This is a genomic window from Acinetobacter sp. JADD-222 (assembly GCF_049310645.1).
The window spans coordinates 57,672-256,322 of sequence record NZ_JBMOWI010000003.1; the positions used below are offsets into that span (position 1 = coordinate 57,672).

Below are 198,651 nucleotides of genomic sequence, written 5' to 3' on the forward strand. Positions count from 1 at the left end.
CATGACAGTATAAGAAACTTTCTTTACCACATTACAAATTTCGGGGTCATTTACACTTTCATCGGCATAACAGCCAAAAGCTAAAAAACTAAGAAAAAATAATTTAAATCTCATATACCTACCTTATTTTTATAGCTTTGAATTAATTACAGAATTTTATTATTAATAAAGAAATAGGAAATTGATCCCTATTTCTTTTAAAGGTTTTTATGCTGGATTAATCACATAAAAATAAATAATTAGACCTACTAAAACGGTTGAAGCGATCGTTAAGTATGTACCAACTGTATTAAAACTCTGTAAAAACTTTAAGATTTCCATATCTAAATCCCCTAAACTTTCACTTATAAAGATAGAAGAAAATTTATCACAACTCAATAATGCCAATCAATTCACATTTATCTGATTTTTTGAGATTAAAATCAAAACAAACTTATTGAGTGCATCTAATCGCAAAAGCATCCTTATAGTAGTCAGTCGCACTTTTCAAATCCGCTAATAATTTGTCTTCGGTATAAGGTTTAGGCGAAATTTTTATTAAGGCAGGCATATATTGGGTCTTATAAACTTCTGGATAGTCATGACATAAGATTTTGACTTTAATTTCTTGCGGTGTATTCGGGTTATCTAGTTGATCTAAAAACTCTCCTATTTTACGATCTGATTCTTCAAATTGAGCTTTATAATCAACTTCCGCCGCTTCGGGTTCGGCTTGTTTCGTACATCCACCAAGTAGCAGACCAGCACTTATTGTAATGGTTAAAATTTTCAACTTCATAGGCTTAACAATTCTGCATTAATCTTTTAAATATACTTAACCTTATTAAATGTAAAGAAATACTGACAATACGTAAAGAAATAGAATTTTTAATACTTAAACACAATAGATCAGATCAATTTATGACTTTTGGTCTAACGAATTTAAGTTATTTTCGAATTACCCTTCTATTTCCATAAAGCTGTCGAAAAATAGGTATAATTTTGCACAACTGATCTTTAATCTTAGTTAGATTTATACATGAATGAACTCAGCTTTATTAGAAAAAATTTAAGATCTAAAAGACGTTCTTTAAGTTCATTTGAGCAAAAACAAGCTCAGCTTGATGTTCTTCATCATTTAAATACCCTGCCTATTTTTCATTCTTCCAAAAAAATTGGTTTATATTTGCATGCCTTTGGAGAAGTTCACACAGAGCTTCTCATAGAATTATGTTTTAAAAAAAATAAGCAGGTTTATTTGCCGATGATTTGTTCTATGAACCAGCGTTTGGTCTGGGTAAAAATATCTAAAAACCAATATATAAACCGACGTTTTTCGCATCACCCATTGGGAATGAAAGAACCGATGGCCACTAGAGCAAAACATGTTTCATCAATTGATTTATTGATCATGCCACTTCTGGCATGCGACCGATATGGTACGCGTATTGGCATGGGAGGTGGTTATTATGATCGTACCTTGGCAAGTGCAAAACACAAACCTTATCGTTTAGGGTTAGCTCATCAATTTCAATTTATCGAACATACTTTAAAACGTCAGAGTTGGGATCAGCCATTAGATGCTTTACTCACACCTCAACGTGTTTATTATTTTAAAAGATAATATTTATATAAAAACTAATAAAATTTAGTCATATAAAACCAGTTTTTTTACTTTTATGTCTTTCAAAATCATAAAAGTAACCACCCTAAAGATGGTTACTTTTACGTGACAGACCGTTTCACCAATTTATATTACCACCTCTATTAGGCACCAAACATTGAATAAGTTGTGAATTATTGTTAACCATATAATGTCTATAAATCGCCCGTAAAATGATTGTTTTCTATTCATAAACATTTTTTGTGATATGAATATTTATAATTATTAAGCTAAATTACTTAGCATTAATACAAAATTTTATTCTTCTTAAGAATTAATCTCTTGATTCATAACATTTTTAAAAAAAAGTTGACTAAATTAGTCCTTTTTTCCATATTTTCTCTAGTGAGGCCCTTGTAATTTTTAAAATACACATCACTATAAAAAACATGGCAACCTCGTTGTCACTCATTAGGAGTGCCCATGTCTGAACTTATTATGAATGAAAAAACTGACTTAGAGCCTCAGGTTCCAAGTGTATTACCACTTTTAGCGTTGCGTGATGTTGTGGTTTACCCACACATGCAAATTGCGTTATTCGTGGGTCGTGAAAAATCGATCAATGCAGTTGATGTGGCTCGTAACAGTGACAATTTAGTATTTGTAGTTGCGCAAAAAGATTCGCTTACAGAAGAAATTGATCACGATAACCTTTATCAGTACGGAACTGTCGCTAAGATTGTTCAAGTCGTAAATCATGAGAATGATGAAAACTGCATTAAAGTACTTATTGAAGGTTTACATCGCTCTAAACTTGAAAAGATTATCGATGAAGATAGCCATTTGACTGCTGAACACAGCTTAAGTCCAATGACAATTAACGTAGATAAAGCTACTCAAGAAACTCGTTTGCAAGAGTTACGTACTTTATTTGCTCAATATGCTGAAGCAAAATTACGTAATGCACGCGAACTCGTTGCTGCAGCTAATAAAATTGAAGACTTGCTACAACTCATGTTCTTCGTAGCAACACGTGTGCCTCTAAATATTGAAATTAAACAGAAGTTTTTAGAGCACGATGAGTTCGAAGCACATTTGCAAGAGCTTATGAGCTACTTGGTAAATCAATCTGCTGAACAGCAAATTGAACAAACTTTGCATGACAGCGTAAAACGCCAAATGGAAAAAAATCAACGTGAATACTTTCTAAATGAAAAAATGAAAGTCATTCAACGTGAACTTTCTGACATGAATGGCGGTGCTGAAGATGACGTTGCTGAAATAGAGAAACGTCTTGCTGAAGCTGATTTACCTGAACACGTACGTAAAAAAGCTGAAGCTGAGTTCCGTAAGCTTAAAGCAATGCAACCTGCGTCTAGTGAAGCAGCTGTTGTACGTAACTATCTAGAAGTAATTTTAGATACACCGTGGAATAAAGCGAGCAAAGTGAGTATTAACCTTGCGAAAGCACAGGAAATTCTCGATACAGATCATTACGGCTTAGATGACGTAAAAGACCGTATTGTTGAATACTTAGCTGTTCAGTCACGTGTTAAAAAGCTCAAAGGTCCGATTCTATGTTTAGTAGGCCCTCCTGGTGTAGGTAAAACTTCACTTGGTGAGTCTGTCGCGAAAGCAACTGGCCGTGAATTTGTTCGTATGGCACTTGGTGGTGTACGAGACGAAGCTGAAATTCGTGGTCACCGTCGTACTTATATTGGTGCGATGCCAGGTAAAATCGTGCAATCTTTAACAAAAGTTGGCGTGAAGAACCCATTGTTCTTACTCGACGAAATTGACAAGATGGCACAAGACTACCGTGGTGATCCTGCTTCTGCATTGCTTGAAGTATTAGATCCATCACAAAACAGTAAGTTCAACGATCACTATTTAGATCTTGATCTTGACCTATCTGAAGTGATGTTCATCTGTACTGCAAACAGTATGAATATTCCAGAAGCCTTGCTTGACCGTATGGAAGTTATTCGTCTACCGGGTTATACCGAAGATGAGAAAGTTAACATTGCTGAACGTTACCTTGTTCCAAAAGCAATTAAGAACAATGGTCTACGTCCAAAAGAGTTAACAATTCATGAAGAAGCGATTCGTGACATTGTTCAACGTTATACACGTGAAGCCGGTGTACGTAGTTTAGAACGTGAAGTGTCTAAAATTGCGCGTAAAGTGGTAAAAGAAGCAGTAAGTAAAAAGTCTAAAAACTTACAACTTGATGTGACTTCTGCCAATCTTCCAGAATACTTAGGTCCACATAAGTTTGACTTTGGTATCGCAGAAGATGAAGCACAAGTAGGACGCGTAAATGGTCTAGCTTGGACATCTGTAGGTGGTGAGTTACTTACCATTGAAGTTGCAGCTGTTAAAGGTAAAGGTAAATTCATTACGACTGGTTCACTCGGTGACGTAATGAAAGAATCTATTACTACAGCAATGACTTTAGTGCGTACACGTGCCGATGAATTAGGTATTGAAGCTTCTCGTTTTGAAGAAACTGATGTACACGTTCACTTACCTGAAGGTGCAACACCAAAAGATGGTCCATCTGCTGGTTTAGCATTAACAACTGCGCTTGTATCAGCATTTACAGGTATTGCAATTCGTCCAGATATTGCAATGACTGGTGAAACAAGCTTAGGTGGTCGTGCAATGCGTATTGGTGGCTTAAAAGAAAAACTTCTTGCGGCACACCGCGGTGGAATAAAACTTGTATTTATTCCTCAAGACAACGTACGAGACTTAGCAGAAATTCCTGCTAATGTTAAAGAAGGTTTGGAAATCAAAGCTGTGAAAAGTATTGATGACATCTTACCTTTAGCATTAGTTTCGATGCCAAAGCCTTTACCTAAAACACCGATTGTAAAACCGGTGGAAGGCTCAAAAGCAGCACGCCACTAATTAAAAATATAGAAAAAGAGAGCTTCGGCTCTCTTTTTTTTGTTACACAATTTGATTGAAAAATATCCAACCATCCTCATAATAGGTAATAAGAGTATTTAAATAAATGAGTACTCTTAACTATCTAATTCTTAGATAGCCTTGTTTTATTCTCTATGATCATCTGAACTCCAGACAGATGATCATTTGATCGCAGTCCAACACTGTTTTTTGGACTGCGTTTTTTATGCCAGCTTTTTAGATCGTCAGATGCTTTCATTCCTCAGGTATAATGCGCCAGCTGTTTTTGAATGAATAGATAACATGAAAATTCGTATTCTGACCATTGGTCAAAAAATGCCTGCTTGGGTTCTTACTGGTTTTGAAGACTATTTCAAACGCATCCAACCTTTTGTTCAAACCCAAGTTATTGAACTACCTATGGCCAAACGTGGTAAGAATGATTCAGAAGCGGATATTTTAAAGTATTGCCAAATTGAAGGCGAAAGTATTTTAAATGCTTTAAAACCGAATGAAACGTTAATTGCTCTTGAAGTTGGTGGTCGGGAACTAAGTACAGAAAAATTAGCTGATACAATGAAACAATGGATGCTTGAGGGTAATGATGTAGCTCTCGCGATTGGCGGTCCAGATGGTTTGTCAGATCAGGTACGTAAAGCTGCCGCTTGGCATTGGTCACTTTCAAAACTTACGATGCCCCATCCTTTAGTACGTGTTTTATTAATCGAGCAACTATATCGGGCGATGAGTATTAATCACAATCATCCTTATCACCGTGCATAAAAAGAACAAACGTTTCATTTTAAGAACAATCCGTTGAAATCAGGATACTTTTAACATGTCCTGATTTTGGCATAATGACTATTATTCTGCTTTTCAACTCAGGTGTAATGAAATGGAACTACAAACCCTTCCCGGACTGTTTATTTCTCATGGTTCACCCATGCTTGCACTTGACCCAGAACAAGTGGGACCTGCTCTACACCGTTTAGGCACAAATCTTCCTATACCTAAGGCAATCATTGTGATGTCTGCGCACTGGGAAAGTAAAGCACTTGAAGTGAGCATTTCGACTCGTCCTGAAACGTGGCATGATTTCCGTGGATTTCCTAAAGAATTATATGAAATTCGCTACAGTGCGCCTGGCGAACCAGCATTAGCAGAAGAAATCTTAAAACTATTGGCAGATGCTCACTTTGTTGCACATGCCAATAGTACACGTCCTCGCGATCATGGTGTATGGATGCCTTTATTGCATATGTACCCAGATGCAGACATTCCTGTAGTTGAAATTTCTTTACCATCAAATTTAAGTGCACAAGAAATTTATCGTATAGGACAAACACTCGCCCCTTTACGTGACAAACAAATTTTACTCATTGGTTCGGGAAGTATTACTCATAATCTCGCAGAGTTATCTTGGCAAGGAGACAACTCTAAAGTTCCTGAATGGGCTTCGACTTTTAGAAATACTGTCGTTAATAAGCTTTCCCATCAAGATTATGATGGAGTTTTAGACTGGCAATCACTGCCTTACGTAAAACGCAACCACCCTACGCTTGAACATTTTGCACCTTTGTTTTTTGCTATGGGTACAGGCAATCGCTTTACGATTGTTCATAGTAGCTTCACAATGGGCTCATTAGGAATGGACATCTATCGTTTTGATTAATTATTAAGAAATACCCCGTTTTGCGGGGTATACCATTATTTTTGTTGAAAATTAGAATAATTTACAAACTTATACATTTTAAAAACCGAAACAATCAAATGTTTACATTTTCTTTTTTTAAGAATGTTTTAAGCTTATTACTGTTGTTTTTTTACTTGAAGTTTTTAAATGAAAATTAAATATTTAATTCTTACGTTATTACCTTTTTCTTTGATGGCGTGTCAAACAGTTACTAATACTCCTGCTCCAGTTGTTTCTGAGCAACAACAAAACCTTGCAACCACTTTAGGTGAATATGCATGGACTTATCAAAATGTAAAAGCTTCTAAGCCACTTATTCTTAACTTTAATGCAGATGGTAAATTAGCAATCAATACAGGTTGTAATGGCCAAGGCGGTACTTGGAAAGTTGAAGGTAACCAACTTGTTACTTCTAATCTTGTTTCAACGATGATGGCTTGCCAAGATGATTTAATGAAACAAGAACAATTGTCGAATAGCATCTTTAACGAAGCAAAATTACCAATCGAAATTAGCAACACTAATGGTCAGGTGATTTTAACGGTGACAGATAAAGCTGGTCAAAAACACATTTTCCAAGGTCAAAAAGCAGTTAATACTCAAGCTTTAACAGATTACTCTTGGTCATATCAGCCTGAAAATACTAAAAAGCCAATCGTTCTTAACTTTACAAATGATCGTTTATCTATCGCAACAGGTTGTAACCGCCAAGGAACAACTTGGAAAGTTGAAAATAATACGATTGTAACAGCTGACGTAATGTCGACGATGATGGCATGTGAACCTGCTTTAATGAAACAGGAACAGTTCTCTAGCAGCCTCTTCCAAAAACGTGCAATTCCATTTGAACTCAATACTACAAATGTTGATCAACCAACATTGACAGTATCTGATGCTCAAGGCCAGAAATATACTTTCACTGGTAAAATGACACCTGAAGCAAAATATCAATCTGAAGGAAAAACAGTTTTCCTTGAAGTAGCTCCAGAAACTAAATCTTGTACTGGTGTTGCGCCACAAACTTGTATGCAAGTTCGTGAAATTAAATATGATGACAAAGGCGTTAAAACTTACGCAGACAAAAACTGGTCATTATATTACGGTCAAATCGAAGGTTTTGAACACAAACCAGACCAACGCGTAATTTTGCGTGTAAAACGTTTTGAAGTGAAAAACCCAGCTGCAGACCAATCTAGTCAAGCAGATGTATTAGATATGGTTGTAGAACAAGAGTTAGTTAAAAAACCTAAAAAATAAGTTTTTAGACTAAAAAAATCCGATGCTTATGCATCGGATTTTTTATTTCTATCTTAGAAAATACCTTGAGCAAGCATTGCATCAGCAACTTTTACAAAACCTGCAATATTGGCACCGTCTACGTAGTTCACAGTACCGTCTTCTTTAGTACCATATCTTACACAGTTGGCATGAATGTCTTTCATGATTGCATGTAAGCGTTCATCGACCTCAGCATGGGTCCAGCCTAAACGAATTGCATTTTGAGACATTTCTAAACCAGAAGTTGCCACACCACCCGCATTAGATGCTTTACCTGGCGCATACAAAATTTTAGCTTCAATAAAATGTTCAACTGCTTCAAGTGTAGATGGCATATTAGCGCCTTCAGCTACACAAATGACACCGTTAGAAATAAGTGTTTTAGCGTCTTCACCTGTTAATTCATTTTGTGTAGCACATGGCAAAGCAATATCAACAGGAATATTCCAAGGCGTTTTTCCTTCAAAATATTCAAAACCATGTTTAGACGCAAACTCGGAAATACGACCACGTTTAACGTTTTTCAGTTCCATCACTTCAGCAAGTAACTCATCTGTAAAACCATTTTTTAAATAAACTGTGCCGTTTGAGTCCGACAAGGTAATAACTTTTGCTCCTAAGAACATCGCTTTTTCTGCTGCATATTGTGCGACGTTACCAGAGCCTGAAACTGAGACAGTTTTACCAGCAAAAGATTGTCCACGGGCTTTTAGCATTTCTTCTGCGAAATAAACCGTACCATAACCAGTTGCTTCAGGACGCATCAAGCTACCACCAAATGAAATTCCCTTACCAGTAAAAACACAAGCGGTGTCGTTACTCAGCTTTTTCATCATGCCTGCCATATAACCGACTTCACGTGCCCCTACGCCAATATCACCCGCAGGAATATCCGTATTTGGTCCTAAATGACGGTAAAGCTCAATCATGAGTGACTGACAGAATCGCATAATTTCAGCATCAGATTTACCTTTAGGATCAAAATCTGAACCACCTTTCCCACCACCCATTGGCAAAGTCGTCAGTGAGTTTTTAAAAGTTTGCTCAAAACCTAAAAATTTTAAAATTGATAGATTGACCGATGGATGGAAACGCATTCCACCTTTGAATGGACCAATTGCTGAATTGTATTGAACACGGAAAGCACGGTTAACTTGAGTCTGGCCTTGATCATCCATCCATGAAACACGGAATTGAATCACACGCTCTGGTTCAACCAAACGTTCTAGCAATCCCTGCTCTGCATATTCCGGATTTTTTTCAATAAATGGCCACAAACTCGTCATAACTTCTTCGACAGCTTGTAAGAACTCAGGTTGATGCGGATCACGCGCTTGCACGTAATTCAGGAATTCATTCAGGTTGTTGTATTTCAATGCACGGTCCTCAGCATAGTAATGAATTAAATTGGTGCAATACATATTTAAATGCATCATTTAGCAGCAAAATATTAAATCCCTTTCCATCAATTTTAACAATACTTATTTTAAATTATTTTATTTATCTTAATTATCAAAAACTTACTTTTATAAAAACTACTTAAAAATAAGAAATAGTCATTAATCTTTTCATTTTTGTTGATCTATTATTGTGCAATATTAGCTACATTTTAGGTCAATCAAAAAGCCAATAAATTCGTTAAAATCCATTGACCTTACTTAGGTTTTTCTTCATTATCGCATCGTTTTAACCAAGCTATTTGCCCACTATGAATTCATCTATTTCTCTCATACGCGAGATTGATGCGTTATTACCACAGACTCAGTGTGGTTTATGTGGACATCGTGATGGATGTCTACCCTACGCAAAGTCGATTGCTGAAGGTGAAGAAGCAAATAAATGTGTTCCAGGTGGTCAGCCTGTAGCCGATGCACTCGCAAATCTATTAAATCGTCCTGTGTTAACCGCTGAAACTAGCGTATGGCCTGTACAAGCCGATGGTCGTCCCCAGCGAATGAAAGCGATTATTCGGGAAGATGAATGTATTGGTTGCACCAAATGTATTAGTGCTTGCCCTGTAGATGCTATTATTGGAAGTGGTAAGCTCATGCATACCATCTTGACTGACTTATGTACAGGTTGTGAGTTATGTATTCCACCTTGTCCGGTAGATTGCATTGATTTGGTCGAAGACACGCAAGCATTACCAAATGAGCAACAGCGTATCGCTGAACAAAATGATTTAAGACAACGTTATTACGCTCACATTCAGCGAGAAGAAAAGCGTCGTACTTACCGTAAAGGGCCTGTAGTACGCGCTGAAATTGATACCCAACTGTTTGCCCAGTTCTCTCAGGTACTTGATGAAGTACCTTCAATTGAGCTCATCGAGAAACCCAAAGAAGTTGTGTCAACTGATGCAAAAACTACAATTGAGTTAGCGAAAATTCGTACGCAAATTAAGAAACTGGAAAAACAACTCAGTGTACGTGAAGATACTAAAAAACGTCTTCAACTTGAAGAACTTCAACAGCAACTCATGCAATTACAGGAGGTCTGAATGGCCGTCAAGAATATGACGAAAAAGCAGATTCAAATTTTCTTTGAACGCCTTCGCGAACAACGACCTTCACCTCAAACCGAGTTAAAATATTCATCTCCATTTGAGCTACTTATTGCAGTTATGTTGTCAGCTCAAGCGACCGACGTAAGTGTTAATAAAGCAACTGATAAACTCTACCCTGTGGCGAATACAGCTGAAAAAATCTATAACTTAGGTGTAGATGGGTTAAAGGAATATATCAAGACAATTGGTCTCTATAACGCAAAAGCCGAAAATGTCATTAAGACCTGTAAGATTTTAATGGAACAATTTAACGGCGAAGTTCCAAGCAACAGAAAAGATTTAGAAGCTTTACCGGGTGTCGGGCGTAAAACAGCCAATGTTGTTTTAAATACAGCTTTCGGACAACCCACCATGGCTGTCGATACTCATATTTTCCGAGTGGGAAATCGAACTGGTTTAGCAGTAGGTAAAAATGTTCTTGAGGTTGAGCACCGCTTAATTAAGGTCATTCCTAAAGAATTTATTTTAGATTCACATCACTGGCTCATATTACACGGTCGTTATTGTTGTATCGCCCGTAAACCTAAATGTGCAGAATGTGTAGTTGCAGATGTCTGTAACTGGCCTGATCGTTTTGAATTTGGTGCACAAAAGCAAATTGCCATTAAAAATATTGAAGCTTAAAAATATGGTTGGGTATAGGGATTATACCCAATCAAACTTACTTTAGACGCTTTTTTTCATTACGCTCTTCTTTTGCTTGTTTTTGAACCTGTCTTAGCATTTTGTAGCTTTGAAAAGCCAAAAATATTACTAGTGCCAGACTCAGCAATACCACCAAAATCAATATGATTTTCATATTGTTCTCCTGCACTTAATGAAAGAAAAGAGCCCTCACAAAGAGGGCTCATTATCACAAACAATATTAAATTATTTGTCTAAGATGTTGAACAAATCTTTTTGTACATCTTCAATTGTACGCAAGCCATCAAGCTTGTCATAAGTTGGAGCATTTTCACCAGAAGCAGCACGGCCTTGGTAGAAACCAACCAGTTGCTCTGTTTCAGTGTGATAAGACGCTAAACGCTTACGGATTGTTTCTTCTTGGTCATCTGGACGTTGAACAAGATCTTCACCAGTTTCATCATCTTTACCTTCCACTTTAGGTGGATTGTATACAGTGTGATAAACACGACCAGAAGCTGGATGCTGACGACGACCAGAAAGACGTTTTACGATTTCTTCATCAGGGACATCAATTTCAATCACGTGATCAATGCTAATCCCTTCTTTTTCCAAAGCTTCAGCTTGTGGAATAGTACGTGGAAAACCATCGAAAATGCAGCCATTTGCACAGTCAGGTTGAGCAATACGTTCTTTTACTAAACCGATAATAAGTTCATCTGAAACCAAACCACCAGATTCCATTACACTTTTAGCTTTTAGACCTAATTCAGTACCTTCACGAATCGCAGCACGGAGCATATCACCGGTTGAAATTTGTGGGACATTGTAGCGCTTACAGATCAACTGAGCCTGAGTCCCTTTGCCTGCTCCAGGTGGTCCGAGTAAAATAATGCGCATAAAAAACATCCTCATTTAAAACAATGAATATGAAGTCCGGCAGAAAAAGTCTCGTTAATCTTCAATAGATCCTGCCTGACATCGAATTATAAGAAAGCCACAAACAAATGTATTGTACCAGCAATAAATCCGGTTACCCCACCTAGTACAATAAGAATCCACTCATCCTCCTGAAATGCAGGACGTAATAAATTCTGAAATTCTTTTGGTGTTAGTTCACGAATACGCTCTTTAAACATTTGAAAAATCTTCTGTGCCCGGCTTGCGTTCAGTGCTGGGTCACATACGGGTCCCATCGTAATTTCAATTGAACGATCAATCAAGTCCGTCTTTAATCTTGCGTACTCTCTTGGCCCTAAAGAAAGCTGTAAAGAGGTGCGAACTAACGGAGTTTCCATGATTTCGTTAATATGACGCTTAACAATGCGGCGCGTTTTATCTTTACGCGGCCCATACATCATTTCGGTCATAATCGATTTTAACGTGATCAAATCTTCTGTGACTACGCTCGAAAATACATCAGAGACTTCCTCTTGACGCTTCATAAAAGCGCCTTGGACATTATAAGTCCCAATTCGAAGAACTGGTACAATCCATGGAAACTTACGATCTTTTGTTAATCTAAAAATCTGTGGATACCGAATATAATGTGGCTCAATTGGATTAAATACCATCCAGATTGCGATCCAGTTAGTTAAAAATCCCCAAATTGCAGCCCAAAATGGTACTGTCCAGTGCCATGGTACTACAAACCAAACCACCATTTGGAAAATACCAAAGAACATCCCAATCAGTGCACTAATATGCCAAATAAAGTTAATTTCTTTTTGACCCACCTTTAAGAACATACGTACCATTAAACGGCGATCACCTTCCATCTGGCTCACGACCATTTCACGCATGTTAACCAGTGACTCTACATTCATGGTCAGCTCAGTCACTAATTCTTTTAGCACACCCGGCAATTGCTTATGTGCTTGAGCATAAATACGGCGTTTAATTGAATAAGGTAAATTTTCCCAAAGTACGGCATTACGATCGATCATGACTTCATCAATAAGATGTTCAAGTTCAAAACCAACTTGTTCACCAATAATACGCGCCATATCTTCAGGATCCATTGCTTCTAAAAATTCACGCAATGAGCCTAATTTAGATAAAGTGTTATCGGTAATAATCCCAGAGATACGTCCTGCTTTACGTGGCACGATACCTTGCCAACCTACTGGTAATGGTCCTAAATGGAATCCCCAAAATTTAATTGGGTAAAATACCATTTTTAAAGCCATCCACACATGTGCCCATGTGACAAAAGCCGTTACGGGAATAATACTCAAAACGGCCCAAAAATCAGGTCTGTGTAAAAAGGTCTGCCACAATCCACTGACGTACTCTAACATGTAAGACTCTCGTATTTATTTGTGCTCTGCTTATGGCGAGTTAACGATAAACTGCTTTGTTTTATAAACCAAAACTTAGAGAATAAGAAAATTGAATTTGTGGTTTAGTATCTGCAGCAACATTTCCGTTCTGGTCAGTTAATTTTTCAGCCGCACCGATACCCACACTAAAAGTGCTAATTCTTTCTGAATTTAACCACACATAGGCCAAATCAACACCCGCACCTAAACGGGATTTAAAATCACCATCAACCTCTTTACTATCAAGATGACCAGCATAGAAACCGATATAGTAACCATTTTTGTCTGTGCCAGTAAGATAATAAGGGTATCGGAAGCCAACTTGACCACCAGCGGTTTTGTCACCATTCAAAAATGCACCGGCTTTGGCATAGGCAATACCATACGGATTTACCCATTCACCGTTAAGATGTAATAATTTTTGAGTAACGCCTGCACCCACATTCCAGGTAGATGCATTATGTCCTGCTAATTTTGCTTCCGGAAGAAACGAGTAGTCTTGAGCATGGGCCCAACTACTTACTGTCAAAACTGCAAGTAAGGGATAAATTTTTCTCATTATTTTCTCCATTTTCCCTAATCGTATGGTGAGAACAACCCTATTCTATTGAATGAGAGACTTTAACAGAATTATTTTGCTTCTTATATACAAGTATCTACAATTTTGTTGTCTACAAAGTCAAAAAGTATCTTATTAAAATGCAATGAAACTTTGAAAATTATGCAATATTTTAAGTGCTCTTGCGTTAGAATAAGCAGCTATTTTTCTACCCTATGTCATTAAGTCGATCCTTATGAAACAGCACTTTCCTTTAAAAGATATCCAGCAAGAAAAGCGCATTTATCGAGGTCGTATCTTTTTTGCCGTAGGGATCGTGACCATCTGTTTATTAGTTTTAATTAGCCGATACGCTTATCTACAAATTTTTCACTACGACGAATTCTCGACTGCATCTGACAAAAACCGAATTCGCTTGCAGCCGCTTCCGCCTGCTCGTGGCTATATCTATGACAGAAACGGTGTATTACTAGCAGATAACTATCCTGTTTTTACAGCAACTTTAAGTAAAACAGATGTAGAAGATGTTGATAGTGTCATTGAGCAATTACAACCTATTTTAGATTTAACACAAGAAGATATTGACCGTTTTAAAAGCCGTATAAAAACTGCCCGTAAAACTGAACGCGTCGCGATTAAACTTAATCTAACTGAAGCTAATATTGCTAAATTTAGTGAAGCCAAATATAAGTTTCCAGGTGTAAGAATCGAGACACAAATGACTCGTTATTATCCACACGGTGAGTTATTTGCTCATGTGATTGGCTATGTCGGGCGTATCAACGATAAAGAATTAAAAAGTATTGATAAAGACTTATATGCTGGGACCAACCTAATTGGAAAAATTGGTGTTGAGAAAAGCTATGAAGACCTATTGCACGGAACACCCGGTTATGAATCTGTTGAAGCAGATGCACATAGTAATGTATTGCGTCATTTAGGTCGTAAAGACCCTACTCGCGGTAATGACCTCTATTTATCTTTAGATTACGGTTTACAGGTCGTTGCTTCTCAGCAGCTCGCAGGTCGTCGTGGAGCTATTGTCGCTATTGATCCTCGTACAGGTGAAATTCTAGCTTTAGTGTCTAGCCCAAGTTTTAACCCTAATTTGTTTGTGACAGGCATTAGTCATACTGACTACAGTTCACTACGTGACAATTTAGACCAACCTCTTTATAACCGTGCTGTGCAGGGTGTATATCCCCCTGGTTCTACCATTAAACCAATGGAAGCAATGGGTGGCCTACACTACGGTATTGTAGACTGGTCAACGGCAATTTCTGACCCTGGTTATTTCCATCTACCAGGTGATTCACATAAGTTCCGTGACTGGAAAAAATCTGGTCATGGCATCGTGAACATGCATAAAGCCATCATTATGTCATGTGATACCTATTTTTATATTCTTGCCCATCAAATGGGTATTGATCAAATGAACCAATGGATGCGCCAATTTGGATTTGGTCAAAAAACAGGTGTCGATTTACCAAGTGAAAGTGAAGGCCTTTATCCAAGTCCTGAATGGAAAATGCGTACGCGTAAAGCGAAATGGATGAAGGGTGAAACTATTTCTGTCAGTATTGGTCAAGGCGCGTTTACAGCCACTCCATTACAGCTTGCGATGGCAACAGCAATTACGGCAAATCATGGTTCTCATGTAACGCCTCATGTTTTACGCGCAACGCATGGTGCAAAACCATTTACAGTACGTAATGCGCCTGATGGCAAAATCAAATTCAACGGCACGGATGAAGACTGGATTCAAATGCGTGATGCCATGATTGATGTAATTCAATCAGGTACTGGCCGCGGTATTCGTACTCCCCTCTACCAAATTGCAGGGAAAACAGGTACAGCACAGGTTAAGAGTATTGCACAGGGTAAACGCTATAACGAAGCAGCCTTGAGTGAACGTCAACTTGACCATGGTTTATTCGTTGGATTTGCCCCTGCTGAAAAACCTGAAATTGCGATTGCAGTCATTTGGGAAAATGGTCGTCATGGTGGTTCAGCTGCTCAACTTGCAAGACCTGTCTTTGATTACTGGCTATTAACTCGTAAGAAAAACCCGATTCGTCCAGCAAATCACCAAGTCAATGGCGGGTTAATGACAGCAGGTATTAAACCAGGTGAACTTCCAAGCGGCGGTGAAAGTTCTGGTCCAGCATCGGCTACAGCTACAACCAACAAACCAGCAGCATCAACACCGCAAGCTGCTCCTGCTCGTCCTGCTACCAATGAGGCCGATGAATAATGAAAAATCAATTACGTATAATTGGCGGCGAATGGAAAAGACGAATACTGCCTTTCGCTAGCATTGATGGCTTACGCCCAACCCCAGATAGAGTACGCGAAACTCTATTTAATTGGCTCATGTGGGATATTCAAAATGCTCAAGTTCTCGACATCTGTACAGGCTCTGGTGCATTAGGTTTTGAGGCTCTGTCACGTGGTGCTTCATCTGTTTATATGATTGAGCCTGACAAAACTCAGGCACGATTTTTAAAAGATAATATTGAACTATTAAAAGCCCAAAACTGTCATCTAATTAATACAACGGCTCAACAAGCCCTACCCCGCTTAAAAGAACAGTTCGATGTGGTTTTTTTAGATCCACCTTATAGTCTTGATTTATGGCAAGAACTCTCGAACTTGGCAGAGCCTCATATTAAAAAAAATGGATATATTTATGTTGAAGCTGACCGAGATTTATCCCAGCTTCATCTTCCAGCAACATGGCAACAAGTTAAAACCACTAAAGCGGGTACAGTTCACGCGGGCCTTTATCAGAAAATTTAAACATGTAGGATTTTATGGCGAGTTACTTTACCTGATCTATTTATTTGAATTAGATTATTTTTATTTTTTATTTCAGAATAAATAGATCGTAAAAAATCGTATGAGTTGACCTCGATCATAAGGAAAACTCGAAATATATTCATAACCAATTTTCAGTTTTGGATTAACACTATAATTAACCCCATATCCGACTGAAATAGATAAATCTTGAATATTAATATGATTCGTAAAACCATTACTGTTTTTATTCTGAAGTTGCCCGGTATCATAGGCTGTATAATTATAAATTACCCAACGCTCATTTGAATAAAACTCGTTTTTGAGCACATTATAGTTATTAACTTCATCATCATGCTCAATGGCTAACCGCCTTTGTTCCAAGTTTAAATCTGATTGATCTAACAACTGGTCTGTATCTAGTAAAGTAGAATCACTTTCTGGTTGAAAAAAATCATAGGCCTGAACATATCCACTGTAAAAGATAATCAGCACTGTAAAAACAGTATAAATATTTTTATGCACACACATTTTATTTTGCAAATCCAAAAAGGTAACTCAAAGCTACCTTTTTTTGCAAGGTTTTAGTTAGCTTAAGCCAATCATTGCAACAACTGCTGCACAGACGCCAACAATTTTTTTGCCATAAGGCACATATCGGGTAAGCACAGCACCCAATACCAATCCAGAAAAATAGATGAGCGCCATACCAGCAACCATACCAGTTACTAATGCAACAATATGCCCTGCATGTGCTAACTCAACACCATGGGCCATACCATGGAAGCTTGCAAGTAATGCCGCGGCAATTGGTAAAACTTTATTTGACTTTGTCCATAGGGCAATTGCTGTAATAACTAAAGAAGCAACAATGCCGTATTCAGCCATATTATCTGGTACCAAACCTTGAGCACCTACTAAAAAGCCTATAATTAAGGTAATACTTAAGGCAATAACTCCAGCAATTTTCCACTGTTTAGCAGCTGACCACAGTAAGATACCGAAACCCAAGGCCATGACTAAATGGTCTAACCCAGTAAAGGGATGAATAAAGCCCGCCATAAAACCAGAATGTGCATGGTCATGTCCCGGATGAGCCATTGCAAGTGCTGGCAATAATGAAAGGAGCACTACACCCCATTTTTTCATGAAGTCCATAATCTCTCCTTAAGCTTTAAACAGCCCTTGTTTCTCAATAAATTGGATAATTTCTTCAAGACCATCTTGTGTTTTCATGTTTGAAAATAAGAATGGCTTTTCTCCGCGCATGCGTTTCGCATCTTGGTCCATTACATCAAGGTTTGCACCTACCATTGGCGCAAGGTCAGTTTTATTAATAATGAGTAAATCTGACTTGGTAATACCCGGGCCACCTTTACGAGGAATTTTTTCACCACCAGCCACATCAATGACATATAAAGTTAAATCAGAGAGTTCAGGACTAAATGTTGCAGCTAAATTATCACCACCACTTTCGATAATAATGAGTTCTAAGCCTTCGAATTTTTCACACAAATCATCAATTGCAGCCAAGTTAATTGAAGCATCTTCACGAATTGCCGTATGCGGGCAACCACCTGTTTCAACACCCACAATACGATCTGGCGACATCGCTTCATTACGGGTTAAAAAGTTTGAATCTTCTTTGGTGTAAATATCATTTGTCACCACAGCCATATTGTATTTATTACGCAAGGCTAAACATAAATTAAGTGTAAGTGCTGTTTTACCCGAACCTACCGGTCCGCCAATTCCAACTCGTAATGGACTACGCTCTGTCATGATTTTTATCCTTTTTCCTAAACTTAAGATCTGAATAACCGTGAATATTGTGTTTCGTGTTTCATGCTCAGCATGGCATAACGAGGTAAAGCACTGCTCAATTGCTCGTCATTCAGCTTCAAAGCTTTCTCTATCGCTTGTGGTACTAAACCATGCAAATGCCATAAAATTCTTTGCCCAGCCATTTGTCCTAAAGGAACAGTTTTTACTGCGGCTAAAACCTGATTTTCTAAAACAGTGAAGGTATAAGCCGTAAGTACATCCATGTCGTTGAGTTCGAGTCGGCCACAAAGCTGTGCATAGACTGGTACGAAACCAAACTGCTTTTTAACCTCAACTGTTTTTTTTAAAACATCTTTAATCCACGCATTTAAAGAAAATGCCAGCTGTTGAGATTCTGCCAAGAGTTCTTTGCTTTCTCTGCTGGCCTTATACAAATTTGCCCAAACCAGAAACTGTTCTGAGTCATCATGATGCTGCATAAGACGCTTTAATACGGGCAACTCATACCTCACCAACAACATCTCAAGCACTTCTTCAAAGTAAGCAATTGCCGAGGTTTCGTCATGTATTAGGCCAATATCAATCGCCGTTTCCACACCTTGCGAATAACAATACGCCCCAACTGGCAATGCCGTAGAAGACAGTGTCAGTAATTGCAGTAATTGCGCGGCACTATGAATGGACATGATGTAAAGCTTTGATTGGGCTTAAACGATGATCATGACTATGCTGTGCATAAGCGCCACTTTCAGGTTCAAACGGATAATCAGTTTCTGAAACTGTAAGTCCTAAACCTTCTACCATTTCTGCAAGCACATGATCAGGCTCAAAATACAAAGCTGTAGAGGTCAACATTAACGGTACATGTCTATTACCTAAGTGATAGGCAGCTTTAAGCAAATCAAAATCGGTTTGAGCAGTGACTTGCATTAATCGCTCAGGTTTCGCGTCAACACGTAATACATCACCCTCTTGAGTTGCAATATATGAACCACTACGCAAAATGCCAGTACGCGGTAAATCAGCACCAATATCGATGCCACTCGCTAAAGCCGCTCGAAAGCGGGATTTTTGACGGGTATCAAAAGTCAGTTCAACCGTTTCAAATGCCTGATCAGGAGAAATATCTTCAAGTCGTTGGGTATAGATTTTCATTTAGCTTTTCTCTCCTTATTTATTTCTTTCATATCTAGAGTAATAAGACATATCATCTCTATAAAACTTATCAAAATAAGAAATAACGCTGAGCCATAGGTAATACATCAGCAGGTTCACACGTTAGTAATTCACCATCAGCCCGCACCTCGTAAGTTTCAGGATGAACATGCATGACTGGACAATATGTGTTGTGCTTCATATCGGCTTTAGTAATTGCACGCGTGTTTTTACATGGACTAATTAACTTTTTAAGATTTAGTTTCTCAGCAACTTTTTCATCAATTGCGATTTGAGATAAAAAGGTTATACAGGTGTTATGCACACCACGCGGATAAGCACCAAACATTGGGCGATAATGCACGGGTTGAGGTGTCGGAATGGAAGCATTAATGTCACCCATCGGTGCCGCTGCAATCATGCCACCTTTAATAATCATGGAAGGTTTTACACCAAAAAACGCAGGCTTCCATAACACTAAATCAGCAAGTTTTCCAACTTCAACCGAACCGATTTCATGGCTTAGACCATGGGTAATGGCTGGGTTAATTGTATATTTGGCAATGTAGCGTTTAACGCGATTGTTATCATGAAACTCATTATCACCCTCTAAAGGACCACGTTGAATTTTCATCTTATGAGCAGTTTGCCAAGTACGTAAAATCACTTCGCCCACGCGCCCCATCGCCTGAGAGTCAGATGACATCATGGCAATTGCGCCTAAATCTTGCAAAATATCTTCGGCAGCAATGGTTTCACGGCGAATACGGCTTTCAGCAAATGCAATATCCTCAGCAATTGCCGGATCTAAATGATGGCAAACCATGAGCATATCTAAATGCTCATCAATAGTATTAATCGTATAAGGACGTGTTGGGTTGGTCGAAGATGGCAACACATTACTTTGCCCAATTGCCTTTAAAATGTCAGGTGCATGTCCACCACCCGCACCTTCGGTATGGTATGTATGAATTGTACGATCTTTAAATGCAGCTAGAGTCTCTTCTAAAAACCCACCTTCATTTAAAGTATCTGTATGAATTGCAACCTGCACATCAAACTCATCTGCCACACTCAAGCAATTATCAATTGCTGCTGGTGTTGAGCCCCAATCTTCATGCAGTTTTAACCCAATTACCCCAGCTTTAATTTGCTCCCGAATTGGGTCTGGCAAACTCAAATTACCCTTGCCTAACAGGCCAATATTCATAGGTAAATCATCAATGGCTTGCAACATGGTGGCAATATGCCAAGGTCCCGGAGTCACTGTCGTTGCCGAAGTACCTGCCGCAGGTCCTGTACCACCACCTACCATTGTTGTTGTACCCGACATGAGCGCAGTTTCAACTTGTTGAGGACAAATCCAGTGAATGTGAGTATCAATACCACCTGCCGTTAAAATTTGGCCTTCACCCGCAATCACTTCTGTTGCAGCACCTAAAGGAATAGTAATGTCAGGTTGAATATCAGGATTTCCAGCTTTCCCTATTTTCCAAATTCGACCATTTTTTAAGCCAACATCAGCCTTTACAATCCCCCACCAATCTACAATCAAGGCATTAGTAATGACAGTGTCGGCAACTTCATCAGCTAAAAGTTGAGATTGCCCCATTCCATCACGAATAACTTTGCCACCGCCAAACTTAACTTCTTCACCATAAGTCGTTAGATCTTGCTCAACCTCAATAAAAAGCTCTGTATCAGCCAAGCGAATACGATCACCAACCGTTGGACCAAACATTTCAGCATATGCACGACGTGACATTTTCATATGATTAGTTCCTTATTTTTCTGATGGCAAAGCATAATATTTTGTCATCGGGATAAACCGGATTCCCCATTTTTCAGCAGCATCACCACTTACAATAAAACCAAATTTTTCATAGACATCTTGAGCATAAAAACTTGAATTTACCGTAATTTTCTCAACGTCTATATTTTCATTTTTAATTTTTTCTTCTATGAAATCCCAAAGCTGTCGCCCTAGACCTAGTTTCAAATGTGTTTTTTTAATAAAAAAATGCATTAAATGTGAGGGTTCCATATAAGCGACTATACCCACGATCTGTTGATCAATCTCTCCAACAAAATAATGAATATCTTCTCGATCAAAAATTGTTTGTATGACTTCTGGTTTAAAGCGTGAGCGCCCTTCTTCATTTGCAATCACTTGATCTACATATGGAGCGATTATGGCAACGATAGTATCTGTGTCATCTTTCATTGCTTTTCTAATCAACATTTTCATCCAAACGCCCCATGACTCGACCAGCAAAACCATATACTTCTCGCTTACCCGCTAAAGCAACAAGCTCCACTTCCCGACTTTGTCCCGGTTCAAAACGTATCGCTGTGCCTGCAGCGATATTTAATCGAAAGCCTTTCGCTGTTTCACGATCAAACTGTAGTGCATCATTTGCTTCATAAAAATGAAAATGAGAACCCACCTGAATAGGTCGATCACCAATATTAGCAACTACAATTTTTAAAGTTTGTCGCCCAACATTCAGCTCAATGTCTGCATCTGGAGTAATGATTTGACCAGGGATCATAAACGCTCCTTTTATACGATTGGCTGATGAACAGTGACTAACTTCGAGCCATCAGGAAAAGTTGCTTCGACCTGAACCTCAGCAATCATTTCTGGCACACCATCCATCACATCTTCGCGCTTTAATAAAGTTGTTCCGTAATGCATCAAGTCACTCACCGTCATACCGTCCCGCGCTCCTTCAAGCAAAGCAGCAGAAATAAAAGCGATAGCTTCCGGATAATTTAGCTTTAAGCCGCGAGCTTTACGGCGCTCAGCGACTAGCCCTGCGGTAAAAATAAGTAATTTATCTTTTTCTGTTGGATTGAGTTCCATATCTCTTTCCTAAATAGCATCTAACTTTCTTTAAGCAAAATACGTGCTCAAAAGCAGCATACTTGTTTTAATCGTTTTTTAAATACGCAATTTAACGTAACTTAGGTTCTCCAAATTCTCGGAAATTCTTCATCTAAATCAAACCAATAACGTCTTAATCTTGCTCTTATTGCCGCAAATGCATCATGGCAATGTCGGACATCATTTCCCAAGAAACGCGCACAAACTACATCATCTAATAATGTTAAAGTTACAGGTGCTTGCATACGCATCATCAATTCGCGAATGAGTTCGAGCTGTTGTTCTAAATAAAATGATGACCGATATTTCTCAGGTGCTACGGCCCAAAAACTTCCCATTACTGCTTGATTATTCATACCTAAACACGAACTAAGCCAACGGTCTTCACCCTCAAAAAACAATGTATCTGCAACCAATAATTTTTGTTCTCGCCACAACTTAAACTGGTTGTGATAACTTCCCTGCACAAAACGTTCAGCGCGTGCCTGCCGCCCGAGTACCAACATATCCCAGCCAATAAAACTGGCAGCAAGATCAAGATGAATATGAGTTTCTGAGTGTGCTAGAGCTCCATCAAACAGCATCGTTTCTTGTGGAACCCACTCCAAAATAGACCGATCTCGGACATGAAGATGAATATGCTGAAAGGCCTGCTTCCCATTGGTTTTATACCACTTTCCCGCACCAGGAGTCGTTACAACCGCATGAGCTTGATCTTTGGTTTCAATTTGAAAAGTAAGATGATCTCCTCCTGCGATTCCTGCTGGAGGATGTACAATAATCGCATGACATACGCCTGTTTTTTCAGGCCAGAGCATTTTTTGCACCCTTACAGGGCCATGGTGCTTTCTATGACTCATTATGGTGCGCGAATTTTCAAAACAAAATCCGAGCTCTAATCGCGCATACCAAAATGGTGCTAAAGAGTTTTTTGAAAACGTTTGTACCTGATTCATTCTGGTTCATATGTTCAAAATAAGTGCTTAAAGTTATAAGCAAAATACGCACCAAATATAAAAATAAGCAAAATGATAAAATTAGATACAATTTTTTGATTTTAATGAGTTAAAAAACAATCAATGTCTAACATAAAACCACAGTAACTCATGGAATTATTTATACAATAGCGCCCACCGTTGCTTCCATACTTACTCTCCATGAAACTTTTTTTCGTGTTAACGCCACTTGTCTTTTTAACGGGGTGTATTTTTGGCCAATCTAGTGAGGTCAAACGTGCAGAAAAAATTCTCCATAATTTTGAATGTAAAAATGTTGAGACAAGTCAGATTGCAACAAGCTCAATCAATTCTTACTACCAGCAGTCTTTAGCGGTAAGCAAAGAAAAGGCGACTTCATATGTAGAAAGTTACAAGAATGGTGAAGAATTATTCGACATGCCGCTCGATGAAGTTTTAAAGCAACAATATCAACTTTATAAATCAGCTTGTGATTCTTTAGGTGGGGTTTCTTCTCAACCTTAATATATAAAGGTATTCACTTAATTTTTTAGTGGATACCTTTTTTTAATTTTATATCTTTCTTTTTGATTAATTTTTACTCACTTTACCTTTTGTTAAAATTAAATTACATACTTAAACTTTTATTAGGCTCTTATATTTCATAGCCTGTTTACTTGTTTTTTATTTATTTTCCGAGGTTTAGATCATCATGAAAAAAACATTATTATCAGTAGCACTCTTAAGTATCCTTCTTGCCGCTTGTAGCAAAAATGAAAATAAAGCCGAGACGACAACTCAAGCATCTGCTCCAGCGCAAACCACTGAAGCAAATAATAATGCTGTAGATACCGCACACACAGCTGAAAACTCACTCGATTGGGACGGCACATATAAAGGCACTCTCCCATGTGCGGACTGTGAAGGTATTAAAACTGAATTAGAACTTAAAGATGATAAAACCTACGAGCTAACCGAAACTTATCTTGGTAAAGGTGACACCAACCCATTTGAAACCCATGGTACCTTTACTTTCGACAAAGATAATACTTCAGTTATTACGTTAGATGATAAAGGCCAAAACCGTAAATTCTTTATTGGTGAAAATACTGCAACTGCTTTAGATATGGAAGGTAAAAAAGTTGAAGGCTCTTTAGCTGAACACTATGTTTTGAAAAAATAATTTTTAATAATTAAAAAAACCCGCTCATTTGAGCGGGTTTTTTTATGAATCAATTCTTAGTGAGCTGCGAATTGGTTCATTGTGTTTTTAGCATCGTCATGTGCTTTAAGAGCGTTATCACCAGAGAAGATTTCTTTGTGATCATCACCGATGTCAGAACCCGCCATTGCTTGGTGTTTAACACAAGCGATACCGCCGCGGATTTCTTTACGTTGTACGCCAGCGACATAAGCCAACATACCTTCAGAACCGAAGTAACCTTGTGCAAGCTCATGAGTAGAAAGAGCAGCAGTGTGGTAAGTCGGAAGTGTGATCAAGTGATGGAACACACCCGCTTCACGAGAAGCATCTGCTTGGAAAGTACGGATCTTGTCATCAGCATCAGCAGCTAATTCAGTGTTGTCATATTCAGCACTCATTAATTTAGCGCGGTCATATGCAGAAACGTCTTTACCTTCAGCAACCCAACGGTCGTAAGCTTGTTGACGGAAGTTTAAAGTCCAGTTGAATGATGGGCTGTTGTTATAAACAAGCTTAGCATTTGGAACAACTTCTTTAACACGGTTAACCATGTGTGCGATTTCTTCTACGTTTGGAGTCGCAGTTTCGATCCAAAGAAGGTCAGCACCATTTTGTAAGCTAGACACACAGTCAAGTACAACACGGTCAATTTGAGTGTCAGCACGGAACTGATATAAGCCAGAAGGTAAACGCTTAGGACGGTGTAATTTACCATCACGTTTGATTAAGATTTCATCTTCTTGAGCATCAGCAATGTCAATTTCTTGAGTATCTAAGTAGCTGATGTATTGAGAAGCGATGTCACCTGGCTCTTTAACCACTGGGATTTTTTGAGTCAAGTCAGCGCCTTCAGAGTCAGTACGCGCAACAATGATACCTTCTTCAAGACCCATTTCTAAGAATGCATAACGTAATGCATGGATCTTAGCGATGAAGTCTTCGTGTGGAACAGTTACTTTACCAGCTTGGTGACCACATTGTTTAGCATCAGATACTTGGTTTTCAATTTGAAGCGCACAAGCACCAGCTTCGATCATTTTCTTAGCAAGTAAGTAAGTTGCTTCTTCGTTACCGAAACCAGCATCGATGTCCGCAATAATTGGCACAACGTGAGTTTCAAAGTTGTCGATTTGAGCTGTGATTTCAGCTGCTTTAGCAGTATCACCAGCTTCTTGTGCTTTTTTAAGCGCACGGAATAAATCGTTTAATTCTTTTGCGTCAGCTTGACGTAAGAAAGTATAGATTTCTTCGATCAATGCAGGAACAGAAGTTTTTTCGTGCATAGATTGGTCAGGAAGTGGACCAAATTCAGAACGAAGAGCAGCAACCATCCAACCAGAAAGGTAGATATAACGTTTGCTTGTAGTACCGAAATATTTTTTGTTCGCAATCATTTTTTGTTGTGCGATGAAACCATGCCAGCAACCTAATGATTGAGTATATTTGCTTGAGTCAGCATCGTATTCAGCCATATCACGACGCATAATCGCAGCTGTATACTTAGCAATATCTAAACCAGTTTTGAAACGGTTTTGAAGTTGCATACGAGCAGCATCTTCTGGGCTAATGTCTGCCCAAGTATTGCCGAATTTTGCTTTTAATTGACGTACTGCATCAATCGCTGTTTGATATGTAGTCATGATATTGTCCTGTATTCATTTTAGGATTTCATCGATTGAAGCCTAGAGTCACGTTACTTAAATTTCTTATGACACCAGCTGCTTCCTCATGAACACAGCTTAGACTTAGCCAATCAATTAATCCAATATCCTTTGTTAATCTTCAGTATTTATTTAAAAAATATACCAATAAATCGATATTATAGATAAAACAAAAAACTTTAACACTTTGTTTATAAAAATAAAATTATCCTAAAGGAGTATAGAGTTTTATTCTAAAAACTCACTAAGTCTTATTTTTATACAATTTTTGGAGATTTTCCACTCATTTTTAAACCTAAAAGTCAATTGTAAATTAGGCTATTTTTGCCAATGCAAAAAGTCAATTCATATGCTAGAAATTGAGAAGTTATTCATAAATATATTCTATTTAGATTTCTTTCATTCAAAACTGAGCAAAGACAATAAAATCGTGCCTTTGAAACGCCTTTCTACCATAATTAATTCCTACAAAAAATGTCGCTTTTCTCATCATTTTTTCACACAATGATTATTAAATATGGCATAATTTGAAACAATTTCAGGGTTTTATTTTCGGTATTTTTTTTATGAATCTGGAGCGAGTAGATCTTAATCTATTAATATATCTTGATGTACTTCTTCGTGAAAAAAATGTTACGCGCGCAGCCGAACAGCTTGGGGTAACTCAGCCTGCAATGAGTAATATTTTACGTCGCTTACGTAATTTATTTAATGATCCGCTTCTTATCCGTTCCTCCGAAGGGATGACCCCGACAGAACGTGCACTTGAATTACAACCCCGTATTCGTGATGCCCTTTCTGATCTTTCCATGATTTTGGAACCCCGTACCGAATTCCGCCCTTATACAAGTAATCGCGTTTTCCGCATTATGACATCTGACTATGCCGAGGCAACTTTAGTCCCTCGTCTTGTCAAAGCTCTACGCTCTGAAGCTCCAAATGTTGTACTCGACTTTCTTACACCAAGTGATGTGTCTTATAGAGACATGGAACAAGGTAAAGTTGATCTTGCGATTAATAGATTTAATGAAATACCGCAAAGTTTCCACCAAGTGTTAGTTTGGCGTGATAGTTTCAGCTGTATTCTTAATGACAAACACCCTGCTGTAACCCATTTGAATCTAAAAAGTTATCTAGATGCGCAACATATCTGGGTTTCTAAAACAGGTATGGGTGTAGGCTTTGGTGTAAATCCAGATAAACAAGGCGGTTTAGGCTGGATCGATCAGGCATTAGAACGTATTGGTCAACGTCGTAAAATTTCTGTATTTACGCGTCACTACCAAATGCCAGCATTACTTGCTCAAAATGTTGACTTGATTGCCACCCTTCCAACTCGAATGGCACGCCTACAAACTCAAAATCCAAAACTGGTTATAAAGGATCCTCCTTTTTATATTCCAGAATTTGAACTTAAAATGGCTTGGTGCCCGTTATTACATCATCATCCAGCTCATCGCTGGTTACGCCAACTTATTTTATTTGTTGCTCGTCAAATGATTGAAGAAGAAAATCGTGAATTTCTAACCAACAATTCGCAATTTTCTCACTATTAAGTAAATTTTGATTTAATTGTCGATTTTAGACATTATCTTCAAGCGCTGAGCAATCAATCTGATTACCTCAGCGCTTTTTTGTGTTAAAACATAGTCATAATAATGATGAACCTCGGGTGATTTGTGAGTCTCTTTCAAAATATCATTATCATCGTACTGCTCATCATCGCAGCAGGCTTTTTATCTTTAACTGAAATTGCATTGGCTGGTGCCAGAAAAGTAAAGTTAAAAATTTTAGCCGAAGCTGGCGAAGAACGTGCCCAACAAGTACTTGATCTACAAGAACAATCTGCCGATTTTTTTGCAGCTTCTCAAATTGGCCTAAATGCAGTTGCAATTTTAGGCGGTATTTTGGGTGAAGCTGCTTTTCGTCCCTTTTTTGTCACTTTAGTTGACCGCTTTTATGAAGGTCCATGGACACAAACTATCGGTTTTGCCCTTTCCTTCACTTTAGTAACTTCTCTATTTATTTTATTTGCCGATCTTATGCCAAAGCGCTTGGCAATGATTGCACCTGAAAAAATTGCAATTAGCGTTATTAACCCGATTCAAGTTTTTATTAAGGTGTGTAAACCCTTAGCTTGGGGAATTAATGCTATTGCGAATCTGTTATTTCGCTTATTTAAAGTCAATACAACACGCGAAGATAATATTACTTTTGATGATATCTCAGCAGTCATGGATGCAGGTGCTCAAGCCGGCGTACTTCAAAAACAAGAACACCACTTTATTGAGAATGTTTTTGAACTAGAAGAACGTACTGTACCTTCAAGCATGACGACACGTGAAAACGTCGTTTATTTCACCCTAAACGAACATGAAGATAGTATTCGTCAAAAATTAGCAGAATATCCTTACTCAAAATTTTTAGTGTGTAATGAAAATATTGATCAGGTTATTGGTTATGTTGATGCTAAAGATTTCTTAGTACGCATTTTAAATAATCAATCACCAACTCAATTAAATGAGTCTACCATTCGTACTGTACTCATGATTCCCGACACACTCACACTCTCTGAACTACTTGACCGTTTTCGTTCTACAAAAGAGAAATTTGCTGTCGTTATCAATGAATATGCACTTGTTGTAGGAGTGATTACGCTAAGCGATATCATGATCACAGTTATGGGTGATTGGGTTACTCCTATTGAAGAAGAACAGCAAATCATTAAACGTGATAATAACTCTTGGTTAATTGATGGCAGCACACCAATTGATGACCTAAGACATGCTCTTGAAATTGATGAAATGCCTGATGAAGAAAACTATGAGACGCTCGCAGGTTTCATGATGTACCGTTTACGCAAAATTCCACGTCCAGCAGATTTTGTGGAATTTGGTGGATATAAATTTGAAGTTGTCGATGTCGACCATTTTAAAATTGACCAACTTCTTGTAACTCGAATTTTAGAACAAACCGAAACACACTCATCAATTTATGAAAACTAATCGGTATTAATTTAAATGCCCCACAATTTAGCTGGGGTATTTTTTTAAACTAAATAACTTTTTTAAATATATGTAATAATTATTTTAGATTCATTTATTCAATTTGCTCTTTTAATCTAAAAGTATTATTATTTTATTTAGTAACTCTATTAAAGCTTAAATACTGAAAATTAATAAAATAATCTATATCTCTTAACTGCCTATAAAGTGATTAAGCTCCATTTACATTGCAAACAAACTTATGTAACTTAGCTCAAAGTATGCCCCTAAATGCTTCTTCTTCTCATTTCACTCATCAAAATATATATAATTAAAAAAAATGCCATATAATTTTTATTTTTATAATACCTTTATATTATTTTATAATAGTATTCATTTATTATAAAACCATTATAATCTTAATATATATGTTCAGTATTTCATCTAAATATACCCATCCAAACGAATATATATTAACCAAATAAACTAAATATATTATTTGTCTTTTTAATAAAAATTAATAAGAATAACCAAGGTCAGAGTTTTGAATAAACTTGTTCAGTAAAACTATAGGCAAAGGATTGATTGTATGCTGACATTACTTGGTGTTGGCATGATTTTGTGCTTCATGTACTTAATCATGTCCAAACGTTTAAGCCCTATTATTGCTTTAATTCTCATCCCGTTTATTTTTTCTCTCATTGCTTGGGGCCTAGGTCATTACTTTGAAAGTTTAAGTCATATTGAACTTAAAGGTCTCAGTGAGATGATGCTGGATGGCATCAAAAAATTAGCGCCAACTGGCGTAATGCTTTTATTCGCAATTTTGTATTTTGCCTTAATGATCGATGCAGGTCTTTTCGACCCACCGGTTAAATGGATTTTGAAAAAAGTTAAAGGCGATCCTTTAAAAATTACTCTAGGAACTGTCTTTTTAACCACTCTCGTTTCTTTAGATGGTGATGGCTCAACCACTTATATGATCTGTGTGGCTGCAATGTTGCCACTTTATCAACGCTTAGGAATGAACACACTCATCATGACTGCGCTTATGCTTTTATGTAGTGGTGTAATGAACCTAACACCATGGGGTGGTCCTACTGCTCGTGCTGCAAGTGCGTTACAAGTTGATCCAAGTCATATTTTCGTACCAATGATCCTTCCAATGATCATTAGTATTGGTTGGTTATTCTTCTTGGCATATTTATATGGCCGCTATGAGCAAAAACGTTTAGGCGTGATTGAGCTTGAAAGTCATCATGGTGATAATATTACCGTGTCGAAAGACCCTGAAGCGACGCGTCCACATTTACGCAAAGTAAATATGGTACTTACTATTATTCTCATGATTGCATTAATCAAAGGCATTTTGCCAATGTCGGTGCTATTCATGCTAGCGTTCTGTATTGCAATGCTGATTAACTATCCTGATGTTGATATGCAGAAAAAGCGTATCGCAATGCATGCAGATAGTATTTTAGCTGTTGTAGGTTTAATTTTCGCTGCAGGTATTTTCACAGGGATTTTATCTGGTACAGGTATGGTTGAGGCGATGTCTAAAGAATTCGTCGCAATGATTCCTCCAAGCATGGGTCCATATCTTGCACCGATTACCGCTTTAGTCAGTATGCCTTTAACATTCTTTATGTCAAATGATGCATTCTTCTATGGTGTTTTACCAATTCTTGCTGAAGCGGCTTCTCATTACGGTATTAGCCCAGAAGCTATTGCTCGCGCCTCAATTGTAGGCCAACCAGTACACTTACTATCGCCTCTTGTTCCATCAACTTACTTGTTATGCGGTCTTGCTAAAGTTGACTTTGCAGATCATCAAAAGTTCACATTTAAATGGGCATTTATAACATGTATGGTTTTGATGGGCACTGCATTAGTGATTGGCGTTTTCCCGCTCTTTAGTACACTTTAATTATTCCCCTAAAAATAAAAGCCCCAAACGGGGCTTTTATTTTTATTTATTTATATACTCAATCATGGCGTCTAAGAACGCATGAAAGTGCAAGCTAATATCTTCTTCTAAAATTTTATAGGCATTATCAAATTGCACCATTGGCCAACCTTCTTTCCAAAATGGGAAGATGTCATGTAAGTCATGAGTAACTATTGCATCTTCTCGAACAATCGCTTGTGAAATTTGTGCCAAAACTTGCGCTGTTTCTGCACCATCAATAGCTAAATAATCAATACCACGCGCTTTTAAAATACGAATTCGATCTTTTTTATAGCGAATTTTTTTAGCTTGAGCTGCATTTAAACCTAGTGCAAGAGTAACTGCCTCTACAAACTTTTCTTCAAAATTTGTATTTAGTGCCACTAAAGCCTGTTTATGTGCTTCCTGACGTCCTGCTTTTCCCCCGTTACGGATGATCTCATTTGCTTCCGTATCTAGCTTATCTTTTTTCATCGACTGTAAAATGTCTAAAATTTCGATATCGCTTAAAGATTCAGGAGATTGCTCAAACATAGGAGTCTCTATACATACAACTAAAGGCGTATTCTCTCATAAAAGCGATACTAAAACAGAGTAAAATTTTAAATAGCTCATTATCTTGACTATTTTTATAGTCCTAACTTCATAGACTACACTCATAAAATCAAATAATTCTTTGGTTATAATTTTAATTATTTGCCAAATTAATTTTACCCTGATAATATTATTTTACCCAGATAAAAATATATGGCTAAAATGAATACTAAAATCACCTATACTGCCTTCACTGGAAGCACGCTTATTGCGAGTGACTCCCTTATTGAACTTGCAAAAAAACTCAAAGATCTTCCGAAAACAACGGAAAATATTCTGATTTTTAATGATCAAACAGGTCAACAAATTGATCTTGATCTTTCTGGTTCGGAACAAGAATTTCATCAACGTTATGGTGAACCGGAAGAAATTAAAAAAGTTGGACGACCTAAACTCGGAGTAATTTCTCGTGAAATCACTTTACAGAAAAAACATTGGGATTGGTTAGATCAACAAAGTGCGAGTGCATCAGCAGTAATTCGTAAGTTAATTGATAAAGAGTTAAATAACCCAAATTCTGAAGGTAATATTATGCTCGCTAAACAAGCCATCGACCGTTTTATGTCTGCCATGTTGGGCAATATGCCAAATTACGAAGAAGCAACACGTGCCTTATATCAAGGTGATCGAGATATATTTTTAAAGATGATTCAGAGCTATCCCAAAGATTTAAGAGAATATTTAACTTTAAAAACTCAAAGTATTTTCTAAACCCAATAAAAAACCCGCTTACGCGGGTTTTTTCAAAATCAATTCAGTCTATTAAAGACGAACTAATTCCACAACTTTTTCAGCTGCCTCTTCAACGGTTTCAGCAGTAACTTCTGTATCCGCATCTTCCACAGAAGTTGTGATAACCACAACACCTGTCTCACGCAATAAAGTAATTTGCTCAGCAGTTAAGTTAGCTTTTGCAATCGCAACTACACCTTGTTGGATCAATAAACTTTCTAGAACTTGAGCTTTCTCGATTAACTGTGCAGAAATCCCAATCACCGCTGGCTTTTGGCCCAAACGTGCAGCACGATCTTCAGCTGTTACAGGATTGCTATGTGCAGTCCATTCAACAGCAGCCTCAACCATACCTGCACCAACAGTTACGTTGCTTAAGCGGTCAATGAAGATGAATGAACCTGTATAACGAGAATCTTGATATTGATCAAACACAACTGGCGCATCGAACTCAACTACAACATCTGCAATTGCATTTAACTCAAGCTCTTCCACATGAGTATGTTCAAGTGTATTCACATTCACTCGATAGTGAATATTAGTGACTTTAGCAGGAACAGTCTGGGTACCTATCTTAACGTTGTATAACTTACCTTTCACGAGCGGATGTTCATTCATCCACACCACTGAAGCACGAACACTACGTGAAATTAACGGTTGCTCGCCAGCACGTACCAAAACGTTACCACGGCTAATATCAATTTCATCATTCAGGGTCAATGTAACCGCTTGACCCGCTACAGCCTGCTCAAGGTTTCCATCAAAAGTAACGATTTCTTTAACTGTTGAACGCTTACCTGATGGCAGTGCAACAATCTCATCACCAACATTGATTTCACCTAAAGCAACGGTACCCGCAAAACCACGGAAATCAAGATTTGGACGGTTTACATACTGAACAGGGAAACGGAATTCGTGTTTATTCGATTCACGACTGATTTCCACCGACTCAAGAATGCTCATCAAGGTTTGACCCTTGTACCACGGCGTATGAGCTGACGGATTTACAACGTTATCACCATTTAAAGCAGAGATTGGTACAAACTGAATATTGGCTGGACGGCGATCACCTAATTGGCTTACGAAAGCATCATATTCAATTTGAATTTCAGTGAAACGTTCAGGTGAATATTCAACCAAGTCCATCTTATTGATTGCAACAACGATATTTTTAATACCAAGCAAACTCGCAATAAACGTATGACGACGAGTTTGAGTTTGTACACCATAGCGCGCATCGATCAGGATGATTGCCAAATCAGCAGTTGACGCACCTGTTGCCATGTTACGAGTATATTGCTCATGCCCTGGAGTATCCGCAATAATAAACTTACGCTTTTCTGTTGAGAAATAACGGTAAGCTACGTCAATGGTAATACCTTGTTCACGTTCTGCTTGAAGGCCATCTACTAGTAACGCCAAGTCTGGTGCATCACCCGTAGTTCCTACTTTTTTACTGTCACGCGTTACTGCTTGCAATTGATCTTCATAAATCAATTTTGAATCGTAGAGTAAACGTCCAATAAGCGTACTTTTACCATCGTCTACATTACCGCAAGTCAAAAAGCGCAGAAGGTCTTTTTGTTCATGTTGCTTTAAATAGGCCAAGATATCTTGACTGATTAATTCTGATTGATGAGACATTGCTCAAACTCCACAAATTTAGAAATTGTCTTAGAAATAGCCTTCTTGCTTTTTCTTTTCCATTGAGCCCGCTTCATCATGGTCAATCATACGACCTTGACGCTCAGAACTCGTGGCTAAAAGCATCTCTTGGATAATTTCAGGTAACGTATCTGCTTCAGACTCAACTGCACCAGTTAACGGGTAACAGCCAAGCGTACGGAAACGTACAGACTTCATCTGTGGAACTTCACCCTCTTTTAGACGCATACGCTCATCATCAACCATGATTAACGTACCGCTACGCTCTACTACTGGACGAACAGCAGAGAAATAAAGAGGAACGATTTGAATATTTTCTAAATAGATATATTGCCAGATATCCAACTCAGTCCAGTTAGATAAAGGGAATACACGAATACTTTCGCCTTTGTTCACTTTACCATTGTAAAGGTTCCAAAGTTCAGGACGTTGGTTTTTAGGATCCCAACGATGTTTACTATCACGGAATGAATATACGCGCTCTTTCGCACGTGATTTTTCTTCGTCACGGCGCGCACCACCAAAAGCAGCATCGAACTGATATTTATCCAAAGCCTGTTTTAAAGCCTGGGTTTTCATAATATCCGTATATTTCGAACTGCCATGATCAAATGGGTTGATTCCTGCTTCACGGCCTTCTTTATTCTGATGAACAATTAAATCAAAACCATGTGTTTTTGCCATGTTATCGCGAAACGCGATCATGTCTTTAAACTTCCAGCCCGTATCTACATGTAATAAAGGGAAAGGAAGTTTTGCAGGATAAAATGCCTTCAATGCAAGATGAAGCATCACAGCCGAGTCTTTACCAATTGAGTAAAGCATGACTGGATTTTCAAATTCTGCGGCTACTTCACGGATAATATGAATACTCTCAGCTTCAAGTTGCTTGAGATGTGTAAGTCTTGATTCAGTCATGAACACGCCCTTCTCTATCCATTTTGCCCATAAAATCTAGAAGTAGTATTAAACCACCACCTAGAAGACCATGTGGAGGAACGAGTGCCATAACAACTCCAATTTTTCGTGATAGATAATCAAACCACAAGCCTTTATATGGCTTATAGCATTAGTTATGCATTATAGTGATTTAAAACCGATTCCTTTTGCTTGTTTTTTCATATTGATATTCGATTTAATCATATACATGTAATATGCTGATTCACATGCATAACTTTGTAATCCTAGCTTGTATAGTCAACTTAAGCAAATCATGTTCTAGTCTTTAGATTTCTTTAAAAACCATAAAAAAAGAGAAGCATTAATCGCTTCTCTTTTTCTAAAACATGATCTAATCTTAGAAACCAAACATTTTACGTTCTAATGGAATTTCAACACCAATAGATGCACCTGCATCATTACCCTCAAGATCCGAATCACTTACCCATGCATTAATTTTTAATGGAAGATCAGGTTTGATGAAATGCGTCCACGTTAAATCAAGTGCTTTAATTTCATCATCTTTAGGGAATGCTTTATTGATTGCCAAGTTAGATTGGTTAACTTTAACCACCATAGCGCGACCACTTAAACGGTTCATGACATCAAAGCGGATATCGCCACCCACCGAATACATTTGCCCGTCACCACCCATCGCATGACCTAACGAGAAACCATGTTGATAATAGCCATCTGTATATTGGTGGTGATTATATGAAATCCCTCTTGCATCACCATTTGTACGTGTATCTGCCCATTCAGCATAGAGTTGATAAGGCATATTATTAACTATTGAAGAATAATCTGCTCCAGCCAAATACATTTTTTTAGATGGTAAACCACCCGCCTCATCTTCCCCTACATATTGCCCGTAAACACTGACTGGGATATTAAACAACGGTTGTAATTGTAAACGAGCATCAAAACCTGCTAACTGATTAGATGCATTATCTTCGCCTACACAACTACTTTCAGTACAACCATTATCTTTACCGATAATCGCATTCCAATAGGTTTTAAAACTATTTGGCTGACCATCTCCACCAATTTGAATCGCTCTAGAAGCACCAAGTTCTAAAGCAGGAAATGGTTGTGCAGTTAAACGCATCCCAATTAATTTTGCATTATGTATTTTATAATCATCTAATTGACCAGCAAAAGCTTGATATTGCCAAGGTCCAATCCAAGACAACCATTTTGTCTCAAAAGCATTTTGCACAGCACGTTGTGCAGTTACCCCATAAACTGGTCGACTTGCATCACCACGAATTAAGCTACCATCATGTCCAGGTCCCCACCATGTTGGAATTTGACCTGCAACTACCCATTGATTCCAAAGTTTACCAGCGACATATGAACCCTCAACATTGACATCTTGACCATTATCAATTTGTGGGTCTTTTTCTGCATTTACTCGGATTTTAGCGTCCCAGTTTTCACCGCCAGCATTAAACTCTAATGAACCTTGGTACTGTGATTTTTGGTTATCGCCAAATGCTTGTGGAATATTTTTAATATCAGATTCAGCAAAAGCACCCACTTTAACTGTATTGTTATCTGCTTTTAACGCATTAAGTACTGAATTAATAACTTTTTGTTGAGCTGGATGCGTCACTTTTGCTTGAGAAAGTGCTCTTTGAATTTCATCACCACTTAACGGCCAAGTTGAAGTGCTAATACTGATAACACCTTGTTGATTTAACCAGTTTAAGTCGGTACGTAAGTCTTCATTATTTAGCACTAAACCTTGTGCAAAAATAGCGGATGAAGCAGTTGCCAATATTGCAATTGAAAGTGTTTTTCTTAGAAACATGCCAGCCAATTCTCAAAGTTATTTATGAGCAACACCTTAAATTTTTTATCACAACTTTGCAATTGTTAAACTGTGCAATTACATTTTTTAACGCTATCTTAAGATTAGTATAATTAGGTAAGTTTCTAGATATAAAAAGTAATAAAAAAGGCAGTATAAATACTGCCTTTTTGCATCTTAGAAGATTAACCTTCTTTACGGCGCATATGCGGGAATAAAATTACATCACGAATACTTGGTGCGTCAGCAAATAACATAACCAAACGGTCAATACCAATACCTTCACCTGCTGTTGGAGGTAAACCATATTCAAGTGCTTCAACAAACTCTGCATCGTAATGCATTGCTTCATCGTCACCAGCGTCTTTTTCAGCAACTTGCGCTTGGAAACGCTCAGCTTGATCGATTGGGTCATTTAACTCGCTGAAGCCATTTGCTAACTCACGACCACCGATGAAGAATTCAAAACGATCTGTAACGTGTGGATTGTCATCATTACGACGCGCCAATGGAGAAGTTTCCGCTGGGTAATCAGTAATAAATGTTGGCTGACGAAGTTTAGTTTCAACAGTTTCTTCAAATACGATTGTTTGAAGCTTACCTAAACCAAAACCTGGCTTAACCTCTTCTTTCAACTCTTCACGAATAAATTTTGCAAGAAACTCGCGATCACCTACATTTTCAGGTGTGAACTGCGGATTATTCTCTAAGATCGCATCGAACATAGAGATTTTCTTGAATGGTCCTTTGAAGCTAAATACTTCACCTTGGTAAGGAACATCAGTTGTACCTAGAATATCCAAAGCCAACTTTTCAAGCATATTTTCAGTCAATGCCATTAGGTCTTTATAATCAGCATATGCCTGATAAAACTCGATCATCGTGAATTCAGGGTTGTGACGTGTTGACACCCCTTCATTACGGAAGTTACGGTTGATTTCAAACACACGCTCAAAACCACCCACAACTAAACGCTTCAAATAAAGTTCAGGCGCAATACGTAAGAATAAAGGCATATCCAAAGCATTGTGATGTGTTTCGAATGGACGTGCAGAAGCACCACCTGGAATCACATGCATCATTGGCGTTTCAACTTCCATGAAACGCTCATTGTTTAAGAATGCTCGAATACCTGCAACAACTTTGGCACGGATTTCAAAAGTCTTACGTGTTTCTTCATTCACAATTAAGTCAAGGTAGCGTTTACGGTACTTAACTTCTGTGTCATTTAAGCCATGAAATTTATCTGGTAACGGACGAAGAGATTTTGTAAGAAGTTCAAAACCTTCAAGATGAACATATAAGTCACCTTTGCCTGAACGTCCGATATAACCTTCGGCAGCAATAATGTCACCAAGATCTAAACCTTTAATAGTTTCAAGAATATCTTTTGGTAAGCCTTTACGGTCAACATATAACTGAATACGACCTGTCATGTCTTGAATCACCATGAAAGAACCACGGTTTAACATGACACGGCCAGCCACTTTTACATAGACATGCTCAGCGCTTTCAATTTGTTCTTTCGACTGATCTTTAAATTGTTCTTGTAGATCAGCTGCGTAATGTTCACGCTTAAAAGTATTTGGCCAAGGACTCTTTCCAGTTTCCTTCGCAACATCTTGGATTTGCTTTAATTTGGCATGACGCTGTGCAATTAAATCGTTTTCGGAAATAGTTGGTTCAGAAGTCGATTGAGCGTTTTGTTGCGTCATCTCTGCCTCGATTAAGTAAAAATGAAGTGGCATAGCTTAACAGATTGCAGGAGTTTTTCGAATGATTTCAATCAAACAAAAATGAAAAAAGACAATTTATAGAAAAGAGCTGTACTTTTTAAAGGAAAAATGACTTAGACCAATCGCTAAGATCATTTTTTAAAGCTTTTAGTAAAATATAAAAAAAATCCAAATAACCTCGATATTCAAAGGCCCTATTTGCCTTGTATTTTATCAATGAGATTGTGTCGTAAATAATGAAAATTCTATTTTTACATGGCTTGGATTCTTCTCGTGAATCGACAAAGTTCCACGCCATTTCACATCCTGAAAAATTTTGTATTGACGTTGATTATCGTAACTTAAGTTATGCATCTGTTGAGTACTTTTATCATCAGGCTATTCAGACGATCAAACCTGATTTACTGGTTGGTCACAGCCTTGGAGGATATTGGGCCTTAAAAACTGCCGCTCAACATAAATTAGCTGTGATTGTGGCAAATCCAAGTCTTACCCCTAATTTTCGGGCAGACTACCCTCAGCTTTCCGAAGAAGAACTTACTCACTCTAATCCTAAAATGGCTTATTTAGAATTAGGAGATGAGCAACTTGATATGTATCAGGTTCAAGAAAAACTTGCGCCCTACATGAATATTGAAACCTTTGAAGGCGGACATCATCGTTTGGCCTATCCTTCTCGCCTCAATGATTTGATTATGAAAATTTATAAAAAATATTTGGCTTAAATTAATGCAGATTGCCTATTTTTCTTCTGCCAATTTCTTGATTACGTCAAATCCTTGAACGAAGCCACTTTTCAACATACCCATGTATTCAGGTAAGGTGGCTAATTCGACTTTTAAAGTAGTTACACTATCGTGCTGGCTCAAAAAATATTTTTCTTGGGAACCACTCCAGCCTTTAACTTCTTCACTTTCTAAATCTTCCTTACCGTCCTTAATCATTCCTAAATGTTTAAAAATCAAGATTTCCGGCTTTTTCAATTCTTCAATGGTGGAAACCATGCCATTGCCTTCGCCATCTAAGAAATAAGTTTTACCACCAATTTGCCAATCGGTACACATTGAGGAATCTGGGGCAAAAAATTTTGTCCAAGCATTATATGTCTCGCTATTCCAAAGTAATTCCCATACTTTCTCTATAGGCGCCTCAATCTCTACTTCATATTCTAAATTTTCCATATTTTACTTCCCTGATTTATGCCGTTTTTATGATGTCGACTTTTAATTTTCGCGTTTAATGATGACATCTGTTGAATCTTTATTTGTTGTTATTTAGCTTTCTTATTATATAAATCTTTTAAATGAGAAGGCACTTTTTATTTCTCAATAATTTCACAAACAACATTAAGTTTAAAATTAACGTTAAGAATGTATTAGTTATTATTAGTTTATGCCCAAGTTTTGCCTAAAAAACCACTTATTTGTCCTAACCTGCCATTCATCTTTGCTTACGAATGATTAAACTCCGTTATTTGCTTTACATTAAATGTAGAACTGCGTAAAAATTTGATATCCGATCAAAGGCACATTGGTTATTATTGACCGGATCGTGGTTACATTATTAATAGATGGAATAGTTTTACTGAAAGGCAGCTTTGAGCAAACTTATCAGTGCGGAGAGTCTCATGAAAAAATATCAATGTATCGTTTGTGGATGGATTTACGATGAAGCAGAAGGTTGGCCACAAGACGGCATTGCAGCTGGAACAAAATGGGAAGATATCCCTGATGACTGGACTTGCCCTGATTGCGGCGTTTCAAAAGCTGACTTCGAAATGATCGAAATCTAATGATTTAAAGCAAAAGGCCATGATTGACATGGTCTTTTTTACGAATATTACCCATTACCGTATTAATTAAACAATTCTAACTCTGGAGAGAAAAATGCATCCTATCGTCATTATCGGATCAGGCATGGCGGGTTATACCTTAGCACGTGAGTTTCGTAAGCTTAGCCCAGAGCAAGAACTTGTGATGATTTGTGCGGATGATGCAGTGAATTATGCAAAACCAACATTATCAAATGCATTTGCAGGTAAAAAAGCACCTGAACAGATTGCTTTAGGTGATGCTGCTAAAATGGGTGCCCAACTCAATATGCGTATTGAGCCTTTCACTTTTGTAAAAGAAATTTTAGCTGAACGTCATGAGCTTGTTCTTGAGAAAGATGGGGTAACTTCGAATCAACCCTATTCAAAACTGATTTTAGCTGTTGGTGCTAACCCAATTCGTCTTGCAATTGCAGGCGATGGCAGCGATGACATTCATGTAGTGAACTCGCTAATTGATTACCGTGCTTTCCGTGAAAATCTAGCTCAACGTAAAGACAAACGTGTTGTTATTTTAGGTGCTGGTTTAATTGGTTGTGAATTCGCCAATGACTTACTTCATAGTGAATATGACATTACTGTCATTGATTTGGCACCTCAACCATTAGGTCGCTTATTGCCAGGTCATATTGCTTCTGCATTCCAGCAAAATCTCGAAGAGGCTGGTGTTAAATTTGCGTTAGGTACAACCGTTGAAAAAGTCAGCAAAATTAATAATGGCGAAGATTATGCAGTTACGCTCGCGAACGGCCAAACTTTAGTTGCTGACATCGTTCTTTCAGCGATTGGTTTACAGCCAAATATTTCACTTGCTAAAAGCGCAGATATTCAAACAAGCCGTGGAATTATTACCAATAGTTTACTTGAAACGAATCAAGCCGATATTTATGCGATTGGCGATTGTGCAGAAGTAAATGGCACGCTACTTCCATATGTAATGCCAATTATGCAGCAAGCTCGTGCTCTTGCAAAAACCCTCAGCGGACAACAAACTGCCGTGCACTACCCTGCTATGCCAGTTGCAGTAAAAACTCCTGCAGCTCCACTTACAGTGTTACCAGCTCCAGTAGATGTAGAAGTGAACTGGGAAACAGAAGAGTTCGACGATGGTATGCTTGCTAAAGCAATTGACAATGAAGGAACATTGCGTGGTTTCGTATTGTTAGGTGCAACAGCAGGTAAACAACGCTTAACTTTAACAAAGCTTGTTCCAGATCTTATTCCAGCCCAAGCATAAGGTTTGAATCAGGAATACTCTTTTGTGAGTATTCCTTTAAGGAATGAATAACATGAATAGTGCCTTACAGTTTAACATTTCGCCGTACACATCCTTCATGCAAGAAACCAAGGTCAACTTAGGCAATGGTATTGAGCTACATGTAGAAGTAGGTGGAAAACCGGAACATCCAACCATTTTGCTGATTATGGGTCTTGGCGCTCAAATGCTTTTCTGGCCGGATTTCTTCTGTAAATCACTCATTGATCAAGGTTTTCGTGTTATTCGTTTTGATAACCGTGATATTGGCCTTTCTTCAAAAGTACGTCATGAAGGTAAACGGTTAAATACGGTTAAATTGATGGGTCGCTTTGCGCTGGGGTTAAGTAACCAAGGGGCGCCTTATACTCTGCATGATATGGCAGATGATGTATCAATGCTCATTGACCGCTTAGGCGTGACTAAAACACATGTCATTGGTGCATCAATGGGCGGGATGATCGCTCAAATTCTTGCAGCAAAATATCCTGAAAAGGTTGAGAAATTAGGGCTCATGTTTACCAGTAATAATCAGCCTTTTTTACCCCCTCCTTTTCCGAAACAGCTTTTGAGTTTAATTGGCAAACCCGAGTCACGTGACGAAGAAGGTATTGTTAATCACAGTTTAAAATTATTTCAATTGATTGGTTCACCTGGTTACGTCAACCAGATTGAAGCAATGCAAACTGCACGCAAACTTTATCAACGTAGCTATTATCCTGCTGGTGTACTTCAACAGTTTTTAGCAATATTATGTACAGGCTCCTTACTTCAACTGGACCGTGAAATTAAGCAACCCGCGTTAGTCTTACATGGCTCTCGTGATCGCTTACTTCCACCTAGTCACGGTAAGGCTGTAGCAAAAGCAATTTCCGGTGCTAAGTTTGAATTAATTGATGGAATGGGGCATGATATCCCTGCACATTTTATTCCTCAGCTTAGCGGTTTATTTGCGCATCATTTTAAATCATCATACTAGGACACTATGGCTGCATTACCCTCACTAAGACAGCTATCATATTTAGTTACGTTGTCGGAAACTTTGCATTTTACTGAAGCAGCACGCCGCTCTTTTGTCACGCAATCGACGTTATCAGGCGGCATCATGGAGCTTGAACGATTATTAGGTGGCGTTCTGGTAGAGCGTGACCGTCAGAATGTGCGTTTAACACCATTGGGTGAACAAGTTGTTGCTCGTGCCCGTGTATTACTAGCAGATGCTCAAGATTTAATGCGATTGAGCCGTGAAATGAGTGAACCGTTAACAGGTGATTTGCATTTGGGAGTTATCCCAACCATTGCACCTTTTATCCTGACACGGTTACTTGATGAAGTGCATCAGCAGTTACCTAAAATTCAGTTGCATCTACATGAAGCTCAAAGTGAAAAAATTGTAGAGCGTCTAGAACACGGTAATCTAGACATGATTGTTCTTGCTCTACCGTTTGATACTAGAGGTCTAAAAGTCGCTGAAATCTCGAAAGAAAATTTGTACCTTGTATGTAGTAAGCAAGATACAAATGCTTTGCAAGCAAACTCACTAGATGATCTTGATTTATCGAGATTAATTTTGCTTGAAGAAGGCCACTGTTTACGTGACCACGTTTTAAGTGCATGCCCTATCGGTGAACGTAAAAACGACAACCGTTTAAAAGCAAGCTCTTTACCAACTTTAGTTGAAATGGTTTCTTCTGATTTAGGCTTTACGCTTTTACCAGAGATCGCAATTGAAAATAGTATGATCAAGTTTAATGATCAAATTACTGCAAAACCAATTGAAGATGCTCCAAGCCGCACTTTAGCGCTAGTCACTCGTAAAAGTACGCCGCTACAAAGTGAATTCGACGTGTTACTGCAAATTATGCAGAAAATCACCACGAATTTACATGAATAAAAAAAGGAGTCTTCGGACTCCTTTTTATTTTATTGAGGTGTAAGGGATGCCCACTTAAACACCCAAGCAGATTGCATATTCAAACTATTATCAGCAATAATTTTTTCTCTAATAATCTGTGCTATAGCATAGTCGTTGGCTGGATCTATCATGACTCGTATTCCTTTAGTGGTTGAGCTGGTTACGACTTTATAGCCTTTTGCTTCAAGCTGTGATTGAATCCTATTGGCTTTATTTTGATTAGAAGCTAGCGCAACTTGTACCATCCATTTCTTTTCACCATTTTCCAAAATTTCTTTAGCGATCGCAGCATCAAGTTGTTTTTTATTTTCAGAATTTTTTTTTTCTTCTTTTGTGTGAACTTCCTCATTTTTCTTTTGCGCTAAAAACTCATCTTGCTTTTGTTTTCTTTTTTGGATGATTATTGTTTTATTCCTAACCTCCCTCTTTTTAGTTTTATCATTGGAAACAGGCGCAAAATAAGGATATATCGCTTGATCATCAAACCTTTGAAATACGATGATATCCCCATAACACTTCTGATCTGCGTAGGCGGTCACTGGCATTATCCCCAAAAGTATTCTAATAAGTAAATTTCTAATAAAGCATTGCATCTTATTCATTTACCGAAGTTAAGTATATTTAATGCGGCGTATTAAAGTAGATTTCACATGATTTGTATATTTTTAAAATTCAATGTTTTATGGGGAAAATCACATATTTTAAAAACATCTTGCTGTGCTTCAAATTATTATCGTTTACCCAACAACCATTTAGAAAAACTAATTAAATTATTTTGAATTTCATTGAATTAAAAAAGCCGACATTTTGTCGGCTTTTTTAATTAAATTTAAAACTTATTATTTAATCATTTCTAATAGTGCTCTTTGAGCATTATGCAATTTTTCACCCTCTGCTGGCTCAGCACGCACCCAAGTACCATCTGACTGTAACAACCAAGCTTGCTGGTTATCTTGCAAATAGTTTACTAGTCCTTGTTGATAAATACGCTTTTTCAATGCAGGATCTTCCACAGGGAAACATGCTTCAACACGGTTAAATAAATTACGATCCATCCAGTCTGCGCTTGAGCAGTAAATACGCGCATCGCCATTATTGCTAAAGTAATAAACGCGAGTATGTTCAAGGAAACGCCCTACAATTGAACGTACACGAATATTTTCTGATAAGTTAGGCAAACCTGGACGTAAACAGCAAATAGAACGAATAATCAGATCAATCTGAACACCCGCTTGAGATGCTTCATATAATTTATTAATCAATTGAACTTCCGTTAAGGCATTCACTTTCACAATAATTTGAGCTTTACGCCCTGCCTTAGCATTGGCAATTTCTTCATCAATAAAGTTGATGAGCTGAGCATGTAAGGTAAATGGTGCATGTAATAGCTTTTTCAATTTCGCCATTTTGCCCATACCCGTTAGTTCTTGGAAGATACGATGCACATCTTCACACAGATCTTTATCGGTCGTCATAAGACCATAATCGGTATAAATTCGAGCATTCATTGCATGGTAGTTACCAGTGCCTAAATGAACGTAACGTACAAGTTTGTTGTTTTCACGGCGCACCACCATAATCATTTTGGCGTGAGTTTTATAACCAACAATACCGTAAACAACGACAGCCCCCGCTTCTTGTAAAACGTTAGCTACTTCAATATTTGATTCTTCATCAAAGCGGGCACGCAATTCAATAACTGCGGTCACTTCTTTTCCATTACGCGCTGCTTCCGCCAAAATCTGTACAATTTCAGAGTCAGCACCACTACGGTAAAGCGTCTGCTTGATTGCCAATACTTGTGGATCGCGAGCAGCTTCACGAAGTAGCTGAATCACGGGAGCGAAAGATTCAAACGGATGATGAAGCAGAATGTCTTGCTTCTGCATTGCAGAGAAAATGCTCTCGGTCTTTTTAAACACTTTAGGCACAACCGGCGTATGTGAGTCATAACGCAAATGAGGGCGTTTAAAATTTGAAACCAGACGAGCCAAGTTTACAGGGCCATCAACTTTGTATAATTGCTCATCAGTTAAATCAAATTCTTCTAATAAGTACTCGTAAATATGCTGCGGACAGTTATGAGTTACTTCTAAGCGAACAGCACGACCAAAACGTCGAGAACTTAATTCACCTTTTAAAGCTTTAGCTAAATCTTCAACATCTTCATTTAATGCCAAGTCTGCATTACGTGTAACACGAAATTGATAACATCCCGTTGCTGTCATTCCAGGGAATAAATCGGACACATGCTCATGGATAATTGCAGATAGCATGACATGATGTTCTTTACCACCTGTTAACTCATCTGGCAGGCGGACAACGCGAGGTAATGAACGTGGGGCTGGAACCACAGCTAAATCAATTTGACGGCCAAAAGCATCTTTACCTTCTAAGGTAATAATAAAGTTTAAGCTCTTGTTTACAAGACGTGGGAACGGATGCGCTGGATCTAAGCTAATTGGGGTTAATACAGGTGCAACTTGTTCTTGAAAATACTTCTTAATCCAAGCTGACTGTGCTGGCGTTAGTTCACCACGACGGAGGAAGCAAATATCTTCTTCACGTAACTTAGGTAAGATTTCTTCATTTAAAATACGATATTGACGTTCAATCGCAGCATGAGCAGTTTCAGAGATTTTTTGTAAGACTTGTCTTGGTGTCAAACCATCAGGGCTACGACTCTCATTGCCCAGAGAAAATTGCTCCATCACCCCCGCAACACGAATTTCGAAAAACTCGTCTAGATTACGAGAAAAAATGAGCAAGAAATTCATTCGCTCAAGTAATGGATGTAAAGGGTCTACCGCTTGCTCCAATACACGCAAATGGAAGTCAAGAATAGACAGTTCACGATTTATATAACGGTCATTATAACTATATTCTGTTGGGGTCGTTGGTGTAATCGCTGTATTCATGTCTAACTCAATTCTCTATCCAGCCAAAATCTCTATAAAACAGTATGCTGCAAAAATATGACAATTTGGTAAAAACTAAAAAATTTACACATCTTTAAAACATCATTATTCAGGAATCTGGGTGCTATTCATATAACGTAGAATAACGCGTTTTCTATATTGTAGTTTACGATCGTTGCGGTGATCTTGATAATATTTCGGATCAGGCAATAATGCGGCCAAAAAAGCAGCTTGTTCGCGCGTTAAGCTTCTCGCACTTTTACCATAATAATATTGCGCGGCTGCTTCTACACCATATCGATTTTTGCCAAATTCAACAGAGTTCATATATACCTCAAGAATTCGGCGTTTTGACCACATCCGCTCCATCATCCAAGTTGCGATAGTTTCTTGGCCTTTTCGAATAAACGAACGCTTATTGTATAAAAACAAGTTCTTTGCCAGTTGTTGAGACACAGTAGAACCACCCGCAACAACCTCTCCTTCTTCATTATTCCGCTCTAGAGCAAAACGAATGCCATCCCAGTCAAAACCATGGTGATGAATAAATTTTGCATCTTCCCCAGCTAAAATCGCATGCTTGAAATTGTCGCTAATATCATCATAGTCAAGCCATTCATGAATGATCGGCTCTGAGGTATCTGACCAATAATCAATTCGCATAAACATGGTGGTATCAACTTCATGTGTACGCCACCAAACCAAACTTGAGAAAATCCAAAGTTGAATAAGGAGAATTGCCCCAATAAAAATTAACAACACGCGAACAATAAAAGCTTTCATGTTCGTCCTGATCTCCTGTATTCAACTTTTTTCATGTTAAGCTGTTAAGCATGTTCATATATAACAAAAGCATAGCATGACTCAATATCAGCCTCCGCACATTAATCGTAAACTCAATGTACAAACTTGGTGGCTGACCGCCTTATTGATCTTGATTAACGTAGGTTTGTTTGTTTGGCAAATTGCAACTGGTGTCGATATTAGCGACCCAGCCATGAAAGATGCTATTCATTGGGGTGCAGATTTTACACCACTTACTTTTACTGGACAGCCTGAACGCTTATTTACCAGTATGTTTTTTCATTTTGGTCTTGTTCACCTCATGCTTAACATGTGGGCCCTCTATATTTTCGGTAATGTTGCTGAGTCACTATTTGGTCGCTTCTATTTTATAAGCCTGTATTTACTTGCTGGCTTATTTGGTAGCCTTCTCAGTAGCTATATGACTATTCAAAATGGACATGAATTACTGCAACATTTCGATCAAAGCTTACTTCCTCATGTCAGTGCAGGTGCTTCGGGTGCCGTGATGGGATTAGGTGCTGCGTTAACCGTTCTTTCCTTATTTCCACCGCTTCCACATCAAGCCTACATACTCGATAAAAAAGCATTATTAATGATTATGGCCATCAACCTTGTTTTTGGCTTTGTCGCAACGGGTATTAATAATGCCGCGCATATTGGCGGCATGATTATTGGAGCATTCCTTGCACTGATGTGGTACTTAAGCTATGTCAGCAAGTTAAAAACTATACTTAAAATTTTAGGCTTATTAGGCGCAGTAATCATTACGGGTGGTTTTTATATGTACTGTGTACAAATCAACTCACCGTTACTTCCACTCTGGCATGAAATCATCATCCAGAACCCTGACATTATTCCTTAAACTACAATTGGTTTAATTCTCTTAAACTCTGTAAAGGTGGCAAATTACAGAGATAGCCTAGTCGATAACGACCAATCAGGGCACAAACCAGCATCATGCCAAGAGGTAAAATCAGCCAGATTTCAATATGCCACTGTATTGCCATATTCATTTTATAGCTTGCGATCGCACTAATCACTTCTGCAAAACAGCAGGCAACTATGCCTGCTAACAAACCTAAAAACCCAATCTCAAAACTGAGCATTTGCTTCATTTTATTTTTAGATAAACCAAATGAGCGTAGTAAAGCAACTTCACGGCGTCGCTCATCCATTAATAAATTTAGACATGCAATTAAAACGAGTATTCCAGAAAAACCAACTAATGCCGCTAGAACAGTTACTATTTTGACCAAAACATTCATTAAACGTTTTACTTCATCTAAAATCCGGTCAACATCAATAAATACTGTATTTGAGAACTGCTGAATAATATTGATCATTTTTGGTTGATCTTGCTTAGGCACATAGAAACTACCTAAATAACTTCCAGCATTTTCGTCTAAGGTTTTAGGTGAAAAAATAAAGAAAAAGTTAGGGCTAAAGCTTTCCCACTCGACACTCCGAAAATTCACAACTTTGGCCTGTAAGTTGCCTTCGGGCAAACTAAAAGTAAGCTTATCTCCAATTTGAATTCCTAAACTTTCGGCAGTTTTACTTTCGACTGAAACTTGCCCTACGCCATTAAACTGGGCTTGACCATTTGTAATGACATTGTCATTTGGTAGTAGATTTGATTGAGTCAAATTCAGTTCACGGCGCAAAGAATTATTTTGCTTTATAGCCTCTTCTGAAAAAGGCACATCATTCTTAGCTAACAATCGGCCACGAATATTTGGATATAACGGCGTGCTTTGCCAGCCATTCTGTTTTAATTGTTGCTCAAATGCTTTTAAATTAAATGGAGGTAATCCATAAACAAATTGATTCGGTGTCCCTTCTGGAAGTTGTTGCTGCCAACGCTCTAATAAATCTGTTCTTAATACACTGAGTACCGTAATGAGGCTTAAGCCTAAAGCCAATGCGGTAATTTGTAAGGCGCTTTGTGATGGCGAACGAATATAAAAAGACAATCGATTTTTCAGCTTTTTTAAGCTACGAAGCAATAGCCAAACAACGGTGTAAAGCAAAATACAAAGAACAATAATTGCCGCCAAAACCAGAATGCTGAGCATTAAGTTTTCACTCAACACCAAACTAAAAACAACTAGGCTAGTGATTCCTGCAAAAAACATGAAGAATAAAGATTTGCGAGATTTGGCTTGCTCCCGAATAACACGAATTGGAGGTGTATTTAAAAGCTCCCAAATGCTTGGCAAAATAAAACCAAGCAGCACAATCACGCTGGTAAAAATCGCAATTGGTAAAGGCCCGATTAAAAGAGGTACAACCGAAAAACTTAACTCTAATTGAGGAATCAATTGCAGCATAAGTTGCAGCAGACCAAACCCCATGATTAAACCTAATAGGCTTCCTAGCACAATTGAAATCGCACTGACAATACAAAGCAATCCAATATATGCCCACAAGATTTGGAACTTACTGGCACCTAAACATCTAATAAGTGCAATGTGATCTTGGTTTTGTTGAACATATCTTTGACTCGTTAAAGCGATGGCAATACCACACAATAAAATCGTTAAAATATTGGCCAATTGCAAAAAGGTATCTAAATTTTCAAGCGGACGTAATAACCTACTGTTCGATTCACTTGCATCACGTAAACGCAAGCCAGCCGTTTCATCTACATCTTTAGAAGGTTGATGCTGTTGCTTAAATTGCTTTGAAAATGACTGAACCTGTTCAGGGCTACCTGCCATTAATAAACGATAGTCAATTCTGCTCCCTGTCTGAATCGCATGAGTCTTAGCAATATCGGCTTGATGAATAATAACGGTTGGCGAAAAGCCCGAAAAACCGAGCTCCTGATTTGAATCACGCACAATCACGCCACTAAAACGGAAGGTACCATCAGCAATAGAAACAGTATCTCCTAGCTTTACTTTAAGTAAATCGGCTGCTCTTTGACTTAGCCAAACTTCACCAGATTGAATCGCTTTAGCACTTGGTTCAATTTCCAACTGTCCTCTGAGTGGAAATAAAGGCTCAATTGCCTTTGCATTCACCATGACAAACTGATCTTGGGTATGTGCCATCGAGCTAAATATAGTGACATTAGTTTGCTTTAAACCAAGCTGCTCAGCTTTCTTTTTCCACTGCTGTTCGATAGGCTCGTTATTCGACAGAACTAAATCAGCACCCAGCATTTGTGAAGCTTGCAGACTGACTGCATTTTTAACTTGGTCATTACTAAACTTCAGGGCTGTCGTTGCGCTAATCGCAAGCGATAAAGCAATAATGAGTAGATATAATCCACCCGTACGAAAACTCTGTAGCAAAAGTGGTTTGAGAAGATTACGCATAGTTTAACCACCCTGTACTGTCTTTAGTCGGCCATCATCTAACTCAACATGACGCTGACAAAGGGATGCTAAATTACGATCATGGGTGACTAAAATCAGAGTCGTACCTAACTCTCGATTTAAATCAAAGAGCAAGCTTTCAATTTCTTGTGCTGTCTGACCATCTAGGTTTCCAGTCGGTTCATCCGCAAAAATAATTTGTGGTTCTGCAATAAGAGCTCGTGCAATGGCTACACGCTGCTGCTCGCCACCAGATAAGACTTTAGGCGTTTGTTCAACTTGACGACTCAGCCCTACTCGATGCAACCAATCTAAAGCTTTTTTCTCCGCTGTTTTATAATCAAAGTCTTTACGTAATCGTAAAGGTAACATCACATTTTCAAGCGCACTCAACTGAGGCAGAAGTTGAAAAGACTGAAATACAAAACCAATATGCTGCATTCTGATTTGGGCACGTTGTTCCTCTGTTAACTGATGAACAGCTTGACCACACAACCAGACTTCTCCTTCAGACGGTTGATCTAAAGTCGCCAAAATTCCTAGTAAGGTTGATTTACCTGAGCCGGAACGTCCCGTAATTGCTACCTGTTCCCCTTCAAAAATCTCTAAATCAATATCTTTTAAAATCGTAAACTGATTTTGGTTAATCTGAATAGTTTGTGTAACTTGATGGGCAGCAATGATGGGTTGTGGCATGATGTGAAAAGTCCTATGTATTCAGAATCAGGGTCGAAGTACAAATGTATAAATCTTTTTTGATTGGTTCTAAAAGCATCATGCTCATCTCATTAAGTATGCTGCCCATGCTTGTATCGGCGAAAACTATTTTAATTTTAGGAGATAGTATTAGTGCCGGTTACGGAATTGATCCCAAACAAGGTTGGGTACAATTACTGCAAAAACGTTTAGACCAACAGTATCCCAAACAACACAAAGTGGTCAATGCAAGTGTTAGTGGAGAAACGACTAGCGGTGCTTTAGCTCGATTACCTAAGTTATTACAGACCTATAAGCCGAATGTGGTCGTGATTGAATTAGGCGGGAATGATGGCTTGCGTGGTCAACCGCCTCAAATGATTCAAAAAAATCTGGATCAGCTCATTCAATTAAGCCAGAAACAAAAAGCCAAAGTTATTCTTTTTGGCATGAAGATTCCGCCAAATTATGGGGCTGCGTATAGCAAAGCTTTTGAAAATAATTATAAAGTTGTAAGTCAAAAATATCAGGTGAAACTACTACCGTTTTTTCTAGATGGTGTTGCTGGTCAAAAACAGCTTATGCAAAATGATTTGATTCATCCCAATGCTCAAGCGCAGTCAAAACTACTTAATTTAGCTTACCCATATATAAAAGGTGCCCTATAGGCACCTTTTATCTTTAAGCATTCTTTTTAATATAATCAGAAATCAAAAAAAGTAACTTCACCTGTTTCGAGTGAATATTCTGCACCAACAACAATTAATTCACCTTTTGCAATCAGGCTCTCTAACACCGCTGAACCATGGCGTAATTGATTTACAGAAGCAAAAACGTTTGAACGTACCGCATGACATGATAATTTTTTCAAATCATTTTTTAAGTCAGTCTGCATTAAAATTTCAACTGATGGACGAACGCGGTTCACAATCGACATTAGGTTAGATGATGGCGGGTGATCAGGATTCATTAACGTATCAATTGTTGCTTGAATCGCACCACAATGGCTGTGTCCTAATACAACTACAACTGGGCAGTCATAACGCTCTGCTGCGAACTCAACACTACCGACTTGTGAAGGTGCAACCACATTACCAGCTACACGGATTACGAATAAGTCACCAAGACCTTGGTCAAATACCATCTCTGCTGGAACACGAGAATCTGAGCAGCCAAGTACAATTGCAAACGGATTTTGATCCTTTGCCATTTCAGCGCGTTCTTGATGAGATAAGGTTTTTGCAAGGGAAGTATTTCCATTTACAAATCGTTGATTACCGGCTTTCAGACGATCTAAAACTTCTTGCGCAGTAGGCATTTTATATTTCCATTGTTTTTTCAAGGTTGGAAATCATTTTAATGTGTCAAAATTTGAATGTCACTGACAAAAAATAAATCCTTTTCTATGAAAAAATTTAAAAATACTTAACCTGCTTTAATGTAGAGCTCACTGCATATTCGCTACTGTTTAGTGAAAAAATAGACATACTTTGGTTCTCGGATTGACTATAATTTTCTTCATTCCAAACATTTGGCAAATGACTCATTGGCAAAGTTTTTCAATAATTTTTCAAACTCGCTCAAGCTTCAAGGATGAAATCTATGACAAGGCTGTCCACATCAATTAAGGCCTCTATGAAAAAAACTGCTACCGCACTGACTTTGGCTTGTAGCGTATCGTCAGTGATGAGTATTTCTCAAACACAGGCAGCCGATAATATTGATGTGACATTCCAGAATGTGTTACAGCAAGAACGTAGCTGGGCAGGTCTACAAAGTAAAAGCTTAAAAGTCGGTGATGTGACTTGGTCATATAGCGAAGGCGGCTCTACAACAAAACCGACTTTACTCCTTATTCATGGCCTAGCGGGTAGCCGTGATAACTGGAACCGAGTGGCTCGTTATCTCACCACAAATTATCATGTCATTATTCCTGATTTACCGGGTAGTGGTGAAACTATCGTTTCCCAAGACTTCGATTATTCAGTACCAAATCTTGCTGAAAAATTACGTCGCTTTGTTGAGGCTGCAAATTTAAAAGGTCCAATTCATATTGCTGGGCACTCACTCGGCGGATCTATTGCCCTACTCTATGCTGGACAGTATCCATTTGAAACCAAAAGTTTATTTTTAGTAGATAGCGGCGGTATTTTTCGCTCAGCCAATACAATTTATTTAAAAGATCCTGCTTACCTCAAACAACTTTTAGTGTCTAAAAAAGGTGACTTTAATTATTTATTAAAACAAACCATGTTTAATCCTCCGTTTATTCCTAAAGAGTTTCTTCAAGCTCAAGAAAAGTTGATGATTGATCAGGCGCCTCAAACACAAAAACTGGTTGATCAATTGATTGCACTTAATAAAGTCTATACACCAGACTCCTTTGCAGTACTTACCAAAACGATCGATGCACCGACGCTCATTCTATGGGGCAAACAAGATAAGATTATTAATGTCGAAGTAGCAAGTGAACTAAAACGACTTTTAAAGAATGCTCAGCCTCCAGTTATTCTAGAAAATGTAGGTCATATGCCAATATTGGAAGCTGAACAGTTGGTTATGCAACAATATCTACCGTTTTTACTTAAAGTAGAAACAAATCAGTCGTCAAAAACGACCACACCTTAAATAAAACTTCGGACTTGTGAGACCTTATGTCTACCCAACCACTTATTGAAAAACTTATTGAAGCTCATCTAGATTTTTTAGATGAGCAATTTGCTCAGACTCAGGTGATCCAGCAAGAGTTTGAGCAATTTTATCATTGGTTGGGGAGTCGGCAATTACAACATCTGTGGACTTTTGAACAAATTCAACAGCTCATTCAAAAGCAGATTTTAGATACGCCTGCTTCTGATTTCCTGATTGAACAAATTGCTGAGCATATTCGCTTTGCATTGATTCATCCTGCAAATGAAACCGCAACTGTTGAAGATGTTATTCCTGTTTTAACGATTGACCGAATTGCACAATACGTTGCAAGTAAAGAAGAGCACCGTAAAAAACTGATTAAAACGATTGTGAATAATCCTGCTTTTTCGGTCCTGCTCACGCAACTGATTCAGCAAACAATGCATGATTATTTAGATGAATCAATGTCAAAGCGTGTACCAGGTGTAGGTCGTTTTATGAAAATGGGGAAATCTGTTTTAGAAACAGTAACCGATTCAAATCTGGACGATACGATTAATCATTATTTGCAAAAGAATATTTTAAAACTCAGCCAAATGAGTGAGCGTGTTTTAAACCAACATTTTGACAATGATAAGCTCTACCATTTTCAGGCAAATGTTTGGCATAAAGTTAAAACTATGCCACTTTCTGTTTTAAAAAATTATGTAGAAACTCAAGACTTATCAAAAACGGTTGGCCTAGGACATGAAATCTGGGACCACATTCGTCAAACTGATTATCTAAAACAGCAAGTACATGATGGTATCTATACTTGGTATGCACGTAATCAAGAGCGTAGTTTTGACTTGTTACTTCGTGACCTCAATATCGATGAAAGCTTAGTGCAACATGAGCTGACCACGTTACTTGTGCCTGTATTACAGCAGTTAATTACAATAGGACATTTAAGACGTCGTGCCCGTGTGTACTTAGAGAAGTTTTATTATTCTGAAAAAGCATTAGATATTTTAAATAACAAAGGCGCTTAGAGCGCCTTTGTTATTTATGTTGATTAGAAAGAATATTTTAAAGAAGCGTAATAAGCTCGACCTGGTTCATTATAAGTTTGGCTGATTGAATTACTGTCTCTTAAAATTTGTTTATCAAACAAGTTGCTCACACCAACACGCGTACTTATATTGTCTGAAAATTTATAACCGACATTTATTCCAGCGGTACTATAGCTTTTTACAGTACTTGGCTTAAGCGCAGAATTTGCTCCACCTGAACCAATACCAGATTCGATTCTACTTTCTGCAAACTGACGTGATTTTTGACGACCATATTGAGTAAATACAAAATTCACATCTAACTGATCTGTGATGTCATAATCAAAAATTGAGTTAATTGTATAGATTGGAACTAAAGATAATGGATTACCTGTTTGTTTATCTTTTGAATCCATCATATACGTAAAGTTGTTAGTCCAGCGGATATCACCGAAATCTAATCCTAAGCTTCCTTCAAAACCTTGAATTAATGCTTTAGGCGTATTTTCCCAACGTAAGATATTCCACTTAGTATTGGTCACAGCTCCTGTATTTGCATTTGTGCTTGAACCATCAACTGTTCCAACAACGTTTGTACCAGCCACAATTTTATCTTTATAGTCATTGCGGAACCAAGTTAAGCTTGCATTCACGATATCTTTTTGGAACTGGATACCAAGCTCTTTGTTTACCGAAGTTTCTGGTTTTAAATCACCATTACCTTGCAACAAGCAACGTGACTCAATATTGGCCGGACAACCATTACCATTTGTACTTAATAAATACCCTTCGGCATTTTGATACATATTCGGTGCTTTATAAGCTTTTGCTACCCCACCTTTTAAAGTGAAATAATCGTTAAGTCTTTGGGTAATATTTAAGCTTGGGCTCCAGTTAGAACCAGATTTACTATGGTCATCAAAACGAAGGCCTAACACGATATCTGTACTGTCTGTGAGTTTCAAGTTATCTTCGACATATGCAGAAGCAATACGTGACTCCATTTTACTGCGATCGCCTTTAGCCAATTGATCGCCATAGCCTGAACCACTACTGTCTTTCCCTTGATTTGTCGACACATTATCTTTAAATCTGTCTTCAACCCATTCGGTACCAAGTGTTAATACATGTGGTACATAATATTCAAAAGGAATATTGGCTTCACCATTAAATCGAAGAGTTTCTAAACGTGAAGTGGCTTTATCATCAAGGTTATTAATTTTTCCTTCTGTACTACCGCCCAGGCCTTCTGGAAGGCGTTTATTATGCGTTTTGTCATATTGAGCAACGAGTTTACTCTTACCCCAAGACCAATCACCCTCATGGGTTAATGCGTAGCTATCACGGTACATAGTATTGGTTTCTTTACCAATAAGTTCCGAAAGAATCGCATCAGCTTCCGCATTTGCATTTAACTGAGAGTCACCAGAATAAATATTACCTTGTTTGCTAGAAGAGACATCAAGCAAAACAGTTTGCTGGTCTGTTGCCTGCCAAGCTAAACGGCCTGAAATATCTTTATTTTTAACGCCTTCACGCCCCGCTGCGGTACTACCAATTGATTTATTAATATCAACATCGTCAGCTTCTGTTTTATTGTAATTACCATATAAACGATAAGACAAAACATCTTTAATCAGTGGCCCACTTACGTTAAAACCAACACGATTTGATGCACCTTCTTTAGAGTCTTCAGGTTGCGATGTATAAAACTCTACTGAGCCATGGGTTTCATTAGTCACTTTTTTAGTAATGATGTTAACCACACCACCTGCCGCACCAGAACCATAACGAGCCGCTGCTGGACCACGTAAAACCTCAATCGATTCGATTGCTTCTGCTGGTACCCAGTTTGAGTCACCTCGTGTATCACGCTCTCCTTTCCAGCCATAACGGACTGAATTACGAGAATTAATTGGTTTTCCATCCACTAAAATAAGCGTGTTTTCGGGCCCCATTCCACGAATATCAATTTGTCTATTATTGCCACGCTGCCCTGTTGCACTGTTACCTGTTAAATTGACACCAGGCATACGGCGCACATAATCAGAAATATCATTACGAACTGGTAGTTTTTCTAAATCTTCTTGGGTGATTACTGATACACCGAGCGACTGCTTCACCTGCTCTTCAGCTGTTACAAAAATTGTTTCCAATTTCACAGGTTCAGCAGGCTTTTCTAATGCTTTTTCAGCTTGTTCTTGCTCATTTTGTGCAGCATAAGCCATAGACATCATACTTGCCAGTACTGAAACAGAAAGCACTGACTGGATAATACGCTTCGACATAAGTATTCCCAATATATTGATTTATTAAACATCTCTCATTTTCAGTTCCGCATTGTAACAAAGATAAATAAAATTACAAATGATATTGATAATAATTATCATTATTTATATTGAATAATAAAAAAACCTCATTGCGAGGCTTTTTTATTTCACTTTTCAAATAATTTAATTATTTGAAGTAAGCACCTTCTGCTTGCGTATGGTCAGTTTGGTCAACCACACGTTGAAGCTCAGGAATGTTCTCTCTTAAAGTAGTTTCTACACCTTGTTTCAAGGTAACATCAATTGCAGAACAACCTTGGCAACCACCACCAAATTTCAATACAGCAGTTAAACCGTGTTCTGGATCATCTTGTACTTCTACCAAGCTACAATTTCCGCCATGCCCTGCAAGACCTGGGTTAATTTCTGCCTGAAGAATGTAAGTAATACGTTCTTCAATCGAAGCATCTGGACCAACACGTGGAACTTTAGAGTTTGGAGCACGGAAAGTGAGCTGACCACCAAAACGGTCCTTGTTGTAATCAATTACGGCATCTAAAAGATAAGGAATAGATGGCGCATCAATATACGCAGGAAAATCAGGATAGTCCTGCTTATAATCCGTTGGGATCACTTCTTCTGGCGCACTATATGCCATACAGCATTCCGCACGTGGCGTACCCGGATGCTCAACAAAAATTCGAACGCCAATTCCCGGAGTATTTTGCTTCGTTAGTAAATCGTGCAAATACTCTTGTGCAGATGGTGTAATCAAAAGGTTTGGAATTTCTTCTGCAACAGCAGTGTTGGTGTTCTCAGTCGACATAACAATATTCCTCAAGCTGATGCCTTTATATTAACCGAAGATGAGGTGGATTTAAAAAAAATCAACTAAATTTGTCGGATTTATACACAACAGGGTTTCAACTTAAGTTTTTAATGGCATTATTGAGCTCAGTATTGATCATTTTTTAAATATTTCTTATGTTGCATTTGCCGTTTAACCATACAGTTACTCTTATTATTATTACGGTCATTATCTCTTTACTTGCTTTTAGCAATCAAAATGTAATGAACCGATTGATTTTTTGGCCGCCTGCAATGCAACGTGGACAAATTGATCGATTCATTACTCATGGCTTTATCCATGCCGACGGAACACATTTACTGTTCAACATGATTACCCTGTTTTTCTTTGGCAGTATTATTGAAAGTTTTTATCGCCAATATTTCTATGATATGGGTTTTGTGTTGTTTTACTTAGGTGGCTTAATCTTTGCGATTTTGCCAAGCTATTTACAACATAAAAATGATGCGAACTGGGCCAGTCTAGGCGCTTCTGGTGCTGTTTCAGCGGTTTTATTTGCTTATATCCTATTCCAACCGTGGAAACTTATCTTTGTATTTTTCATTCCTGTACCCGCTATTATTTTCGCTATTTTATATGTGGCGTACAGTATTTGGGCTGGTAAGCGAGGTAATAGTCATATCAACCATAGCGCTCATTTGTGGGGTGCAGCTTACGGGATCATCGTAACCATTTTACTTGAACCTAAAGTTATTCCACATTTCTTAGACCAGCTTACCCGTCTTCCTTTCTAAACGATATAAATCAAAGAAAAGCCCGTTATGGGCTTTTCTTTTTTTCTGATTTATTTATCTGCATAAATTCTCAGTCTTTTTTCTGATTTTCTTTGATCAATTCGTTGTTTTGTTTGCAAAAACCATCTGATTAAACTCATGCCAATTCTTTTAATAATTCAGATGATACAATGAAGTACAGAGCAATTTTATCTAGCCTTTCTATTGCCTTATTTAGCTTATCTTTGGCTGGATGTAATGACAACGATAATCAAGAAAATGTCGTAAGTACGCCTAAGCAACCCAATATCTTATTTATTATGGCTGATGACTTAGGCTATTCAGATTTAGGGGCTTTTGGTGGCGAAATTCACACCCCTAATATTGATAGTCTGGCTCAAGAAGGTCGCCTTTTAACGGATTATCATACTGCCCCGACCTGTTCGCCAACACGCTCTCAACTTATTTCCGGTACTGATCATCATTTAGCTGGTATTGGGGCAATGGCGGAACTCACCCCAGAGCATTTGAAGGGACAACCAGGTTATGAAGGCTATTTAAACGAACGTTCTTTATCGATTGCCCAAGTACTTAAAGACAATGGTTACCGCACGTATATTAGTGGTAAATGGCATTTAGGCTTAACCCCTGAAAGCAATGCACATGCTAAGGGTTTTGATCATTCATTTACCTTATTACAAGGTTTAGACCATCATTTTAAACAAGCTCCAAGTGCCTTTAAACGAAATTCAACTTATACAGAAGATGGGCAAATTATTCCAACTTCGGCATTGCCTGATGACTTTTTCTCTACCAACTATTTTACCGACAAATTACTGAGCTACTTAGATTCAGGCAAAAATAGTGGCAAACCGTTCTTTGCTTATGCTGCTTATACGGCGCCTCACTGGCCAATTCAAGCCCCAGCTGAATATCGTGAAAAATATCGCGGAGTTTATGATGTAGGTTACGATGCAATTCGTAATGCCCGCATTTCTAGACAAAAACAGCTTGGAATTATTCCTGCAAACTTTGATGCAGCAGAACCAATTGCGACTCAAAATGCTCCACAAAAATATGGGAAATGGGATGAGTTAACAGCCGAACAAAAGGCACTAGAAGCTCGTAAGATGGAAATCTATGCGGGTATGGTAGAAAATCTTGATGCCAATGTCGGCCGCATTATTCAATATCTCAAACAAAATAATCTTTATGACAATACTTTAATTTTCTTTGTTTCAGACAATGGCGCAGAAGGTTTTGTACGTGGCGGATATGGCAGTGAATCTGGTTTTGATAACTCAGTAGCCAATGTTGGTACACCTACTTCATATCACTATATTGGGCCACGTTGGGCCGAAGTCAGTGCGGCACCTTTCCACTTATGGAAAGATACGGCGGGCGAAGGCGCAACGACTGCCCCTGCTATTGTGAAATTACCAAATCAGAAAAAAGCGGAAGAGACAAATCATAGCTTTGCATCTGTACTCGATGTTTTCCCTACCTTACTAGAATATGCTCATATTCCAGTACCACAAGGTCAATACAATGGCCGGGCCATTAATACGCCATCTGGAATTTCATGGAAACCTTTGCTTGAAAACAAAACCGATACTATTCGCCCTGCAAATTTTAGCTTTGCCGATGAGCTGCATGGCAGCAAATATGCAAAACAAGGTGAATGGAAAATCGCACTTCAAGGGCGGCCTGAATTAGGCACAGGGACTTGGGAGCTATACAACATTAAATTAGATCGCGGTGAAAGACAAAACGTTGCTCAGCTTTATCCTGCAAAAGTTCAAGAACTCTTATCGGTCTATCAAAAATATACTGAAAAAAATGGTGTGCAGGAATATAACGCCAAATGAAATTGAAGCCATTTTTAGTTACCACAATCAGCCTGTCTATTATGACAGGCTGTAGCGAATCTTCAAAATTTTCTGAATCTAGGTCTTCGACGCAACAGCAAACATCTTTAGCTGATTTAGGATCTATTGAAAAGTGTCAAAACTATACTGGTCTGCCTCAGGGTTGGCTCAAACAGCCTACAGCAGGAATGGTTTTAATTGCCGATGGAGATTTTAACTTTGGTTCTGAAAAGGCCTATCCCGATGAACTTAATTTTGGAAAAAAGCAGCGCGAAGTCAAAGGATTTTGGATTGACCAAACTGAAGTTACGGTCGCTCAGTTTGCAAGTTTTGTAAAAGCAACTGGCTATATTACCGATGCCGAAAAACAAAAACAGGCTGCTGTTTTCTCACCAGACCCTCATCACCCACAGCAATGGTGGCAGCTAAAATCAGGGTATACATGGAAGACGCCAAACGGCGGTACTGGAGCTATAGCAAATCCTAATGAGCCTGTAAGGTATGTAAGTAAAAATGATGCTGAACATTATGCAGTGTGGCTAGGACGTGATTTACCAACAGAACTAGAATGGGAATATGCAGCTAAAGCCAATTCAAAAACTGATACCCCTTTACATCAGGCCCCTACTGATGAACATCAACATCCGCAAGCTAATTACTGGCAAGGCGAATTCCCTTTTCAAAACCTAAATCAAGATCACTTTAAAGGTGTTGCACCCGTTGGATGTTTTACGGCAAATAATTTCAAACTATTTGATATGATTGGAAATGTATGGGAATGGACATCATCTCCCTATCAAGGTGCTCATGACCAGCATATGGGAAATTATTCTGATTTACGTCAACAACAAATCACCAGCACTCAATATGTAATTAAAGGTGGATCTTTTCTTTGTGCACAAAATTATTGTTCACGTTATCGTAGCAGTAGCCGTTATCCACAAGATTTTGATTTAGCTGCAACACATGTTGGATTTCGGACTATTTTACGGTCTCCTTAATTTCTACTTAATTCGACTTATTAAAGATATTTTTTAACCAAAATTAGATCGAAAAATAATCAAAATGTTTTTATAGTACAAGTGAGAATGATAAAAAAGTGAGAACAAGATGAAAACTTTACTTCTTTGTGCCGCAGCAATTTTCACAATGTCACTATCAGCCTGTGCGGTCCATACACCTGAAGGTAGTATTGTGATTGACCCTGATTCACCATATTACGGACATCCAGGAGGCTTTTGCCCACCAGGACAAGCTAAAAAAGGACGTTGTTAGAAATACCCTCTTTTAAAGTAATTTTGAAGTTACTCTAAAGAAATAGGCTTCAATCAAGTGATGAATTGAATACTAAATGGAGGGTTCCAGCCCAAAAATAGATGGGATGAAACTAGAAAATTATGGTGTAAAAAAATCACCATATCCCCAAGATTTTTAAAAGACAATCTTACGTTGTCTTCTATCTAGTTTCACCCCAATTCTTTCTTATTCCGTTTGACTTTTCTTACCGCTTAAGAAAAAAGTCTAGTTTTTAATCATTTCTGTATCTCTATTATTGATACATTTTGAACAATTTACCTTCAGGTTAATACTGATGTATTTGCTTAATACAAAATAAACATTTATGTAACGTAAGTCTATAAAAATGTTCTAAAAATGTGAAAAAAATTAAGGCCAAAATGAGATGAATTTATCATAATAACTTTCTCTTTCACGTTTCATCACATAAATAATCAATATTATTTTGTCAGTTATTGCCACTCGTTTCCTTTCATTGGCATAGATAATGTATACACATGTATATTAACCCAGTCGTATAAACGAGATATTTTATGTCCAGCACAAGTCAAGTCGAAGGTCTACAATTTCCGGTACACGCCTCAACAAAAAAACAAAGTACATCTCTTACAGGCCAAGAGATTTTGTCAGAGGCCTTATCTATTGTAGATAATAAAACCGCACAACAAGTGTTGAATGAAAAAAACTGGCGAAAAAACTATCCTTTATATTTTAAAGCTCTTGTTAAACAAGGGATTTCTAATATCAACAAGCCAATTACTATTGCGAAGCAAGGATTGCATAAAGCTCACCATATTTTTGATTATTATCGTGATGGTAAACACTACCTTTTAAAAGATGCAGTTCATATTGCTTCATCAACTCCTCTCTATACAGTAAAACTTAAAGGTGAAAGTGACGCAGCACCAGAGTGGTATGTTCCCTATAAAGGACAAAAGCTGAGTGGACAAAGCTTATTAGACCAGATTCAACGCTGGGAAGAGGCTGGTATTATTGAGCCAAGTCATGCAAAAGCACTTCGTGAAGCTATTGCTCATCCTGAATGGTTCGATTTGTCTGACCGTACGATGGTGCTGTTTGGTGCAGCCTCAGAAGCAGGACCACTGCCTTGGTTAGCCAAATGGAAAGCAAATATTGTTGCTGTAGATTTACCAAACTCACGAGTCTGGGGCAAAATCTTAAATACGATTCAACAAGGGAATGCAACACTCATTGCACCATGTGTTGAAGCCGTTGATTCGTCAGCAAAAGCTTCTGAGTTAAAAGATAAGCTGGGTGCAAATTTACTGACTCAATTACCAGAAATAGCACAGTGGCTGGTGCAGTTTCCACAAAAGTTAGATTTGGCAGCAATCGCCTATTTAGATGGTGAAAAGCATGTCCGCGTTTCCATGGCAATGGATAGCATTATGCAATTTGTGAGCGAGCATAAATCTGATACAAGCCTTATGTTTATGTGTACTCCAACCGATGTTTATGCAGTACCAAAAGAAGTTGCAGAGGCTGCTCAAGAGAAATTTAAATCCCGCAGAAAAATGCAAAAATTGGCAGTAAAAGGCGTTTCTGCTCTTTCGCTCAATCGTTTTTTTCAAGCGCCATACCAAGACTTGGTTACATGTGAAAATGGAAAAACTTATGGTATTGCCGACTGCTTAGTGGTTGAACAAGGTCCAAACTATGCTTTGGCAAAGCGTATTCAACAATGGCGTGCTATTTTGGCCCGCCATCAAGGACAACGTGTCAGCATTAATATTGCACCATCGACAACAACTCATTCAGTGACTAAAAATCCATTATTGAAAGCAGCTTTTAATGGCGCAGAACTTTTCGATGTAGAAGCATTTAGTCCTGAAACCACCAATGCCATTATGGCGGCGCTCTGGATTCATGACTTAAGAAATGAGTCTTCTGTGGCGAATCCTGAAACTGTCTTAGACCATCCGCTTGAACTTGTGATGGAAGGTGCCAATCATGGTGGATTATGGCGTGTCGCTTATTTAGCACGAACTGCCCTACCTTTTGCCGCAATTTATGGTTTTGCTACCGAAAAACTCCCTTTTAGAAAATCATCTAAAAAATAATTTGATTAAAGCCCAATCCTAGAATTGGGCTTTTTTCTAATGTGTTCTTATTTAAATTGAAAGTGCGATAGATATTTTTGCATTTCATCAGGTGGCACCATGCCACCCCCGGTAGCCCATATTACATGATTTGCCTGTTGCAACTGCTCAGCTGTAAACTGGTGTAAAGCCACATAATCAGGACTCGTCTGTACATAATATGGCCCCATCATGCCTGCTACTGCAGAAGGCTCAAGCTGAATATTCTCAGTTTGATTTAAAAGCGCAATGAGCTCATATAAACGTTCATCGTGAATGGTGTAATAGCCATCAATTAACTGTTGCATAGCACGCCCGACAAAACCTGAAGCACGCCCTACCGCAAGTCCGTCTGCCGCAGTAACGTTATCAATGCCAATGTCATTAACTGAAATCTGATCATGCAAACCTGTGTGGACACCAAGTAACATGCACGGCGAATGTGTGGGTTCTGCAAAGATACAATGTACATGCTCACCAAAAGCCAGTTTTAGTCCAAAACTCACCCCACCTGGGCCACCACCGACGCCACACGGCAAATACACAAATAATGGGTGTTCAGCATCGACTTTAATTTGGTTTTGCTCAAATTGCTGTTTTAGGCGTATTCCTGCAACGGCATAACCTAAAAATAATGTTGTTGAGTTTTCATCATCAATGAAAAAGCAGTGTGGATCTTGCTCTGCGGCTTTACGTCCCTCTTCAACAGCTACTCCGTAATCACTCGCATATTCCACAACGTTGACGCCGAGTGAACGTAGTTTGTCTTTTTTCCACTGTCTAGCATCAGCCGACATATGAACAGTGACTCTAAAGCCGAGTTTGGCGCTCATAATACCAATAGAAAGCCCAAGGTTGCCTGTAGAACCTACTGCAATTTGATACTTAGAAAAGAATGCTCTAAATGAATCTTGATCTAATTTACTATAATCATCTTCTGGTTTGAGTAACCCTGCCTGCATGGCAAGTTTTTCAGCATGTGTGAGCACTTCATAAATGCCACCACGCGCTTTGATAGAGCCTGAAATTGGTAGATGACTATCCTTTTTCAGCCAGAATGTTCCGTTAAGCTGTACTTGTTTTGCTGAAGAAAGTGCTTGTTGCATATGAGCAATTTCAACAATATCTGATTCAATTTTTCCATGTTGTGTTTGAGTTTCAGGAAATACTTTTGCCAAATAAGGTGCGAAACGCGCTAGTCTTGCTTCTGCTTCACTTACATCCTTAGCGGTTAGTCCAACTTTTTCTAAAGCTTCTTTTAAAGGATATCGATGAGGTGTAAACCAAAATGTTTCTTGATAGGCTTGGAGTGTTTCAATAAGTGGAAATTGTTGTTTTAGCTGATGTATTTGAACCGCATTCATAATATATCCTGATATAAAATTTTAAGCCCAGCGTATAAAGCTGTTTGATGACCTATAACAACTTATTAATTTATAGATGAATGTACATGAAAAATAGTCTCAACTTTAAAAACTAAACAAATAAAAAAGCCACTGTGAACAGTGGCTTTAATTTTTTAAATACTTTTATACAAACTGTAAGAATAACCAGTACAAACCACCTGACAAGCAGATTGTTGCAGGAAGAGTAAATACCCATGCAGAGAGTATTGTCTTCACAGTATTAAAGTTTAAACCTGATTTATTCGCGACCATCGTACCCGCAACAGCACTGTTTAAAACGTGTGTTGTTGAAACTGGCATACCTAAACCATCAGCAGCTGCAATTGTACTCATTGCAACAAGCTCAGCAGACATCCCTTGACCATAAGTCATGTGATGCTTACCAATACGCTCACCTACAGTCACAACGATACGTTTCCAACCCACCATTGTGCCTAGACCAAGTGCTAAAGCAACAGCCACTTTTACCCAAGTCGGAATGTATTGTAAGAATGAATCTAAGCTACTACGGTATTCTTTCACAAGCTTTTTCTGTGAGTCATCCATTTTTGGTAAAGCATCTGCTTTATCCAAACGCTTAAATGTCGTGGTGCTTAAATACATGTCATTACGAATTTCGCTAATTGCAGCTTCAGGAATATCTTTTAAGTTGCTATAGCTAGAAACTCGCTCACCCAAGTGATCAGTCATACTTGCCAATGCAGGCACGACTTCTGGAGTTTGCTGTTTAGTTTGAATATATTTAGTCAGAATAACACGTGCTTTTTCATCGGTTAATTCTGGCTGATTTTGATTCAAAAATACGGCAGTTTGAGAAGAAAGCTGATGGAATGATTGAACTTGCTGAGTATCAAGATTTTTATTTAATGAATAAGCCAACGGCACCAGACCAACCAAAATCAGCATGATGAGTCCCATACCCTTTTGACCGTCATTCGAACCATGTGCAAAACTCACACCTGTACAGGTAAAGATCAAGATTGCACGAATGATTGCTGGTGGTGGTTTATTCCCTTCAGGTGGCTGGAATAATTCTAATTGGCGTTTAAAAATAGTTTTAACCAACAAGAATACAATCGCTGCAAAAGCGAAACCAATTAAAGGTGAAAATAATAATGCCTTACCGACTTTAATCACCTGATCCATATCAACACCACTGGTCGTTACGCCAGTCGATGCACTCAATAGATGGTTCATAATGCCCACACCCAAGATTGAACCAATCAAGGTATGAGAGCTAGAAGCAGGAATACCCAAGAACCAAGTACCTAAGTTCCAGAGAATTGCAGCAATAAGCAATGCAAAAACCATTGCGAAACCTGCACCACTACCCATATTCATGATCAATTCAACAGGCAACAATGCAATAATGCCGTAAGCGACTGCGCCGCTTGCAACCATTACCCCAAGAAAATTACAAAAACCAGCCCACATGACTGCAACCGGTGCTGGTAAAGCATTGGTGTAAATTACTGTTGCCACTGCATTTGCAGTATCGTGGAAGCCATTTACAAACTCAAAGCCTAAAGCAATCAAGAGTGCAGTTGATAAAAGAATAACTGAATAAAGACTCAAAGGTGGTACATGCGCTAAATCAGCACTCACCTGAAATCCAATATAAATAAGTGTTGCAACAATAATCGTCAGAAACACCGGCATAAAAAATTTAGGTGTCGGGACATGTACATTCGTCGATTTGACTTGCAGGTTTGCCGCAAGTTTTGAATCCGAAACAGGGGGTAGATTAGAATTCATGCAGACGGTAAGAGGATAAAAAAATCCTCTGTATTCTTAAATTAAATTATGACAATTATATGACAAAGCGGCGCCTGATGAAGTCAATTTTTCACATTTTGACCTCATTTGATGCACCTTTCCTCTATGATTTTTATTTTTTTATTTAAATACAATAATTTACATAAGTCCCCACCCATCTATTTTATGACTATTTTTGAAGCAAAAATATCTAAAAAATTACCTAAACGTCTACTTTTTAAACACAACAACTGTCATAAAACCGAATATTGGAGATGAAATATTTCAATATCATGATCATTTTATGAATATTTGATGAAAAAACAGTCTTCATTTGTCATAAAAGCCGATTTTTAATGAATCTATTACAGTGAATGATGGGTCGTTATAGGTCATCAATTGCGCAACTATTCTGTTACAATAGCGCCGCATTTTTAAATTCATATAAAAGATCGGGGTTTTCTATGTCTACGCTTGCCACCCTAAAAGCGCTTCTTGCTAAACGCATTCTGATTATTGATGGTGCAATGGGAACTATGATCCAACGCCATAAATTGGAAGAAGCAGACTACCGTGGTGAGCGTTTTGCCGATTGGGCACATGACTTAAAAGGTAACAATGACCTTTTGGTTCTGACCCAGCCTCAAATCATTCAAGGTATTCATGAAGCTTATCTTGATGCTGGTGCAGACATTATTGAAACCAACAGCTTTAACGGCACGCGTGTTTCTATGTCTGATTACCACATGGAAGATCTTGTTCCAGAGATTAACCGTGAAGCAGCACGTTTAGCCAAAGCAGCTTGTGAAAAGTATTCGACTCCAGATAAACCGCGTTTTGTAGCAGGTGTGCTTGGACCAACATCGCGTACTTGTTCCATTTCACCGAATGTAAATGACCCTGCCTTTCGTAACATTACTTTTGATGAGTTAAAAGAAAACTATATTGAAGCGACGCATGCGCTGATCGAAGGCGGTGCAGATATCATTTTGATTGAAACCGTATTTGATACATTAAATTGTAAAGCTGCGATTTTTGCGGTTAAAGAAGTCTTTAAACAAATTGGTCGCGAATTACCAATCATGATTTCAGGGACCATTACCGATGCATCGGGTCGTACCTTAACAGGTCAAACTGCGGAAGCGTTCTGGAACTCTGTACGTCATGGCGACTTGCTATCGATTGGTTTTAACTGTGCGCTTGGTGCAGATGCCATGCGTCCTCACGTAAAAACTATTTCCGATGTCGCAGATACGTTTGTTTCAGCGCACCCAAATGCGGGCTTACCAAACGCTTTTGGTGAATATGACGAAACGCCAGAACAAACGGCAGCATTCTTAAAAGAATTTGCAGAAAGCGGCTTAATTAATATTACTGGTGGTTGCTGTGGTACAACACCTGACCATATCCGCGCGATTGCCAATGCGGTAAAAGATATTGCGCCTCGTCAAGTTCCTGAAACTGTACCTGCGTGTCGTTTGAGTGGTTTAGAACCATTTAATATTTATGATGACTCACTTTTCGTGAACGTGGGTGAACGTACTAACGTTACAGGTTCAAAAAAATTCTTACGCTTAATTCGTGAAGAAAACTTTGCTGAAGCTTTAGAAGTTGCACAGCAACAAGTTGAAGCTGGCGCACAGATTATCGACATTAACATGGATGAAGGGATGCTCGATTCGCAAAATGCGATGGTGCATTTCTTAAACCTTGTAGCTTCTGAGCCAGATATTTCACGTGTACCAATCATGATTGACTCATCAAAATGGGAAATCATTGAAGCTGGCTTAAAATGCGTACAAGGTAAACCCGTTGTTAACTCGATTTCTTTAAAAGAAGGTTATGACGAGTTTGTAGAAAAAGCTCGCCTGTGCCGTCAATATGGTGCTGCGATTATTGTCATGGCATTTGATGAAAAAGGTCAGGCCGACACTGCTGAACGTAAACGTGAAATCTGTAAACGTTCTTATGATGTTTTGGTTAATGATGTCGGCTTCCCTGCTGAAGATATTATTTTTGACCCAAACGTATTTGCAGTAGCAACAGGTATTGAAGAACACAACAATTATGGCGTCGATTTCATTGAGGCCACAGGTTGGATTAAACAAAACTTACCGCACGCTATGATTTCTGGTGGCGTATCGAACGTTTCATTCTCGTTCCGCGGTAACGAGCCTGTTCGTGAAGCCATTCACTCTGTGTTCTTGTACCATGCCATCAAGCAAGGCATGACCATGGGTATTGTGAATGCCGGCCAAATGGCAATTTATGATGATATTCCAGCCGAGTTAAAAGAAGCGGTTGAAGATGTCATCTTAAACCAAAACCAAGGTGAGTCTGGTCAGGCCGCAACCGAGAAACTACTTGAAGTAGCTGAAAAATACCGCGGACAAGGCGGCGCTACAAAAGAAGCTGAGAACCTTGAATGGCGTAATGAATCTGTAGAAAAACGTCTTGAATATGCGTTAGTTAAAGGTATTACCACTTACATTGATGAAGATACCGAAGAAGCTCGCCTCAAAGCTAAACGTCCTTTAGATGTAATCGAAGGCGCTTTGATGGACGGTATGAACGTGGTTGGTGACTTGTTCGGTTCGGGCAAAATGTTCTTACCACAAGTTGTGAAATCTGCACGTGTTATGAAGCAAGCTGTGGCTTGGCTCAACCCGTACATTGAAGCTGAAAAAACAGGTAGCCAATCTAAAGGTAAAGTCCTGATGGCAACTGTTAAAGGCGACGTACACGATATTGGTAAAAATATCGTAGGCGTAGTACTCGGCTGTAATGGTTATGACATTGTTGATCTTGGCGTAATGGTACCTTGCGAGAAAATCTTGCAAACTGCAATTGATGAAAAATGTGACATCATCGGTTTGTCAGGTCTGATCACACCGTCTTTAGATGAGATGGTATTTGTTGCAAAAGAAATGCAACGTAAAGGTTTTAACATTCCTTTATTGATTGGTGGTGCAACAACTTCAAAAGCACATACAGCAGTAAAAATTGACCCTCAGTACCAAAACGATGCGGTGATTTATGTTGCAGATGCTTCACGTGCTGTGGGTGTCGCAACAACATTACTTTCGAAAGAAATGCGTGGGAACTTTATTGCAGAGCACCGTGCTGAATATGCCAAGATCCGTGAGCGCTTAGCCAACAAACAGCCAAAAGCTGCAAAATTGACTTATACCGAGTCAGTTGAAAACGGTTTTAAAATTGACGAAAGTTATGTACCACCAAAACCAAACCTTTTGGGAACACAAGTTTTAACGAACTACCCGCTTGCTACACTCGTCGAGTATTTTGACTGGACACCATTCTTCATTTCTTGGAGCTTGGCAGGTAAATTCCCGAAAATTTTAGAAGATGAAGTGGTTGGGGAAGCTGCAACAGATTTGTACAACCAAGCTCAAGCAATGTTGAAAGATATTATCGACAACAACCGTTTTGATGCCCGTGCTGTATTTGGTATGTTCCCTGCACAGCGCACTAACGCTGACACAGTGAGCGTATTTGATGAAGCTGGTCAAAATGTTACGCATACTTTTGAGCACTTACGTCAACAATCTGACAAAGTGACAGGTAAACAGAACTTGTCTTTGGCAGATTACATTCGTAATGACCGTGAGCAACAAGACTACTTAGGCGGATTCACTGTATCGATTTTTGGTGCAGAAGAACTGGCAAATGAATACAAAGCTAAAGGTGATGACTACTCTGCAATTTTAGTTCAGTCATTGGCAGACCGTTTTGCTGAAGCTTTTGCCGAACACTTACATGAACGCATTCGTAAAGAGTTCTGGGGCTATAAAGCGGATGAACAGCTTAGCAATGAAGAACTGATTAAAGAGAAATATGTCGGTATTCGCCCTGCACCGGGTTACCCTGCTTGCCCAGAGCACTCTGAAAAAGCGGTGTTGTTCGACTGGTTAGGATCTACCGACAAAATCGGTACTAAACTGACTGAACACTTTGCAATGATGCCACCATCTTCGGTGAGTGGTTTCTATTATTCTCATCCACAAAGTGAATACTTTAACGTGGGTAAAATCTCACAAGACCAACTTGAAGATTATGCAAAACGTAAAGGCTGGACACTAGATGAAGCGAAACGTTGGTTAGCGCCGAATTTAGATGATTCGATTGTTTAAAATCAAAATAAATCCATTCATTCCCGCTTGTTCTGGAATGAATGGATTTATTTAACTTAATTGAACTCTTACTTTATGTTTATCTCATATCGACATGAAGTATGCGACTAACCCTGCTAGGTTTTTTAAAAATTAAAACTTTCTGAGGTATAATTTCAATATAATTATTTTTTATATTCTTGGTAGATACAAATCTACCAACATTCTCAGAATTTCCATCTGGAGCCGTATAAAAAAATTTAATATAAGACTGGTTTGTATTTAATAATCGTTTAAACCGTTTGGCGGCATCTATAGTATGTATATAAAATAGTCCATCTTTATCTTCTACTTCCCAATAATCATTCAATAACAAGCTTCCATAACTTGCAGCCTCCGAATGATTTAATACAATATCCGCAGACCACACACATCTTGTAATTTCAACATACTCTGAACAACCTCTAAAATTAAAATTAAGTTTAGAAAATAATCCAAGATTATATAGGAGTGATAATGATTTTTTATAAAAAATCATTCCTTGATGACGTTTATTTTTATTAAAAAATACAACACCTTCTGGAGTTTTGGTGACAGCACTAAATACATAAATTGCATCTGGCTTAGTATATGGAGAATATAAGCATGATGCCAATAAAAAACTTAATAATAAAATACATAAATTTTTAATTAAACTCAATAGACCGCCCTCATTTAATATAATTATAAAAATAAAATTTTATACCATAAAAAATTTTATTTTAATAATAGAATATATATAAAACAATCCTACATACTCCACTCAACCCTATAAATATTTAATATTTTGAAAATTCTATTTATATTTAACAAACAAATATACATTAAATAAAAATAAAATTCACCTCAACCCTGTTAAAATTAAAATTTTAAATATTCTTAGCTACCTATTATATTTTATTATTGAATTTAAACAAAAAATCCCCCAACTTTTAATATTAGGAGATTTTAAATAATCTATTTTGGATTCCATCCTAAACAGAAATTAATCTACTTCAAATGTGACTTAATCTTCTCTTTAACTGCTTCAGTTGAAATACCATACCGATCATGCAAAGTGGGCAATGCCCCTGCATCTAAAAATGCATCTGGCAAACCAATCATGTCAAAACGATGATGTTGCCCATTTTTTAAAAGTAGTGAGCCAACTGCTTCGCCTAACCCACCAATGACTGAGTGATTTTCGGCAGTTAAAACAGGTCGCCCACCTTTAGCGACTTCGGCCAAAATAGTTTGTTCATCTAAAGGCTTAATCGTAGGCACATGCAGCACTGAGACCTCAATGCCCTCTTTTTCAAGCTCTTCGGCTGCCTCAAGCGCACGCATAGTCAATAGACCAGTGGAAATAATGAGTAAATCTTTACCGGGGTTAATCACCTGTGCCTTACCCAATTTAAACTGGTAGTTGTATTTATCGAGCACTAACGGAACCTGACCACGCAATAAACGCATATATACAGGCCCATTATGCGCGGCAATCTGAGGAATCGCCTGTTCGATTTCTAAGGCATCACATGGATCGATGACCATCAAGTTCGGCATAGCACGGAAAATTGCAATATCATCTGTTGCCTGATGACTTGGGCCATAACCCGTGGTTAACCCTGGAAGTGCTGCCACAATTTTGACATTCAGGTTATCTTCTGCAATTGCCATACAAATAAAGTCATAGGCGCGGCGTGATGCAAACACGGCATAGGTCGTCGCAAAAGGAATAAATCCTTCACGAGCAAGTCCTGCTGCTGCGCTCATCAAAAGTTGTTCTGCCATGCCCATTTGGAAAAACTTGTCTGGGTTTTCTTTGGCAAAAATATGTAGGTCTGTATATTTTGATAAATCTGCTGACAAACCTACGATATCGTCACGCTCTTTTGCCAAGGCATTCAGTGCATGTCCAAATGGTGCTGGTTTGGTTGGTTGACCCTCCGCAGCAATAGAAGCAATCATTGCCGAAGTGGTTAGTTTTTTCTTAGGGGGATTGGCTAACTGGCTCATGGTGTATTCCTTACTGTCCGTAGTGGGTCAAAATATTTAAAGCATCGTCCCATTCATGTTCATCAACACGAATGAAATGTGTTTTTTCGCGGCTTTCCAAGAACGACACGCCTTTACCCATTTTTGTGTCACAAATAATGACTCTTGGGCATGCTCCCTCATGGTTTCGTGCCTGATCGAATGCCGTAAGTAAAGCTTCCACGTCATTACCATCTACGCGTTGGGTGTACCAACCAAATGACTGCCAACGATCAACAATTGGCTCAAACGCTAAAATTTCGCTGGAGTGCCCATCTGCCTGCTGATTATTCACATCAATAATCGCAATCAAGTTATCTAGTTTCCAATGCGAAGCAGACATCACTGCCTCCCATGTTGAGCCTTCATTTAGCTCTCCATCGGACAGTAAGTTATAAACAAAAGCATCCGACTTTTTCTGTTTTAGCCCTAAACAAGCACCGACTGCAATTCCAAGACCATGCCCCAATGAACCACCTGTAATTTCCATACCCGGTGTGTAAGAAGCCATGCCCGACATTGGTAACCGACTGTCATCTGCTCCATAAGTTTCAAGTTCTTCAAGCGGAATAATTTTTGCTTCAATTAAGGCTGCATAAAGTGCAATTGCATAATGCCCAATAGAAAGATAAAAACGGTCACGGCCTTCCCATTCAGGGTTTTTAGGCTGATATTTCATGGCATGGAAATAAGATACTGCCAGTAGATCTGCTGCACCTAAAGCTTGTCCAACATAGCCTTGACCTTGTACTTGCCCCATACGTAAAGCATGTTGGCGAATGTGGTAGGCACGTTGTTGCAACTCGGCAATTTGGCCTGCTTTATCAACATTTAACATTGTCATTTACTATTCCTTATTAACGATTGACCAGTTTTGCCGGAACACGCAGAACCAGACTGGCACCGAAAATTAATACTGCTGTGATTAAGAACATGCCGATTGCATTTGAACCTGTGTTGGTAGTGACCCAACCGATTAAATAAGGTGAGCAAAATCCTGCAAGATTGGCGAAGCTATTCACTGCTGCAATACCTGCCGCTGCGGAAACACCACCCAAAAAGTTGGTCGGTAACATCCAGAATAAAGAGGATGCCGTCAGCACACCTGAGGCTGCGATGCAAAGGCAAATTAAAGAGAGTGTTAGATTTGAAGCGAATAAAGTCGCAAATGTGAGTGCTATAGCGCCTGCACACATCGGAATAATTAAGTGCCAGCGGCGTTCTTGGAAATGGTCACCGCTACGCCCTGCCAAAATCATGACCACAATGGCACACATATAAGGCAGACTGGTGAGCAAACCGATATGCCAGTTATCACTAATGCCCGAATTACGAATAAGAGTTGGTAGCCAAAATGTAATGGCGTATTGCCCCATCACGACACAAAAGTAAATACCTGCCAGTAGCCATAAGCGTTTATCTGCGATGAACTCTTTAACGCTAGCATGACCTTCTTTGTGCTGGTTATCCTGAGCAAGCTCTTGCTTCACCAAGTTCTTTTCATCTTGGGTTAACCAGTTGGCGTCTTGAACTGAATCTTTTAAAACAGCAAGTACAAGCAGGCCAACAAGTACAGTAGGAATGGCTTCAATTACAAACATCCACTGCCATCCAAACCAGCCATGTACGCCGCTCATTCGGTCCATGATTAAGCCTGAAAGTGGTCCACCAATCATTCCTGAAATTGGAATCGCGATAAACCAAAGTACGGTCATGCGTGCACGGCGGTAAGATGGAAACCAATAAGTGAGGTAGAGCAACAAACCCGGAGCTAGTCCAGCTTCAGCAACACCAAGCAAAAAACGTAAGGTGTAAAATTGCCATTCGGTTTGAACAAAAGCAAAACAACCTGACAAAATGCCCCATGTAATCATGATTCGGGCAATCCAACGTCTCGCACCTACCTTGTGAAGTACGATGTTACTTGGTACTTCACAAAGAAAATAACCAATAAAGAAAATCCCTGCGCCTAGACCATATACAGCTTCACTAAACTGTAAATCGCTCATCATTTGGAGCTTGGCAAAACCCACGTTTACTCGATCTAAATAGGCACAAAAATAACAAAGCATTAAAAATGGCATGAGCCGAAATGCAATTTTTCGATACGCCGATTTACGAATCGTTGTATCTACTTCAGATGAAAATACTGTATCCATCATGCGAATCCCTTTACATTTGGCCACAGTATCCTCTTGTGACCATCATTCTATTTTTAGTTTTGAAATAGTGAGCGATTAATGAATCAGCATGCCACCATTTACATCGAGTGTGACACCAGTTAAGTAAGCTGACAGATCACTTGCCAAAAATAATGCTGCATTTGCAACATCTTGTGCTTTACCTAAGCGGCCGAGAGGAATACCTGCCAAAATGTCATGACGACGGTCATCATTCATTAAACCGCCAGTAATATCAGTCTGAATTAGACCTGGAGTAAGAGAATTTACACGAATCTGGTCACCACCAAACTCACGAGCCATCGCTTTTGCCAGACCTAACACGCCTGCTTTGGCAGCGCTATAGTGTGGCCCGCCAAAAATACCACCGCCGCGTTGTGCTGAAACTGAAGATAGGCACACAATGCTTCCACCGCCATTTGCCTTCATAGATGGAATAACCGCTTGCGACATAATCAATGTTCCGCGGAGGCTGACATCTAAAATACGGTCATAGTCATTACGTTGAATATCAAGGGTTTTAACTGGCTGAGTAATACCAGCATTGTTAATTAAAATATCAATCTTGCCATAGTGCTGTAGTGCTTGTTCAACAGCTACTTTGACCTGTTCTTCGTTCGCAACGTTTGCAGCAAGGCCTAAATGTCCTTCACCAAGCGCTTTTGCAGCGTTTTGGCTTTGAGCAAGATCTAAATCAACAATAATGACTTTGGCACCCTGTTGTGCAAAGATTTCTGCGGTTGCTCGCCCAATTCCACGTTCTGATGCTGCACCGGTAATTAATGCCACTTTTCCTTGTAGTAACATATTCAATCCTCTTTTACGCTTTATTTCCTGAGTTCTGACTTAGAATCTCTTTTTTCACAAAGCCCAGCAATCATCTCGAATTCAACAAGACATGAAAAAAATTCATGCCTATGCTATTTTCAAATAAGTTTTAGGGATAAAAACGGATCATTTCATGGATAGCAGTGAAAACAATTTCAACCAGATGCCCTCAATTAAAACATTACAGGCTTTTGAACAAACTGCCCGTTTCGGCAATGTTGCCAAGGCAGCCGAGCATTTGAATCTCACCCCTTCAGCAGTAAGTCATCAAATTGCTAAGCTTGAAGAAATGATTGGGCAGAGTTTATTTATTCGTGGTGCTCGTGGTGTGACGCTTACCCCTTCTGGCGAACGCTATTTTCAAGATGTCACCACCATTTTGCATAACCTGATGTTAGCAACTGAAAAAGCTGCTGATAAAAGCCCGAAAGACAGTCTATATATTCACTCATCTCCAAGTTTTGGTTTGCTTTGGTTGCTCCCTCGCCTCGAATCATTTAAAGAAAAATTTCCAATGATTCAGGTCAACTTGTCATGTTCTTATGAAAATTTACACTTTACCCGCGACAAGATCGACATTGATATTCGTCACGGTTTGCCCAACTGGACAGGGGTAGAAATCAGAACGATTCGTAATGAAAAACTAGAAGTACTTGCATCTCCTAAGCTACTTGAACGTAGTCCAGTAAATAAACCTCAAGATTTATTAAAGAAAGAACTGATTTTATCGCGTTCAACTTTAGTTACTTGGCCCCAATGGTTTGCCCATCAGGGTTTAAGCATTCCTGAGTTTCCCTACACTTTGAGTTTTGACCGCTCTTATATGTCACTTGAAGCAGCTACACATGGACTAGGTTTTGTTTTAGAGAGTAATTTGCTTACTCAAAATTATTTGGAATCTGGAAAATTAGTTAGAGTTTTTGCAGATGAGCTATCGATTCCTATCTCTGCTCATCATTTGGTATATCCACGAACCCACCAATTTATTCCTAAAATTGAGCTGTTTTTAAACTGGATTCATGATGAGTTAGCGGATTGAGAAGTCATTTCTTAAATGATTTGAATTTGCTCAATTCTTAAGTGATGCATCATCTCTCGAACAAATACAAAGTAGGTAAAAATATAAAGCTGATCTGGAGCCACTTGGTTTATGTAATAGCTCAAACGTTCAATAAAATCATTAAACCCATGTTCAAGCTCAATGCGACTGATTTGTTTTTTAGCACTGAAAAATAACTCACTGAGTTGTGTCATGACTGCATCAGATGTAACAGCTACACCACTTATATTTAGATTTCTGAGGGGTTTTGACTCGATGATTTCTTCAATGAAATAAATCATCTTTTCGATAGCAAGTCCATCAATTACACCATGACTAATACTTCTTGAATCAACAAAACCCAAGCCCTGTTCGAGTTGGATGCGTTGGTTGTCTATGTCAAATGACAAGCCATTAAGACCAAGTGAAAATTTTAAAACCGAGTCGGGATGATTCATAAAAATAGCTTATCGTCGAATTTTGCTCATAAGATTAGCTTCTTTATAAGCGTAAATTGAACCAGTTTTTCCAATATTTAACATTAACTAATCGATTATTATTAACACTACATATAATAAAAACCTCTTTAAAAAGATGAAAAATCAATCTTATATTCATCCAGCCTTACTATTAAAAAATAGAGTATAAACATGAAAAAATTAGTAATTTTAGGTGTTACGATTTATAGCGTTGCACAACTTGCAAATGCAGCAACGATAAATGTAAAGCCATATGGCACAACTCAAGATGGTCAAAAAGTTGATCTATACACCATGAGCAATAACAAAGGAGTCTCAGTTTCTTTTATTAGCTTCGGTGGTGTAATTACACAAATTTTGACTCCCGATGCCCAAGGTAAACAAAATAATATCGTTTTAGGTTTTGATGATCTAAAAGGCTATGAAGTCACTGATACTAAGGAAGGTATTCATTTTGGCGGATTAATTGGTCGTTATGCGAACCGGATTGGTAATGGTAAATTTAGCTTAGATGGAAAAACGTATAACCTTGAAAAAAATAATGGGCCGAATTCATTACATAGCGGTAATCCCGGTTTTGATAAACGTGTTTGGCAAGTTAAGCCCCTCGTTTCTAAAGGTGAAACCGTTAAAGCTTCTCTTAATTTGACCAGTCCAAATGGAGATCAAGGTTTTCCCGGAAAATTAGATGTAGAAGTGATCTACAGTCTTTCAGATCAAAATGAATTCAAGATTGAATATAAAGCCAAAACTGATCAGCCTACAGTCGTCAACCTTACCAACCACAGTTATTTCAACTTATCAGGCGCTGGGAACAATCCTTATGGCGTACTAGATCATGTGGTACAACTTAATGCAGACCGTATATTGGTAACCGATCAAAACTCTTTACCAACAGGTGAAATTGCTTCAGTTGCAGGTACACCTTTTGATTTTCGAACGCCTAAAGCAATCGTAAAAGATATCCGAGCAAATAATCAGCAATTGGCCTATGGATATGGCTATGACCAAACTTGGGTAATTAATCAAAAGTCTCAAGGGAAACTCAATCTTGCAGCTAGTGTGGTTGATCCAAAATCTAAACGGACCATGCAAGTCTTAACGACTGAACCAAGTGTCCAAATGTATACAGCCAATCATTTATTAGGAAATGTTGTTGGCGCAAATGGCGTACTCTACCGACAAGCAGACGCACTAGCATTAGAAACACAGCATTTTCCAGATAGCCCAAATCAACCATCCTTCCCTTCTACACGTTTAAATCCAAATCAAACTTATAACAGTGTTACCGTATTTAAGTTTGGTGTTCAAAAATAGTCTTTTTAATGAGGTTATGTTCATATTAAAAAGACTCTCAGCTGAATATGGCTGAGAGTCTTTTCATTTATTTAACTTTTGTGTCGGGTAAAAATGCGGTTGCAAAACCAAGTAATGGCAACAATGAACATAAACCAAATACCCATTCAATGCCGTTAATATCCGCTAAATGCCCTAAGCCAGCTGCGGCAATACCACTGACACCAAACATCAGACCGAACATTAAACCTGCAATCATGCCTACACGGCCCGGAACAGCTTCTTGTGCGTAAACCACCATTGCTGCAAAAGCAGACGACAACACCAAACCTGCAATAATTGAGAAAACTGTTGTCCAGAATAAGTTTGCATACGGCATCATTAATGCAAACGGTGCCATACCAATAAATGAAACCCAGATCACAGCTTTACGGCCAATTTTGTCTCCTATTGGGCCGCCTGCAAATGTACCTAAAGCAACGGTTGCCAAAAAGGCAAACAAATGCAACTGAGCTGTTTGAATACTGATATGGAACTTTTGAATTAAGTAAAAAGTAAAGTAGTTACTAATGCTGGCAATGTAGGTAAATTTGGCAAACATCAATACACTAATTGTGCTCAAAGCAATAATCAGCTTACGACCATGCAATTTAGTATGTGCTTGAGTTGCACGTGCAGCTACCTGATTTTTAGCATGGCTCACAGTCCAACGGCTTACCCCAAATAAAACCCAAATCGCTAAAAGTGCAAATATCACTAAGCCCGCAACTGCATGCTGTCCAAACGGGACAATTAGTAAAGCTGCCAACAATGGACCAATGGCTGTACCGGTGTTTCCGCCCACCTGAAAAGTCGACTGCGCTGTACCGAAGCACCCGCCCGATGCCATTCGTGCCACACGTGAAGCTTCTGGATGAAAGGTTGCAGACCCTACCCCAATCAACGCAGATGCACATAACAACACAGCAAAACTTGGTGAAAATGCTAACAAGATAATGCCGCAGAATGTGACAACCATTCCGAGTGGTAGAAGATATGGTTTTGGATGTTTATCGGTATAAAGTCCAATCCAAGGCTGTAGCAGTGAACCTGTAATCTGGTATACAAACGAGATTAGGCCAACCTCCGCAAAACTCAGCGAAAAGTTTGCTTTTAGCATTGGATAGATGGCTGGTAGCACCGCCTGAATTAAATCATTCAGTAAATGTGCGACTGCCACGGCGCCTACAATTTTAATAATCATTCCTTGAGGCTGATCATTTGCAACGGTATTGGCAATACCATCTTTCAATTGTATTGAAGACGTCATACCTGAAAAACTCCAATATTTTTAAATGAGATGCTTATTGTAAATTGTCGCTTATAAAGTTATCTTCCAATAATCATCGTATAAGTGACAATTTTTAGAATATTTTATGTCCGATTCTCTTATTCAGTCCGATTTGTCTGAACTAGTAATTGGACTCTCTTCTGAGCATTCTTACCGAGAAATCACGCCTACACATACGCATACACGTGCGCAGTTTTTATATGCCTCTACTGGAACTATTCAGGTTTTTACACCTAATCATGTTTGGATTGTTCCACCCATGTGTGCCTTATGGATTCCAGCACATGTAGAGCACAGCGTGATTTCACTGAGTCACGTGAAGTTAAATACGGCATTGGTTGAAGTAAATGCAGCAGCTTTAATGGGACAACATTGTTTTATTATTCGGGTAAGCAATCTGTTGCATGAGCTTTTGATTCGTTTAAATGAAATTGAACGTGAGGAAACTCCAAATACAGCAACCTCTCAAGAGCTTTCCCGTTCTTTACAAATTTTGATTTTTGAAGAAATTCATCGGGCCAATTTGTTGCCCATTCAGATTCCGTGGCCGAAAGACAAAAGACTCTTAAAAATTTGCCAAGAGTTATTACATACGCCTGACAGTTCAAAAGATTTAACAGATTGGGCTGATGATATTGGTGCCAGTTCTAGAACGTTAATGCGTATGTTCCAAAAAGAAACTGGGCTGTCATATCGGGCATGGGTACAGCAAATGCATATTGCACTTGCCTTGAGTAAAATTGCGAATGGCGAATTTATTGCTCAAATTTCAGAGTCACTGGGGTATACTAACCCCAGCGCGTTCAGTGCGATGTTTAAGCGACATCTAGGTAAAACACCTCAGCAGTTTAGAAGTGCTGCGATGTCGCTATAAGTCTTTTTTTTTGCAGGGATCTCATGCTTTTCAAGCAAATCATCGAAATCATGATAGACATGCAGTTCTCGATCTTTACCAGTTCTGGCATGATCTAGGCGCTGTTCAGGGTCGACTAAAACAAGAGTATGGCCATCATCAATCAGACGATCTACGCCTTCTAAAAACATACGTTTACCCACATCGTGGATAAGTGAAATCTGGGTTAAATCAATAACGATCGTGCTTTGGTCAGTTGTCTCGTCTTGTAAAATACGCAACAACATTTCAGCTTCGGTAAATTTCAATACACCCCGAAGTACATACACACTTAATGATGCATCTTTTCCTGTGCGGTAATGACTTTGTACAATGGTCTGGGCAGAAGGTGTACCTTCCATGAGATGTAATCCCATATCACGAGATAATCGTTCTAAAATATCGATTCCTCGGACACTATGACCATGCTCATCTAGTCGAGGTGAAAAAGCAGCAATACTGACCTGCCCCGGTAGCACACCCAAGATACCGCCTGCTACACCACTTTTAGCAGGAATACCTACAGTTGAAAGCCAGTCACCCGCTGCATCGTACATACCACAGCTCATCATGACACTGAGGACTTGTCTAACTACAGATCGGTTTAATAGGCGCTTTCCAGTTCTAGGATCGACCCCGCCATTAGCAAGTACACTGCCCATACGTACCAAGTCTTTAACTGTAACCATGATTGCACATTGACGAATGTAACCATTCACAATATCGACAGGGTCAGTTTCCAAAATCCCCACCGTTCGCAACATATAACCGATCGAAAGATTACGGTAGGCTGTTTTGACTTCCGAATCATAAACAGACTCATCAAAACTTAATTCACGACCAGCAAGCTCGCTCATAAAACGGCGTAGAATTTCTGCGCTATGTAAACCATGCTTGACCTGAATCAAGGAATGTACAGTAATTGCGCCAGAGTTGATCATCGGGTTTTTCGGACGTCCGTCTTTACCTAATGAAATTTCATTGAAGGCTTCACCAGAAGGCTCTACCCCTACTTTCGCAAGTACTGCATCAATGCCAAGCTGTTGTAAAACATAGGCATATACAAAAGGTTTAGAAATTGATTGTATGGTGAATTCAACATCATCATCACCGACCGAATAAATTTCACCATCTACCGTAGACATTGCTAAAGCTAATCGATTTGGGTTTGCATTTGCCAACTCAGGAATATAATCGGCGAGATGACCGCTGTTATCGATGTCACAGGCTTCTATAACATTTGCCAAATAATCTGGGAGAGGGGTTTGCATGGTCAGTAACCTTAAATGAGGAGATTTACAACATCGCGCAAAATTTCAGCACAACCTGCTGATAATATTAAAATTATATCTTTTGTAATGATTTAAATATCACGCTATAAGTATTGTAATTCCGATGACTTACCCTTTTCAAGCTCATTATAGGTTTTTCAAAACTTTAAACTGAAGATTAGCTTATTCTTTCTACAAACAAGATCCCATTTAAATGATCGACCTCATGTTGAACAATACGAGCAGGAAAACCATGAAAAATTGTTTCCACCGTCTCGCCCTGAAGTGTTAAATATTTCACCTTAACCATTTCTGCGCGTTCAACTTGTCCACGTTCGTCTGGCACACTTAAGCAGCCTTCTTCACCTAAACAAACTTCTTTTGAGAACTCTAATATCTCAGGATTTACCATTACTACCGCATCCATTTCAGGTGCATCTGGATAACGCGGGTTTGGTCGAGATGCCACAATAATGACACGTTTAGAGATATAAATTTGCGGTGCGGCAATCCCTACTCCATTACGCTCAAGCATTGTTGCATGCATAGCGCCAGCAAGCTGATAAAGCCAATTACTGTTTAACTCATTTACCGAAACGGGAGCCGCAATTAGTTTTAAAATATCTTCGCCACGCTTCGCGACAGGTAGAACTACACTCATCCTTTGAATCTCTCATTAAACTGGCTATGACAAGTTTTATTGTGTCGCTGAACGACTCAAAAGAAAAGTCATTCCTACAACTGTTTTTGTTTCATCTAAAGCGTTTTTTGTTTTAAAGCTTTTTGATCAGAGCAAGTCCAATCGACGTTGCTATATAGAACAAATTTCCTCCATTTACTTTTACTTCACTTTTCCATTAATATCCAAACTTCAATTACAACAATTAAGTAAAAAATGGATCAGGAATTAACTTTGCAGGATGCGAACTATCTTAATAAAGAAGATAAACGAACCCTCGCCCTTTCTTCATTGGGTGGAGCTTTAGAGTTTTATGATTTTGTGATTTATGTATTTTACGCCAAAATCATTTCCGACCTCTTTTTCCCCAGCACACTTAGTCCGTTTTGGGCCATGCTTAATACTTACGGTATTTTTGCGGCAGGTTACTTTTTTAGGCCCTTAGGCGGGGTCGTCATGGCCCATTTTGGTGACTTGGTCGGGCGTAAAAAGTTATTTTCGCTTTCTATTTTACTGATGGCACTGCCTACCTTGTTTATCGGGATTTTGCCAACTTTTGAAAATATTGGGTATTTGGCACCGCTACTTTTATTACTCATGCGTGTAGTACAAGGTATTGCAATTGGGGGGGAAATTCCAGCCGCATGGACCTTTGTGTCTGAACATGTACCTGAAAGAAAAATCGGACTGGCAAATGGGTTACTCACCGCTGGGCTGTCTTTAGGAATTTTACTAGGCGCGCTCATGTCTTTATGGATTTCACTGAATTTTAGTGAAGGACAAATCCATGACTGGGCATGGCGTATTCCTTTCATTGCAGGTGGTATTTTTGGTTTGGTTGCACTTTATTTACGAACTTATTTAAAAGAAACGCCTGTGTTTAAAGCCATGCAGGCTCGTAAAGAAATCTCAAAAGAAATGCCTGTAAAACAAGTCTTAAAAACGCATAAAACAGCCGTTGCGATTGGTATGTTATTTACGTGGTTTTTAACGGGCTGCGTGGTGGTGGTGATTTTAGCCATGCCCAATTTATTGATTGGTTCATTTGGCTTTGAGCGCGCGCAGACTTTTGAAATGCAAAGTGCAGCCATTGTTATGCAAATGGTGGGTTGTATTTTGGCTGGCTATTTTGCTGACCGTTTTGGCTGTGGCAAAGTCATGATGGTCGGTGCGCTTGCCGTGGCACTCACAGCAGCAGTTTTTTATAACAGTTTAGGACATGCCGCCCATTCAACCATTTTTGGTTTATATATGTTGTTGGGTCTATGCTCTGGTACTGTCGGCATGGTGTCGAGCAGTATGGTTAAAATGTTCCCCGCGCCTGTTCGCTTCTCGGGCATTTCATTTTCATATAATTTGTCATATGCGATTGTTGGCGGTATGACCCTGCCTTTAGTGCATTGGCTCAGTCAATATAGTGATATTGGTGCGATGTATTATATTTTCGCGCTAACCATTTTGGCCTTTGTGACTGCCTTTGTATTTTGGAATAAGTTTGAAAAAAACAGGTATTAAAAATTTTCACTTATTAAATAAAAAACCACGCCGATCGCGTGGTTTTTTATTGCTGCTTACTTTAGAAAGTAAAGCCAATATTAAAGTTAATACGGTATAGCCATTTATCACTGTTTGGCGAGGTTGCAGAGGTATAACCCGTTGAGTTAGTCGAGCCACCAATAATGTTGGAGTTTTTACCCCACGTATAATCCGCCCAAACCATAAATGGTGAAGCAATAAACATCATCCCTGTGGTATTCATTTGCGAGTCGGACCAATCATCACGTTTTTTATCGAGATAACTATAGTCATTATAAAACTTAATGGCTTTTAGCTTGCCCATATTGGTGACAGGTAACGTATAGGCAAGGTTTAAACTGGCAATCGTACCTTCCGAAGCAATGAAATAAGCAGGCGTAAGACCATTTGCTCCCATCAAAGTCATATCACTATTTACACCATCCGGATTTTTAGCATCGTATTGATAGTGGATGAGCGAACTTTGTAAGTTAAAGCGCTTATAGTTATTTTCAGTATGCAAACCGACTGCATAATATTTACCGTCTTTATCGGTAATATCATTATGAAGCTGGGCAATTGCACCCGATACACCGAACTCTTGCTTACCGAAATCAGTTTCTAACTTGCGAACAATGCGGGTATTCACCTGATTGCGCTTTTCATTTTGATAGGCTTTTTGAGATGGAAATGCATTTCCTGCCAAGTCATCATAAGTTGCACTTTCTGGTGAGTAGCGCAGGTTCGTCTCTAACATCTGCGGGTAATAACCGAGTTTTACATCCCAATCTTTGTCGTGATAATTCCAGTTAATCCCTGGCGCAATATTGTTGCCATAACCTAAAAAGAATGGGATGTGGTAGGTCCAACCATTTTGCGGATAAGGATAAATCGTAAAAGGTTTATAAACTAGACCTGCTTCAATGCTGTTATTGGCATCTAAGTTATAGCCAACATATGCTTTTTCAATGGACGTTTTCTGTTGGTCTTGAAACATATAACTGGCATTGATGTAGGCATCATCAAATTTACCTTTGAGGTCTACCCTGAAAATATCAAAATGAAGTTTTCCAAAACCACGGTTTGGCCCTTCCCAATCTTCATAACGTTGATTTAACCGAACCACCCCACCTAACTTTAATGAGTCGGTGCCGTCATCACTTTTCCATTCAAGCAATGAATCTTTTGCAAATGCATTGACGCTTACCCCCAGCGTAAGCGGTGCAATGAATGCCATGATCAATGAAGTCTTTTTCATCTCTACATCCTTGATTGAGTTCCAGCGTCCTGCTGGAACTTTATTTGTTTTACCTGTAAAACTTCGTTTTTATTGTTTTTTAGATAAAAAAATTTATCTAAAAAAAGGATGGCTTAGCAGCTCCCATCGCATATGTACTAAACCATCCAAACTGGTTAATACAGTTTCTTTTGCGGTGGACCCGCGAAGTTTAATGGTCCAATCGAGTTCATATCGAGCTCAATCACGGTTGGCCCTTCAAAAGCGACTGCCTCTTGAATAACCGTTTTAAACTCATCTGCACTACCGACTTTCCAGCTTTTCACACCCATTGATTCGCCAAGAAGTTTGTAGTCTGGTGTATGCAATTCATTGAAATACTGACGACCACCAAAGTAGTTATTTTGAATGCCACGCATTACGCCATAGCCACCGTCATTCATAATCATTAAGACCATATTGGTGTTTTCTTGCACCATAGTTGCAATTTCACCAATGCCAAGCATTAAGCCGCCATCGCCGACTAGACCAATCACTTTTTTGTCAGGGTTAGCAACCGAAGCACCAATTGCTGTTGCAAGACCTAAACCAATTGCACCCGCAAGTGAGTGGATGTTTTGGTTTGGTGCTTGTACAGGGAATAAACGACTGCCCCATGTACTACCCGACATGGTGATGTCACGTACAAAAATGCCGTCTTGAGGTAAAGCTGCACGCAAGTGATCACAAATTAAAGCGTACTGGTCGATTTGTTTGCGCAGTGAATCAATTGCAGCTTGTTTAGCAGCTACTACAGCAGCATCGTAATCGGTATCAACTTTTGAAGTTCCTTGAAGCTGCTCTAACACACGTGTTAAGACATCTTTGGCATCGCCACAAATGAAGTTGCGGATTTTGTAATTACGTTGCTGAGCCACTGGGTTGGCATCTACCTGAATAATGTTTTCAGGGAATTCAACTGAATAAGTTTTAGTTTCATTACTACGTAAACGAGAACCCACGACTACCATTAAGTCAGCATCTTTTAATAACTGCTCAACACCTGCTGAGTTATGGAAAGCACCCAAACTACGTGGATGATCATCTGCCAACACCCCACGGCCGTGTGTAGACGACACAACCGGAATACCCAAATCTGCAATTGCTTTAACTTCGGCAACGCTATTTAAAGTTCCACCGCCAATCCAGAAAATCGGGCGTTTTGCTTTTTTGATTTCGCTTACAAGAAGATCAATTTCAACTTGCTCTGCCTGTGGCAACTCAAGTGCTTTCACTGGTCCTAAGTTAAGTGGTAAATCGATTTCTGCTGCTTGTACATCAATTGGTAACTCAACACTTACCGGTCCCATTGGAACTGTAGTTGCGACACGGATTGCTTCACGAATCACACCAACAGCATTGTCTGGGCTGGTAATACGGAACGCCGCTTTGCTCGATGCACGCAAGAATGTAAGTTGGTCTTTGGTTTCATGGATGAAGCTTGCATCTCGGTCGAGATATTCACGCTCAACTTGACCCGTTAAATGCAATACAGGGCTACCCGCATTCATTGCTTCAATGAGTGAGCCTACCGCATTACCTGCCCCAGCACCTGTACTAGTCAACGCTACACCTAGGCCTTTAAAGCGTGAGTGTGCATCTGCCATGGTAACTGCACCAGCCTCACCACGGGCTGCGACAAAACGCATTTTTTCACGGCGCCCTACTGCATCAGCAATAGGTAAATTGTGAATGGAAATAACACCATAAATACTATCAACTTGGTGCGCTTCTAAAACTCTTGCGATTGCTTCGCCTACATTTACACGTTCAGTCATGTCTGTTCCTCAAAATTTGTTTTCAGTCCTTGAATTTATTAATCGCACCAAGGGTTAGGCTGTTCATTCAGCCCCATATAAATACTCTTTTGTTGCATGTACGATAAAATGCCCAAACGACCTTTCTCGCGCCCGATTCCACTGTCTTTAAAGCCGCCAAACGGCGCACTAATCGAGAATTTTTTGTAGGTATTAATCCACACCGTTCCCACTTCTAATGCACGTGCGATGCGCCAAGCTTTACGATAGCTTTCAGTCCAGATGCCTGCGGCAAGACCAAAACAACTGTCATTGGCTTGGGCAATTAAATCTTGCTCATTGTCATATTTCATAACGACTAAAACAGGGCCAAAAATTTCTTCTTGACAGGTTTGAGCACTGTTATTTAAGCCCGTAATAATGGTCGGTAAGTAATAGCTTCCTTTGGCATAGTCACCAGCCGTAAGCGCTTCACCACCAATTAGAACCTGACCACCTTCGCTTTTAGCAAGCTGCACATAGCGGTCAACAGACTGCAAATGTTTGTCATTGACCAGTGGCCCTAAATGCACACCCGCCTGTTCTGGATGGCCCACACGTAAGCCTTTGGTAATTTCAACCAAACGCGTTAAAAACTGATCGTAAAGACTGCTATGAATAAACAAGCGAGAACCTGCGATACACGCTTGGCCTGCCGAGCTAAAAATACCGTAAGCCACACCTTTAGCTGCCAGTTCGACATCTGCATCCGGCAGAACGATGGTTGGTGACTTTCCACCTAACTCAAGCGAAGTGGTAATCAGTTTATCTGCAGCAATGTGTGCCAAATGACGACCCGTGGTTGTGCCACCTGTAAAAGAAATTTTACGAACCATTGGGTGCTGAGCAATTGCATCACCAATTACAGAACCACGCCCCACTAACACACTGAGTAAACCTTTTGGTAAGCCAGCTTCTTCAAAAATTTTGGCAAGCTCTAAAGCAATCAGTGAAGTCGCTTCTGCTGGTTTTAACACCACGGCATTTCCTGCTGCCAAAGCAGGAGCAAGCTTTTGAACCTCACTCGCAATTGGAGAGTTCCAAGGAGTAATAGCTGCTACAACACCTACAGGTTCATGCACACTCATGGTCATAAAGTCTGGAGCACGTTGAGTGGTAAGCTCATCGTTCAACGTTTCACATGCCGCAGCAACATAACGTGCAGTCGCCGCAGCGCTCATCACCAAACCACGAGTTTCGGTTAAAGGCTTCCCATTATCTCGGGTTTGCAGTTTCGATAATTCATCTACACGTGCTTCAATAATGTCTGCAACTTTGTAGAGAATACGGGCGCGCTCATGCGGTAAGCTGTTTCTCCAGCTCGGCTGACGCCAAGCCTGATCTGCTTTTTCAATTGCTTCATTTACATCATCAAGCGTTGCCGTTGAAAGCTCTGCATTAACCGACTGATCTGCCGGAAACAGGCTTTGAATGACTGCACCACGGCCTAATCGCCATTCACCTGCAATATAAATTTCCTTTGCCATGATCAAATCCTTCTTAAATCTGTATTGCTTCTACACTGTTGCGACAAGCACGAATCACGCTAAGCGCAGCCAAAGTTGATGTTTTTGGGTTACTTGGCAACGGCACGCCCACCAGTTCAATGGTCATTTGCCCAAAGCCACCTTCTGCCACAATGGTGTGTTTGTTTTTGTTGATAGTTGGATCAACAGTTAACTCAACCATGGTTTCGTCCATTCCAAGTCCTGCAAGTGCAATCGTTGCTGCAACATTGGCATTGGCTGGAAATTTGGTCGCAGCTTCACGGGCAGTTCCAGTGAAAAAGACCGTAGGTTCTGAAACATGGTCTAAATCGACCAATTGCTCTGCATAACTACCTTTCCAGCTTTTTGGGCTTTTACAGCCTTTGTAAGTGACTTTTTGCAAACCACCTTCTTTGGCCGCAGAAATACCGTCAATGCCTGCGATAGCCCCTGCAAGCAAATGCAGATGTGCATCATTTTTTTCGGCAGTTTGTTTAAGCTGAATCAAAAACTCGTTATCAGCCAAAGTACCCACCGAAATCAGACCAATGGTCCAGCCTTTCGCTAAAACTTTTTGAGCATGCTCTTTTACTGCTGCTTGACCTGCCACCTCAATGACATAGTCAGGCTCACCATCACATTGCTCAATATCTGAAATCACCTGAATCTCGGAAGACACTTGTGACTGCACTTTTTCAATACTGCGAGATGGCACGACAATCCATTTGAGTTGCAGATCTTGAGGCAAGTGGGCATACACTTCTGCTGCCATTGCGCCAAAACCAATCATCATCAACTTTTTCATGACAGCACCTGATATTTATAAATGTTTGTTAAAACCACCTGAGACATCTATTGCCGAACCTGTGGTGTAAGATGCCAATGGTGATGCCAAGAAAACTAAAGCACGTGCAGGCTCTTCTGGACGGCCTAAGCGCTGCATAGGAATGCCACGATTTTTTGCGATATTGCCTGTCCACTCTTCCCATGACAGATTTAAATCTGAACGGGTTTCATAACGGCGTTTCCACTGCGCAGATTCGACCATACCGAGTAAAATCGAGTTCACACGAACGCCATATTGAGTAAACTCATGCGCCAATGAATGGGTTAAATTCAACAGCGCAGCGCGTGCAGATGAAGTCGCAATCATGTGCGGTTCCGGTTGCAATGCCAGTAACGAGTTCACATTGGTAATTGAGGCGTTTGCCGACTGTTTTAAGTCATCAAGAAAAGCTCTTACCGGATGTAAAACACTGAAATATTTCAGTTCAATCTCTTTCATCCAGTCTTCATCTTGTGTGTTTTCAAAATTTGAAACACGGCCTTGCCCAGCATTGTTAATGAGCATGTCCACATTGCCCAAATTGAGTTTGACCTCTTTGGCAAATTGCTGAACTTCTTCTTTTTTCAATACATTGCATGCTTTAGTAAAAATATGGGCATGTGGAAATTTTTCTAAAATATAGTGCTTAGAAGCATTTAAACGTTCTTCATCGCGACCACACCAAGCAACTTTTGCACCCTCTGCAACCAGTATTTCAACAGCAGCCAGCCCAATCCCAGATGAGCCACCGGTAACAACTGCAACTTTTCCTTCAACTTGGAAGCTCATAATCCTTAATCTCTCTTACGATTGTTCCTGAATCGTCAACATAATTTGGTTAAATGCTTGCGGTTGGTCGACATAACTTAAATGTCCTGCATCTTCTATGACGAAGCGCTGTTCCAACTGCAATTCCTGAGCAAGCTCTTGTATACCTAACGCAGGAGTGATTTGATCTTGCTGCCCTGCAATGACTGTGCATGGGACTTTTAAATGGGTTAAGTAATTACGTATTTCGTCATATGCCAGTAAGTACGATGCATGTGTGAAACCTTGTAAGGTCAACTGCTGCATCACCTCTGAAACTAAAGCTAAGGCTTGTGGCTCTTGTTTATAAATCAAATGAGGTCCACGGCTTTCGGCCATGCCTTTAACACCGAGTTCTTTCAACATTTTTGGTCTTTTTTCAAAAACCTGAATTTGTGTTTGTTCATCGTGGCGTTGGTAGCCTTGTGCCAAGTTAGCGACAACTAAGTGCTTCACTCGCTCTGGGTAAAGTGCAGCAAATGCACTCGCCTGTAAGGCACCTAATGAGTGTCCGACCACAATTGCTTTTTCAATTTTTAAGGCATCGAACAACGCAGCCAAACGCTTTGCGTAGTCGGTTGCATTGGGTTGATTCGTTAAAAGTTCATCTGATTTGCCATAGCCCGGTGCGTCCCAGGCAATGACATGAAAATGATGAGACAGCACTTCAAGTTGGTTTACCCATGAAGCAGAACCTGAACTAATGCCATGCAACAGCACAAGGTACTCGCCCTGACCGGCTTCCCGATAGGCTTGCTGCTGGTCTTGAACAGTAACGGTTTTCACCGGAAATTCTGCTAACTTTTCAATGAGTGTCATCATTTTCAATTCTTTCCTTCATTCACTTCATCAAACAATTAACGTTTGATTTGAGACAACGGATGCTCTGGTGGATAGTTCGGAATTGTTGGTTTACCTGTTCCTAACATCACACACATCAAGGCATCTTCTTGACCTGGGTTAAACAGACCACGGTAAATTCCTGGTGGAATTGAAATCAGGTCACGCTCTTTTAAACGGGTCTCAAATTTTTCGCCGTTGTGCTCAATGAACAAATCAATTTCGCCGCGGAGCATAAAGAACACTTCTTCAACATCGTGGTGAATGTGCAAAGGACCTTCACACTGTGGTGGCAAAACCATGGTTGAAAATGTGAAGTTTTCTGCTGGTACAGTGTTGCCGTCATTTGCAACGCCTGTCGCACCCGTACCCATGTAACGCATTTGTGCACGGCGATATTTCGGGTCGTAATCTGCTTGGAACTTCAAAGCATCGAAGTCGTATTTACGTGTCTCAAAGCGAGCAATACGTGTGTTTAACCAATCTTCTAAAGAAGCACCCTCTGGTTGTGCCCACGATTCGAATTGTTGTGTAGTCATTTTTTAAACTCCTATACAGTGAATTAATAACGTTTTAAAAGAGGAACCAAGAACAACGACCCAATGACAGCGACAGCCGCCAAGAAGGTAATTCCTAAATTAAAACTATGTGTTTGCATCACGATGTAACCGATAAGAACAGGCGCAATTGCACTTGCAAAATTGCCTAACCCGTTAAATATTCCACCCGCTGTCGCACCTACATTTGAGGTGGTTACTCGGGCCAGCAGAGCGAATACCGCAGCTACTCCAAAACCCCATGCCATCGCGCTTAAAGACATGGCAGCAATAATCAATAGTGGCTCAGTCATAATGACCATTACGTACATGAAGATGCCCGCGAGTAATAAACCGCTAAATACTTGAATCGCGCGGCGGCCTAACTTGTCAGATAAAAATGCACCGATAATTTCGCCAATTAACATGGCAATGAATGGAAAGCTTGAATACATCCCAAACTCTTTGAGATTGAATCCTTTGTCTTGCATAAGGTAAGAAGGAACCCAGCTATTTAAGCCCCATAAATAAGTCATCAACGCAATGTTAAAGAGACAAACCAACCAGAACGCGCTGTTGCTGAGCAGCAATTTAGTATTCGCAATGTGACCTTTGAAATTGGTACGTTTACTCTCACCCTCAATTTCAACAGTTTTCTTGAGTTGTAAGTTACGCAGACCAAAAACAATGCTGAAAATTGCAATCAGGGTTAGCGCAGCCATCACAAAAAAAGTGGTATGCCAGTCGTGGTGAGCTAAAACATTTGCAGTGATCGGGAACCCAAGGAATGCACCAATCGGTGTTCCAAGTAAGAACATGGTAGAAGCACGTGCCTGCTGACGGTCCGTATAAGTCTGCTTAACAATGGTGTATGCCAAGGCAAATAACGGGCCTTCTGCTAAACCAAGCAGTACACGTAAAACCAACATGCCTGAATAACTGGTGGTGAACCCCATGCAAAACATGAGTATGCCCCACGACGTTACGCTCCAGAACAGCATTTTCTTTGGGTTAAAAATGTCACCCAAAAAGCTTAGAAAGACCGATGAAAAACCATAAGCAAGTAAGAAACTTGTCATGAGCCATCCGAGCTTGGCCTTATCTTCAGCAATTCCCATTGCACTTTGAAAATTAGGATCTGAAAATAAAACCGCAATACTAATCTTGTCGAAAAACGCCAGTACCACACACACCATAAGGACAAAAGCAGGTACCCAATGCTTTAATCCACTTTTTTCTTCATTACTCATGTGTCATTCCTTCGATTTGGTAATGAGAACCAGATTTAATGTTTACGGTTTTAACTTCATGACATTAAATTCAGCATCTGCTAATAGTTTTGGATCTAAAACGGTGTTGGCTTGCATCCAACGTTTTGCCAGTTTGACCAGTTTAGAATCATTAATGGCAATCATGTTGAGCAAACGATTTTCATGGTCCAGATATAAATAGCTCACCTGATCTTCACCGCCTTGGCGAATGACTACTTCCTTCGTTTTTTCAGGTTGATACGTACCTAAAATCTGGATATTAAAGTGATATTGATCTGACCAAAGCCATGGAATATCGCTATATTCAGTTTCAATGCCGAGCATCGACTTTGCTGCTGCAATTGCCTGATTTTGTGCATTTGCCCAAGACTGAATGCAATAACCCAAGCCCGGATGAATCGCGACATCACCTGCGGCATAAATGTTTTGATCTGAAGTTTGCCCAAAACAATTCACCACAATGCCATCTTTCACATCGAGACCAGCATGTACACCTAACTCTTTGGCAATTTCAGCGCCTGCACCTACCACAACACAGTCAAATAACTGACTATTTTGTGGGTGATTCACCACTTCAACTTTCTGATTCGGCGCTTCAACCAAATGAAGGCTCTTGCTGTCTAAATGTATTTTTGTGCCTTGGGTCTCATGCATATTTTTTAAAAATGCAGAAACTTCCGGACTCACACTTCTTGCACACAAACGGTCGCCATATTCAAAAATATGAACATCTTTACCTTGCTTACGTGCAGTTGCAGCAATTTCTAAACCAATCCAGCCGCCGCCGATCACAGCGACATTTTTGGCATTCTTTAAAATTTCAGCCAAACGCTCACAGTCATGCACATTACGTAAAGTCACAACCTTTGGAATGAACTGCCATGTATTAACGGGTACACGGGCACGGCTTCCTGTTGCAATCAGCAATTTGTCATACGGCAAGATCTGGCCGCTTTCTAAATGAACCTGTTTTTGCTCACGATCGACTTTTGTTGCAATTTCCGGTTTATGCCATTGAACGTTGAACTCTTTAACCTGTTCAGGTGAGAACAGATTCAAACTTTCATACGTTGCTTCTTTTGAAAGTACTTGCTTAGACAATGGTGGACGCTCATAAAACACTTGATCTTCATTTGAAACCACGTGAATTTCACCCACATACCCATTTTGACGTAAGGTACTTACTGCCCACCCCGCTGCCTGTCCAGCACCTACAATTACGATCTTTTCCATAGCCATCTTCCTTGTAAAGCAATCCCTGTTAAACAGGCTTCACCTGACGGCGGGTTGTGTCATCAAGACCACCTTCAATCGCCCATTCGGTGAAAAGCTCTAGACGATGTTCTTCTACACGTGGCTGCCATTCTTCTGTCAAATAGTCATCGTTAGTGTAGTATTCAAATGCACCGCCCAATGGTGAGTTGACGTACCAGAAATAAGCAGAAGAAATTGGGTGACGTCCGGGTCCAATAAAGGTTGACCACTCCGAACGATTCATATTTAAACCGCCCCCAATCACCTCGTGGATATCACGTACTACAAACGCAACGTGATTTAAGCCAGCAGGTTTATTTGGAACACTGAGCAAGAATAAATCATGGTGATAACCTTCACCGCGACAACGTAAGAATGCACCGCGATTTTTGTAGGCATCAGATAAATGGAAACCTACTTTCTCGATATAGAAGTTCTCAGTTGTTGCCAAATCCGGTGTGAAAAACACCACATGTCCAATCGCAACAGGTTGACCCTTTTCATAGACAGGACTTGCTGCATTAACACGTTGAATGTTGCCGTACTGGTTAATACCTTCCGTTTTAAGTTCAGGTACTTCTTTAACAAAGCTTTGTTCAAAACGAATGGTCATGCCATTTGGGTCAAGGCACTGAACTGTATTTTCAGTACGTTTAAAACCCTTTACATCGGCTAAACGAGCTGCTAAATCTTCAAGGTCTTGAGCACTTTCAACACCCCAAGTCACTTCACGTAAAGTTGAACCTTGTTCAATAGCAGTCGGCAAACGCTCATCATCACAATTAAATAGATAAATCTTGCTACCGTTTTGAGTCTCGTAAAGATCAGTGCCTTCAATATCCGAACTACTTTGGCTTAAACCAAAATCTGCCAAAAACTTGTTTGAAGCGGCTCTATCTTCAACTCCAAACTTTAAAATCTCGATCCCTGTAATCATTTGACTACTCCTTAGTTAAAGACAAAACCGCCATTGACCGGAATATTTTGACCTGTCACAAAAGAGGACAAATCCGACAGTAGATACAATGCTGTTCCATTTAAATCTTGTGGAAGTTGCTGACGTTGAATCGCTCTTCCGTTCACATATAAATCGTGACGTTCCTGTGGCACATACTCAGTTGCTTCAACCAGAGTAAGGCCCGGTGACAAGGTGTTGACACAGATATTGAACTGTCCCAACTCTCTTGCCATTGAACGTGTCATGGCAAGAATTGCGCCTTTACTTGCCACATAAGCCATCAAGTTCGGTGCGCCCCAAAGTGCTGTATCGGAAGCAACATTAATGATCTTGCCAGCAGCCGATTGCTTTAAATGGGGAACGCATGCCTTACTGATGAGCCATGTGCCTTTCACATTAATATTCATGACCCGATCCCAAAGTTCAGGATCATAATCAATCATATTTTTTCCACCGACATTAGTTGCCAGTGCCGCACAGTTCACAAGTCCGTCTAGTCCTTGGAGTACGTCAACACTTTTTGCAACCGCATTTTCAATAGAGTCTGCATTGGCAAGGTCAACTGTTACTGCATGAACATTTAGCCCTTGTTGCTGTAATGCTTGCGCTTCTTGTTGCCCCAAGTCAGACAAAATATCTGCCATCACAACTTCAGCGCCAGCCTCGGCAATCGCTTGAGCGAAATCTCGGCCTAAACCACGCGCAGCACCAGTCACTAAAACTTTTTTGCCTTGCAACAACGCTACATTAGCCATGAGCTTCTTCCTGCATCTCGATACGGTTTGATGCATTTAGTGCAGCAATTTTCTTTAATTGCTTCTCAGCTTCTTTTTTCATTAAACGGCGTAAACGTGCAAGACCAACATCGTGTTGATAGAGGAACTCTTTTTCACGCGCATTTGGAGCAAGGTTTTCTAAAATAATTCGGTCTTGTTCCAATACATCCCAATGCAACTGTTCTAAATGATTGCGATATAAGAAACGCCATACATTACGTTGCCAGCCACTCACCTTACGGCAGCGCCAGAAAAATACGCGAGTATTATTGGCATCAATTGGCGTTGCATAACCTACAATCCAAAATTCACCACCTGGGCCAAATTGTTTACGGTAAGGAATTGAAAGACGTAACCAGCTTGCACCTGTTGAACCGTATTCAACCCAGTCAAAGTTCACACCTGTTTGACCTTCTTTTTCAAAAACAAAGCCATTATCGGTCGTGCGGTGCTTCATCTCTGCAGTACGTTCACCATCTGCCATTGAGTGTGATGTCGCGTGTAAATAGGTCCCATGCATTGGGTCCATCACGTTATCAATCGCGTATTGATGGTTTACTTTCCAGTCTGCTTGGCAAAGGAACGCACTCCATTCTTCACTTGCAAGTTGCTCTGGGAACTCAAGCGGCGCTGGTTGTTCATTTGCATCGATACCAAACCAGATGAAGATTGCACCATGTTGCTCAATTACCGGATAGTTCTTTAAACATTTAGTTCCAGTCATTGGACATTCATGAACTGCTGGTACATCGGCAACCACACCATCAGCACGAACTTCAACACCGTGATACCAGCAAGCAACTCGGTCACCCAAGTTCCAACCGAGTGAAAGACGAGCACCGCGGTGTGGGCAGCGATCTTCAAGCGCATGAACCTGACCTTCGGCATCACGCCAAACCACAATATTTTCGCCTAAACGGGTAATTCCAACTGGATTAGCAGCGACTTCCCAACTTGCTAAAACCGGATGCCATTGGTCACGTAAACCAAGTTCTAAATATTCTTCAGCGCTTTGTGAAGTTGATACGATTGCGTTCATTTTATTCTTCCTTGAATCAATAACCTAAACGTTGCATTTCTTCTGTAAAGCTTGCAGAAGTCCATTCATCACCAGATTCACAGCGGAAACCCTGTTGATTAAGTGCAGAAACAACGTCATCTAACTCTGTTGCGCCCGCAGAAAATGCCTGAATCAAGTTTTTTACAAAATCCTGTTCATAGAGAGTTGGTTCTTTATAACGTGTTTGCCAAACCAACAATTCAGATTGACCTGGAATTTGAATATTGTTGATACCTGCTTCGGTTGCCGGCGTTGCATGAATCCAGCTTGCCAACTTTTCATTAAATGTCTTCATTGTTCTGCTTCCTTGTACATGTGAGGACTAGAGTTGAATTTGAATATCCTGTCCTTCAACACGAACTGGGTACGTACATAGGTTTCTACACCCTGGCCCACTTTTTAGCTCACCTGTTTGAATGTCAAAAATTGCTTCGTGCAATGGACATTCAACAGTCTGATCTTCGATAAATCCTTCGGTTAATAAGGCATACGCATGAGGGCAAACATTTTCGATAGCAAAGTAATTTTCATCGACGAAAAATACGCCTATTTTTTTCCCTTCAATTTCGATGGCTTTCGGCTCATCTTCGCTAACGTCACCCTGCTGACAAACTGAGATCCAACTCATACCTTGCGTCCTCATTTTGTTTTATATACAAAACATAATTTGATTTTCAAAACACAAGCTAAGCATAATCCCCTTGATCATTTTTTGTCAAAGTAAAAATAAATATAAAATTCATTGGTTTATTAATTTTTAAATATTTTGTTACGTTTCAAGAAGGAAACAAAGTTTTAAATATAAAAATTGTTTTATGCATTTTTAACAATTACAATAGTTATAAAATAAAGCAGCATGCCCCAAATTGAATCATGTTTTATTTATAGGAAAATGACACGAATGAGCATAGCAATTGATGAAGATTCGCAAGAATCGGAAACAACAAAAAATGATGATCGATATTTAGTTCCCGGACTTGTACGGGGTTTAGCTATCTTGCAAGCATTTAACCAACAAGCGCAAGAAATGACCATTACAGAAATTGCTGAAATTTTAGAAGTGAACCGTTCTAGTGCATTTCGTCTGATCTATACACTCGAATCTTGTGGCTATTTAAGAAAAGCATCTCAAAAAACTTACGCTCTCGATTCAAAAGTTATGGAACTTGGTTTTAACAGTTTATCTAAACTTTCATTACTTGATTTATCGACACCTTTAATGAAAGAACTACGTGACCAGACCAAACTCGCAGTACATCTTTCAATTTTAGAAGGCACTCACATTGTCTTTGTAAATAATATCCAGTCGATGGGAACCTTTACGAGCAACATTAGTTTAGGAACTCGCTGGCCTGCCCATGCAACCGTCATTGGTCAAATGCTTTTATCAGATTTACCTGAAACGGAAGTACGTCAGCGTTATCGTAACTTCAATGATTGGGACAGTTTTTCTGATCTGACTCCAACCAATTTAAAAGCTTTATTGCAAAGACTCTCTTACGTAAAAACTCAAAAAACCATGGTGAGCTGGGGTCATTACAATCATGATATGGCAGCCTGTGCGGCACCTATTTTTAAACAGTCAAACGGGAAAATGGTCGCTGTTATCTCTGTGAGTTGTCCAATTACAACTTACGATGAAAGAACATTTAAAGAAGATATCGCAAGCCTAGTCGTTGAAACAGCAAACAAAATTTCCAAATTTATTTATTAAAAAAAGCGACGTTAAGTCGCTTTTTTTTAGATTTTATTTCATAAATTAAAAGTTACTTTTAAAAATGTTCCCATTCATATCCTGAAAGATAATTGTCGAATCATTTTCTTTAATATCAAATTTTAAATACTGCTGTTTAAACTGAATAATTGCATAAAACTCTTCAGCTCCATCATCTAAACCCGTAGCAGAAATCTGGCTACCATGTGGAAAACCGTTGAGCCATGCAGCGTTATAAAAATCTGATACAGAATTAAATTCACAATACTGTTTTGGCTCTGCCATTATTTTTGCAGCAATTTGATCAAACTGTTGTTGTTTATAGACCTCTAAGCTCAACAACATGATCACACTCCAAATTAAAGCTGGTTTGAGGCTAAAAGCTGTTTCTTTTTAACCTTTTCCCATTGATACCAACCATAAGCTGCCATCAAAACAAATGCTGCATACAAAGCGGCTGTTAAAAATAAATCTTTATAGATGAACATACCGACATAAATAATATCGACAAATACCCAAAGTATCCAAGTCGCAATATGTTTTCGGCTGGTCCAATACGTTGCAAGCAAACTAAATGCGGCAAGTTGTGAGTCGAGCATAGGAACTGCTGCATCAGTAAAGTTTTTAAGAATTAAGCCAAAAAGCAAGCCACCTACTGCGGCAATGATCATTTGAAAAATTGCAACTTTAGGAGCTATTGGCTTTATACGAATGTCGTGATCTTGCTGCTTTCCTTTGAGCCAGTAGTAAAAGCCATAAAAATTTACGACCATAAAAAAGAACTGCAAAATTGTTTCGCCATATAGCTTAAATTCGTAAAACAAATAGGCATATAAAACAAAGGCAAAGAAATTAAACAGCCAACACCACATATTACGGATTACCGTTAATCCGACTCCAATCAGGCTAATCAAAACCGCAAAGATTTCTAGAGGTGACATAAAAACAGCTGCTTATTGAGATCAATTTGACGAAGTATTATGAGAAAAATATAAAGCGAAGCAAACTGCTAATTTAAATAAATTATGCAAATTGACGTTATCTTAGGATTTGTCTTTTCGTATGAATTTGATTTACTTCAATACATAGACAAAAGAAATACCGATCGAGTCGCGAACAAATTATATTTGCTAGTTTTTAAACGATTGTTTAAAACATGATTAAAGACAAATAAAGAGCGTGACAATATGTCAAATCAAGCAGGAAAAGTCAGCCGTGAAACTCGTGGACATATTTTTTTAATTGGTCTAGATCGGGCAGCAAAACGTAATGCTTTTGATAGTCACATGATCAAAGACTTATCACTAGCGCTCACCGAATATGAAAATAATGATGCCCTGCGCTGCGCGGTTATCTTTGCTCATGGGGATCATTTTACAGCTGGTTTAGACCTAGTTGAGTTACAACCTAAACTCGCTACAGGTGTTTTTGATTTTAGTGAAAATGAGATTAACCCTTGGGGCACTGTAGGCCGAAAGCTCAGTAAACCTTTGATTGTGGCAGTACAAGGTTATTGTTATACAGCTGGTATAGAACTATTTCTCAACGCAGATATTACGATTGCGAGTGAAAATACACAATTTGCTCAAATGGAAGTTCAACGTGGCATCTTACCTTTTGGCGGAGCTACTGCGCGTTTTACTCAAGCCGCGGGTTGGGCCAAAGCCATGCGCTATTTACTCACTGGTGACTCTTTTAATGCCCAAGCAGCTTTTGATATGAACCTGATTACCGAAATATGTCCAGAAGGCTCTCAGCTCAACCGTGCCATAGAACTTGCTGAACATGTTGCGCAAGCTGCTCCCCTTGCTGTAAAAGCGACTCTCGCCTCTGCGCGTGAAGCTATTAACGAAGGTTATGAGGTTGCCTTTAAGCAATTGCAAAGCCATCTTCAACCTTTGCTCACAACAGAAGATGTTCAAGAAGGTGTTTTTGCCATGTTGCAAAAAAGGCCTCCTGTTTTCAAAGGTAAATAATACCTACTCAAACACTGCGCTCTACAGTTTAAAACTTATGGATATACTGAAATTAGCGTAAAAAAAAGCCCACATGATGCGGGCTTTTTTATTAATTGGCTTTATTCAACTCTAACGATTTTACCTAGTTCATCATGATGAACGACTGTAATTTTCTGACTACGTCCCTGCTCAATTTCATGTTCAGGTAAATCAAAATACCGCGCATAATCATCTGTCTGTTTTGTTTTAAGCGCATTACCACCAACACGATGCTCAGGCAGCACATGACTCCACAACAATAAACAAATTGCACAAGCAATTAACGCAGTAATACCATGTTCAATACCTAAACCAAAGGCACTAAACAAACGGTGAACCAAATGTGTTTTTTGGAGCTCAGCCAAAACCCAGATCAGTACAAATGGACGCCACAGCAACAACCAAACCGCCCACATCATGGCTGTGCTTGTTGTAGAAGCATAGCGTTTATGCCATGGTAATTGACGGCGTAAATCAATAATCAACGAATTTGTCTTCATTTCTCTCTTTACCTAACGAAGTGCTGTGGTTTTCCCCAGACATCAATACAGCACGATCTTTAAAATCTCATGACTCTTGCATTTCATCCACGAATGCCCCGATCCGGGCTCACCCAACGCGCACGTTTCTCATCTCCACGTTTTAAAACTTTTGGAAATGCCACAATAGTTGCCGAGATGGTGATTAGCCAAAAGACCAATGGATACCAGATCATCCAGAAATAGTTTTTTCCTAGATGTGGTTCATAACGACTATCCATCCATTTGCTTAAAGCAAACTGAATGAGACAGGTTGCCCCCAATAAAATACCGCTACCATACGGTAAAAATGGAGAGCTCACAACGGCTAAAGCAGGGACCGGTAAAATAAAATGTACCAACCATAATAAAGCCATCGCGAGCATTAAATATGACCAAACTAAGGTTAAGCAAAGCTCAAACATTAAAGGCCATAAAAAATTTAATTTTGGTTTGGTGAACACATCAATATTTTTAATTAATACCTGTGCCCCACCCATAGCCCAACGTAAACGTTGTTTCCACAAACCGTTTAAAGTTTCAGGCATTAAAATCCAGACCAAGGCATTCGGTTCAAAACGAATGTCCCAACCTGCTCGCTGCAATTTCCAAGTAATATCGATATCTTCAGTCAACATATTTGGAGACCAATAATCCACTTGGTGAACAGCGCTCTTACGAAAAGCGGTAATCACACCCGATACGGTAAATAAGCGCCCAAAGGTACGTTGTGCACGTTTAATCATGCCAACAATCGAAGAAAACTCCCCGACCTGAATACGCCCTAGCAAAGTTGAGCGAGTACGGATACGCGGGTTACCCGTAACTGCTGCAACTGTTGGATTTTCCTGAAAATGACGAATCATCCACTTTGCTGCATGAGGATCAAGTAAAGCATCGCCATCAATACCAATTAAAAACTCGGCATCGGTCATTAAGCTTCCGGCTTGCAACCCCATGGCTTTACCTTGGTTTTGCGCCAAATGAACAACACGTAGTTTTTCATGTTGTGCTGCTAAACGGTCGAGTACCTCTCCTGTATTGTCCGAGCTACCATCATTAATCGCAATCACTTCAAAATGAGGATAGTCCAGTTTTAATGCATGGCTAATGGTTTCTTCTGCATTATCCCCTTCATTAAAACAAGGAATTAACACAGCGACTTTTGGATAACTCTCTAACGGAGCAGGTTGATCGTAAGGCGGAGCCTGACGTTCTTTCCAATAGAAAATGATCGCGCCAATCATCCATAAATACGACATGAATAATGGATAATAGAAAACGAATTTTAAGGCATGCGACCATATTGCAGCAAAGATTGTCATGTTTTAGCCTCAACTACGGCACAAGACGAGATGATTTTTCAGCAAATGCTTTATGCATAGTGTCCACATCCGGATGATCTTTAATTGGGTCATCTGGGTAATATCCAACATGCATGACACCTTGCTGATAAAGAGAATGAATTGTTGCGGCCATTTCAGTTGAAGGTACCTTTTCGTTTTTACGCCAGTCGGTTGCCTGTAACTCAAAAACGGTTTTCTTAATGCCATTTGGATATTGTTTCACGCGATCAACCATATCTTTATAGAACTGATCAGCATTATCGACCTGTTCCATATAAGGCATTGCCATAATAGCCGTAAAGTCATAGCGTTTTAACGACTCTTCAAGCGATTGTGAATACCAGTTTTCTGCATATGGTTTTAAAGCAACTTGCGCATATAAGTTACGTGCGGTGAGCAAGAACGGTTCATATTGTCGCACGTCATCAACGAGTTGCATTGCAAAATCATCTAGATATTTTGTCTTATATGCCGTCCATTTTTGCAAATCTTGATCGTTATCGCGAATTTTTGCCAAATCTGTAGGTAAACCTTGTTTCGCATAAGCTTTTAAGGCATCTGGGCTTGCATCTTCATAGTCAGATAAGGTGACGTCGTCATGGAATAAAATTCCGTTAAATGAAGATGACTTAGCCAAATCTTGATAAATCTCACGAATAGTTTGGCGTGCGTCTGCTGAGAACGGACTTAAACGGATATACCCCATGTTGAGGTGTTCACCTGTTTTTGCTTGCTCCGTCACCACCAAATCTTTAGAAACTGGATCAGTTTTTGGTAGTTCCCATGCCAATAAAGGCATCCATGCGTAAATACGACTTACAGGCGTACGCGTTTGAATTTGCCATGCTACACGGTTAAACAAGTCGGCACGCATTGGAATATGGCGGTTTGGGAAATACACCATATCAGCAGAGCCATTCGCATCTGGATCTGAAAATGCTTGTAAATAGACAGTATTTACACCCATCGCATTAATTCGGTCTAACAAGTGACCTAAATTACGCTCTTGCTGTTTCGGGTCTGGATCATAAATATAGTCCAGATCAATATGCATAATTTTTTGCGGACGATTGTTATCCGTTAAATTCAATTCACGATTTTTAATTTCTTGAGCCAAATCATCAGTCGTCATATCGCCTTCTACCAAAATACGGCTCATATTTTGGAGAGATTGTTTTGCATGGTCTGCCCCATCATCAAGTGTAATGGTAATTGGCATACCCAGCTTTTTAGCAATTTCAACAGTTTGCATATTATAGCGACCATAAGGCCATACCATAATACGTGGTGAACGTAAGCCGTGTGCCTTAAGTAGTTCGTTATTTTTCTTTAAGTCGTTATAAATACGTGCCTGATATTGTGCATCGTTCTCGTAGGTTTGAGTTTTTACATCATAAAAACGAGTAGTTGCAGCAGGTTCAGAGTTGCCTTGTGGGTTGCCTGTAATACCACGGTGCAAATGATAGCTATGGTTTGCAATTTCTACAAAACCACTATCTTGCATTTCTTTCAGCTCAGGCCAGCTTAAGATTTTATCGCGTGGAATTTCTTCCCCTGAAAAATCGACTTTCTGCCCTGCTTTTGGCTCTAACCATGAACCTACTACTGCGAGTACTACAGGGATTTTTTTAGCTTTAATGACAGGATAAGCATTTTGATAAAAAGATTGATAACCATCGTCTACAGTTAATAGAACAGGTTTTGTAGGTAATTGAAATTTACCTTGATGGGCACGGATCAACTGATCAACCGTAATAAAATGGAATCCGTTTTTTTGCAGCCATTCAACATGTTGTGTAAATTGTTGAGTCGTCACTGCATATTGAGGAATTAATGCATTTTTAGTATCGGTAATTTCATGATAACCAATCACCGTAAGTGTTGACGCGTCCAGTTTAGGTGGTTTGGCTAATGCCATGCCTGACAAACCTGCCAGAGCTAAGCCAAGTGATATGTTCAACAAAGGAGATGCAAAGCGGATAATCATGAAATAGCGTCTCAATAACAATATAGATTATTTATGCGAAGTTTGATTTTAAAACGCAAACTTTTTGAAATTTGGTCTTAATGTCAGCCTGCCCATAAATGAACAGTTTCTCAGTCAGCATTTATAATCAAATAATCTGAAAATAATCTTAAATATTTAAAAAGCTAAAATATAAATTAATAATGTATTTATATTTAAAGCTCATATAAACAAGAAAGCCCCCTAAAGGGCTTTAAATTTCACTAGTCACGAGTTTTGACATCGAATAATTCAATTTCAAAAATTAAATTAGAATTCGCTGGAATAATCTTACCCATTTTACGCTCACCATAAGCTAAATGAGCAGGCACGATTAATTTACGCTTGCCGCCAACTTTCATTCCCATAATGCCTTGGTCCCAGCCTTTAATTACACGGCCTGTACCAATCACGCATTCAAAATAGTTACCGCGATCAATTGAAGAATCAAATTTTGTGCCGTCTTCTAACCAACCTGTATAGTGAGTTGTAATCAAAGCACCTTTAACCGCTTCTTTGCCTTCACCTACTTTTAAATCGATAATTTCTAATTCATTTGACATGGTTTACCCCTTAATCTGAATCTTTAAAATCGCAATTGGTACTTAGTGTACCAACTGAATCTGTAGAATTTGTTGCGCTTTTCTATGTTACTGTAACTGTGTCCACACAACACTTGCCTGACCCTTTTCACCTAAAAGCGTCCACTCGTTGTCCATGACATTTAATTGAAGCTGCATTGTACGTTCACAAAGTTGTTCAAGCTCTGCTGTACTTTGAGGAGCAATTTGCCACACCTGAACGTTACTTAACGTTTTAATTTTACTGTTTCGTTTCCACCATTCTTCGACTTGTGTGCCATACACAACAAGCGCAACTGTTTTACAGCGCGCACTGGCTTTTTTGACTTTATCTTCAGATGGTAAGCCAACTTCAATCCATGTCTCTAACTGACCCGTTAAATCTTTTTGCCATAATGCTGGCTCGTCAGTTTCAAAAAGGTCTTTAGTAAACTCAAGCTCATCACTTGCGAAACGGGCAAAAGCCATCAAACGAACCATTAAGCGTTCTAAAGTTTCAGAAGGATGCAAGGCAAGCGTCAGTTGATAATCACCATAAATGTGGTCATCCATATTGGCAATATTCAAGTCTGCCTTATAAATTGTTGCTTTAAGCGCCATGATTAATATGTCCAAAAATTTGGCGCTAAGGATACTCGATTTTGGGTAAAAAATTATAAAAAAACTGAACAATGCAAAGCACAGTCATGTGAAATTTGCATATTCTTCCAAAACGCTCAGCTTATTTTATAGTTGGCCGGCTTTTTGCTTTAGAGAGATATATTTTCCTCTTGCTAAAATTGATGACTTATGTGGCTAAAGCTCAAGCGTAGTTTATTTTTACAGGTTCTTTGTGCTCTCTTTCTTGGGGTTGCAGTTGGAATCGGCTTTCATGATTTCTCCCTATCTTTAAAGCCATTAGGTGATGGTTTTATTTCTTTAATTAAGATGCTGATTGCACCAATTGTGTTTTGTGTTGTTGTACTGGGAATCTATGGTGCAAACGACCTTAAAAAAATGGGCAAAGTCGGTGCAAAAACGATTCTCTATTTTGAAGTGGTGACCAGTATTGCTTTAATTTTAGGCATTATTGTGGCCTATGTATTTAAACCGGGCGTCGGTATGAATATCGATATTAGCCATTTAGATGCAAAAGATTTAAGTACCTATACCGAACGTGCCCATGAAATGCATACGGGTTCGGAATTTCTACTCAATATTATTCCAAAAACCTTCACTGCCGCTTTTGTAAACGGCGATATTTTACAGGTTTTATTGATCGCTATTTTATTTGGTGTTTCCCTACTTTTAATTCCAAAACATTTAGCAGAGCTGGTACGTCAAGCACTTGAAGCTTTTTCAGAAGTCTTCTTTAAAATTATGGGACTTATTATTCGTTTAGCTCCAATTGGTGTATTCGGTTCAGTGGCCTATACCACTGCTAAATTTGGTTTAGATTCACTCTTACAATTGGGTTATTTGGTTTTACTGTTTTATGCAACCTGCATTTTATTTGTCGTTATTGTTTTAGGTTCGATTTTAAAACTTGCTGGTCTCAACATTTTCAAATTTGTGGGCTATTTTAAAGATGAACTCGCTATTGTTTTAGGTACCGCTTCTTCTGACTCTGTTCTTCCACAAATTATGAAAAAACTCAAAAATTTGGGAATCAAAGATTCAACTGTCGGTTTGGTTATTCCAACTGGTTATTCATTTAATCTAGACGGGTTTTCAATTTACTTAACGTTAGGGGTGATCTTTATTGCACAGGCCTGCAATATTGATTTGTCTATGCATGACTTACTGGCTATTTTGCTGGTTTCGCTCATTACTTCTAAAGGCGCTCACGGTATTCCTGGGTCGGCTTTAGTTATTCTTGCAGCCACACTTTCAGTGATACCAAGTCTCCCTGCAATTGGCTTAGTGCTGCTACTTTCAGTCGACTGGTTTATTGGAATTATTCGTGCCTGTACCAACTTAATTGGTAACTGTGTCGCAACCGTAGTGATTGCTCATTGGGAAAAAGATATTGACCATGCGCAAGCTAAAGCTGTGTTAGATCGCAAACCTTAATCCCACTCTTCAGAGAACATTAAATCATCTTTGGTTTAATGTTCTCTACTCTTCAAGCTGACAGGCAAGTAATGCTGTTTCAAAAGCTAACCAATCGTGATTATGTTCGCTAATGATTTCAATACGGTTATCAATGCCCTCTTCACCTGACTTATAATTAAACTGATCAGGATTAAAGTTAAAAACCTTCCATCCTTGATCTGTGTTAAAAATTCCCTTAATTCGCAGCCATTCTTGCTGTGCACATAATAAATCTAGCAAAGCATAAAATTCGAATTTCCAGCGTTTAGGCAACTTCCAACCTGCCACAATATAACCTTGTGCCGACTCGACATAATGATAAGGTAATTGATTAATTTCCTTTGCAACTTCGGTTTCAGTCATTTGCTTTTGAAGTTTAAGTAAAGGTTGTATAGATCGCTCGGTTAAACGAGCAGCTACATCAATTTTATTTAACGCTAACCGACCATGTTCAGTTTTAATCCACTCTTGGTGATAAGGCTGGTATTCGTCTTTTAATAGCTCAAGCGCCTGATCATCTTCAAAAGTCATCACGTCTGTATGTGACACCACCACAATTTGGGCAGCTTTTAACTGATCTTCATAAAGATTTTGTTTAACCCAATTGGTATCGTGCAAACGACTGCCATCTACCACAGTAATCAGTGCTCGCATGGCTAAACTACTTTGCCAATGAGGTTCAGTCAGTTGGTCAAATAACTGCGAAGGATGCCCAAGTCCAGTCGGTTCAATAAAGAGTCGATCTGGCTTTTGTTCACTCAATAGACGGGCTAAAGCAATATGCATAGGCAATTGACTGCTACAACATAGACAGCCCCCTAATAGTTCTTTGACTGCATATCCTTCTTCTTGAGGTAAGAGTTGTTGGTCTACTCCAATTTGCCCAAACTCATTCATTAATACAGCCCAAACCTCATCTTTAGGCTTTTGGCTTAATAAATGCTGTAATAATGTGGTTTTTCCTGCCCCTAAAAAACCAGAGATAATATGGGTGGGAACAGTTCTTGGGGCTATCAGTTTCACAAGCGGCTCAAATCAACAAGGTTTAAAAAACTAAGAAAGATATATCACTGTTTAAATCGCATGAAAATGATTTTTCACTTTGAAGATATACTTTTCAATTATCAGGCTAAAGCTCTCAATTTGTGACAGCTATCTCATCAATTATCTAAATTAACTATTAACATCTAAAATTCAAACGAAATATCCTATTTATTCATATTCACAATTCATGCCAAAGTGTTAGGTTTACGTAACACACTTGATTTTTTTTCACTCAAAAAAAAATATTTTTTCACATTTTAAGGTGGATTTAAGCCCTTTTATTTTACAGATTGCTCACATAAACGACCCGTATATTTCATATTGTTAAGATAGCCGTAATAGATTGTTAAGTTAATTGATGTAATTCGAAGCTCAGCTTAGCATGTGTCCTAGCTTAGTCATTCAGCCATACAGGTTTCAGGTATGTATGAACGATTAGGTTTAATTTATTTTTAAATGAAATTTAAGGATGCCATAAAATGAAATTAGCTAAAACTTTACTCGCTACTACACTTGCTTTAACTGCTGCTTCAACTTTCGCTGCTTCTAAGCACGACCAAGCAAATAACACTGCTGGTGAAGAAAAAGTTGTTGTTTCAACTCAAGAGCAAGCAAACACTGCAAATGCTGCATCTGATGCTGTAGGTTCTGCTTCTGAAGCTGCTCCTGCAACTCGTTAATTCTCTCAGCATTCTCCTCCAAGCTCAGAGATAATTTTACTGAAATGAAAAATGGACGCTGAATTTTAGTAAAGAAGAAAAAGGATCGAACCATGCTGCGGTTCGATCCTTTTTTAATTCGATCTATTTTTTTAAGAAGTTTTCTTATACATGCTACAAGATGGATTATGGTTTTCTTGAAGACGTAAAACCTTACGGTGCTCAGCTGCTTCAAAGCGGCAACGCTTCCACTCAGTATTGAGATTTAATTGAGGCACTTCACATGGCTTGCCCTGTTCATCAACAGCAACCATCGTGAAATAACAGCTATTGGTATGGCGCACTGTACGCTTCTGGATATTTTGTGCTTCAACACGGATTCCGACTTCCATTGAAGTACGACCTACATGGTTCACACTTGCCAAGAAGGTTACCAACTCACCAACATAAATAGGTTCTTTAAAATTTACTTTATCTACAGATAAAGTCACCACGTAGCCACCCGAATAACGACTTGCGCAAGCATAAGCGACTTGGTCTAGTAGTTTTAGAATCGTACCACCATGAACATTACCTGAAAAATTTGCCATATCAGGCGTCATCAAAACTGACATCGTCAATTCAGACTGATCATCAGTTGCTGTGGTCATTTCATCTAATGTAGGCATAGCTCAACTCTGTCTTAAAACAAGCTCAGTCAACATTATGGTTGATAATTCACAAAAAAAACATGCTTAAATCCACAACATAGCATTGTATTTTTTAATATCTTTGATTGTTTTTTAAAATTTAATTTTTTAAGGCACTATTTTTAAAGTTATTTTTTAAAGCTGTTTTATTTATCTTAGAATTTTTTAGAAGATGCTATGCCATTTTATTCCATGTTCAATGGCATAGCAGGTTCTTATGAGTGACTTGCTAAACTTTATTAATGACGCCTGTCACACCATTAATGATCATATCAATGGCGATCGTACCAATTAATAAAGCAGATAAACGCCCGACAATATCAAAATAGCGATCAATATGTTTGGCATGTTTATAGCGTAAATGATCATGTGAAAATTTCATCAAAATCAAAATACTGCAAGTTAAAAACAAGGTGAAAGCAATCACTAGGGCTGCTTCACCGATTGACATTTCAATCCCTGTGACTACCGCAGCGCTAATAGTCCCTGGACCGATCATAAACGGCATGGCAATGGTGCCAGCCAGATGTTCTGGAGCACCACGCATTTCACCGATGGTATCGGCACCCTGAAACACATAGCGGTAGCCAATCACCAAAAAGATAAGACCTCCAAAAATCTGAAAGGCTTCAAAACGTACATTCAGATATTTACTAAAAATTGTTTCGCCGCCCCATGCAAATAGCATGAACACGACAAAAGCAATCAAACTTCCCTGAATCAGTGCTTTATTAAACACCTTAGCTTCTGAATGGCGAATCAGGCCAATCATATAAATGCTCATTAAAAATGGATTGAGCAAAGAGAAAAATAAAGCAAAAGAATGTAGATAAGGAGAAGCCATGCATTTTCCTCTTAAGCTTGTGGATCTGGGAACAAGGGACGATTCCCGGGGCTAATACGATTAATATGTAAGAATGTCATATGTCTTTCATATTTATCTAAAATATCGTTAATGACCTGTTCTTTACTGTAACCAACCAGGTCGTTATCTTGAGAGCCATCATAAAGATAGGTTTCAAGTCGGAAATAGAACTGTTTACCTCGTTTTACACGCTGGCTAAAGTTCGGCGCGCTATAGCGTACAGGCCAGATCTGATAAACAAAGTTTTGCTCCTCTTCCAAATGGATAGTCAGATCTAGATGGTAAAGCGTGTCTTCATCTTCAAGCGGGGTTTGCTGTACATCCACATTCATGCCCTGCTTAATCAACTCATCAGCAACAGCCTGAACAGCTGGCAAACACACCGTATCTAGCATGCGCTGTGTTTCAGTGGTTCCCGGATGATGCATGACTCGAGTTAAACGCTGTTTCCAGTTCAGAATATCAACGTTCCCTACGACTGGCGCTGCATTCATACTGAGACTAGCATGCCTGTAATCTTCAAGTCTGAGTGACTTATAAAGCCCTGCCATCACAAGGAACATCACAAAACTAAACGGCAAACCCATAATAATAGTTGCATTTTGCAAGGCGGTAATGCCGTTGGTCATGAGCATGGCTAATGTGAGCAAACCAATCGCCACTGCCCAAAACACGCTTAACCAACGAGGAGCATCATTATCAATATGAGTAAGTTTAGTCGTGAAGTTACCTAAAACGAGAGCTCCCGAATCGGCAGAAGTCACGTAGAACAAAAGCCCTGTTACGGTGGCAATTGAAGCGATAAAGGTAAAGCCCGGATATTGCGCTAACAGATCATAAAAACCATGCGCCGGATTTGCTAACACCGTCGCTGCTAAGGTTTGATTGCCTTCAAAAATAACGCTGTGCAATGCGCTATTACCAAAAATAGATAACCATGTAAGTGTAAATAGAAGTGGAATAATTAAGGTACCGCAAACAAACTCACGAATGGTACGCCCTCTTGAGATACGTGCCAGAAAGAGTCCTACAAATGGAGACCAAGCAATCCACCACGCCCAGAAGAAGAAAGTCCAACTACTCATCCATTCTTTAGGCTGTTCAAAAGCAAAACTTTGTAAAGCTAAACTCGGGAAACGACTTAAATAGTCACCAATATTTTGGACAAGGGCATTGAGTAAAAACTCTGTATTTCCCAAGAATAAAATAAACAGTAAAAGCCCAATCGAAACATAAATATTAATTTCAGATAAAATCCGCAAGCCTTTATTGACCCCGGATGTCACCGAAATAATACTAATACCGACCGCGACAGCAATCAGGATAAATTGCATCCAGATATTTTCTGGTAACCCCAATAACACATGTAGGCCATAATTCAGCTGTACTACACCAATCCCGCAGGTCGTTGCAATACCAAAAATTGTCCCTATCACGGCAGCTGTATCAACACTATGCCCAATCGCACCATTAATTCTGTTCCCGAAAATTGGGTAAAGTGCAGAACGAATGGTAAGCGGCAAATTATAACGATAGCTGAAATAGCCAAGTGCCATACCAATCAAGGCATACATACACCAACCAGTTAAACCGTAGTGAAACAATGTCCAAACCATACTTTGGCGTGCTGCTTCATAAGTTTGACCTGCTCCGACCGGAGGTTGCATGTAATGAGATAGTGGTTCAGCGACCGAGAAGAACATGAGGTCGATACCAATACCCGCAGAGAACAACATGGCAGACCAACTCAGTAAGCTAAACTCAGGCTTTGAATGCTTAGGTCCTAATTTGATACTGCCATATCTTGAACAGGCAATAAAAATCACGAAGGCCATATATAATGTTGCAGCCAGCAGATAGTACCAACCAAAGGTTGAAGTTACCCACTGAAGCACGGCATTCATGACTCGATTTGCAAAATCGTTGAACAAAAACGTGACGAGGGAAAAAATTAAAATAAGTACAGCTGAAAAATAAAAAACCACACGGTTGAGCGGGTCTTTTTTAGATTTAGATAATGTTAAATCATCAACTGCTCTTGGATTATCTGTTGCCATACAATCCTCAAGGAATAAAATAAAAACAAAATATTTAATTTCGTCTTTTCACTCTTATTTAAAACAATGAAAAGACGACTTTAAACGGAAAATAATATATAGATGTGATCAATTGAGACTATAAAACCTCGGTCACTTTATTCTGGTCACAATTCGATGGGACCGAAATGTCTTTTGAAACAGCTAACTGTTTTTTCACTAATTGAGGGTCAAAATCATCTTGCTTTAAGGCTTTGGCTAAACCAAACATATAAAGCAAAATAATAACTGAAAATGGTAAACCACATAACACCACAGCACTTTGCATAGAGCCAAAACTACCGGCTAAAAGCAAGCCAATACTGACAATGGTAATTACCACAGACCAAAAGACGCGTAACCAGATCGGTGAATCACTATCATTGGTGCCCCCTTTGGAGGACAAATTAGCGATCATTAGTGTACCAGAGCCAACTGGGGTCAAAAATAAAACGAAACAAATTACAACAACAATACCCGCAACGTAAGGATTAAACGGCAGATATTCGAGTAATTTAAATAAAGATAATGCTGGATCAGTTAAAACCATATCACCTAATACTTTCTGTTTTTGCTGTAAGATTAAATAAATTGCAGTGTTTCCAAAAACCGAAATCCAAGCCAGTGTAAAGCCGAGTGGAATCAGGCATACACCTAATACAACTTCACGAATGGTACGTCCTTTTGAAATGCGGGCAATAAACATACCGACAAAAGGCGCCCAAGCAATCCACCAAGCCCAATAAAATACGGTCCACGAACCCAACCAACCACTGGCTTTTTGATTGTACAAATACATATCAAAACTTTTACCCATAAAATTATTGAGATAATCACCCGTATTTTGCACAAGACCATTTAATAAATGGTTTGTAGGACCTGTTAAAAATACAAATAAAAGTAAGATATAGAGCAGACGTAAATTAATACGCGACAACCATGCTAAACCTTTTTCAATACCCACCACTGTCGTAATCGTGGCAACGAACATCATGATGAGCACAGCAGTAATTAAGGTCGCAGAGTTATCTGGAATTTGCGGCAGTAAGTAACAAATACCCGATACAAGCACCAGCGCTCCAATTCCCAAGTTGGTGACCAAGGAAATGACCGTCGCTAAAATCCCAAAGCCATCGACAAAGTCACCCACTAAGCCATGTACTCGCTCTCCAAAAATTGGGTAAAGCGCCGAACGAAGTGCCAATGGTAAATTTTGTCTGAAAGCAAAGTAACCTAAAGTAACTCCGAGCAATGCATAAAGCACCCAACCATGGATCCCCCAATGCAAAAAGCTATAGGTCATCGCATTACGGGCTGCCTGAATCGTTCCTGACTCGCCTTCCGGCGGTCTTAGAAAATGGTCAACCGGTTCGGCCACACCATAATAAAGTAGCGCAATACCAATCCCTGCCGAAAACAGCATTGAGGTCCAAGCCAAATAGCCAAACTCAGGTTTGTCGTGGTCTTTTCCTAAAGGAATCTGCCCTACTTTTGAAAAGGCAAGCCACGCCACAAAGCCTAAACACAGCACAATCACCAACATGTAATACCACCCGAAAAAGTGGTTTACTTGCTCTTGTACATAGGTCAGCCAAAACTGACTTTTTTGCGGAAACAGTACAAATAACAGGCCAAAAATACCGATACTGACTGCCGAACTCCAAAATACGAAACGATTTAACCGAATATGGTCTGAAGAATATTTATCACTTTTCAACACCATCTTATTGCTCCTTGCAATCGGTGTATTTTTCTAAAATAACGTGATAAGTACTGGACTTATGCGCATCATCCTATCCCTAAGAACTTTCGATTCTATCTCTTCTTCCCCGAAGTCAGATTCAAAAATTCATTGATTTTTACACATCATACTTGTTATTGATTGAACGTTCAATCAATAACAAGTATGATAAAAAAAGTGCTATGATGCTCTGCAAGTTAACATGCTGAATTTAAAGCACCCCTAAAAGTGCTGATGTGGAAAATCATGACAAAACGCAGAGTAAAACCAGAGCATGTGCGCCGTGAAGAGATTATGAACGCTGCACTCGACGTAATTTATGAAGTGGGGTTATCCAATACCACCATTGCACAAATTGCAAAAAAAGCCGAGCTGTCGACCGGCATTGTTAGCCACTATTTTGGCGACAAACAAGGGTTAATAAATACTTGTATGCAAGAAATGCTAAATGTTTTGCGTCGGAAAACCGAACAATACAGAGCAGAAGCAGATTCGCATCCGGAAAGCCAAATTAAGGCAATTATTGACTCTAACTTTGACATTAGTCAGGTAAATGAAAAAGCAATGCGGGTCTGGTTAGACTTTTGGTCTGCAAGTATGCATGTACCGGACCTGAGCCGTTTGCAAAAGATTAATGATCAACGCCTGTACTCCAACTTGAAGTTTTATTTCCTCAAGTTAATAGATGAGCAACAGGCCAGTGTTGCCGCAAGAGGGTTGGCAGCATTGATTGATGGATTATGGCTACGCGGCAGTTTAAGCCGTCATAACGAATTTGACAGCGAACTGGCCCGTTCTATTGCTTACGATTATGTAAAAACGCAATTGCAATTTGCGAACAAGCCTTTGCAGGAGAGACAAAATGAGTGATGTACAAGTTCATCAATTGTATATCCATGGACGCTACGTTGAAGCAACCAGTGGTAAAACATTTAATAGTATTAACCCTGCCAATGGCGAGACAATCGCGACTCTTCAACAAGCTTCTGAACAAGATATTGAAGCTGCTGTAAAAAGTGCCCAACAAGGACAAAAAATCTGGGCTGCCATGACTGCCATGGAGCGTTCACGTATTTTACGTCGTGCTGTCGACATTCTCCGTGAACGTAATGATGAGCTTGCCCGTCTTGAAACACTCGACACCGGTAAAGCTTTTAGCGAAACATCTACAGTCGATATTGTGACTGGCGCAGATGTACTCGAATACTACGCAGGACTTGCAACAGCTATTCAGGGCGAACAAGTTCCGCTTCGTGAATCAAGTTTCTTTTATACACGCCGCGAACCTTTAGGCGTAGTTGCAGGTATTGGTGCCTGGAACTATCCAATTCAAATCGCTTTATGGAAATCTGCCCCTGCCCTTGCTGCCGGCAATGCCATGATTTTTAAGCCAAGCGAAACAACGCCACTTACTGCATTAAAACTTGCAGAAATCTATACAGAAGCTGGCTTACCAGACGGCGTATTTAACGTGGTACAAGGTGCTGGCCGTGAAATTGGTCAATGGCTCACAGAACATCCTGTGATTGAAAAAATCTCATTCACTGGTGGTGTGGAAACTGGCAAAAAAGTCATGGCAAGTGCTGCTGGCTCTACGCTAAAAGAAGTGACCATGGAACTCGGTGGTAAATCTCCATTGATTATTTGTGAAGATGCCGACCTGAACCGTGCAGCAGATATTGCCGTTATGGCGAACTTCTTTAGCTCAGGTCAGGTATGTACCAACGGTACGCGTGTATTTGTTCCAAAATCACTTCTAGCCGACTTTGAAAAAGCGGTTGTAGAGCGTGTAAAACGTATTCGCATTGGCGACCCAATGGCTGAAGACACCAACTTCGGTCCACTCACTAGCTTCCCTCACATGGAAAAAGTTTTGTCTTTCATTGAGTCAGGCAAACAACAAGGTGCTAAAGTGTTAATTGGCGGTGGCCGCGCAACAGAAGGCGGACTTGCCAAAGGCGCTTATGTACTACCGACAGTATTTAGCGACTGCACTGACCAGATGGCTATTGTTCAAGAAGAAATTTTTGGACCGGTTATGAGCATTTTAAGCTATGAAACCGAAGAAGAAGTCATCCGTCGTGCTAACGACACCACCTTTGGTTTAGCTGCTGGCGTTGTTACTCAAGACATCAGCCGTGCTCATCGCATTATTCACCAGATTGAAGCTGGTATTTGCTGGATCAATACTTGGGGCGAATCGCCTGCCGAGATGCCAGTGGGTGGCTATAAACAATCTGGTGTAGGCCGCGAAAATGGCTTAACTACGCTTGGGCACTATACCCGTATCAAATCTATTCAAGTTGAACTTGGCGATTATCAAAGCATTTTTTAATGCCTCCATCGCTTTAAACACTTCAACCTAAATCACATATGCCGAGCAGTCTTTATAGATTGCTCAGGCAAACTGTTAGTAAAAAAAGGATAGTTATGAATATTAAAGAATATGATTACATTATTATTGGCGCAGGATCTGCCGGAAATGTACTCGCTGCGCGTCTTACTGAAGACAAAGATACCACCGTTTTACTCTTAGAAGCGGGTGGACCAGATTATCGCTTGGATTTCCGTACACAAATGCCGGCAGCTTTGGCCTACCCTCTTCAAGGCCGCCGCTATAACTGGGCTTATTTAACCGATCCTGAGCCACACATGAATAACCGCCGTATGGAATGTGGTCGTGGTAAAGGTTTAGGTGGTTCATCTTTAATTAATGGCATGTGCTATATCCGCGGTAACGCAATGGATTTAGAGCAATGGTCAACTCATAAAGGCCTTGAAAACTGGTCTTATGCTGACTGTTTGCCTTACTATAAAAAAGCCGAAACTCGTGATATTGGTGGCAACGACTATCATGGTGATAGCGGTCCAGTATCCGTTGCTACACCTAAAAATGGCAACAATGTACTGTTCCATGCCATGGTTGAAGCAGGTGTACAGGCAGGTTACCCGCGTACTGATGACTTAAACGGTTACCAACAAGAAGGCTTTGGTCCAATGGACCGTACGGTAACCCCTAAAGGTCGTCGCTCAAGCACTGCACGCGGTTATTTAGATATGGCAAAAGGTCGTCCAAACCTGACCATTCTGACTCACGCCACAACCAATAAAATCTTGTTTAATCAAAAGCAAGCGATTGGTGTTGAATACATTATTGGTGCTGATCAAAACAACTTACAACGCGCATTGGTTAAACGCGAAGTATTACTTTGCGCAGGTGCAATTGCGTCACCACAAATTTTACAGCGCTCGGGTGTGGGTCAAAGTACCTTCTTAAAATCAATGGACATTGATGTGGTTCATGATTTGCCGGGTGTAGGTGAAAACCTGCAAGACCATCTAGAAATGTACTTACAATATAAATGTAAGCAACCTGTTTCTTTATACCCTGCCTTGAAATGGTATAACCAACCTGCAATTGGTGCCGAGTGGTTATTTAACGGTACAGGTATTGGTGCAAGTAACCAGTTTGAAGCAGGCGGATTTATCCGTAGTTCGGATGAGTTTACGTGGCCAAACATCCAATACCATTTCTTGCCGGTTGCCATTAACTACAACGGTAGTAATGCAGTGAAAGAACACGGCTTCCAAGCCCACGTTGGTTCAATGCGTTCGCCTTCACGCGGTCGTATCAAACTTAAATCGAAAGATCCATTTGAGCATCCAAGTATCTTGTTTAACTACATGTCGACTGAACAAGACTGGCGCGAGTTCCGCGATGCAATTCGTATTACTCGTGAAATCATGCAGCAACCTGCGCTTGATCCATATCGTGGTGATGAGATTAGTCCGGGCAAACATTTGCAAACAGATGCAGAGCTTGACGACTTTGTTCGTAACCATGCAGAAACAGCTTACCATCCGTCTTGTAGCTGTAAGATGGGTGAAGATGAAATGGCTGTTGTAGATGGTCAAGGTCGTGTACACGGTATGAAGGGTTTGCGTGTAGTTGATGCCTCAATTATGCCGCTGATTATTACCGGCAACTTAAATGCAACTACTATTATGATTGCCGAGAAAATTGCAGACCAAATTCGTGGACGTGAAGCATTACCACGTTCAACTGCACCGTTCTATGTAGCATCATAAAATCTGAAAGGGTATATTTCTTATGCAGAGATATGCCCTTAATTTAATCTTTATAGAATCAATATTAATAAGAACGATGTATGACAGAAAATAAGCGCCTGCGAAGAGCTTATTTACATAAATATGGTATGAAATAAAAATTAATCGATTTTTATAGGCAAATATTCTTCAATTGATTTAACTTTAATCAAATCAAAATTATTATTTTAATTTCAAATATTTACACAATAACAATTAAGTTAAATTATCTTATCAAAGCTCAATTTGGTTAAATATAAATCATATTTATGATTTTGATGAACCTCATTTATTATAAAAATTGTCTTGTCAATGCAAAATTAGTCTAAAATATAGAGTGTTTGCGATAATCCCAAGTAAGTTTTATTTTTTTCAAGACTCTCTGTTTTAGAGAGTTTACTTTCGCATTTATATCCTTTTTGTCTGGATACGCTGTCTAGGTTTCCTCACACCTTAAGTGACTCAAATAACTTATTTTAAGGTCCCCCTTACATGAAAAAGTTTTTGAAATACCTTCTGGTATTAATCATTCTTATTTTAATTGCAGGTATTGCGTTCTTGTTTAGACCTACAACGTCAAAACAAGTTGAAACTGCAAAAGATGAGCCAGTTGTTGATGCTGTTCTTGTTGGCGGCGGCATCATGAGTGCCACTCTCGGTACTTATTTCACTGAGCTTGAACCAAACTGGCAAATTCGTATGTTTGAGCGTCTTGACCAAGTTGCTCAAGAAAGTTCAAACGGCTTTAACAATGCCGGAACAGGCCACTCTGGCTTTATGGAAATGAACTATACCGAAGAGAAAAACGGTAAGATGGAAATTGCCAAAGCTGAAAAAGTTGCTTCTCAATTTGAAGTTGCTAAACAGTTCTGGTCATATCAGGTAAAACAAGGCGTTTTAGCTGAACCGAAATCATTCATTAATCCAGTTCCGCATATTGCTTTTGTTTGGGGCGATAACGTTCAGTTCTTAGAAAAACGTTATGCTGCCATGATTCAAAGCCCGTTGTTCAAAGGTATGAAATTTACTGAAGACCCTGCTGTTATTAAACAATGGGCACCTTTAGTCATGAATGACCGTGATCCAAGTCAAAAAGTTGCCGCGACCCGTATGGATGTTGGCTCTGACGTAAACTATGGTTCAATCACTAAACAATTAGTGGGTCATTTAAATCAAAACCCGAATTTCAAATTACAGACATCAACTGAAGTGACTGGCATCAGCCAAAATGATGACAAAACTTGGACCGTGTCTTTCAAAAATTTGAAAACTGGTAAAGTAGATCACGTTAAAACACGTTTTGTATTTATCGGTGCAGGTGGTGCAGCAGTTAAATTATTGCAACTTACTGGTTTACCAGAAGCTAAACAATATGCTGGCTTCCCTGTGGGTGGTGAGTTCTTAATTACTGACAACCCAAAAATTACTGCTGAACACACAGCGAAAGTATATGGCCGTGCTGAACTTGGTGCGCCTCCAATGTCTGTACCACATATTGATACACGTTATATCGACGGTAAAAAATATGTATTGTTTGGCCCATTTGCAACCTATTCAAACAAGTTCCTGAAAAATGGTTCTCAGCTTGATTTACTTGCATCTACCAACAAAAACAACGTTTTACCAATGACGACTGTTGGTTTAGAAAACCTTGATCTTGTTAAATACTTGGTTAGCCAAGTCATGATGTCAGATGAAGACCGTCTCAATGAACTTCGTAAATACTACCCAGATGCGAAAGCTGAAGACTGGCGTTTAAGCCAAGGTGGTCAACGTGTTCAGATCATCAAGAAAGAACCGGGTAAACCGGCAACGCTTCAATTCGGTACAGAAATCTTTGCGTCTAAAGATGGTGCTGTAACTGCATTGTTAGGTGCGTCTCCGGGTGCTTCGACTTCTCCATACATCATGCTTAACTTGCTTGAAAAAGCTTTCCCTCAGCAAACTGAAGGTAAGTGGAACCAGAAGCTTCATGAAATTGTAGTGTCTTATAAACAAGACTTAAGCAAAGATCCTGTATTACTCGATAAAGTTCGCCAGTACACAAGTTCTACGCTTGGCTTGAACTATACATCTCCGTTCAAAGCTGCAAACGATGAAACTGCTGCTGCCCCAGTTGCAAAAGCAAACTAAGTTTGACGATGTATAAATAAAATTCCAAAAGGATGAATTTCGATTCGTCCTTTTGTTTTTTAAGACCTCAGCTGAGATATTTAGATTCGCTATGACCCATTTAAACTCATCTTCTCACCTCTTATCATTTGGTTTTAAGCTCGTGCTTGTTTTGCTGCTGGCTTATCTTTTGGTAAGCGGTTTTTATATATGGATGATTGGTGGTACAGCAATTTACATCAGCTCAGCCGTACTACTTGCCATCACCGCGTATGCATTTAAGCTCGGTAAATATCAAAAGCTATGTTCTGTTTTAAATCTGCTCATCAGTGCAGCGGCGTTATATTTCAGTACTGCTCATTTATTTTTCTCCCCTGTTCAATTCTTTATATTTTTACCTGCCTTATTTTTTGTACTGTTAGCTTTTGCTCACCTAGAAAAAGTTCGCAGCTTATCTAAGGTTTTATTATTCATTAGTTTATTGATTTGGTCAGGCATACATTTTATGCAACTTGAACAACTTAAAGCGTATTATAAAACGCAGCATACTGGTGAAAGTTGGCAGCAATTTGGCGCGCTTTAAGCACTATTTCTTAGTCAATATTTTTAAATAAATACGTAACCTTTTTCACATAAAGTTCATCAGTAAAACTGAACATCGTCTACAGAAATCCTCTTAAGAAAAAATATTCATAACAATCTAATTTATTTAGAAATATATCGAGCATATTCGCGATTGAACACAATCCATCTACACGCTAGATTAACTCAAATATTTTTTCTCCCTTTATGTTGTAATTTATGAAGATTTTAGATGGCGGTTTAGGCCGTGAATTGGCCCGTCGTGGCGCTCCGTTTCGTCAACCAGAGTGGTCTGCGCTTGCACTCATTGAAGCACCTGAAACAGTAAAAGAAGTCCACCTCGACTTTATCAACGCTGGTGCAGAAGTCATTACAACCAATAACTATGCGGTTGTGCCATTTCATATTGGTCAAGAACGTTTTGAAACTGACGGCGTGCGTTTAATTAAAGTTGCGATTGAACAAGCAAAAAATGCAGTTAAAGAAAGCGGCAAAAATGTCAAAATAGCAGGCTGTTTACCACCGTTATTTGGTTCTTACCGCGCCGACTTGTTCCAACCGGAACAGGCTAAAAACCTTGCTGAGCAAATTATTAACACATTGGCACCAGAGGTAGATTTCTGGCTCGCTGAAACTCAATCATGCTTAAAAGAAGTTGAAACAGTCCATGCATTATTGCCACAAGATGGTAAGGACTATTGGGTGTCATTTACGCTACAAGATGAGATTAAACAAGAACAAGCTTTACTTCGTTCTGGCGAAAATATGCAACAAGTGGCTGACTTTATAAAGCAGTCAAATGCCAAAGCAGTATTGTTTAACTGCTGCCAACCTGAAGTGATCTTGCAAGCGATTAACGAAATTAAAGGACTTATTCCTGAGTCTGTGCAAATTGGTGCTTATGCCAACGCTTTCCCACCGCAAGATGAAAGCGCTACTGCTAACGATGGCCTTGATGAAATTCGTAAAGACCTAGATGCTCCTGCTTATCTTGCTTTTGCCAAACAATGGCAGCAAGCAGGTGCAAGTTTAGTGGGCGGTTGCTGTGGTATTGGACCAGAACACATTGCTGAACTTTCTCAATTTTTTAAAGAATAAATACCATGTCTGCTGCCAAAATCGGATTATTGTCTCTTACAGCGCTGGTATTTAGTTCTATGGTGGGGTCAGGCGTATTTAGCCTCCCCCAAAATATGGCTCAAGTTGCCAACGGCTCTGCCCTTCTTGTTGCATGGCTCATTACCGGAGTCGGCATTATTTTCTTGGCTCTCTCATTGTTGCATTTAACCCGTCAACGACCAGATCTAGATGGCGGTATTTATAACTATGCACGCGAAGGCTTTGGAGACCTGATCGGGTTTTGCTCGGCGTGGGGTTACTGGTTGTGTACTACCATTGGTATTGTCGGTTATGTAGTGATTGCCTTTTCAGGCGTTGGCATGTTTACCGACAGCAAAGACCACGTTATTTTTGGTGAAGGTAATACACTTTACTCACTGATTGGATCAAGCATTTTTGTATGGCTGGTGCACTGGTTAGTAAGCCGAGGTATTAAGGAAGCTGCGATTGTGAATTTACTGGCAACCATTGCCAAAATTATTCCAATGGTGGTCTTTATCTTCTTTACTTTTATTGCCTTTAAGTTTGATTTGTTCAAACTCAACTTAAATGACTTCTCTTTAAAAGTTCCCCTTTGGCAGCAAGTCAAAGACCTGATGCTCATTACCCTTTGGGTATTTACCGGTATTGAAGGTGCGGTGGTTTTATCATCACGTGCAAAAAACCGTCATGACATTGGCAAAGCGACCATTTTAGGTGTGTTGCTGGCATTAAGTTTTTACGTCATGGTCACAGTATTAGCTTATGGTGTGGTGAGCCGTGAAGCGCTTGCTGGTATGCATAACCCATCTATGGCGACCATTTTGCAGCAACTCATCGGTCTACCGGGTACCATCATTATTACTATCGGCTTGATTATTTCAGTTTCATCGTCTTATTTAAGCTGGACGTTATTTGCGACCGAAATTCCATATCTAGCTGCAAAAAATGGTGCATTCCCGAAATTATTTTTAAAGAATAATCAAAATAATGTACCCATTTCATCACTTTGGCTGACCACCATTGTCGTGCAAGGTGCATTGATTGCGGTGTATTTTTTCAATAAAAATTACACCCAGCTTTTATTAATTTCATCGGTGATGATTTTACTGCCTTATTTTCTGGTGTCGGCTTTTTATCTTAAGGAATCCATTCGCCATAAACGCACGCTGCATATTGCCATTGCAAGTGTCGCTTCCATTTATGCACTTTGGTTGCTCTATGCAGCAGGATTAGATTTATTACTTCTGTCTGTAGTGTTGTATTTGGTCGGCTTGGTTATTTTTTCCATCAGCTATTTTGAGCATAAAAAATCGCTCAAACAAAATCAGCTTAATTAATCATTTCAACCACTGTTGAGTCATTTCAGCAGTGGTTTTCTAAAACAAAAATTTCTATTTTGAAGGCTGTGACTGCTTTAAATGCAACCGTAAAATACGGCGTAATTCTAAAATTGCTTCTGGGCTATTTTGAATTGAATGGCCACCTTTAATAATCAGCTCTGACTGCTCCCCACCTAAGTGTGAACTTTGATAAGGCACAATCCCATCACTGCTTTTTAACTTATCTGTTGTCCCGTTAATATTGCCCATAATCGAGTGATAGACCACTTGGGGCGATGGTTGAATGGCTTGAGTCAACTGCATAAAGTTAGAAGAGCGACTTAAATTACTCGCCCCATTTTCAATTAAGCCTTTTCTGAGTTTGGTATTTTTCTCATCTCTCATTTCGACCGCAATAAAAAAGTCAGCCGGTAAACGAATAATACGACGGGCAATTTGGGTAAACCATCGATCAGCGTAGTCTGTACCATGATGCGGTGCCGAAACAAAAACAACTCGATTAAAATATGGCAAAGCCTTGAACTGAAAACGCTCACGAATGATCGGATTTTCTTTTAAACGATTTAACTGCGCTTCATTCATTTTTTGTATGGCTTGCTCTGAAACATCGGCATTACTCACCAGTAAACGGCTAATCACGCCGCCCATACTATGCCCGACCAACACTGCATCGTGTGCTGCATAACTGTCTTTCGCAATGTTTTGAAAAGCCTGATTCAACAATGAATAAATCTGAAAACGACTTTCAAAAATCGGCATATTGGTTGAATAAAACACCTGCCAAACCTGATAGTTTTTCCTTAATTCAGCATCGCCCATAATGTCATTGGTTAGGCTCACCCATGCCTCTGGGCTACTTGCTAAACCATGAACAAACACAATAATTTTCTTATTTGGGTTAAAAGGTTCCAGCATATATAAATGCGGCATGATTAAATTGGCTTCTTTATTAATTAAAGACCAATAACCTGCCGCACCTAAATTATATTTCGACAACCAAAGCCCATAAGGAGCCGAATAGTTTGCAGTCAGTGGATAATCCACACCTTCGATTTTTACACGGTCTTGTCGATATGGATCGAACATTGAAATTTCTAACTCTGCCCCAGCAATGACCTGATCGGCTGTGGCTTTTTGTTTTGGGTATGCAATCGCAGTAGCAGGAAAGAAGCGTGGTAAATGAATATTAGGGTTGGCTTGGTGAGTATAAAAATTATCGGGGTCTAAAATGAAGCCGTGATTTACATCATTTTCTTTACGCCCAACTATAAACTCTGCCCCCAAACCATCCTTACGGTTAACGGTATTAAAACCAGAAAAGTTCATGTTATAGCTAGAGCGAAAGGTATCGACTTCAATATGCTGTACATCTACAGCATGATCAAAGTTAACGTGGTACTCATGCCCATCTGCTTTCAGTAAAGGTGGGAAATGAAGCGTATTTAAATGATTAAAATACGTGGTCATGAGCTTTGACAAGGCGACGTTATAAAAAATACGTACCTGATTTTGGCGATGGTCAAACACCCGATCGAAAGGCGACTCTTCAGAGTCAAATAAATAGACATAACTATAGCGTAAGCTTTTATCGAACAGCGCTAACTCTTGCTCAACGCAACTGTTACTTTTATTAATAACATGACACTGGCTACTACGTCCGACATCTAAAGCTTTTGCCAAGTAAATTTCACTCAGCGCAGCATAGCGTTCTTCTCGGCTGCTATTTTCGGACAGGCTCTGAACCTTATTTAAACAATCACCAAAATTTTGTAGGCAAGTTTTTTCATCTTCTTTGACCAAATACAGTAAGTTTTGGGTTTGATGACTTAAGGTGCCGTCGGTCAGAATACTTTCATTCTTACTTTTTAAAGCATTGCTTAAATTACTTTCTTTTAAATGAATGACCTGACAGCCACTGAGCAAAGCCATTATTGTTATGATTGAATAATGGTAAGACTTTGTCATTCTGCCTTCCTTAATCGAATGTATTCCCCATCTGGTCATTATGCCTGTAAAGCAGTGAACGAACAATTTCGACTCCGCTTCCGTCTTCCTTTATTTCAAAAAAAAGCCTGAACTCATTTTAATTCAGGCTTTTTTGTTATTTTTTAAAATCAAGCTTGGTTGAACTTTTGCTGTGAAGCTAAATAAGAGAAATACAAAATTGGTAAGATAAACGGCGCTACACTCCAGAAATCAAAATAGACATAGAGGATCGCTCCCAAGAAAGCACCAATCACAAAACCAATTACAATACTGGCACTTTTTAGAAAACTTGCCCGATTGGCTGCGTTATTGTTTTTAAGTAAGTTGGCAATATCAATTCCGAGCTGGGTAGTGTTACCTGTCATCATGGTGCTTGGGCTAATATTTTTAATAAGGGTTTTGCTTGAAGTATTACGAATAGCCAAAGCAATTAAACCTAGCCCACCCGTTACTGCAACTGTTAATGCATCCGGATCTTTAAATGGTTCGAAGTAAAGCCCTGCCACCATAAAGGCACATAGAAAAATAGCTTCAAATAAAAATAAATAAGACAGCGTTTTGTGCTTGATCTGACTGCGGTCAATCAACAGTTTGGTAATGACAACAGTCAAAATAAATAGTGGGATTGCTGCGAGCTTAATCCATAAACCCGAGCCACCTTTAACCCATGCTGCCCCTGCCAACACTAAGTTTCCCGTCACATGCGCGGTGAAAAAGCCAAACAATGCAATAAAGCCAATAGTATCAATTGCCCCACCCACCATAGTGAGTAAAACAGGATCTCGACATATTGCCCAGGTACTTTCTGTGTCTTTTTTAATTGGGGTATCTGTCATAAAAAATATCCTGTTAAATTAAAACTTTAAAGTAAGCAAGTTGTATATAAATGATTTAAAATTGAATAATACTAAAGCGTTTATGAAAGCAAAAAATCATGTAAAAAAATAGGGTGCGTAATGTCGTAACACTGTCTTTTAAATGGCAACAATCAAAATTGACTATTTTTAAAACACTAAACTGTTCTCCTCCTTAAATCAATTTGACCTCCAAAACTGTTCTAACTATGATGAAGCCGCTAGTTGACATCAACTGGTTTTGGACCTGAAAAAGTTATGCCAAAATATGGATAATCAATAACAACAATCACGAGTAGATATATGTCACTTTATAATTTTTCAGTTTTTTTAGGGGGATTATTATTTGTAACTGTTGCCTTCGCGGGTCAAAAAAACAGTCCTCATCGTGATTTCTATTTGAAATGTATTGCGGCTGGTCATAGCCGTGCAAGCTGTACATGCATTTATCATCGTTTAGAACGCCAGTACTCCCCTAAGCTCATGCATAAACTTGGAAGTTTAAGTTTACAAAGTCCTGAAATACCGCGTGATTTTGTAAAATCCATGATGCGTACCATGCAAAAATGCCAGTCATAATTTTATTTTTTAAGCCACATCCATGCCAATACCCCAGCCATACATAAAATTGCCGGATAGACAAACCACGGATGTGGAATGGCCCAAATCATCAGTCCCGCGGCCAGACTCATACTTAAGGTCGAGATGTATTTTGCCTTTTTGGGAATACGCCGATGTTCTTGCCACTCGCGAATGAGTGGGCCGATATAGGGATGATTTCGAAACCTCTGATGAAGTTTTTCAGAACCACGAGCAGCAAAGAAAACCGCCAAAATTATAAAGTCGACGGTGGGTAAACCGGGAATAAAAATACCCAATATGCCAAGCGCAATACACAACCAAGCCAAACCAATAAACACCCAGCGTGCCCACATAGAACGGGCAAGCTTACTGACTGGTTGAGCGGGTGCTAACGACTGCTCATGTTTTACCATGACATTTACTTGATTAAGTTTATCCATATCGGGTATTCCCTTTATCCACTTTTTACTACTTCAATTCATCAAGCTGATCAAGCGCTTGACCAAAATATCCAAAGGCATCTAAAGCTCCTTGAACGACTCGGTCTTGCTGGGTTTGGTCAAAGCCTGCTTCATCCAGTGCTTGTACAAAACGTTTCCAGACTTTAGCGCGCCCTTCGGGATAGGCCGCTAAATTACGTGCTGCAAACGTTTCAGAAAAACCCAAATGCTTTTGAGCTTCTTTAAATAAAAATGCAGCTCCTAAGGTTGAACCTTCGGACACATAAATCCAGCCTAAAGCTTCGGGTAGCTGTACGTTTTCACTCTGTAACTGCTGTTCGTTAGGTTGAATACCCAAATCATTTAAATCGGCAAGTGCTTGTTTTGAGCGGCCACGAATGTCGAGGTCTGGAACCAGTCCTGCCACACCCTCTTTTTCAAAAAGATGTTCAATTTCGCGCTGAAAGTAATATTGAGACAAAGTAAATTGCGCGTATTTTTCTTTACTTGAAAACACCTTTGCCTCTGACATTAATTGATGCATACGTTCGTGTTCAGCAGCAGTTTCTTGTTTCAAACGTAAAGACAAACTGTTGCTAATGATTTGTTCTGTAGATGAATTCATCATCTTTCTCCTGCAAAATGGATATTACTCATCGGTTAACGGCCCCGATTGAGTTTGAGTTGGACTGGAAAATCCACAATAATAGTCACGGCTCGACCGTTAATTTTGTGGGGTTTAAATCTAGATTTACGTGCAGCTTTTATGACCCGTTCATCAAGGCTTTGAATGCCCGAACTTTGACGTAATTGAATGTTGATTGGCTGCCCTTTTTCATTAATGCGAATCCGAAGCTCAACCAAACGATTTTGTTGTTTTAACTCACGGTCATCGTAATCAAGCCCGCCAAAACTCAGCACATCCACGCTACTCACCTGAACAACGTCATCGTGTTCAACTTGAGTGCTAGGGGCTTTGGAATATTCTTGCTGCATTGCGGGTGTTTTGACGCCGCCACTTTTAGTTTCGTTATTAGTGTTTTGTGGCAACTGCTCAGTTTGCGTTTGTTCAAAGTCTGTCGAACTCAGTTTTTTATCGGTATGAGTCACCAGCCTTTCTGTACGCTGCGCTGGTTGGAGTGAAGTTGAATTATTTAAAGTCGTTTTTGATTGTACTTGCTGTTTGTCATTTAAATTATTTTGCACGGCCTCTTTAGAAGCAGTTTTTGACGCTAATGTTTGAACATTTGTAGGCGAGTTTTTTGGCTGATCGGGCGTATGAGATACCGAACTGTTTAAAGTAGATTGAGGCGTTACACTGTTTTTAGGTTGGCTTTCAGTCTTTTCAGCCGATGGCTTTTTAGCGGGCGCCAATGACACAAAACTTACTTTTAAGGCATCTACTTTGGGTGTTGCTTTAAAATTATAAGGTTCAATTAAATGACTCAGCATCCAGACAACAAACACATGCAGACCAATCACCACGACTACGGTTAAGCACTTATAAAAATGCTTTGGCCCTTGTGGTAAAGGCAACATAACCATCGGCTTATGTGTAGGGAATAAAGATTTTGATTTCATGGCTTATTCCCTAAAAACGATGCTCAAGCTTGAGACTAATGTTGTGTTTATCGTAGGAATACAGCCAATCGACATTGCTTTTATTATGGTTATAGCGATAGGTTAAATTAGGCGTCATGCCATAAAACTCAAAGCGCGGCATTTGCACAACAAGGGTATAGTTTTGTTCAAAATCATGACGACGAGCTAAGAAAGTTTCTGCGTATTTATCAAACAGGCGCCAACGATAAGAACTCAGCAAAGTGGTATTAAATCCTGTACTCCAAGATTTGCTTAAGCCCAATCGCACACCTTGCTGTTGGTAGGCAGCCATGTATTTTTCTTGGGTCGAATGGTCGAGCACATCTAGACCACCAAAAAAAGTCCACTGGTCTGGAAAAATTTTCCAGAAAGTAGCAAACGCTGAGCTTTCTACCCCATCTAGGGTTTTATATTTCTGATAATTTAAATCTTTACTCTCAGCCTCAAGCTTGAAAGCTTTATCTGCAGAGATAAAATGCATCCACTCAGCACGCGCACCCCAGGCATTGTAAAGACCATCATTGCCATAACGTTTATGTTCAAATAGAGGACTCACCCCAATTTGATTTTTTAAGTCAAAGTAGCTGTAGCCTGCATTAATGTTGATGGTAGATTCATTAAATGCCGCGTGGTCGTTATAGGACTGTCCAAACGCCAGCGCACGTAAAGCCACGCCATGATGCCCCTTAATCGCATAGCGTTTAATCAGACTGGCTTCGTAATCTAAACCTGTTGCCGACTCAGCTTTAGGGGTCCCACGGGTAACTTGCTCAATTGGGATAATATTACCCTTACTATCTTTGCCATAAAGCGTCCATGTTTTGCTTTGTTCAGATGAACTATTTAAATTACTGACATAGGTGTAACCCGCTGAAACCGAGCCTTGCCAAGAGTCTCGTTTTTTTAGTGCCTGAACAAAAGTATTTACTGTTGTTAAAACTCCAGACGGAATTACCGCAGGGTCACTTTGTTTCAGTTGGTCTTGAATGGAAATAAAAAGGCGTGCTGCTTCCTTATTCTTCTGTTGTTCAAACAGCACGCGCGCTAACTCAAGTTCACAAATTAAATTATGAGGTTGTTGTTTTAGGCTGCTTTGAAATTTTTGTTCAGCCAATTTCAGTTGACCCTGAGAACGTGCAACTGCCCCTTCGGCAAAGTCGGTTAAAGCCCGATCGTAGCCAACATATTTCTTATAATGTTCTAAATAAACCGTGGCTTTGAGCCACTGTTTTTGCATGACTGCCAGATATAATGCCTTGGCAAGATCATTCGGATTTTGCTCAACACTGTATTCTTGTCCATTAATTTGAAGTTTAGGTAATTGCTCGGTACTACGAATGGTTCCCTGCTCGTGAAACTGGCGCTGTTCTTGTAAAAGTGTTTGGTCCAAGCTTTGATTGAGACGAAGCTGTGTGTCTTCGTCGGCATATAAAAATGGACAACTCAACAATGTCAGACAGCACAAAAGCGTTCGTTTCATAAAACAATAAACCTGAAGCAACCAAGCAAAAGCCCAAAAAACAAAAGGAACCTACATATGTAGATTCCTTTTGCATTCATTAATTTTTAGCACCGCCAAATGCAGTGTTGTAAGACACGTTATCAAACTGGGCAATACCCGCTAAAGCCGAAGCATTTGCACCGAAGAATTGACCCTGCACCACACCAGAGTTGTCGACACCAGCTGTACCATTAGCCGTTGCCAAACCTGCAAACGCAGCAGTACCTGGGTTAAATGCCACACCATCTAGGCTTAATGATGAAACAACCGTACCAGTTCCTGTAAGCGTTCCTTCAAGTGTACCCGCACCATAATTTGCCGTGAACGTACCACTTAACAGATTGCTTGCAGAGCCGTTAATTCCTGCAACGGTATAGGTTGCAGTACCCGCGGTTGGAACAGTGGTATTGGTGTTATCACCCGCATAGTAAACGGTATGGCTCGCGCTTGCCGGCGTGTCGCCCGCTTTCCACCATTCACCAAAATAGACTTCCTGTGTGCCCACCTGACCAAAGTTAAAATTACCTAATGCACTGTGTGAAGGTGGCATTGCAGACACTGGAATATGCGAAATATTAAAGGTTTTGCTGCCAACCGTTACATTGGTGTTACTTGTTCCCTGAGCAGCAAAAGCCTGAGCCAAACCTTTTAACGAACTAAAACCTGTAAAAGCGTTATATGGTGCACCCGCAGCTTGAACCGACACCGCTGCAACACCACCCGGATGGCTTGCATTGGCAGCAGCACCGATTTTGATATTACTTTCATTACTCGAAATACCATCAATTCCTGCATAAGCAAATGCAGTTGAACAAGCAACGAGACCCAAGAACAATTGAGAGATTTTCATTTGGTGTTACTCCATCTTTTTAAAACTAAGTTATTGTTTAATTTAAAATAACGATTTCTCTATTTTTTAGTTTATTGAGTAGGCCCAGCTGCAAACCTACTCGTTTTTTTGTAAATAATAATCATTCAATCTTATTATTTACCGTTACCTGACTCCCCTTTTATGTATGTGTAGAGGGAATCAAATTCTGTTTAAAATTTAGTGGTCCAACTAATTTTCATCGTTCGGCCGGGTGCAGCCATGGCACTACGAGTTAAAGGATCGATATAAAACTGGTTAGAAAGATTACTGCCGACAAACTCAACCGTGTTGTAGTTATCGACCTGATAACGCGCATAGGCATCAAAAATCCACGTGTCATCCCAAGCCAAAGGCACATTGAGGTAATAGCCTTTATTGACACTAGCATCATTGTTTTTACGTAATGGGCTTTCATAAGCTTTATAGAATGTTGCACGTGCACCGAGCTCTAACTTTTCATCAAAAAAGCGTGCGCCAAGCAAACCGTGGAAACTCAGTTCAGGAGTGGCCATTGTTACCAAGTAGCCATTTGGGAAACCGTCATCGACGCAGCGCTGATACGGTTCGCGGAACTCAAGGCCCTGCTCGGTTTGAACCGTACCGCCTAAAATCATTTTGTTAATAGCACTATTGGTGTCACACACTTCATTTTTTAAGTTATAGGCCACGCTCAAGTCTGTGAAGAAACCGCCATTATCAAAACGGCTTTGTAACTCTAAACCTGACAGCTTTTGCTCATCCATATTGGTAAAAATAAGGTTTTGATCACGCTCAATCACATTTTTGGTTTTGTTGTAGTAATAGGCGAGCTTAATGTCGGCATTGCGTGCTGTGCTAAACCAGTCACGCATGTCATAGACATAACCCAGTTCGTAGTTAAAAGCGTGTTCAGGTTTGATTGCTTGATATGGCAACATGGCAGAAAAACCGACAGTGCTTTCAAACAAACTTGGTAAGCGATATTCCTCTGCATAGCGTGCATAGATTCTGCTGTTTGGCGTGAGGTGAATTGAGGCGCCTAATTGCGGTGCCCAGCCGCTATCTTTAACTTTGTCGGCAGACTCAACCGGAACTTGGTCTACCACCGACATAAAGTTCCCACCAGTTACGACGTACTTTTGTCCAGAGGCATTGAGCTGATTTAAAGGATTATCAGCAAGCGACAATTGCCCATTCGCATCTGCTTTCCAGCTCAGCGTATTTTTCTGTGACCAGATCATGTTATACAACGTGCTCTCTGATGCAGGTACAGTGTCGAGCTGCCCATCCCACTCAGGATTTTTTGTGGCATAGCGCTGTTTTAAAACATTGATTAAACGCTGCTGAGTCGAGGTGTAACTCTCAGGCATGGTCTGATATTCAAAGGTATATTCTTTAAGCCTACTTTTTTTGGTAAATAGCGGATTTAAACTCGGGTCAATCTCGCTCTGCAAAGACTTATTTAAAAAGTCATCAACAGCCCAATATGAACGATAACGCATGCCCGCATCAAAACTTAACCAAGACAGGGGTCGATAATTAAAATTAAAGTCGAACGTTTTTTCCTCACGGCGCCCTGCCCGTGGCAATGCTTGATAGAGCGAATAACTTGGGCCAAATTCGCCATATATATCGTCAGACGTTAGTTTTTCTTTTAAGAAACTTCCACCGAGTGTCAAATCAAGCTGGTCTAATAAACGGGTTTTATTACTGACCGTAATGCCTTTACGCGTATTATCAGAATGGCTTATTGCCGTATTAATAATGGTGTTATCTCTAAAATCGATTGTGGTTGGCCACCCACCACGTGTGTAGGTCTGGCTTTCGGTATCGGTTTGCCAAATGTTGGCGTAGAAATCAATCCAGCGATTACTTTCAGGCTTAAACTTATATTCGAGGCTATAAGCTTTAGAGTGAATATTGCTTAAAGGCCACTGCGGAACACCCAAGTCAGGCGTAATGCCCCAAACAATACGGGACGGCATAATTTCACCAAAAATATTTTTGGTATCTCGGTAAGTCAGTTTAAGGGTCTGATCATCTGTTGGGCGATAGGTCCCTTTTAACAACCACGACTCCATATGACTTGAAGTGTTGGGAACTTCATCGCCCGGCTGATAGGCATAGGCAAAGTAAGGAATAAAATCGAGGCTGCTGTCTGGCGTCGCTCGTTTATAGTAGCCCGCGCCATGTGTGCCAGAAAAATAATTGCCGCGCTCACGTACTGCATAAACTGCCAGTAAATCGAATTTGTCTTGCTTGGTGGCAATTGCCAGTCGGCCCGCTAAATCATCGCCCGAAAAATGAGAGTTATCACTTCTGGTACGGTTCTTTTTATAAATATCGGGGTCATATTTTGACCCATTCATGTCGATCCAAGGCATTGTATCATCGTAGTTTTGACCCACTTTACTCATGTCCGGCAAAGATGGATCGATTGAGTTGGTTGAGCCTTCTACTTTTAACTCGGCACCAAAAGACTTACCCGGACGAACAATGTCATCGGCCTCTAGCGTTTTAACGACTACACCACCACCTACAGAAGTTGTGGTATTGCGCTCTAAAGACGGGCCTTTAATGACTTCAATGCCCGCAATCAGATTGGGGTCGATATAGTTTCGGTTGTTTACCCCGTTGTAGCCACGCCACACCGCGATCGACTGCTCGGTGCCATCAATGGTTAAAGGCACACGACCAACACCCTGCACACCACGTACACTTGGGTCGAGTGCCCCACTGTTGCGGGCATCGCCACTATAGACTCCCACCATGCCTTGTAAAACATCGGCTGGGTTGGTTCCTTTAAAGCGCTCGACATAGTCTTTGCCCGCATAGACCGAAGAGCGGTTTGCATCATAAACTTTGTTATAGCCTTCGGTGTCACGGTCTTCTTTGCCATACACCACAATTGGCGTGAGTCGTACCGACGCATCTTCTTCAATTACGGCACTACTTGGCGGCAGACTAGCGGCCTGAACCTTAGCGGGAGTGACTCGCGGCAAAGATTTTTTGGTGAGTGTGTAGCCCTGCCCAACTTTTACAGCATTAAATTCGGTTGCTTTTAAAAGCTGCTCAAAACCTTGCTCGACAGCAAAATTACCTTTTAAGCCTAGGCTGTGTAACCCTTGGAGTTGCTGGGCATCCATTGCAATTGAAGTACCCGATTGTTCGACAAACTGATTGAGTACGTTAGCAAGACGGCCGGCGGGAATGTTATAGCTTTTAACTCCGGCTGTTTCTGCATAGGCCTGCTGCATAGGAAGCACAACAAGCCCCCCCATCGACACAGCATGTATGGCAAACGCCAGTGTCGAGAATCGAAAAATCGATCGATTCCGCTTTTGCCCCGTTCCCGCTTTTTTCATTTGCCCGCCCCAGTAAATCGTAATAAGAATCATTCAGCACAACAAATTAAAATGATCCATATTTATTGCTTCTACTTACTATTTACTATGACGAACGACTTTCAAAAAAGTGGAACCTAAAATTTAAAATAAATTTAATTTTTTATTATTTTAAAGAAACCATAACCACAAACGGCGTGATTTGCTTAATTTTCAGATCTGGAAAAACCGTAGCCAACAACTTAAGTGATTCTGTGGTTTGGTCTAAAGGCAATACCGCATTGACCCGCACATGTTGCAGCGCCGCATCATTAAAAATAATTTTGCCTTTGTAGTTGCGGTCTAACTCTTGTAGCACTTGATTCAACGGTAGGTTTTCCACCATAAGTTGATGCTTTTGCCATTTTTGTTGTTCGTTATACACATTTAGTGCAGGCAGTTTTTGGACGCCATTTTTGTCCATTTTAATGGCTTGCCCTGCTTCAACAATGGCCTGACGAGTCGCATGTAATTGGGTGGTTTTAACTTGCGTGGCTTCTACTTTTACCTTTGAGTGCAACATGTTAAGTTCAGTTGCCGAAGGGTCATAACTGACGCTAAAAGCTGTGCCGAGTGCCTGAATTTTCCCATGACTGGTTTTGACCAAAAACGGTCTAGTCTTATCTTTGGCAACATCTACATAAATTTGACCTTGCACCAGCTCAAGCACTCGCTGGTCGGTTTTAAAATCAAGATTAACTGCACTTTTACCACGTAAAATTAAACGTGAGCCGTCTGGTAAGGTTTGCGTGGTCCACTGCCCCGATTGTCCTTGAATATCGGCTGTGACATAGGCCACTGTCGTATCAATTAAATAAAATAACGCCCCACTCATGGCAACAAACACAACGGCAAAAGCTGTTCCTGCCCGTAAATGTTTATAGGCTTTGCCTGAGCTTAGGCCAGCTTTAAGGGCAACTTTAGTGACTTTTTTATGTCCGCTGGTTTGGGAAAGTTTTTGAATTGAACCAATGCACTGTTCAATATCGGCAGCCACTTGGCGGTGTTGCTCACTGGTTTTTTTCCACTCTTCAAATTTTTGATTGGCGGTTTTTCGTGAGCTTTCATCATCCGAACTCAGTTGAACAATCCAATGCGCGGCTTCTTCAACCAGTTGGTGATGTTTGCTTTTATCCATGGCCATTTAAATGTAAGCGTCCATGTCTTGTCGGTTTTGGTAGCACTGAATTAAACAGCACGCCAAATATTTTTGAATCATTTTGGTCGACACACTTAAACGCTTGGCAATTTCTTTATGGGTATAGCCTTCGAGGTAATGCAAAATAAAAGCTTGCTGTGCTTTATCAGAAACCCCTTCGAGTGCTTTGCAAAGCTGGTTAATTGCTTGAATAATTTGCATTTGGTCTTCGGGTGAAGCCACCGCATCAAGCATATATTCCATTTGACTCAAGCCATCTAAATAGGCTTGTTCAATGCGTTTACGGCGCACTTGGTCAATGAGTAGGTTTTTAGCAATCGACGTTAAATAGGCACGCGGTTCCTTAATGCCAAATAGCTCGTCTCGCGTTTGTAGCAGTTTAATAAATGTGTCCTGAACCAGATCTGCGGCCTGATCAGTATTACCTAATTTTTGTCTCAACCATTGGTGAAGCCAGCTTTGGTGACTTCTATATAACTGATCTACAAGCAAAGAAGTTTTGTTCACAGCAATTGGACTCAAAACAAGGAACTTACAAATGATAATAATTATCATTTAAACAAGTCAAGCAATAATTCAAGTAAAACTTAAATCACTGTTTAATAAATTGAATTAATTGCCCGCTTGCTTTGCTGCACTTTTCTTAAAGCAAATCAGCCAAATTCCTAATTTCTTCCATCACCGCCTTACACGCAGGTGTTAAATAGCCATGCTTAGAGATAGACAAAGAAATATAACGCTTTAGCGCAGGGTTAATAATTTTTGCGGCTTGAATTGAGGTGTATTGGCTGGCCTTCTTTAACGCTTGCGGCCCCAGCATGGTATACATACGAGATTCGGAAACCAAATGGGTTTGTAAACTAATCGAATCGGCTTCAAACACAATGTTTAGTTCTACCCCATTTTCATAGGCCATGTGGTCTAAAAAATTGCGCCAGTTACTTGGCCTACAAAAGGTAACCAGAGGTAACTCACTTACTGCTTTAAAGTCGACTTCATTGGCCTGAGTGAGCATATCTCCTTCACAGCCGATTAAATAAGTATCGGCTTCAGTAAGGTAAACATCGCCTTGTTTAGGTGTCGGGTTAAATCGGTAGAGTATGGCTAAATCGACGCTGCCATCTTCAAGCCATTTTTCTAAATGCACGCCTTGCCCTTCACGCACCGACAGTTTAATTAAGGGATATTTCTCTTGAAGGACTTTATAGAGAGTCGATAACAACGGATGTGCAGTAGACGGCAAACTGGCAATACGAACCGTACCAATCGGAGTATCGGTCGAGTGCAAAATTTCATTATTGAGCTGATCGGTTACGTTCAGCCATGAACGAATTTTAGGAAGTAAATGCTGGCCTAAATCGGTGAGTTCGACGCCGCGTCCGGTTCGGTTAAACAAACGACCGCCACATTGCGCCTCAAGCTCGTTCATTTGCCGACTAATTTGCGGTTGGTTGGTGTTATGCAGCATGGCGACTTTGCTTAAGCTACCAAGTTCCACCGCGTCTAAAAATATTTTCCATAATTCATAATTCATCGATTCTTCCTAAATCGTAAATAGGCAGCATTTTGAGCCATACATTTTCAGTATAACTGAAATTCAAGAATTGGTAATTCCTACATAGCTCACCTATTTCTATACTCCAATCATGTTCTCTACAACACGATTTAAGTCAGATTAAGAACCAGAGAATATTTAATTACACTGTATAGGAAGTACGATTATGAGTTTAGATTTACGTGGATTAACCCCAGCACCTGTGACTCCTTTTACCCGTGACGGACAAGTAGACCATGATGCAATTCAACGTTTAGGTTCATGGTTAGGCAGTATTGATGGTGTGAAAGGCTTGGTTGTTCTTGGGCATGCAGGTGAAGGAACATTCTTGTCGCAAAAAGAACAAATGCAGGTCATCGAAAGCTTTGTTAAATCGGTAGATGACAAAATTCCGGTTATCGCAGGGATTACACTCGAAGGTACTTCGGTTGCAGCAGAAGAAGCAAAACGTGCAGTGAGTGCGGGTGCTTCGGCAGGTTTGATTTACCCTTCACATGGCTGGTTGCGTTTTGGCTATCAAAAAGGCGCACCACAAGACCGCTATAAAGCGATTTATGAAGAAAGTGGTTTGCCATCTATTTTATTCCAATATCCAGATGCAACGAAGGCCACTTACGACCTAGAAACCCTACTCGATATTTCTGCACAGCCAGGTGTGTTTGCCATGAAAAATGGTGTGCGTAACATGCGCCGTTGGGATGTCGAAATTCCGATTATTCGCCGTGAACGCCCAGACTTACAGGTGTTGACGTGCCACGATGAATATTTGCTTCACACCATGTTTGATGTAGACGGCGCATTGGTTGGCTATGGCAACATTGCCCCTGAACTGTTAATTGAAATGATTAAGGCCGGTAAAGCCAAAGATTACGCTAAAGCACGTGCGATTCACGACCAATTATTACCAGTGACTCGCAATGTTTATCACCGCGGTTCACACATGGAAGGCACGGTCGCGCTTAAACATGCACTGGTTGCTCGCGGAATTTTGGACCATGCCACTGTGCGTTCGCCTCTGCTTCCACTGGCTGATGGTGCAGAGCAAGAAATTCATGATGCGATGCGTCAAGCCGGAATTGGCAAGGTCGATTTAACCCAAGCCGTTGCTTAAATTCCATTCGGGCTAGCATATACGCTAGCCTTTTTTTCCTGTACGCTGCCTGAGGCCAAACATCGGGCATGTCTCTTAAAAACAATAATAAAAAGCATGCAAACTGTGGTGAACAGGTAGTGCGAAATAGAACAACAAAACTACGAGGAATGTAGTGATAAGGAGATATAAGATGACAAATCTAGCGGATGTAGAACAAATTAGTCATCATCAAAAAAATGCGGAAATTATTGCAAGACTCGAACGACTCCCCGTCACCGGACGATTGCAATTTATGCGAATTACCATCGGGATCGCGACCTTTTTTGACGCTTATACTGTTCTTGCGATTGCCTTTGCTTTACCCCAACTCATTACCGAATGGCACCTGACGCCTGCCTACGTCGGTGCGATCATTGCTGCGGGCTATGTCGGGCAACTGGTCGGAGCGATCTTTTTTGGTTCACTTGCCGAAAAAGTCGGTCGTTTAAAAGTGCTGTCTTTTACCATTTTACTGTTTGTGGCAATGGACATTTCTTGTTTGTTTGCGTGGAGCGGAATGTCGCTGTTAATTTTCCGTTTCTTACAAGGTGTGGGAACAGGTGGCGAAGTGCCTGTTGCGAGTGCCTATATTAATGAGTTTATTGGTGCAGAAAAGCGTGGTAAGTTTTTCTTGCTCTATGAAGTTTTATTTCCACTTGGTCTTATGTTTGCAGGCATGGCAGCATTTTTCCTGATGCCAATTTACGGCTGGAAAGTCATGTTTATTGTGGGCCTCGTTCCCTCTTTACTGGTCATTCCTTTACGGTTTTTCTTACCTGAGTCACCACGCTGGCTTGCTTCAAAAGGCCGTTTTAAAGAAGCCGATAAAGTCGTCAAAAGCTTTGAAGATGGTGCCATTAAAAGCGGTAAAACTTTGGCTGAACCTGTGGTTAAAGAAATTAACCCGCAAGGCATGGCAAAAACCGACTGGCGCGAGCTGTTCCGTGGCATCTACCGCAAACGTACCTTTACCCTGTGGGGCATGTGGTTTTGTGTGTATATGGTGAACAATGCCATGGTGACTTGGCTGCCATCTCTTTACAAACAACACTTTGGCCTGTCACTGCAAACCAGTTTAGGTTATGGCTGGATTACTTCGGGCGTGGGTGTGATTGCCTCTATTATCTGTGCGTTAATGATTGATAAAGTCGGTCGCCGTCCTTGGTACAGTGCAGCGTTTTTCTTGGCGATTATTCCACTCATGAGCCTCTCGGTTTTAGGCGCAAAATCGGCCATGCAAGTTGTGATTTTAGCAACGCTGAGCTATGCCATTTTGCAGACCATTTCATTCTCTTTATACCTTTACGCTGCAGAACTTTACCCAACTCGCCTACGTGCGATGGGCATTGGTTTTAGTACCGCTTGGTTACGTGCTGGCTCTGCGATTGGACCTGTTATGGTCGGCCTCGTGGTTGGTGGCTATGGCATTCAATATGTGTTTAGTGTGCTTGCCGTTGTGGCGCTCATTGGTGGGCTTGTAACCTTCTTGTTTGCCATTGAAACCAAAGGCCAAGTGCTCGAAAAACTTTCTCCTTAATTCATCCATTTCATCAAAGCTTGCCTAACCCAGCGTTAGGCAAAGGGCTTATTCATGCTTAAAAAAGGAATTTAAAATGAATAAATATTTGCTATGGGGCTGTATTGGTTTAGGCAGTGTAAGCAACGCTTATGCAGAGCTTCCTCAAGAATTTGGCAAGTTAGAATTAAAACTCAACACCCGTTACTGGAATGATGAAGGCACTGCCCACCCCACGCTTGCCAACCCTTCACCTTCGTCGACTAAATATGAACAAAGTGCTTTAGGGCTTGAGTTAAATTATCAGTCACCTTACTTTTGGGACTGGCTTGGAGTAGATGGCTCACTCTATGCAGTCACCAAGTTATTTGACTCTGGCAAACCGAGCCCTCAGCTTTTAGAAGTCGAAAATAACGGCAAGCTCGACCAAAACTTTGCGACTTTAGGTCAGCTCTATATCAAAGCAAAACTCGGCGATAAAGGCGAAATTAAGTTAGGCCGCCAGTTGCACGATTCACTGTTACTTAAAAGCACTAATAACCGCGCGGTGCCCGATACTTTTTCGGGTGCGAGTGGTCAGTTTCAACTCAATGATCAGCTACAAACTTACATGGCTTACTATAACCGCTGGAAACCGCGCACCATGGACTCTTTTGAAAAACTGGTCACTGAAAATGACGAGCGCATTGATTATGTCGGTTTACTCGGTGCCAAGTATCAGTACAAAAACTGGAGCGTGAATGCCGAATATTTAAACAGCAAAGATTATTTAAAAAAGTATGGGGTGATTGCTCAATATAAGTTGCCCTTGCATGGCCTTGTATGGACATTCAACACAGGTGCTTTTTTCTCGCGTGATGATGGTAAGCTTTTTAAATGCGGTGCCGAAACCGAGCTGGACTGTGTCAAAGGCCAAGACATTAACAACCGTGGCAATGGTTATTTTGTCGATGTAAATGTGGCCAAAAATAACCTCGAAGGTGGCATTGCCGTTTCAAAGTTTGATGGTTTTTGGATTGAAGATAACTTTGCCGTGCACTCCCACCGCAACTCGGTTCTGACGCAAGACCACGGCACTAACCCGTTTCCGACCTCTTCGACCATTGGCCCAGACTTTACCAATAACGATGAAACCGCTGTTGCCCTTCGCTTGAAATATAACTGGAAAGACTATGTGAAAGGTTTAAAAACCGAAGCGAAGTATATTTATGGCTTTGGCGCTCACCAAAGTAACATCAGCAGTGATATTGAAGGCAAAGAGCGTTACTTTGACTTAACATTAAGTTATGCCTTGCCGTGGGTGAAAAACTTAGATGTGCGTTATTCATTTTTGCATTATGAGTCAAAGTTTGAAAATACAAACCTAGGTGAAAAAATAAATGGCATGTCTCGAAAAAATTGGGACCAGCACCGTGTATTTATTAATTACCGTTATACATTTTAAGAACAGGCTAAACGTTTAGTTTAGCTTTATTATATTTATTAATTTACGGCTTTAAATATATTAACTTTTGAGTTTAATTAAAATATAAATTTATATTTAAAATTTTTATAATATTTTATTTAAATTGAATTGACCTGTTAAAAACTTATGATTATTATGGTCCCGCTGGCCTACATTGCCAGTCGGTTTTAGCAGACCGTAGATCCATGGCGGGTTATAGTTCCACTATAAGTCGTTAGACCCTTGCGTCCCTTTTCTTTGCGGTAGGACGGGAGGGGGACGCGCTCGCGCGTGCTGGTTCCTTGGATCCCAGTCTGCTAACCCCCTTTCGTTCTACCACCATAATCAATTGACGGTGATTTTTGGTGGTAGGGCTCCATAAATTCTAGGAGTTAACCATGACCTTTTTTAGATTAATCCCCTCTCCCTTATAAACTTTTTATTTATTTAAAATTTGGGTTTTCTATTATCTAAAGTTTTAAATCTATAAATTATTTTTACTTTAAAATTTAAGTCATTTTATTTTATTGCTTTTATAGGCGAGTTAACTATTGCCTTTAAAAATGATTTTAAAACTTAAAATATAGCGGTTTATTTTTTCTCATTGATATATCCCCAATCATTACGAGAATAATATGAAATTTTATAAAACTATTTTGGTTTTAGGCCTCGTTGTCAGCGATTACAGCGTTTCGGGTTGTGACCTTCACACTCAGCAGGATTTTGAAGAAATTTGCCTGTCTGGTGGGCACACCCAAGCCAGTTGCGACTGTATCTATCAACGGCTTGAACAAGTGTATTCGCATAAGCTCATGCAACGTCTAGAACATGTCAGTTTGCAAAGTCCTGCTCTCCCACAGGACTTTGCCCCTACTTTTTTTAATGTGATGCGGCGGTGCGATAAAGAAGACATGGGCTAAACGTTTGGCTTAGCTCCCTTATCTCTGTGTCGCAATGGTGGATGACTTTAAATCAGCGCAAAAAATTAAAGTTCTGTTGTGGCACGGGGCCTGCTTATAAGAGAGTTTGGTTCAATTGTATCTTTCTCCCATTTCGACTACTCGAAATGAACTAGATTCGATCAATTGTGTGTCAGACTATAGAATAAAAAACTCTTCACTTGTGGAAATGAAGAGCTATAACTGAATACATATATAGTATCCAAAATCATCTATGATCTCTTTAAGTGTTTTAATTTAAAAAATTAATTACCCAATAAAAGAGATTTTTTAATTTAGTCCAAAGGCCATTACTAGAGTAATCATATTGATTAATGCCACAATATATACCTTTATCAAGGTCTGCTTCAGCTTCTAATAATGTTATGTGACCTTCTGAAGTCTTATTTACGCAAATTCTTTGTGTATATGATTGGTCTGTTTCAAGAACAACATCATATGGAAAAGGCTCTTTAAATTCAGAAGATTTAATTTTAATACAGTTTTCTTCAATAATAGGCATTTTAAGATTCAAATAAGTTTTTGAATATGAAGAGTGAAAAGCATTAATTCCATCTACTTTACCCATATAAATTAAAGTCTGGTTTCCATATGCTTTATCATAACCCCCTTTTGTAAATACACACACATTATTGTTTTTAATTTTTACATATAATGTTGAACTGGGAGAAGCACTAACAGAACCACTCATAAAAATCAGTAAATACAATAATTTAATGCAAAGTACTTTTAATGTAATCCCCCCACTACTAGGTCTGAGGTTAAGCATCTGCGTAGTTTTATTTACAGCATTATAAATCATGGCATTTTTGAATAAATGTATTAGTGTTCTCACTTTTCTGTTCGGTAAGAACCTTATCTTTATACAAACAAAAACCTATAGTAGTGAATCCAACACTAGTGTTATTTAATCCTTGTTCTCCTAGCAACATATAGTAAGCATGTTTTTCTACAATTTCATTTGATTTATAGTTCTCCAAAATAATCTCTTTCATTTCTTTGTCAATTTCTTGAGAAACAAATAGTCGTTTGTAAGTCATACCATCTGATTCAAAGTTTTCATAGTCATTAATTTCATAATGATATACCAAAACTTTTTTATCTGTCGGGAATGAGAAATAGAGATTTCCTTCATTTTTATAAATAACAATATCGGTTCTTGTTCTGTTATAGCTTGTACAACCCATAACTAGAAAAGGAATAAATAAAATAAGAAACTTATTAAGTGATTTCATATAAAATACTTTGAATTTTAAAGCTCTAAAATAAGCTAACTAACCAATAATTGTGCCACAATATGTACCTTTTTCTAGATCTGCTTTAGCATCTAATAATACAGTTTTTCCTTCGGAATTTTGATTTACACATATTCGTTGATTATACTCTTGATCAGTTTCAAGCCAAATCGAATAGGGCAAATTCTCTTTAAACTCTGATTTATTAATTTTAATACAGTTCTCTTCAATAATAGGCATTTTAAGATTCAAATAAGTCTTTGAATAAGAATCATGAAAAGTATTAATTCCATCCACTTTTCCCATGTAAATCAAAGTTTTGTCATCCGGTGTTTTATCGTAATCTCCTTTTGTAAATACACAGACATCATTGTCTTTAATTTTTACATATAGGGTGGCATATGGAGAGGCGTTAACAGTACTACTAATAAAAAGTAATAAATATAATAGTTTCATTAAAATTTTATCTTGTTAATAATAAATGATTACTATCAGGGTTAAAATTTTATTTATCTTTAGCATGACATTTTTCTATAAAATCTGAATCCTTCTCTCGGCTACTTTGTAATAGCACACTATTTCCTTTTATACAGAAACCTAGAGATTTTAGTCTAGCATTTAAATCATGATCATTTTCTTGAGTCATAACATAAAAATAAGCATGATCTGGTATAATGTTGTATTTTGAAATATTTTCTATTTTTATATGATCAACTTCTTTGTAGTATGAGTTTTCTAATACTTTTCTATACTCTGTTGGTCCATTTGGAGTTGAAAAATTATCTTTTTCAAAATCTTTAATTGCATAATTTTTAACAAAGATTTTATTTGGGAAATTGATAACTAAGCTATCATGTATCAAGCTTATTTTAAATTCTTCATTCTTATTTTTATTGAGCATAAAAATAATTGAAATTAAAAATAATGTTACTAAGACATATCCAACAATTTTTTTCTCTTTCATATCGATCTACTTAATTACTTCTCTTATTTTTTCTTCATAGACTGCTATTGTAGCCTGTAAGTTATTTCTATCTATATTGATTAAGTTTTTTCTACTAATAGCCTGTAAATTATTTGTTTTTAATGCCCAGTAATCTGCAAAAATTTCTGCTTGTGACTCTAGGTTGTAATTTACAAATTTCTTATTACTCTTATATCTGACATAGTCAGCCACAGTGTCGGCATTATGTATATTATATTTATATGGGTCCTTAAAAACTGTACATGCCTGTGCTATTCCCGCACTTATAAGTACTCTATTCTTTCTTTGATGTTGCCAAACATGCCCCATTTCGTGAATAAATAAATGTTTATAGCTTATATCTTCCTTACTATAATCCAATAAAAAATGTTTGGTTGGAATGAAAATATGTCCATTTGGAGTCACAAAAGTATCTTCATTCTGTAAATCAAATGGAAAAAAACTACCTTCTATAATTGTAACTTTAGAATAATCTATTGTATTTTTATAGACTAATTGGCATAACTCAATTTCCCCTGCTGTTAAAGTTCTCGTCCTTAATTTCAATTTGGCCAAGCTATCTTTCTTATTATTAGTAATTATTTTATCTAAATTATTTTCAAGAATACTAAAGCCCATTTTACTCTTCTCCATCTAAATCTGAGAAATATTTAATTTTGTCTTTAAAAAAGATTTCAAATTCAGAAACCTGTGCAGCATTCTGAGTTTCAAATCTTTCTGTTTTGCCATTAGAATCTAAAGTTCCCTCAATGACCTTTTCTCCAACTTTAAGTCTATAGCCTAATCCTGCAAAAAACTCTGAAAAACTGTTATTGATTTCTACTTGAACTTGCTCATCAAATTTTTTATTAATAGATGAATCTTTTTGGTTGTCCTTTCCAGAATAAGGACTACCACTCTCTCCTACAACATGAGACTGTTGTGGTTGAATCGTTGCACCACATGATAATTTATCACCCACATATGCTACTGGTTTACCATCAAAAATCACATGGTCATGACTTTTAATAACTACTGACCAACACCTGCATTTAGGGCACATATGACCATCACCAGCTCTAACAAACAAGTTTCCCATCTGAGAACTTCTCGATTGTGTAGATGGAACAACTCCACCATGATCAGTAATAGCGTTGTGAATCGCAAAACCTTTAGCCATAGCCTACCCCTTAAAAATTAGTCATGACTCAAAAAGTTTTGAGGTAAGGCCTGATCTTTGTAAATTCTAATCGCAATAGTATTATTCGGACTCTCAATAATTTCATCCCCATTTTCTAATCGACTGCCCACTAGAGCTACCGGTGATCCATCAACAATACATGCTGTACCAGCACCAGAGATGATTTTGGAGGTTGTGCCATCTGCATAAATAACTTCATCTCCAACACGGGCAATAGATAATCCTTTAATTTTTGTATTAGTAGAAGATACATTAACTAAACCATCGTTCTGAGTTTTAGCACCATGTACAGCCACGTAGTAAATAATATGAGGTTTATTATCCCAATAGAGTTTTTCAGCATTAGAAATCTTTTGAATATCATTTTTTGAAAGCTTTTCTAATTGTTCAATAGGAAGGTCTTGTAAAAAAATAGGACTTGTCATTATAGTTCCTGCTCTAATTTTCAATACAATAATATCAAAACTTACTTAAACTAAAAAATAAGTTATATGTAACCATATAGGGTTAATATCTTAGAAAGTTATTTAAAATTTCAGAGTAAGTCATCTTTATGTCAATAGAAGATTTCTTTATGAAAGACTCCTCTTTTAAGAGATATCTTTTAATTAGTTTAGCCTATTCATGAGAATAATGGACCATATCTAATTAATGAGAATATGTATAAGAAAGTATTTGGTCGTCCTTATGATAGTGCTACCGTATCGCAGTTTATACGACAATATCAATATACACCGCCGCTCAGTAGTTTCTAGTCACGAGTAATAATATGAAGAAAACGATATTAATATTTTTAGCACCGCTTCTTTTGGTTGGCTTCAATGGATGTAAAGCATCTGAAAAAGAGGATGTAGATACATTTATTCAAAAGGACTTCAAGAATTACGTTACTGATAATAGAAAATTGATTTTGGAAGCCAATAAAGACGTAAAACAAGAACCAGCTCTAAAAGAGATCATTTTCAAAAATACTTTTGTAAAAGTAAGAACTGCACAAAGTCTACTGAATGATGAGTATGGTAATTGGTTAACTGGCTTAGATAAAAATAAGTTTGACTATACCGATCTCAACGATGTCTGTTGGCTGACCGTCTACATGCAAAACTATGTAAATAATATGGATGAGCAATATAAAGCCAATATCACCGAAGACACCAAGAAAAGTGTTAAGCAACTATACGAAGCAAGAAATGAAATTATCAAGCTAAGAGATAGCAAAGAAAAATCTCTAGCAACTTTTCAACAAGTTTGTAAATAGTTGAAAATATTAATTAAATATTACTATATAAAGCTCCAATTAAAAGGAGCTTTATATAGCTAATTTTATAAATTAGTTATAGTTAAATCTATTTATTCCCTGCCTGAATAAGAAATGGTTAATTAATTGTGAAATCTAAACTTTGTATTATTTTATTGTCTCTTTTAACAGTAGCATGTAGCCAAGTCCGCCCTCAAAAACATGGAATTACTGAGGCTGATATAACCCAAGCATATGAAGCATCACTCTATGCCCAGTTTAATCAGCTTTATTACACAAAGTTTCTGTATAAAGCAGCATACAATGAAGCTAACAAGGTAACTGAAACTAATGATCAGTTGCTAAGTTATGCCACCTTTTTAATGTATACAATTAATACAACTTATGACTCTTTAAACATAAAGCTTAATGATGATCTAGATTTAATGGCTTCTGGCAAAAAAAGTAAGATGTCAATTGATGCTTTAGATTCATTATGTGTAAGTAATAAATACATTGAAAAATATATAAAACTTAAAGGAAAAAGCGGAAGTGAGATATCAGCTAAAGCGAAAGAACTTTCAAAAGAGGCTTTGGTACTTCAACCGAAAATTGAAAAAATCATTATGAAAACTGATTCACCGTTAAATGATATTGAATGTAAAAAATTAATCTAAGCGAGAAAAGGCCCTGAATGTTGAAGGCTTTTTCTAAAGTGAGTTAACGTAAATTACCCCAACTGATTCAAATAATAAAAACAACTCAGAGAATTCCTCGGAGATCCACACAATGTTAGTAAGCAGAACTTATGTTAAATTTATCTGTGCTCTTCTGTTTATGCTTTTTATGAATGGTTGTGCAAATTCCCAGATAAATAGCGATAGAGAAGCTTTAATTAATGCAGGGCGTGCCGCAGTCAGTATAATAACTACAAATTACCGAGTTTCTAAATACGCTCTTCAAGAAAGAAATAGGGATGTTACTTTTGTTAAATAGTTATGTCTTTTTTGCCTATCAAATCTGCTATTCGTTTTACAAATATATCTTCACTTTCAATTAGATCATCCATTGTTTGGGTCTCATGAACATAAATTCCATCTATTATAAATAACACATCATTATTATTGTTACCGTATAAAGTTTCAGAGTAAGACTTCTCAACGTCTAATTGTTTTGATAATGGATAGATCAAACCACTTGCTATTAAGTTATTTTGGTAATAACCCGAGTAAGAATGTATTTGGTGTAAATCTGACCTATCAATGTCATTATTTTGCATTTCCATTTTCTTAAATTTTGCGTCAAAAACAATAATTTTGCCTGTTTCCTTATGTTTCATTATTAAGTCTGGAAATATTGATCTACGATAAAATTGCTGTTTGTAAATTGGAATATCAACTTGTCCACTTACCGACCATTCAGGAAAGTTTCTACTCAAAAGTTTTTCAAGATAAATTTCATATAATTCTGCAATATCAAACAAATAACCTATTGTCTCTAAACTTTTCTTATCATTATCGGGTATTAGGTCTTTGTTCAATAAAATTATTTCTGCATACTCCAAAACTTTTTTGAAACCACGATACATTGGATTGTTTATAGTTTGGTATGTTTTGGCTCTTTGTATTGTTTCGTAACTCGCAAAACGACCAGAATATTGTTGTTTTAAAAATTGACTTAAACCAAGCAAACGGCTGTGAATTTCTTTGCCGAAAACACTTTCTAATTTCTTTAATGCCAAATATAAAACATCAATGATTTCTTGAATATACATTCGTTCCCTGAAAGTTGTTGTTAGTTTTCCTTGAAATAGAATATCTCTTTTTAAGTAATCATTAAAATTTATACTTCCTCTTACTTTTTGACTTCGCTCTTGCTGTTTTTGATATTGTTGTGGCAAACCTAAAACCACCGCTTTTTCTAATGACTGAATAAATAAATGAGCAATAATAAACAAGAACTGATTTTCGGTTTCATCTGTCTTTGCTTGTATTGGCTCATTGTCAACGTAAATATCATTTACGAAGTTAAGCATACGTTTTAGAAAAGTGTCGCCATATTTTGTTGTAATATTAATTTTACAACCTTTGTAAAAAAGCACTCCAGCATATACACCAGTTTGAATAAAGTATTTTTTTTCTTTTTCTTTTTCTTTTGAATATAATTTTAAAATTAGACGTTCTTCATCTTGCTCAAAAATACGTTTGCTTTTGAAATGAAATACTTTGATCTGTTTTAGTTGTTCTGCACCAAGTTTTAATTCATAAACAGACGAAAATATTTCTTGCAAGTTTTTTACGCTTGACTGTTTTACTCCGAAAGCTTTACCTAAGTTTGAAATTGGGGCTTCTTCGTAAAAATTATGATTGACTGGAATACTAATTTTCATTTTATTGTTTCTTTGAACTTATTCAACGCTTCATCTAACCTACTTTCCAATTCGCTTTCCACAAATACGGCTCTTAGATATTCTTTCAATGTTGGTCGCAAATACAAGTTAAATAAAATTTCAATATTGTTATTTGTAATATCTTTACGCTTAGCAATATCGCTAATCTTCATAAAAAATGAATGACCAAATTCATATGATTTTCCCAAACCTAAGTCTTTAGAAATATAGTCATTCAATTTTTCGCAGGCTTTGACATACAGTCCAATATTATTGAACTGATCTTTTCCTTTGAAACGTGTCTCCTCTTCAATTACTTCGTAATCACAATCTTTTCTTATCCATTTAAAACGTCTACGGAGTGCTAAATCAAAAGCATCAATACTTTTATCCACATCATTCATCATTCCAATAAAAAATACATTCTTAGGAACTCCGAACTTCACTTCATTGTTGTGAATTTCATAAGCTAAATCTTTAAATTTATTGTCCTCTTTGATCAAATCTTCAATTAGCGCAGAATATTGTGTTCGAATCAGGTTTTTATTTTCAGTATCTTGTCGGTAATCTTTTTCCAATAGCGATAAAGTTTCGCCAAAAACCATTGAAAGATTTGCTCGGTTTATTTCGTCCACGACGAAATAAAAATCCTTTTCAGGGTGTTTTTTCGCTTTGATACAAAAGTTTTTAAAAATACCATTTACTAACTCAAAGCGAATATTTCCATCTTTTGAAACGCCTTTTGGTTTAATACCTTCAATAAAATCTTCGTAAGTAAATGATGGATGGAATTGTAAAACCTCATATCTTGAAGTATCACCTTGACAAACAAAATCTAAACTACTTTTTACAGAAAATGTTTTACCTGTTCCTGGCGGCCCATAAAGAATAACATTAGGATTGTTTGTGTCTGCAATCGATTTGGAATTTACAAAACGCCATAAGAAACGTGAAAGCAAAACAAGTTCGTTTTTGTCTTGTTCATTTACGTCTAAAAGTTTCTTTGCTACAAGACAAACTTGATAGTTTTTTCTAAAGATTTCTTCAGCATCACTATCAATAAACTCGTTATATAGTTCTTCTAACCATTGTGTAGAGTAGATATAGAGAAAGTCCGATAAATTATCCAATACAGCTAGTTTCATTAAAACTTGCTTGGCACTGTAATTTGAATTTTCAATCAAATATATTTTTTCTAACGGATCAGTTTTTGAGACAATACTTTTCAGTAAACCTTTTATTTTTTCATTAAAATAAAGTTCCGCGTCTTGTCGAGTAGCATTTGACTTGTTTACACTTTTGATATGATAAGTAGAATTGTCATCATTCAATTTCACTTCAAAATTGAATGCTGTACCAGGCTTTGAAGAACCTAAAACAATTCTCGTGGTTCGTTCTAAAAAGTTACATAAATATCCGCCGGGCATTATTGCTGTGGAACTTCCTAAAATGTTTGTGTAGTCATCCAAACTCAATGTGTCATTTAAAATTTTATGCTTATATAATTTCCATTCAGAAATTAATTTCTCAACTTCGTCCTTATTAAATTTTTTTTCTTCCTCTTTTGTTTCATTTTTAAATTTGTTCCAAAGTACTTTGATGTGAGTTTGTCGCTCTTCTGACAGTTTTATATTTTCCATTAGTCTCTTATAAGTCCTTAACTTATACCACTTTACAATAAAATTATTTGTAGCATTAGACCCGTTACAACAGGTTAAAGTGCCTGGCGCTTGTATATGACTTTTACCATAAGCTGTTAAAATCTGATAAAGAAGATTTTTCTCATCTTCTTCGTAAAAACCAAGAATTTCAATTTGTCTTCTAAGTTTGAACCAATCAAATTCATCGTCTGTATTGTGCTCTATATAAGCATCACCCTTTACTTTTACTAATGCTACTGGCGTACTTCCATCACGAACCATCACAACATCGTCAATTTTCATATCATTTTTGAAAAGCTTAGGATCAATTACTGAATTTCCTTTTTTGTCTTCCCAATATTCACCCATACCTATAACTTGTTTTTTCATAAGTATAGCTTTTAGCGTATCAACGTCTAATCTTGAGTCTGGGTGTAGTTGTATGTGCCAATAGTTCATTTAATATCAATATGTGTTGTCGTATTTTAGAAAAGGAAAAAGGCCGATTTTAACAATAGCTCTATCATCTGTATTTCTTACAGCTTGTGGCATGGTAATGGCAATTGAACTCATCCAAAATCTCTAAAGGAATTTACTCATTAAAAAATTAAAGCTCTAGATTTCCCCCCCAATTTAACTCATCATCTTTTCAGACAACAACTACTTTATTTATAAGAATATTCAAAACAGAAAATTATTTTCATACCATATATTTAGACGAGGTTAGAATAACAAAAGTATGAAACCAGAAGATAAAACTCGAATCATTATTGATCAATAAAACCCCATAATACTTTTTTTAATAAATAAAAGATCAGACTAGAAAGTAAAAATTAAAGCAAACTAGAAGTTGTCAAAAACCTGTCAATAAAAAAGCCACTTACATTAAGTGGCTGATTTATTTAAAGTATTTTGGTGGAGATGGCGGGAGTTGAACCCGCGTCCGCCAGCACTACGCTCGAGAATACTACATGCTTAGATATCGTCTATTGTTTTAACACCAAGTGACCCGACGAACAGGGTACAAGGTGCGATCCTCTAAGTTTGGTATAAAGCCCCGAGGCTTGACTCTATACGGACTTGTGTGCGTGCGCTTCAGTCGGGTTCCCAGACCACAAGTATTCTAGGAAGCGGACAAGCGGCCCTTAGGCAGCTAGAGCGTAAGTTTCGTCGTTTGCGACTATTTAAATGCAAATTTTATTTACGAGAGAAAATGCGCTCTCGGCATGCATCTATGAGTTTCATCACCGGCGTCGAAGCCAATAACATCCCCATGAATGTCTGCACATCATAGCATAACTAAAATAAAATGCTGTGCAATTTATCAACAGTCTGCTACTGATGAACATATTTACATAATGGAGAGCCTTTTGTTTTTTTCAAGGGCCATATAAAAAAGCTACCAAAAATGACAGCTTTTTTAAAGTTGGGTCTATAAAGCACCATTGCCTAACACGATCCCTTCACGGCGTGGGTCTACCCCACCTGCGTATTTACTTTGATTATTTATATTTACTTTCATAATCGTTGAAATACCACTGGTTTGCGCAGTGTTCGATATGCCATGCCCTTTTGCTTTTAAGCCTTCAATCAGGTCAACTAAGGAAAGCTGAACGTTTGAGCTATCCACATTGGTGTTTTTGCTATTGGTCGCGCCAAAGTTAACAAGTGAAGTGGCCTGCTGTGCATTTAAGTTCCAGTCCAATGCACCCACCAAAGTCTTAACCACATATTGAATGATCGTACCACCGCCTGGTGAACCTGTTGCCATATAAAACTCATCTGGCGTGGTGCCTTTAAATACTAAGGTTGGTGCCATAGTACTACGTGGGCGTTTGCCGCCTTCTACACGGTTGGCAACTGGTGCCCCAGTGCTGTCATAAGGGTTTGCGCTAAAGTCAGTTAATTGGTTCGACAGCAAGAACCCATCCACCATGTGGAATGAACCCATGCTCGATTCAACAGTCGATGTCATTGAAACCACATTGCCATAGGCATCTACTATCGTGAACTGAGTCGTGCCATGTTCAACTGTGGTATCTACACCTGCCGCTGTATTGAAATTACCTGCTGGTGCTACGCCCATACTTTGGTTCGGGTTAATCAGTGCCGCACGTTGTTTTAAGTAATTTTTATCAATAAAACTTGGAATACCCTGTGCCGGCAAACGAACAAAGTCGGTATCTGCGACATATTTATCACGGTCAGCATAGGCCAAACGCTCTGCCTCAGACACTAAATGCACGCCCATGACATCGGGCACACCGCCTTCATTTTCAGGGTTTTTAGGTGGATAAAGTGACATATCAAAGTTTTCTAAAATACCCAGTGTCTGTGCAACTGCAATCCCTCCCGAAGATGGAGGTGGCATGGTACATACATAGTAACGGTCACGGTACGTTGTACAAATCGGGTCGCGTTTTTTCACCTGATAGTTCGATAAATCCTGCAAGGTCATCAAACTTGGGGTAATTGGAGTTTTTGCTGGGTCTTCTCCTTCAGTTCGGCTAGCTTCACTAACAATCGCTTGAGCAATCCGACCAGTATGCAATGCATTTGCACCCTCGGAGACTATTGCTTTAAGTGTATCTGCATATTCTTTATTGGTCATGGTCTCGCCGACTTTGCGTGGTGAACCATCTGAATGAAAATAGATTCTCATTGCATCTGCATCGAGCGCTAAGCTGTTTGCATTACTTGCAATTGCATCTGCCAAACGCCCCGGTATGCGGAAACCGTTGTCAGCCAAACTAATCGCTTCACCAAAAAGCTGTTTCCATTCAAGCTTGCCATGCTCTTTTTGTGCTTGTTCAAGCAAACGCATCACACCCGGCACACCAATCGAGCGACCACTACGGCGTGCACTTGGTACAGGTGCAGGTGAATTTGGGTCATATATATTTTGGCGAATTAAATAAAATTCGTTGGCTGCTGCCGGTGCGGTTTCACGGCCATCATAAGCTGTAACTTTTTTGGTTTTGGCATCGTAATACATCATAAAACCACTACCGGCAATGGTGCTCGATTGAGGTTCGACCAAACCAAGCACGGCTTGTACCGCTACGGCTGCATCGACTGCACTACCGCCTGCTTTTAACACATCACAACCCGCTTTAACAGCAAGTGGCGTATTTGCCACCACCATATATTTATCTGCGTATTTAACCGTGTTACCGAGTCTATAACCCGATGCACCCTCTGGCGCGGCGGGGTCACCATTTTGGTTTGAACCGACCACCACGCTTGAACCGTCTTGTGCCAGTTTGCTACAACTGGTCGGGTCATTATCTACAATTAAATTGGGCGGGGTTGTATTTGAATCATCCTTGGGCTGATCTGACGAGGAGTCATCTCCACATCCTTGTAATAAACCGACTGCTAATAAACTACTGAACAAAAATGAATATCTTTTATTCACGTGATAACTCCAATATATACGCCTGCCTATCCATGCAATTGCCATGCAAGCTTCTTTGTTTTCAGGTCTTCAGTTTTTTAATCTTTGATAAAAATAAAGTTTTAATAATATTAAATGATTGAGGGTATTTATTTTGTGCTCTGTGTGATGTCTCCTTGTTTGTTATCACACTCTTTTATAACTGATTTGCCCCATTCTGGCATGCTTTATTTCTTTCAATACAGGCTAAATCTGCTATTTATAAACTCACTCATTTTGTAGTTGGCCTAAAAAAAGCACCTCCGAAGAGATGCTTTTTTGCGTTTAGTGAGAAGGCATACCGCTAACCTGTTTGGGTTTTGGACACAGCCAAATGACCAGCCCTGCAAAGACAAACACCATCGCAAATAGCAAAAATACATGGTTTGCCGACATGGTAATGGCTTCTTTATCGACAAGGTTTGAAATAATTCCTAAGGTCGAGTCAGCCGAAAAACCATTTTGCATAAGATTATTTTGAACTTCGGCAGTATTTAGGTTTGACACCATTTCACTGCGTGCAACTTTGGCGTGGTCGTCCCACACGGTGACTGCAATTGAAGCGCCAATCGCCCCTGCCATGGTTCTTAAGAAGTTCATGAGGCCCGCAGCAGATGCAATTTCTTGCTGGAGTACTGAACCAAGCGCAATGTTCGACAGTGGAATAAAGAAGAACGGTACAGCAAAACCTTGCAGGATTTGTGGCCAAGCCAATGCCATAAAGTCGGCGTCTGTGGTCCAGAATGCCCGCATTAAGGTCACACCACCCAGCAAAATTAAACCGAAACTCGCTAGTGCTCGTGGGTCATGTTTGGTTGAAAGCTTTGCCACAATCGGTGACATGGTCAAACTACCAAAGCCCATGGTTGCGGTTAAATAGCCGGCCCACGTGGCGGTATAGGAAAGGTTCATTTGCAGCCACTGCGGAATCAGTACAATACTGCCAAAGAATGCTCCAAAGCCAAGCGACAAGGCCAGTACCGAAATAGCAAAGCCCCTATGCCTAAAGACTTTCACGTCTACGACGGGGTGTTTATCGGTGAGTTCCCATATGAGGAATACCACAAAGCCTATGGCGGCAGTTAAAGCTAAAACGATAATGCTGGTGCTGTTAAACCAGTCGCGTTCGTGCCCCAAATCGAGCATGAGCTGTAGCGCACCAATCCAGAGAATTAACAAACCTAAACCGACCGTGTCGATTCTTAAAGAAATGGTTTCTGTTTCAGCCACTCTTAACAAGCGCATTGCCGCTAAAACACAAATAATCCCAACCGGTAAGTTAATAAAGAAGATCCAGTGCCAAGACAGGTTATCACTAATCAGACCACCCAAAATTGGTCCTAAAATTGGCCCAACGACGGTAGTCATTGCCCATAAGCCCATCGCCTGTGCATGCTTTTCTTGAGGGAAAATACGCATGAGCAATGTTTGACTGAGTGGCATGAGGGGGCCACCGCATAGACCTTGCCCAATACGGAAAAACACCAGCATCCCTAATGAGTTTGCTAGACCACACAAGAAAGAAAAAATGGTAAAGCCAATCAGACCAAAAATAAAAACCCGAACGGTTCCAAAGCGACCTGCAAGCCAACCTGTTAAAGGTACACAAATCGCTTCTGCAACGGCGTACGACGTAACAACCCATGTGCCTTGTGTACTTGAGACAGCAAGGTTACCGGTAATATGCGGTACAGATACGTTGGCAATGGTCGTATCGAGCACGACCATAAAGTTCGACAAGGCAATAACAAACGCTGCCAGTATTAAACGGCCACCGCTTAGTTCGGCAAAAGGTGTTTGCGTTTTCATAAGCGTTTACTTCGCAGATAAGTCGACTTTTGCTTCCATCGACAAGCCAACACGCAGTGGGTGTTCAGCAAGTTCTTTCGGGTCAAGTGCAATACGAACTGGTAAGCGTTGAACCACTTTAATCCAGTTACCTGTTGCGTTTTGAGCCGGAATTAAGGCAAAGGCAGAGCCTGTACCACCAGAGAAGCCCATCACTTTGCCGTGATATTCAACGTCATCGCCATATAAATCTGAAGTTAGCGTGACCGCCTGACCTGGACGGACTTTTTTCAACTGACTTTCTTTGAAGTTCGCATCTACATATAAATCGTTAAGCGGCACAATCATCATCATGCTGGTGCCCGGTGCAACGCGTTGACCGACTTGAATATTACGACGCGTAACCACACCATCGACTGGCGCACGAATCACGGTACGTTCCAAATCAAGCTGAGCTTGTTCAACATGTGCTTGTGCAACTTGTACATCAGGTGTCGAAGTTTCGCTTACACCCTGAATTAACGCTTCATTTGCAGCTAAAGTACTTTCGGCAGCTTTACGGCTCGAAGAGGCTTGCGCTAAACCAGCTTTAGCAAGCTCTAGCCCTGCTTTGGCTGTTTCAACTGCACTTTGTGCTTTAGTGAGCTCTTCTTTAGACACTGCACCAGAGGCAGCAAGCTGTGCACGGCGGTTTAACTCTAAAGCAGCTTTATCATAGTCTGCTTGTGCTTGAGCAACCTGTGCTTTGGCACTGTTAATTTCGTCAGCACGCACCACAACTTGAGAGTTTAAAGAACTACTGTTTGCCGCAGTTTGTTTGTATTGGCGTTTTGCTTTGGCAAGTTCTGCCTCAGCTTGGGCCAATGCAATTTTGGCATCACGGTCATCAATACGAACCAGCACGTCACCACGATGTACAGTTTGGGTATCTTTTACGACAACCTGAGCGACCTGTCCGCTCACCATTGAAGTAATTTGTGCGGTTTCTGCACCGACATAGGCATTATCCGTACTCACGGAATTATTTAAAAATAATGCCCAGATTGCATACAAAATAGCGGCGATCAATAAAATCAGCGCAAAAAAACCAAGAAATTTTTTGCGCTTGTTTTGATTGTTTTCATCCGAGGCAGATGTTGTTGGCACTGTTTCTTGTACATTGCTTTGTGCATCAGTCATGGTATGTTCCTAAAGATGAGTTGGCTTTGCCATCAATCTCGCACTACACCTTGTTATAGAGTTTTTATTTTTCTATAAACAAGACATACCGCATTGTCAAAGGAGCTAATTTTAACGCTAAAACCTCATAATATGAGAATAAAATTTTATAACTCATGCGTTCGTTCTAATTAAATTAATGTTTATCTCAAAGATTTTGTAAAAATTTCTGCTTTTCAAACACTAAAAAAAGCGCACTTGGCGCTTTTAAATGATTCAATTCATTGCTTAATAGGCATATGAAGCAATACCCGCAGCAATGGCTTTATCTTCATCATTGACCATGGTCATACGCATGGTGCAGCCCTTACGACCTAAACGTAGTACTTCGGCACGGGCAATAAAATATTTACCACGCCCCGGTGCTAAATAATCTACACGCATGTCGACTGTTGCCAAACGCGATACTTGTTTAATGGTTTCAGTTAAAGTCTCGGGAGTTGAACGACGATAGAGATGTTCCATTGCCACAATTCCGCCAATACTATCGAGCAAAGTTGCAGCAACGCCACCATGCAAAATCTGAAATGCCAAATTGCCAATCAGGTTGGGTTGCATCTCGATATAGCCTTCAATGTGCCCGTCCACCACACGCATAATCATTCCACTATGCTTAAAAAAAGGAGAGCTATTAAACGCCTTACATAATTGGTTGAGAACCACAGTTAGGTCAGTTTTTGCACCTAAATGGATGTTCCCAGTCCAATTTTTCTTTTCTTCACTCATATGTTGCCTAAATTTAAAAGCATGATAAACACCCATAATTTTGTACAAATCCAGCATTATGGGGCTACAATACAGCAGTCGGTTGACAGTAATGGAATATCCGCCAACCTATCCTAGTGTAATACCGAACATCGAGATTGTTATGACTTATACGTTCAATCGTCCTGCATTTCCAGCCACTCGCATGCGCCGTATCCGTAAAAATGACCAGTTGCGTGCGATGGTCAGCGAAACACAGCTCACTACCAATCACTTGATTTATCCAGTATTTGTATTACCGGGACAAAATCAGACCCAAGATATTCCAAGTATGCCAAACATTCAGCGTTTGTCGGCAGATTTGTTACTGAAAAAAGCTGAAAGACTTCTGGAATTGGGCGTATCAAAACTGGCTCTTTTTCCAGTTACCCCGCAAGAAGATAAAAGCCTCACCGCAGAAGCTGCATGGCGTGAAGATGGTTTAGTACAAACCACATGTCGTCTGCTTAAAAAAGAATTACCAGAAATGGTGTTAATTACCGATGGTGCCCTCGACCCATACACCACGCATGGTCAAGACGGCATTATTGATGAAACTGGCTATGTGCTCAATGACGAGACTGTAGAATGCTTGATTAAACAAGCCTTAAGTCACGCAGAAGCAGGTGCCGAAGTGATTGCACCAAGTGACATGATGGATGGCCGTATTGGTGCAATTCGTCAGGCTTTAGAAGCCAATGGTCACATCTATACCAACATCATGGCCTACTCTGCGAAATATGCATCTAGCTTTTATGGTCCGTTCCGTGATGCTGTTGGCTCTGCATCCAACCTAAAAGGTGGTAATAAATATAACTACCAGATGGACTTTGCCAACCGTGCCGAAGCATTACATGAAATCGCGCTTGATATTCAAGAAGGCGCCGACATGGTGATTGTAAAACCGGGCATGCCTTATCTGGATGTGGTACGTGAAGTGAAAGATACCTTTGGTGTTCCTACATTCATTTATCAAGTGAGTGGCGAATATGCAATGTTAGCGGGTGCAATTCAAAATGGCTGGTTATCAGACTCAGTAATTTTAGAATCACTCATGTGCTGCCGCCGCGCTGGTGCAGACGGAATCTGGACTTACTTTGCAGAAACCGCTGCTGAAAAACTCAAGGAAATGAACTAAGTTCGCAGAGAAAGGATAACACTGCATGCATATTGCAATCATTGGCGCGGGCATAAGTGGATTAATGTCTGCGCTGGAGTTGGTTGAACAAGGCTGTAAAGTCAGCATTTTTGATCAACAACAAGCGGGACAAGCAGCCTCTTGGGCTGGTGGAGGTATTCTCTCTCCGATGTACCCGTGGCGCTATGTGCATGCAGTGAACCAACTCGCTCAATTTGGCAAAGCCTCTTATCAAGCATGGAATCAAAAGCTCTACCCTGTTACAGGGATTGATTTTGAAATACATGACACAGGCATGCTAATTTTTGATGAAGAAGATTTTGATGTTGGACTTTCCTACGCCGAGCAGCATCAAGAACCCATGCAGCGCTGTGAATATTTACAGCGAGATGCGCTAGAACAAGTCAACCCACATATTTCCGATCAGTTTCAAGAAGCCATTTATTTCCCTGAACTGTCGAATATCCGCAACCCGCGCGTATTACAGTCCCTCATTAGCTATTTAAAACAACATCCAAATGTTGAGTTTTTTGAGCACTCTGCTGTCAAAAAACTAATTCAACATGGCGATGTTATACAGGCGCTCCAAACCGAAGATGGACGTAAACATACAGCAGACCATTTTGTAATAACTTCGGGAGCTTGGAGCCATTACTGGAACTCACAATTACAACTCGAAATTCCAGTCGAACCTGTTCAAGGTCAAATGCTGTTATTTAAAACCCCTGCTCACTGGCTACCGACCATGTGCATGAATCGAGTGATGTATCTGATTCCTCGTATGGACGGTCATATTGTGTGTGGGTCAAGCATGGCACATCGTGGTTTTGACACTTCGACTGACGAAACCACCCAACACAATATTTTAGAAGCGTGTTTAGAAATGGTGCCTGAACTGGCCAATTTCCCGATTGTACATCGCTGGGCAGGACTCAGACCAAGTTCACCAAATGGCGTTCCGTACATTGGCAAAATGCCTGAAATGGACAACCTCTGGGCAAACTTTGGTCATTTTAGAAATGGGTTATGTATGGGCGTAGGCTCTGCACAATTGCTCCGTCAGCTTATGCTGGGTCAACCGACATTAGTTGATGCCAAAGCATATTCGCCAGAGCGTTTGCAAAATAAAATCTTAGCCTGAGGCGAGTATATTTTCTAAAGCCATTTTTAATTGCGGATAAGTAAACTCAAATCCTTCAGTTTGTAAGGCTGCGGGTTTAACGTATTGCCCATTCAAAATCAATTGCGACTGTTCCCCTAACAAACAACGGAAAACCGTGCTCGGTGCTGACAACAGTGGTTTCTTATCGAGTACTGCAGCAGCTTGTTCAACAAATACCTTTTGGGTCACATTTTCTGGCGCCACCACATTATGAATTTGAGCTGATTGAGGATGTTGAAATATAAACTCAATTGCGTTTAATACGTCTTCAATATGTACCCAAACCACAGGCTGACGACCGTGACCAATTTGCCCCACTAAATTGAGTCGAATAGGAAGCAACATTTTAGGCAAGATACCACCGCCCTGCCCAAACACTACACCTAAACGAATAATTTTGGTATTTTGCTGAGAATCTACTAACGCTGCTCGCTCCCACTCCTGGCAAAGCTCGGACATAAAAATAGGCTGTGGCGGGCTTTGTTCTGTGCACACTTCTGTCCACTTTTCTTGATCATCTATTCCGTAATAACCAATTGCAGAGCCAGAGACAATTACTTCCGGAAAAATTTCAGTCTGCTTGAGCCACGCATACAATTTTCGGGTCGTATTTACACGGCTTTCAATGAGCTGTTTTTTACGTGACTCGGTCCAGCGTTTCTCGCCAATATTTGCACCCGCCAAATTCACCACATAATCAATTTGATGTGTCGAAATATCTTCAAACTTTTGCACCCATTGCAAGGCAGGATGATCAGATGCCTTTCCAACCTGCCGTGTCACAGCAATCACGCTATAATTTTTTTGTAGCAAGAACTTAATTAAATGCGTTCCGATAAAACCACTTGCACCTGTAATTAATACATTCTTATTCATATTTCCTCCTAAGCTGAGGATTCAAGTTTTATTTAATTGTATAAGACTCATTTATATTTAATCGTATGAGTTTTCGTAGTGATCTATTGCACATTAAACATTTTGTCAGCCATTCGCTGTGCTTGTTTGCCATAAAACCAATAGGTAATTAAATAAAGTGGAATAGCTAACATTAAAAGCATAATCACCATAATGCTTAAGAACTGAGGTTGTTTGAGGTAAAGCATAAAGTTTTGCAAAATTTCAGGGTCTTTTCTAGCAAATAAAAACAGGCCAAATAAAACACCACATAAGTTGTAGCCCCAAAAAATCAAGGTAAAACCTAAAGTAAATTTCTTTTTTTCTGGTACAGTCGGGGCACGGCGTTCTTTCTTTAAGAATTTAAATAAGACAAAAATCATTGCGCCTAAATATGGAACGGCTGTTAAAATACCGCCTACACTCGCTGGTAATAGTGCTGCAACCACACCTACAATTAAGGTGAGCACGATGCATAAACCAAAAAACCAGAGAAAGTAAGAACGTAATTTGGTCATATTTTTGCCTAATTTATGGGTTCAAAAAATAATTATAAATTTTTTTCGATTTTTTTTCATTTTTCTGTCAACCAATCCTGATCTCTTGACGTTATATAGGGTAACAAGGTCGCAGCAACCGAATACTTCCTTTGCACGGCATCCGCAAAATTGTTTCGGTGACCTTTCATTACGACTCTTTCCTTCCTTCGGATTAGGTTTTGTTAGCAGCCGAAACCCTTGATGAAGTTTTTGACCGACGATTCTCTCATCACTCGAATCGTCGGTTTTTATTTTCTAGCACTTTCATTTATTTTACGCTCACCATACACAATAGTGCTTTCGTGGCGATAAAGGCTATGCGTATACTTTTTGCACCATAAAAATATGATTTAAATAATATGAACACTATTGCCTATTTTGAAATCCAGTCTTCAAACCCTGCCCGCGATGCGCAGTTTTATCAAGCTGTGTTTGGTTGGCAATTTAAACTCGATGAAACCTTACCGATTGAATATTATCGCATAGAGACATCTTCAATTATGGGTGGACTATTAAAACGCCCCGCTCAAACACCGCCAATGGAATATGGCACCAATGCATTTACCTGCTCGGTTCAGGTCGAAAACTTCGATGAAGTGGCTGCAAAAATTTTAGCGCAAGGTGGCATTGTTGCGATGGATAAATTCGCTATTCCGGGCCGCGCTTGGCATGGTTACTTTGTCGATTTAGACCACAACGTTTTTGGTATTTTTCAAGTCGATGAAAACGCAGCTTAAAGATTTTATTTATTTTTAATGTATAGCCACCGCCTTTTTATTGGTGGCTATTTCATATTATTTATTCGGCAAAGCTAAAACTTGCTTCACATGTAATTGGGAAATTCATCGAATTGGCAATCATACATTCGTGATGTGCTTCTTCATGCAGTTTTGCTGCAAGCGCTTGGTCAGCACCTTTTTCTAACACAACCTCTGGCCTTAAAATAATTTGGGTAAAGTGACCACGTTTAACTGGATCTGCATCTTCCATAAAGCCAAGTGCATGGTCGACATAACTCAGCACATGAATATGGTTGACTGCACATAGGTGCAAATACCAAAGCTTATGACAAGCTGAAGCTGACGCGACCAATAAATCTTCAGGGTTCCATCTGGTCACATCACCCAAATAGGCAGGGTCTGATGAACCTTGAATGGTAGTCTTTTGCGGATGTTGAATACTAAAGTCTCTTTTATATGAACGATAAGATGAAGTGCCTGTGCCTGTATTGCCTTCCCACTGTATTTTTACTTCGTATTCGTGAATGGTCATTTTGTTCTCAAAGTTCATGGTTTGCCCTGATAGTAACAAAGCAGCGTTTAAAGTGAAAAATTTAATTCAAGTTTTACTATGGGCTTAAATAACGAGCACTTTAAAATGTCTTGATAAAATCTCCTGCCAATTTATGCTAACGTATCTGTGTTTATTTTGGCTTGATGTCTGTTTCTATGTCCGTACATTTTCTACATACTTCTGACTGGCATTTGGGACAGTTTTTTTATAATCATTCACGCCACTACGAACACCAACAATTTTTAAGCTGGTTACTCACTCAAATTCAAGAAAAACAACCGCATGCCCTACTCATTGCTGGCGATATTTTTGATGTCATTAACCCAGGTTCACAAGCACAAAAGCAACTCTACCAATTTTTAGCAGATGCACATCGTATTGCACCGCACATGCAAACGCTCATGATTGCGGGTAACCACGACTCAGGCTACCGTATTGAACAGGTCGAACCACTCTTAGAAAAATACAATGCAAAAACCGTGGGCGTGGTTCGCTGGAATGAAGATAAAACTCTAGATCTCGATCGACTACTTTTACCTATTTATAATCAAAATCAGGATATTGTGGCGTGGTGCCTTGCCCTACCTTTTTTACGTTCGGCCGAAATTACGGGCTTTAATGAACATACCACCAACAGCAAAAATGCGATTGCCTATTTGCACCAGCAACTGATTGCCGAAGCAAAACGTCGTAAAACACCAGACCAAGCCCTTATTTTAATGTCGCATGCCCACATGCAAGGTGGAGAAACATCTGACTCTGAACGTCCAATTATTATTGGTAATGAAGAGGCACTTTCAACGACTTTATTTGAAGATGCTGTCGACTATGTCGCTTTAGGGCACTTACATAAACCACAAAAAGTAGGCCAGCCGCACATTCGTTATAGCGGTTCACCCATTCCGCTTTCTTTTAGTGAAATTAACTATAAGCACCAAGTGGTTGAGGTCAAAGTTGATCCGACTCAAGATACAGACAGCCGTTTGCAATTTGAAGCTGTAGAAATTCCACGTTGCATCCAATTACACCGTATTCGTGGTGAGTTAAATGAGGTACTACAACAACTCAAAGCTTTACCACACGGCGTGATTGAGAATATTGACCACCGTGAATATGTCGATATTGAATATTATAGTTTAACGCCGCCACAGCCTAATCTACGTCAGCAGTTTGAAGCGGCCCTACCACCTGACCGCTATCGTTTAGTACGTATTTCACGTCAATATGTAAATAAAGACGCGACCGATTCAAATACTACTCAGCAAATCGCACTTGAACCACCAACACCAGAAAAACTCTTTCAAAATATCTGGGAAAAACAAGGTTACAACGCAGATGATGCGGTCTTAAAAGATTTTCTAAGCCTAGTACAAGAAGCACAAAAACATCTTGAAAATGATGCAACACCTTAAGGATATGTCATGAAAATTTTATCCATTCGAATAAAAAATCTGGCATCTCTTTCTGATGAACACTTTATTGATTTTGAAAGCGCACCTCTCGCCCATGCAGGTCTCATTGCGATTGTGGGAAAAACTGGTGCGGGTAAATCGACTATTTTAGACGCCATGTGTCTGGCTTTGTTTAATCGGGTGCCTCGCTTGAAAGACAGTGATGGTAAATTAAAAGATGTTGATGGTTCTGAGTTACTCACTAACTCACCTTTAACTGTCTTACGCCGTGGTACAGGACATGGTTTCGCTGAACTGTGCTTTATCGCACAAGATCAAAAACGCTATTTGGCACGCTGGGAAATTAAACGGGCACGTGAAAACCCAAATGGTAAATTACAAAGCGTACAACGCCACTTAAAATGCCTGACCGATGGTGTGGTACTTGCAGACAAAGCCAAAGCGGTTGATGAAAAAGTTAAACAAATTACCCAGCTTTCTTTTGAACAGTTTACTCGTGCTGTACTACTTGCTCAGTCAGAAGTGACCGCGTTTTTAAAAGCACGAGACAGCGAACGCGGTGAGTTACTTGAGTACCTGACCAACTCCAGCATTTTCGCCAAAATCGGTGAATTGGCTTTTCGTAAAACAGCCGATATTGCAAAGCAGCGTAAACAGCTTGAAGAGTTTTTAGGACATATCGAAATTTTGTCTGATGAAGATATTGCTGCATTTACCGAACAATACCAGCAAGCCGAACAAAATCATCAACAGTTAGAACAACAAAAAAATATCTTAGACAAACAACAACAATGGTTTGAGCGTAAAGCAAAACTTGAACAAGAAGTTCAAGCTAAACAACAACAGTTTCAAACCCAGCAAAATCATCATCAACAATTGGCTGGTGAGCGTGAGCAATTAAAACGACTCGAAGTTTTCTCTGAAATACGCCCACAAGTTTTTCAGCAATCTCAAAATTTACAAACCCTACAACAACTTGAGCCGCAAATTCAGCAAGCTCAAACCAAGTTTAATGAGTTGGTGCAAATTTTTGAAACGGGACAAAAACAGTATCAACTCGCAGAACAAGAGCTCAAACAGACACTCGATTTTGAGCAACAGCATCAACAAGCTTTAAATCAAGTTCGACAGTCCATTCAAGAACGTGCTTTTATTGCCGATGAATATAAAAAGTGCAAAGAAAAAAGAAACGTACTTGAGCAAAAACTCAGTCCACTGCACCAGCAGCAAAATACGGTGCAGCAGCATATTGCACAGCTTCAACAAGACCAAGTTCATCTACAACAGCAGCTTATCCATACTCAGCAATACGCTGTATTGGACAAAGGCCTTTCAGCGCATCTGCATCAGCTCGGGCAATTTATTCAAAATTACCAAACGATTGAACAACAGCTCGGCAATCCTACCCTTGCTCGCCAAAAGCTATCGGAAGCTAAAAGTGAAGTTGAACAACTCACAGCTTCACTCGGCACAGTTGAACAAATTGAGTTAAAACTTGAACAGCAGCGTAAAGATAAAGATCAGAAAATTGCTCAAGTCACACAGTTAGATCTGATTCAGCAAAAAATAAAAATTTATCATGAGCTATATGCTGAGCTTCAACAATTCACCGAAAAACAAACGCAGACCTCAGCCCAAGAGCAGCAGCTTAAAACCGTTTGTCAGTTAGCTGAACAAGACTACCAAACAGCAAAAACTGAACGTGAAAAGTTACAGCACATCCTGCAACAGCAGCGTTTACTACACACTGAAAATATTGAGCAGTTACGTGCCAATCTTAAAGAAGGCGAAGCTTGTCTAGTGTGCGGAAGTACACATCATCCCTATCGTGTTGATGACAGTGCAGTCTCCAAGGCCTTGTTCGATTTGCAGCAACAACAAGAGCAGCAAGCTGTTGCACTCGAGCAAACTAATTTTAATGCATGGCAAACCCAACAGCATGCCCTCACCCAGTGTCTTGCCGAGCTTGAGCAAGTTCAGAAATATCTAGCTCAACTTCAAACAAAACAATCAAGCTTGCAACAAGAACTTGAGCAAGCGTTTAACCTCAATCAGTTACACATTGAGCTTAATCAAGCTCCTGAGCAGATCTTGCTAACGCTGAACGAACTCAGACAAGCTGCGCAAACTGCCATAAATTCATTTGACTCAGAAAACTTGCGTTTAACCCAAGCGATTAAACATCACAATCAACTGGTGCAATCTATTCAGCGCAATGAAAGCTTGCTCAATACGGCACAGCAATGGCAACAACAAGTTCAACATATTGTTGAGTGTTTATCTGAAGCCGAACAGCACGCATGGCAGCAGTCGAGTAGCCAAACGGCTAAGCAGACTTGGACTATTCTTGATGCACGCGCTAAGCAGCTTGAGCAACAAGAACAGCTTTCACATCGTTTTGAACAGCAGCAACAAGAACTTAAAATGTTGACTGCTAACTTTGAACAAATGGCCAAGCAAATTGATGAGATCGATCAAAATCTCCAAGAGATTACGCTTAAAGGCCAACAAAATAATGAAAAAGCGGTGTCGCTCATTCAGCAAATGACAGGCCGCTCGGATCTTAAACCACATGAATGGTTAATTGAGCATGACGCTAAACGTCAGCAACAACAAACCGCTTATCACGAAGCTAAACAGCGTTTCGAACAAACCAGACAGCACTTTGAACAACAAAAACAATCACTCGATCAGCTCAAGCATCAACATCAACACACTGCGGGGCACCAGCAGCAAATTGATGGGCAAATTCAAAACTGGTTAAAAGCCCATGCTGATTTTCAGGCATCTGATCTTACGGCGCTCATGCAAATCAATTCCGCCCAAGAGCAAGACATTCGTAATCGTCTTAATCATGCCGAGCGTTTATTAAGTGAAGCTTCTTCTGCTCTTAAGACCATGCAAGAGCAATTAAGCGAGCACTTACAAACTCAGCCAGATATTGAATATGAAAAGCTTGTTAGCCTTATTCAAGACAATATTGCAGAGCTTAAAGCACAACTTGAAGTACGTGATCGACTTAAACTTAAACTTGAAGTGCATCAGCAAAATCTAGCTAAGCAGCAACAATACGCCGAGCAAATTCAAAATATTCAGCAAGAAGAACATCGCTGGAGCAAAATTTCAGGCTTGATTGGTGATGCTAAAGGTAAAGAGTTCCGCGACTATGCTCAGCAATATCACCTAGATATTTTAGTAGAGCATGCCAACCAGCAATTGGCGATGCTGTCGCAACGTTATACGCTAAAACGCCTAGATCAGTCTTTAAGCCTTGCCATTATTGACCACGATATGGACGGCGAAACTCGCTCTGTTGCATCTTTATCTGGCGGTGAGTCGTTCTTAACTGCCCTTGCCTTGTCTTTAGCGATTGCCAATATGGCCTCGGGCTCAATGAAAATTGAATCGCTGTTTATTGATGAAGGCTTTGGTACTTTAGACGCCTCATCTTTGCACATGGTGATGAATGCTTTAGACCAATTGCAAAATCAGGGACGCCAAGTCATTCTCATCTCACACATTCAAGAAATGCATGAGCGTATTCCTGTACAAATTCAGGTAAAACCACTCGGTGCAGGTGCAAGTACCATAGAAGTAGTAGGTTAAAACTAAAAAGCCCCGACATCCTGTCGGGGCTTTTTTAGATTCTGCGTTGGTATAACTCCTGTCGTACCTGTATGCATCCATTCATCACTGTTTATTGTTATTCTTAGAAACATCCTGTTTCCTGATGAGTTCATAGTACGAAAAAAGCATTGTCTGCCATAGCCGTAAAAGGCCGCAATTTCTGTAAGATAAAGCTTACATCAGCCTTTTTGCGAATAGTCTCTAGCTCCAAATAAAGCTGTTCCCACACGAACCATGGTTGAACCAGCAGCAATTGCTGCATCTAAATCACTCGACATTCCCATACTTAAAGTATCCCAATCTTCTGGGTGCGTATGTTGGTCTTTCACAGCATCAAACAAGGCTTTAGCATCTGCAAAAGCGGCAGTATTGTCAGGTGCTGGAATGACCATTAAACCGCGTAACTTGATTTTAGGTAACTGACTGATTTGAGCAACCAGCTCGGCAACTTCATCTGGTGCACAACCATCTTTACTGTCTTGCCCATCAATATTTACTTGCAAACAGATATTAAGGGCTGATTGATCATCACCCCGTTGATTAGATAGGCGCTCGGCAATAATTAATCGATCTACACCATGTACCCAATCAAATTTCTCGGCCAAATGCTTCGTCTTGTTACGTTGAACATGACCAATAAAATGCCATTCAATGTCTAAATCGTGTAAAGCTTCGATTTTTTCTAAAGCTTCTTGCAAATAGTTTTCGCCAAATGCTCTTTGCCCTGCTGCATACATTTCACGCAAACTTTCACTTGGATGTGTTTTCGATACGGCTAAAAGTTGCACGGTTTCAGGCGCACGTTGAACATGTTCACAAGCAGTTTGGATTTGCTGTAATACGTGCTGCCGCGCATCTTGCAGGTAATTCATTGACAAGGTTCTCATTTTCAAAAAACTTTTTTGCTTCTCACCTAAAGCGAGGTGTTGGTAAGCCTCGGTGAAAGCCGTATATTATTCTACAAAATAATGACATATTTTGATTTACTTGGGGAAATTATGGATATTACAGAGCTACTCGCCTTCTCTGTGAAAAATGGCGCGTCCGATTTACACCTATCTGCTGGCATGCCGCCAATGATTCGCGTGGATGGTGAAGTCCGTCGCATTAACTTACCTGCCCTAGATCATAAAGATGTTCATCGTCTGGTCTACGACATCATGAATGATAAACAGCGTCGTGACTACGAAGAAAAACTCGAAACCGACTTTTCTTTTGAAGTACCTAATGTTGCGCGTTTCCGTGTTAACGCATTTAATCAAAACCGTGGTGCAGGTGCAGTGTTTCGTACAATTCCGTCCAAAGTACTCACCATGGAAGATTTAGGCTTAGGTCAAATCTTTAAAGATATTTGTGACTATCCACGCGGCATTGTATTAGTTACGGGTCCAACAGGTTCTGGTAAATCGACCACACTTGCAGCGATGATGGACTATATTAACGAAAACCGTTATGACCATATTTTAACGGTTGAAGACCCTATCGAATTTGTACATCAGTCTAAGAAATGTCTGATTAACCAACGTGAAGTGCATCGTGATACACACGGCTTTAATGAGGCACTACGTTCAGCACTGCGTGAAGACCCTGATATTATTTTAGTCGGTGAGATGCGTGACCTCGAAACTATTCGTTTAGCACTTACTGCTGCCGAAACAGGACATTTGGTATTTGGTACACTTCATACCACTTCTGCTGCGAAAACCATTGACCGTGTAATTGACGTATTCCCAGCCGAAGAAAAAGATATGGTTCGTGCCATGCTCTCTGAATCATTGCAGGCTGTTATTTCACAAACCCTGCTTAAAAAGAATGGCGGCGGTCGTGTGGCAGCTCATGAAATCATGATTGGTATTCCTGCCATTCGTAACTTAATTCGTGAAAACAAAGTCGCGCAAATGTATTCAGCTATTCAGACTGGTGCAAATCATGGCATGACCACCCTCGACCAAAGCTTAAAAAATTTGGTGTCTCGCGGTGTGATCAGCCCACAAACCGCACGTACTGCTGCTAAACAGCCTGAATCATTCCTATAAAAATAATTAGAGAATAAATATGGATTTTAATGACCTGCTCAACCTCATGGTTGAAAAAAAATCATCCGACCTCTTTATTACAGATGGCGTTGCACCATCGATGAAGATTAACGGGCAAATTGTTCCCATTTCAAAAAATAGTCTTTCAGGCGAAATTATCGGGCAACTATTACACTCCATCATGAGTGAAAAACAGCGCAAAGAATTTGCTGAGACTCGTGAATGTAACTTTGCCATTATGAACCGTGATAAAACTGCCCGCTTTCGTGTGAGTGCTTTTCAACAGCGTGACATGCCCGGCATGGTACTACGTCGAATTGAAACTAAAATTCCTTCAATTGATGACTTGCAGTTACCACCTGTGCTTAAAGATTTATCGATGACCAAACGCGGCATCATTATTTTTGTAGGTGCAACAGGTACAGGTAAATCGACATCATTGGCTTCAATGATTAGCTATCGTAACCATAACTCTAAAGGTCATATCATTACCATTGAAGACCCTATCGAGTTTATTCATGAACATGCTGGCTGCATCATTACCCAACGTGAAGTCGGGATCGATACTGATTCATTTGAAGTAGCTTTAAAGAATACTTTGCGACAAGCACCCGATGTAATCTTGATTGGTGAGATCCGTACGCGTGAAGTCATGGACTATGCGATTGGTTTTGCCGAAACGGGTCACTTGGTCTTAGCCACGATGCATGCGAACAACGCCAACCAAGCACTTGATCGTATTATTCACTTCTTTGAAAGTGATCGCCACAGCCAGCTCTACATGGACTTATCTCTTAACTTAAAGGCCATGATTGCACAACAACTTATTCCGACTCCAGATGGTAATTCTCGCCGTGCAGCGATTGAGATTCTCATTAACTCACCACTAATTTCAGACTATATTCGTAAAGGCGAAATTCATGAAATTAAAGATTTAATGAAACGCTCACGTGAACTCGGTATGCAAACTTTTGACCAAGCACTGTTTGATCTTTATAAGTCAGGCCAAATTACCTACAAAGATGCATTAAAACATGCCGACTCACCAAACGATTTACGTTTAACAATTAAGCTTGCCGAAGAAGGTCCTGATCAAATTGCAGGCACAAATCAGCATTTAACCTTCGACAGACAGTAATTTCTTCATAAAAAAAGGAAGGTTAAACGTAACCTTCCTTTTTTATTTGTTTTCTTTGTGTGAAAACGATTATTTCTTGCGCAGTACTTCCTGACATTCAGGTTCGTTACAGTAACCGTAGAGGTTTAATGAGTGACCCGTTAAGGTAAACCCATGTTGCTCAGCTACAGCATGCTGTTCTTTCTCGATAACATCATTAGTAAATTCAATAACTTTGTTGCAATTATGGCAAACCAAATGATCGTGGTGATCTTCTTGCATAATTTCGAAAACAGAATGATTATTTTCGAAATGGTGGCGCTGAATGATACCTGCAGCTTCAAATTGTGTTAACACACGGTAAACTGTCGCAAGACCGACATCTTCCCCTTGTTCTAACAAAGTCTTGTAAATATCTTCAGCGCTAAGATGATGTTGTTTTGAATTTTCTAATAATTCCAAAATCTTAATTCGAGGAAGGGTAACTTTAAGTCCAGCTTTGCGCAAATCTTGATTGGAAATAGGCATGAAAAAAGGTCTCTCAACAAATCTCAAGTTGGAATAGGCAATAGAATTTAGATGAAGTATGATCTATCCTTTGATCAAATGCATCATAATTTATTGGGATAGTGTAGCAAAATGCAAAAACTCGTGCTGACGTTATTAGTCACTTCACTCCTTGCTGGTTGTTCAATCTTTGGTGTATATAAGGTTGATATTCCTCAAGGGACTCCATTGACCAAAGCTCAAGCCTCTCAAGTACAAGTCGGCATGAATTTCCAGCAAGTGCGTTTTTTGCTTGGTAGTCCAACTGTGACTGATCCCCTCAATCCTCTACGTTGGGACTACATTTACAACTATATCCCGGGAACTTATGCTAAAAAAGCAAAAATCCCCGCAGCACACGGTCAGCATTTAAAAATTTACTTTGATGGCACTGGCACAGTAACTAAAATTGAAGGTTTAGAAACTATTCCAGAATCGCAACCAGGTTTACCTGCTTCTAAAGAAGCGATTTTAACTGCACCACCACTATAATCGTTTTTTCTAATAAAAATAAACCCCTCAAGTGAAATACTTTGAGGGGTTTTGTTTATGGGGCTTATTGCTTAAAGCGATTACTTTTAATATATCGCCCCACAGGGTTTTTCTCGGCGCGTTTACGACGTATATCTTTAGGGTTAATCGTTAAAGGTCGATAAACCTCAACTCGATCACCAGCTTGCAAAATCGCATGTGCTTCAACTTTTGCACCAAAGATGCCAAGTTGTAATGGCTCAGGCAAACTGACCTGTGTCTGCAAGCCACTCGCCTCAACTGCTTGTAATGCAGTCATACCAGCTTCAAATGGAATAGCAACTAAAAACTGTTGCTCTGGGGCTGCATAAGCAACCCACACTTGCTGAGCTTTTTCCATCAGATAATTTGTCCAATCACCGCAATCATGGCAATGACAATTGAAAGCGGCAATACAATACGTACCGCAATGCGCCATAAGTTATAAAACAACTCATTGCTAAAATTCATAGATTTACGTAAATGGCTAATTTTCATAACCCAGCCAGCAAAAATGGCATAGATCAAGCAAATGAGTAATCCCCAAAGCATCAAAATCAGTGTAAAGATGTTATGAAGCTCAGGCACAGCCCAAACAGCAATCGTTACAACAATAATCACCCACTGTAAAATAGGCATAAGCTGACGCTGAGCAAGCTGCTCTCTAGCCAATTGCACAAATAACGCTGTTGTCATTACTGCGGTAAAGATCCAAGTAAAAACAGGAAGCTGTGCTTGTAAAGAAAAGAAACCAAAGGCAATCACAGCAATGAGCTGAGCTAACCAAATTGGAAGTACAGTTTTCGTTGCACCTTCTTGCGACTGAACAGCACCTACACTATTTTGCCAGTAAAGCCCTAAGCCCAATCCACTTGCAACAAGTGCAAGTACAGTCGCATTACCCCATTCTTTAAACTCAACATTGGTCCAGTGCCAAGGCTGTAAAGTCGTTCCCATCGTGTTAGCTAAAACAAGAGAAGCAATTACACCAACCGTCATCAGTAAAATTAAAATTTGACGTGGAATAAAAGATAAAATGAGGGCCACAACAGCAAGACCAGCAAAAACAAGTTGCCCTGAAACACTATTATTAAGTTGTGTAGTCAGTAAATTGCCAGCTGTACTTAATACATTACCAGCTAAAAATGGAATAAAAATAACCGCAAGCCAGCCAACCAAACGCCATTTTGGGGAACTATCTGCTTCACGAGTTAAACTTGATAAAGCATTTAAGGCTGTAGTCTTCGACCGTTTTGCTAAAGCAATTTCCAAATAACAAACTGGTAGTGCCAATAACAACATTGTGCCTAACCACAATAACCAGAAATCGAGTTGACGATCAATCTGGATTCCCATTGTGGGTGCCAATGTCGCCATAATGATGAAAGATAAGCAAACCGCCATCAGGGGCGATAACCATCGTGACATAGGTATGTCCTGCATTATGCATTCCTTGAAAAAGACTAGAGATATTTTGCCCGTGTCATGCTTGAAAATCAAAGTTTGCTCAATAAAAAAAGCAAACTACCGAATCGATAGTTTGCCGCGCTAACTGAAATTATGAGTTATTTTTATTTCAAGTTATGAGAAAAACCGAGCAAACCAATTTTTCCCTTTTTTCTTTTCTTTTTCTCTAATAATTCCCATCATATTTTCTTTTACTGCTCCTACATAATCGGCATCATCATGTTGAATATGGTTAATTAACCATTTAGCCAAAATTTCTTGTAATTCTGCTTCAATCGTGTGTCCCATTTCAAAACGTTCACGATATAGCTCTATTTTTTTAATAAATAAATCATGTACACGTTTATGAGGTACACGATATTTATAATCAGCTTCCTCTTGCAAACTTTCTTCGAAAGTAAAATGTGATTGCGTATAATCGATAATATTGTCTAGAACATCTTTAATTCGACGTCTGTCTTCTTCATCTTTTACATCATCAATTTCATTAATATAATCAAGTATTCGTTTATGTTGCTCATCAATAACATCAATACCCGTATTATATTCTGAAGCCCATTTCATTTTCATACATCTCCCCAATGATGATTAATGATCGTTGCATAAACTGCATGATATATTTAAAGAATATAAATAAAAACAAACCTAATTTGTCGGCTTTAGCATATAAAAATTACATTTAACCCAAGTTATTGTTTTTTAAATATTAAATTAAAATTAACCAACTAAAATAATAAAGTATTTTTTAAACAAACTATTTTATTATTAAATGATAAAAATATATAAATATCCTTATTCATATATTTTAAATGTATTTTATATTAATACTGATCTGCACGCGTAATACGTTTAAGTTCAGGATTTTCCTGTTCGCGCTTTAATCTTTCTACAAAGGTAATTGCCTTTTTAATTGGTTTACCATGTTGAAATAAAATCATTTCACCAGGTTGGTACGCTGTCCAATTTTCATTATGTGTTAAAGGTTCAGTTGTTATTACTGCCACACGGTCTTCTGGAGTGGTTACCTGGCTAAAATCGACTTCGACATCTAAGTCAATTAAATGAGCATGATTAAATGGATATTCACGAACGAGCCAATGTAATTTAGTAATGGCATAACTAAATAATGCTTTGCCATTAGATAGACAATAATTAAATGTGCCGTATTCCGCAATTTGCGGAGAAATCTTTTCTAATACTTCAAAGATTTGTTCAAGACTTGGTTCTTCATAACCAAAAGCTTCAACGAGTTGATCGAGCAAATAACAAAATGCACGCTCGCTATCGGTATTACCTACTGGTGTGAAACGTCCACTTAACGGCGGATTAAAGTCATGTAAATCGCCATTATGGGCAAAAATCCAGTGTCGTCCCCACAACTCTCGAATAAAGGGATGAGAGTTTTCTAAAGTGATTTTACCTTGAGTAGCTTTGCGGATATGTGCGATCACGTTACGTGATTTAATAGGATAATTACGAACGAGATCAGCAATTGGAGACTCAACTGCCGATTGGTTATCAACGAATAAACGGCACGCCTTATCTTCGAAAAATGCAATACCAAATCCATCACTATGATCTGAGGTAATTCCTGCACGCTGTGAAAAACCACGGAAGGAAAAAGTAATATCCGTTGGTGTTGCACAATTCATTCCTAATAGCTGGCACATATCGCTTTTTAAACTACTTCTAATTACCCCATCGCTCTATTGTGCATGAGAGTAAAAGTGCTTGCAAATCTCAATATGTGCTGGCTATTACAAAATAGGAAATATGATTAACGCTGCACCATTTTATTCATGACAAACGAGGTCGCGACTTTATTCACCTCAAGAAATACAAAATAATCCAAACAGTTAAACTCTTCATCAAAAAAAGCCTGTTTCGATAGTTTTGATTGCATGCTCAGATACATTTGGAATAGCTTTGGCATACGTTCATCTTGTGGGAAGCTAAACTCAGGATATTCAGGTTCATAGATTTTTTTCGAACGGATATCAATCGTTTTACTTTCAGGTAACTGCTGAATCTGACGATGCGTGTAGTACGCTCTAGCCAAATTATCTTGCAAATGAATACTGACACAGCCCATTAAATATTTAGCACGCATTGACCATAGCACTTTGGGTGCAAGGTTTAACCACAACATAGATAACGCTTTACCATTACGAAAGCGAGGATGTACACAAGTACGGCCTATTTCTAACACATTTGGAAGATGGGATAATTGAGGAACAATATCAAACTCATGTGCGCTGTAACTCTGTGCTATTTCATGGCCTTGAAATAGTTTTAAACGAGTATAAGCTACAATTTCTCCAGTCCATTTTTCACGCAAGACTGCATGTTCACAACCAAAATCATAAATATCTTGGTCTAGGTTATCTTCAAACTTGATTCCGAATTGTTGACTAAATTGTTGTGCACGAAACCGTTGTACATCTTGTAATTCTTTTAAATTATCAACCCATTCAAAACGAAATTGCGTCTGATTTATTGCTTTATGACGATTTAAAGGTAAAGTCCAGGTTTGGCGATATTGATTAAATTTTTCCAGCATAATGAACGCTCCTAGTGACACCCCCTACACTAGTCAAAGCTCATGACAAAAAAATGACCAAATTAAAATGGTATAAAAAAAGACCACCTAGAGTGATCTTTTTATTAAGAATAACTGATTTCTTAAGCTGTTTTAGTGCGATTAGAAATCAATGTTCCAACGCCATGATCAGTGAAGATTTCAAGTAATGTTGCATGTGGCACGCGACCATCAACAATATGCGCACTCACAACGCCGCCTTTAACAGCATCAAGCGCACAGCCTACCTTAGGAATCATACCGCCATAGATCACACCTGTTTCAATGAGGCGATCAACTTCTTGTGTCGTAAGGCCAGTTAACAGATTTTTATTTTCATCAAGCACACCGCTAATATTGGTGAGCAAAATTAATTTCTCAGCGCCTAATGCTTCTGCAACCTTACCTGCAACTAAATCAGCGTTAATATTATAAGTATTGCCTTCTTCATCTACACCTAGGGGTGCAATAACTGGAATAAAGTCACTTTGGGTGAACATTTCCAATACATCTGTTTTAACGCCAGTCACTTCACCAACCATACCCAAGTCGATATGTTTGATAGAACCATCTTCTTCCTGCTTTTCCATAAGCAATTTGCGGGCACGAAGTAAATTGCCGTCTTTACCTGTTAAACCAATCGCACGTCCACCGTGTTTATTAATCAAATTAACGATTGATTTATTTACGCTCCCACCTAACACCATTTCAACCACTTCCATGGTTGCAGCATCAGTTACACGCATACCATCAATACGGTCAGATTCACGGCCTAACTGCTTTAAGAATGAGTCCACTTGTGGCCCACCACCGTGAACAACAATCGGATTTAAACCGACAGTTTTAAGTAAAACGATGTCTCGGGCAAATGAACTTTCGAGCTCCGGATCAGTCATTGCGTTGCCACCGTATTTCACCACCAGCGTTTTACCAGTAAAGCGTTGAATATACGGCAAAGCTTCAATCAAGATTTTTGCTTTGTCGACACCGATATGCTGATGTTGTGGCATTACGCCTCTCCTTACTTAGGCCTCTGAAAGTTCTTGTGCAATTTGCGGATAGTGTTCTTGTAACATATCTACAAATTTTTGCTGGATTTCCTTTAATCGTAAAGGATTATCCGCATCAAATCGTACTGTAAAATATTCACCAGTATTTGATGCTCGAATAATGCCAAAACCATCATCAAAATCAAGACGTACGCCATCAATTTTACTAATACGTGCCCCTAAGCGATGACTTAAAATCTCAATATCTTGTAATACATACTTTGGATCAGACTGATACGTACCAATATAGGTATCTTCTGTACAACATCTTTCTGGATATGGAGCAAATAATTCAGAAATTGTAGTGGCATCAGATTGGGTAAAATACTCCATTACTCGTAATGCGGCATATAAACCATCATCGTAGCCAAAACCACGGCCATCATTAAACACATAATGACCTGCATATTCTCCACCAAAAATGGCACGGCCATTCGATTGAGATAAATAAGCACGTAGGAAGCTACTTCCCGTGCGGATCATTTTTGCTTTTCCGCCGAGTTTCTCGACAGTCTCTTGAACCATACGTGAACATTTCACATCAAAAACAATTTCTTGCTCTGGGTGCTGCTCAAGACACATTTGCGCAAAAAGCGACAATAAGCGGTCTGCTGTCAATATCTGTGCTTTTTCATCGACTAAAACAACACGGTCTCCATCGCCATCAAGAGCGATGCCGATATCCGCCTGCTGCTCAACTACAGCTTTACGCAAATGAGTTAAATGTGCCGCATGTGAAGGGTCTGGTGCGTGATCTGGAAACTCACCATTTGGATTGGTGCGTAAAGCAATGACTTCACAACCCATTTTTTCCAATATTAATTTTGAACAATGCCCAGCTGAACCATGCAGACCATCTAAAACAACTTTTAAAGGACGTTTTAACTGAATATCTTTAAAAATAGCTTGTTGGTATTGTTGGCAAAATTCAGCTTTAAATTGAGGTAATGTCAATTCAAGTACAGAAATTGAATGAGACGGTACATAAGTTTGGGCTTCTTCACCCACCTGCTGAATCATTTCTGGAGACGGCGGTTCACCCTTTAAAATCCACTTAATCCCATTGTCAGATTTTGGATTATGGCTTGCGGTCACCATAATGCCATTGCCCCCAAAATCTCGAGCAATGTAGTACATCATTGGTGATGAACAGCAACCAATGTTGGTCACTTTTAAACCTTGTTCTACTAAAATTTCTTCAATTAAGTGTGCATAGGCTGGGCTTGTGAGACGGGCATCATAGCCAATTACTAATTGAGTTTGTTTTGCTTGTTTGTATTGTTGTGCCAATCCGTAGGCAATTGAACGGACAACGTCCGTGGTTAAGAAAGAAAGTTTGCCTCTAATATCGTAAGCACGAAAAATACTTTTTGGAAATGAGTGTCTTACATTCATAGCGTATCTTCTATTTAAAGATCAATTCGATCTATCGCAAAAACATAGATTATTCAAAATTTTTGAAAGGTTTGTTTGCTAAAAAAGTTAAAAGAATATGAGTAAAGCGTGTTGTAATATAATCCTTTGTAACATTCAAGATGTAAAAAGAAACGCCTGTTCAACAGGCGTTTGATTTTCGTTAATATTTAAAAAAACTTATTGTTTACCTGTATGGCCAAAGCCACCAGCGCCACGTAAAGTTTCTTCAAATTCTTCTACTTGCTCAAATTCAGCTTGTACGACAGGCACTAAAACGTACTGTGCCAAGCGCTCACCTGGTTCTAAACGGAATGTGGTTTGACCACGGTTCCAAACTGAAACCATCAATTCACCTTGATAATCCGAATCAATCAAACCAACTAAGTTGCCAAGCACGATACCGTGTTTATGACCTAACCCTGAACGCGGTAAAATTAAACCAGCAAAATTTACATCATGAATATAAATTGCCATACCTGTTTTAACTAAAACAGTTTGTCCTGGTTCAATATCAATTGCTTCATCTAAACAGGCACGTAAATCTAAACCCGCTGAACCTGCTGTTGCATATGAAGGTAAAGGCCATTCTTTACCTAAACGCGGATCGAGCAATTTCACTTGAACTTTCATGGGATTTCCTAAAAATTAAAAAAATTAACGCTTTAATAAAGCTTTTAAATTTGCCAGATATTGTTGAGCCTGTTCTTTAGGGTCAACATTAGCCGCAATTTTCTTTTTACGCCCTAACCACTCAAGCTCATCTTGCGGAAGCTCATCAAGGAAACGGCTAGGCGTCATTTGTTTCATCTGTCCACCATTTTTACGCTGTTCCGCTAGAGTTAACGTTAAACCTTGGCGTGCACGTGTAATTCCCACGTACATGAGACGGCGCTCTTCCTCAATGGTTTCTGCTGCAATCGAGTTCTTGTGAGGCAATAGTTCTTCTTCAAGTCCCATAATGTACACATATGGGAATTCCAGACCTTTTGCTGCATGCAAAGTAAGAAGGTTCACTTTGTCTGTATCTTCTTCTTCCTGCTGCTGTTCTAACAGATCGAGCAAAACTAGTTTTCGGATGACACTTTCAATATTCTTTTCATCAACATCTTCTGCGCGGTTAATCAGATTTTGAATACTGGTAAATAAGTTCTCGATATTATCGAGTTTACTTTTCTCTTGTGCAGGAGTTGCTGACTGTTCTCGAACGTAATCCATATAACCCGCTTCATTCATCATTTGACGAACTTTAGGCACAGGCTCATCATCTTCTAACAATTCACGTGTAAATGTCGCGATAAAGTCAGCAAATTCATGAAGCTGTGTTTCCGCCTTTTTAGGCAGCACCATGCTTAAACGCTGGTCAGCAGAAGCACCGAGTAAAGACAAATTATTTTCTTGTGAAAATAAACCTAGTTTCTCTAGAGTAACTGGTCCGATTGCACGTTTAGGTGTATTGATAATACGTAAGAAAGCACTGTCGTCTTCTGGGTTAATAATAAGACGTAAATAACTCATCACGTCTTTAATTTCTGCACGCGCGAAGAACGATGTACCGCCAGAGAGTTTATACGGAATTTGCATTTGGCGAAGCTGGGTTTCTAGTACACGTGCCTGAAAGTTTCCACGATACAACACAGCATAATCTTTCCAGTTCTTACCGTTCATCAGCTTATGAGTCAGTAAGTCTTTTACCACGCGCTCTGCTTCATCGTCATCATTACGACATGTAATGATTCGGATGACTTCCCCATGCCCTTTATCACTCCACAATTTCTTGTCAAAAATATGTGGGTTGTTTTGAATCACACAGTTGGCAGCTTTTAAAATACGGCTGGTCGAACGGTAATTTTGTTCAAGCTTAATAATATGTAGATTTGGGAAATCTTGTTTAAGCAACGCCATATTTTCAGGCTTAGCACCACGCCATGCGTAAATCGACTGGTCATCATCACCTACCGCGGTGAACTGCCCCATTACACCAACTAACAGTTTGACCAAAATATACTGAGCGGTGTTGGTATCTTGATATTCATCGACCAATAAGTAACGGACACGGTTTTGCCATTTGTCACGTACTTCTGCATTTTCTTGCAATAAGCGTGTTGGCATAACAATCAAGTCATCAAAATCGACAGCATTGTAGGCACGTAAATTACGTTCATAAAGTTGATAAAGATGAGCAAACTGGACATCTTCTGGTGTTTCACAAGTCGAATGCGCTTGTTCTGGCAAAATCAGATCGTTTTTCCAATCTGAAATTTTCTTCATGGCCTTAGCAATTAATTCTTTACTCTCTGCACCTGACAAATTATCGCGATGCATCAAATCCATCAAAATACGCTTACAGTCGTCTGCATCCAAAATCGAAAAATTAGCTTTTAAAGGTAAATTTTTAAGTTCTAAACGTAAAAGGTTTAAACCAAAAGTATGGAAGGTAGAAACTGATAAACCTTTTGCTTCTTCACGTGATAAAAGCTTAGTCACACGCTCTTTCATTTCACGTGCAGCTTTGTTTGTAAAGGTCATCGCGGTTATACGATGTGCAGGAATACGACAATGTTGCACCAAATAAGCAATTTTACGCGTAATTACCGATGTTTTACCTGAACCAGCGCCAGCAAGCACCAATAAAGGGCCCTGAGTATATTTCATGGCTTCTTCTTGCTTGTTGTTCAATTGACTGGCAGATGACATCGTGTATTACCTCTTAATTTTTCGAGCATGATTATAGTCATCTCTTTTTTAGAATCCCAATAGTAAATCTACGGATATGTATAAATGATGTCTAATAATGCAATTTATGCGCCGCAGAATGTCGTGATTATTTCTTGTACTGCACCCATAAAAAAAACCACCCGAAGGTGGTTTTTGAAACAATAAACTAGATCTTATTGTTTAGCATAAATGCTGATTTCTACACGGCGGTTTTGTTCACGGCCAGATGCAGTTGAGTTATCTGCGATCGGGTTAGATGAACCATAACCTTGCGCGTCGATACGGCTAGCAGATACACCTTGGCTAGCTAAGTAACTACGTACTGATTGAGCGCGTGCTTGCGATAATGGAATGTTGATAGAGTCATTACCAGTGTTATCAGTATAACCAGTTACAAGAATTGCACTCTTGTTATCTTCAGCCAAAGTTTGAGCCACTTTGTTCAAAGTTGCGTAGAAGTTTGGCTTGATGTTTGATTTGTTTGTATCAAAAGTAATGCTACCAGGCATGATCAATTGAACAGAACCATCTGGGTTACGGCCAACGTCTACACCAGTACCCGCCATTTGTTGACGTAATTTTTTCTCTTTCTGGTCAAGATATACACCACCAGCAGCACCAAGAACTGCACCAATTGCCGCAGCACGGTTGTTTTGACGGCTAGAGTTTGCATTTGATTTAGAAATACCATAACCAGCTGCTGCACCAATTAAAGTACCTAATGCGGTTTTATCGTATTCAACGCCACCAAGATTATTACCAGTTGTTTGACAACCAGAAAGAACTACTGCTGCCCCTACCACTGTTGAAATAACTAATGCACGCATTGCATGCCTCCTCACTTTGTGTGTTTTGTTGTCTGAATGAATAATGAAACAAAAAGGAAGTATAAAACATTGATATTTTGTTAATAATAAATAGTTTAGTTATGTTTTTGTAATATTTTGATGCACTTTAAGATGCTAGCTCATCACAATTTCTTCATTGTTGTCTAAGATAACGTTGTATTTCATATTATGACAGTTATAGTTGAACAACTTTTCTATGGATTTGAGACATTCGGGGTCTTTTATATGTCAACTGCACCCAATAAACAATCTGCGCTAAAAAAAATTACACGTGGACTCACTGTAGGTACAGTCATTACAGGAAGTACTTTTTTTCATGGTCCTCCTGTTCTTGCATTAGGTCTGACCAAGCTATTAAAAAAATCATCAAAAATAGATGAGACTAATATTCAAATTACAAATAGCTGGCTAGGGGTAAATAATTGGCTCATTGACCATGTTCTACCCAATCTAAAATGGGACATTACCATTGATGAAGGACTTGATCTGAATATGCAAGGTCGTTATTTAATGACCTGTAATCATCAAAGCTGGGTAGACACGACTGTAAATCAATATTTTGGTTTAACTCGTATGCCCCTTACCCGTTTCTTTACTAAGTGGGAACTTATCTTCATTCCTTTTGTTGGGCAAGCATTTAAAATCTTAGGCTTCCCAATGATGAAACGTCACACCAAAGAACAGATCGCGAAGAATCCTGAACTTAAAGACCGTGACATGATAGAAGCGCGTAAAGCCTGTGAGCAGCTTTTAAGTCAACCCTTCACATTATTAAATTATTTGGAAGGTACTCGTTTTACTCAAGAAAAACATGACCAGCAAAAATCCCCTTATAAGCATTTACTAAAACCCAAAGCAGGTGGCTTGGCGCTTGCATTAAATATCTTGGGTGACAAAATTGATGCTTTGGTTGATATGACTATTGTCTATCCTGATGGCGTACCAGGGTATAGCGATTTCTGGCTCGGGGACGTTTCAAAAATTGCGGTCAACTTACGTAAAATTGAAATTCCAGACTGGGTACTTGGCGGCAACTATGAAGATGATGCGGCTTATCGTGAACGTTTTCAGCAATGGGTTCATGACATTTGGACCGAAAAAGATCAACTTATTGAGCAAATGAAGTCTCAATATACCACTGCAAATATTTAAGAAAGCACCCGTTATTATGCAAAACAGTTCTGGGAAAAAAACGAAATACCATCATGTAGACCCAAACAGCCTTTCATTTAAGCTGTTTTTGGTCTACGACATCTTTATGGTGTTTATTATCATTTTTAACTTGTTCTGTCTTGCAACTAATTTCTTTTTAATGAGCAGTATTGGGGCATGGTTCTTCGAACATATTCACTTGCCCCAAGTACTCAGCTTTTATCGTACTTCACTACATCCTTGGGTGATTACGTCAGAAGCTTGGTTTATTGGTTTTTTAATTATTGAGCTGCTTGTACGCTGGGCTATTGCGATCATCAATAAGCACCATAAGCGTTGGTTCTTTTTTCCTTTTATTCACTGGTATGAAATTTTAGCTATTATTCCTCAGCTCCGTTTTTTACGTTTATTCCGCGCTGGGATTATTGCTTACCGTTTACATGAGTTGGGCTATCCAGTTGTTCCGGAAAGCTGGCGGAAAACTGGGCTATTTTATTATCGCGTCGTAATGGAAGAATTATCTGACCGCGTTGTAATTACCGTGATTGATGGTATTAGATATGAACTTGGAACAAGTTCTAGCCATAAACAGATTATTCACGACTTGGTTAATCATCATCGTGAGCAATTTACTGTCGCTCTAACCGCATTATTACAAGAGTCTTTAGCGACTGCTTTAAAAGAACAAAAACCTGCTATTACAAAAAGTGTGGGCAAAATTGTAGATCAAGCCATTATTGATACGCCTGAGCTAACTCAATTATTACGATTAATTCCTTTAGTCGGGGGCCGCATTGAACAGCAAATTCAAAGCATTGGTCAAAGATTAGGTGAAAATATTAGTGCAGGTTTAATTGAACCTTTAATTGAGGGATCTCAAGATACTCCAAATCCCACTTATCAATTAATTTCTCAAAGAATAAGTGAAATAAATATTAATAATCGTCAGCTTGAGCAATTGGTTGAATCTATCGTGTTTGAAACACTGGAGTCTGTACGCAAACAAGTTAAGGTCAAACAATGGCAACAAACCCTTGCGGAGTATGATCGAATCAAAGAATAAGCATTTATTTAATTTTTTATGAATCACGCTAGAGAATTGGCACGAATTGTTCTAGCATTTGCCCTATTTACAATAAACTTAACGATATTACAGCTCGTTTAACGCCTTGAAGGAAGACTTATGGCTGATATACGGATTACCGGCAGAATGGTTAACTTTAGCAGGATAACCTTCGATACCAATGATCATGATGTGATCCGCCAGCAATTATCAAATATTTTAAATGAAGGTTCCTATCAAGGAACTTTAGTGATTATTGACAGTACAGTTGAGCAAGAGTTAATTGCATTGATTCAACTTCTGGTGAGCTTGGGTTTACAACCAATGGCGGTAATCGACGGTATTTTAGGAGATGAGGCTCGCGCTATTCAATTCCCTGTTTTACCGGCAGATCAACCATTACAACGCATTAAAGCGACAGCTGAACAAGTGGCTATTGTGGAAAAACCTGCTACAGCTCCTGCCTCGTCTTCAGCAGAAACAAAAAAACCACTAAACAAGATAGCGGTCGCTCATATTACCTCTTATCATGATGAAATTTTGCGTACAGGCCAATCCCTTGTACAAGATAACGGCGATATTATTTTAAAGGCTGGCATGAATAGTGGTTCCGAGGTGATCGCTTCAGGAAATATACATATTTATGGCACAGTTCGTGGTAGAGTCATTGCTGGTGCGGGCGGGCACGCAGCTGCACGCATTTTTTGCCAATCTTTAGAGGCTGAGCTCGTTTCCATTGCCGGAACGTATTGTGTCGCAGATGATATCCCTAAACATGTGGTAAAAAAACCAGTACATATTTATTTAAATGAAAAGCAAGAGCTTGAATTTGAAGCTCTAGAACTTTAATTTATTAAGCAAATCACCAAAAAACAGCCCTTTTAAGGGTGTATGACCATAATAGGAGTGGATTCGGTGGCCAAAATTGTTGTCGTAACATCAGGCAAAGGTGGTGTAGGTAAAACTACAACGAGCGCATCTTTTGCAACAGGTTTAGCCCTTCGTGGTCATAAAACTGTTGTGATTGATTTTGATGTAGGCTTACGTAACCTTGATTTGATTATGGGTTGTGAGCGTCGTGTTGTATATGATTTCGTTAATGTTATTAATAATGAAGCACGTCTGCAACAAGCCCTTATTCGCGATAAAGATATCGAAAACCTTTATATTTTACCGGCTTCACAAACACGTGATAAAGATGCGTTGAGCGACGAAGGTGTTGCTCGAGTTATTGATGAGTTATCTCAAGAGTTTGATTACATCATTTGTGACTCACCTGCAGGGATCGAGCGTGGCGCGATTTTAGCCATGTATCATGCAGATGAAGCAATCATTGTAACAAACCCTGAAATCTCTTCAGTACGTGACTCTGACCGTATTATTGGTATGTTAGATAGCAAGACCAAGAAAGTTGAACACAACGAAGGGCGTATACGTAAACATTTATGTATTACACGTTTTAACCCGGAACGTGCTGACCGTCAGGAAATGCTGACAATTGATGATATTTCTAAAGATATTTTACGCGTACCGACATTAGGTGTTATTCCAGAATGTCCAAGTGTATTACAAGCATCAAACGAAGGTAAGCCAGTTATTCTGTATTCAGAAACTAAAGCTGGTCAGGGGTATGATGATTTGGTTGCACGCTTCCTTGGCGAAGACCGTCCTTATCGACACATCACAGCTCAACCTAAAGGCTGGTTAGCACGACTATTTGGAGCGTAGATATGGCAGGATTCTGGAGTAAATTATTTAGCAGCGAAGAAAAACCATCAAGTGCTCAAACTGCCAAAGATCGTTTGAAAGTTATTGTTGCTTCTGAACAAGGTTTAGGCCGCCGTTTAAGCCAAGACAAAATTGATCAGATGAAAAAAGAAATCATGCAAGTGGTTAGCCGTTATGTTAGCGGTGTAGGTGAACAGCATATCCAAATGCAAGTTCGCTCTGAAGCTAATATCGAAATGTTAGAAATGAATATCAATTTACCTGAAGAACGATAATTCTATTTCTGACTATTCAATAAATCAGAATCAAGGCAAAATAACGCAAGTTATTTTGCCTTTTTTAAAATGAGGAGATTGTCATGGCATTATCACAGCCAGCAACTTTCAATGAAGAATGGTCCGATGAGCGTGTTTTTGCCTACCTCAACCAACTTCCTCCAAGTGGTGTGAATGCAGATTTTCATGTGCTCTACCATGCATTCAAACATATGCGCCCAACAGACTATGAGCGTCTTTTAAAGCAATTTATTGCGGACGGACGCGATATTAATGCCAAAGATCCTGAAGGCCAACGCATCCATGATGTAATTGCTAAGTTTCCGCGTCAATCAGCACCATTTTTAGAAGTTCTAGCAAAGTTTGCTTAAAATAAAAAGCCTCTAAAAGAGGCTTTTTTCTTATCTAGACTTATCGATTACCAATCAGGAAAATACCAAACACGGTAAAAATACCACCCGAAATACCATCAATCCATTTTGAAAAATTACGATAAGCTGCTCTAAAACTTGGTAGTGAAAAAATAAAAGTCACAAAGCAGAACCATAAAATTGTCTCGACTGTGACAATAATAAAGAGTAGCCAGTGAACCTGATCAAGTTGAGGATTAGCTAAAAATAAAGAGAAAACACTACCAAAATAAATAACAGCTTTTGGATTTGATAGATTGGTTATCAAACCTTTAATAAAAAATAAGTAAGGTGCTTTTGGGAGCTCAACAGCAACATTGCCCTCTTGCTCATTTTTTGAAAAAGCTGAACGTAGCATCTGATAGCCCAACCAACATAGATATAAGCCACCAGCAATGAGCAACCCTTGCTTTAACCAAGCCATTTTTTCAAAGATAAGATTTAGCCCCATCAGTGCCAAGCACGCCCAAAACATAACACCCGCCGTTATACCAGCAACGACCAGCATAGCGTCTTTACGAGACCGGCTAATGGCAGTTTGAGATACAAGGAAAAAATCAGGCCCGGGAGTAATAAGTGCGCAAAAGTGAATAAAGGCTAAAGTAATCAGAGCTAATAGCATGTCTTTCTCCTGATTTAATTCATTGTTATTTATTTAGGGAAAATACATTAGCATTTTTTTACTAGACGATAAAATCTTTAAGTCATTTATAAATAGGTTCACTTTATTTAAGTTATAAAAAAGCCTCCGAAGAGGCTTAAATTATACGTATTAAACTAGAATATCCCGCTTACCATTAGGGCCCATTGAGCTCACAATGCCGTTCTCTTCCATTTGATCAATAATACGAGCAGCACGGTTATAACCAAGGCTAAATTTGCGCTGTAGCGAAGATGTAGACGCTTTTCGAGTTTCTAATACGAATGACACACATTGATCATAAAGTGCATCTCGGTCAGAACCACCCTCACCCTCTTCAAAGCCACGTGATGCAGGCTCTTCATCAAATGGAGTCAAGATTTCATCAATATAATCAGGCTCGCCACGCTCACGCCAAGCATCACAAATACGGTTTACTTCATCATCACTAATGAAAGCACCATGCACACGTTCCGGCTCAATTTTACCAGGACCTAAGAACAGCATATCACCATGACCTAACAAGTCTTCTGCACCACCAGCATCCAAAATAGTACGTGAGTCAATTTTACTGTTTACACGTAGTGCTACACGCGTTGGAATATTGGCTTTAATCAAACCGGTAATAACATCAACAGAGGGACGTTGAGTTGCAAGCAATAAGTGAATACCAGCAGCACGAGATTTTTGCGCCAAACGGGTAATCATTTCTTCTGCTTTTTTACCCACTTGCATAATCATGTCGGCGAACTCATCCGCAACAATGACAATAGATGGTAATGGCGTTAAACGAGGTGCACGTTCTTGTGTCGCAGAATCACTTGGTTTCCAAGTCGGATCAATTAAGTCTTCACCATTCGCAATCGCTTCTTCAACTTTACGGTTGTAGTCACTTAATTTACGAATTTTTAAGAACGACATAAGCTTATAACGACGTTCCATTTCATTCACACACCAGTTCAAAGCACTTACCGCATCTTTCATGTCAGTAACGACTGGAGTTAATAAATGTGGAATATCATTATAGTTTGCAAGTTCGAGCTGTTTTGGATCGATTAAAATTAAACGTAATTGGTCAGGCGTATATTTAAGTAACATCGATAAAATCATCGAGTTGACCGCAACCGATTTACCAGAACCTGTCGTACCAGCAACCAACATATGTGGTGCTTTCGCTAAATCAGTGAGTACAGGATTACCTGAAATATCTTTACCCATCGCCATACTAATTAATGCACTTGGGTCGCGATATGTTGGTGTTTCCAATAACTCAATCAAACGCACCATTTCACGGGCACTGTTTGGCACTTCAATACCAATGTATGGTTTACCAGGAATAACTTCGACCACACGTACGGATGCCATCGACATTGAACGTGCCAAGTCACGTGAGATATTCGTTACCTTAGAAGCTTTAACACCCGGCGCCAAATCTAACTCAAAGCGAGTTACAACTGGTCCTGGTTGAGCCTCTACCACCTGTGCTTTAACGTTAAATTCTTGCAATTTAATTTCAAGCAATTCAGACAAACGTGAAAGTTGCTCTTCAGTAAAGTTGACTTTCTTATTTGGATCAACCTTATCAAGTAGGTCAAGGCCCGGTAAAGTTGGTAAATCCAAACGCTTCTTAGCAACTTGCATTGCACGAGACATTGGGCGGCCTGATGCATCTGTTAACGGTGCATCAAAATCGAAATCGTCTTCATCAAAATCAGCATTTTCCTGCGGTTTTCCAGCAGTCTCCTGCCAAGCTTCGATAAACTCTTCTTTTGAAAGTTTGTCGGCCTGAATAGTCGTTTGGATAGGAGCTTTTACAAATGCTGAAGATTGCGCATAACTACTTGCTCTTACAGGTTCAGCTGGAGCAATGTCTTCATCTATTAATAAATCATCAAAATCTTCAAAGACTTGTTCGTTTGCTAAATTTTTAGGTGATTGATTTAAATTTGAAATATTTGAAGATGTTTCATTCGCAATATTAACAGATTGCGAAGTTGGTTCGGCTTCTACATGGTGATCTTGAACAAATGGTGTATGCACATCTGTTGCAGTTTTACTGTTTGGAACCGCGGCAAGCAACTCATCAAAAATCTCATCATCATTCCAATCAAGACCATGTAAGTCTTGTTTAGATGATGGTTGATTTTGATTTACTTGAGAAATTGTTTGCTGAAATTGCTCATGAGTAGGAACTTGTTCTATCTCTGTCGAATCATCAGCAGCTCTTAAAAGCGCATCAATTTCTTGCTTATGACTCGCATCATCACGCTGTAAAGCACGCCATACTTCGCCAGTCGCAACTAAACGTTGGCTATCTCGTTCAAGTTTATGGGCCTGTTCAAGCGTATGCTCAAAGTTCTGAGTATTTGCAACTGGTGTATCTGCAACAGGTTCAGGTCGGCTCTGCTCTTTCGCTAGCACATCTGCAAATAAGCGCTCAGCAACCGCATCATGTCGCGTTGTGGTAGATTGCGGTTGAGTTGATTCAGATTGAACTGATGCTTCTTTCTCATCTGAAGCATTCGCATTCGTTTCTACATTGTCAGCAACTTTAACCGCGGCTGCTTTGTTGGCAGGTTGAGTTGTTAAGTCATAATCCGATTCATTCGGAGATACGTTCTTATAAAATAAATCTTGTAAATAACTTGGTGTAGCTTTGAGCGTAACCCATGTTTTACTCCATTGCACCCCAAATGCAAGAGTAAACAACACGACCCCGAAAACCAGTAAAAATAAGGTTGCACCGTAAATTGTTAACAACTGAGATAGGCTTTGACCTAACTCATAACCAATAATTCCCCCAGCTGCATTATCTAAAGTATCTGCCGGCACATTCCAGTGTAAATAAAGTAAGCTAGATACAACTAAAATTAAGAAGAATTGTGCAGCATAACGAAATGGGCGGTTTAGGAAACTACGTGGCCACCAAACCTGAATTGCTTCAATGAAAAGGAAAATTGGAATAAGCAAACTTGCCCATCCTAAAAAACCAAACAGCAAATCTGCAATCCATGCGCCAGCAATACCACTTGCATTGGATACTTGCTGAGTATCACTGGAAATATGCATCCAGCCCGGGTCAAATGGTGTATATGTTACTGTTGCCAGAAACATATAAATACCAAAAGAAACCAAGAATAATGTCATCAATAAGCGCTGTGCATAAACACTTGACACCGCAGTCATATACTGTCCTGTAACCCATTTAATTATTGGTTTAGAGATGTGAAGAACTATATTTTAGATCTTCAACGAATGAACTTTATATTATGCACCTGTTCTTACAAAAAAGGTGCATGATTCTTTACAGTTGTTGTTAACATAAGGCACTTCTATATTGTTATATAACTTAATTCGATTGACCTGATCAATATTATCCACATTGATTTAACGCTATTGATCGGCAAATTCACGTATAATTTTCAAAATTCTCGAAATAAATAAGGATACCCTCAATGAGTGCTCGTCATTCTCGGTTAATTATTCTCGGTTCTGGCCCTGCGGGCTATAGTGCAGCAGTATATGCAGCGCGTGCAAACCTTAAACCTACTTTAATTGCAGGTTTACAACTAGGTGGGCAACTTACAACAACAACCGAAGTTGACAACTGGCCGGGCGATCCTGAAGGTTTAACAGGTCCTGCATTAATGGATCGTATGCAAGCACATGCTGAACGCTTTGGTACAGAACTCGTCTATGACCATATTAACGAAGTGGACTTAAATGTACGTCCTTTTGTTCTTAAAGGTGATATGGAAGAGTACACATGTGACGCTTTGATTATTGCAACTGGTGCTACAGCTCAATATCTTGGTTTAGAGTCTGAACAAAACTTTATGGGCCAAGGTGTAAGCGCATGTGCAACATGTGACGGTTTCTTCTACAAAAACCAAAAAGTAATGGTTGTAGGTGGTGGTAACACTGCTGTTGAAGAAGCACTTTATTTATCAAATATTGCTTCACATGTAACGTTAGTACACCGCCGTGATACTTTACGTTCTGAAAAGATTTTGCAAGATCATTTATTTGCCAAAGAAAAAGAAGGCAAAATCAGCATTATCTGGAACCACGAAGTTGAAGAAGTATTGGGTGACAATACTGGCGTAACCAGTGTTCGCCTTAAATCAACTCAAGATGATTCTAAGCAAGACGTAGAGGTTCATGGTCTATTCGTAGCAATTGGTCACAAGCCAAACACTGGAATGTTTGAAGGCCAGTTAAACCTACGTGATGGCTACATCCAAGTGCAAAGCGGTACCTCTGGTAATGCAACAGCGACTTCTGTAGCTGGTGTTTTTGCTGCTGGTGATGTCGCTGACAGCATTTATCGCCAAGCGATTACTTCTGCTGGGTCTGGCTGTATGGCGGCTCTAGATGCTGAAAAATATCTAGATAATCTTTAATTAATAGATTTCTAGAGTTTAAAAACAGCCGTTCTTATAACGGCTGTTTTTTTAGAATAATGACTAGCTGACATATATTAATTTTTATAGCATAACCTTAAAGCTCATCTTATTTTGTTTCTATGAATACACTTCCACTTTCTCAATTCATTTTTCCTGACCCGATTGAAGCTGACCCAGATGGGCATGGTTTAATTTGTATCGGAGCGGACCTCTCCCCTTCTACACTATTTGAAGCTTACACCCATGGTCTTTTTCCTTGGTTTAATGAAGATGAGCCTATTTGTTGGTGGAGTCCAGAACCCCGTTGCGTGATCTACCCTCAAAACTACAAGCCCAGCAAGTCATTACTGAGAAATATGAAAAAACATGACTATGCAATTACGGTTAATCATGCCTTTGAACAAGTTATTCGCTCTTGCTCTTTGCCAAGAAGTTATGCAGACGAAACATGGATTAGTGAAGATATTATTCAAGGCTACTGTGAGATGTTTAACGCGGGCTACGGTTACAGTATTGAAGTATGGCAACAAGAGAAGCTTGTAGGAGGTTTATATGGTGTTACGATTGGCAAAGGGTGTTTTGGTGAGTCAATGTTTAGCAACGAAACCGATGTTTCAAAAATGGCTTTTTATACATTAATGCTCATAGGACAAGAAAATCAGCTACCATGGATAGACTGCCAACTCGTAAACAGTCACTTAATTAGTCTGGGAGCCAGTACACTTTCTCGTCAAGACTACTTAAAATCGTTACAAGATGTAATTATTCACCCCTCTATCAATTGGAAAAAGTATCAAGAACGTGTATTTTCAAGTAAAACAATAGCATTAGATGCAAAATTAATGGAATGATAACAGGAGGGACCAATCATGAAATCATATCACCCGAAGTCCCTTTTAAATGATCTGCAGTATTATATTACTCCACCTCATGATTGTAGCTATCTAGAAAATAAATCAGCACGCATGGTGTTTTTAGATCCCATCCATCGAATTGATGTGGTCACTCTTTCAGAACTTTCTCGTTTAGGCTTTCGCCGTAGTGGTGACTTTGTTTATCGCCCTGAATGTCATTTATGTAGACAATGTCTGTCTTGTCGTGTTCCAGTTGCCGATTTTCAAATGAACAGCATGCAAAAAAAAGCATGGAAACGAAATCAAGATCTCACCATGACTGTTCTACCTACGCGACAAGCAGCTCAAATTCATTATGATTTATACGAACGCTATATTAATGAACGCCATGCAGATGGTGATATGTTTCCACCAAGTCTAGATCAGTTTGAAAAGTTTTTAGTACATAGCTGCACAGATAGTTTTTTTCTTGAGCTTTGGAAAGACAATCGGCTCATTAGCGTTTCTACTTGTGATTTAATGGATGATGGGCTATCGGCTGTCTATACATTCTTTGATCCCGATGAGCATCGCAGATCACTTGGTGTTTACTCTATTCTTAACCAAATTGAATATGTGAAATCGCTCGGTTTAGAATATCTCTACTTAGGCTATTGGGTGCCTCATTCAGCCAAAATGAACTATAAATCGCAATATACCCCTTTAGAACTTCTGCTCGATGGGCAATGGCGCCGTTTAAACAGGTCATTATCACCAGAGGAAATTCAACAGCTAGGTACGTCTCTTATGACTACGTTACCTTCTGAATGGAATAATTTAATCATTAAATAAAGATGCGAAATCATCTGTACAGGTTTTTACCATAATAACCGCATGTTCCCGCCCACCATCTTGCGTAGGATAATAATTGCGACGCAGGTCAATTTGGTGAAAGCCTGTTTTTTCATATAAACCAATAGCAGCTTTATTACTTTCACGGACTTCTAAAAAGATTTGTACTGGCTGATTTTCTAATTTTTCAATTGATGCACTTAATAACTTATATCCTAAACCCTGCCCTTGCATTTTAGGATCAACGGCCATGAGTAACAAATTAGCTTCATCTAAAACAGGCTGTAAAATACAAAACCCAACCACTCTGTTTTGTGACTCAATCACTGTGCATTGATAAGAATTCAAAGATTCAATAAATTGCTGTCTTGACCACGGATGTGTTTGTACTGATTTTTCAATTTTAACGACAATATCCACATCAGTGTTTTGCATAATACGAATCATGAGTTTCAACGCAATGAAGATTCTAAAGTAGTGCGTATTATAAAAACTTCCCACGAAAAAACGAGCAAAAAAAAGGACAATTGAATTGTCCCTTTTTTCAGTATTTATTAAAGACCTAATTTTTCACGCCAAGTTGCCAACAATGCTGTGGTATCCGAATCATTTGGATGAAATTTTGGTCTTAAAAAATCAAGTAACTCTGGAATTTGACGAGTCATAAAACCTTTACGACCATACATGAACTTAAGCATGTACTTCGTATCTTTCCAAGTTAATTTATCATCAGTTTTAAGTAACTTAGCAGTAAAATAAGACTGCGTTGCGAAGATTAATGCTATTGCAATAATTAAGGCTGTTGAACGCATAAAATAAGCTTTCGGACCTTGTCCATACATACTGGTATACACATCAAATGCGACAGCTTTATGTTCATTTTCTTCAACTGCATGCCACATCCACAAATGATACATAGTGTCGTCTTGGAACATGGCCTGAATTTCAGGGTTTTGTAAAAGTTCAGCTGCAATGGTCGATGTAAAATGTTCTAGTGCACATGTTCCAGTCAAATCAATCATTTCTTTGGTATAGCCAAAAGGTTTCATTAATTTGGTTACAACAGCTGTACCCATCTTAATGACTTTTCCTGTTTGCTTTTCCATATGACGCACATCATAACCATAAGCCTGTGCTGAAGCATTAAATGCTAAATGCTCTTTGGAGTGCATCGCTTCTTGACCAATAAAAGCACTAATTTCTTTTTGAAGATCTGGATCAGCAAGCTTTGGATCATTTCGAACAGCACGCGTACTATTTACAAAGAACTGCTCACCTTCTGGAAAAAGGGCAGATAATGCTGTCATAAAATGTGTTAATGCTGCATCATAATTTGCCCAATAACGTGGGACCTGAGCAAATTCAAAATCCATACGACGCACAGGGAAACTAGCGCCAGCACGATTGGAAATATTTACCTTAGCATTCATCTCAGACTCCTTTTAAGTGAATAGCTAATTCACATATAACTTTATTTATTTTCTTAATATTTATAATCATACGTCTTTCGATGTACCAATTAAGTGCAGATGAGGACAGAGAAATATCACATGAGGTCATTCATAGACACATAAAGGTGCAATATCTGCTCCAAGATCTCTTTAAAATAATTATATAAAAATAAAAAAGGGCCACTATCGGCCCTTTATAAATCATGAATTAAATCTATAAACCTAATTTTGCTTTCCATGTTTTCAATAGACCAACGGTATCTAGATCATTTGGATGAAAGCCAGGTTTAAAGTAAGCTAACATTTCTTTAGCCATACCACTAATAATACCTTTAGATGGGCTATATCCGTATTTATAAATTACTGATAGTTCATCTAAATTCAACTTGTTGTCTTGCTTTAATAAACGAAGCACAAAGGATGACTGGATTAAAAAGATTAAAGTCATAGCAAATACCAAAGAACTGGTTCGTAACGCATAAGCTTTTATGCCTTTACCAAACACACCTTCGTACACATCATAAGCTACGGCTTTATGCTCATTTTCTTCAATCGCATGCCAATACCACATGGTTGACATTGTCTCATCTGTCATAAGCTCTTGAATGTGCTTATTGACCAATAATTGCGAAGCAATAGTAGCGGTAAAATGCTCAAGAGCCGTTGTAGCAGTCAAATCAACCATTTCTTTTGTCATACCGAAAGGTTTGACAATTTTTACAAAAGTTTTAATTGCTGTTTGAATTGCCGTATCGGTAAATTTCTCTAACGTTTCTACATCATGACCAAACTTTTGAGCAGAAGCGTTGAAGTTTACATGCTCTTGAGTATGCATTGCTTCTTGCCCTATGAAAGCACTAATCTCTTTTTGGAGCGCTTCATCATCTTTAATAGCTGGGTGATAACGTACTGCTCGTACACTATCTATAAAGAATTTCTCACCAGCTGGAAACAATGCTGACAATGCAGTCATAAAATGTGTGAGTCCAGCAGAACCATTCATCCAATATTCTGGTACATCATTAAAGTCAAAATTCATACGACGTACTGGAAAGCTTGCGCCTGCACGATTCATAATATTCACTTTAGCATTCATACCCAAAGCTCCTTAGTAAGTAACCCTTGTTACTCAAACTTTATTGTTCGTTTTCTTGATTCTTATCATACAAAGTTAATAAAAAGGATTAAGGGGAAATAATGACATTGAAATATCAGTTAGGGCCAGCCTTTATAGTGATTGTTAGACAATTAAATATAAAAAAAGCGCTCTAAAAAGAGCGCTTTTTTTCACTGAAAGTGATTATGCAGTTACTTTCGCAACAACACCAGCACCTACAGTACGACCACCTTCACGGATCGCAAAACGTAGACCTGGGTCCATTGCGATTGGGTGGATTAATTCTACTGACATTTCAACGTTGTCGCCTGGCATAACCATTTCAACGCCGTCTTGTAATTGGATTGCACCAGTTACGTCAGTTGTACGGAAGTAGAACTGTGGACGGTAACCATTTAAGAATGGAGTGTGACGACCACCTTCTTCTTTAGAAAGTACGTATACTTCTGCGTCGAATTTAGTGTGCGGCTTGATTGTACCTGGTTTAGCAAGTACTTGACCACGTTGTACGTCTTCACGCTTAGTACCACGAAGTAAGATACCACAGTTCTCACCTGCACGGCCTTCGTCAAGAAGTTTACGGAACATTTCTACGCCAGTTACAGTTGTTTTAACTGTATCTTTAATACCAACGATCTCTACTTCTTCACCAACTTTAACGATACCAGCTTCTACACGGCCTGTTACTACAGTACCACGACCAGAAATTGAGAATACGTCTTCGATTGGCATTAAGAACGCTTTGTCGATAGCACGTTCTGGTTCTGGGATGTAAGAGTCAAGCGCTTCAACAAGAGCAAGAACTGAAGACTCACCATATTGACCAGCATCGCCTTCCAACGCTTTAAGCGCAGAACCACGGATAACTGGAGTGTCATCACCAGGGAAGTCATAAGTAGAAAGAAGTTCACGAACTTCCATTTCTACTAATTCAAGTAATTCTTCATCATCAACAAGGTCACACTTGTTCAAGAATACGATGATGTAAGGTACACCAACCTGACGAGAAAGAAGGATGTGTTCACGAGTTTGTGGCATTGGACCGTCAGTCGCAGCACACACAAGGATCGCGCCGTCCATCTGAGCAGCACCAGTAATCATGTTTTTAACGTAATCGGCGTGGCCCGGGCAGTCAACGTGCGCGTAGTGACGAATTGGAGAATCGTATTCTACGTGTGAAGTATTAATTGTAATACCACGTGCTTTTTCTTCAGGTGCTGAGTCGATTTGTGAGTAATCTTTCGCTTCACCGCCGTAAGTTTTTGCACAGATAGTTGCAATCGCAGCAGTTAAAGTTGTTTTACCATGGTCAACGTGACCGATTGTGCCCACGTTTACGTGTGGCTTATTACGTTCAAACTT

185 protein-coding genes, 1 other RNA gene and 1 pseudogene (1 of these 187 cut by a window edge) are annotated in these 198,651 nt (G+C 39.3%); 70 read left to right on the plus strand and 117 right to left on the minus strand.

Annotation, left to right across the window (positions count from 1 at the left end; translation table 11 throughout):
- The 3 genes from ACO6UW_RS04035 to ACO6UW_RS04045 form a co-directional block, all read right to left on the minus strand.
- A protein-coding gene (locus ACO6UW_RS04035) for a hypothetical protein (RefSeq protein WP_002117636.1) crosses the window boundary here: on the minus strand, nt 1–114 show its 5' end (the start). It extends 207 nt beyond the left edge of the window; 114 of the gene's 321 nt are visible here — the first part of the coding sequence; it begins with the start codon at nt 112–114; the stop codon falls past the left edge of the window.
- Between the two features lie 93 nt (nt 115–207).
- Nucleotides 208–321 (minus strand): hypothetical protein, encoded by a 114-nt coding sequence (locus ACO6UW_RS04040; protein WP_002117788.1) that lies wholly within the window; start codon nt 319–321, stop codon nt 208–210.
- 112 nt (nt 322–433) lie between these two features.
- Complete coding sequence (locus tag ACO6UW_RS04045; RefSeq protein ID WP_057062155.1) at nt 434–778, minus strand: hypothetical protein; 345 nt, start codon at nt 776–778, stop codon at nt 434–436.
- A gap of 240 nt (nt 779–1,018) precedes the next feature.
- Between ACO6UW_RS04045 and ACO6UW_RS04050 the strand changes: the two genes are divergently transcribed.
- The 5 genes from ACO6UW_RS04050 (at nt 1,019) to ACO6UW_RS04070 (ending at nt 7,445) form a co-directional block, all read left to right on the plus strand.
- Nucleotides 1,019–1,603 carry a 5-formyltetrahydrofolate cyclo-ligase gene (locus tag ACO6UW_RS04050; RefSeq protein ID WP_057062154.1) on the plus strand — a complete coding sequence of 195 codons (585 nt, stop codon included), beginning with the start codon at nt 1,019–1,021 and terminating at the stop codon, nt 1,601–1,603.
- Nucleotides 1,604–2,065: 462 nt separating this feature from the next.
- The gene (gene lon, locus ACO6UW_RS04055) at nt 2,066–4,495 is read left to right on the plus strand and encodes an endopeptidase La (protein ID WP_002117591.1); all 2,430 of its coding nucleotides are present in this window, start codon (nt 2,066–2,068) and stop codon (nt 4,493–4,495) included.
- Nucleotides 4,496–4,798: 303 nt separating this feature from the next.
- The gene (rlmH, locus tag ACO6UW_RS04060) at nt 4,799–5,278 is read left to right on the plus strand and encodes a 23S rRNA (pseudouridine(1915)-N(3))-methyltransferase RlmH (RefSeq protein ID WP_002054393.1); all 480 of its coding nucleotides are present in this window, start codon (nt 4,799–4,801) and stop codon (nt 5,276–5,278) included.
- Nucleotides 5,279–5,390: 112 nt separating this feature from the next.
- Entirely contained in the window at nt 5,391–6,167 is a 777-nt protein-coding gene (locus ACO6UW_RS04065; protein ID WP_016144656.1) for a DODA-type extradiol aromatic ring-opening family dioxygenase, read from the plus strand.
- 168 nt (nt 6,168–6,335) lie between these two features.
- On the plus strand, nt 6,336–7,445 hold the full coding sequence (locus tag ACO6UW_RS04070) for an META and DUF4377 domain-containing protein (RefSeq protein WP_057062153.1): 1,110 nt from the start codon (nt 6,336–6,338) through the stop codon (nt 7,443–7,445).
- Nucleotides 7,446–7,498: 53 nt separating this feature from the next.
- On the opposite strand, the gene gdhA is transcribed toward ACO6UW_RS04070, so the two are convergent.
- Nucleotides 7,499–8,902 carry an NADP-specific glutamate dehydrogenase gene (gene gdhA / locus ACO6UW_RS04075; RefSeq protein WP_081037650.1) on the minus strand — a complete coding sequence of 468 codons (1,404 nt, stop codon included), beginning with the start codon at nt 8,900–8,902 and terminating at the stop codon, nt 7,499–7,501.
- Between the two features lie 272 nt (nt 8,903–9,174).
- Between gdhA and ACO6UW_RS04080 the strand changes: the two genes are divergently transcribed.
- Both ACO6UW_RS04080 and nth read left to right on the plus strand, forming a co-directional pair.
- Nucleotides 9,175–9,966: an RnfABCDGE type electron transport complex subunit B gene (locus ACO6UW_RS04080; protein WP_002117659.1), complete on the plus strand. Its 792-nt coding sequence runs from the start codon at nt 9,175–9,177 to the stop codon at nt 9,964–9,966.
- Nucleotides 9,967–10,656, plus strand: coding sequence for an endonuclease III (gene nth / locus ACO6UW_RS04085; RefSeq protein ID WP_002117539.1), 690 nt, complete (start codon nt 9,967–9,969; stop codon nt 10,654–10,656).
- A 37-nt stretch (nt 10,657–10,693) separates the two neighbouring features.
- Here the strand turns inward: nth and ACO6UW_RS04090 are convergent, their stop codons facing one another.
- The 4 genes from ACO6UW_RS04090 to ACO6UW_RS04105 form a co-directional block, all read right to left on the minus strand.
- Nucleotides 10,694–10,831 carry a hypothetical protein gene (locus ACO6UW_RS04090; protein WP_002117672.1) on the minus strand — a complete coding sequence of 46 codons (138 nt, stop codon included), beginning with the start codon at nt 10,829–10,831 and terminating at the stop codon, nt 10,694–10,696.
- 71 nt (nt 10,832–10,902) lie between these two features.
- Nucleotides 10,903–11,556, minus strand: a complete 654-nt coding sequence (gene adk, locus ACO6UW_RS04095) for an adenylate kinase (protein ID WP_002117671.1) — start codon at nt 11,554–11,556, stop codon at nt 10,903–10,905.
- An 86-nt stretch (nt 11,557–11,642) separates the two neighbouring features.
- On the minus strand, nt 11,643–12,956 hold the full coding sequence (locus tag ACO6UW_RS04100; RefSeq protein WP_005070566.1) for a membrane protein: 1,314 nt from the start codon (nt 12,954–12,956) through the stop codon (nt 11,643–11,645).
- A gap of 61 nt (nt 12,957–13,017) precedes the next feature.
- A complete protein-coding gene (locus tag ACO6UW_RS04105) occupies nt 13,018–13,536 on the minus strand; it encodes a hypothetical protein (RefSeq protein WP_002117557.1) in 519 nt (172 codons plus the stop codon).
- Nucleotides 13,537–13,771: 235 nt separating this feature from the next.
- Here ACO6UW_RS04105 and mrdA point away from each other — a divergent pair, with 235 nt between their 5' ends.
- Entirely contained in the window at nt 13,772–15,790 is a 2,019-nt protein-coding gene (gene mrdA / locus ACO6UW_RS04110; protein ID WP_005802923.1) for a penicillin-binding protein 2, read from the plus strand.
- The gene (rsmD, locus tag ACO6UW_RS04115) at nt 15,790–16,335 is read left to right on the plus strand and encodes a 16S rRNA (guanine(966)-N(2))-methyltransferase RsmD (RefSeq protein WP_057062151.1); all 546 of its coding nucleotides are present in this window, start codon (nt 15,790–15,792) and stop codon (nt 16,333–16,335) included. The genes mrdA and rsmD overlap by 1 nt, the downstream gene beginning before the upstream one ends.
- Nucleotides 16,336–16,407: 72 nt before the next feature.
- Here rsmD and ACO6UW_RS04120 read toward each other — a convergent pair whose 3' ends face one another.
- From ACO6UW_RS04120 to ACO6UW_RS04165, 10 genes are all read right to left on the minus strand, one after another.
- Nucleotides 16,408–16,863: a hypothetical protein gene (locus ACO6UW_RS04120; protein ID WP_057062150.1), complete on the minus strand. Its 456-nt coding sequence runs from the start codon at nt 16,861–16,863 to the stop codon at nt 16,408–16,410.
- Between the two features lie 57 nt (nt 16,864–16,920).
- On the minus strand, nt 16,921–17,490 hold the full coding sequence (locus ACO6UW_RS04125) for a HupE/UreJ family protein (RefSeq protein WP_057062149.1): 570 nt from the start codon (nt 17,488–17,490) through the stop codon (nt 16,921–16,923).
- A gap of 9 nt (nt 17,491–17,499) precedes the next feature.
- Nucleotides 17,500–18,114, minus strand: a complete 615-nt coding sequence (ureG, locus tag ACO6UW_RS04130; protein ID WP_002117800.1) for an urease accessory protein UreG — start codon at nt 18,112–18,114, stop codon at nt 17,500–17,502.
- Nucleotides 18,115–18,137: 23 nt separating this feature from the next.
- Nucleotides 18,138–18,803: an urease accessory protein UreF gene (locus ACO6UW_RS04135; RefSeq protein ID WP_057062148.1), complete on the minus strand. Its 666-nt coding sequence runs from the start codon at nt 18,801–18,803 to the stop codon at nt 18,138–18,140.
- Nucleotides 18,790–19,272, minus strand: a complete 483-nt coding sequence (gene ureE, locus ACO6UW_RS04140) for an urease accessory protein UreE (protein WP_057062147.1) — start codon at nt 19,270–19,272, stop codon at nt 18,790–18,792. The genes ACO6UW_RS04135 and ureE overlap by 14 nt, the downstream gene beginning before the upstream one ends.
- Before the next feature lie 70 nt (nt 19,273–19,342).
- A complete protein-coding gene (gene ureC, locus ACO6UW_RS04145) occupies nt 19,343–21,043 on the minus strand; it encodes an urease subunit alpha (protein ID WP_002117509.1) in 1,701 nt (566 codons plus the stop codon).
- Between the two features lie 12 nt (nt 21,044–21,055).
- Nucleotides 21,056–21,514 carry a GNAT family N-acetyltransferase gene (locus ACO6UW_RS04150; protein WP_032004140.1) on the minus strand — a complete coding sequence of 153 codons (459 nt, stop codon included), beginning with the start codon at nt 21,512–21,514 and terminating at the stop codon, nt 21,056–21,058.
- A complete protein-coding gene (locus ACO6UW_RS04155; protein ID WP_057062146.1) occupies nt 21,504–21,824 on the minus strand; it encodes an urease subunit beta in 321 nt (106 codons plus the stop codon). The genes ACO6UW_RS04150 and ACO6UW_RS04155 overlap by 11 nt, the downstream gene beginning before the upstream one ends.
- Before the next feature lie 11 nt (nt 21,825–21,835).
- Nucleotides 21,836–22,138: an urease subunit gamma gene (gene ureA / locus ACO6UW_RS04160; RefSeq protein WP_002117495.1), complete on the minus strand. Its 303-nt coding sequence runs from the start codon at nt 22,136–22,138 to the stop codon at nt 21,836–21,838.
- Between the two features lie 101 nt (nt 22,139–22,239).
- Nucleotides 22,240–23,115, minus strand: a complete 876-nt coding sequence (locus ACO6UW_RS04165; protein ID WP_042783326.1) for an urease accessory protein UreD — start codon at nt 23,113–23,115, stop codon at nt 22,240–22,242.
- 201 nt (nt 23,116–23,316) lie between these two features.
- Here ACO6UW_RS04165 and ACO6UW_RS04170 point away from each other — a divergent pair, with 201 nt between their 5' ends.
- Nucleotides 23,317–23,640 carry a hypothetical protein gene (locus ACO6UW_RS04170; protein WP_005070594.1) on the plus strand — a complete coding sequence of 108 codons (324 nt, stop codon included), beginning with the start codon at nt 23,317–23,319 and terminating at the stop codon, nt 23,638–23,640.
- A gap of 187 nt (nt 23,641–23,827) precedes the next feature.
- Nucleotides 23,828–24,298, plus strand: coding sequence for a copper resistance protein NlpE (locus tag ACO6UW_RS04175; protein WP_005070596.1), 471 nt, complete (start codon nt 23,828–23,830; stop codon nt 24,296–24,298).
- A gap of 56 nt (nt 24,299–24,354) precedes the next feature.
- On the opposite strand, the gene ACO6UW_RS04180 is transcribed toward ACO6UW_RS04175, so the two are convergent.
- The gene (locus ACO6UW_RS04180; protein WP_002117581.1) at nt 24,355–25,959 is read right to left on the minus strand and encodes an isocitrate lyase; all 1,605 of its coding nucleotides are present in this window, start codon (nt 25,957–25,959) and stop codon (nt 24,355–24,357) included.
- 587 nt (nt 25,960–26,546) lie between these two features.
- Between ACO6UW_RS04180 and ACO6UW_RS04185 the strand changes: the two genes are divergently transcribed.
- The 3 genes from ACO6UW_RS04185 (at nt 26,547) to ACO6UW_RS04195 (ending at nt 30,891) form a co-directional block, all read left to right on the plus strand.
- Nucleotides 26,547–27,536: a LysR family transcriptional regulator gene (locus ACO6UW_RS04185; protein WP_004703082.1), complete on the plus strand. Its 990-nt coding sequence runs from the start codon at nt 26,547–26,549 to the stop codon at nt 27,534–27,536.
- Between the two features lie 123 nt (nt 27,537–27,659).
- On the plus strand, nt 27,660–28,985 hold the full coding sequence (locus ACO6UW_RS04190) for a hemolysin family protein (RefSeq protein ID WP_057062145.1): 1,326 nt from the start codon (nt 27,660–27,662) through the stop codon (nt 28,983–28,985).
- Nucleotides 28,986–29,553: 568 nt separating this feature from the next.
- The gene (locus tag ACO6UW_RS04195) at nt 29,554–30,891 is read left to right on the plus strand and encodes a CitMHS family transporter (protein WP_002117607.1); all 1,338 of its coding nucleotides are present in this window, start codon (nt 29,554–29,556) and stop codon (nt 30,889–30,891) included.
- A 42-nt stretch (nt 30,892–30,933) separates the two neighbouring features.
- Here the strand turns inward: ACO6UW_RS04195 and ACO6UW_RS04200 are convergent, their stop codons facing one another.
- A complete protein-coding gene (locus ACO6UW_RS04200) occupies nt 30,934–31,446 on the minus strand; it encodes a hypothetical protein (protein WP_002117749.1) in 513 nt (170 codons plus the stop codon).
- Nucleotides 31,447–31,659: 213 nt separating this feature from the next.
- On the opposite strand from ACO6UW_RS04200, the gene ACO6UW_RS04205 reads away from it, so the two are divergent.
- Nucleotides 31,660–32,217 carry a DUF2239 family protein gene (locus ACO6UW_RS04205; RefSeq protein ID WP_014206078.1) on the plus strand — a complete coding sequence of 186 codons (558 nt, stop codon included), beginning with the start codon at nt 31,660–31,662 and terminating at the stop codon, nt 32,215–32,217.
- Nucleotides 32,218–32,268: 51 nt separating this feature from the next.
- Here the strand turns inward: ACO6UW_RS04205 and cysN are convergent, their stop codons facing one another.
- From cysN to lysS, 5 genes are all read right to left on the minus strand, one after another.
- The gene (cysN, locus tag ACO6UW_RS04210; RefSeq protein WP_057062144.1) at nt 32,269–33,882 is read right to left on the minus strand and encodes a sulfate adenylyltransferase subunit CysN; all 1,614 of its coding nucleotides are present in this window, start codon (nt 33,880–33,882) and stop codon (nt 32,269–32,271) included.
- Between the two features lie 30 nt (nt 33,883–33,912).
- On the minus strand, nt 33,913–34,821 hold the full coding sequence (gene cysD, locus ACO6UW_RS04215) for a sulfate adenylyltransferase subunit CysD (RefSeq protein ID WP_000140408.1): 909 nt from the start codon (nt 34,819–34,821) through the stop codon (nt 33,913–33,915).
- The gene (locus tag ACO6UW_RS04220; protein ID WP_004793966.1) at nt 34,814–34,912 is read right to left on the minus strand and encodes a hypothetical protein; all 99 of its coding nucleotides are present in this window, start codon (nt 34,910–34,912) and stop codon (nt 34,814–34,816) included. Before ACO6UW_RS04220 ends, cysD begins: the two co-directional genes overlap by 8 nt.
- A 288-nt stretch (nt 34,913–35,200) precedes the next feature.
- Nucleotides 35,201–36,655, minus strand: coding sequence for a capsule assembly Wzi family protein (locus ACO6UW_RS04225; protein WP_348891807.1), 1,455 nt, complete (start codon nt 36,653–36,655; stop codon nt 35,201–35,203).
- 185 nt (nt 36,656–36,840) lie between these two features.
- On the minus strand, nt 36,841–38,370 hold the full coding sequence (lysS, locus tag ACO6UW_RS04230) for a lysine--tRNA ligase (RefSeq protein ID WP_002117806.1): 1,530 nt from the start codon (nt 38,368–38,370) through the stop codon (nt 36,841–36,843).
- Nucleotides 38,371–38,627: 257 nt separating this feature from the next.
- Between lysS and ACO6UW_RS04235 the strand changes: the two genes are divergently transcribed.
- Nucleotides 38,628–39,116 carry a YqiA/YcfP family alpha/beta fold hydrolase gene (locus ACO6UW_RS04235; RefSeq protein ID WP_005075483.1) on the plus strand — a complete coding sequence of 163 codons (489 nt, stop codon included), beginning with the start codon at nt 38,628–38,630 and terminating at the stop codon, nt 39,114–39,116.
- Nucleotides 39,117–39,131: 15 nt separating this feature from the next.
- On the opposite strand, the gene ACO6UW_RS04240 is transcribed toward ACO6UW_RS04235, so the two are convergent.
- A complete protein-coding gene (locus tag ACO6UW_RS04240; protein WP_005075481.1) occupies nt 39,132–39,572 on the minus strand; it encodes an SRPBCC family protein in 441 nt (146 codons plus the stop codon).
- 446 nt (nt 39,573–40,018) lie between these two features.
- Here ACO6UW_RS04240 and rubA point away from each other — a divergent pair, with 446 nt between their 5' ends.
- The 4 genes from rubA (at nt 40,019) to oxyR (ending at nt 43,371) form a co-directional block, all read left to right on the plus strand.
- A complete protein-coding gene (gene rubA, locus ACO6UW_RS04245) occupies nt 40,019–40,183 on the plus strand; it encodes a rubredoxin RubA (RefSeq protein ID WP_000760495.1) in 165 nt (54 codons plus the stop codon).
- 94 nt (nt 40,184–40,277) lie between these two features.
- Nucleotides 40,278–41,459, plus strand: coding sequence for a rubredoxin reductase RubB (rubB, locus tag ACO6UW_RS04250; RefSeq protein ID WP_057062141.1), 1,182 nt, complete (start codon nt 40,278–40,280; stop codon nt 41,457–41,459).
- Nucleotides 41,460–41,511: 52 nt separating this feature from the next.
- Complete coding sequence (estB, locus tag ACO6UW_RS04255; protein WP_017403152.1) at nt 41,512–42,456, plus strand: esterase EstB; 945 nt, start codon at nt 41,512–41,514, stop codon at nt 42,454–42,456.
- Nucleotides 42,457–42,462: 6 nt separating this feature from the next.
- A complete protein-coding gene (gene oxyR, locus ACO6UW_RS04260) occupies nt 42,463–43,371 on the plus strand; it encodes a LysR family transcriptional regulator OxyR (RefSeq protein ID WP_002117503.1) in 909 nt (302 codons plus the stop codon).
- Nucleotides 43,372–43,400: 29 nt separating this feature from the next.
- On the opposite strand, the gene ACO6UW_RS04265 is transcribed toward oxyR, so the two are convergent.
- On the minus strand, nt 43,401–43,985 hold the full coding sequence (locus ACO6UW_RS04265; protein ID WP_057062140.1) for an SPOR domain-containing protein: 585 nt from the start codon (nt 43,983–43,985) through the stop codon (nt 43,401–43,403).
- Nucleotides 43,986–44,042: 57 nt separating this feature from the next.
- Here ACO6UW_RS04265 and ACO6UW_RS04270 point away from each other — a divergent pair, with 57 nt between their 5' ends.
- Nucleotides 44,043–44,171, plus strand: coding sequence for a hypothetical protein (locus ACO6UW_RS04270; RefSeq protein WP_081037648.1), 129 nt, complete (start codon nt 44,043–44,045; stop codon nt 44,169–44,171).
- A 60-nt stretch (nt 44,172–44,231) separates the two neighbouring features.
- On the opposite strand, the gene ppk1 is transcribed toward ACO6UW_RS04270, so the two are convergent.
- Nucleotides 44,232–46,310: a polyphosphate kinase 1 gene (ppk1, locus tag ACO6UW_RS04275; RefSeq protein ID WP_002117516.1), complete on the minus strand. Its 2,079-nt coding sequence runs from the start codon at nt 46,308–46,310 to the stop codon at nt 44,232–44,234.
- A gap of 105 nt (nt 46,311–46,415) precedes the next feature.
- Complete coding sequence (gene mtgA / locus ACO6UW_RS04280) at nt 46,416–47,093, minus strand: monofunctional biosynthetic peptidoglycan transglycosylase (protein WP_002117784.1); 678 nt, start codon at nt 47,091–47,093, stop codon at nt 46,416–46,418.
- Nucleotides 47,094–47,169: 76 nt separating this feature from the next.
- Between mtgA and ACO6UW_RS04285 the strand changes: the two genes are divergently transcribed.
- The gene (locus tag ACO6UW_RS04285; protein WP_065388107.1) at nt 47,170–47,979 is read left to right on the plus strand and encodes a rhomboid family intramembrane serine protease; all 810 of its coding nucleotides are present in this window, start codon (nt 47,170–47,172) and stop codon (nt 47,977–47,979) included.
- 1 nt (nt 47,980) lies between these two features.
- On the opposite strand, the gene ACO6UW_RS04290 is transcribed toward ACO6UW_RS04285, so the two are convergent.
- A complete protein-coding gene (locus ACO6UW_RS04290) occupies nt 47,981–50,440 on the minus strand; it encodes an ABC transporter permease (protein ID WP_057062138.1) in 2,460 nt (819 codons plus the stop codon).
- Nucleotides 50,441–50,443: 3 nt separating this feature from the next.
- Complete coding sequence (locus ACO6UW_RS04295) at nt 50,444–51,136, minus strand: ABC transporter ATP-binding protein (RefSeq protein WP_005070633.1); 693 nt, start codon at nt 51,134–51,136, stop codon at nt 50,444–50,446.
- 44 nt (nt 51,137–51,180) lie between these two features.
- On the opposite strand from ACO6UW_RS04295, the gene ACO6UW_RS04300 reads away from it, so the two are divergent.
- Nucleotides 51,181–51,804: an arylesterase gene (locus ACO6UW_RS04300; RefSeq protein WP_005075467.1), complete on the plus strand. Its 624-nt coding sequence runs from the start codon at nt 51,181–51,183 to the stop codon at nt 51,802–51,804.
- A 35-nt stretch (nt 51,805–51,839) separates the two neighbouring features.
- Here the strand turns inward: ACO6UW_RS04300 and ACO6UW_RS04305 are convergent, their stop codons facing one another.
- Entirely contained in the window at nt 51,840–52,454 is a 615-nt protein-coding gene (locus ACO6UW_RS04305) for a carbonic anhydrase (RefSeq protein WP_002117769.1), read from the minus strand.
- A gap of 284 nt (nt 52,455–52,738) precedes the next feature.
- Between ACO6UW_RS04305 and ACO6UW_RS04310 the strand changes: the two genes are divergently transcribed.
- The gene (locus ACO6UW_RS04310) at nt 52,739–53,764 is read left to right on the plus strand and encodes an alpha/beta fold hydrolase (RefSeq protein WP_057062137.1); all 1,026 of its coding nucleotides are present in this window, start codon (nt 52,739–52,741) and stop codon (nt 53,762–53,764) included.
- Nucleotides 53,765–53,790: 26 nt separating this feature from the next.
- Nucleotides 53,791–54,798 carry a hypothetical protein gene (locus ACO6UW_RS04315; RefSeq protein WP_057062136.1) on the plus strand — a complete coding sequence of 336 codons (1,008 nt, stop codon included), beginning with the start codon at nt 53,791–53,793 and terminating at the stop codon, nt 54,796–54,798.
- Between the two features lie 23 nt (nt 54,799–54,821).
- Here the strand turns inward: ACO6UW_RS04315 and ACO6UW_RS04320 are convergent, their stop codons facing one another.
- Nucleotides 54,822–57,086 (minus strand): TonB-dependent siderophore receptor, encoded by a 2,265-nt coding sequence (locus ACO6UW_RS04320; protein ID WP_057062135.1) that lies wholly within the window; start codon nt 57,084–57,086, stop codon nt 54,822–54,824.
- A 169-nt stretch (nt 57,087–57,255) separates the two neighbouring features.
- Complete coding sequence (gene nfuA / locus ACO6UW_RS04325) at nt 57,256–57,894, minus strand: Fe-S biogenesis protein NfuA (protein WP_002117617.1); 639 nt, start codon at nt 57,892–57,894, stop codon at nt 57,256–57,258.
- Nucleotides 57,895–58,052: 158 nt separating this feature from the next.
- On the opposite strand from nfuA, the gene ACO6UW_RS04330 reads away from it, so the two are divergent.
- The 5 genes from ACO6UW_RS04330 (at nt 58,053) to ACO6UW_RS04350 (ending at nt 63,894) form a co-directional block, all read left to right on the plus strand.
- The gene (locus tag ACO6UW_RS04330; RefSeq protein WP_002117778.1) at nt 58,053–58,670 is read left to right on the plus strand and encodes a rhomboid family intramembrane serine protease; all 618 of its coding nucleotides are present in this window, start codon (nt 58,053–58,055) and stop codon (nt 58,668–58,670) included.
- A gap of 170 nt (nt 58,671–58,840) precedes the next feature.
- A complete protein-coding gene (locus tag ACO6UW_RS04335) occupies nt 58,841–60,517 on the plus strand; it encodes an arylsulfatase (protein WP_057077305.1) in 1,677 nt (558 codons plus the stop codon).
- Nucleotides 60,514–61,518 (plus strand): formylglycine-generating enzyme family protein, encoded by a 1,005-nt coding sequence (locus ACO6UW_RS04340; protein ID WP_057062133.1) that lies wholly within the window; start codon nt 60,514–60,516, stop codon nt 61,516–61,518. Before ACO6UW_RS04335 ends, ACO6UW_RS04340 begins: the two co-directional genes overlap by 4 nt.
- A 109-nt stretch (nt 61,519–61,627) precedes the next feature.
- Entirely contained in the window at nt 61,628–61,792 is a 165-nt protein-coding gene (locus ACO6UW_RS04345) for a hypothetical protein (RefSeq protein WP_000854552.1), read from the plus strand.
- Between the two features lie 554 nt (nt 61,793–62,346).
- Nucleotides 62,347–63,894 (plus strand): hypothetical protein, encoded by a 1,548-nt coding sequence (locus tag ACO6UW_RS04350; RefSeq protein WP_057062132.1) that lies wholly within the window; start codon nt 62,347–62,349, stop codon nt 63,892–63,894.
- Between the two features lie 47 nt (nt 63,895–63,941).
- On the opposite strand, the gene ACO6UW_RS04355 is transcribed toward ACO6UW_RS04350, so the two are convergent.
- Together ACO6UW_RS04355 and ACO6UW_RS04360 are read right to left on the minus strand one after the other, a co-directional pair.
- Complete coding sequence (locus ACO6UW_RS04355; RefSeq protein ID WP_057062131.1) at nt 63,942–65,276, minus strand: D-serine ammonia-lyase; 1,335 nt, start codon at nt 65,274–65,276, stop codon at nt 63,942–63,944.
- Nucleotides 65,277–65,441: 165 nt separating this feature from the next.
- The gene (locus ACO6UW_RS04360) at nt 65,442–67,073 is read right to left on the minus strand and encodes an inorganic phosphate transporter (RefSeq protein ID WP_005070664.1); all 1,632 of its coding nucleotides are present in this window, start codon (nt 67,071–67,073) and stop codon (nt 65,442–65,444) included.
- 464 nt (nt 67,074–67,537) lie between these two features.
- On the opposite strand from ACO6UW_RS04360, the gene metH reads away from it, so the two are divergent.
- The gene (metH, locus tag ACO6UW_RS04365; protein ID WP_057062130.1) at nt 67,538–71,224 is read left to right on the plus strand and encodes a methionine synthase; all 3,687 of its coding nucleotides are present in this window, start codon (nt 67,538–67,540) and stop codon (nt 71,222–71,224) included.
- Nucleotides 71,225–71,303: 79 nt separating this feature from the next.
- Here the strand turns inward: metH and ACO6UW_RS04370 are convergent, their stop codons facing one another.
- From ACO6UW_RS04370 to ACO6UW_RS04390, 5 genes are all read right to left on the minus strand, one after another.
- A complete protein-coding gene (locus tag ACO6UW_RS04370; protein ID WP_057062129.1) occupies nt 71,304–71,903 on the minus strand; it encodes a hypothetical protein in 600 nt (199 codons plus the stop codon).
- 329 nt (nt 71,904–72,232) lie between these two features.
- A complete protein-coding gene (locus ACO6UW_RS04375; protein WP_057062655.1) occupies nt 72,233–73,237 on the minus strand; it encodes a transketolase family protein in 1,005 nt (334 codons plus the stop codon).
- A 10-nt stretch (nt 73,238–73,247) separates the two neighbouring features.
- A complete protein-coding gene (locus ACO6UW_RS04380) occupies nt 73,248–74,093 on the minus strand; it encodes a transketolase (protein ID WP_081037659.1) in 846 nt (281 codons plus the stop codon).
- Between the two features lie 19 nt (nt 74,094–74,112).
- Entirely contained in the window at nt 74,113–75,414 is a 1,302-nt protein-coding gene (locus tag ACO6UW_RS04385; protein WP_031962927.1) for an MFS transporter, read from the minus strand.
- 78 nt (nt 75,415–75,492) lie between these two features.
- Nucleotides 75,493–76,242, minus strand: a complete 750-nt coding sequence (locus tag ACO6UW_RS04390) for an SDR family NAD(P)-dependent oxidoreductase (RefSeq protein WP_000926501.1) — start codon at nt 76,240–76,242, stop codon at nt 75,493–75,495.
- A gap of 184 nt (nt 76,243–76,426) precedes the next feature.
- Here ACO6UW_RS04390 and ACO6UW_RS04395 point away from each other — a divergent pair, with 184 nt between their 5' ends.
- Entirely contained in the window at nt 76,427–77,302 is an 876-nt protein-coding gene (locus tag ACO6UW_RS04395; RefSeq protein WP_081037658.1) for a LysR substrate-binding domain-containing protein, read from the plus strand.
- Between the two features lie 11 nt (nt 77,303–77,313).
- Here the strand turns inward: ACO6UW_RS04395 and ACO6UW_RS04400 are convergent, their stop codons facing one another.
- The gene (locus tag ACO6UW_RS04400) at nt 77,314–77,760 is read right to left on the minus strand and encodes a hypothetical protein (protein ID WP_057062653.1); all 447 of its coding nucleotides are present in this window, start codon (nt 77,758–77,760) and stop codon (nt 77,314–77,316) included.
- 192 nt (nt 77,761–77,952) lie between these two features.
- Here ACO6UW_RS04400 and ACO6UW_RS04405 point away from each other — a divergent pair, with 192 nt between their 5' ends.
- Complete coding sequence (locus tag ACO6UW_RS04405; protein WP_057062652.1) at nt 77,953–79,098, plus strand: aldose epimerase family protein; 1,146 nt, start codon at nt 77,953–77,955, stop codon at nt 79,096–79,098.
- A gap of 67 nt (nt 79,099–79,165) precedes the next feature.
- Here the strand turns inward: ACO6UW_RS04405 and ACO6UW_RS04410 are convergent, their stop codons facing one another.
- Complete coding sequence (locus ACO6UW_RS04410) at nt 79,166–80,386, minus strand: MFS transporter (protein WP_348891805.1); 1,221 nt, start codon at nt 80,384–80,386, stop codon at nt 79,166–79,168.
- Between the two features lie 106 nt (nt 80,387–80,492).
- On the opposite strand from ACO6UW_RS04410, the gene ACO6UW_RS04415 reads away from it, so the two are divergent.
- Nucleotides 80,493–81,281 carry an AraC family transcriptional regulator gene (locus ACO6UW_RS04415; RefSeq protein ID WP_057062650.1) on the plus strand — a complete coding sequence of 263 codons (789 nt, stop codon included), beginning with the start codon at nt 80,493–80,495 and terminating at the stop codon, nt 81,279–81,281.
- Here the strand turns inward: ACO6UW_RS04415 and ACO6UW_RS04420 are convergent.
- Both ACO6UW_RS04420 and def read right to left on the minus strand, forming a co-directional pair.
- A complete protein-coding gene (locus ACO6UW_RS04420; RefSeq protein ID WP_057062649.1) occupies nt 81,248–82,570 on the minus strand; it encodes a glutaminase in 1,323 nt (440 codons plus the stop codon). The genes ACO6UW_RS04415 and ACO6UW_RS04420 overlap by 34 nt on opposite strands.
- A gap of 178 nt (nt 82,571–82,748) precedes the next feature.
- Nucleotides 82,749–83,231 carry a peptide deformylase gene (def, locus tag ACO6UW_RS04425; RefSeq protein WP_057062648.1) on the minus strand — a complete coding sequence of 161 codons (483 nt, stop codon included), beginning with the start codon at nt 83,229–83,231 and terminating at the stop codon, nt 82,749–82,751.
- Nucleotides 83,232–83,465: 234 nt separating this feature from the next.
- Between def and ACO6UW_RS04430 the strand changes: the two genes are divergently transcribed.
- Complete coding sequence (locus ACO6UW_RS04430) at nt 83,466–84,764, plus strand: MFS transporter (RefSeq protein WP_000371869.1); 1,299 nt, start codon at nt 83,466–83,468, stop codon at nt 84,762–84,764.
- A gap of 61 nt (nt 84,765–84,825) precedes the next feature.
- Here the strand turns inward: ACO6UW_RS04430 and ACO6UW_RS04435 are convergent, their stop codons facing one another.
- The 14 genes from ACO6UW_RS04435 to ACO6UW_RS04500 all read right to left on the minus strand — a co-directional run bounded on the left by ACO6UW_RS04435 (nt 84,826) and on the right by ACO6UW_RS04500 (nt 98,279).
- Nucleotides 84,826–86,022 (minus strand): hypothetical protein, encoded by a 1,197-nt coding sequence (locus ACO6UW_RS04435; protein ID WP_032005862.1) that lies wholly within the window; start codon nt 86,020–86,022, stop codon nt 84,826–84,828.
- Between the two features lie 155 nt (nt 86,023–86,177).
- Nucleotides 86,178–87,818, minus strand: coding sequence for a thiamine pyrophosphate-binding protein (locus ACO6UW_RS04440; RefSeq protein ID WP_057062647.1), 1,641 nt, complete (start codon nt 87,816–87,818; stop codon nt 86,178–86,180).
- A gap of 38 nt (nt 87,819–87,856) precedes the next feature.
- Complete coding sequence (locus ACO6UW_RS04445) at nt 87,857–89,323, minus strand: aldehyde dehydrogenase (protein WP_057062646.1); 1,467 nt, start codon at nt 89,321–89,323, stop codon at nt 87,857–87,859.
- Between the two features lie 13 nt (nt 89,324–89,336).
- A complete protein-coding gene (locus tag ACO6UW_RS04450) occupies nt 89,337–90,128 on the minus strand; it encodes an aspartate dehydrogenase (RefSeq protein ID WP_044100565.1) in 792 nt (263 codons plus the stop codon).
- 15 nt (nt 90,129–90,143) lie between these two features.
- A complete protein-coding gene (locus ACO6UW_RS04455; protein ID WP_000009972.1) occupies nt 90,144–90,938 on the minus strand; it encodes an SDR family oxidoreductase in 795 nt (264 codons plus the stop codon).
- 15 nt (nt 90,939–90,953) lie between these two features.
- Nucleotides 90,954–91,778 (minus strand): alpha/beta fold hydrolase, encoded by an 825-nt coding sequence (locus ACO6UW_RS04460; RefSeq protein WP_057062645.1) that lies wholly within the window; start codon nt 91,776–91,778, stop codon nt 90,954–90,956.
- 35 nt (nt 91,779–91,813) lie between these two features.
- Nucleotides 91,814–92,335 (minus strand): cupin domain-containing protein, encoded by a 522-nt coding sequence (locus ACO6UW_RS04465; protein ID WP_002117566.1) that lies wholly within the window; start codon nt 92,333–92,335, stop codon nt 91,814–91,816.
- A gap of 23 nt (nt 92,336–92,358) precedes the next feature.
- A complete protein-coding gene (locus tag ACO6UW_RS04470) occupies nt 92,359–93,582 on the minus strand; it encodes an MFS transporter (RefSeq protein WP_057062644.1) in 1,224 nt (407 codons plus the stop codon).
- Between the two features lie 42 nt (nt 93,583–93,624).
- Nucleotides 93,625–94,836 (minus strand): NAD(P)/FAD-dependent oxidoreductase, encoded by a 1,212-nt coding sequence (locus ACO6UW_RS04475; RefSeq protein WP_057062643.1) that lies wholly within the window; start codon nt 94,834–94,836, stop codon nt 93,625–93,627.
- Between the two features lie 28 nt (nt 94,837–94,864).
- The gene (locus ACO6UW_RS04480) at nt 94,865–95,794 is read right to left on the minus strand and encodes a VOC family protein (RefSeq protein WP_057062642.1); all 930 of its coding nucleotides are present in this window, start codon (nt 95,792–95,794) and stop codon (nt 94,865–94,867) included.
- A gap of 11 nt (nt 95,795–95,805) precedes the next feature.
- Nucleotides 95,806–96,570, minus strand: a complete 765-nt coding sequence (locus ACO6UW_RS04485) for an SDR family oxidoreductase (protein WP_057062641.1) — start codon at nt 96,568–96,570, stop codon at nt 95,806–95,808.
- Nucleotides 96,563–97,630, minus strand: a complete 1,068-nt coding sequence (locus ACO6UW_RS04490) for an aromatic ring-hydroxylating oxygenase subunit alpha (RefSeq protein WP_005070727.1) — start codon at nt 97,628–97,630, stop codon at nt 96,563–96,565. The genes ACO6UW_RS04485 and ACO6UW_RS04490 overlap by 8 nt, the downstream gene beginning before the upstream one ends.
- Before the next feature lie 16 nt (nt 97,631–97,646).
- A complete protein-coding gene (locus ACO6UW_RS04495; protein WP_005070730.1) occupies nt 97,647–97,946 on the minus strand; it encodes a recombinase-like helix-turn-helix domain-containing protein in 300 nt (99 codons plus the stop codon).
- Nucleotides 97,947–97,973: 27 nt separating this feature from the next.
- The gene (locus tag ACO6UW_RS04500) at nt 97,974–98,279 is read right to left on the minus strand and encodes a non-heme iron oxygenase ferredoxin subunit (protein WP_002117586.1); all 306 of its coding nucleotides are present in this window, start codon (nt 98,277–98,279) and stop codon (nt 97,974–97,976) included.
- A gap of 273 nt (nt 98,280–98,552) precedes the next feature.
- On the opposite strand from ACO6UW_RS04500, the gene ACO6UW_RS04505 reads away from it, so the two are divergent.
- On the plus strand, nt 98,553–99,365 hold the full coding sequence (locus ACO6UW_RS04505; protein ID WP_057062640.1) for an IclR family transcriptional regulator: 813 nt from the start codon (nt 98,553–98,555) through the stop codon (nt 99,363–99,365).
- Between the two features lie 45 nt (nt 99,366–99,410).
- On the opposite strand, the gene ACO6UW_RS04510 is transcribed toward ACO6UW_RS04505, so the two are convergent.
- Both ACO6UW_RS04510 and pnuC read right to left on the minus strand, forming a co-directional pair.
- The gene (locus tag ACO6UW_RS04510; RefSeq protein ID WP_057062639.1) at nt 99,411–99,710 is read right to left on the minus strand and encodes a hypothetical protein; all 300 of its coding nucleotides are present in this window, start codon (nt 99,708–99,710) and stop codon (nt 99,411–99,413) included.
- 14 nt (nt 99,711–99,724) lie between these two features.
- The gene (gene pnuC / locus ACO6UW_RS04515) at nt 99,725–100,306 is read right to left on the minus strand and encodes a nicotinamide riboside transporter PnuC (RefSeq protein ID WP_057062638.1); all 582 of its coding nucleotides are present in this window, start codon (nt 100,304–100,306) and stop codon (nt 99,725–99,727) included.
- Between the two features lie 246 nt (nt 100,307–100,552).
- On the opposite strand from pnuC, the gene ACO6UW_RS04520 reads away from it, so the two are divergent.
- The gene (locus ACO6UW_RS04520) at nt 100,553–101,341 is read left to right on the plus strand and encodes a crotonase/enoyl-CoA hydratase family protein (protein WP_057062637.1); all 789 of its coding nucleotides are present in this window, start codon (nt 100,553–100,555) and stop codon (nt 101,339–101,341) included.
- A 101-nt stretch (nt 101,342–101,442) separates the two neighbouring features.
- Here ACO6UW_RS04520 and pgaD read toward each other — a convergent pair whose 3' ends face one another.
- From pgaD to ACO6UW_RS04545, 5 genes are all read right to left on the minus strand, one after another.
- Nucleotides 101,443–101,862, minus strand: a complete 420-nt coding sequence (gene pgaD, locus ACO6UW_RS04525) for a poly-beta-1,6-N-acetyl-D-glucosamine biosynthesis protein PgaD (RefSeq protein ID WP_017403159.1) — start codon at nt 101,860–101,862, stop codon at nt 101,443–101,445.
- A gap of 83 nt (nt 101,863–101,945) precedes the next feature.
- The gene (gene pgaC, locus ACO6UW_RS04530; RefSeq protein WP_002117710.1) at nt 101,946–103,205 is read right to left on the minus strand and encodes a poly-beta-1,6-N-acetyl-D-glucosamine synthase; all 1,260 of its coding nucleotides are present in this window, start codon (nt 103,203–103,205) and stop codon (nt 101,946–101,948) included.
- A 13-nt stretch (nt 103,206–103,218) separates the two neighbouring features.
- Entirely contained in the window at nt 103,219–105,213 is a 1,995-nt protein-coding gene (pgaB, locus tag ACO6UW_RS04535) for a poly-beta-1,6-N-acetyl-D-glucosamine N-deacetylase PgaB (RefSeq protein WP_057077346.1), read from the minus strand.
- 242 nt (nt 105,214–105,455) lie between these two features.
- Nucleotides 105,456–105,794, minus strand: a complete 339-nt coding sequence (locus tag ACO6UW_RS04540) for an FKBP-type peptidyl-prolyl cis-trans isomerase (RefSeq protein WP_002117532.1) — start codon at nt 105,792–105,794, stop codon at nt 105,456–105,458.
- 87 nt (nt 105,795–105,881) lie between these two features.
- Nucleotides 105,882–106,412 carry a YaeQ family protein gene (locus ACO6UW_RS04545; RefSeq protein WP_002117684.1) on the minus strand — a complete coding sequence of 177 codons (531 nt, stop codon included), beginning with the start codon at nt 106,410–106,412 and terminating at the stop codon, nt 105,882–105,884.
- A 189-nt stretch (nt 106,413–106,601) separates the two neighbouring features.
- Between ACO6UW_RS04545 and dctA the strand changes: the two genes are divergently transcribed.
- Nucleotides 106,602–107,864, plus strand: a complete 1,263-nt coding sequence (dctA, locus tag ACO6UW_RS04550; RefSeq protein WP_057062635.1) for a C4-dicarboxylate transporter DctA — start codon at nt 106,602–106,604, stop codon at nt 107,862–107,864.
- 45 nt (nt 107,865–107,909) lie between these two features.
- On the opposite strand, the gene ACO6UW_RS04555 is transcribed toward dctA, so the two are convergent.
- Nucleotides 107,910–108,908 (minus strand): CobW family GTP-binding protein, encoded by a 999-nt coding sequence (locus ACO6UW_RS04555; protein ID WP_057062634.1) that lies wholly within the window; start codon nt 108,906–108,908, stop codon nt 107,910–107,912.
- A gap of 500 nt (nt 108,909–109,408) precedes the next feature.
- On the opposite strand from ACO6UW_RS04555, the gene ACO6UW_RS04560 reads away from it, so the two are divergent.
- Nucleotides 109,409–109,609, plus strand: a complete 201-nt coding sequence (locus ACO6UW_RS04560) for a hypothetical protein (protein ID WP_057062633.1) — start codon at nt 109,409–109,411, stop codon at nt 109,607–109,609.
- Nucleotides 109,610–109,740: 131 nt separating this feature from the next.
- Here ACO6UW_RS04560 and ACO6UW_RS04565 read toward each other — a convergent pair whose 3' ends face one another.
- From ACO6UW_RS04565 to ACO6UW_RS04580, 4 genes are all read right to left on the minus strand, one after another.
- Nucleotides 109,741–110,256, minus strand: a complete 516-nt coding sequence (locus ACO6UW_RS04565; RefSeq protein WP_005070756.1) for an acyl-CoA thioesterase — start codon at nt 110,254–110,256, stop codon at nt 109,741–109,743.
- A gap of 250 nt (nt 110,257–110,506) precedes the next feature.
- A complete protein-coding gene (locus ACO6UW_RS04570; protein WP_002117499.1) occupies nt 110,507–111,121 on the minus strand; it encodes a MarC family protein in 615 nt (204 codons plus the stop codon).
- Nucleotides 111,122–111,132: 11 nt separating this feature from the next.
- Entirely contained in the window at nt 111,133–113,199 is a 2,067-nt protein-coding gene (locus tag ACO6UW_RS04575; RefSeq protein ID WP_057062632.1) for a choline transporter, read from the minus strand.
- A gap of 118 nt (nt 113,200–113,317) precedes the next feature.
- Nucleotides 113,318–114,940 carry a BCCT family transporter gene (locus tag ACO6UW_RS04580; RefSeq protein WP_057062631.1) on the minus strand — a complete coding sequence of 541 codons (1,623 nt, stop codon included), beginning with the start codon at nt 114,938–114,940 and terminating at the stop codon, nt 113,318–113,320.
- Between the two features lie 264 nt (nt 114,941–115,204).
- Between ACO6UW_RS04580 and betI the strand changes: the two genes are divergently transcribed.
- The 7 genes from betI (at nt 115,205) to ACO6UW_RS04615 (ending at nt 124,197) form a co-directional block, all read left to right on the plus strand.
- The gene (gene betI / locus ACO6UW_RS04585; RefSeq protein ID WP_004703204.1) at nt 115,205–115,828 is read left to right on the plus strand and encodes a transcriptional regulator BetI; all 624 of its coding nucleotides are present in this window, start codon (nt 115,205–115,207) and stop codon (nt 115,826–115,828) included.
- The gene (gene betB, locus ACO6UW_RS04590) at nt 115,821–117,293 is read left to right on the plus strand and encodes a betaine-aldehyde dehydrogenase (protein ID WP_057062630.1); all 1,473 of its coding nucleotides are present in this window, start codon (nt 115,821–115,823) and stop codon (nt 117,291–117,293) included. The genes betI and betB overlap by 8 nt, the downstream gene beginning before the upstream one ends.
- A gap of 95 nt (nt 117,294–117,388) precedes the next feature.
- Complete coding sequence (gene betA, locus ACO6UW_RS04595) at nt 117,389–119,047, plus strand: choline dehydrogenase (protein WP_057062629.1); 1,659 nt, start codon at nt 117,389–117,391, stop codon at nt 119,045–119,047.
- Between the two features lie 510 nt (nt 119,048–119,557).
- The gene (mqo, locus tag ACO6UW_RS04600) at nt 119,558–121,198 is read left to right on the plus strand and encodes a malate dehydrogenase (quinone) (protein ID WP_057062628.1); all 1,641 of its coding nucleotides are present in this window, start codon (nt 119,558–119,560) and stop codon (nt 121,196–121,198) included.
- 91 nt (nt 121,199–121,289) lie between these two features.
- A complete protein-coding gene (locus ACO6UW_RS04605) occupies nt 121,290–121,760 on the plus strand; it encodes a hypothetical protein (RefSeq protein WP_057062627.1) in 471 nt (156 codons plus the stop codon).
- A 218-nt stretch (nt 121,761–121,978) separates the two neighbouring features.
- Nucleotides 121,979–122,857, plus strand: a complete 879-nt coding sequence (locus ACO6UW_RS04610; RefSeq protein ID WP_068976520.1) for a homocysteine S-methyltransferase family protein — start codon at nt 121,979–121,981, stop codon at nt 122,855–122,857.
- A gap of 5 nt (nt 122,858–122,862) precedes the next feature.
- Nucleotides 122,863–124,197, plus strand: coding sequence for a basic amino acid/polyamine antiporter (locus ACO6UW_RS04615; protein WP_057062625.1), 1,335 nt, complete (start codon nt 122,863–122,865; stop codon nt 124,195–124,197).
- 54 nt (nt 124,198–124,251) lie between these two features.
- Here ACO6UW_RS04615 and ACO6UW_RS04620 read toward each other — a convergent pair whose 3' ends face one another.
- The gene (locus ACO6UW_RS04620; RefSeq protein ID WP_057062624.1) at nt 124,252–126,165 is read right to left on the minus strand and encodes an esterase/lipase family protein; all 1,914 of its coding nucleotides are present in this window, start codon (nt 126,163–126,165) and stop codon (nt 124,252–124,254) included.
- A gap of 149 nt (nt 126,166–126,314) precedes the next feature.
- Nucleotides 126,315–127,022, minus strand: a complete 708-nt coding sequence (locus tag ACO6UW_RS04625; RefSeq protein ID WP_057062623.1) for a YoaK family protein — start codon at nt 127,020–127,022, stop codon at nt 126,315–126,317.
- Between the two features lie 321 nt (nt 127,023–127,343).
- On the opposite strand from ACO6UW_RS04625, the gene ACO6UW_RS04630 reads away from it, so the two are divergent.
- Nucleotides 127,344–127,619, plus strand: coding sequence for a hypothetical protein (locus ACO6UW_RS04630; RefSeq protein ID WP_057062622.1), 276 nt, complete (start codon nt 127,344–127,346; stop codon nt 127,617–127,619).
- Nucleotides 127,620–127,621: 2 nt separating this feature from the next.
- Here ACO6UW_RS04630 and ACO6UW_RS04635 read toward each other — a convergent pair whose 3' ends face one another.
- From ACO6UW_RS04635 to ACO6UW_RS04675, 9 genes are all read right to left on the minus strand, one after another.
- Complete coding sequence (locus ACO6UW_RS04635) at nt 127,622–128,062, minus strand: YbaN family protein (RefSeq protein ID WP_057062621.1); 441 nt, start codon at nt 128,060–128,062, stop codon at nt 127,622–127,624.
- Between the two features lie 28 nt (nt 128,063–128,090).
- Nucleotides 128,091–128,690, minus strand: a complete 600-nt coding sequence (locus ACO6UW_RS04640) for a biliverdin-producing heme oxygenase (protein ID WP_081037646.1) — start codon at nt 128,688–128,690, stop codon at nt 128,091–128,093.
- A gap of 32 nt (nt 128,691–128,722) precedes the next feature.
- Nucleotides 128,723–129,643 (minus strand): energy transducer TonB, encoded by a 921-nt coding sequence (locus ACO6UW_RS04645; RefSeq protein WP_057062619.1) that lies wholly within the window; start codon nt 129,641–129,643, stop codon nt 128,723–128,725.
- A gap of 10 nt (nt 129,644–129,653) precedes the next feature.
- The gene (locus ACO6UW_RS04650; RefSeq protein WP_057062618.1) at nt 129,654–131,144 is read right to left on the minus strand and encodes a porin family protein; all 1,491 of its coding nucleotides are present in this window, start codon (nt 131,142–131,144) and stop codon (nt 129,654–129,656) included.
- A 79-nt stretch (nt 131,145–131,223) separates the two neighbouring features.
- On the minus strand, nt 131,224–132,015 hold the full coding sequence (locus ACO6UW_RS04655; RefSeq protein ID WP_057062617.1) for a Slam-dependent surface lipoprotein: 792 nt from the start codon (nt 132,013–132,015) through the stop codon (nt 131,224–131,226).
- A 191-nt stretch (nt 132,016–132,206) separates the two neighbouring features.
- On the minus strand, nt 132,207–135,380 hold the full coding sequence (locus tag ACO6UW_RS04660; RefSeq protein ID WP_057062656.1) for a TonB-dependent receptor domain-containing protein: 3,174 nt from the start codon (nt 135,378–135,380) through the stop codon (nt 132,207–132,209).
- 145 nt (nt 135,381–135,525) lie between these two features.
- Nucleotides 135,526–136,542 (minus strand): FecR family protein, encoded by a 1,017-nt coding sequence (locus tag ACO6UW_RS04665; protein ID WP_057077338.1) that lies wholly within the window; start codon nt 136,540–136,542, stop codon nt 135,526–135,528.
- Entirely contained in the window at nt 136,543–137,064 is a 522-nt protein-coding gene (locus ACO6UW_RS04670; protein WP_081037654.1) for a sigma-70 family RNA polymerase sigma factor, read from the minus strand. It lies immediately after the preceding gene.
- 136 nt (nt 137,065–137,200) lie between these two features.
- Complete coding sequence (locus ACO6UW_RS04675) at nt 137,201–138,091, minus strand: LysR family transcriptional regulator (protein WP_045126465.1); 891 nt, start codon at nt 138,089–138,091, stop codon at nt 137,201–137,203.
- A 187-nt stretch (nt 138,092–138,278) separates the two neighbouring features.
- Here ACO6UW_RS04675 and ACO6UW_RS04680 point away from each other — a divergent pair, with 187 nt between their 5' ends.
- From ACO6UW_RS04680 to ACO6UW_RS04695, 4 genes are all read left to right on the plus strand, one after another.
- Nucleotides 138,279–139,223 (plus strand): dihydrodipicolinate synthase family protein, encoded by a 945-nt coding sequence (locus ACO6UW_RS04680; RefSeq protein ID WP_000050874.1) that lies wholly within the window; start codon nt 138,279–138,281, stop codon nt 139,221–139,223.
- A 172-nt stretch (nt 139,224–139,395) separates the two neighbouring features.
- A complete protein-coding gene (locus tag ACO6UW_RS04685) occupies nt 139,396–140,781 on the plus strand; it encodes an MFS transporter (RefSeq protein ID WP_057062614.1) in 1,386 nt (461 codons plus the stop codon).
- A 76-nt stretch (nt 140,782–140,857) separates the two neighbouring features.
- A complete protein-coding gene (locus ACO6UW_RS04690; RefSeq protein ID WP_057062613.1) occupies nt 140,858–142,204 on the plus strand; it encodes an OprD family outer membrane porin in 1,347 nt (448 codons plus the stop codon).
- A gap of 635 nt (nt 142,205–142,839) precedes the next feature.
- A complete protein-coding gene (locus tag ACO6UW_RS04695; RefSeq protein ID WP_057062217.1) occupies nt 142,840–143,124 on the plus strand; it encodes a hypothetical protein in 285 nt (94 codons plus the stop codon).
- A 271-nt stretch (nt 143,125–143,395) separates the two neighbouring features.
- Here the strand turns inward: ACO6UW_RS04695 and ACO6UW_RS04700 are convergent, their stop codons facing one another.
- The 7 genes and pseudogenes from ACO6UW_RS04700 to ACO6UW_RS04730 form a co-directional block, all read right to left on the minus strand.
- The gene (locus ACO6UW_RS04700) at nt 143,396–143,881 is read right to left on the minus strand and encodes an NF045616 family extracytoplasmic (lipo)protein (RefSeq protein WP_032052509.1); all 486 of its coding nucleotides are present in this window, start codon (nt 143,879–143,881) and stop codon (nt 143,396–143,398) included.
- Nucleotides 143,882–143,954: 73 nt separating this feature from the next.
- Complete coding sequence (locus tag ACO6UW_RS04705) at nt 143,955–144,398, minus strand: hypothetical protein (RefSeq protein WP_032013107.1); 444 nt, start codon at nt 144,396–144,398, stop codon at nt 143,955–143,957.
- Between the two features lie 51 nt (nt 144,399–144,449).
- A pseudogene (locus ACO6UW_RS04710) lies at nt 144,450–144,854 on the minus strand (NF045616 family extracytoplasmic (lipo)protein); the annotation flags it as partial.
- A 49-nt stretch (nt 144,855–144,903) separates the two neighbouring features.
- On the minus strand, nt 144,904–145,362 hold the full coding sequence (locus ACO6UW_RS04715; protein WP_005803091.1) for a hypothetical protein: 459 nt from the start codon (nt 145,360–145,362) through the stop codon (nt 144,904–144,906).
- A gap of 6 nt (nt 145,363–145,368) precedes the next feature.
- The gene (locus tag ACO6UW_RS04720) at nt 145,369–146,001 is read right to left on the minus strand and encodes a peptidase (protein ID WP_348891802.1); all 633 of its coding nucleotides are present in this window, start codon (nt 145,999–146,001) and stop codon (nt 145,369–145,371) included.
- A 1-nt stretch (nt 146,002) separates the two neighbouring features.
- Nucleotides 146,003–146,542, minus strand: a complete 540-nt coding sequence (locus ACO6UW_RS04725) for a PAAR domain-containing protein (RefSeq protein ID WP_057062216.1) — start codon at nt 146,540–146,542, stop codon at nt 146,003–146,005.
- Nucleotides 146,543–146,559: 17 nt separating this feature from the next.
- Nucleotides 146,560–146,988: a PAAR domain-containing protein gene (locus tag ACO6UW_RS04730; protein WP_016141971.1), complete on the minus strand. Its 429-nt coding sequence runs from the start codon at nt 146,986–146,988 to the stop codon at nt 146,560–146,562.
- A gap of 344 nt (nt 146,989–147,332) precedes the next feature.
- Here ACO6UW_RS04730 and ACO6UW_RS04735 point away from each other — a divergent pair, with 344 nt between their 5' ends.
- Both ACO6UW_RS04735 and ACO6UW_RS04740 read left to right on the plus strand, forming a co-directional pair.
- Nucleotides 147,333–147,821 carry a hypothetical protein gene (locus ACO6UW_RS04735; RefSeq protein WP_017387083.1) on the plus strand — a complete coding sequence of 163 codons (489 nt, stop codon included), beginning with the start codon at nt 147,333–147,335 and terminating at the stop codon, nt 147,819–147,821.
- A 128-nt stretch (nt 147,822–147,949) separates the two neighbouring features.
- On the plus strand, nt 147,950–148,477 hold the full coding sequence (locus ACO6UW_RS04740) for a hypothetical protein (protein ID WP_017387082.1): 528 nt from the start codon (nt 147,950–147,952) through the stop codon (nt 148,475–148,477).
- Between the two features lie 311 nt (nt 148,478–148,788).
- On the opposite strand, the gene ACO6UW_RS04745 is transcribed toward ACO6UW_RS04740, so the two are convergent.
- From ACO6UW_RS04745 to ACO6UW_RS04775, 7 genes are all read right to left on the minus strand, one after another.
- The gene (locus ACO6UW_RS04745; protein WP_057062215.1) at nt 148,789–150,189 is read right to left on the minus strand and encodes an McrC family protein; all 1,401 of its coding nucleotides are present in this window, start codon (nt 150,187–150,189) and stop codon (nt 148,789–148,791) included.
- The gene (locus ACO6UW_RS04750) at nt 150,186–152,288 is read right to left on the minus strand and encodes an McrB family protein (RefSeq protein WP_017387081.1); all 2,103 of its coding nucleotides are present in this window, start codon (nt 152,286–152,288) and stop codon (nt 150,186–150,188) included. Before ACO6UW_RS04750 ends, ACO6UW_RS04745 begins: the two co-directional genes overlap by 4 nt.
- Nucleotides 152,289–152,742: 454 nt before the next feature.
- Nucleotides 152,743–153,102, minus strand: a transfer-messenger RNA (tmRNA) gene (gene ssrA / locus ACO6UW_RS04755).
- Nucleotides 153,103–153,261: 159 nt separating this feature from the next.
- Complete coding sequence (gene ggt / locus ACO6UW_RS04760; protein ID WP_057062214.1) at nt 153,262–155,247, minus strand: gamma-glutamyltransferase; 1,986 nt, start codon at nt 155,245–155,247, stop codon at nt 153,262–153,264.
- Nucleotides 155,248–155,550: 303 nt separating this feature from the next.
- Nucleotides 155,551–157,074 carry a DHA2 family efflux MFS transporter permease subunit gene (locus ACO6UW_RS04765; RefSeq protein WP_057062213.1) on the minus strand — a complete coding sequence of 508 codons (1,524 nt, stop codon included), beginning with the start codon at nt 157,072–157,074 and terminating at the stop codon, nt 155,551–155,553.
- 6 nt (nt 157,075–157,080) lie between these two features.
- Nucleotides 157,081–158,232 carry an EmrA/EmrK family multidrug efflux transporter periplasmic adaptor subunit gene (locus ACO6UW_RS04770; protein ID WP_002121732.1) on the minus strand — a complete coding sequence of 384 codons (1,152 nt, stop codon included), beginning with the start codon at nt 158,230–158,232 and terminating at the stop codon, nt 157,081–157,083.
- Nucleotides 158,233–158,499: 267 nt separating this feature from the next.
- A complete protein-coding gene (locus ACO6UW_RS04775) occupies nt 158,500–158,997 on the minus strand; it encodes a thioesterase family protein (RefSeq protein WP_002121786.1) in 498 nt (165 codons plus the stop codon).
- Nucleotides 158,998–159,139: 142 nt separating this feature from the next.
- Here ACO6UW_RS04775 and hemB point away from each other — a divergent pair, with 142 nt between their 5' ends.
- Together hemB and ACO6UW_RS04785 are read left to right on the plus strand one after the other, a co-directional pair.
- On the plus strand, nt 159,140–160,153 hold the full coding sequence (gene hemB / locus ACO6UW_RS04780) for a porphobilinogen synthase (RefSeq protein WP_004748084.1): 1,014 nt from the start codon (nt 159,140–159,142) through the stop codon (nt 160,151–160,153).
- A 25-nt stretch (nt 160,154–160,178) separates the two neighbouring features.
- Nucleotides 160,179–161,294: an NAD(P)/FAD-dependent oxidoreductase gene (locus ACO6UW_RS04785; protein WP_057062212.1), complete on the plus strand. Its 1,116-nt coding sequence runs from the start codon at nt 160,179–160,181 to the stop codon at nt 161,292–161,294.
- Here the strand turns inward: ACO6UW_RS04785 and ACO6UW_RS04790 are convergent.
- Together ACO6UW_RS04790 and ACO6UW_RS04795 are read right to left on the minus strand one after the other, a co-directional pair.
- A complete protein-coding gene (locus tag ACO6UW_RS04790) occupies nt 161,286–162,191 on the minus strand; it encodes a TIGR01777 family oxidoreductase (protein ID WP_057062211.1) in 906 nt (301 codons plus the stop codon). The genes ACO6UW_RS04785 and ACO6UW_RS04790 overlap by 9 nt on opposite strands.
- An 83-nt stretch (nt 162,192–162,274) precedes the next feature.
- Nucleotides 162,275–162,727, minus strand: a complete 453-nt coding sequence (locus ACO6UW_RS04795; protein ID WP_017386708.1) for an ABZJ_00895 family protein — start codon at nt 162,725–162,727, stop codon at nt 162,275–162,277.
- A 380-nt stretch (nt 162,728–163,107) separates the two neighbouring features.
- Here ACO6UW_RS04795 and ACO6UW_RS04800 point away from each other — a divergent pair, with 380 nt between their 5' ends.
- Nucleotides 163,108–163,485, plus strand: coding sequence for a VOC family protein (locus ACO6UW_RS04800; RefSeq protein WP_032005780.1), 378 nt, complete (start codon nt 163,108–163,110; stop codon nt 163,483–163,485).
- A 61-nt stretch (nt 163,486–163,546) separates the two neighbouring features.
- On the opposite strand, the gene ACO6UW_RS04805 is transcribed toward ACO6UW_RS04800, so the two are convergent.
- Entirely contained in the window at nt 163,547–164,020 is a 474-nt protein-coding gene (locus tag ACO6UW_RS04805; RefSeq protein ID WP_032005778.1) for an OsmC family protein, read from the minus strand.
- Nucleotides 164,021–164,184: 164 nt separating this feature from the next.
- On the opposite strand from ACO6UW_RS04805, the gene ACO6UW_RS04810 reads away from it, so the two are divergent.
- Both ACO6UW_RS04810 and ACO6UW_RS04815 read left to right on the plus strand, forming a co-directional pair.
- The gene (locus ACO6UW_RS04810) at nt 164,185–165,453 is read left to right on the plus strand and encodes an exonuclease SbcCD subunit D (protein WP_057062210.1); all 1,269 of its coding nucleotides are present in this window, start codon (nt 164,185–164,187) and stop codon (nt 165,451–165,453) included.
- A gap of 9 nt (nt 165,454–165,462) precedes the next feature.
- Nucleotides 165,463–169,059 (plus strand): SbcC/MukB-like Walker B domain-containing protein, encoded by a 3,597-nt coding sequence (locus ACO6UW_RS04815; RefSeq protein ID WP_057062209.1) that lies wholly within the window; start codon nt 165,463–165,465, stop codon nt 169,057–169,059.
- A 200-nt stretch (nt 169,060–169,259) separates the two neighbouring features.
- Here ACO6UW_RS04815 and ACO6UW_RS04820 read toward each other — a convergent pair whose 3' ends face one another.
- Complete coding sequence (locus ACO6UW_RS04820; protein ID WP_057062208.1) at nt 169,260–169,952, minus strand: YggS family pyridoxal phosphate-dependent enzyme; 693 nt, start codon at nt 169,950–169,952, stop codon at nt 169,260–169,262.
- A 126-nt stretch (nt 169,953–170,078) separates the two neighbouring features.
- Between ACO6UW_RS04820 and ACO6UW_RS04825 the strand changes: the two genes are divergently transcribed.
- Nucleotides 170,079–171,116 carry a type IV pilus twitching motility protein PilT gene (locus ACO6UW_RS04825; RefSeq protein ID WP_002121749.1) on the plus strand — a complete coding sequence of 346 codons (1,038 nt, stop codon included), beginning with the start codon at nt 170,079–170,081 and terminating at the stop codon, nt 171,114–171,116.
- A gap of 19 nt (nt 171,117–171,135) precedes the next feature.
- Complete coding sequence (locus tag ACO6UW_RS04830) at nt 171,136–172,254, plus strand: PilT/PilU family type 4a pilus ATPase (RefSeq protein WP_032055148.1); 1,119 nt, start codon at nt 171,136–171,138, stop codon at nt 172,252–172,254.
- Between the two features lie 69 nt (nt 172,255–172,323).
- On the opposite strand, the gene fur is transcribed toward ACO6UW_RS04830, so the two are convergent.
- Nucleotides 172,324–172,761, minus strand: a complete 438-nt coding sequence (gene fur, locus ACO6UW_RS04835; protein ID WP_002121758.1) for a ferric iron uptake transcriptional regulator — start codon at nt 172,759–172,761, stop codon at nt 172,324–172,326.
- Nucleotides 172,762–172,872: 111 nt separating this feature from the next.
- On the opposite strand from fur, the gene ACO6UW_RS04840 reads away from it, so the two are divergent.
- Complete coding sequence (locus ACO6UW_RS04840) at nt 172,873–173,271, plus strand: outer membrane protein assembly factor BamE (protein ID WP_002121740.1); 399 nt, start codon at nt 172,873–172,875, stop codon at nt 173,269–173,271.
- 64 nt (nt 173,272–173,335) lie between these two features.
- Here the strand turns inward: ACO6UW_RS04840 and ACO6UW_RS04845 are convergent, their stop codons facing one another.
- From ACO6UW_RS04845 to ACO6UW_RS04890, 10 genes are all read right to left on the minus strand, one after another.
- Nucleotides 173,336–173,650 carry an RnfH family protein gene (locus ACO6UW_RS04845; protein WP_014205982.1) on the minus strand — a complete coding sequence of 105 codons (315 nt, stop codon included), beginning with the start codon at nt 173,648–173,650 and terminating at the stop codon, nt 173,336–173,338.
- Nucleotides 173,650–174,717: a hypothetical protein gene (locus tag ACO6UW_RS04850; RefSeq protein WP_057062218.1), complete on the minus strand. Its 1,068-nt coding sequence runs from the start codon at nt 174,715–174,717 to the stop codon at nt 173,650–173,652. Before ACO6UW_RS04850 ends, ACO6UW_RS04845 begins: the two co-directional genes overlap by 1 nt.
- Nucleotides 174,718–174,870: 153 nt before the next feature.
- Entirely contained in the window at nt 174,871–175,326 is a 456-nt protein-coding gene (locus tag ACO6UW_RS04855) for a bacteriohemerythrin (protein WP_002121698.1), read from the minus strand.
- Between the two features lie 251 nt (nt 175,327–175,577).
- Nucleotides 175,578–176,426: a class II glutamine amidotransferase gene (locus tag ACO6UW_RS04860; protein ID WP_057062207.1), complete on the minus strand. Its 849-nt coding sequence runs from the start codon at nt 176,424–176,426 to the stop codon at nt 175,578–175,580.
- 107 nt (nt 176,427–176,533) lie between these two features.
- Nucleotides 176,534–177,316: a GNAT family N-acetyltransferase gene (locus tag ACO6UW_RS04865; RefSeq protein WP_002121744.1), complete on the minus strand. Its 783-nt coding sequence runs from the start codon at nt 177,314–177,316 to the stop codon at nt 176,534–176,536.
- A gap of 122 nt (nt 177,317–177,438) precedes the next feature.
- Complete coding sequence (gene argB / locus ACO6UW_RS04870; RefSeq protein ID WP_002121716.1) at nt 177,439–178,344, minus strand: acetylglutamate kinase; 906 nt, start codon at nt 178,342–178,344, stop codon at nt 177,439–177,441.
- A 15-nt stretch (nt 178,345–178,359) separates the two neighbouring features.
- The gene (locus tag ACO6UW_RS04875; protein ID WP_057062206.1) at nt 178,360–179,778 is read right to left on the minus strand and encodes a phosphomannomutase/phosphoglucomutase; all 1,419 of its coding nucleotides are present in this window, start codon (nt 179,776–179,778) and stop codon (nt 178,360–178,362) included.
- Between the two features lie 198 nt (nt 179,779–179,976).
- Nucleotides 179,977–180,429, minus strand: a complete 453-nt coding sequence (dut, locus tag ACO6UW_RS04880) for a dUTP diphosphatase (RefSeq protein ID WP_002121799.1) — start codon at nt 180,427–180,429, stop codon at nt 179,977–179,979.
- Between the two features lie 24 nt (nt 180,430–180,453).
- A complete protein-coding gene (locus ACO6UW_RS04885; RefSeq protein ID WP_005070868.1) occupies nt 180,454–182,493 on the minus strand; it encodes a UvrD-helicase domain-containing protein in 2,040 nt (679 codons plus the stop codon).
- A gap of 194 nt (nt 182,494–182,687) precedes the next feature.
- Entirely contained in the window at nt 182,688–183,341 is a 654-nt protein-coding gene (locus ACO6UW_RS04890) for an OmpA family protein (RefSeq protein WP_009390536.1), read from the minus strand.
- A 246-nt stretch (nt 183,342–183,587) separates the two neighbouring features.
- Here ACO6UW_RS04890 and ACO6UW_RS04895 point away from each other — a divergent pair, with 246 nt between their 5' ends.
- The 6 genes from ACO6UW_RS04895 to ACO6UW_RS04920 all read left to right on the plus strand — a co-directional run bounded on the left by ACO6UW_RS04895 (nt 183,588) and on the right by ACO6UW_RS04920 (nt 187,951).
- The gene (locus tag ACO6UW_RS04895) at nt 183,588–184,514 is read left to right on the plus strand and encodes an acyltransferase (RefSeq protein ID WP_057062205.1); all 927 of its coding nucleotides are present in this window, start codon (nt 183,588–183,590) and stop codon (nt 184,512–184,514) included.
- Between the two features lie 16 nt (nt 184,515–184,530).
- On the plus strand, nt 184,531–185,577 hold the full coding sequence (locus ACO6UW_RS04900; protein ID WP_057062204.1) for a hypothetical protein: 1,047 nt from the start codon (nt 184,531–184,533) through the stop codon (nt 185,575–185,577).
- Nucleotides 185,578–185,697: 120 nt separating this feature from the next.
- The gene (minC, locus tag ACO6UW_RS04905; RefSeq protein WP_005075304.1) at nt 185,698–186,426 is read left to right on the plus strand and encodes a septum site-determining protein MinC; all 729 of its coding nucleotides are present in this window, start codon (nt 185,698–185,700) and stop codon (nt 186,424–186,426) included.
- 66 nt (nt 186,427–186,492) lie between these two features.
- Nucleotides 186,493–187,305 carry a septum site-determining protein MinD gene (gene minD / locus ACO6UW_RS04910; protein WP_002121719.1) on the plus strand — a complete coding sequence of 271 codons (813 nt, stop codon included), beginning with the start codon at nt 186,493–186,495 and terminating at the stop codon, nt 187,303–187,305.
- A 2-nt stretch (nt 187,306–187,307) separates the two neighbouring features.
- Nucleotides 187,308–187,580 carry a cell division topological specificity factor MinE gene (gene minE / locus ACO6UW_RS04915; protein ID WP_000896934.1) on the plus strand — a complete coding sequence of 91 codons (273 nt, stop codon included), beginning with the start codon at nt 187,308–187,310 and terminating at the stop codon, nt 187,578–187,580.
- 83 nt (nt 187,581–187,663) lie between these two features.
- The gene (locus ACO6UW_RS04920) at nt 187,664–187,951 is read left to right on the plus strand and encodes a PA4642 family protein (RefSeq protein ID WP_005070896.1); all 288 of its coding nucleotides are present in this window, start codon (nt 187,664–187,666) and stop codon (nt 187,949–187,951) included.
- Nucleotides 187,952–187,991: 40 nt separating this feature from the next.
- On the opposite strand, the gene rhtC is transcribed toward ACO6UW_RS04920, so the two are convergent.
- Nucleotides 187,992–188,612 (minus strand): threonine export protein RhtC, encoded by a 621-nt coding sequence (gene rhtC, locus ACO6UW_RS04925; RefSeq protein ID WP_005803155.1) that lies wholly within the window; start codon nt 188,610–188,612, stop codon nt 187,992–187,994.
- A gap of 150 nt (nt 188,613–188,762) precedes the next feature.
- Nucleotides 188,763–191,816 (minus strand): DNA translocase FtsK, encoded by a 3,054-nt coding sequence (locus ACO6UW_RS04930; RefSeq protein ID WP_057062203.1) that lies wholly within the window; start codon nt 191,814–191,816, stop codon nt 188,763–188,765.
- Nucleotides 191,817–192,085: 269 nt separating this feature from the next.
- Here ACO6UW_RS04930 and trxB point away from each other — a divergent pair, with 269 nt between their 5' ends.
- From trxB to ACO6UW_RS04945, 3 genes are all read left to right on the plus strand, one after another.
- Nucleotides 192,086–193,033, plus strand: a complete 948-nt coding sequence (trxB, locus tag ACO6UW_RS04935; protein ID WP_002121722.1) for a thioredoxin-disulfide reductase — start codon at nt 192,086–192,088, stop codon at nt 193,031–193,033.
- Nucleotides 193,034–193,155: 122 nt separating this feature from the next.
- Nucleotides 193,156–193,887, plus strand: a complete 732-nt coding sequence (aat, locus tag ACO6UW_RS04940) for a leucyl/phenylalanyl-tRNA--protein transferase (protein WP_057062202.1) — start codon at nt 193,156–193,158, stop codon at nt 193,885–193,887.
- A gap of 18 nt (nt 193,888–193,905) precedes the next feature.
- Complete coding sequence (locus ACO6UW_RS04945) at nt 193,906–194,721, plus strand: arginyltransferase (RefSeq protein ID WP_004703325.1); 816 nt, start codon at nt 193,906–193,908, stop codon at nt 194,719–194,721.
- Here the strand turns inward: ACO6UW_RS04945 and rimI are convergent.
- The 4 genes from rimI to tuf form a co-directional block, all read right to left on the minus strand.
- Complete coding sequence (rimI, locus tag ACO6UW_RS04950; RefSeq protein ID WP_057062201.1) at nt 194,707–195,168, minus strand: ribosomal protein S18-alanine N-acetyltransferase; 462 nt, start codon at nt 195,166–195,168, stop codon at nt 194,707–194,709. The genes ACO6UW_RS04945 and rimI overlap by 15 nt on opposite strands.
- Before the next feature lie 107 nt (nt 195,169–195,275).
- Nucleotides 195,276–196,151, minus strand: a complete 876-nt coding sequence (locus tag ACO6UW_RS04955) for a metal-dependent hydrolase (RefSeq protein ID WP_057076754.1) — start codon at nt 196,149–196,151, stop codon at nt 195,276–195,278.
- Between the two features lie 235 nt (nt 196,152–196,386).
- Nucleotides 196,387–197,268, minus strand: coding sequence for a metal-dependent hydrolase (locus ACO6UW_RS04960; RefSeq protein ID WP_057062199.1), 882 nt, complete (start codon nt 197,266–197,268; stop codon nt 196,387–196,389).
- Between the two features lie 204 nt (nt 197,269–197,472).
- A partial coding sequence (gene tuf / locus ACO6UW_RS04965; RefSeq protein ID WP_017399900.1) for an elongation factor Tu occupies nt 197,473–198,651 on the minus strand: 1,179 nt, incomplete at its 5' end.

Coding starts and splice junctions, on each gene's coding strand:
- ACO6UW_RS04040 (WP_002117788.1), bottom strand. CDS start 321: ATGGAAATCTTAAAGTTTTTACAGAGTTTTAATACAGTTGGTACATAC.
- ACO6UW_RS04045 (WP_057062155.1), bottom strand. CDS start 778: ATGAAGTTGAAAATTTTAACCATTACAATAAGTGCTGGTCTGCTACTT.
- ACO6UW_RS04050 (WP_057062154.1), top strand. CDS start 1,019: ATGAATGAACTCAGCTTTATTAGAAAAAATTTAAGATCTAAAAGACGT.
- lon (WP_002117591.1), top strand. CDS start 2,066: ATGTCTGAACTTATTATGAATGAAAAAACTGACTTAGAGCCTCAGGTT.
- rlmH (WP_002054393.1), top strand. CDS start 4,799: ATGAAAATTCGTATTCTGACCATTGGTCAAAAAATGCCTGCTTGGGTT.
- ACO6UW_RS04065 (WP_016144656.1), top strand. CDS start 5,391: ATGGAACTACAAACCCTTCCCGGACTGTTTATTTCTCATGGTTCACCC.
- ACO6UW_RS04070 (WP_057062153.1), top strand. CDS start 6,336: ATGAAAATTAAATATTTAATTCTTACGTTATTACCTTTTTCTTTGATG.
- gdhA (WP_081037650.1), bottom strand. CDS start 8,902: ATGATGCATTTAAATATGTATTGCACCAATTTAATTCATTACTATGCT.
- ACO6UW_RS04080 (WP_002117659.1), top strand. CDS start 9,175: ATGAATTCATCTATTTCTCTCATACGCGAGATTGATGCGTTATTACCA.
- nth (WP_002117539.1), top strand. CDS start 9,967: ATGGCCGTCAAGAATATGACGAAAAAGCAGATTCAAATTTTCTTTGAA.
- ACO6UW_RS04090 (WP_002117672.1), bottom strand. CDS start 10,831: ATGAAAATCATATTGATTTTGGTGGTATTGCTGAGTCTGGCACTAGTA.
- adk (WP_002117671.1), bottom strand. CDS start 11,556: ATGCGCATTATTTTACTCGGACCACCTGGAGCAGGCAAAGGGACTCAG.
- ACO6UW_RS04100 (WP_005070566.1), bottom strand. CDS start 12,956: ATGTTAGAGTACGTCAGTGGATTGTGGCAGACCTTTTTACACAGACCT.
- ACO6UW_RS04105 (WP_002117557.1), bottom strand. CDS start 13,536: ATGAGAAAAATTTATCCCTTACTTGCAGTTTTGACAGTAAGTAGTTGG.
- mrdA (WP_005802923.1), top strand. CDS start 13,772: ATGAAACAGCACTTTCCTTTAAAAGATATCCAGCAAGAAAAGCGCATT.
- rsmD (WP_057062151.1), top strand. CDS start 15,790: ATGAAAAATCAATTACGTATAATTGGCGGCGAATGGAAAAGACGAATA.
- ACO6UW_RS04120 (WP_057062150.1), bottom strand. CDS start 16,863: ATGTGTGTGCATAAAAATATTTATACTGTTTTTACAGTGCTGATTATC.
- ACO6UW_RS04125 (WP_057062149.1), bottom strand. CDS start 17,490: ATGGACTTCATGAAAAAATGGGGTGTAGTGCTCCTTTCATTATTGCCA.
- ureG (WP_002117800.1), bottom strand. CDS start 18,114: ATGACAGAGCGTAGTCCATTACGAGTTGGAATTGGCGGACCGGTAGGT.
- ACO6UW_RS04135 (WP_057062148.1), bottom strand. CDS start 18,803: ATGTCCATTCATAGTGCCGCGCAATTACTGCAATTACTGACACTGTCT.
- ureE (WP_057062147.1), bottom strand. CDS start 19,272: ATGAAAATCTATACCCAACGACTTGAAGATATTTCTCCTGATCAGGCA.
- ureC (WP_002117509.1), bottom strand. CDS start 21,043: ATGAAAATGTCACGTCGTGCATATGCTGAAATGTTTGGTCCAACGGTT.
- ACO6UW_RS04150 (WP_032004140.1), bottom strand. CDS start 21,514: ATGTTGATTAGAAAAGCAATGAAAGATGACACAGATACTATCGTTGCC.
- ACO6UW_RS04155 (WP_057062146.1), bottom strand. CDS start 21,824: ATGATCCCTGGTCAAATCATTACTCCAGATGCAGACATTGAGCTGAAT.
- ureA (WP_002117495.1), bottom strand. CDS start 22,138: ATGGAACTCAATCCAACAGAAAAAGATAAATTACTTATTTTTACCGCA.
- ACO6UW_RS04165 (WP_042783326.1), bottom strand. CDS start 23,115: ATGAATCAGGTACAAACGTTTTCAAAAAACTCTTTAGCACCATTTTGG.
- ACO6UW_RS04170 (WP_005070594.1), top strand. CDS start 23,317: ATGAAACTTTTTTTCGTGTTAACGCCACTTGTCTTTTTAACGGGGTGT.
- ACO6UW_RS04175 (WP_005070596.1), top strand. CDS start 23,828: ATGAAAAAAACATTATTATCAGTAGCACTCTTAAGTATCCTTCTTGCC.
- ACO6UW_RS04180 (WP_002117581.1), bottom strand. CDS start 25,959: ATGACTACATATCAAACAGCGATTGATGCAGTACGTCAATTAAAAGCA.
- ACO6UW_RS04185 (WP_004703082.1), top strand. CDS start 26,547: ATGAATCTGGAGCGAGTAGATCTTAATCTATTAATATATCTTGATGTA.
- ACO6UW_RS04195 (WP_002117607.1), top strand. CDS start 29,554: ATGCTGACATTACTTGGTGTTGGCATGATTTTGTGCTTCATGTACTTA.
- ACO6UW_RS04200 (WP_002117749.1), bottom strand. CDS start 31,446: ATGTTTGAGCAATCTCCTGAATCTTTAAGCGATATCGAAATTTTAGAC.
- ACO6UW_RS04205 (WP_014206078.1), top strand. CDS start 31,660: ATGGCTAAAATGAATACTAAAATCACCTATACTGCCTTCACTGGAAGC.
- cysN (WP_057062144.1), bottom strand. CDS start 33,882: ATGTCTCATCAATCAGAATTAATCAGTCAAGATATCTTGGCCTATTTA.
- cysD (WP_000140408.1), bottom strand. CDS start 34,821: ATGACTGAATCAAGACTTACACATCTCAAGCAACTTGAAGCTGAGAGT.
- ACO6UW_RS04220 (WP_004793966.1), bottom strand. CDS start 34,912: ATGGCACTCGTTCCTCCACATGGTCTTCTAGGTGGTGGTTTAATACTA.
- ACO6UW_RS04225 (WP_348891807.1), bottom strand. CDS start 36,655: ATGTTTCTAAGAAAAACACTTTCAATTGCAATATTGGCAACTGCTTCA.
- lysS (WP_002117806.1), bottom strand. CDS start 38,370: ATGACGCAACAAAACGCTCAATCGACTTCTGAACCAACTATTTCCGAA.
- ACO6UW_RS04235 (WP_005075483.1), top strand. CDS start 38,628: ATGAAAATTCTATTTTTACATGGCTTGGATTCTTCTCGTGAATCGACA.
- ACO6UW_RS04240 (WP_005075481.1), bottom strand. CDS start 39,572: ATGGAAAATTTAGAATATGAAGTAGAGATTGAGGCGCCTATAGAGAAA.
- rubA (WP_000760495.1), top strand. CDS start 40,019: ATGAAAAAATATCAATGTATCGTTTGTGGATGGATTTACGATGAAGCA.
- rubB (WP_057062141.1), top strand. CDS start 40,278: ATGCATCCTATCGTCATTATCGGATCAGGCATGGCGGGTTATACCTTA.
- estB (WP_017403152.1), top strand. CDS start 41,512: ATGAATAGTGCCTTACAGTTTAACATTTCGCCGTACACATCCTTCATG.
- oxyR (WP_002117503.1), top strand. CDS start 42,463: ATGGCTGCATTACCCTCACTAAGACAGCTATCATATTTAGTTACGTTG.
- ACO6UW_RS04265 (WP_057062140.1), bottom strand. CDS start 43,985: ATGCAATGCTTTATTAGAAATTTACTTATTAGAATACTTTTGGGGATA.
- ACO6UW_RS04270 (WP_081037648.1), top strand. CDS start 44,043: ATGATTTGTATATTTTTAAAATTCAATGTTTTATGGGGAAAATCACAT.
- ppk1 (WP_002117516.1), bottom strand. CDS start 46,310: ATGAATACAGCGATTACACCAACGACCCCAACAGAATATAGTTATAAT.
- mtgA (WP_002117784.1), bottom strand. CDS start 47,093: ATGAAAGCTTTTATTGTTCGCGTGTTGTTAATTTTTATTGGGGCAATT.
- ACO6UW_RS04285 (WP_065388107.1), top strand. CDS start 47,170: ATGACTCAATATCAGCCTCCGCACATTAATCGTAAACTCAATGTACAA.
- ACO6UW_RS04290 (WP_057062138.1), bottom strand. CDS start 50,440: ATGCGTAATCTTCTCAAACCACTTTTGCTACAGAGTTTTCGTACGGGT.
- ACO6UW_RS04295 (WP_005070633.1), bottom strand. CDS start 51,136: ATGCCACAACCCATCATTGCTGCCCATCAAGTTACACAAACTATTCAG.
- ACO6UW_RS04300 (WP_005075467.1), top strand. CDS start 51,181: ATGTATAAATCTTTTTTGATTGGTTCTAAAAGCATCATGCTCATCTCA.
- ACO6UW_RS04305 (WP_002117769.1), bottom strand. CDS start 52,454: ATGCCTACTGCGCAAGAAGTTTTAGATCGTCTGAAAGCCGGTAATCAA.
- ACO6UW_RS04310 (WP_057062137.1), top strand. CDS start 52,739: ATGACAAGGCTGTCCACATCAATTAAGGCCTCTATGAAAAAAACTGCT.
- ACO6UW_RS04315 (WP_057062136.1), top strand. CDS start 53,791: ATGTCTACCCAACCACTTATTGAAAAACTTATTGAAGCTCATCTAGAT.
- ACO6UW_RS04320 (WP_057062135.1), bottom strand. CDS start 57,086: ATGTCGAAGCGTATTATCCAGTCAGTGCTTTCTGTTTCAGTACTGGCA.
- nfuA (WP_002117617.1), bottom strand. CDS start 57,894: ATGTCGACTGAGAACACCAACACTGCTGTTGCAGAAGAAATTCCAAAC.
- ACO6UW_RS04330 (WP_002117778.1), top strand. CDS start 58,053: ATGTTGCATTTGCCGTTTAACCATACAGTTACTCTTATTATTATTACG.
- ACO6UW_RS04335 (WP_057077305.1), top strand. CDS start 58,841: ATGAAGTACAGAGCAATTTTATCTAGCCTTTCTATTGCCTTATTTAGC.
- ACO6UW_RS04340 (WP_057062133.1), top strand. CDS start 60,514: ATGAAATTGAAGCCATTTTTAGTTACCACAATCAGCCTGTCTATTATG.
- ACO6UW_RS04345 (WP_000854552.1), top strand. CDS start 61,628: ATGAAAACTTTACTTCTTTGTGCCGCAGCAATTTTCACAATGTCACTA.
- ACO6UW_RS04350 (WP_057062132.1), top strand. CDS start 62,347: ATGTCCAGCACAAGTCAAGTCGAAGGTCTACAATTTCCGGTACACGCC.
- ACO6UW_RS04355 (WP_057062131.1), bottom strand. CDS start 65,276: ATGAATGCGGTTCAAATACATCAGCTAAAACAACAATTTCCACTTATT.
- ACO6UW_RS04360 (WP_005070664.1), bottom strand. CDS start 67,073: ATGAATTCTAATCTACCCCCTGTTTCGGATTCAAAACTTGCGGCAAAC.
- metH (WP_057062130.1), top strand. CDS start 67,538: ATGTCTACGCTTGCCACCCTAAAAGCGCTTCTTGCTAAACGCATTCTG.
- ACO6UW_RS04375 (WP_057062655.1), bottom strand. CDS start 73,237: ATGAGCCAGTTAGCCAATCCCCCTAAGAAAAAACTAACCACTTCGGCA.
- ACO6UW_RS04380 (WP_081037659.1), bottom strand. CDS start 74,093: ATGTTAAATGTTGATAAAGCAGGCCAAATTGCCGAGTTGCAACAACGT.
- ACO6UW_RS04385 (WP_031962927.1), bottom strand. CDS start 75,414: ATGGATACAGTATTTTCATCTGAAGTAGATACAACGATTCGTAAATCG.
- ACO6UW_RS04390 (WP_000926501.1), bottom strand. CDS start 76,242: ATGTTACTACAAGGAAAAGTGGCATTAATTACCGGTGCAGCATCAGAA.
- ACO6UW_RS04395 (WP_081037658.1), top strand. CDS start 76,427: ATGCCCTCAATTAAAACATTACAGGCTTTTGAACAAACTGCCCGTTTC.
- ACO6UW_RS04400 (WP_057062653.1), bottom strand. CDS start 77,760: ATGAATCATCCCGACTCGGTTTTAAAATTTTCACTTGGTCTTAATGGC.
- ACO6UW_RS04405 (WP_057062652.1), top strand. CDS start 77,953: ATGAAAAAATTAGTAATTTTAGGTGTTACGATTTATAGCGTTGCACAA.
- ACO6UW_RS04410 (WP_348891805.1), bottom strand. CDS start 80,386: ATGACGTCTTCAATACAATTGAAAGATGGTATTGCCAATACCGTTGCA.
- ACO6UW_RS04415 (WP_057062650.1), top strand. CDS start 80,493: ATGTCCGATTCTCTTATTCAGTCCGATTTGTCTGAACTAGTAATTGGA.
- ACO6UW_RS04420 (WP_057062649.1), bottom strand. CDS start 82,570: ATGCAAACCCCTCTCCCAGATTATTTGGCAAATGTTATAGAAGCCTGT.
- def (WP_057062648.1), bottom strand. CDS start 83,231: ATGAGTGTAGTTCTACCTGTCGCGAAGCGTGGCGAAGATATTTTAAAA.
- ACO6UW_RS04430 (WP_000371869.1), top strand. CDS start 83,466: ATGGATCAGGAATTAACTTTGCAGGATGCGAACTATCTTAATAAAGAA.
- ACO6UW_RS04435 (WP_032005862.1), bottom strand. CDS start 86,022: ATGAAAAAGACTTCATTGATCATGGCATTCATTGCACCGCTTACGCTG.
- ACO6UW_RS04440 (WP_057062647.1), bottom strand. CDS start 87,818: ATGACTGAACGTGTAAATGTAGGCGAAGCAATCGCAAGAGTTTTAGAA.
- ACO6UW_RS04445 (WP_057062646.1), bottom strand. CDS start 89,323: ATGGCAAAGGAAATTTATATTGCAGGTGAATGGCGATTAGGCCGTGGT.
- ACO6UW_RS04450 (WP_044100565.1), bottom strand. CDS start 90,128: ATGAAAAAGTTGATGATGATTGGTTTTGGCGCAATGGCAGCAGAAGTG.
- ACO6UW_RS04455 (WP_000009972.1), bottom strand. CDS start 90,938: ATGAGCTTCCAAGTTGAAGGAAAAGTTGCAGTTGTTACCGGTGGCTCA.
- ACO6UW_RS04460 (WP_057062645.1), bottom strand. CDS start 91,778: ATGATGACACTCATTGAAAAGTTAGCAGAATTTCCGGTGAAAACCGTT.
- ACO6UW_RS04465 (WP_002117566.1), bottom strand. CDS start 92,335: ATGACTACACAACAATTCGAATCGTGGGCACAACCAGAGGGTGCTTCT.
- ACO6UW_RS04470 (WP_057062644.1), bottom strand. CDS start 93,582: ATGAGTAATGAAGAAAAAAGTGGATTAAAGCATTGGGTACCTGCTTTT.
- ACO6UW_RS04475 (WP_057062643.1), bottom strand. CDS start 94,836: ATGGAAAAGATCGTAATTGTAGGTGCTGGACAGGCAGCGGGGTGGGCA.
- ACO6UW_RS04480 (WP_057062642.1), bottom strand. CDS start 95,794: ATGATTACAGGGATCGAGATTTTAAAGTTTGGAGTTGAAGATAGAGCC.
- ACO6UW_RS04485 (WP_057062641.1), bottom strand. CDS start 96,570: ATGGCTAATGTAGCGTTGTTGCAAGGCAAAAAAGTTTTAGTGACTGGT.
- ACO6UW_RS04490 (WP_005070727.1), bottom strand. CDS start 97,630: ATGAACGCAATCGTATCAACTTCACAAAGCGCTGAAGAATATTTAGAA.
- ACO6UW_RS04495 (WP_005070730.1), bottom strand. CDS start 97,946: ATGAAGACATTTAATGAAAAGTTGGCAAGCTGGATTCATGCAACGCCG.
- ACO6UW_RS04500 (WP_002117586.1), bottom strand. CDS start 98,279: ATGAGTTGGATCTCAGTTTGTCAGCAGGGTGACGTTAGCGAAGATGAG.
- ACO6UW_RS04505 (WP_057062640.1), top strand. CDS start 98,553: ATGAGCATAGCAATTGATGAAGATTCGCAAGAATCGGAAACAACAAAA.
- ACO6UW_RS04510 (WP_057062639.1), bottom strand. CDS start 99,710: ATGTTGTTGAGCTTAGAGGTCTATAAACAACAACAGTTTGATCAAATT.
- pnuC (WP_057062638.1), bottom strand. CDS start 100,306: ATGTCACCTCTAGAAATCTTTGCGGTTTTGATTAGCCTGATTGGAGTC.
- ACO6UW_RS04520 (WP_057062637.1), top strand. CDS start 100,553: ATGTCAAATCAAGCAGGAAAAGTCAGCCGTGAAACTCGTGGACATATT.
- pgaD (WP_017403159.1), bottom strand. CDS start 101,862: ATGAAGACAAATTCGTTGATTATTGATTTACGCCGTCAATTACCATGG.
- pgaC (WP_002117710.1), bottom strand. CDS start 103,205: ATGACAATCTTTGCTGCAATATGGTCGCATGCCTTAAAATTCGTTTTC.
- pgaB (WP_057077346.1), bottom strand. CDS start 105,213: ATGATTATCCGCTTTGCATCTCCTTTGTTGAACATATCACTTGGCTTA.
- ACO6UW_RS04540 (WP_002117532.1), bottom strand. CDS start 105,794: ATGTCAAATGAATTAGAAATTATCGATTTAAAAGTAGGTGAAGGCAAA.
- ACO6UW_RS04545 (WP_002117684.1), bottom strand. CDS start 106,412: ATGGCGCTTAAAGCAACAATTTATAAGGCAGACTTGAATATTGCCAAT.
- dctA (WP_057062635.1), top strand. CDS start 106,602: ATGTGGCTAAAGCTCAAGCGTAGTTTATTTTTACAGGTTCTTTGTGCT.
- ACO6UW_RS04560 (WP_057062633.1), top strand. CDS start 109,409: ATGAAATTAGCTAAAACTTTACTCGCTACTACACTTGCTTTAACTGCT.
- ACO6UW_RS04565 (WP_005070756.1), bottom strand. CDS start 110,256: ATGCCTACATTAGATGAAATGACCACAGCAACTGATGATCAGTCTGAA.
- ACO6UW_RS04570 (WP_002117499.1), bottom strand. CDS start 111,121: ATGGCTTCTCCTTATCTACATTCTTTTGCTTTATTTTTCTCTTTGCTC.
- ACO6UW_RS04575 (WP_057062632.1), bottom strand. CDS start 113,199: ATGGCAACAGATAATCCAAGAGCAGTTGATGATTTAACATTATCTAAA.
- ACO6UW_RS04580 (WP_057062631.1), bottom strand. CDS start 114,940: ATGGTGTTGAAAAGTGATAAATATTCTTCAGACCATATTCGGTTAAAT.
- betI (WP_004703204.1), top strand. CDS start 115,205: ATGACAAAACGCAGAGTAAAACCAGAGCATGTGCGCCGTGAAGAGATT.
- betB (WP_057062630.1), top strand. CDS start 115,821: ATGAGTGATGTACAAGTTCATCAATTGTATATCCATGGACGCTACGTT.
- betA (WP_057062629.1), top strand. CDS start 117,389: ATGAATATTAAAGAATATGATTACATTATTATTGGCGCAGGATCTGCC.
- mqo (WP_057062628.1), top strand. CDS start 119,558: ATGAAAAAGTTTTTGAAATACCTTCTGGTATTAATCATTCTTATTTTA.
- ACO6UW_RS04605 (WP_057062627.1), top strand. CDS start 121,290: ATGACCCATTTAAACTCATCTTCTCACCTCTTATCATTTGGTTTTAAG.
- ACO6UW_RS04610 (WP_068976520.1), top strand. CDS start 121,979: ATGAAGATTTTAGATGGCGGTTTAGGCCGTGAATTGGCCCGTCGTGGC.
- ACO6UW_RS04615 (WP_057062625.1), top strand. CDS start 122,863: ATGTCTGCTGCCAAAATCGGATTATTGTCTCTTACAGCGCTGGTATTT.
- ACO6UW_RS04620 (WP_057062624.1), bottom strand. CDS start 126,165: ATGACAAAGTCTTACCATTATTCAATCATAACAATAATGGCTTTGCTC.
- ACO6UW_RS04625 (WP_057062623.1), bottom strand. CDS start 127,022: ATGACAGATACCCCAATTAAAAAAGACACAGAAAGTACCTGGGCAATA.
- ACO6UW_RS04630 (WP_057062622.1), top strand. CDS start 127,344: ATGTCACTTTATAATTTTTCAGTTTTTTTAGGGGGATTATTATTTGTA.
- ACO6UW_RS04635 (WP_057062621.1), bottom strand. CDS start 128,062: ATGGATAAACTTAATCAAGTAAATGTCATGGTAAAACATGAGCAGTCG.
- ACO6UW_RS04640 (WP_081037646.1), bottom strand. CDS start 128,690: ATGATGAATTCATCTACAGAACAAATCATTAGCAACAGTTTGTCTTTA.
- ACO6UW_RS04645 (WP_057062619.1), bottom strand. CDS start 129,643: ATGAAATCAAAATCTTTATTCCCTACACATAAGCCGATGGTTATGTTG.
- ACO6UW_RS04650 (WP_057062618.1), bottom strand. CDS start 131,144: ATGAAACGAACGCTTTTGTGCTGTCTGACATTGTTGAGTTGTCCATTT.
- ACO6UW_RS04655 (WP_057062617.1), bottom strand. CDS start 132,015: ATGAAAATCTCTCAATTGTTCTTGGGTCTCGTTGCTTGTTCAACTGCA.
- ACO6UW_RS04660 (WP_057062656.1), bottom strand. CDS start 135,380: ATGAAAAAAGCGGGAACGGGGCAAAAGCGGAATCGATCGATTTTTCGA.
- ACO6UW_RS04665 (WP_057077338.1), bottom strand. CDS start 136,542: ATGGCCATGGATAAAAGCAAACATCACCAACTGGTTGAAGAAGCCGCG.
- ACO6UW_RS04675 (WP_045126465.1), bottom strand. CDS start 138,091: ATGAATTATGAATTATGGAAAATATTTTTAGACGCGGTGGAACTTGGT.
- ACO6UW_RS04680 (WP_000050874.1), top strand. CDS start 138,279: ATGAGTTTAGATTTACGTGGATTAACCCCAGCACCTGTGACTCCTTTT.
- ACO6UW_RS04685 (WP_057062614.1), top strand. CDS start 139,396: ATGACAAATCTAGCGGATGTAGAACAAATTAGTCATCATCAAAAAAAT.
- ACO6UW_RS04690 (WP_057062613.1), top strand. CDS start 140,858: ATGAATAAATATTTGCTATGGGGCTGTATTGGTTTAGGCAGTGTAAGC.
- ACO6UW_RS04695 (WP_057062217.1), top strand. CDS start 142,840: ATGAAATTTTATAAAACTATTTTGGTTTTAGGCCTCGTTGTCAGCGAT.
- ACO6UW_RS04705 (WP_032013107.1), bottom strand. CDS start 144,398: ATGAAATCACTTAATAAGTTTCTTATTTTATTTATTCCTTTTCTAGTT.
- ACO6UW_RS04715 (WP_005803091.1), bottom strand. CDS start 145,362: ATGAAAGAGAAAAAAATTGTTGGATATGTCTTAGTAACATTATTTTTA.
- ACO6UW_RS04720 (WP_348891802.1), bottom strand. CDS start 146,001: ATGGGCTTTAGTATTCTTGAAAATAATTTAGATAAAATAATTACTAAT.
- ACO6UW_RS04725 (WP_057062216.1), bottom strand. CDS start 146,542: ATGGCTAAAGGTTTTGCGATTCACAACGCTATTACTGATCATGGTGGA.
- ACO6UW_RS04730 (WP_016141971.1), bottom strand. CDS start 146,988: ATGACAAGTCCTATTTTTTTACAAGACCTTCCTATTGAACAATTAGAA.
- ACO6UW_RS04735 (WP_017387083.1), top strand. CDS start 147,333: ATGAAGAAAACGATATTAATATTTTTAGCACCGCTTCTTTTGGTTGGC.
- ACO6UW_RS04745 (WP_057062215.1), bottom strand. CDS start 150,189: ATGAAAATTAGTATTCCAGTCAATCATAATTTTTACGAAGAAGCCCCA.
- ACO6UW_RS04750 (WP_017387081.1), bottom strand. CDS start 152,288: ATGAACTATTGGCACATACAACTACACCCAGACTCAAGATTAGACGTT.
- ACO6UW_RS04765 (WP_057062213.1), bottom strand. CDS start 157,074: ATGAAAACGCAAACACCTTTTGCCGAACTAAGCGGTGGCCGTTTAATA.
- ACO6UW_RS04770 (WP_002121732.1), bottom strand. CDS start 158,232: ATGACTGATGCACAAAGCAATGTACAAGAAACAGTGCCAACAACATCT.
- ACO6UW_RS04775 (WP_002121786.1), bottom strand. CDS start 158,997: ATGAGTGAAGAAAAGAAAAATTGGACTGGGAACATCCATTTAGGTGCA.
- hemB (WP_004748084.1), top strand. CDS start 159,140: ATGACTTATACGTTCAATCGTCCTGCATTTCCAGCCACTCGCATGCGC.
- ACO6UW_RS04785 (WP_057062212.1), top strand. CDS start 160,179: ATGCATATTGCAATCATTGGCGCGGGCATAAGTGGATTAATGTCTGCG.
- ACO6UW_RS04790 (WP_057062211.1), bottom strand. CDS start 162,191: ATGAATAAGAATGTATTAATTACAGGTGCAAGTGGTTTTATCGGAACG.
- ACO6UW_RS04795 (WP_017386708.1), bottom strand. CDS start 162,727: ATGACCAAATTACGTTCTTACTTTCTCTGGTTTTTTGGTTTATGCATC.
- ACO6UW_RS04800 (WP_032005780.1), top strand. CDS start 163,108: ATGAACACTATTGCCTATTTTGAAATCCAGTCTTCAAACCCTGCCCGC.
- ACO6UW_RS04805 (WP_032005778.1), bottom strand. CDS start 164,020: ATGACCATTCACGAATACGAAGTAAAAATACAGTGGGAAGGCAATACA.
- ACO6UW_RS04810 (WP_057062210.1), top strand. CDS start 164,185: ATGTCTGTTTCTATGTCCGTACATTTTCTACATACTTCTGACTGGCAT.
- ACO6UW_RS04815 (WP_057062209.1), top strand. CDS start 165,463: ATGAAAATTTTATCCATTCGAATAAAAAATCTGGCATCTCTTTCTGAT.
- ACO6UW_RS04820 (WP_057062208.1), bottom strand. CDS start 169,952: ATGAATTACCTGCAAGATGCGCGGCAGCACGTATTACAGCAAATCCAA.
- ACO6UW_RS04825 (WP_002121749.1), top strand. CDS start 170,079: ATGGATATTACAGAGCTACTCGCCTTCTCTGTGAAAAATGGCGCGTCC.
- ACO6UW_RS04830 (WP_032055148.1), top strand. CDS start 171,136: ATGGATTTTAATGACCTGCTCAACCTCATGGTTGAAAAAAAATCATCC.
- fur (WP_002121758.1), bottom strand. CDS start 172,761: ATGCCTATTTCCAATCAAGATTTGCGCAAAGCTGGACTTAAAGTTACC.
- ACO6UW_RS04840 (WP_002121740.1), top strand. CDS start 172,873: ATGCAAAAACTCGTGCTGACGTTATTAGTCACTTCACTCCTTGCTGGT.
- ACO6UW_RS04845 (WP_014205982.1), bottom strand. CDS start 173,650: ATGGAAAAAGCTCAGCAAGTGTGGGTTGCTTATGCAGCCCCAGAGCAA.
- ACO6UW_RS04850 (WP_057062218.1), bottom strand. CDS start 174,717: ATGTCACGATGGTTATCGCCCCTGATGGCGGTTTGCTTATCTTTCATC.
- ACO6UW_RS04855 (WP_002121698.1), bottom strand. CDS start 175,326: ATGAAAATGAAATGGGCTTCAGAATATAATACGGGTATTGATGTTATT.
- ACO6UW_RS04860 (WP_057062207.1), bottom strand. CDS start 176,426: ATGTGCCAGCTATTAGGAATGAATTGTGCAACACCAACGGATATTACT.
- ACO6UW_RS04865 (WP_002121744.1), bottom strand. CDS start 177,316: ATGCTGGAAAAATTTAATCAATATCGCCAAACCTGGACTTTACCTTTA.
- argB (WP_002121716.1), bottom strand. CDS start 178,344: ATGCCACAACATCAGCATATCGGTGTCGACAAAGCAAAAATCTTGATT.
- ACO6UW_RS04875 (WP_057062206.1), bottom strand. CDS start 179,778: ATGAATGTAAGACACTCATTTCCAAAAAGTATTTTTCGTGCTTACGAT.
- dut (WP_002121799.1), bottom strand. CDS start 180,429: ATGAAAGTTCAAGTGAAATTGCTCGATCCGCGTTTAGGTAAAGAATGG.
- ACO6UW_RS04885 (WP_005070868.1), bottom strand. CDS start 182,493: ATGTCATCTGCCAGTCAATTGAACAACAAGCAAGAAGAAGCCATGAAA.
- ACO6UW_RS04890 (WP_009390536.1), bottom strand. CDS start 183,341: ATGCGTGCATTAGTTATTTCAACAGTGGTAGGGGCAGCAGTAGTTCTT.
- ACO6UW_RS04895 (WP_057062205.1), top strand. CDS start 183,588: ATGTCAACTGCACCCAATAAACAATCTGCGCTAAAAAAAATTACACGT.
- ACO6UW_RS04900 (WP_057062204.1), top strand. CDS start 184,531: ATGCAAAACAGTTCTGGGAAAAAAACGAAATACCATCATGTAGACCCA.
- minC (WP_005075304.1), top strand. CDS start 185,698: ATGGCTGATATACGGATTACCGGCAGAATGGTTAACTTTAGCAGGATA.
- minE (WP_000896934.1), top strand. CDS start 187,308: ATGGCAGGATTCTGGAGTAAATTATTTAGCAGCGAAGAAAAACCATCA.
- ACO6UW_RS04920 (WP_005070896.1), top strand. CDS start 187,664: ATGGCATTATCACAGCCAGCAACTTTCAATGAAGAATGGTCCGATGAG.
- rhtC (WP_005803155.1), bottom strand. CDS start 188,612: ATGCTATTAGCTCTGATTACTTTAGCCTTTATTCACTTTTGCGCACTT.
- ACO6UW_RS04930 (WP_057062203.1), bottom strand. CDS start 191,816: ATGACTGCGGTGTCAAGTGTTTATGCACAGCGCTTATTGATGACATTA.
- trxB (WP_002121722.1), top strand. CDS start 192,086: ATGAGTGCTCGTCATTCTCGGTTAATTATTCTCGGTTCTGGCCCTGCG.
- aat (WP_057062202.1), top strand. CDS start 193,156: ATGAATACACTTCCACTTTCTCAATTCATTTTTCCTGACCCGATTGAA.
- ACO6UW_RS04945 (WP_004703325.1), top strand. CDS start 193,906: ATGAAATCATATCACCCGAAGTCCCTTTTAAATGATCTGCAGTATTAT.
- rimI (WP_057062201.1), bottom strand. CDS start 195,168: ATGATTCGTATTATGCAAAACACTGATGTGGATATTGTCGTTAAAATT.
- ACO6UW_RS04955 (WP_057076754.1), bottom strand. CDS start 196,151: ATGAATGCTAAGGTAAATATTTCCAATCGTGCTGGCGCTAGTTTCCCT.
- ACO6UW_RS04960 (WP_057062199.1), bottom strand. CDS start 197,268: ATGAATGCTAAAGTGAATATTATGAATCGTGCAGGCGCAAGCTTTCCA.